197 protein-coding genes, 1 tRNA gene and 9 pseudogenes (2 of these 207 only partly in view) are annotated in these 224,863 nt (G+C 73.6%); 114 read left to right on the top strand and 93 right to left on the bottom strand.

All coding sequences use genetic code 11. The annotated features are described in order from the left end of the window. The 4 genes from ACGFT1_RS01305 to ACGFT1_RS01290 all read left to right on the top strand — a co-directional run. Positions 1–658, top strand: the 3' portion of a protein-coding gene (locus ACGFT1_RS01305) for a glycosyltransferase family 2 protein (protein ID WP_373906946.1). The gene continues 278 nt to the left of window position 1, outside the view; the window shows 658 of its 936 coding nt (coding positions 279–936); its start codon lies beyond the left edge, outside the window; it ends in the stop codon at positions 656–658. A 125-nt stretch (positions 659–783) separates the two neighbouring features. Then, positions 784–1,269, top strand: a complete 486-nt coding sequence (locus ACGFT1_RS01300; protein ID WP_373906945.1) for an STAS domain-containing protein — start codon at positions 784–786, stop codon at positions 1,267–1,269. A gap of 149 nt (positions 1,270–1,418) precedes the next feature. Continuing rightward, a complete protein-coding gene (locus tag ACGFT1_RS01295) occupies positions 1,419–2,681 on the top strand; it encodes an ANTAR domain-containing protein (protein ID WP_373906944.1) in 1,263 nt (420 codons plus the stop codon). An 82-nt stretch (positions 2,682–2,763) separates the two neighbouring features. After that, a complete protein-coding gene (locus ACGFT1_RS01290; protein ID WP_373906943.1) occupies positions 2,764–3,219 on the top strand; it encodes an RpiB/LacA/LacB family sugar-phosphate isomerase in 456 nt (151 codons plus the stop codon). A 70-nt stretch (positions 3,220–3,289) separates the two neighbouring features. Here the strand turns inward: ACGFT1_RS01290 and ACGFT1_RS01285 are convergent, their stop codons facing one another. Then, complete coding sequence (locus tag ACGFT1_RS01285) at positions 3,290–3,655, bottom strand: DUF6479 family protein (RefSeq protein WP_373906942.1); 366 nt, start codon at positions 3,653–3,655, stop codon at positions 3,290–3,292. A gap of 280 nt (positions 3,656–3,935) precedes the next feature. On the opposite strand from ACGFT1_RS01285, the gene ACGFT1_RS01280 reads away from it, so the two are divergent. The 3 genes from ACGFT1_RS01280 (at position 3,936) to ACGFT1_RS01270 (ending at position 7,655) form a co-directional block, all read left to right on the top strand. Beyond that, positions 3,936–4,310 carry a ferredoxin gene (locus ACGFT1_RS01280; protein WP_373906941.1) on the top strand — a complete coding sequence of 125 codons (375 nt, stop codon included), beginning with the start codon at positions 3,936–3,938 and terminating at the stop codon, positions 4,308–4,310. 120 nt (positions 4,311–4,430) lie between these two features. Beyond that, positions 4,431–5,996 carry a phytoene desaturase family protein gene (locus ACGFT1_RS01275; RefSeq protein WP_373906940.1) on the top strand — a complete coding sequence of 522 codons (1,566 nt, stop codon included), beginning with the start codon at positions 4,431–4,433 and terminating at the stop codon, positions 5,994–5,996. A 162-nt stretch (positions 5,997–6,158) separates the two neighbouring features. Next, complete coding sequence (locus ACGFT1_RS01270) at positions 6,159–7,655, top strand: acyl-CoA synthetase (RefSeq protein WP_373906939.1); 1,497 nt, start codon at positions 6,159–6,161, stop codon at positions 7,653–7,655. A gap of 99 nt (positions 7,656–7,754) precedes the next feature. Here ACGFT1_RS01270 and paaK read toward each other — a convergent pair whose 3' ends face one another. Next, positions 7,755–9,071: a phenylacetate--CoA ligase PaaK gene (paaK, locus tag ACGFT1_RS01265; protein ID WP_373906938.1), complete on the bottom strand. Its 1,317-nt coding sequence runs from the start codon at positions 9,069–9,071 to the stop codon at positions 7,755–7,757. A 276-nt stretch (positions 9,072–9,347) separates the two neighbouring features. On the opposite strand from paaK, the gene ACGFT1_RS01260 reads away from it, so the two are divergent. From ACGFT1_RS01260 to ACGFT1_RS01240, 5 genes and pseudogenes are all read left to right on the top strand, one after another. Continuing rightward, positions 9,348–10,214, top strand: a complete 867-nt coding sequence (locus ACGFT1_RS01260; RefSeq protein ID WP_373906937.1) for an alpha/beta fold hydrolase — start codon at positions 9,348–9,350, stop codon at positions 10,212–10,214. 98 nt (positions 10,215–10,312) lie between these two features. Next, complete coding sequence (locus ACGFT1_RS01255) at positions 10,313–10,555, top strand: DUF397 domain-containing protein (RefSeq protein ID WP_373906936.1); 243 nt, start codon at positions 10,313–10,315, stop codon at positions 10,553–10,555. 358 nt (positions 10,556–10,913) lie between these two features. Continuing rightward, positions 10,914–11,252: a universal stress protein gene (locus ACGFT1_RS01250; protein ID WP_373906935.1), complete on the top strand. Its 339-nt coding sequence runs from the start codon at positions 10,914–10,916 to the stop codon at positions 11,250–11,252. Positions 11,253–11,428: 176 nt separating this feature from the next. Continuing rightward, positions 11,429–12,670, top strand: a complete 1,242-nt coding sequence (locus ACGFT1_RS01245) for a PHB depolymerase family esterase (protein WP_373906934.1) — start codon at positions 11,429–11,431, stop codon at positions 12,668–12,670. Positions 12,671–12,754: 84 nt separating this feature from the next. Beyond that, positions 12,755–13,018: pseudogene (locus ACGFT1_RS01240) on the top strand (tannase/feruloyl esterase family alpha/beta hydrolase); the annotation flags it as partial. A 179-nt stretch (positions 13,019–13,197) separates the two neighbouring features. On the opposite strand, the gene ACGFT1_RS01235 reads toward ACGFT1_RS01240, so the two are convergent. Next, on the bottom strand, positions 13,198–14,163 hold the full coding sequence (locus ACGFT1_RS01235) for an Lrp/AsnC family transcriptional regulator (RefSeq protein ID WP_373906933.1): 966 nt from the start codon (positions 14,161–14,163) through the stop codon (positions 13,198–13,200). Between the two features lie 115 nt (positions 14,164–14,278). Here ACGFT1_RS01235 and ACGFT1_RS01230 point away from each other — a divergent pair, with 115 nt between their 5' ends. Continuing rightward, complete coding sequence (locus ACGFT1_RS01230) at positions 14,279–15,709, top strand: FAD-dependent monooxygenase (RefSeq protein ID WP_373906932.1); 1,431 nt, start codon at positions 14,279–14,281, stop codon at positions 15,707–15,709. 266 nt (positions 15,710–15,975) lie between these two features. Here the strand turns inward: ACGFT1_RS01230 and ACGFT1_RS01225 are convergent, their stop codons facing one another. Then, entirely contained in the window at positions 15,976–16,740 is a 765-nt protein-coding gene (locus ACGFT1_RS01225) for a class I SAM-dependent methyltransferase (RefSeq protein ID WP_373906931.1), read from the bottom strand. A 174-nt stretch (positions 16,741–16,914) separates the two neighbouring features. On the opposite strand from ACGFT1_RS01225, the pseudogene ACGFT1_RS01220 reads away from it, so the two are divergent. Next, a pseudogene (locus ACGFT1_RS01220) lies at positions 16,915–17,073 on the top strand (alpha/beta hydrolase); the annotation flags it as partial. Between the two features lie 52 nt (positions 17,074–17,125). On the opposite strand, the gene ACGFT1_RS01215 reads toward ACGFT1_RS01220, so the two are convergent. Then, complete coding sequence (locus ACGFT1_RS01215) at positions 17,126–17,851, bottom strand: TetR/AcrR family transcriptional regulator (RefSeq protein WP_373906930.1); 726 nt, start codon at positions 17,849–17,851, stop codon at positions 17,126–17,128. Positions 17,852–18,105: 254 nt separating this feature from the next. Between ACGFT1_RS01215 and ACGFT1_RS01210 the strand changes: the two genes are divergently transcribed. Then, positions 18,106–19,440, top strand: coding sequence for a serine hydrolase domain-containing protein (locus tag ACGFT1_RS01210; RefSeq protein ID WP_373906929.1), 1,335 nt, complete (start codon positions 18,106–18,108; stop codon positions 19,438–19,440). 466 nt (positions 19,441–19,906) lie between these two features. Here the strand turns inward: ACGFT1_RS01210 and ACGFT1_RS01205 are convergent, their stop codons facing one another. Continuing rightward, the gene (locus ACGFT1_RS01205) at positions 19,907–20,785 is read right to left on the bottom strand and encodes an SDR family oxidoreductase (protein WP_373906928.1); all 879 of its coding nucleotides are present in this window, start codon (positions 20,783–20,785) and stop codon (positions 19,907–19,909) included. A gap of 63 nt (positions 20,786–20,848) precedes the next feature. Here ACGFT1_RS01205 and ACGFT1_RS01200 point away from each other — a divergent pair. Both ACGFT1_RS01200 and ACGFT1_RS01195 read left to right on the top strand, forming a co-directional pair. Further along, a pseudogene (locus ACGFT1_RS01200) lies at positions 20,849–21,161 on the top strand (TetR family transcriptional regulator); the annotation flags it as partial. A gap of 284 nt (positions 21,162–21,445) precedes the next feature. Further along, complete coding sequence (locus ACGFT1_RS01195) at positions 21,446–21,943, top strand: hypothetical protein (RefSeq protein WP_356819675.1); 498 nt, start codon at positions 21,446–21,448, stop codon at positions 21,941–21,943. A 12-nt stretch (positions 21,944–21,955) separates the two neighbouring features. On the opposite strand, the gene ACGFT1_RS01190 is transcribed toward ACGFT1_RS01195, so the two are convergent. Both ACGFT1_RS01190 and ACGFT1_RS01185 read right to left on the bottom strand, forming a co-directional pair. Continuing rightward, positions 21,956–23,929, bottom strand: a complete 1,974-nt coding sequence (locus ACGFT1_RS01190; RefSeq protein ID WP_373906927.1) for an N-acetylmuramoyl-L-alanine amidase — start codon at positions 23,927–23,929, stop codon at positions 21,956–21,958. 269 nt (positions 23,930–24,198) lie between these two features. Further along, entirely contained in the window at positions 24,199–25,341 is a 1,143-nt protein-coding gene (locus ACGFT1_RS01185) for an aminoglycoside phosphotransferase family protein (protein WP_373906926.1), read from the bottom strand. A 328-nt stretch (positions 25,342–25,669) separates the two neighbouring features. On the opposite strand from ACGFT1_RS01185, the gene ACGFT1_RS01180 reads away from it, so the two are divergent. Then, positions 25,670–27,166: a hypothetical protein gene (locus ACGFT1_RS01180; RefSeq protein ID WP_373906925.1), complete on the top strand. Its 1,497-nt coding sequence runs from the start codon at positions 25,670–25,672 to the stop codon at positions 27,164–27,166. A gap of 33 nt (positions 27,167–27,199) precedes the next feature. On the opposite strand, the gene ACGFT1_RS01175 is transcribed toward ACGFT1_RS01180, so the two are convergent. Beyond that, on the bottom strand, positions 27,200–28,630 hold the full coding sequence (locus tag ACGFT1_RS01175; protein WP_373906924.1) for a PP2C family protein-serine/threonine phosphatase: 1,431 nt from the start codon (positions 28,628–28,630) through the stop codon (positions 27,200–27,202). A 349-nt stretch (positions 28,631–28,979) separates the two neighbouring features. Between ACGFT1_RS01175 and ACGFT1_RS01170 the strand changes: the two genes are divergently transcribed. After that, entirely contained in the window at positions 28,980–29,393 is a 414-nt protein-coding gene (locus ACGFT1_RS01170; protein WP_361986500.1) for an SsgA family sporulation/cell division regulator, read from the top strand. Between the two features lie 81 nt (positions 29,394–29,474). On the opposite strand, the gene ACGFT1_RS01165 is transcribed toward ACGFT1_RS01170, so the two are convergent. Both ACGFT1_RS01165 and ACGFT1_RS01160 read right to left on the bottom strand, forming a co-directional pair. Further along, positions 29,475–30,500 carry a Gfo/Idh/MocA family protein gene (locus tag ACGFT1_RS01165; protein ID WP_373906923.1) on the bottom strand — a complete coding sequence of 342 codons (1,026 nt, stop codon included), beginning with the start codon at positions 30,498–30,500 and terminating at the stop codon, positions 29,475–29,477. Between the two features lie 96 nt (positions 30,501–30,596). After that, positions 30,597–31,691 carry a chemotaxis protein gene (locus ACGFT1_RS01160; RefSeq protein WP_373906922.1) on the bottom strand — a complete coding sequence of 365 codons (1,095 nt, stop codon included), beginning with the start codon at positions 31,689–31,691 and terminating at the stop codon, positions 30,597–30,599. 391 nt (positions 31,692–32,082) lie between these two features. Here ACGFT1_RS01160 and asnB point away from each other — a divergent pair, with 391 nt between their 5' ends. Next, the gene (gene asnB / locus ACGFT1_RS01155) at positions 32,083–33,924 is read left to right on the top strand and encodes an asparagine synthase (glutamine-hydrolyzing) (RefSeq protein ID WP_373906921.1); all 1,842 of its coding nucleotides are present in this window, start codon (positions 32,083–32,085) and stop codon (positions 33,922–33,924) included. Here the strand turns inward: asnB and ACGFT1_RS01150 are convergent. Both ACGFT1_RS01150 and ACGFT1_RS01145 read right to left on the bottom strand, forming a co-directional pair. Then, positions 33,917–34,525, bottom strand: a complete 609-nt coding sequence (locus tag ACGFT1_RS01150) for a DUF4232 domain-containing protein (protein ID WP_373906920.1) — start codon at positions 34,523–34,525, stop codon at positions 33,917–33,919. The genes asnB and ACGFT1_RS01150 overlap by 8 nt on opposite strands. A 124-nt stretch (positions 34,526–34,649) precedes the next feature. Next, positions 34,650–36,257 carry an alpha/beta hydrolase gene (locus ACGFT1_RS01145; RefSeq protein WP_373906919.1) on the bottom strand — a complete coding sequence of 536 codons (1,608 nt, stop codon included), beginning with the start codon at positions 36,255–36,257 and terminating at the stop codon, positions 34,650–34,652. Between the two features lie 277 nt (positions 36,258–36,534). On the opposite strand from ACGFT1_RS01145, the pseudogene ACGFT1_RS01140 reads away from it, so the two are divergent. The 4 genes and pseudogenes from ACGFT1_RS01140 (at position 36,535) to ACGFT1_RS01125 (ending at position 41,155) form a co-directional block, all read left to right on the top strand. Further along, positions 36,535–37,202, top strand: a pseudogene (locus tag ACGFT1_RS01140) (chaplin). A 557-nt stretch (positions 37,203–37,759) separates the two neighbouring features. After that, on the top strand, positions 37,760–38,614 hold the full coding sequence (locus ACGFT1_RS01135) for a GNAT family N-acetyltransferase (RefSeq protein ID WP_373906918.1): 855 nt from the start codon (positions 37,760–37,762) through the stop codon (positions 38,612–38,614). A gap of 116 nt (positions 38,615–38,730) precedes the next feature. Then, positions 38,731–39,507 (top strand): GNAT family N-acetyltransferase, encoded by a 777-nt coding sequence (locus ACGFT1_RS01130; RefSeq protein ID WP_373906917.1) that lies wholly within the window; start codon positions 38,731–38,733, stop codon positions 39,505–39,507. 208 nt (positions 39,508–39,715) lie between these two features. Then, positions 39,716–41,155 carry a hydrolase gene (locus ACGFT1_RS01125; RefSeq protein WP_373906916.1) on the top strand — a complete coding sequence of 480 codons (1,440 nt, stop codon included), beginning with the start codon at positions 39,716–39,718 and terminating at the stop codon, positions 41,153–41,155. Positions 41,156–41,173: 18 nt separating this feature from the next. Here the strand turns inward: ACGFT1_RS01125 and ACGFT1_RS01120 are convergent, their stop codons facing one another. Both ACGFT1_RS01120 and ACGFT1_RS01115 read right to left on the bottom strand, forming a co-directional pair. Then, positions 41,174–43,885 (bottom strand): exo-beta-D-glucosaminidase, encoded by a 2,712-nt coding sequence (locus ACGFT1_RS01120; RefSeq protein ID WP_373906915.1) that lies wholly within the window; start codon positions 43,883–43,885, stop codon positions 41,174–41,176. Positions 43,886–43,991: 106 nt separating this feature from the next. Further along, on the bottom strand, positions 43,992–45,176 hold the full coding sequence (locus ACGFT1_RS01115) for an ROK family protein (RefSeq protein ID WP_373906914.1): 1,185 nt from the start codon (positions 45,174–45,176) through the stop codon (positions 43,992–43,994). A 116-nt stretch (positions 45,177–45,292) separates the two neighbouring features. Between ACGFT1_RS01115 and ACGFT1_RS01110 the strand changes: the two genes are divergently transcribed. Beyond that, positions 45,293–46,732, top strand: coding sequence for an APC family permease (locus tag ACGFT1_RS01110; protein ID WP_373906913.1), 1,440 nt, complete (start codon positions 45,293–45,295; stop codon positions 46,730–46,732). A 56-nt stretch (positions 46,733–46,788) separates the two neighbouring features. On the opposite strand, the gene ACGFT1_RS01105 is transcribed toward ACGFT1_RS01110, so the two are convergent. Further along, the gene (locus tag ACGFT1_RS01105; RefSeq protein WP_373906912.1) at positions 46,789–47,226 is read right to left on the bottom strand and encodes an SPW repeat protein; all 438 of its coding nucleotides are present in this window, start codon (positions 47,224–47,226) and stop codon (positions 46,789–46,791) included. Positions 47,227–47,315: 89 nt separating this feature from the next. Beyond that, positions 47,316–47,981, bottom strand: a complete 666-nt coding sequence (locus ACGFT1_RS01100; protein WP_373906911.1) for a sigma-70 family RNA polymerase sigma factor — start codon at positions 47,979–47,981, stop codon at positions 47,316–47,318. Between the two features lie 187 nt (positions 47,982–48,168). Here ACGFT1_RS01100 and ACGFT1_RS01095 point away from each other — a divergent pair, with 187 nt between their 5' ends. After that, positions 48,169–49,227: a MerR family transcriptional regulator gene (locus ACGFT1_RS01095; protein ID WP_373906910.1), complete on the top strand. Its 1,059-nt coding sequence runs from the start codon at positions 48,169–48,171 to the stop codon at positions 49,225–49,227. A gap of 64 nt (positions 49,228–49,291) precedes the next feature. Here the strand turns inward: ACGFT1_RS01095 and ACGFT1_RS01090 are convergent, their stop codons facing one another. Beyond that, on the bottom strand, positions 49,292–50,680 hold the full coding sequence (locus ACGFT1_RS01090) for a deoxyribodipyrimidine photo-lyase (protein ID WP_373906909.1): 1,389 nt from the start codon (positions 50,678–50,680) through the stop codon (positions 49,292–49,294). Positions 50,681–50,749: 69 nt separating this feature from the next. Next, entirely contained in the window at positions 50,750–52,261 is a 1,512-nt protein-coding gene (locus tag ACGFT1_RS01085; RefSeq protein WP_373906908.1) for an SDR family oxidoreductase, read from the bottom strand. Between the two features lie 92 nt (positions 52,262–52,353). Here ACGFT1_RS01085 and ACGFT1_RS01080 point away from each other — a divergent pair, with 92 nt between their 5' ends. The 8 genes and pseudogenes from ACGFT1_RS01080 to ACGFT1_RS01045 all read left to right on the top strand — a co-directional run bounded on the left by ACGFT1_RS01080 (position 52,354) and on the right by ACGFT1_RS01045 (position 59,009). Further along, positions 52,354–52,863, top strand: a complete 510-nt coding sequence (locus tag ACGFT1_RS01080; protein WP_373906907.1) for a MarR family transcriptional regulator — start codon at positions 52,354–52,356, stop codon at positions 52,861–52,863. 171 nt (positions 52,864–53,034) lie between these two features. Then, positions 53,035–55,161: an MMPL family transporter gene (locus ACGFT1_RS01075; protein ID WP_373906906.1), complete on the top strand. Its 2,127-nt coding sequence runs from the start codon at positions 53,035–53,037 to the stop codon at positions 55,159–55,161. An 84-nt stretch (positions 55,162–55,245) separates the two neighbouring features. Beyond that, positions 55,246–55,422, top strand: a complete 177-nt coding sequence (locus ACGFT1_RS01070) for a hypothetical protein (protein WP_361986535.1) — start codon at positions 55,246–55,248, stop codon at positions 55,420–55,422. 31 nt (positions 55,423–55,453) lie between these two features. Beyond that, a pseudogene (locus tag ACGFT1_RS01065) lies at positions 55,454–55,601 on the top strand (alkanesulfonate monooxygenase); the annotation flags it as partial. A gap of 296 nt (positions 55,602–55,897) precedes the next feature. Further along, on the top strand, positions 55,898–56,248 hold the full coding sequence (locus ACGFT1_RS01060; protein ID WP_373906905.1) for a YciI family protein: 351 nt from the start codon (positions 55,898–55,900) through the stop codon (positions 56,246–56,248). Between the two features lie 127 nt (positions 56,249–56,375). Further along, positions 56,376–57,284 carry an aldo/keto reductase gene (locus tag ACGFT1_RS01055; protein WP_373906904.1) on the top strand — a complete coding sequence of 303 codons (909 nt, stop codon included), beginning with the start codon at positions 56,376–56,378 and terminating at the stop codon, positions 57,282–57,284. A gap of 171 nt (positions 57,285–57,455) precedes the next feature. Beyond that, positions 57,456–57,848: a VOC family protein gene (locus ACGFT1_RS01050; RefSeq protein ID WP_373906903.1), complete on the top strand. Its 393-nt coding sequence runs from the start codon at positions 57,456–57,458 to the stop codon at positions 57,846–57,848. Positions 57,849–57,938: 90 nt separating this feature from the next. After that, positions 57,939–59,009 (top strand): adenosine deaminase, encoded by a 1,071-nt coding sequence (locus ACGFT1_RS01045; protein ID WP_373906902.1) that lies wholly within the window; start codon positions 57,939–57,941, stop codon positions 59,007–59,009. On the opposite strand, the gene ACGFT1_RS01040 is transcribed toward ACGFT1_RS01045, so the two are convergent. Next, a complete protein-coding gene (locus tag ACGFT1_RS01040) occupies positions 58,991–59,506 on the bottom strand; it encodes a DUF664 domain-containing protein (RefSeq protein ID WP_373906901.1) in 516 nt (171 codons plus the stop codon). The two genes, ACGFT1_RS01045 and ACGFT1_RS01040, sit on opposite strands and share 19 nt — an antisense overlap. Before the next feature lie 64 nt (positions 59,507–59,570). Then, complete coding sequence (locus ACGFT1_RS01035) at positions 59,571–60,509, bottom strand: LysR substrate-binding domain-containing protein (protein WP_373906900.1); 939 nt, start codon at positions 60,507–60,509, stop codon at positions 59,571–59,573. A gap of 112 nt (positions 60,510–60,621) precedes the next feature. Between ACGFT1_RS01035 and mgrA the strand changes: the two genes are divergently transcribed. Beyond that, entirely contained in the window at positions 60,622–61,614 is a 993-nt protein-coding gene (gene mgrA / locus ACGFT1_RS01030) for an L-glyceraldehyde 3-phosphate reductase (RefSeq protein WP_361986569.1), read from the top strand. Between the two features lie 240 nt (positions 61,615–61,854). Here mgrA and ACGFT1_RS01025 read toward each other — a convergent pair whose 3' ends face one another. After that, the gene (locus ACGFT1_RS01025; protein WP_373906899.1) at positions 61,855–62,238 is read right to left on the bottom strand and encodes a nuclear transport factor 2 family protein; all 384 of its coding nucleotides are present in this window, start codon (positions 62,236–62,238) and stop codon (positions 61,855–61,857) included. A gap of 317 nt (positions 62,239–62,555) precedes the next feature. Between ACGFT1_RS01025 and ACGFT1_RS01020 the strand changes: the two genes are divergently transcribed. The 3 genes and pseudogenes from ACGFT1_RS01020 (at position 62,556) to ACGFT1_RS01010 (ending at position 64,276) form a co-directional block, all read left to right on the top strand. Beyond that, the gene (locus ACGFT1_RS01020; protein ID WP_361986572.1) at positions 62,556–62,966 is read left to right on the top strand and encodes a hypothetical protein; all 411 of its coding nucleotides are present in this window, start codon (positions 62,556–62,558) and stop codon (positions 62,964–62,966) included. 71 nt (positions 62,967–63,037) lie between these two features. Further along, positions 63,038–63,657, top strand: a pseudogene (locus ACGFT1_RS01015) (FHA domain-containing protein); the annotation flags it as partial. Between the two features lie 166 nt (positions 63,658–63,823). Then, positions 63,824–64,276, top strand: coding sequence for an ATP-binding protein (locus ACGFT1_RS01010; RefSeq protein WP_373906898.1), 453 nt, complete (start codon positions 63,824–63,826; stop codon positions 64,274–64,276). 35 nt (positions 64,277–64,311) lie between these two features. Here ACGFT1_RS01010 and ACGFT1_RS01005 read toward each other — a convergent pair whose 3' ends face one another. Next, on the bottom strand, positions 64,312–65,202 hold the full coding sequence (locus tag ACGFT1_RS01005; protein ID WP_373906897.1) for an RNA polymerase sigma factor SigF: 891 nt from the start codon (positions 65,200–65,202) through the stop codon (positions 64,312–64,314). A 278-nt stretch (positions 65,203–65,480) separates the two neighbouring features. Between ACGFT1_RS01005 and ACGFT1_RS01000 the strand changes: the two genes are divergently transcribed. The 4 genes from ACGFT1_RS01000 (at position 65,481) to ACGFT1_RS00985 (ending at position 68,098) form a co-directional block, all read left to right on the top strand. Next, entirely contained in the window at positions 65,481–65,906 is a 426-nt protein-coding gene (locus tag ACGFT1_RS01000; protein ID WP_373906896.1) for a helix-turn-helix domain-containing protein, read from the top strand. A 75-nt stretch (positions 65,907–65,981) separates the two neighbouring features. Further along, positions 65,982–66,464, top strand: a complete 483-nt coding sequence (locus ACGFT1_RS00995) for a VOC family protein (protein WP_373906895.1) — start codon at positions 65,982–65,984, stop codon at positions 66,462–66,464. 106 nt (positions 66,465–66,570) lie between these two features. Next, entirely contained in the window at positions 66,571–67,365 is a 795-nt protein-coding gene (locus ACGFT1_RS00990) for a VOC family protein (protein WP_373906894.1), read from the top strand. A gap of 34 nt (positions 67,366–67,399) precedes the next feature. Next, positions 67,400–68,098 (top strand): ribonuclease H, encoded by a 699-nt coding sequence (locus ACGFT1_RS00985; RefSeq protein ID WP_373906893.1) that lies wholly within the window; start codon positions 67,400–67,402, stop codon positions 68,096–68,098. Here the strand turns inward: ACGFT1_RS00985 and ACGFT1_RS00980 are convergent, their stop codons facing one another. Then, a complete protein-coding gene (locus ACGFT1_RS00980; protein WP_373906892.1) occupies positions 68,099–68,920 on the bottom strand; it encodes a tyrosinase family protein in 822 nt (273 codons plus the stop codon). A gap of 35 nt (positions 68,921–68,955) precedes the next feature. After that, the gene (locus ACGFT1_RS00975; protein WP_373906891.1) at positions 68,956–69,333 is read right to left on the bottom strand and encodes a tyrosinase cofactor; all 378 of its coding nucleotides are present in this window, start codon (positions 69,331–69,333) and stop codon (positions 68,956–68,958) included. 338 nt (positions 69,334–69,671) lie between these two features. Between ACGFT1_RS00975 and ACGFT1_RS00970 the strand changes: the two genes are divergently transcribed. The 5 genes from ACGFT1_RS00970 to ACGFT1_RS00950 all read left to right on the top strand — a co-directional run bounded on the left by ACGFT1_RS00970 (position 69,672) and on the right by ACGFT1_RS00950 (position 74,643). Continuing rightward, on the top strand, positions 69,672–70,868 hold the full coding sequence (locus ACGFT1_RS00970) for an FAD-dependent monooxygenase (protein WP_373906890.1): 1,197 nt from the start codon (positions 69,672–69,674) through the stop codon (positions 70,866–70,868). An 82-nt stretch (positions 70,869–70,950) separates the two neighbouring features. Continuing rightward, complete coding sequence (locus ACGFT1_RS00965) at positions 70,951–72,441, top strand: MFS transporter (RefSeq protein WP_373906889.1); 1,491 nt, start codon at positions 70,951–70,953, stop codon at positions 72,439–72,441. A gap of 5 nt (positions 72,442–72,446) precedes the next feature. Further along, entirely contained in the window at positions 72,447–73,031 is a 585-nt protein-coding gene (locus ACGFT1_RS00960; RefSeq protein ID WP_373906888.1) for a TetR family transcriptional regulator, read from the top strand. Positions 73,032–73,112: 81 nt separating this feature from the next. Further along, complete coding sequence (locus ACGFT1_RS00955; RefSeq protein WP_373906887.1) at positions 73,113–74,096, top strand: aldo/keto reductase; 984 nt, start codon at positions 73,113–73,115, stop codon at positions 74,094–74,096. Positions 74,097–74,148: 52 nt separating this feature from the next. Continuing rightward, complete coding sequence (locus ACGFT1_RS00950; RefSeq protein WP_373906886.1) at positions 74,149–74,643, top strand: DUF6328 family protein; 495 nt, start codon at positions 74,149–74,151, stop codon at positions 74,641–74,643. Between the two features lie 53 nt (positions 74,644–74,696). On the opposite strand, the pseudogene ACGFT1_RS00945 reads toward ACGFT1_RS00950, so the two are convergent. The 10 genes and pseudogenes from ACGFT1_RS00945 to ACGFT1_RS00900 form a co-directional block, all read right to left on the bottom strand. After that, positions 74,697–75,041 (bottom strand): annotated as a pseudogene (locus tag ACGFT1_RS00945) (DUF664 domain-containing protein). Between the two features lie 45 nt (positions 75,042–75,086). Next, complete coding sequence (locus ACGFT1_RS00940) at positions 75,087–75,683, bottom strand: DUF2238 domain-containing protein (protein WP_373907631.1); 597 nt, start codon at positions 75,681–75,683, stop codon at positions 75,087–75,089. Positions 75,684–75,797: 114 nt separating this feature from the next. Continuing rightward, positions 75,798–76,226: an SsgA family sporulation/cell division regulator gene (locus tag ACGFT1_RS00935; protein ID WP_373906885.1), complete on the bottom strand. Its 429-nt coding sequence runs from the start codon at positions 76,224–76,226 to the stop codon at positions 75,798–75,800. A gap of 127 nt (positions 76,227–76,353) precedes the next feature. Beyond that, positions 76,354–77,325, bottom strand: coding sequence for an LLM class F420-dependent oxidoreductase (locus tag ACGFT1_RS00930; protein ID WP_373906884.1), 972 nt, complete (start codon positions 77,323–77,325; stop codon positions 76,354–76,356). Positions 77,326–77,376: 51 nt separating this feature from the next. Further along, positions 77,377–78,954 carry a protein kinase gene (locus ACGFT1_RS00925; RefSeq protein WP_373906883.1) on the bottom strand — a complete coding sequence of 526 codons (1,578 nt, stop codon included), beginning with the start codon at positions 78,952–78,954 and terminating at the stop codon, positions 77,377–77,379. Between the two features lie 158 nt (positions 78,955–79,112). Then, positions 79,113–80,072, bottom strand: coding sequence for a threonine/serine dehydratase (locus ACGFT1_RS00920; protein ID WP_373906882.1), 960 nt, complete (start codon positions 80,070–80,072; stop codon positions 79,113–79,115). Positions 80,073–80,165: 93 nt separating this feature from the next. Then, a complete protein-coding gene (locus tag ACGFT1_RS00915) occupies positions 80,166–81,191 on the bottom strand; it encodes a polyprenyl synthetase family protein (RefSeq protein WP_373906881.1) in 1,026 nt (341 codons plus the stop codon). Then, on the bottom strand, positions 81,188–82,228 hold the full coding sequence (locus ACGFT1_RS00910; protein ID WP_373906880.1) for a tetratricopeptide repeat protein: 1,041 nt from the start codon (positions 82,226–82,228) through the stop codon (positions 81,188–81,190). Before ACGFT1_RS00910 ends, ACGFT1_RS00915 begins: the two co-directional genes overlap by 4 nt. 151 nt (positions 82,229–82,379) lie before the next feature. Next, positions 82,380–83,057, bottom strand: a complete 678-nt coding sequence (locus ACGFT1_RS00905) for an AIM24 family protein (protein ID WP_373906879.1) — start codon at positions 83,055–83,057, stop codon at positions 82,380–82,382. A 74-nt stretch (positions 83,058–83,131) separates the two neighbouring features. Continuing rightward, positions 83,132–84,298, bottom strand: a complete 1,167-nt coding sequence (locus ACGFT1_RS00900; RefSeq protein ID WP_373906878.1) for a serine hydrolase domain-containing protein — start codon at positions 84,296–84,298, stop codon at positions 83,132–83,134. A 338-nt stretch (positions 84,299–84,636) separates the two neighbouring features. Between ACGFT1_RS00900 and ACGFT1_RS00895 the strand changes: the two genes are divergently transcribed. Beyond that, positions 84,637–86,397, top strand: a complete 1,761-nt coding sequence (locus tag ACGFT1_RS00895; protein ID WP_373906877.1) for a M4 family metallopeptidase — start codon at positions 84,637–84,639, stop codon at positions 86,395–86,397. Between the two features lie 236 nt (positions 86,398–86,633). Here the strand turns inward: ACGFT1_RS00895 and ACGFT1_RS00890 are convergent, their stop codons facing one another. Genes ACGFT1_RS00890 through ACGFT1_RS00880 form a run of 3 tightly spaced genes read right to left on the bottom strand, consistent with a single transcriptional unit; the run spans position 86,634 to position 90,105 of the window. Then, positions 86,634–86,984, bottom strand: coding sequence for a UBP-type zinc finger domain-containing protein (locus ACGFT1_RS00890; protein ID WP_373906876.1), 351 nt, complete (start codon positions 86,982–86,984; stop codon positions 86,634–86,636). Next, positions 86,981–88,432, bottom strand: coding sequence for an ATP-binding protein (locus tag ACGFT1_RS00885; protein ID WP_373906875.1), 1,452 nt, complete (start codon positions 88,430–88,432; stop codon positions 86,981–86,983). Before ACGFT1_RS00885 ends, ACGFT1_RS00890 begins: the two co-directional genes overlap by 4 nt. Further along, positions 88,429–90,105 (bottom strand): FAD-dependent oxidoreductase, encoded by a 1,677-nt coding sequence (locus tag ACGFT1_RS00880; RefSeq protein ID WP_373906874.1) that lies wholly within the window; start codon positions 90,103–90,105, stop codon positions 88,429–88,431. Before ACGFT1_RS00880 ends, ACGFT1_RS00885 begins: the two co-directional genes overlap by 4 nt. A gap of 221 nt (positions 90,106–90,326) precedes the next feature. Between ACGFT1_RS00880 and ACGFT1_RS00875 the strand changes: the two genes are divergently transcribed. Next, positions 90,327–91,193, top strand: a complete 867-nt coding sequence (locus ACGFT1_RS00875; RefSeq protein WP_373906873.1) for a universal stress protein — start codon at positions 90,327–90,329, stop codon at positions 91,191–91,193. A 1-nt stretch (position 91,194) separates the two neighbouring features. Here the strand turns inward: ACGFT1_RS00875 and ACGFT1_RS00870 are convergent, their stop codons facing one another. The 3 genes from ACGFT1_RS00870 to ACGFT1_RS00860 all read right to left on the bottom strand — a co-directional run bounded on the left by ACGFT1_RS00870 (position 91,195) and on the right by ACGFT1_RS00860 (position 93,936). Further along, positions 91,195–92,430 carry a DUF4032 domain-containing protein gene (locus ACGFT1_RS00870; protein ID WP_373906872.1) on the bottom strand — a complete coding sequence of 412 codons (1,236 nt, stop codon included), beginning with the start codon at positions 92,428–92,430 and terminating at the stop codon, positions 91,195–91,197. 10 nt (positions 92,431–92,440) lie between these two features. After that, positions 92,441–93,208, bottom strand: coding sequence for an MBL fold metallo-hydrolase (locus ACGFT1_RS00865; RefSeq protein ID WP_373906871.1), 768 nt, complete (start codon positions 93,206–93,208; stop codon positions 92,441–92,443). A 98-nt stretch (positions 93,209–93,306) separates the two neighbouring features. Next, complete coding sequence (locus tag ACGFT1_RS00860) at positions 93,307–93,936, bottom strand: alpha-ketoglutarate-dependent dioxygenase AlkB (protein WP_373906870.1); 630 nt, start codon at positions 93,934–93,936, stop codon at positions 93,307–93,309. A 131-nt stretch (positions 93,937–94,067) separates the two neighbouring features. On the opposite strand from ACGFT1_RS00860, the gene ACGFT1_RS00855 reads away from it, so the two are divergent. Both ACGFT1_RS00855 and ACGFT1_RS00850 read left to right on the top strand, forming a co-directional pair. Continuing rightward, positions 94,068–94,691, top strand: coding sequence for a TetR/AcrR family transcriptional regulator (locus tag ACGFT1_RS00855; protein ID WP_373906869.1), 624 nt, complete (start codon positions 94,068–94,070; stop codon positions 94,689–94,691). Positions 94,692–94,740: 49 nt separating this feature from the next. Beyond that, entirely contained in the window at positions 94,741–96,414 is a 1,674-nt protein-coding gene (locus ACGFT1_RS00850; RefSeq protein WP_373906868.1) for an FAD-binding dehydrogenase, read from the top strand. Positions 96,415–96,417: 3 nt separating this feature from the next. Here the strand turns inward: ACGFT1_RS00850 and ACGFT1_RS00845 are convergent, their stop codons facing one another. Next, positions 96,418–96,768, bottom strand: a complete 351-nt coding sequence (locus tag ACGFT1_RS00845) for a DUF488 domain-containing protein (protein ID WP_373906867.1) — start codon at positions 96,766–96,768, stop codon at positions 96,418–96,420. Between the two features lie 200 nt (positions 96,769–96,968). Between ACGFT1_RS00845 and ACGFT1_RS00840 the strand changes: the two genes are divergently transcribed. From ACGFT1_RS00840 to ACGFT1_RS00820, 5 genes are all read left to right on the top strand, one after another. Beyond that, a complete protein-coding gene (locus ACGFT1_RS00840) occupies positions 96,969–98,378 on the top strand; it encodes a M1 family metallopeptidase (protein ID WP_373906866.1) in 1,410 nt (469 codons plus the stop codon). A 41-nt stretch (positions 98,379–98,419) separates the two neighbouring features. Then, positions 98,420–99,154, top strand: a complete 735-nt coding sequence (locus tag ACGFT1_RS00835; protein ID WP_373906865.1) for a L,D-transpeptidase family protein — start codon at positions 98,420–98,422, stop codon at positions 99,152–99,154. Between the two features lie 20 nt (positions 99,155–99,174). Then, positions 99,175–99,879, top strand: a complete 705-nt coding sequence (locus tag ACGFT1_RS00830) for a response regulator transcription factor (RefSeq protein WP_373906864.1) — start codon at positions 99,175–99,177, stop codon at positions 99,877–99,879. A 28-nt stretch (positions 99,880–99,907) separates the two neighbouring features. Then, positions 99,908–101,761 carry a sensor histidine kinase gene (locus ACGFT1_RS00825; protein WP_373906863.1) on the top strand — a complete coding sequence of 618 codons (1,854 nt, stop codon included), beginning with the start codon at positions 99,908–99,910 and terminating at the stop codon, positions 101,759–101,761. Positions 101,762–101,858: 97 nt separating this feature from the next. Further along, the gene (locus ACGFT1_RS00820; RefSeq protein ID WP_373906862.1) at positions 101,859–102,308 is read left to right on the top strand and encodes a DUF6098 family protein; all 450 of its coding nucleotides are present in this window, start codon (positions 101,859–101,861) and stop codon (positions 102,306–102,308) included. A gap of 44 nt (positions 102,309–102,352) precedes the next feature. Here ACGFT1_RS00820 and ACGFT1_RS00815 read toward each other — a convergent pair whose 3' ends face one another. Together ACGFT1_RS00815 and ACGFT1_RS00810 are read right to left on the bottom strand one after the other, a co-directional pair. Further along, positions 102,353–102,604, bottom strand: coding sequence for a WhiB family transcriptional regulator (locus ACGFT1_RS00815; protein WP_373906861.1), 252 nt, complete (start codon positions 102,602–102,604; stop codon positions 102,353–102,355). Between the two features lie 390 nt (positions 102,605–102,994). Continuing rightward, positions 102,995–103,882, bottom strand: a complete 888-nt coding sequence (locus tag ACGFT1_RS00810; protein WP_373906860.1) for a LysR family transcriptional regulator ArgP — start codon at positions 103,880–103,882, stop codon at positions 102,995–102,997. A gap of 66 nt (positions 103,883–103,948) precedes the next feature. Here ACGFT1_RS00810 and ACGFT1_RS00805 point away from each other — a divergent pair, with 66 nt between their 5' ends. Together ACGFT1_RS00805 and ACGFT1_RS00800 are read left to right on the top strand one after the other, a co-directional pair. Then, positions 103,949–104,563: a LysE/ArgO family amino acid transporter gene (locus tag ACGFT1_RS00805; RefSeq protein WP_373906859.1), complete on the top strand. Its 615-nt coding sequence runs from the start codon at positions 103,949–103,951 to the stop codon at positions 104,561–104,563. An 86-nt stretch (positions 104,564–104,649) separates the two neighbouring features. Beyond that, positions 104,650–105,948 carry an MFS transporter gene (locus ACGFT1_RS00800; protein ID WP_373906858.1) on the top strand — a complete coding sequence of 433 codons (1,299 nt, stop codon included), beginning with the start codon at positions 104,650–104,652 and terminating at the stop codon, positions 105,946–105,948. 7 nt (positions 105,949–105,955) lie between these two features. On the opposite strand, the gene ACGFT1_RS00795 is transcribed toward ACGFT1_RS00800, so the two are convergent. Further along, positions 105,956–106,411, bottom strand: coding sequence for a cyclic nucleotide-binding domain-containing protein (locus ACGFT1_RS00795; protein ID WP_373906857.1), 456 nt, complete (start codon positions 106,409–106,411; stop codon positions 105,956–105,958). A 290-nt stretch (positions 106,412–106,701) separates the two neighbouring features. Continuing rightward, positions 106,702–106,926 carry a hypothetical protein gene (locus ACGFT1_RS00790; protein ID WP_373906856.1) on the bottom strand — a complete coding sequence of 75 codons (225 nt, stop codon included), beginning with the start codon at positions 106,924–106,926 and terminating at the stop codon, positions 106,702–106,704. Positions 106,927–107,049: 123 nt separating this feature from the next. On the opposite strand from ACGFT1_RS00790, the gene ACGFT1_RS00785 reads away from it, so the two are divergent. After that, positions 107,050–107,478 carry an ATP-binding protein gene (locus ACGFT1_RS00785; protein ID WP_373906855.1) on the top strand — a complete coding sequence of 143 codons (429 nt, stop codon included), beginning with the start codon at positions 107,050–107,052 and terminating at the stop codon, positions 107,476–107,478. 233 nt (positions 107,479–107,711) lie between these two features. Continuing rightward, on the top strand, positions 107,712–108,566 hold the full coding sequence (locus ACGFT1_RS00780; protein WP_373906854.1) for a SigB/SigF/SigG family RNA polymerase sigma factor: 855 nt from the start codon (positions 107,712–107,714) through the stop codon (positions 108,564–108,566). Positions 108,567–108,570: 4 nt separating this feature from the next. Here the strand turns inward: ACGFT1_RS00780 and ACGFT1_RS00775 are convergent, their stop codons facing one another. From ACGFT1_RS00775 to ACGFT1_RS00755, 5 genes are all read right to left on the bottom strand, one after another. Continuing rightward, positions 108,571–110,793, bottom strand: a complete 2,223-nt coding sequence (locus tag ACGFT1_RS00775) for an FUSC family protein (protein ID WP_373907630.1) — start codon at positions 110,791–110,793, stop codon at positions 108,571–108,573. Between the two features lie 96 nt (positions 110,794–110,889). Continuing rightward, positions 110,890–111,099 (bottom strand): DUF4287 domain-containing protein, encoded by a 210-nt coding sequence (locus ACGFT1_RS00770; RefSeq protein WP_373906853.1) that lies wholly within the window; start codon positions 111,097–111,099, stop codon positions 110,890–110,892. A gap of 100 nt (positions 111,100–111,199) precedes the next feature. Next, positions 111,200–112,576 carry an NAD(P)/FAD-dependent oxidoreductase gene (locus tag ACGFT1_RS00765; protein ID WP_373907629.1) on the bottom strand — a complete coding sequence of 459 codons (1,377 nt, stop codon included), beginning with the start codon at positions 112,574–112,576 and terminating at the stop codon, positions 111,200–111,202. A 195-nt stretch (positions 112,577–112,771) separates the two neighbouring features. After that, positions 112,772–113,206: an ATP-binding protein gene (locus tag ACGFT1_RS00760; RefSeq protein WP_373906852.1), complete on the bottom strand. Its 435-nt coding sequence runs from the start codon at positions 113,204–113,206 to the stop codon at positions 112,772–112,774. Positions 113,207–113,353: 147 nt separating this feature from the next. Next, positions 113,354–115,252 carry a long-chain fatty acid--CoA ligase gene (locus tag ACGFT1_RS00755; protein WP_373906851.1) on the bottom strand — a complete coding sequence of 633 codons (1,899 nt, stop codon included), beginning with the start codon at positions 115,250–115,252 and terminating at the stop codon, positions 113,354–113,356. A gap of 150 nt (positions 115,253–115,402) precedes the next feature. Between ACGFT1_RS00755 and ACGFT1_RS00750 the strand changes: the two genes are divergently transcribed. Continuing rightward, positions 115,403–115,636 (top strand): DUF6480 family protein, encoded by a 234-nt coding sequence (locus tag ACGFT1_RS00750; protein ID WP_373906850.1) that lies wholly within the window; start codon positions 115,403–115,405, stop codon positions 115,634–115,636. 24 nt (positions 115,637–115,660) lie between these two features. On the opposite strand, the gene ACGFT1_RS00745 is transcribed toward ACGFT1_RS00750, so the two are convergent. The 6 genes from ACGFT1_RS00745 to ACGFT1_RS00720 form a co-directional block, all read right to left on the bottom strand. After that, on the bottom strand, positions 115,661–116,749 hold the full coding sequence (locus ACGFT1_RS00745) for a glutamate--cysteine ligase (RefSeq protein WP_373906849.1): 1,089 nt from the start codon (positions 116,747–116,749) through the stop codon (positions 115,661–115,663). Positions 116,750–116,844: 95 nt separating this feature from the next. After that, on the bottom strand, positions 116,845–119,040 hold the full coding sequence (gene glgB, locus ACGFT1_RS00740) for a 1,4-alpha-glucan branching enzyme (protein WP_373906848.1): 2,196 nt from the start codon (positions 119,038–119,040) through the stop codon (positions 116,845–116,847). 3 nt (positions 119,041–119,043) lie between these two features. Then, positions 119,044–120,408, bottom strand: a complete 1,365-nt coding sequence (locus ACGFT1_RS00735; RefSeq protein ID WP_373906847.1) for a maltokinase — start codon at positions 120,406–120,408, stop codon at positions 119,044–119,046. A gap of 29 nt (positions 120,409–120,437) precedes the next feature. Then, positions 120,438–122,156: a maltose alpha-D-glucosyltransferase gene (treS, locus tag ACGFT1_RS00730; protein WP_373906846.1), complete on the bottom strand. Its 1,719-nt coding sequence runs from the start codon at positions 122,154–122,156 to the stop codon at positions 120,438–120,440. Further along, positions 122,153–124,144, bottom strand: a complete 1,992-nt coding sequence (locus tag ACGFT1_RS00725) for an alpha-1,4-glucan--maltose-1-phosphate maltosyltransferase (RefSeq protein WP_373906845.1) — start codon at positions 124,142–124,144, stop codon at positions 122,153–122,155. The genes treS and ACGFT1_RS00725 overlap by 4 nt, the downstream gene beginning before the upstream one ends. 108 nt (positions 124,145–124,252) lie before the next feature. After that, positions 124,253–124,552, bottom strand: a complete 300-nt coding sequence (locus ACGFT1_RS00720; protein WP_373906844.1) for a DUF5133 domain-containing protein — start codon at positions 124,550–124,552, stop codon at positions 124,253–124,255. A gap of 303 nt (positions 124,553–124,855) precedes the next feature. On the opposite strand from ACGFT1_RS00720, the gene ACGFT1_RS00715 reads away from it, so the two are divergent. Further along, on the top strand, positions 124,856–125,353 hold the full coding sequence (locus ACGFT1_RS00715; protein ID WP_373906843.1) for a pep a2: 498 nt from the start codon (positions 124,856–124,858) through the stop codon (positions 125,351–125,353). After that, positions 125,350–127,491, top strand: coding sequence for a glycogen debranching protein GlgX (gene glgX / locus ACGFT1_RS00710; RefSeq protein WP_373906842.1), 2,142 nt, complete (start codon positions 125,350–125,352; stop codon positions 127,489–127,491). The genes ACGFT1_RS00715 and glgX overlap by 4 nt, the downstream gene beginning before the upstream one ends. A gap of 82 nt (positions 127,492–127,573) precedes the next feature. Here glgX and ACGFT1_RS00705 read toward each other — a convergent pair whose 3' ends face one another. Beyond that, positions 127,574–128,380 (bottom strand): VOC family protein, encoded by an 807-nt coding sequence (locus ACGFT1_RS00705; protein ID WP_373906841.1) that lies wholly within the window; start codon positions 128,378–128,380, stop codon positions 127,574–127,576. A gap of 128 nt (positions 128,381–128,508) precedes the next feature. On the opposite strand from ACGFT1_RS00705, the gene ACGFT1_RS00700 reads away from it, so the two are divergent. Then, positions 128,509–128,823, top strand: a complete 315-nt coding sequence (locus ACGFT1_RS00700) for an ANTAR domain-containing protein (RefSeq protein ID WP_373906840.1) — start codon at positions 128,509–128,511, stop codon at positions 128,821–128,823. A 14-nt stretch (positions 128,824–128,837) separates the two neighbouring features. On the opposite strand, the gene ACGFT1_RS00695 is transcribed toward ACGFT1_RS00700, so the two are convergent. After that, on the bottom strand, positions 128,838–129,635 hold the full coding sequence (locus tag ACGFT1_RS00695) for an RNA polymerase sigma factor SigF (protein WP_373906839.1): 798 nt from the start codon (positions 129,633–129,635) through the stop codon (positions 128,838–128,840). Between the two features lie 432 nt (positions 129,636–130,067). Between ACGFT1_RS00695 and ACGFT1_RS00690 the strand changes: the two genes are divergently transcribed. Beyond that, a complete protein-coding gene (locus ACGFT1_RS00690; protein ID WP_373906838.1) occupies positions 130,068–130,592 on the top strand; it encodes a hypothetical protein in 525 nt (174 codons plus the stop codon). 25 nt (positions 130,593–130,617) lie between these two features. Here the strand turns inward: ACGFT1_RS00690 and hemC are convergent, their stop codons facing one another. From hemC to ACGFT1_RS00670, 4 genes are all read right to left on the bottom strand, one after another. Beyond that, entirely contained in the window at positions 130,618–131,553 is a 936-nt protein-coding gene (hemC, locus tag ACGFT1_RS00685) for a hydroxymethylbilane synthase (RefSeq protein ID WP_373906837.1), read from the bottom strand. A gap of 35 nt (positions 131,554–131,588) precedes the next feature. Continuing rightward, on the bottom strand, positions 131,589–132,365 hold the full coding sequence (locus tag ACGFT1_RS00680) for an NPP1 family protein (protein WP_373906836.1): 777 nt from the start codon (positions 132,363–132,365) through the stop codon (positions 131,589–131,591). 109 nt (positions 132,366–132,474) lie between these two features. Beyond that, the gene (locus ACGFT1_RS00675) at positions 132,475–133,455 is read right to left on the bottom strand and encodes an ATP-dependent DNA ligase (protein WP_373907628.1); all 981 of its coding nucleotides are present in this window, start codon (positions 133,453–133,455) and stop codon (positions 132,475–132,477) included. A gap of 242 nt (positions 133,456–133,697) precedes the next feature. Next, a complete protein-coding gene (locus tag ACGFT1_RS00670; RefSeq protein ID WP_373906835.1) occupies positions 133,698–134,534 on the bottom strand; it encodes a ribonuclease BN in 837 nt (278 codons plus the stop codon). A gap of 285 nt (positions 134,535–134,819) precedes the next feature. Between ACGFT1_RS00670 and ACGFT1_RS00665 the strand changes: the two genes are divergently transcribed. After that, positions 134,820–135,461 carry a carbonic anhydrase gene (locus tag ACGFT1_RS00665; protein ID WP_373906834.1) on the top strand — a complete coding sequence of 214 codons (642 nt, stop codon included), beginning with the start codon at positions 134,820–134,822 and terminating at the stop codon, positions 135,459–135,461. 252 nt (positions 135,462–135,713) lie between these two features. Here the strand turns inward: ACGFT1_RS00665 and glpK are convergent, their stop codons facing one another. Beyond that, complete coding sequence (gene glpK / locus ACGFT1_RS00660; RefSeq protein WP_373906833.1) at positions 135,714–137,228, bottom strand: glycerol kinase GlpK; 1,515 nt, start codon at positions 137,226–137,228, stop codon at positions 135,714–135,716. Positions 137,229–137,272: 44 nt separating this feature from the next. Then, entirely contained in the window at positions 137,273–138,040 is a 768-nt protein-coding gene (locus tag ACGFT1_RS00655) for an IclR family transcriptional regulator (protein ID WP_373906832.1), read from the bottom strand. Positions 138,041–138,221: 181 nt separating this feature from the next. On the opposite strand from ACGFT1_RS00655, the gene ACGFT1_RS00650 reads away from it, so the two are divergent. The 4 genes from ACGFT1_RS00650 (at position 138,222) to ACGFT1_RS00635 (ending at position 141,659) form a co-directional block, all read left to right on the top strand. Next, positions 138,222–138,647: an ATP-binding protein gene (locus ACGFT1_RS00650; protein ID WP_373906831.1), complete on the top strand. Its 426-nt coding sequence runs from the start codon at positions 138,222–138,224 to the stop codon at positions 138,645–138,647. A gap of 542 nt (positions 138,648–139,189) precedes the next feature. Further along, positions 139,190–139,594: a hypothetical protein gene (locus tag ACGFT1_RS00645; protein WP_373906830.1), complete on the top strand. Its 405-nt coding sequence runs from the start codon at positions 139,190–139,192 to the stop codon at positions 139,592–139,594. Further along, positions 139,591–140,061 (top strand): peroxiredoxin, encoded by a 471-nt coding sequence (locus ACGFT1_RS00640; RefSeq protein ID WP_373906829.1) that lies wholly within the window; start codon positions 139,591–139,593, stop codon positions 140,059–140,061. The genes ACGFT1_RS00645 and ACGFT1_RS00640 overlap by 4 nt, the downstream gene beginning before the upstream one ends. Positions 140,062–140,405: 344 nt before the next feature. Next, complete coding sequence (locus ACGFT1_RS00635) at positions 140,406–141,659, top strand: MFS transporter (protein WP_373906828.1); 1,254 nt, start codon at positions 140,406–140,408, stop codon at positions 141,657–141,659. A gap of 24 nt (positions 141,660–141,683) precedes the next feature. Here the strand turns inward: ACGFT1_RS00635 and ACGFT1_RS00630 are convergent. Next, positions 141,684–142,278, bottom strand: a pseudogene (locus tag ACGFT1_RS00630) (DNA polymerase ligase N-terminal domain-containing protein). Between the two features lie 186 nt (positions 142,279–142,464). On the opposite strand from ACGFT1_RS00630, the gene ACGFT1_RS00625 reads away from it, so the two are divergent. After that, positions 142,465–143,526: a TauD/TfdA dioxygenase family protein gene (locus ACGFT1_RS00625; RefSeq protein ID WP_373906827.1), complete on the top strand. Its 1,062-nt coding sequence runs from the start codon at positions 142,465–142,467 to the stop codon at positions 143,524–143,526. Between the two features lies 1 nt (position 143,527). On the opposite strand, the gene ACGFT1_RS00620 is transcribed toward ACGFT1_RS00625, so the two are convergent. Both ACGFT1_RS00620 and ACGFT1_RS00615 read right to left on the bottom strand, forming a co-directional pair. Beyond that, the gene (locus ACGFT1_RS00620; protein ID WP_373906826.1) at positions 143,528–144,559 is read right to left on the bottom strand and encodes an LLM class flavin-dependent oxidoreductase; all 1,032 of its coding nucleotides are present in this window, start codon (positions 144,557–144,559) and stop codon (positions 143,528–143,530) included. Positions 144,560–144,626: 67 nt separating this feature from the next. Further along, positions 144,627–146,138: a metallophosphoesterase gene (locus ACGFT1_RS00615; RefSeq protein ID WP_373906825.1), complete on the bottom strand. Its 1,512-nt coding sequence runs from the start codon at positions 146,136–146,138 to the stop codon at positions 144,627–144,629. A gap of 119 nt (positions 146,139–146,257) precedes the next feature. Here ACGFT1_RS00615 and ACGFT1_RS00610 point away from each other — a divergent pair, with 119 nt between their 5' ends. Together ACGFT1_RS00610 and ACGFT1_RS00605 are read left to right on the top strand one after the other, a co-directional pair. Next, positions 146,258–147,073 carry an SAM-dependent methyltransferase gene (locus tag ACGFT1_RS00610; RefSeq protein ID WP_373906824.1) on the top strand — a complete coding sequence of 272 codons (816 nt, stop codon included), beginning with the start codon at positions 146,258–146,260 and terminating at the stop codon, positions 147,071–147,073. A gap of 298 nt (positions 147,074–147,371) precedes the next feature. Beyond that, positions 147,372–149,771: a M4 family metallopeptidase gene (locus ACGFT1_RS00605; RefSeq protein ID WP_373906823.1), complete on the top strand. Its 2,400-nt coding sequence runs from the start codon at positions 147,372–147,374 to the stop codon at positions 149,769–149,771. 57 nt (positions 149,772–149,828) lie between these two features. Here ACGFT1_RS00605 and ACGFT1_RS00600 read toward each other — a convergent pair whose 3' ends face one another. From ACGFT1_RS00600 to ACGFT1_RS00580, 5 genes are all read right to left on the bottom strand, one after another. Continuing rightward, a complete protein-coding gene (locus ACGFT1_RS00600; RefSeq protein ID WP_373906822.1) occupies positions 149,829–151,028 on the bottom strand; it encodes a glycoside hydrolase family 64 protein in 1,200 nt (399 codons plus the stop codon). 148 nt (positions 151,029–151,176) lie between these two features. Further along, positions 151,177–151,932: a dienelactone hydrolase family protein gene (locus ACGFT1_RS00595; RefSeq protein WP_373906821.1), complete on the bottom strand. Its 756-nt coding sequence runs from the start codon at positions 151,930–151,932 to the stop codon at positions 151,177–151,179. Between the two features lie 252 nt (positions 151,933–152,184). Next, complete coding sequence (locus ACGFT1_RS00590; RefSeq protein ID WP_373906820.1) at positions 152,185–152,805, bottom strand: L-threonylcarbamoyladenylate synthase; 621 nt, start codon at positions 152,803–152,805, stop codon at positions 152,185–152,187. A 425-nt stretch (positions 152,806–153,230) separates the two neighbouring features. Then, positions 153,231–154,466, bottom strand: a complete 1,236-nt coding sequence (locus ACGFT1_RS00585; RefSeq protein WP_373906819.1) for a serine hydrolase domain-containing protein — start codon at positions 154,464–154,466, stop codon at positions 153,231–153,233. Positions 154,467–154,916: 450 nt separating this feature from the next. Then, positions 154,917–155,384 (bottom strand): hypothetical protein, encoded by a 468-nt coding sequence (locus tag ACGFT1_RS00580; protein WP_373906818.1) that lies wholly within the window; start codon positions 155,382–155,384, stop codon positions 154,917–154,919. A 340-nt stretch (positions 155,385–155,724) separates the two neighbouring features. Here ACGFT1_RS00580 and ACGFT1_RS00575 point away from each other — a divergent pair, with 340 nt between their 5' ends. Both ACGFT1_RS00575 and ACGFT1_RS00570 read left to right on the top strand, forming a co-directional pair. Beyond that, positions 155,725–157,074 carry a transaminase gene (locus ACGFT1_RS00575; protein WP_373906817.1) on the top strand — a complete coding sequence of 450 codons (1,350 nt, stop codon included), beginning with the start codon at positions 155,725–155,727 and terminating at the stop codon, positions 157,072–157,074. A 59-nt stretch (positions 157,075–157,133) separates the two neighbouring features. After that, positions 157,134–157,574 carry an Lrp/AsnC family transcriptional regulator gene (locus tag ACGFT1_RS00570; RefSeq protein WP_373907627.1) on the top strand — a complete coding sequence of 147 codons (441 nt, stop codon included), beginning with the start codon at positions 157,134–157,136 and terminating at the stop codon, positions 157,572–157,574. A gap of 48 nt (positions 157,575–157,622) precedes the next feature. On the opposite strand, the gene ACGFT1_RS00565 is transcribed toward ACGFT1_RS00570, so the two are convergent. Further along, positions 157,623–158,732, bottom strand: coding sequence for a PP2C family protein-serine/threonine phosphatase (locus ACGFT1_RS00565; RefSeq protein ID WP_373906816.1), 1,110 nt, complete (start codon positions 158,730–158,732; stop codon positions 157,623–157,625). Between the two features lie 248 nt (positions 158,733–158,980). Here ACGFT1_RS00565 and ACGFT1_RS00560 point away from each other — a divergent pair, with 248 nt between their 5' ends. Further along, positions 158,981–159,886, top strand: a complete 906-nt coding sequence (locus ACGFT1_RS00560) for a GNAT family N-acetyltransferase (RefSeq protein ID WP_373906815.1) — start codon at positions 158,981–158,983, stop codon at positions 159,884–159,886. Positions 159,887–159,977: 91 nt separating this feature from the next. Here ACGFT1_RS00560 and ACGFT1_RS00555 read toward each other — a convergent pair whose 3' ends face one another. The 5 genes from ACGFT1_RS00555 to ACGFT1_RS00535 form a co-directional block, all read right to left on the bottom strand. Beyond that, complete coding sequence (locus ACGFT1_RS00555; protein ID WP_373906814.1) at positions 159,978–160,880, bottom strand: Gfo/Idh/MocA family protein; 903 nt, start codon at positions 160,878–160,880, stop codon at positions 159,978–159,980. A 35-nt stretch (positions 160,881–160,915) separates the two neighbouring features. Further along, on the bottom strand, positions 160,916–161,899 hold the full coding sequence (gene tgmB, locus ACGFT1_RS00550; RefSeq protein WP_373906813.1) for an ATP-grasp ribosomal peptide maturase: 984 nt from the start codon (positions 161,897–161,899) through the stop codon (positions 160,916–160,918). Between the two features lie 17 nt (positions 161,900–161,916). Further along, positions 161,917–162,108 carry a putative ATP-grasp-modified RiPP gene (gene tgmA, locus ACGFT1_RS00545; protein ID WP_373906812.1) on the bottom strand — a complete coding sequence of 64 codons (192 nt, stop codon included), beginning with the start codon at positions 162,106–162,108 and terminating at the stop codon, positions 161,917–161,919. Between the two features lie 255 nt (positions 162,109–162,363). Beyond that, on the bottom strand, positions 162,364–163,230 hold the full coding sequence (locus ACGFT1_RS00540) for a fructosamine kinase family protein (protein WP_373906811.1): 867 nt from the start codon (positions 163,228–163,230) through the stop codon (positions 162,364–162,366). Positions 163,231–163,637: 407 nt separating this feature from the next. Next, on the bottom strand, positions 163,638–164,516 hold the full coding sequence (locus ACGFT1_RS00535) for a hypothetical protein (protein WP_393732554.1): 879 nt from the start codon (positions 164,514–164,516) through the stop codon (positions 163,638–163,640). Between the two features lie 489 nt (positions 164,517–165,005). On the opposite strand from ACGFT1_RS00535, the gene ACGFT1_RS00530 reads away from it, so the two are divergent. From ACGFT1_RS00530 to ACGFT1_RS00510, 5 genes are all read left to right on the top strand, one after another. Further along, a complete protein-coding gene (locus ACGFT1_RS00530; protein ID WP_373906809.1) occupies positions 165,006–165,623 on the top strand; it encodes a hypothetical protein in 618 nt (205 codons plus the stop codon). A 144-nt stretch (positions 165,624–165,767) separates the two neighbouring features. Beyond that, positions 165,768–166,433 (top strand): class F sortase, encoded by a 666-nt coding sequence (locus ACGFT1_RS00525; RefSeq protein WP_373906808.1) that lies wholly within the window; start codon positions 165,768–165,770, stop codon positions 166,431–166,433. Between the two features lie 294 nt (positions 166,434–166,727). After that, entirely contained in the window at positions 166,728–167,678 is a 951-nt protein-coding gene (locus ACGFT1_RS00520) for a LysR family transcriptional regulator (RefSeq protein WP_373906807.1), read from the top strand. Positions 167,679–167,803: 125 nt separating this feature from the next. Continuing rightward, positions 167,804–169,171: an alkaline phosphatase PhoX gene (locus tag ACGFT1_RS00515; RefSeq protein WP_373906806.1), complete on the top strand. Its 1,368-nt coding sequence runs from the start codon at positions 167,804–167,806 to the stop codon at positions 169,169–169,171. 201 nt (positions 169,172–169,372) lie between these two features. Then, a complete protein-coding gene (locus ACGFT1_RS00510; RefSeq protein WP_373906805.1) occupies positions 169,373–171,319 on the top strand; it encodes a collagenase in 1,947 nt (648 codons plus the stop codon). 75 nt (positions 171,320–171,394) lie between these two features. Here ACGFT1_RS00510 and ACGFT1_RS00505 read toward each other — a convergent pair whose 3' ends face one another. Beyond that, positions 171,395–172,846: a glyceraldehyde-3-phosphate dehydrogenase gene (locus tag ACGFT1_RS00505; protein ID WP_373906804.1), complete on the bottom strand. Its 1,452-nt coding sequence runs from the start codon at positions 172,844–172,846 to the stop codon at positions 171,395–171,397. Positions 172,847–172,985: 139 nt separating this feature from the next. Between ACGFT1_RS00505 and ACGFT1_RS00500 the strand changes: the two genes are divergently transcribed. Further along, entirely contained in the window at positions 172,986–173,678 is a 693-nt protein-coding gene (locus ACGFT1_RS00500) for an alpha/beta fold hydrolase (RefSeq protein WP_373906803.1), read from the top strand. 103 nt (positions 173,679–173,781) lie between these two features. Here the strand turns inward: ACGFT1_RS00500 and ACGFT1_RS00495 are convergent, their stop codons facing one another. Continuing rightward, positions 173,782–174,096 (bottom strand): hypothetical protein, encoded by a 315-nt coding sequence (locus ACGFT1_RS00495; protein ID WP_373906802.1) that lies wholly within the window; start codon positions 174,094–174,096, stop codon positions 173,782–173,784. Between the two features lie 268 nt (positions 174,097–174,364). Between ACGFT1_RS00495 and ACGFT1_RS00490 the strand changes: the two genes are divergently transcribed. From ACGFT1_RS00490 to ACGFT1_RS00480, 3 genes are all read left to right on the top strand, one after another. Further along, positions 174,365–174,685: a hypothetical protein gene (locus ACGFT1_RS00490; RefSeq protein WP_373906801.1), complete on the top strand. Its 321-nt coding sequence runs from the start codon at positions 174,365–174,367 to the stop codon at positions 174,683–174,685. 154 nt (positions 174,686–174,839) lie between these two features. Further along, positions 174,840–175,703 (top strand): PP2C family protein-serine/threonine phosphatase, encoded by an 864-nt coding sequence (locus ACGFT1_RS00485; RefSeq protein ID WP_373906800.1) that lies wholly within the window; start codon positions 174,840–174,842, stop codon positions 175,701–175,703. Between the two features lie 143 nt (positions 175,704–175,846). After that, positions 175,847–176,872: an MASE1 domain-containing protein gene (locus ACGFT1_RS00480; protein WP_373906799.1), complete on the top strand. Its 1,026-nt coding sequence runs from the start codon at positions 175,847–175,849 to the stop codon at positions 176,870–176,872. A 27-nt stretch (positions 176,873–176,899) separates the two neighbouring features. Here the strand turns inward: ACGFT1_RS00480 and ACGFT1_RS00475 are convergent, their stop codons facing one another. Then, on the bottom strand, positions 176,900–177,250 hold the full coding sequence (locus ACGFT1_RS00475) for a hypothetical protein (RefSeq protein WP_373906798.1): 351 nt from the start codon (positions 177,248–177,250) through the stop codon (positions 176,900–176,902). 731 nt (positions 177,251–177,981) lie between these two features. On the opposite strand from ACGFT1_RS00475, the gene selA reads away from it, so the two are divergent. Together selA and ACGFT1_RS00465 are read left to right on the top strand one after the other, a co-directional pair. After that, entirely contained in the window at positions 177,982–179,283 is a 1,302-nt protein-coding gene (gene selA, locus ACGFT1_RS00470) for an L-seryl-tRNA(Sec) selenium transferase (RefSeq protein WP_373906797.1), read from the top strand. Beyond that, positions 179,283–181,019, top strand: a pseudogene (locus tag ACGFT1_RS00465) (SelB C-terminal domain-containing protein); the annotation flags it as partial. The gene selA and the pseudogene ACGFT1_RS00465, both read left to right, overlap by 1 nt. Positions 181,020–181,054: 35 nt before the next feature. Here ACGFT1_RS00465 and ACGFT1_RS00460 read toward each other — a convergent pair. Next, positions 181,055–181,147, bottom strand: a tRNA-Sec gene (locus ACGFT1_RS00460). A gap of 37 nt (positions 181,148–181,184) precedes the next feature. Here ACGFT1_RS00460 and selD point away from each other — a divergent pair. The 3 genes from selD (at position 181,185) to ACGFT1_RS00445 (ending at position 189,543) form a co-directional block, all read left to right on the top strand. Beyond that, a complete protein-coding gene (selD, locus tag ACGFT1_RS00455) occupies positions 181,185–182,198 on the top strand; it encodes a selenide, water dikinase SelD (protein ID WP_373906796.1) in 1,014 nt (337 codons plus the stop codon). Positions 182,199–182,669: 471 nt separating this feature from the next. Further along, entirely contained in the window at positions 182,670–186,935 is a 4,266-nt protein-coding gene (locus ACGFT1_RS00450) for a HAMP domain-containing protein (protein ID WP_373906795.1), read from the top strand. 94 nt (positions 186,936–187,029) lie between these two features. Continuing rightward, positions 187,030–189,543 (top strand): SpoIIE family protein phosphatase, encoded by a 2,514-nt coding sequence (locus tag ACGFT1_RS00445; protein WP_373907626.1) that lies wholly within the window; start codon positions 187,030–187,032, stop codon positions 189,541–189,543. Between the two features lie 60 nt (positions 189,544–189,603). Here ACGFT1_RS00445 and ACGFT1_RS00440 read toward each other — a convergent pair whose 3' ends face one another. The 4 genes from ACGFT1_RS00440 to ACGFT1_RS00425 all read right to left on the bottom strand — a co-directional run bounded on the left by ACGFT1_RS00440 (position 189,604) and on the right by ACGFT1_RS00425 (position 191,452). Then, entirely contained in the window at positions 189,604–190,047 is a 444-nt protein-coding gene (locus ACGFT1_RS00440; protein ID WP_373906794.1) for an ATP-binding protein, read from the bottom strand. 272 nt (positions 190,048–190,319) lie between these two features. Then, positions 190,320–190,493: a CsbD family protein gene (locus tag ACGFT1_RS00435; protein WP_373906793.1), complete on the bottom strand. Its 174-nt coding sequence runs from the start codon at positions 190,491–190,493 to the stop codon at positions 190,320–190,322. Positions 190,494–190,602: 109 nt separating this feature from the next. Beyond that, entirely contained in the window at positions 190,603–191,223 is a 621-nt protein-coding gene (locus ACGFT1_RS00430; protein ID WP_373906792.1) for a DedA family protein, read from the bottom strand. A 52-nt stretch (positions 191,224–191,275) separates the two neighbouring features. Next, positions 191,276–191,452, bottom strand: a complete 177-nt coding sequence (locus tag ACGFT1_RS00425; RefSeq protein WP_373906791.1) for a hypothetical protein — start codon at positions 191,450–191,452, stop codon at positions 191,276–191,278. A gap of 376 nt (positions 191,453–191,828) precedes the next feature. Between ACGFT1_RS00425 and ACGFT1_RS00420 the strand changes: the two genes are divergently transcribed. The 3 genes from ACGFT1_RS00420 (at position 191,829) to pgm (ending at position 196,088) form a co-directional block, all read left to right on the top strand. Next, entirely contained in the window at positions 191,829–193,310 is a 1,482-nt protein-coding gene (locus ACGFT1_RS00420) for an MFS transporter (protein ID WP_373907625.1), read from the top strand. 163 nt (positions 193,311–193,473) lie between these two features. Next, positions 193,474–194,313, top strand: a complete 840-nt coding sequence (locus tag ACGFT1_RS00415; RefSeq protein ID WP_373906790.1) for a chitosanase — start codon at positions 193,474–193,476, stop codon at positions 194,311–194,313. A 134-nt stretch (positions 194,314–194,447) separates the two neighbouring features. Next, positions 194,448–196,088, top strand: a complete 1,641-nt coding sequence (gene pgm / locus ACGFT1_RS00410; RefSeq protein ID WP_373906789.1) for a phosphoglucomutase (alpha-D-glucose-1,6-bisphosphate-dependent) — start codon at positions 194,448–194,450, stop codon at positions 196,086–196,088. A 74-nt stretch (positions 196,089–196,162) separates the two neighbouring features. Here pgm and ACGFT1_RS00405 read toward each other — a convergent pair whose 3' ends face one another. Both ACGFT1_RS00405 and ACGFT1_RS00400 read right to left on the bottom strand, forming a co-directional pair. Continuing rightward, positions 196,163–197,080 carry an SGNH/GDSL hydrolase family protein gene (locus tag ACGFT1_RS00405; protein ID WP_373906788.1) on the bottom strand — a complete coding sequence of 306 codons (918 nt, stop codon included), beginning with the start codon at positions 197,078–197,080 and terminating at the stop codon, positions 196,163–196,165. A gap of 222 nt (positions 197,081–197,302) precedes the next feature. After that, entirely contained in the window at positions 197,303–197,560 is a 258-nt protein-coding gene (locus tag ACGFT1_RS00400) for a DUF5133 domain-containing protein (protein ID WP_373906787.1), read from the bottom strand. Positions 197,561–198,375: 815 nt separating this feature from the next. On the opposite strand from ACGFT1_RS00400, the gene ACGFT1_RS00395 reads away from it, so the two are divergent. From ACGFT1_RS00395 to ACGFT1_RS00340, 12 genes are all read left to right on the top strand, one after another. Beyond that, positions 198,376–198,900 carry a hypothetical protein gene (locus ACGFT1_RS00395; protein ID WP_373906786.1) on the top strand — a complete coding sequence of 175 codons (525 nt, stop codon included), beginning with the start codon at positions 198,376–198,378 and terminating at the stop codon, positions 198,898–198,900. Between the two features lie 397 nt (positions 198,901–199,297). Beyond that, positions 199,298–201,427: a hypothetical protein gene (locus ACGFT1_RS00390; protein ID WP_373906785.1), complete on the top strand. Its 2,130-nt coding sequence runs from the start codon at positions 199,298–199,300 to the stop codon at positions 201,425–201,427. Positions 201,428–201,573: 146 nt separating this feature from the next. After that, the gene (gene pelF, locus ACGFT1_RS00385) at positions 201,574–203,085 is read left to right on the top strand and encodes a GT4 family glycosyltransferase PelF (protein WP_373906784.1); all 1,512 of its coding nucleotides are present in this window, start codon (positions 201,574–201,576) and stop codon (positions 203,083–203,085) included. Then, a complete protein-coding gene (locus ACGFT1_RS00380) occupies positions 203,082–204,479 on the top strand; it encodes a hypothetical protein (RefSeq protein ID WP_373906783.1) in 1,398 nt (465 codons plus the stop codon). The genes pelF and ACGFT1_RS00380 overlap by 4 nt, the downstream gene beginning before the upstream one ends. A 45-nt stretch (positions 204,480–204,524) precedes the next feature. Continuing rightward, positions 204,525–205,526: a GDP-mannose 4,6-dehydratase gene (locus ACGFT1_RS00375; protein ID WP_373906782.1), complete on the top strand. Its 1,002-nt coding sequence runs from the start codon at positions 204,525–204,527 to the stop codon at positions 205,524–205,526. A gap of 48 nt (positions 205,527–205,574) precedes the next feature. Continuing rightward, on the top strand, positions 205,575–206,288 hold the full coding sequence (locus tag ACGFT1_RS00370; RefSeq protein ID WP_373906781.1) for a sugar phosphate nucleotidyltransferase: 714 nt from the start codon (positions 205,575–205,577) through the stop codon (positions 206,286–206,288). A gap of 7 nt (positions 206,289–206,295) precedes the next feature. Next, positions 206,296–207,195: an NAD-dependent epimerase/dehydratase family protein gene (locus ACGFT1_RS00365; protein WP_373906780.1), complete on the top strand. Its 900-nt coding sequence runs from the start codon at positions 206,296–206,298 to the stop codon at positions 207,193–207,195. After that, positions 207,192–207,863 carry a spherulation-specific family 4 protein gene (locus tag ACGFT1_RS00360; protein ID WP_373906779.1) on the top strand — a complete coding sequence of 224 codons (672 nt, stop codon included), beginning with the start codon at positions 207,192–207,194 and terminating at the stop codon, positions 207,861–207,863. The genes ACGFT1_RS00365 and ACGFT1_RS00360 overlap by 4 nt, the downstream gene beginning before the upstream one ends. A 39-nt stretch (positions 207,864–207,902) precedes the next feature. Beyond that, a complete protein-coding gene (locus ACGFT1_RS00355) occupies positions 207,903–208,559 on the top strand; it encodes a 1,4-alpha-glucan branching protein (RefSeq protein ID WP_373906778.1) in 657 nt (218 codons plus the stop codon). A 306-nt stretch (positions 208,560–208,865) separates the two neighbouring features. Continuing rightward, positions 208,866–210,722 carry a M1 family aminopeptidase gene (locus tag ACGFT1_RS00350; protein ID WP_373906777.1) on the top strand — a complete coding sequence of 619 codons (1,857 nt, stop codon included), beginning with the start codon at positions 208,866–208,868 and terminating at the stop codon, positions 210,720–210,722. A gap of 85 nt (positions 210,723–210,807) precedes the next feature. After that, the gene (locus ACGFT1_RS00345) at positions 210,808–211,647 is read left to right on the top strand and encodes a lysozyme (protein WP_373906776.1); all 840 of its coding nucleotides are present in this window, start codon (positions 210,808–210,810) and stop codon (positions 211,645–211,647) included. A 126-nt stretch (positions 211,648–211,773) separates the two neighbouring features. Further along, positions 211,774–212,292 (top strand): molybdenum cofactor biosysynthesis protein, encoded by a 519-nt coding sequence (locus ACGFT1_RS00340; protein WP_373906775.1) that lies wholly within the window; start codon positions 211,774–211,776, stop codon positions 212,290–212,292. Positions 212,293–212,417: 125 nt separating this feature from the next. On the opposite strand, the gene ACGFT1_RS00335 is transcribed toward ACGFT1_RS00340, so the two are convergent. After that, positions 212,418–213,464, bottom strand: a complete 1,047-nt coding sequence (locus ACGFT1_RS00335) for an aromatic acid exporter family protein (RefSeq protein ID WP_373907624.1) — start codon at positions 213,462–213,464, stop codon at positions 212,418–212,420. Positions 213,465–213,659: 195 nt separating this feature from the next. Further along, positions 213,660–214,811 carry an AI-2E family transporter gene (locus ACGFT1_RS00330; RefSeq protein ID WP_373906774.1) on the bottom strand — a complete coding sequence of 384 codons (1,152 nt, stop codon included), beginning with the start codon at positions 214,809–214,811 and terminating at the stop codon, positions 213,660–213,662. Positions 214,812–215,223: 412 nt separating this feature from the next. On the opposite strand from ACGFT1_RS00330, the gene ACGFT1_RS00325 reads away from it, so the two are divergent. Beyond that, positions 215,224–215,367, top strand: a complete 144-nt coding sequence (locus ACGFT1_RS00325; protein ID WP_373906773.1) for a hypothetical protein — start codon at positions 215,224–215,226, stop codon at positions 215,365–215,367. A 197-nt stretch (positions 215,368–215,564) separates the two neighbouring features. On the opposite strand, the gene ACGFT1_RS00320 is transcribed toward ACGFT1_RS00325, so the two are convergent. Further along, positions 215,565–215,978 (bottom strand): DUF2267 domain-containing protein, encoded by a 414-nt coding sequence (locus ACGFT1_RS00320; protein ID WP_373906772.1) that lies wholly within the window; start codon positions 215,976–215,978, stop codon positions 215,565–215,567. 180 nt (positions 215,979–216,158) lie between these two features. Here ACGFT1_RS00320 and ACGFT1_RS00315 point away from each other — a divergent pair, with 180 nt between their 5' ends. After that, entirely contained in the window at positions 216,159–216,896 is a 738-nt protein-coding gene (locus tag ACGFT1_RS00315; protein WP_373906771.1) for an MgtC/SapB family protein, read from the top strand. 84 nt (positions 216,897–216,980) lie between these two features. Here ACGFT1_RS00315 and ACGFT1_RS00310 read toward each other — a convergent pair whose 3' ends face one another. After that, positions 216,981–217,541, bottom strand: coding sequence for a DUF1360 domain-containing protein (locus ACGFT1_RS00310; RefSeq protein WP_373906770.1), 561 nt, complete (start codon positions 217,539–217,541; stop codon positions 216,981–216,983). 93 nt (positions 217,542–217,634) lie between these two features. Between ACGFT1_RS00310 and ACGFT1_RS00305 the strand changes: the two genes are divergently transcribed. The 7 genes from ACGFT1_RS00305 to hypD form a co-directional block, all read left to right on the top strand. After that, positions 217,635–218,162, top strand: coding sequence for a hypothetical protein (locus tag ACGFT1_RS00305; RefSeq protein WP_373906769.1), 528 nt, complete (start codon positions 217,635–217,637; stop codon positions 218,160–218,162). Between the two features lie 266 nt (positions 218,163–218,428). Then, entirely contained in the window at positions 218,429–220,138 is a 1,710-nt protein-coding gene (locus ACGFT1_RS00300) for a hydrogenase maturation protein (RefSeq protein ID WP_373906768.1), read from the top strand. After that, positions 220,135–220,713, top strand: a complete 579-nt coding sequence (locus ACGFT1_RS00295; protein ID WP_373906767.1) for a hydrogenase maturation protease — start codon at positions 220,135–220,137, stop codon at positions 220,711–220,713. The genes ACGFT1_RS00300 and ACGFT1_RS00295 overlap by 4 nt, the downstream gene beginning before the upstream one ends. Positions 220,714–220,774: 61 nt before the next feature. Beyond that, positions 220,775–221,497, top strand: a complete 723-nt coding sequence (hypB, locus tag ACGFT1_RS00290; protein ID WP_373906766.1) for a hydrogenase nickel incorporation protein HypB — start codon at positions 220,775–220,777, stop codon at positions 221,495–221,497. Continuing rightward, positions 221,494–223,848, top strand: a complete 2,355-nt coding sequence (gene hypF / locus ACGFT1_RS00285; RefSeq protein ID WP_373906765.1) for a carbamoyltransferase HypF — start codon at positions 221,494–221,496, stop codon at positions 223,846–223,848. The genes hypB and hypF overlap by 4 nt, the downstream gene beginning before the upstream one ends. 3 nt (positions 223,849–223,851) lie before the next feature. Further along, positions 223,852–224,142 (top strand): HypC/HybG/HupF family hydrogenase formation chaperone, encoded by a 291-nt coding sequence (locus ACGFT1_RS00280; RefSeq protein WP_356824801.1) that lies wholly within the window; start codon positions 223,852–223,854, stop codon positions 224,140–224,142. Continuing rightward, on the top strand, positions 224,139–224,863 hold the 5' portion of the coding sequence (gene hypD, locus ACGFT1_RS00275) for a hydrogenase formation protein HypD (RefSeq protein WP_373906764.1). 418 nt of this gene lie beyond the right edge of the window; only the first 725 of its 1,143 coding nucleotides appear in the window; it begins with the start codon at positions 224,139–224,141; its stop codon lies beyond the right edge, outside the window. Before ACGFT1_RS00280 ends, hypD begins: the two co-directional genes overlap by 4 nt.

Below are 224,863 nucleotides of genomic sequence, written 5' to 3'. Positions count from 1 at the left end.
GCCCTACGTGGCCTTCTGCGACGACGACTCCTGGTGGGCGCCGGGCAGCCTCGCCCGGGCCGCCGACCTGCTCGACACCCGCCCCCGGCTCGCGGCCGTCACGGCACGGATCATCGTCGAGCCGCGCGGCACCGAGGACCCGGTCGTACGTGAACTGCGCGAGTCCCCCCTGTCCGGCCCCGAGTGGCTGCCGGGCCCCGCCCTCGGCTCCTTCCTCGCCGCCGCCACCGTGCTGCGCACCGACGCGTTCCGCGCCGGCGGCGGCTTCCACCCCGGGCTGTGGCTCGGCGGCGAGGAGGAACTGCTCGCCTGCGACCTGCTGCGCCAGGGCTGGTGGCTGGCCTACGCCGAGGAACTCACCGTCCACCACCAGGCCTCCGTGCTGCGCGACAGCACGGCCCGGCGCGTTCTCGGGCTGCGCAACACGCTGTGGTTCACCTGGCTGCGCCGCCCGCTCCTGCCGGCGCTGCGCCGTACCGGGCACCTCGCGCGGACCGTGCCCCGCGACATCGCCTCCGTCCGCGCCTTCGCGCACGCCGCCGCCGGGCTGCCGTGGGTGCTGCGCCACCGCGACCCCGTACCGCCGGACCTGGAAGTCCGGCTGGCCGCGCTGGAACGGGCCCGCAGGGACTCACCCGCCCGGCGGTACGTCGGCTGAGTTTCGCGACGTACGACACGCCAGGTTGACGTCGTTGCGCCGGCCGACGGGCGCGGGCACAGTGAAGCCCCCGGTCAGGACGCGGCCGGCTGCTCCTTCCACCCCGCTCAGGAAGCCCGGTCCCCATGGAATCCCGATCACTCACGGACAGCGGTCAGCCGTCCCCGGCCCGCGTCCGCCCCGGCGGTCCCGCCCCTCTGCTCCTCCAGACCGTGCACGAGTACCGCGCCGGGCTCGGCGCCATCAGCGTCCTGAAGGCCCGGGGCACGGTGGACGACTCCAACGCCCGGCAGTTCGCCGAGGCCCTCGCCGAACACGTCGGCCACGCCGGCCAGGCCGGGGAACATCCCCTTCTGGACCTGACCGAGGTGTACTTCGCCTGCGCCGCCGCGATGCGCGCCCTGGACCGGGCCACCGGACCCCTCGCCCGGGCCGGCCGCGCACTGGCCGTCGTGCAGCCCCGCCCGCACGTGCGGGAGGCCCTGACGAACGCCGGCCTGCCGGGCGTCCGCGTGCACGCCACGCTGGCCTCCGCCCTGCACGCCCTGCACGCCCCGCATCCCCGGGCGGAGCGGGAACCGGCCCGCGCGGAGCCCGGCGACCCGGCCTGACGCCCGCGTCCGAACGGGTGCCCGAGCCGGTGCCCGTGCCCCGGGCGGAGGACGGTGCGGTTGAGGGCAGGGGGCCTGGCGTGCAAGGTGGTGCAACGGTCAGGAAGAGGCCGAACGATCCCTGAGTGACGTCCTTTCTGGGGGATGCCATGAAACCCTCTTCCGCCCGGCCGGCCGCACGGGCTCCCCTCGTCATCGACTCCTCCGTGGTCGAGGGTCCGTCCGCCGGGGGCGCCCTGCTGCTGCGCATGTCGGGCACCCTGGACGCCGACGGAGCCCAGGCCTGGTCGGACGCGTTGCGCGGCCACCTGGAGCGGGCGGACCGCGCCGGGCTGCGGCCCGTCCTCGACATGGCCCACGTCCACCTCGGCGGCGCCGCCGTGCTGCGTACGCTCAGCGAGACGGCCAGGGCCCGCACCGGACGCCCGGAGCTGATCATCGTCCGCGCCCGGCCCGGTGTGCGCGAGGCGGTGCACCTGGCCCGCCTGACCGGTGTCCGGCTGTACGCCACCCTCGAGGAGGCCCTGCGTGAACCGGGCCGCACCGCCTCCGGTGCGGAGGAGCCGCCCGCCTGGCGCTCACAGCTGACGGACCCGCTGCGGCCTTCGTACGACGACCTGTACCGAGAGGTCCGCGCGCTGCGCGCCCGGGTGCGCACGGCACCGGTGATCGGCATGGCGCAGGGCACGCTCATGGCCCGCTACGGCCTGCCGGACCCCAGCAGCGCCTTTCGGGCACTCAGGGAGGCCTCCCAGCGGCTCAACGTGCCGCTGCGCGTCCTGGGCTCCGCCGTGGTGGCGGCCCGGCCCCCGGACGGCGAGGTGTGGTTCCCCGGCCGCCGCTCCCTCCCCGCGCCGCAGCTGCGGATCCTGGCCCGCAGCGGTCGCGACCCGCGCTACCGGCGGCAGATGATCGACGCCGTCCTGTGCGAGGCACTGGCCGTCGGGCGGGCTCCCGCCGGGTACGTGCGGTGTGTGGACCCGGCCGTCAACGCGCTGACTCTCGAGGCCCACCACGGTTGCGCGGAAACGTTTCTGGACCATCTCGAGCGCGGCGGGGCCGACACCGACACGGCCGCCCGGACCAGGAACCGCCCCGTGAGCGTGCCCGACGTCGCCACCGAGCCGCTGCTCCGCGACGACTTCCGGCGCGCCCTGCTGACCTCCGGCATCCGTGCCCTCCACAGTGTTCCGGTGCCGTCTCCCGCAGGCCCGTGCGCCGGCGTGATCACGGTGCACTGGCCCGAGGCCCGGCACCGGCCGGTCGCCGGCGAGGCCTTCGCCCTGCTGGCCGCCGACACGTCGGCCTGGCTGAGCTGGTACCACCGCTCGGTACTCCTGGACGCCCTGGAACACCTGCACAGCGCGCTGACCGCCGGCGCACCGGCCGCACGGCAGCCCGGTCACAGGTGACCTCACGGCAGCCCGGCCGGCCATGAGAACGGCCCCGCGCGCGGGCACCCCGGCCCCGAGGGAGCGCGCTACGCTCCGGGGTATGCGGATCTCCGTCTCCTCCGACATGGACGAACCCGTGGCCCGCCTCCTGGTGGCCGAACTGCGGCGCCGTGGCCACCACGTGCGGGAACACGGCGCGCTGCGGGCCGGGGCCGACGCGCAGTGGGCCGCCTGCTCGGAGGCCGCCGCCCGGGACGTGGCCGAGGACGCGGCCGACCAGGCGGTGGTGTGCTGCTGGACCGGCACGGGCGCCTCCATCGCGGCCAACAAGGTGCCGGGAGTACGGGCGGCCCTGTGCACGGACGCCGCCACGGCGGACGGCGCGCGCCGCTGGAACGACGCCAACGTCCTCGCCCTGAGTCTGCGCCTGACCTCCGAGCCGGTGCTGAGGGAGATCCTGGACGCCTGGTTCGCCGCCGAACCCAGCCAGGACGCGGAGGACAGGCAGAACGTGGCCCGCGTCGGCCGCCTGGACGCCGCCCGGACGAATCCCTAGGGGGCGCGGGCGGGCCGGCGCGGGCCGGGGCCGGTGAGCGGGCTGATCGAGGAGCCCGGCTTCGGGGCTCTCAGTGGGCGCCGAGTCCACCGCCGCCGAACGAACCGCTGGACCCTCTGCTCCAGCGCGGGCGGTCCTCCGACTCGCTCGGCCGGGAGTCCATGTTGGTCAGCTCGTACGGCGTGAGCGGGCGTCCGCCCTCGGGGGTCTGCGGCACCTCCTCGAACTCCCTGTTCTGCCGGACCTCGTGTACCGCGCCCTCCGGCGGCAGCTTGGGTTGTTCCTCGGGGCGCGGGCGCGGCGGCTCCCGGTACTTGACGCGGGAGGTCATCCAGAAGCCGCCGGCGAGCAGCGCCAAGAGGGCCACGGCCACGAGGAACAGGAAGAGGCTCATCAGGCCGCTCGCCGCGGCCAACTGCATCGATGCGGTGTTCATAGAACAGGGATACCCATCCCGAATGGGTGCAAATCCGGACAAGATGTATGGATGGTGTCGGATGGCGGTGAACCGCTGTTGGACGGCGGTGAACCGCCCGCAGGCCCGGGGAGCACAAGGCTCGCCGCCGGTCCGCGGCGTAGGTCCCCGCCGGTCCGTGGCATCGGTCCCCACCCGTCCGTGGCACGGGTCCCCGCCGGTCCGTGGCACGGGTCCCCGCCGCTCCGTCATCGACCCCGGAATCCGGTTTGCGCCCCCACGCCCCGGCTACCCGCACGGTGTGACACCGCCGACTTCGCAGCAGCAGCTCTACCGGTTCCTGGAGGACCGCTTCGCGTGTGCGCAGGCGTGTACGGAGTGCGCCCGGACCTGCGCGGTGCGGGCGAGTCTCGTCGAACCGGACGGCACCGAAGGCCAGGAGCGCGTACGCCGGCTCGGCATCATGTGCGCCGAGGTGTGTGACGCCACCTGCCGGGTGCTGTGCGAGGAGAACCACCAGGACGAGGAGGCGCTCCGCGTCCGGGTGGAGTGGTGCCGCTCGGTGTGCCTGGAGTGCGCGCACGCCTTCGACGAACACCCCGGTGCCGAGTCCGCCGCGGCCGTCTGCCGTGGCTGTGCGGACGCCTGCGCGGGCTTCCTGGAAATGCTGAAGTGAGCGCCCGTACCCCCTGAGCGCCCGTACCCCCTGAGCGCCCGCAGGCCCCGGGACCCCGCGTGATCGGGACCAACGTGTGAAACGCGTTCCACCGCGTGCGTCCGCGTGTTACGAAGGACCATGTCCGCCAACGAGGGAACCCGCGCGTACGACGCCGTGATCGTCGGCGGCGGCCACAACGGCCTGGTCGCCGCCGCCTACCTGGCCCGGGCCGGCCGCTCCGTACTGGTGCTGGAGCGGCTGGACCACACCGGCGGCGCGGCCGTCTCCACCCGCCCGTTCGCCGGGCTCGACGCCCGCCTGTCCCGCTACTCCTACCTGGTCAGCCTGCTGCCGCCCAAGATCGTGCGGGACCTCGGACTCGACTTCCGCGTCCGCACCCGCGCCATCTCCTCGTACACCCCCACCGAGCGGGCGGGCCGGCCGACCGGGCTCCTCGTCGGCGGCGGCGAGCAGCGCACGCGGGAGTCCTTCGCCCGGCTGACCGGCGGCGACCGCGAGTACGAGGCATGGCAGCGCTTCTACGGCATGACCGGCCGCGTCGCCCGGCGTGTCTTCCCCACGCTCACCGAGCCCCTGCCCACCCGCGACGAGCTGCGCCGCCGCATCGATGACGAGGCCGCCTGGCGGGCCCTGTTCGAAGAGCCGGTCGGCGTCGCGGTCGAGGACGCCTTCCACGACGACCTGGTCCGGGGTGTCGTCCTCACCGACGCGCTGATCGGCACCTTCGCCGACGCCCACGACCCCTCGCTCGCCCAGAACCGCTGCTTCCTCTACCACGTCATCGGCGGCGGCACCGGAGCCTGGGACGTGCCCGTCGGCGGCATGGGCGCGCTGACCGACGCACTGGCCGCCGCCGCCCGCGCGGCAGGCGCCGAGATCGCGACCGGTCACGAGGCCGTCCGGATCCACACCGACGGACACACCGCCGAGGTCACCTACCGCACCCGGGACGGCGAGGGCGCCGCCGCCGCCCGGCACGTCCTGGTGAACGCCTCCCCGCAGGAGCTGGCCGCGCTCACCGGGGACCCGGCGCCCGAACCCGCCGAAGGCGCCCAGCTCAAGGTCAACATGCTGCTCACCCGGCTGCCCGGGCTGCGCGACCCCGGCGTCGACCCCCGCGAGGCCTTCGCCGGCACCTTCCACATCGCCGAGGGATACCGCCGGCTGGCCACCGCACACGCCCAGGCCGCGGCCGGCGAACTCCCCGCCGCGCCGCCCTCGGAGATCTACTGCCACTCCCTGACCGACCCCACCATCCTCGGCCCGGACCTGGCGGAACGCGGCTACCAGACCCTCACCCTGTTCGGCCTGCACACCCCGGCCCGGCTCTTCGACCGGGACAACGACGGCGTGCGCGAGGAACTGCTGAGATCCACCCTCGCCCAGCTCGACGCCCACCTCGCCGAACCGCTCGCCGACTGCGTGGCCACCGACGCCGACGGCCGGCCCTGCATCGAGGCGAAGACCCCGCTGGACCTCGAACGGGACCTGCGGCTGCCCGGCGGCCACATCTTCCACCGGACCCTGTCCTGGCCGTACGCCGACCACGCGACGGGCCGTTGGGGTGTGGAGACCGGGCACGCCGGCGTCCTGCTGTGCGGGGCGGGCGCGGTGCGCGGGGGAGGCGTCAGCGGCGTACCGGGGCACAACGCGGCGATGGCGGTGCTGGAGGAGACCGCCTGAGGCGGCGGACCGGAGCCCCCGCCCTCGTCATGGGTCTGCCCGCGAGCCCTACGGTGGTGCACGCCCGAGGCGGCCGCGGGAACCCTGCCGGCCCGGCGGGCCGGTCCCGGTGGCGGACGCGGTGCTTGACCGGCGCGTCCGGCGGCCCGAGGATCGACTGTCATGACGCAGGGACAGGGAAGCACGGTCGACGGGGTGCTGCGGCGCAGCGCCCGCCGCACCCCGGCGCGCGTCGCGGTGGAGTACGGCGAGCGCCGCTGGACGTACGGCGAACTCGACGACGCCGTCTCCCGCGCGGCCACGCTCCTGCGCGCCGAGGGCCTCGCACCCGGCGACCGGGTCGCCGCCTACGGGCACAACTCCGACGCCTATCTGATCGCCTTCCTCGCCTGCTCCCGCGCGGGCCTGGTCCATGTGCCGGTCAACCACAGCCTCACCGGAGCCGACCTGGCCCACCTCCTCGGCCAGTCGGGCAGCACGCTGGTGCTCGCCGACCCGGACCTGGCCGGCCGGCTCCCGCGGGACGCGCGGGTGCTGGCGCTGCGGGACACGGACGACTCGCTGCTGACCCGGCTCCCGCAGGCACCGCCGTACGACGGTCCCGAACCCCGCACCGAGGACCTGGTGCAGCTGCTGTACACCTCCGGGACGACCGCCCTGCCCAAGGGCGCGATGATGACCCACCGGGCCCTGGTGCACGAGTACCTCAGCGCGATCACGGCACTCGACCTCAGCGCCGGCGACCGCCCGGTGCACGCCCTGCCGCTCTACCACTCGGCGCAGCTGCACGTGTTCCTGCTGCCCTTCCTCGCGGTCGGCGCGACCAACGTCATCCTGGACGCGCCCGACGGGGACCGGCTGTTCGACCTGATCGAGACCGGCCGCGTGGACAGCCTGTTCGCGCCGCCCACGGTGTGGATCGGCCTGGCCGGCCGGCCCGACTTCGCCACCCGCGACCTCGCCGGCCTGCGCAAGGCGTACTACGGCGCGTCCGTCATGCCGGTGCCCGTGCTGGAGCGGCTGCGACGGCACCTGCCCCGGCTCGCCTTCTACAACTGCTTCGGGCAGAGCGAGATCGGCCCGCTGGCCACCGTCCTCGGCCCGGGCGAGCACGAGGGCCGGCTGGACTCCTGCGGCCGGACGGTGCTGTTCGTGGACGCCCGCGTCGTCGACGAGAACGGCGTCGACGTGCCGGACGGCACACCCGGTGAAATCGTCTACCGGTCACCGCAGTTGTGCGAGGGCTACTGGGACCGGCCCGAGGAGACGGCCGAGGCCTTCCGCGACGGCTGGTTCCACTCCGGCGACCTCGCCGTGCGTGACGTCGACGGCTACTTCACCATCGTGGACCGGGTGAAGGACGTCATCAACTCCGGTGGCGTGCTGGTGGCCTCGCGCCAGGTGGAGGACGCGCTCCACACCCACGAGGCGGTCGCCGAGGCCGCCGTGATCGGCTTGCCCGACGAGCGGTGGATCGAGGCCGTCACGGCCGTCGTCGTCCCGCGCGGCGAGGTGACCGGGGACCAGCTCATCGCGCACGTGAAGGAGCGGCTGACGCCGTTCAAGGCGCCCAAGCGGGTGCTGTTCGTGGACGCGCTGCCCCGCAACGCCAGCGGCAAGATCCTCAAACGCGAACTCCGCGACCGCTTCGGCGCCTGACCGGGGCCCGCGCCGCCCGGCCCGACGGCAAGGGCACACCGGACGGTGACCGCGATGCCGTCCTGGCTGCGCGGTACGCGCCGGCGCGGGCGTGACGGATCACGCCGACGGGTGTCCGGTGTCCCGTGGCCGCAGATCCACGATCCGGCGGATCTTCCCCACCGACCGCTCCAGCGACTCCGGCTCGACGATCTCCACGCCGACCGACACCCCGACACCGTCCCTGACCGCCGCGACGATCGACCGGGCCGCCGCGTCCCGCACCTCCGGCGTCGCACCGGGGCGGGCCTCGGCCCGGACGGTCAGCGCGTCGAGACGGCCGTCCCTGGTGAGGCGCAGCTGGAAGTGCGGCGCCACACCGGGCGTGCGCAGCACGATCTCCTCGATCTGCGTCGGGAACAGGTTGACCCCGCGCAGGATCACCATGTCGTCGCTGCGCCCGGTGACCTTCTCCATCCGCCGGAAGGCCCGGGCCGTGCCGGGCAGCAGCCGCGTCAGGTCCCGCGTCCGGTACCGCACGACCGGCATGGCCTCCTTGGTCAGCGAGGTGAACACCAGCTCGCCGCGCTCGCCCTCCGGCAGGACCTCACCCGTGACCGGATCGACGACCTCCGGATAGAAGTGGTCCTCCCACACATGGAGACCGTCCTTGGTCTCCGCGTATTCCTGGGCCACGCCGGGGCCGATGACCTCGGACAGCCCGTAGATGTCGACCGCGTCGATCGCGAACCGCTCCTCGATCTCCCGCCGCATCCGTTCGGTCCACGGCTCGGCCCCGAAGACGCCCACCCGCAGGGAGGTGCCGCGCGGGTCCACGCCCTGGCGCTCGAACTCGTCCAGCAGCGTGAGCATGTAGGACGGGGTCACCATGATGACGGACGGTTCCAGGTCCCGGATCAGCTGCACCTGGCGGGCCGTCATGCCGCCGGACGCGGGGACGACCGTACAGCCCAGGCGCTCGGCGCCATAGTGGGCGCCCAGGCCACCGGTGAACAGTCCATAGCCGTAGGCCACATGCACGACGTCCCCGGGCCGCCCGCCCGCCGCGCGGATCGACCGTGCCACCATGTCGGCCCACATGGAGAGGTCGTTGTCCGTGTAGCCGACCACCGTGGGGCGGCCCGTGGTGCCGCTGGAGGCGTGCAGTCGGCGGATCCGCTCGCGCGGCACCGCGAACATGCCGAACGGGTAGTTCTCCCGCAGGTCGGACTTGGTCGTGAAGGGAAAACGGGCCAGGTCGGCGAGCGAGCGGCAGTCCTCCGGGCGGACGCCGGCCCTGTCGAAGGACTCCCGGTAGAACGGGACGTGCTCATAGGCGTGCCGCAGCGAGGCGCGCAGCCGTTCCAGCTGCAACGCCCGCAGCTCCTCGGGCCCGAGGCGTTCGCCCCCGTCGAGCAGGTCCGTAGCATCCGTCATCGGGACGTCTCCCTCGCCAGACTCACATTCCGGACGACCGATCATTCGGTCGCTCTGTTCGGGATCAGTAATTCAGGCCGTACGGATCCCGGGCAAGAGGGTGGCGGAATTTTTCGGGCCAGGACCGGGCCGGCGGACCCGTCGGCGACGGACCGGACGGTGGCGTGCCCGGCCCGTGGCGGAGGCGGGGCAGCGTCGCACCGCTCCGCGCGAGAGGCGCCGCGCCCCGCGCGAAAGGCGTTGCGGCCGGACGCGAGGAGGCGGGATGATCACCGCATGCCCGGCTTCAGCGCACCCGACGGCACCCGGCTGGTCTACCACCTTCGCGGCACCGGCGAGCCCCTCGCCGTCCTGCCCGGTGGGCCCATGCGTGCCTCCGCCTATCTCGGAGACCTCGGCGGACTCACCGCGGACCGTCGGCTGGCTCTGCTGGACCTGCGCGGCACCGGGAACTCCGCCGTGCCGGCCGACCCGGAGACGTACCGCTGTGACCGGATGGTCGAGGACGTCGAGGTGTGGCGGGCCCACATGGGGCTGGAGCACATGGACCTGCTCGCGCACTCCGCCGGAGCCGCCCTGGCCCTGCTCTACGCCGCCCGCCACCCGCACCGGATACGCCGGCTGGTGCTGGTCACCCCCAACCCGTCCCCGCTCGGCATGCGCGCCACGCCCGAGGACCGGCTGGCCGCGGCCCTGCTGCGCGCGGACGAACCGTGGTTCGCACGGGCGTACCCCGCCTTCCGGGCCTGGCTCGCGGACGGCGCGGACTTCGATGATGTCCTCCTGCCGTTCTTCTACGGCCGCTGGGACGACACCGCCCGGGCACACGCCGACGCCGAACCGGAACAGACCAACGACGAGGCGGGCGACCGTTACTTCGCCGAGGGCGCGTTCGCCCCGGACGCGACCCGCGCCGCCCTCGCCGCCTTGACCGCGCCGGTCCTGGTGTACGCGGGCGGAGCCGACGGCGGCCCGCGTCCCGGCCTCGCCCGCCGCATCGCCCGCGCCCTGCCCCGCGCCGAGGTCACCGTCCAGCCCGGCGCCGGTCACTACCCCTGGCTGGACGACCCGCGGTGGTTCCGCGGTCGCGTCGCCGCCTTCCTCGGCACCCCGGCGGTCACCACCCCGCCCGCGGCCCGGTGAGCGCCGCCGGACGCCCGATGTCCTCCCCGCGTGCCCTGTCCGCCGTAGCGGCCGATCGCTAGGCTGAGCGCGGAGGACGAACCGGGAGGAGCAGGTACGTGGCCGAGACCATCACCCAGCAGCAGCCGCTCACGGGCTGGGACAAGCCGGAGCTGGACCTCAGCGGGGCCGAGTGGCAGTCCAGCAGCCAGGGCAGGGGCGACGTCCAGATCGCCTTCGTCGAGGGCTTCATCGCGATGCGCAACAGCGGCCGGCCGGAGAGCCCCTCCCTGATCTTCACCCCCGCGGAGTGGGGCGCCTTCGTCTCCGGCGCGCGGGAAGGGGAGTTCGACCTCACCTGAACCGGGGACGTCACCGGCGGATCCCACGACACGCGACCGGCAGCGCCCCGCCGGGCCCGCACCTGAGCAAGGCTGTCCCCGGCACGGGGAAAGCCTTGCTCAGGTGGAGGACGAGCACCGCGCCGGTCATCGCCGCGGTCGACGGTCGTGGCGGCAACCTGCGCGGCCCGGACCGCGACCGGGGTGCCGCCCACGCCGTCCAGGCCGAAGAGAAGCACGGGAGCCGGCCCGCCGGGCCCGGCTCCCGGGTGGTGGTCGTCCGGCTGCACGCGGACAGCCCCGACGCGTCCGTCCTCGCCTTCACCTTCGCCGAGGCCGCCCGCCGCGAGGCCCGGGTGCGGGCGATCGCCGCCTGCCCGTGGCCCCCACAGTCCTGGTCCGCGCCCGGCTGGTCCGCGCCGCCCGTGGTCGACCAGGGCGCCGTCGAACAGGAGATCCGCGCCTCGCCGAGGGCCTCTGGGCCCCGCACCCCGAGCGGCACCCCGGGATCCGCGCCGACGCCGAAGTGCCGCCCGGCCACGCGGCCGGCCACCTGGTCGCCGCGTCCCGGGACGCCGGCCTGGTCGTCGTCGGCCGGCACCGGCGGCCGCTGCTCGCCCCGGCCCGCATGCTGGGCTCGGCGACCCAGGCCCTACTGCCGCACGCGGCGAGCCCGGTCGCGGTGGTGCCGCCGGGACCGCCGGACGACACGGCCTAGCAGACCGCGCGATGCCCCGCAATCCGCCCGCTGCCGACTGGCGTTCCGGCGGCTGTGGTGCGCGGCGCCATGGTGCCCGGACACATCCGAACCTAACGTTCCGCAACACCCGGCGCTCCAGGCGCAGCCCCCGCGCGGGAGCGGCCGGGACAGTTGTGTCCACCCAAGGAGCCGCCATGCCCCTGCCTCCGTTCAGCACGACACCCGGAGCACCACCACACGCCCGGCTGCTGCCCCGGCTGCTCGCCGTCCTCGCCGTCGTCCTCGGCACCGCACTCGCCGGCCCCGCGCCCGAGGCCCGCGCCGCCGTCACGCTCACCCGGGTGAGCGACTTCGGCTCCGACCCGGGCGCCCTCACCATGTACGTCTACCGGCCCGCCGCGCTCCCCGCCCACCCGGCGGTCGTCGTGGCGCTGCACGGCTGCACCCAGAACGCCCAGACCTACGCCGACAACTCCGGCCTGCCCGGACTCGCCGACCGCGACGGCTTCCTGCTCGTACTCGCCGAGACCGGCACCGCCAACAACGCGAACCGGTGCTTCAACTGGTTCCAGTCCACCGACAACCGGCGCGGCCAGGGCGAGGCAGCCTCCGTCCGGCAGATGGTGGGCCAGGCCGTCACCGCCTACGGCGCCGACCCGGGGCGCGTCTACGTCACCGGTCTGTCCGCGGGCGGCGCGATGACCGCGGTCATGCTCGCCGCCTACCCCGACGTGTTCTCCGCGGGCGCGGTCGTCGCCGGCCTTCCCTACGACTGCACCCGGGACAACAGCCCCTACACCTGCATGAACCCCGGTGCCGACCTCGACCCGGCCGACTGGGCCCAGCGGGTGCGCGACGCCTACCCGTCGTACACCGGGCCGTGGCCGCGCACCGCCATCTGGTACGGCGACCAGGACACCACCGTCGTACCGCGCAACGCCACCGAGCTGCGCGACCAGTGGACGGCCCTGCACGGACTGTCCCAGACGCCCACGCGCACGACGGCGATCGGACCGGACGCCACCCGGCAGGACCAGTACCTCGCCCCCGACGGCACGGTCGCAGTCGAGGTCGACCGCGTCCCGGGCATCGGCCACGGCACCCCCGTCGACCCGGGCACGGGTGCCGAGCAGTGCGGCGGCACCGGCGCGCCGTACTTCCTCGACTCGATCTGCTCCAGCCGCTGGATCGCCCGGTTCTTCGGCCTGGACACCTCCGACCCGGGCGGCTCCGACCCCGGTGGCGGTGACACGTCCGCCTGCTGGACGGCGAGCAACTACGCCCACGTACAGGCCGGGCGGGCCACCACCGGCGGCGGCATCACCTACGCCAACGGCTCCCACCAGAACATGGGTTTGTACAACACGTTCGTCACCCACACCCTGAAGGAGTCGCCCACCGGCTACTTCACCCTCGCCGACACCGCCTGCCCCTGACACACGGTCAGGACAAGGGCCGCCATGGTGGCCGACGACCCCCAACGGGTCGTCATCATGGCGGCCCCGCATATGTCCGGAGTCGCCGGCCACACCGACCCGGCCGACTACGCGGGTCTCACCCCCGCCGGCCTGCCCACCCCCACCGGCGCCCCCGGCATCCAGATCGACGGCTACTTCCCGGACACCTCCACCACCCACACCGACCACGGCTGGCACCACGACACCCAGTTCGTCATCCGGCTGCCCGACCACTGGAACGGCGGCCTGGTGGTCACCGGCACTCCGGGCAACCTTTCGAGCCGAAGCTCGATAGGTGTCACCAAGGCCAGCGTGTTGTCACAAGGATCGTCGGAGGGATCCTGCCGGGCTGATCGTCGGGGCCGCTGTGCAGCCAGGCGGCCGGTGCAGCGCCGGGGCCGGTGACACCCGCCGTGCTTCGGGCGCTGCTGGTGACAGGTAGTGCGCCGACCCGGGAACAGACGGTGTGCTTTGCGCGTTCGAGACAGCAGGGGGCTGGTCGGTTGTCATGTCTGGTTCGCTGCCTTCTTGACGGTCCTGATCACTGGTGCCGTTTCGATGTGTGTGATGGCTGGGAGTGCGGCGACCCGGGTGGTCAGGTACCGGTACAGCGCCTGTTGGTTCGTGCACACCACGCTCGCGTACAGGTTGGTCGGGCCGGTCGTGGCGGCGGCGAACGCGATCTCCGGGTGCCCGGCCAGTGCCTGACCGGCTTCCTCCAGGTGTGCGGGGGCGACGGAGAGCCAGAGCAGGGTTCGGGCGTTCACGCCGAACATGCGCCAGTCGACGTCGATGTCGAGGTAGAGCAGGCCGTGTTCGCGCAGCTCTGCCATCCGGCGCCGGACGGTCGTCGGCGACCAGCCGGTCGCTGCGGCCAATTGCTCGAATTCGGCCCGGCCGTCGGTGGCGAGCAGGGCGAGGAGCTTGCGGTCACCGTCGTCGAGCCGCACCGGTCCCCGTCGATGTGGCAGCGGAGGCGGGCGTAGTCGCTCGATCGCCTCCGCGTCCAGCGACCCGAGTTTTCCGACCAGGTTGTCCGGGCCGCCGTAGAAGGCGTGCAGCAAGCAGTGCGCGGTCACGCCCTCCACGCGCGGGGTGCGGGGGAGTTTGGCCAGCAGCAGTGCCTCGCTGTCCGCCTCGCTCTCGGTACGGACCACGCAGGTGATCTCGGTGCCGCCGGAGCTGAGGCTCACCCAGGACGTGTCGGGGCGTCTGGCCAGCGCCTCGGCGACCGGGAGCGACGCGGCGGGCGCACATCGCACCCGCAGGAACCACAGGATGGCGCCCAGCGCGGTCGGGTCGACTCCGCCCAGCACCCGTACCGCCCCGGCCGACCGTAATCGGGCGTACCGGCGGGCGATGGTGCGATCCGACACGCCAAGAACCTCGGCGATGGTGCTGAACGGGGCACGGCCGTCGATCTGCAGGGCGTGCACGAGCCGACGATCCAGCTCGTCGTAGTCGGATTCCACCGAGCCGAGGCTAGACGGTGTCAGATTTCAGTGCAATCGGTCCGGTGTCTGGCTCGGGCGGCTCGGCCGACGCAGCGTTGCCTCTGTCCTGATCGACACAGCCAGAGGAGAGTCCATGGACACCGATGTGCTCATCGTCGGCGCCGGCCCGACCGGAATGACGCTGGCCAACGAGCTGCTGCTGGCGGGGGTGTCGACCGTGCTGGTCGACAAGCTGTCGCAGCGCAGCGACCTGTCCAAGGCAGGCGGCGTGCAGTCCCGCACGTTGGAGGCGCTCGACCAACGAGGGCTGCTGGAGCCGTTGCTGGCCACCGGAGATCACCCCGTCACCACTGGCCACTTCGCCGGTATCCCCCTCCACTCCAACCGTCACCGGCTGCCATGGCGGTCCGTGCCGCAGGTGGTGATCGAGGGATTCTTCGAGCAGCACCTCGCCGCGCACGGCCTTCACGCCCGGAGGAACCACGAACTGGCCGGCCTCGCCCAGGACGACAGCGGGGTCACCGCGACCTTCGTCGACGGCGCCACCCTCCGCTCCCGCTACCTCGTCGCCGCCGACGGAGCCCACAGCACCGTACGGTCGCTGCTGCGGGCCGGATTCCCCGGTCAGCCCGGCACGTTGACGATCACCGCCGCCGACGTGCGCCTGAGCGGCGTCGATCCGTCCACGTCGCACACCTGGAACGAGGACGGGCACTGGGCGGCGCTGTTCCCGCTCGGCACCGATCCGCAGGGCAGGCCGTTGCGCCGACTGGTCCTCGGTGGGCCGGGCCAGTCACTGCCCAGGGAGATCCCGGTCACCGAGGACGAAATCCGTCACGGCCTGAGCACCGTGTTCGGCACGCGGGTGCATCTGCAGGAACTGCGTTACGCCCGCCGTATCACCAACGCCTCACGGCAGGTCGAGCAGTACCGGCACGGGCGGGTCTTCCTGGCGGGCGATGCCGCCCATGTCCACCTTCCGCTCGGCGCGCAGGGCATGAACACCGGGATGCAGGACGCGCTCAACCTCGGCTGGAAGCTCGGCGCCGCCGTGCACGGCTGGGCACCGGAGAACCTCCTCGACACGTATCACGCGGAACGGCATCCGGCCGGGGCCGCCGTATTGCGCAACGTCCGGGCCCAGAGCCTGCTGATGGACTGGTCCGGCACCCGCGATCCGGACGTGCTGGCCGCCCGGGAGGTCTTCACGGCCATGGCCCGTCTGCCGGACGTCCAGCACTATCTCGCCGACCTGATGTCCGGGATGGCCATCCGCTACCCGATGCCGGGCACCGGAACCCATCCGCTCGTCGGCCGGCCCGCACCGGACCTGGACCTCGGCCCGGCCCGGGTGCACGAACTGCTGCGGTCCGGGCACGGCATCCTGCTGGACCCTGCCGACACGTTCTCCAGCATCGCCGGCCGCTGGTCGGACCGGGTGGACCGGGTGGGCCAGGGCGCCGACACCGAGCCGATGCTCATCCGGCCGGACGGCTACGTGTGCTGGGCAGGCGCGGATGATCTGGAACCGGCGCTCGACCGCTGGTTCGGCGAGCCCCGCTGAGGCCACGTTCGGGGAGCCGGCCGTCGTGGAGAGGCTGGTGGCCATCAGTGGGCGCCGGTGGTGACAACCATCGTGCTTGGGCTCAGCCCATCGACCGCGACAAGGCTCTGGACGCGGCCTGGCCTGAGCACGCAAGCCGCTGCCGCCGCGGCCGTCGATGCCGGACCCGTACAAGGCGGCGATCGACGGGATCTTGCGGGCGGACCTGGACGCGCCGCGCAAGCAGCGGCACACGCAGCGGTCGAGTTGAGTGGTGGAAGCATCTACTAGCCGGCACGGGCTGTGAGCAGCGGCTGGAAGAAGCCCGTCTCCTGCGGCAACCGCCAGCCGAGGTCGACAAACCCGGCCTCGGCTGCTAGGTCGGCCAGCCGGTCCTGGCCGAGTGCCCAGTAGGTGGTCCGGCGGACCTGGACGCGCCATTCTCCGCCTGCCGGGAGGAGTTGGAAGTGTTCCAAGTCGTAGTGCTCGCCGTCGTCGTGCCAGTGCCAGAGCTGGAAGGTGACTGTCCGTTCTCCACCGCTGGCGACCCCGTGAACCTGTGGAGGCGTCGAAGCGGGGCGGTTGCACAGCAGGTCGTCATAGGGGCGCGTGCTGACCAGCAGCAGGCCAGCGGGACGCAACACACGGCGCATCTCGGCCAGGGCAGCGTGCACATCCTGGTCGGTCAGCAGGTGAGGCAGCGAGTTGTCGGCGCAGACGACGGTGTCGAACCGGCCATCGGGAAACGGGAGGCGTCGCATGTCGGCGGCGGCCGTGCGCAGACTCAGCTTCCGGCGGGTGGCCTCACGAGCGGCGCGGGCGGCTGCGCGAGGGCTGAGGTCAGTCCCGGTGACGCGGTGCCCGCGCAGCGCCAGGCCGATGGCCTGCGTGCCAATGCCACAGGAACAGTCGAGCACCGCCGCGCGATCCTGGCCGATCAGGGCGTCCAGGGCGTCCCCCTGCCGACGGATGCTCGCGTCCCAGTCTGGATAGATCAGGTGGTAATCGTCGGCCAGTTCGTCGTAGAAGTGCGCCACCGATGTCTCGGGCATGGCCCGAGATTACCGCGCGTGGTTCCCCAGAGGCGCTGGTCGCCCCGTGACGGAGCGAACGCCCTCATTGACGACGGTGATGTCATATCTCGTGAACCTCTGCGAACACGCTGATCGCCAATTGCTGCTGGAACTCATCGACAAACGCTGCTGCTGAACGTGGACGAAGCCACTCGAGACGACCTCGAGGACCGGTACGGGGACCCGGTGAAGATCTGGCGGCAGTGGGCACCGGACCTACGGGGTCACGGCGTCGACTCCGGGCACCCCGTAGCCGAAGAGGCTCCGGAAGCGCTCGCGTCCTCCCTTGCGGGCTTCTTCGCTGGACGGCCTGAGCAAGGAACCTGGGGCAACGGCTGCCGGATGTCGCTGAGATGGACGTCGCTCAGGCGCCGAGCCGGGCCGTCAGGCCATCGAGGACGCGGTCCAACCCGTACGCGAAGTCGCCGTCGCGGATGTGCTGGGGGTGCACGTCCTGCCGGGCGGAGCTTCCCTCCCGCAGCCGCGGGTGCTGCTGAGAAGCTTCGTCGAAGGCCGGGCGCAGGGCCGCCACCCACTCCTGTTCGGTTCTGCCGCTGCGAGCGATCAGTGAGAGGTACGCGGCCTCGGAGGTCGCAATCCCGACAACGTATGCAGTGAGTGTCCCCGCGGCCCGGTCCTTCTCGTCCGGGGGGAAGCCGGCCGCCTCGAACTGTGCGAGCAGCCCCGCCGCCATCCGCATGGCGTTCGGGCCGATGTGGACGAGACCGACCTGGCCCAGTTCGGGGGCGATCCAGGGGTGTCGCAGAGTCATCGTCCGCAGATCGGTGGCGATGCGGGTGACTGCCGCGCGCCACTGGGTACGGTCGGCGGCGGCCGGTACCTGAACCTCCCCGTAGACGTCGTCCACGACCAGCTCGATCAGCTCGTCCTTGTTGGCCACATGTCGGTAGAGGGAGGTGGCCGCGGCGTCCAAGCGGGTGCCGAGCTTGCGCATGGTGAGCGCCTCGATGCCCTCCGCGTCCAGCAGCTCGATGGCCGCGGCCACGATCTGCTCCCGGGTCAGGTGCTCCCGCTGCCGGGGGCGCGGACGGCTCCACACCGATGCGCGCGGCTTCCTATCGGCTGGCATAAGTCCTCGTCTCTGCGTTGTCACGCTTCTCTCCGGACTTTAGCGCACGCTGTACGCGTCTTGCGTACACCGTCCCTTCTGCGTACGGTGTACGCATCGGAGAACGTCGTACGCATCGAGTGGGGGGCCGACATGTCGAAGAACGCCATGAGCTGGGACGAGCAGGGCCACGGGAATGTCAACTGCGAGGGGGGAGCCGGAATTCGGCGGGCCGAAAGCTGGACCTCGCCCACTGGCAGGCCCGCCTCGACACGTTGCGCGCTGAGCATCACGTCCCGGCCGCCTCGCTGGCGATTGTCGTCGACGGGATCGTCCACGAGCTTGCCAGTGGTGTGCTGCACCGAGGCACGGGCGTGGAGGCGACGACCGACTCGGTCTTCCAGTTGGGCTCGATCGCCAAGATCTACACGGCCACCCTGATCATGCGACTCGCCGAATCAGGTGAACTGGACCTGGACGCGCCGGTGGCCGACGTGCTGCCGGAGTTCTCGGTCGCCGATCCCGACGCGACCAGGGCGATCACCACGCGCCGACTGCTCAGCCATACCAGCGGCCTCACCTGCGATTTCACCTACGACAGCGGGCGGGGCGACGACTGCCTCGCCAAGTACGTCGAGGCGGCGAGGAACGTGGCGCTCGACTGTCCACCCGGTGCCGCGATCTCCTACAGCAGCGTCGGGTACAACGTCCTCGGCCGGATCATCGAGGTGGTGACCGGCAAGGTCTGGGACGAAGCCCTGAAGGACCTGCTCCTCACACCGCTCGGTCTCTCGCACACCATGACGCTGCCTGAGGAGGCACTGCGCTTCCGTGCGGCGATGGGACACCTGGGCGAGGCGGGTCGAGATCCGGAACCGGCGCCGTCCTGGGACCTGATGCCGCGCTCGGCGGGCCCGTACGGCAGGGTCATCGCCACGGCCGGAGACGTCGCGCGGCTCGCGGGGATGCACCTTGACGGCGGCGTGGCGCGAAACGGCACACGCGTGCTGTCCGAGGAGACCGTCGCGCTCATGCAGCGACGCGTCGTCGACTCCCCCGACAAGTGGACTGTCAGCGCGGACGGCTGGGGACTGGGCTGGACCCTGTACGACTGGAACGGCGTCCAGGGCTACGGCCACGACGGCGCCTCCATCGGGCAGTACGGCTACCTGCGCGTCGTGCCGTCGGCAGGCGTCGCGGTCGTGCTGCTGACCAACGGCGGTGGTGCGCGAGAGCTGTACGCGGCGCTCTACCGGGAACTCCTCGCCGATCTGGCCGGGATGAGGATGCCGGAGCCCTTCGCCCCGCCGGCCCAGCCGCCCGCGGTCGACTTCGGGCCGCTCGTCGGCACGTACCGGCGCGAGGGCGTGGTCATCACCGTGACGGAACGAAACGGCGCCGGCCACGCGGTGTACGAGTTCGTCGACGGCATGAAGGACTTCTCCGAGCCCTTGGAGATCGATTTGGTGCCGGTGACCGGGACGGTCTTCGCCGGCACGGGGGTGGGCGCGGCGTTCAGCGAGGACTACATGCCCGTAATCTTCTCCACACTGGAGGACGGCACGGGCTGCGTCTACATCGGTATGCGCTGCGGTCCTAAGACCGCGTAAGACCGCTCGCCGCGGAGCCCGCGTTTCGTCCTCGGCTCCGACGCGGACGAACACGACGCCTTCAAGCGTTCGCCAGGTCATGCGATGCGTGCGCTCGAGCTCCCGCACTGGCATGCCGCCGCGATGATCACGCCGGATCGCCATACAGCTAGGCCTTCGGCATCGGCGGCAACCAACCCCTCTCACAGAGAGCATTTGATGCTGCCCCGGCAAGAGCTTCCGTGCCTCCCAAACTCATCAACGACTGGTGAAGAGCGGTATTCTCACCCCGCACTATTCAGTCGGGCCAGTAGGCACCACTCGATGTTGCGTACTTGGACCGCAGGCGCGCGTCCTGTCGGCACGCACGATGCCCCGGGCTGCCTGAACCTCACGCGCCCACGCGCTCGGCACGTTCCGGAGGCGAGGGCCGGGGCGACAGCGGACTGAGGGCTGAGGCCTGGGACGCAGGTCCCGGTCAACGAGGTTACGGACCCTTCGTGAACGCGATGGCGTGGTCAACGGCCCACTGGCGAAACGTTCCCGGCGCCGTCCCAAGGATGTCGGCCACCGCAGTGGTGATGTACGCGGGCTGCCCGACCGCCGCACTCCACGCGGCGAGCAGCATGTCGACGGCCGAGCTGGGCACCGTACCCTCCCACAGACTTCGGAACTCGTCCGGCGTTATCTCCTCGAATGCGATCCGGCGCCCCAGGGCGTCACCGATGACCTCCACCTGCGCGGCTTGGGTCAGCGATTCGGAGCCCGTGAGGACGTAGTCGCCTCCGACGTATCCACCCTGATAGAGCGTCCGCGCCGCGACGGCTGCGATGTCGCGGTCGTCGACCGGTGCCGACTCGGCAGCGCCGTAAGGCCACCGGACGACCTCGCCGGCCCGGATCGCGGGCGCCCACCAGGCCAGCGAGTTCGACGCGAACATCCCCGGCCGGATGATCGTCGACTCGAGGCCGGCGGCCGCGATGAGCCGCTCGATGTCGGCGTGCAGCACCGCCATGGGATTGGGCTGCTGGAAAAGGGGGTGCGGCGTCTGATGCGGGGAGGAGAGGAAGACGACCCGCCGCACGTGGGCTGCCAGCCGCTCGACGACTGCCTCCGCGGTCTGAGGCGGGGCGGTCCAGACGAGGAAGACCGCACCGGCGCCACTCAACGCCGGGTCGAGCGACTCGGGCACAGTGAGGTCGCCAGCGAAGACCTCGACCGTCGCCGGCAACGTTGCCGCCGCCTCAGAGCGACGGGTGAGGGCACGGACCGGCACGCCCGCGTCGAGGAGTTGGTCGATGACGACGCGGCCGACCCGGCCCGTCGCCCCGGTTACGAGCACGGGAGGAATGTCCATCTGATTCATGCCGCTCATGAAAACGTTACTCGGTTAAAAAAGCAACTCGGTCAAGAATGTTGCGGTGGTCAGGTGAGCGAGTCGACGGGACTGCGGGCCCGCAAGAGGGAGCGGACGCGTGACGCCATCGGCGACGCGGCCGTCTCGCTGTTCCTGGAGCGCGGCTTCGACCGCGTCTCGGTCAACGACATCGTCGCGGCAGCCGATCACCAAGGCGACCCTCTTCCGGTACTTCCCCGCCAAGGAAGACCTGGTGCTGCACCGATTTGCGGACCATCAGGGCGAGGCAGCACGCGTCGTACGTCACCGTAAGTCCGGCATCAAACCGGTGACGGCGCTGCACCGGCACTTCCGGGCCGGCCTCGATCGGTACGACCCCGTCACGGAAGGCTCTGCGGCCCGGTGCAGGCACGGCCAGATAGCTCCCTGTGGCCGGTGGGGGAATCTGACTGACCGCTGACATCAAGATCCCTCTGACGATCCCGCTTCGTCGTTGGAGCAGGCAGAGAGGTAGTCCGTCCAGCTGTCCTGGGCGAACCGAGCCCACCTGTGGGCGCTGCTTCCGGCCCTGCTCACCAGCTGCCCGCTCGGCTGACACGCCCCGCCCGCCGGTGCGCCACCCGGCGCCCGCGGGTCACCCGGCGCAGCACGGGCACGTACCATGGCCGCATGTCGTTCCTCCGCCGCCGCAGCGCCACCCCTGCCGGACCCGACTTCGACGTGCTGGCCATGGACCCGGGCGACTGGCCGGGCAACCTCGGCGCGGGCCTGCTGCCCGCCCCCGACGGCACCTGCCAGGGCGTGTTCCTGCGCTACGACCTGTTCGGCGGACGCGGCCCCGCGATGATCATCGGCAACCTGCCGGAGGGTTCCCCGGCCCGCGACGTGGCCGAGGGCGAGATCCCCTTCGAGGTGGGCCAGCTGCTGCTCGCGCTGGAGAACGACGAGGAGGTCACCGTCGTCGAGACCGAGGACACGCCGGTCCTCCAGGGCGACAACCTCCTCATCGTGCGGCGCCTGAAGCTCTCCGAGAGCCGCGTGTCCTGCGTCCAGTTCGACCGCAGCGACGGCGTCCTCGTCACCATCGCCGCCTGGGACCGCCCCATCACCGACGACCTGTACGCCCTGCTGAAGCCGCTCCCGGCGGAGCTTTTCCAGCAGGGCTGACAGCGCGGACCGCTACCGGCGGACCGCGCCCGCCGGGGTCACGTCCGCGGCGCGGACGAACGCGACCCGGTGGCCGTACTGGATCTCGTAGTACAGGTCCTTGCCCACCACGACCCGGTGCGAGTCGGTGGTGAAGGTGACCGCGTAGTAGTACTCGCCGGGCACCTCGTCACCGGCCACGTACGCCTGTCCGGCCGGGATGGTGTACGGCAGCGGCACCACCGACTGGGCCGGGACGTCCGCCGGATAGGCATCCTTCTCCGGGTAGGCGCGCCCGTACACCGGAATGCTCGTCAGGCCGTCCCTCGGGGTCACCACCAGCCCCCGCGCCGGGACCGCCACCGGCTCCTCGCGCGGGTTGCGGAACCAGGCCTTCTGGCCCAGGTACCAGATGGCCGTCCAGTCGCCCCAGCGGTCGGCCACCGCGTACTGCTGGCCGGTGGAGACCCGCGAGGACAGGTCGTTCACCCCGGTGGTCGGGTCCGTCTTCAGGCCGATGTCCCTGACCAGCGGGGCGGTGACGTCGTGGTCGGTGTAGAGCCGCACCTCGCTGGAGCCGTGCGCCGTGCAGGGCTCGCCCTTGGTGGTGCAGCCGGTGTACGCGGGCCGGTTGGAGTCGTAGTCCGGCAGGATCGTCACCACGGGGGAGTGCCTGCCGGCCGTGCGCCGGAACGGGTGGCCCAGCAGCTGGAAGTAGTGCCGCCAGTCCCAGTACGGGCCGGGGTCCGTGTGCATGCCCGGAATGGTGGAGGTGGTCGGCCCGGGCACGTTGTCGTGGCCCAGGATGTGCTGCCGGTCCAGCGGGACGTCGTACCTCCTGGACAGGTACCGGACCAGCCGGGCCGAGGAGCGGTACATCGCCTCGGTGTACCAGGCGTCCGGGCTGGCTAGGAAGCCCTCGTGCTCGATGCCGATCGACTTCGCGTTGACGTACCAGTTGCCCGCGTGCCAGGCGACGTCCTTGGCCTTGACGTGCTGGGCGATCAGACCGTCGGTCGAGCGGATCGTGTAGTTCCAGGACACATAGGTCGGGTCCTGGATCAGGTTCAGGACGCCGTCCCAGGCGCCCTCCGTGTCATGGATGACGATGTACTTGATGCTCTGTGAGGCCGGACGGTCTCCCAGGTCGTGGTTGCCGTAGTCGTCGTCCCCGAACTCCGCGTACGGCGCCGGGACCGACTCGCACGACACCGACCTCGGGCACTCGGTGTCGTCCGTGGGCAGCGTGCGCAGGCCGGCCCGCCGCAGCGGGGCGGTGTCCGGGGTCAGCCGCGGCTGCGCGGCCAGCAGCACCCGCTGGCCGTCGTCGGTGGTGCGCGCCTCACCCGTGCGCAGGACGTCGTACACGTCGTCGGCGTACGCCGCTGCGGTGGCCGTGTCGTCGGCGCCGGAGAACCGGGCCACCGCGCCGTACCAGTCGGCCGGGTCGGCGCTTCGCGGCTCGCCCAGCTCCTTCTGCGCGGCGGCCAGCAGGGCCGCACCGCCGGCCACGTTCGCCGCCGGGTCGGCGCGCAGTTCCTCCGCCGGGATGCCGGTCAGCTCCGCAGCCTTCGGCAGGGTCCGCAGCCGGGCCGGGACCGCGGAGGCGGCCGGCTTCCCGGCGACCGGGTGCAGCGCGGCCCGTGCGGCGTCGCCCCGCGGATCCTCCGCGCCATCGGCGAAGTGCTCCGAGGCGGCGATCGCGGTCCGGACGTCGGTGAGGTGCATCGGGCCGTAGCCGCCCGTCACACTCGGCGCGCCACCGTGCCCGTCCCAGCGGGACTGGAGGTAGGAGACGGCCAGCAGGACACTCTGCGGCACGTGGTAGTCGGCCGCCGCGGTGGCGAACGCGTGCTGGAGCCGGTCCTCGGGGGAAGCCGTGACCCGGTGGGCGGGGGCCATGCCCAGCAGGGGCAGCAGCAGGGCCGCGGAGGCGAGCGGGACGGCGGTCCGCCGTAGGGGTCTGTGACCGGGGGCGGACGTGGGGTCGGTGGCGGATCCTCGCAAGGCGGCCTCCTGTGACGGGCGGAGCGTGGCGGGGCATGGCGGGGCCGGGCTGGGTCAGTGGTACCGGCTTGCCGACGATCCGTCAATAATGCCCGGCCGGACACGATTTCCCACGTCACGAAGGGTCTCCGGCGAGTTTCGCGGCGGTGGCGCCCGGGCCTGCGGGGCGTCACCGGCGTAGACCAGTGACCAGTGCCCAGCGCACCGGGGATACGTGAAGGTCCGCGGTGCGCCGCCGGCGAGGGGCGTACCGCGGACCTTCGCCCGGGTCAGCGGGTGCCGACCGCCGCCCGGACGGCCTTGCGGGCCATCTGACAGTCGTCGTGCAGCCGCCGGAGCAGCAGCCGCTGTTCCTCACCGGACGTCACGGCACCCGGATGGGCCGCACCCGGTGCCGGGGCCGGATCGCGCATCGAGCGCTGCACGGCCGTCTCGTACGTCCGGATCTCCCGCGTCAGCAGGAGCATCAGGTTGACCAGGAAGGCGTCCCGGGACGCCGGGCCGGCGGACTGGGCGATCTGGGCGATCTGCCGCCGGGCCACCGGCGCGTCCCCGAGGACGAGCCACAGTGTCGCCAGGTCGTACCCCGGCAGGTACCAGCCCGCGTGCTCCCAGTCCACCAGCACGGGACCGGCCGGGGAGAGCAGCACGTTCGACAGCAGGGCGTCGCCGTGGCAGAACTGGAGCATCCCCTGCCGGCCCACCTCGTGCGCGATGCCGTGCAGCAGCTTCTGCAGGTCGCCGAGGTCGCGGTCGGTGAGCAGGCCCAGCTCGTGGTAGCGGGAGATCCGGGCCGCGTAGTCCAGCGGCATGTCGAAGGTGCCCACCGGAGGCCGCCAGGCGTTGACCCGGCAGATCGCGCCGAGTGCCGCCCGGATGTCCGCGCGGGGCGGGGCCTCCACGGGATGCCGCTGGAACGCCGCCGCCCGGCCCGGCATCCGCTCGATCACCAGGGTGCAGTTGTCCGGGTCCGCCGCGATCAGCCTCGGCACCCGGACCGGCGGCCGGTGCCGGACGAACGAGCGGTATGCGGCTATTTCCTGACGGCTCCGCTCCGCCCACGCGGGCGAGTGGTCCAGGAGGCACTTGGCGACGGCCGTGCTGCGCCCCGTCGTCCCGACGAGGAGGACGGACCGTCCGCTGCGCCGCAGGATCTGCACCGGAGCGAACTCCGGACAGATCCGGTGCACCGCGGCGATCGCGGTGCGCAGCTGCGTGCCCTGAGGGCCGGACAGGTCGAGCCTCCCGCTGAGCGGCTGCGCCCCGGGCTGGCCCGGGACCCGCCGCGGCCGGCCCGCACCCAGCACGGGGACGCCCGGACGCGCCGCCGGGTCGAGGTACGGCCCGCCGCCCGCCGGGCGGGAGCGCAGCGGCCGGGGCGGGGCGGACACGGAGGACGACGCTGCGTACATGGGAGATACAGATCCCTTCGTGTGCCTGCGGTGCCTGCCTGTGGGTCCGTGCTTCGAACCCGTGCTCCGAGCCCTGCCCGAAAGCGTGGTTCCGAGAGCGTGCGCCCACCCGCCCGGCCGTCCGGGCGCACCCTGGGGAGTGGGCCCGTCATATGGCGCTATGGGGCCGCCATATGGGGGTGGCGACCGGTCGGGGTGGCGCTTTCCTACCTGACACCCGAGGCCCACTGGCACACCATCTGGCGGACCCTGGCGAACCGTGGCGAATAGTCGCCCGGCAACCTCCACGGGTCTACTGTCAACTCAGCCGAGAACCTGGGGGCTTGACGTGAGCGGACAACCCAACACCCGCCTTGCGGACCTGTTCGGCCTGGCCGGCTGGTCCAAGGGCGAACTCGCGAGGCTGGTCAACCGGCAGGCGGCGGCCATGGGCCACCCCCAGCTGGCGACCGACACCTCCCGGGTGCGGCGGTGGATCGACGTGGGGGAGATCCCGCGCGATCCGGTGCCGCGGGTGCTGGCAGCCCTGTTCACCGAGCGTCTCGGCCGTGTCGTGACCATGGAGGACCTCGGTCTTGTACGGCACGGGCGTGCGGGGAAACGGCAGGGCGACGGGAAAGAGGAACATCCCGACGGTGTGCCGTGGCCGCCCGAGCGGACCGCCGCGGTCCTCACCGAATTCACGGGAATGGACCTCATGCTCAACCGACGCGGCTTGGTGGGCGCGGGTGCCGTGCTCGCCGCGGGATCCACACTCAGCAGCGCCATGTACGAGTGGCTGCACACCGACCCGGCCCTCAAGGCCGACGCCCCTGTCCTCGACGACCCCCTGCACGCCGGCCCCGCCGGGTTCGACCGCTACGAGGCCGCCCCCATCGGGTGGCAGGAGATCGAGGCGCTGGAGCGCTCGGTCGAGGTGTTCCGCGCCTGGGACGCGGCCCGTGGCGGCGGGCTCCAGCGCAAGGCGGTGGTGGGCCAGCTGAACGAGGTGGGCGGCATGCTCGCCTACCGTCATCCGCCCCATCTCCAGCGGCGCCTGTGGGGCGTCGCCGCCAACCTCGCCGTCCTCGCCGGCTGGATGTCGCACGATGTCGGTCTGGAGCCCACGGCGCAGAAGTACTTCGTCATCGCCGCCCATGCCGCCCGGGAGGGCGGGGACCGGCCGCGCGCCGGCGAGGCGCTGTCGCGGGCGGCCCGGCAGATGGTGCACCTGGGCCGTCCGGACGACGCGCTGGACCTGATGAAGCTCGCCCAGTCCGGCGCCGGTGACCGTCTCCAGCCACGGACGAAGGCCATGTTCCACACCATCGAGGCCTGGGCGCAGGCGTCGATGGGCAAGGGCCAGGCGATGCGCCGCACGCTCGGGCAGGCGGAGGACCTCTTCGTCTCCGAGGGGCAGGACGTGGAGCAGCCGCAGTGGATGCAGACCTTCAAGGACGAGGACCTGTACGGCATGCAGGCGCTCGCCTACCGCACCCTGGCGGAGTTCGACCCGGGCGCGGCCACGCACGCCCGGTACTACGCGGAGAAGGCCCTGGCCCTGCGCGTCGACGGACGTGAGCGGTCGAAGATCTTCGACCATCTGTCCATGGCGTCGGCCTGTTTCATCGGCGACGACCCCGAACAGGCCGACCGCTACGCCCGGCTGGCCCTGATGTCGATGGGCTCCAACTCCTCCCGTCGCACCTGGGACCGGCTGCGGCAGATGTACCGGCTGACCGCGGAGTACGCCGAGTACCCGAGGATCCAGGAACTGAGGGAGGAGATCAGGCTGGCCCTGCCCAGGCAGAGGGCCAGGTCGGACGGCGACAGCACGTCCGCCTAGGGCGCGCGGGCGCCGTCCCGGGGGACGGGCCGGTCAGTCGACCACCTTGGCGACGAGGACGCAGGCGTCGTCCTCGCGTCCGGCTCCGCCGAACTCCTCGACGACCGTTCGCACACAGTCCCGCGCGGTGCGCGCCGCCCCCAGGCGCGGGGCGAGGGCGAGCAGCCGGTCGGCGGTCACGGTCCTGCTGCGGCCCGGCAGCAGCGCGTCGGTGTGCAGCAGGAGCAGGTCGCCCGTCCGCAGGGTGACGGCGGACTGCCCGTACACGGCGCCTGGGGAGGCACCGAGGAGGGTGCTGTCCGGCGCGTTCAGCGCACTCCCCGTCCCGTCGCGGTACAGCAGCGGGGCGGGATGCCCCGCCTGCGCCCAGGTCAGGGTGCGGGTCTCGGGCTCGTAGCGGCAGCAGACGGCGCTGCCGAGGGCGGGTTGCACGGTGGCGTCGAGTAACCGGTTGAGCAGGGTGAGCAGGTGGCCGGGTTCGGTGCCGGCCATGGCCATCCCGCGCACGGCGCCGAGCAGCATCGCCATGCCCGAGGTGACGGCCACTCCGTGTCCGACCATGCCGCCGACGCCGAGCAGCGTCCGGCCGTCGGACAGTTCGAGTGCGTCGTACCAGTCGGCGCCGATCGGTGTGCCGGCGGCGGCCGGCAGCCGGTGGGCGGCGAGGTCCAGGGTCTGCGGTCCCTGGTGAGGGAGGCGCAGGGAGCCGCCCCAGGGCGGCAGCACGGCTTCCTGCAGTTCGGCCGCGATCCGGTGCTCGGTCCGCTCCTGCCGGCGGTGGCGGTGCAGCGAGTCACCCCTCTCGCGCACTGTCCGCTGCTCCCGGCGCAGATCGCTGACGTCACGCAGTACGGCCCACATGGAGATGGTGCCGCCGTCGGCGCCGAGCACGGGTTCGCCCATCATGTGCACGGTCCGTACGGACGTGTCGGGGCGTACGACGCGGAACTCGCCGTCGATCGGTCTGGCGTCGACCAGGCAGTCCGTCACCATCGCGGTGAGTTTCGGCCGGTCCTCCTCCAGTACCAGGGCGGGCAGTTCGTCCAGGGTGGCGGCGGGGCGGGCCGGGTCGAGGCCGAGGATCTGGTACAGCTCCCCGGACCAGGTCGCCTCGTCCGTCAGCAGGTTCCACTCGGCGCTGCCGACGCGGCTGAGCAGTGAGCCGCGCGAGGCGGTGACCGGTGCGGACCGGGGGGGCGGCGCCTCGGCGGGCCCGGCCGGAGCGGGGGAGGGGCCGTCCCGCAACTGGGCCAGATGGGTGTCCAGGTCGTCGAGCTGGTGCAGGGCGAGGTCGTACAGGGCGCGCTGCCAGCGTTCCTCGGGGTTCGTACCATCGCTGCGGGTGTCCCGCCGTACGGCGTCCACGTCGCCCTTGAGCCGTCGCGTCTGCCGGATCAGCGCCTCGACCGGGCCGGGTCCGGGTGGCTGGGCGGCGGGGCGGTCCGCGGAGACTGGGGACGGCATGACGCACTCCGATGAGGGGGGACGGTACGGGCGGGGACGGCGGGGGACCGCTACGACTGTGGCACAGCCCGCGACGCGCTGTAAGGGATTCGGCAACACACGATACGGTGGTGCTTCCGGCATATGCCAGAGTCTTCCCGGGCTGGTCCGTACGGACGCACGGCGTACGCGCCGCACCGGCCAAGTCGTAGGTGACGTACGCGGATTGAGGCAAGCGTTCCGCTCTGCCCCGCACTGAAGCGCGTGTTCGACGCTTCTCTGTTCCCCTCCGTCACGCAGGGGCCTGTACCTGCCGAACTCTGACCGGATTTGGCGCCATGCGACAGGCCTTCGCCGACTCCTTAATGGCATGGACATCATCGTCGAACAGCTCGCCCACGCCCGGCTCATCACCGCCGAGGACCGGGAGGTGCCGGTGTCGGCCACGCTCCGCTACTCCGCGGACGATCCCCTCGCCGTCTTCGTGGACTTCCCGGCCGAGGCGGCACTGAACGGCGAGGAGGTCACCTGGACCTTCGCCCGCTCCCTGCTGGACCAGGGGCTGCGCGCCCCGGCCGGTCACGGGGACGTGCAGATCTGGCCCTACGGCCGTACCCGCACCGTCCTGGAGTTCCACTCCCCGCACGGCATGGCCCTGCTCCAGTTCCAGGCCTCCGCGCTGCGCCGATTCCTGCTGCACACCTACGCGGTGGTCGCCGGCGGGCAGGAGGACCTGGCCGGCGTGGTGGAACGGGGGCTGAGCGCGCTGTTCGGCGGGGTGTGAGCCGGTGGCGGAGCGCTGCGGGGGCGCCCCGGACCGCGACTCGTGGAGCCGCATCACCGTGCACGGCGGTGACGGGCCGGGTCAGTGACCGGCCCCGGCGTACAGGGCGGGGCGCGGGGCGAGGTCGACGGCCACCCTGGCGCCTGTCTCCGCCGCCCGGACGCCCGCCTCGGCGACGACGGAGGCGGCGTAGCCGTCCCAGGCGTCCGGACCGGTGACCTCGCCGCGCCGGGTCGCGTCCACCCAGGCCTGGAGCTCGCGGTCGTAGGCATCGGCGAAACGGACGAGATAGTCCTGCGCCACCTCCGCGCGGGCGCTGCCCCCGGCGGTGACCACCATGGCGCGCTCGTCGCCGATCCGGGCGCTGCCCGCCTCGCACACGGCCTCGCAGCGCACCTGGTAGCCGAAGCCGCAGTTGACGAAGACCTCGACGTCCACCAGGGCGCCCCGCTCGGTCTCGAAGAGCACGAACTGCGGGTCGAGCAGACCCTCGGGCGCGCCCGGGGACGGTGCGGGCCGCAGCACGGTGACCGCCGTCAGCTCCTGCCCGAGCAGCCAGCGGGCCGCGTCGATCTCGTGCGAGACGGAGCTGTTGATCAGCATCGCGCTGGTGAAGCCGGCGGGGGAGGAGACGTTGCGGTGGGTGCAGTGCAGCATCAGCGGTCTGCCCAGGCGCCCCCCGTCCAGCAGGGCCTTCAGCCGCCGGTACTCGGTGTCGTAGCGGCGCATGAAGCCGATCTGCGCCAGCCGGCGGCCGAGCCGCGCCTCGGCCTCCACGACCCGCAGCGCACCGGTGGAGTCCGGCACCATGGGTTTTTCGCACAGCACCGGCAGCCCGCGGGCGAAGGCGCCGAGGAGCGCCTCCTCGTGGGCCGGGCCGGGGGAGGCGACGAGGACCGCCTGTACGCCCGGCGCGTCGAGGGCGGCGATCGGATCCGGGTGCACCGTGACGCCGGTGAGGCCGGTCACCGCTTCGCGGGCCCGGGCGAGGTCGGGATCGGCCACGGCCGTCACCCTGGCTCCGCTGACCACCCGGTCGAGACGCCGTATGTGGTCGGCCCCCATGTGCCCGGCACCCAGTACCGCCACCCCCAGCAGGTCACCCATGCGCGCGCTTCCTCCCGGCGGTCGGTGGTTGTCGGGGTCACGCCGTAGCGTACGCCGGTGCCGGGGAAGTTCCGGTGGTGGCGGGGTTCTTCCGCGTCAGTACCGCAGTACGCCCGCGATGCCGTCCGCGTCGCCGAGGGTGCCGTCGGGGACGAAGCGGACGTCGGCGCCGGTCTCCAGGCAGCGCTCGACGATCTCGTCCACGATGTCCTCGCGGGCGTCGAGGTCCCCGGCCTCGGCCGGCACCAGATGGCCGCCCAGGTCGCGCACGGCCGCGCGGTAGTTCTCCTCCACGGCCAGCAGCCGGACCCGGCCCTCCCGGGCGCTCTGCCACAGCTCGTCCAGACCGGCGGCGAAGGTCCGGTGGCCGCGCGCCGCGGTGAGGTCCCGGACCACCGAGCCGGCGTCCTTGGCCGTCTCCGCCTCCAGCACCGGGCGGACGGCCTGCCACACGGCGTCGGGGCCGGCGTGGGCGAGCCCGCCGTGCCGCACGTGCACGGCGTTCCTGGCGACGCTGCCCACCTCGTCCAGCAGGGCGAGCGCCGCCTGGTCACCGGTGACGTACAGCGGGCGCGGCTGGACCCGCAGCACCGCGCCGAGCGAGGTGTCCGCCGTCCGCAGGAACTGGCGGGTGCCCTCGTCGCGGAAGGTGCTCGGCAGATCGCCGACGCGTTCCTGGCGTTCGGCGTCGAAGTTCCCCCGCGCGCGGGTCAGCGGGAAGCCGCCCGACCGGTCCTCGACGACCCGGTCCGCACCGCCGCTCCACAGGGTGGCCCGGTCCGCGGAGACGGACAGCACCCAGAAGGGCCGCTCGGCCGACTGCGCGGCGACCAGGTTGCGGGTGAGGAAGGTGTCCGAGAGCACCACCCGCTCGGGGACGGGGCGGGCCAGCGACCAGACCTGGTGCTCACCCGGCGCGGCGAAGATCACCAGGCCGTCCTCGGCGTGCGTCAGGTCCACCTCCGCCAGCGCGCGGTCGAGCTGCGCCACGACGTCGGCGCGCCGCTCCCGGGTGACGGCGGGATCGGACTCCAGACGCCGGCGTGCCTCGGTCACCACGTTGCGCAGCCGGACCGGGTCCTGGCCGCTCCCGCGTTCCCGGCGGTGCGTCGGGGTCAGCACGGAGACCGCCGGATAGGGGCGCGGGCGCCGCAGTTCGGACAGGGTCGCGGGACTCAGTGCGTGCTCCATGACAGAACGATAGGGCGGATTCACCTTTGCGGCATTCGGGGTGATCCGGGGCATGGGGGAAGCCGTCCGGGCCAGTCGGGGTGTTCGGCTGATTTCTGGCCGCGAAGCCGTAACGCGCCGGCCGCTTGGGGAAGTTTTTGCCTGTGGCCGGTTCCTGGCGGTCGCGGCCCGGTGGCACGCCCGTCCGCGGTTTTCGCGGAGGCAAAACCCGGCCGAAACCGTGGGGGCACGCGTGGGTGTCCTGTTACGGCCACGTTGACCGGGCCCCCGGTTCGGGCGGACGCTCGTCATATAGATGCTCGATACAACTGGTTTGCCGGTCCGTCCCCCGCGGCCAAAGAAGTCCAGGCCAGCAGGGAGACGACCGCCAGCCGGAGGCAGGAGGTAGCGCATGTGCGGCATCACCGGATGGGTCTCCTTCGACCGCGACCTGACCACCGAGGCCACCACATTGCATGCGATGACCGAGACGATGGCCTGCCGGGGCCCGGACGACCGCGGCACCTGGACCGAGGGCCCCGTCGCCCTGGGCCACCGCCGCCTCGCCATCATCGACCTCCCCGGCGGCCGCCAACCGATGACCCTGCGGACCCCCCAGGGGACCCTCGCCCTGGTCTACTCCGGAGAGGCGTACAACTTCACCGAACTGCGCCGTGAACTCCAGGACCGCGGCCACCGGTTCACCACCGACTCCGACACCGAGGTCGTCCTGCACGGCTATCTGGAGTGGGGCGACGCGGTCGCCGAACGGCTCAACGGCATGTACGCGTTCGCCGTCTGGGACGGCCGGCACGACAAGCTCGTGATGATCCGCGACCGCATGGGCATCAAGCCGTTCTACTACCACCCCACCGCCGACGGCGTCCTGTTCGGTTCCGAGCCCAAGGCCGTCCTCGCCAACCCGCTGGCCCGCCGCCGCGTCACCCTGGACGGCCTGCGTGAACTGTTCGTCATGGTCAAGACGCCGGGACACGCCATCTGGGACGGCATGCGCGAGGTGGAGCCCGGCACCGTCGTGACCGTGGACCGCTCCGGGCTGTCCACCCGCGTGTACTGGCGGCTGGAGACCCGCCCGCACACCGACGACCGCGACACCACCGTCGCCGGGGTGCGCTCGCTCCTCGACGACATCGTGCGCCGGCAGCTGGTCGCCGACGTGCCGCGCTGCACCCTGCTCTCCGGCGGTCTGGACTCCTCCGCCATGACCGCGATCGCCGCCCGCCAGCTCGGTGAGCAGGGCGAGAAGGTGCGCAGCTTCGCCGTCGACTTCGTCGGCCAGACCGACCACTTCGTCGCCGACGAACTGCGCGGCACCCCCGACACGCCCTTCGTGCACGACGTGGCCCGCCTCGCCGGCACCGACCACCAGGACATCGTCCTGGACGCCCAGTCCCTCGCCGACCCGGCCGTGCGCGAGCAGGTCATCCGGGCCCGCGACCTGCCGGCCGGCCTCGGCGACATGGACGCCTCGCTGCTGCTGCTCTTCCGCGCCATCCGGGAGAAGTCCACGGTGGCCCTGTCCGGCGAGTCCGCCGACGAGGTCTTCGGCGGCTACCTCCAGTTCTTCGACGAGGAGGCGCGCCGCGCCGACACCTTCCCGTGGCTGGCCACCATGGGCCGCCACTTCGGTGAGGACGCCGACGTGCTGCGCGCCGACCTCACCACGTCCCTGGACCTCAAGGGCTATGTCGACGACGGATACCGCACCGCCGTCGCCGGCGTCGACCGGCTGGAGGGCGAGAGCGACTTCGAGTACCGCATGCGGCAGATCAGCCACCTCCACCTGACCCGCTTCGTGCGCATCCTGCTCGACCGCAAGGACCGGATGAGCATGGCCGTCGGCCTGGAGGTCCGGGTGCCGTTCTGCGACCACCGGCTGGTCGAGTACGTGTACAACGCCCCGTGGGCGCTGAAGTCCTTCGACGGCAGGGAGAAGAGCCTGCTGCGGGAGGCGACGGCGGACGTCCTGCCGCGCTCGGTGTACGAGCGCGTGAAGAGCCCGTACCCGTCCACCCAGGACCCGCGGTACGCCCGCGCCCTCCAGGAACAGGCCAAGGACCTGCTCACCCGGCCCTCCCACCCGGTCTTCGACCTGGTCGACCGGGACCGGGTCCGCAAGGCCGCCGACCACGACGCACCGGTCAGCACCCAGGCGGCCCGGCGCGGTCTGGAACGCACCCTGGACCTGGCGCAGTGGCTGGACCTGTACACGCCCGAGCTGGTGCTCAGCTGAGCCCGATGGCACGGTCGGCGGCCGCCGCCGACCGCTGCCACCACGTCGTCACCGGCTCCCACACGAGGACCCGGGGTCCGGTGCCGAGCCGGTCGGCGCCGAACTCCCGCCCGGCTTGCGCGGCGGACGCCGCGACGGTGACCGTGTCCACCCGGCGGGCCTCGGGGTCCGCCGGGTCGGCGATGGTCCGCACGTCGGCGTAGGCCGTGCCGCCCGGTGCGAGCCGGCAGGTACCGGTGCCGCCCTCCGGCACCGGCAGCGCGGCCCCGTCCAGGTCCCCGAAGGTCACCGTGGGCACGCGGTCGACGAGGCAGGCGCGGGTGCCGCGGTTGGTGACGTCGACCCGCAGTACGGCCGGGGTGCCGGCCACGGCCTTCGCCCGTACGGTCAGCGTCCTCCGGGCGCAGCGCTCGGGCCGGTCGGGGCCCGTGCCGGCCCTGCCGTGCGGTGCGGCGGGCAGCTCGTCTCCCGTGACGGCCCTGCCCTGCGGTGCGGCGGACCGGAGGTGGCCCGCGGCGGCCTGGCTGTGCGGTGCGGTCAGCAGCAGGGCCGCCACGGCGGCCGAGGCGGCGGGTACGGTGACGGCGGCGCGGATGCGCATGACGGTGCCCCCTGTGTGGTCGTGTCCCGGATACGGCGGCCGAAGCACGCCTGCCCGGTGTGACGGCCGGGACGGTCCCGAGGTTGCCCCGGCGCGCCTCTGTCACCCGTTCGCGCCGGACCCGTCACCGGCCGGCGGTGATCCCGGTCCCGGTCTCCCCGGCCCCGTCCGCCGGACAGGAACTGCCGCTCGGGGGCAGCGAGCCGTAGAGCAGGAAGTCGTTGATCTTGCCGTGCACGCACCGGGAGGACACGTACCCGGTGTGGCCCTCGCCCTTGCTGTCGAGCACCACGGCCGCCGGGCCGAGCCGCCGGGCCGTCTCCTCGGTCCACTGGTACGGCGTCGCCGGGTCGCCGCGCGTGCCGACCAGCAGCATCTTCGCCGAGTGCACGTCCCGGACCCGGTCCCGGATGAAGTCGGTACCCTTTGGCCGGCCGTAGCACAGCAGCAGCTGGGTGAGCCGGTAGCGGCCGAAGACCGGCGAGGCCCGGTCGTACGCGGCCCGCAGGTCCTTCAGGTCCCGGGTGATCCGCGCCGCGGTGGGCCGGTCGGGGTCGTCCGCGCAGTTGATCGCCATCAGGGCGGCCGGCAGATTGTCCATGGGGACGTCCTCGGCGTCGGTCAGCCCGCCGTCCGTGCGGAGCCGGCCGCGGGGTCCGCCGATGCCGCCGGACGAGAAGGCCAGGACGCGCCGGGTGTCACCGTCCTCGATCAGCGAGGCCAGGGCGCGCTCCAGCGAGGGCCACAGCTCCTTGCCGTACAGAGCCTGCCCGACGGCCCCGACCAGGTCCTGGCCGGTGAACGAGCCGCCGAAGTCCGTGGGCACCGGGTTCCGGTCGAGCGAGCGCACCAGCCGGACCACCTCGTCCCCCGCCGCCCGCCGGTCCTGGCCGAACGGGCAGGCCAGATCCGTCGTGCACCAGTCCAGGAAGTCGTCCAGCGCGGTCTGCTGGCCCTCGGCGCCCGCCAGGCCCTGCTCGGACAGCGGCTCGGTCAGCGTGTCCACGCCGTCGAGCGCGATCCGGCCGACCTTGTCCGGGAACTGCGCCGCGTACACCGAGCCGAGCCGGGTGCCGTAGGAGAAGCCGAGGTAGTTGAGCTTCTTGTCGCCGAGTGCCTGGCGGATGACATCCAGATCGCGGGAGGCGTTCACGGTGCCGATGTGGGGCAGCACCGGACCGGAGTGCCGGGCGCACCGGTCGGCGGCCTCGCGCAACTGCCGCAGCAGCGCCCCGGGCCGGCCGAGGCCGGCGTCCTCCACGGTCATGGAGAAGGCTCCCTCGCCGTCCCCGCCGCAGCTGACGGGGGAGGACCGGCCGACACCGCGCGGATCGAAGGTGACCACGTCGTAGCCATTGGTCAGGTCCATGAACCGGCGGCCGTCGGCGGCCAGCTCGGGAATGCCGGCACCGCCGGGGCCGCCGAAGTTCAGCAGCACCGAGCCCCGTGAGTGCCCGGTGGCGCGGTAACGGGCCAGCGCCACGTCCAGGGTGCCCGCGCGTGGCCGCGCGTAGTCGAGGGGGACGGTGACCTTGCCGCACTGGAGGTCGTCCGGCATGTCCGGCCCGGCACAGGCCTGCCACGCCACCTTCTGCCGGTAGAACCGGGACAGGTCCGGCTGCGGCCGGTCGGCGGCAGCCGCGGGCAGCCCCGCGCCGAGCAGCGCCAGGGCGAGGGCCGAGGCACCCGCGCAGCGCCGCACCGCGGGCCGTGTGGACAGCTTGGCCAGCATCGTTCGCCTCCCGGAGCGCCCGCCACGGACCGGACCGACGCCTCGGATCACCATAGGCGCGCCCCGGACGGCCCGCCTCCGGACGAGCGGGGCGGCGACCACCGCCGTACGCTGCGCGCGCACACTCCCCGGCGATCACCGAACCGCTTCGCACGCGGTGCGACAACAGCGGCACTCGATGGGGTGAAAGGCCGATAAGACACGACTCGGATGGTTCGTCTGCGTTTTCCTGAGGGGCGGGCGAGGTGCCCGCACGACGTCCGGAAGGCGGGGAACCATGAGACGGACCACCCGAAACGGTGTGTTCGCCGTCGTCGCCGTGTCCGGCGCGATGGCCGCGGCGCTGCCGGTGTCCGCCGCCTTCGCGGACGACGGGGCCGGCGCCCGGGGCGCCGCGGCCGGTTCGCCCGGACCGGTCTCCGGCAACATCGTCCGGCTCCCGGTGGACGTGCCGGTGAACGTGCGCGGCAACACCGTGAACGTGGTGGGACTGCTCAACCCCGCGGCAACGCCTACGCGAACGAGGCGGCCGGGGCGCGGGCGGGGTCGGCCGCGTCCGGCGGAGCGTCCGCGCGGGGCGCGGCCACCGGCTCGCCCGGTGTGATCTCCGGCAACAGGGTCCAGCTTCCCGTCCGTCTGCCGGTCAACATCAGCGGCGACACTGTCGACGTGGCCGGTGTGGGCAATCCGGCCCAGGGCAACCAGTCCGTCGACGGCCCCGGCGACCGGCCCCTCCCGCACACCCCGGCCCCGCACCACCGCACCCCGAAGCCTCCGGCCACGCCCCGGGCGCACCACCCCGCCCCGCACACCGCGCGTCCGGTGACCTCCCGCCTGGCGCACACGGGCGCGGACCTGACGGCCCCGGCCGTCGCCGGCAGCGCCGCGCTCCTCCTCACCGGCGCGGTCCTGTACCGCCGCTTCCGACCGGGCCGCAGCGGCTGACCCACCGCGCCCAGGCCTGACCCCGCATGCGGTACCGCCGCGCGCCCACGGCCCCGCCGGCCCCGGCCCGGCGGGGCCGGCGGGGCCGGCGGGGCCGGCCGGTGACCGGACTTCCGCGGCGGGGGGGCGTCGGGCGGACGCCGTCCCGCCGAAGCGGCTCTGAAGCACGCCGCACTCCTCGGGCAGGGCCAGTACGTGCTCCGGGTCCGTACAGCGCCGCTCCACTCACGGGCTCGCGTGCGGCGGTGCGCCGCCGTAGGGGGCGCCCCGCGGCGACGGCCCGGCCGCACCCCCACCCGTGCGGCTTTCCTGGCCTCCGGCGGCAGGACGGCCAGGGACAGGGAGGGCTCGCGGCGACGGCCCGGCCGGAGTCCTCGGCCCACGGGTTGCGCCTCGCAGGCAGAAGGGACGGGTTCGACCCGTACCCGGTGGCCGGGCCGAACTCCCCTCCCCGCTCAGCGGGATGGCGTCGCGTCGGCTGATCTTCCCGTGGCGCGGCCCTCATCGCTCCGCAAGGATGCTGTGCGGCAGTCCCCCGACGGATACGGAGCGCACCCATGACCTTCGCGGCCCCCCACGACCTCGTCGTCACGCAGGCCACCCTCGCCGACTGGCCGGTGATCAGCGGATGGGCGGCGGCGGAGGGCTGGAATCCCGGCCTGTCCGACGGACCCGCGTTCTTCGCCCAGGACCCCGACGGCTTCTTCCTCGGCCGGATCGACGGCGAGCCGGTGTCGGCCGTCTCCGTCGTCACGTACGGCCCCGCCTACGCCTTCCTCGGCTGCTACCTGGTCCGTCCCGACCTGCGCGGCCACGGACACGGCCTCACCACCTGGAAGACCGCCCTGGCCCATGCCGGCGACCGGACCGTCGGCCTGGACGGAGTCGTCGCCCAGCAGGACAACTACCGCCAGTCCGGCTTCGAACTCGCCTACCGGACCATCCGGTTCACCGGCGCCGCGCCCGCCGGCGAGGCACCCGCCGGTGTCCGCCCCGCCACCCCCGCCGACCTGGTCGCGCTCACCGCCTACGACGGCGCCTGCTGTCCGGCGGACCGCCCGCGGTTCCTCGCCGCATGGCTCACCACACCCGGCCACCGCGCCGTCGTGCGGGAGGACGGCGGGCGCCTCACCGGCTACGGCGTGATCCGCCCCGGTCACGACACCCTGCGCGTCGGCCCGCTCTTCGCCGACACCGCCGACGACGCCCGGGCCCTCTTCGCCGCTCTGACCGCCGGCGTCGGCGGCCGGGAGGTCGCGCTCGACGTGCCCGAGCCGAACACGGCCGGTGCCGCCCTCGCCGAGGAGGCGGGACTGCGCCCCTCGTTCGAGACCGCCCGCATGTACACCGGGCCGGTCCGTCACCACGCTCAGGAGCGCGTCTTCGGCGTGGCCACCCTCGAACTCGGCTGAGCCGCGCGGCGGTCGGCGGTCCGGCCTCGGGGACGACCGGACCGGCCCGCCTCCCGCCGTCCGCCCGGCCGGTAAATCCGTTGCCGGGTCCTGCCTCTCGTGCTGGGGTGCACCGCATGGACCACACCGCTGTGCTCGCCCTGTACGACCGAGAGATGCGCGAGAACGCCAGCCCCGACGGGCCCGGGGCCCGGATCGAGCGCGCCGGTGCCGTCGTGCGCCAGGTCGCCGACGCGCACGGGTGGAACGGCGTGCTCTGGTCCGCGCTCGACGCGGCGGGCGCCGGCCGGGCGATCCGCGACCAGATCGCCCACTTCACCGGCCTGGGCCTGGACTTCGAGTGGAAGGCCTACGGCCACGACGAGCCGGCGGACCTCGGCGACCGGCTCCTCGCCGCCGGATTCAGGGCCGAGCCGGCGGAGACGCTGATGATCGCCGAGGTGGCCGGGCCGATGCCGGCCGCCGAGCCTCCGGCCGGGATCCGCGTGGTGCGGGTCACCGATGCGGCCGGTGTGGACCTCGTCGTGGACGTCCACGAGCGGGCCTTCGGTACCGACGGCACCAGGCTGCGGCACCGGCTGCGCGCGCGGCTGGCCGCCGACCCCGGCGCGGTCGTGGCCGTGGTCGCGCTGGCCGGGGCGGAGCCCGTCAGCGCCGCCCGCGTGGAACTGGTGCCCGGCACCCGGTTCGCCGGGCTGTGGGGCGGCGGCACCGTCGAGGCCTGGCGGGGCCGGGGCGTCTACCGGGCGCTGGTCGCCCATCGGGCCCGCGTCGCCGCCGCCCACGGATACCGCTACCTCCAGGTCGACGCCTCAGCCATGAGCCGCCCCATCCTGGCACGCCTCGGCTTCCACGCGCTGAGCACCACGACGCCCTACCTCCACGCGGCCTGACCACCGCCGGGGAGACTTCCGGTGACGCCCCCATGCGGCCGCGGCGGGCGGACCACTGCGCTCCGGTCGTGGCGGGGCGCCTCTGTTCACCACGCCTTCATGCCATGTACCTTTCAATCAATCGACGCGTGGAGAAGTCTCAAGCACGCTCTACGCGCGAAGACCGCGCGCGTACCACCTCTCCCCACCCCACACGGAGGTTCGCCGGATGCCCGGAACCAGGAGTTCCCGCCGCAGACTCACCACCGCCCTGGCCGGCCTCGGGCTGCTCCTCGGCGGAGCCGCCCTCCAGCTCGGTACCGGCGCCCCCGCCCACGCGGCGGCCCCGCACCGCATCCTGTTCGACAACGCCCACGCCGAGACGGCCGGCAACGCCGACTGGATCGTCTCCACCAGCCAGCCCGACCCGCTCGGCCAGGACCCCTCCCCATCCGCCGAGACCGACTGGACCGGAGCGCTCTCCTCGTGGGGCGTCGCGCTGGAGAAGACGGGCGCCTACAGCCTGAAGACGCTGCCGCAGGGCTCCGCCCTCAGCTACGGCGGTACGTCCGCGACCGACCTGTCCAACGTCGACACGCTGGTCCTGCCGGAGCCGAACACACTGTTCACGAGCGCCGAGAAGACGGCGATCATGAATTTCGTGAAGAACGGCGGCGGTCTGTTCATGATCTCCGACCACACCGGAGCGGACCGCAACAACGACGGCGAGGACGCGGTCGAGATCCTCAACGACCTGATGACGAACAACGGCGTCGACTCCACCGACCCCTTCGGCTTCTCCATCGACTCGCTGAGCATCAGCTCCGACCACCCCGCCGCGATCAGCGACAGCACCGACCCGGTCCTGCACGGCCCGTTCGGCACCGTCACCAAGAGCCTGATCGCCAGCGGGACGACCGCCACGCTCAAGCCCGCCGACAACTCCGGTGTCAAGGGCCTGCTGTACCGCACGGGTTACTCCGGCAACACCGGCGCGTTCTTCGCCACCAGCACCTTCGGCAGCGGCCGGGTCGCGTTCTGGGGCGACAGTTCCCCGATCGACGACGGCACCGGCCAGTCCGGCAACACGCTGTACGACGGCTGGAACGACTCCGGTGCCACCGACGCGGCCCTCGCCCTGAACGCCACCGCGTGGCTGTCCGGCGCGAGCGGCGGCACCGGCGGCGGCTCGACGTCCTGCGCGGCCGCCCAGCTCCTCGGCAACAACGGCTTCGAGTCCGGCAGCACCGTGTGGAACGCCACGAGCGGCGTCATCACCGACGCCACCGGCGAGAAGGCCCGTTCGGGCTCGTACTACGCCTGGCTCGACGGCAACGGCACCGCCACCACCGACACGCTCGCCCAGTCGGTGGCCATCCCGTCCGGCTGCCCGGCCGCACTCGGCTTCTCCCTGCACGTCGACACCGCCGAGACCACCACCAGCACGGCCTACGACACCCTCAAGGTCCAGGTGGTGAACGGTTCCGGCACGGTCCTGGCCACCCTGGCGACCTATTCCAACCTCGACGCCGCGTCCGGGTACACCCAGCGCACCTTCGACCTCGGACGCTACGCCGGGCAGACCATCACCCTGAAGTTCACCGGCACCGAGGGCTCCAAGTACCAGACCTCGTTCGTCGTGGACGACACCGCGCTCCAGGTCGGCTGAGCCGGGGGCAGGGGCGCGTCAGGCGGCCGGCACCGTACGCTCCGGCGCGTTCCAGCCGGAGACCCGCACCCGTGGCGCCGACCCGTGGAGGTCGGCGGTCCGGTAGGTGGCCGTCAGGGTCAGCCGCTCGCCGGGCCACAGGCTGACCTCGTTGTCCGACCAGCGCACCGGCAGCACCGGCCGGCCCTGCGCGTCCACGAGATGGACGTCCGTGAACAGCGCCGGGGTCGTGCCGGTCCCTGCGTACCGCAGGGTCACCGTCGTGGTCGAGGTGTCCCGCGCCGACCGGGTGGCCGCCGTCGCCGTCACCGGCACCCGCGCCATCGAGGCGAGTCCACCGAGGTCGGCGTAGCCGGTGGTCGGGGTGTGGTACCAGTCGGTGTCGTCCCAGTCGAGGGTGTCCGGCCTGGTGGACAGCCAGTACACGTTCCGGCTCACCTCCCTGCCGCCGGCGTCGGTGAGCACCAGCCGGAGCAGGTGGGTGCGCGCCGGCCCGGTCACCGAGGGCGGCAGGGTGAGCGCGGTCGCGCGGGCCCCGCCGCCGTCGACGGCCGTCCCGGTGACGGTCCTGTCGTACCTGCGCGTGCCGTCGGGGTCGAAGAGGGCGGCCCGGACGGTGAGCCCGCGCTCCCGGGCGGCCCGGTTGTTCACCACGACGACCGAGCGGTCGTCGTAGGAGTACTGCACGTGCAGCGGTTCGTTGGCCTTCTTCGCCCCGAAGTAGGCGCCGTTCTGGTCGAGGTAGCGGTCCGTCAGCTGCCAGTGCAGGGAGGTCCAGCCGCTGTTGAACATCCAGTGCACGACCCCGGTGGCGGGCCGCTCGGTGTCCGTGGCGTTGCGCCCGTAGGCCTCGAACTGGGCGCGGACGTTCTCGTACTGGGCCAGCTGGGCCTTGCGGACGTAGTCGGTGAGGCTCGTCGGGGTGCCGTAGCGGCCGGCCAGGGCGTGGTCGTAGAGGGCCAGCGTGCCGAAGGTGGCGGACGGTGAGCGGTGGTACTGCCGGGCGTCCGGATCCCGCCAGAGGGTGTCGAGTTCGGCGGGTGTCAGCATCCGGCGCAGGGTGTCCAGGGTGGGGATGCTGGGGCCCGCGCTCGTCTCGGAGTTGAAGCCGGTGGCCCCGCCCTCGCGTTTGGCGTACCAGTAGCCGGGCGGCACCCAGTCGTACGGGCCGGTCATCTTCATGCCCGAACGGCCCAGCCGCGGGGTGGAGGCGTCGGAGGCGGCGGGGACCACGGGGGCGGTGAAGTCGGCGGCCCCCAGCGCGTCGAGGTACTCCCTCTCGATCGTCGCGTTCGGGGCGGAGTCGCTGCCGATCAGGAAGGACAGCACGCTGGGGTGGTCGCGCAGCCGGGCGGCCTCGGCGGCCATGGACGCCCTGGCGACGCGATGGTCGGCGTCGCTCCACTTCTTCCCCGACCCGCTGGGATTGACGTCGCCCTCCCACTTGTCGCAGCACTCCCAGCCCGGGAGGGTGAGGACGCCGTAGCGGTCGGCCAGGCCGAAGAACTCGTCGGGCTCCAGATGACCCTCCAGGCGGAGGGTGTTCAGGCCGAGGTCGACGGCGTACTTCAGCCGGTCCTCGACGTAGGCGCGGTCCCAGCGCAGGAACTCGTCCGGGGACCAGCCGCCGCCCCGGACCAGCAGCCTGCGGCCGTTGATCCGGTACTGCCGGGCGCCGTCCGCGTTCAGCGGTGCCCGTACGTCCCGGATGCCGAAGGTCTCATGGGCCGTGTCCGAGACCGTGCCGGCGACGGACGCGGTGAGGGTGAGGCCGTACAGCGGATGCCCGCCCATCCCGGCCGGCCACCACACCTTCGGCGCGGTGAGGCGCAGGCCCGGGGTGTCGTCGGGGGTGAAGGTGACGGTCTTCGTCTCGTGGGCGGCGAGCGGTACGCTCCGGGTGAACCGCGCGCCGGCGACGCTGCCGGAGATCTCGGCGGTCACCGGCGTGCCGGAGTCGTTGCGGGCCCGGGCCTTCACCGTCAGGCGGGCCGTGGCGAGCGACGGCACGGCCAGCTCCGTCATCACATGCGTGTCGCGCAGGGCCACCGGGCCGCTCCGGCGGACCAGGACGTCGCGGACGAGGCCCATGTTGCGGTCGGGCGGCGGCTGGAGCCAGTCGAGCCAGCCCATGGTGAGGTCGCGGTCGGGGTCGTTGGGCCGGACCCGGAAGGCGACCGTGTTCGTGCCGGACCTGACCAGCGCGGTGATGTCCAGTTCGTGGCGGGTGTAGGCGCCGGTGATCTCCGCGGCCCCGGCCACCCGGTGACCGTTCACATAGACGTCGGCCGCCGAGACGACCCCGCTGAAGTCCAGGAAGGTGCGCCGCGCGGTGTCCTCGACGGTGAAGTCGGAGCGGAACCACCAGGGCACCTCGAAGTCGGCCTTCGGGATCTTCTGCTGGGCGGTGGAGCGGAACGGGTCGGCGTACACGCCGTTCGCCAGCAGCGCGGCCAGCACCGTGGAGCGGGGGCCCGTCGGGTACCAGCCCGTCGTCGGGTAGCCGGGGGAGGAGACGGCCGCCGCGGAGTCGGTCACCCGCGCGGTCGACCGGACGGTGTAGCCGGCGAGGGGGGTGCTGGTGCCGGCGGCGGGCACGCGCGTGACTCGGGGGGACCGGTCGGGTTCCGCCGCGTCCCGAGGGCCGGCCCAGGCGCCGGCGGTGAGGGTGCCGGCCAGGACGAGCAGCGCGACGGCCTGGGGAAGCCGGCGGGCGGGACGAGGGAACACGGCGATCTCCAGCCTCGTAAAGTTAGGAAACTTTACAAACGCCGGTCACGCTAGAGCCGCCCCCGGACCGTGTCAACGACCCTCGCCGTCGTGGACGTTGAACGGGTCAGGTTCCGGCCGTCCGGCGCTCGAACACCAGGTTCCGGGCCGTGTCCAGGGCCGTGGCCACCGCGCCGAGCAGGACCGCGTCCGCGCCGAGCCGGCTCGGCGCTATTCGCGGGCGCAGCGGGGTGAGCGTGCGCAGCCGCTCGCGGACCGGCCGGAGCAGCAGGCCGGCGCTGTGACCGAGCCCGCCGCCGAGGACGACGAGGTCCGGGTCGAGCACGGCGGCGGCGGCCGCCACCGTGTGCGCGATCCGCTCGGCCTCCAGCTGCACGGCCCGCACGGCGGCCGGCTGCCCCTGCCGGGCCGCGTCGAACACGGCCTTCGCGGTCAGCCGGCCGCTCATCCCGAAGCGCCGGGCGGACTCCACGACCGCCACCCCCGCCACCGCGTCCTCCAGCCGCTCCGGCTTCCCCCGGCCGGCCCAGGGCAGGAAGCCGATCTCGCCGGCCAGCCCGTGCGCGCCGGCGAACAGCCGCCCCTCGCTGACGACACCCATGCCCAGACCGGTGCCGATCAGCAGGTACGCGAAGAGCCGGCTGCCCGCGCCGGCGCCGTACGCGTACTCGCCGAGCGCGGCCAGGTTGGCGTCGTTGTGCACTTCCAGCGGGACGCCCAGCTCCCCGTGGATCCGGTCCATGAGCCCGGCGCGCCCCCAGCCCGGCAGATGCGTCGCGTACCGGACCCGCCGGTGCCGCTCGTCGTACACGCCGGGCGTGCCGAGCACCCCGTGCGCCACCTCGGCCGGGTCCGCGCCCGACCGCTGGATCGCCCGGCGGGCGGTGTCCACCACCAGGGCGGCCAGGGCTGCGGAGGTACGAGCCGGATTGGGCACGTCGGTCCGTGCGACGACCGTGCCGTCCAGGTCGGCCACCGCCACGCGCAGCCGGCCCCGGCCTATGTCCACACCGAGCGCGTACCCGGCGGCCGGGTCGGGGGCGTACAGCACGGCGGTGCGGCCGCGCTCGGGGGTGTGCGTGCCGGCCTCGCGCACCAGGCCGGCCGACTCCAGCGAAGCCAGCGCGCTGGAGACGGTCGGCTTCGACAGGCCCGTGTCCCGGGCCAGTTGGGCACGCGAAGCGGCACCGAGGGCGCGCAGCCGGTCCAGGAGCAGCCGCTCGTTGGCGCTGCGCAGGCGCCGGCGGTTCCAGGGCTGTTCCTGCGGCTCCGTGACCTCGCTGGCGGGCATCGCACCATTCTCGTGCATGCCCGTCGCATACTTGACGCCTCTCGTAAGGCTCCTTAACTTTGTCGGCCCGCCGGTCCCTCCGGGTGCGGCGTGTTCCCGTGGCGTCAGGAGTCCCCATGTCCGGCAGCCCGCCACCCACGGGTGGTTTCGTCCGTCGCGTCGGCCTGTTGCAGGCCACGGCGATCAACATGAGCCAGATGTGCGGCATCGGGCCGTTCGTGACGATCCCGCTGATGGTCGCCGCGTTCGGCGGCCCCCAGGCGGTCACCGGATTCGTCGCGGGCGCGGTCCTGGCGCTGTGCGACGGGCTGGTCTGGGCGGAGCTGGGCGCGTCGATGCCCGGCTCCGGCGGCAGTTACGTCTATCTGCGCCAAGCCTTCCAGTACCGCACCGGCCGCCTCCTGCCGTTCCTGTTCGTGTGGACGGCGATGCTGTTCATCCCGCTGATCCTGTCCACGGGCGTGGTCGGCTTCGTGCAGTACCTGGGCTATCTCGCCCCCGGCCTCGGACGGACCGCCGGCGATCTGACCGGCCTCGGCGTCATCGCCCTGGTGGTCGTGCTGCTCTGGCGCGGCATCGAGCACATCGCCCGTATCACCCTCGCCATGTGGGCCGTGATGATCACCTCCGTGCTCCTGGTGATCGCCGCCGCCGCGACCGGCTTCAGCCCGCACCGCGCCTTCACCTACCCGGCCCACGCCTTCGACCTGACGAGCGGTCACTTCTGGCCGGGCTTCGCCGCGGGCCTGACCATCGGCGTCTACGACTACCTCGGCTACAACACCACCGCCTACCTGGGCGCCGAGATCAAGGATCCCGGCCGCACCCTGCCGCGCTCCATCGTCCTGTCGATCCTCGGCATCATGGCCATCTACCTGCTGCTCCAGATCGGCACCCTCGGCGTCGTCGACTGGCACCGGATGACCGACCCCCACGACATCGCCTCCACCTCGGTCGCCTCCGCGGTGCTGGCGCGGACGTGGGGCCGGGGCGCCGCCGACACGGTGACCGTGCTCATCCTGATCACCGCGTTCGCGTCCGTGTTCACCGGGCTGCTGGGCGGCTCGCGGGTGCCCTGCGACGCCGCCCGCGACGGGGTGTTCTTCCGGCCGTACGCGCGGCTGCACCCCCGGCACCGTTTCCCGGCGCTCGGACTCGCGACGATGGGGGTGATCACCGCCGTCGGCTTCCTGATCGGCCGTCACACCGACCTGCTGACGCTGATCCAGCTGCTCACCACCGTGATGGTCATCGTCCAGGCGCTCGCCCAGATCGTCGCGCTGAGCGTCCTGCGCCGCCGGCAGCCGGACCTGCGCCGCCCGTACCGCATGTGGCTGTATCCGCTGCCGGCCGTCATCGCCTTCACCGGCTGGTGCGTGATCTACGGATACGCCGACCACAACTCCCCGGGCCGCCGCCCCGTCGAGTGGTCGCTGTCCTGGCTAGCGCTCGGCTGCGCGGCCTTCCTGGTCTGGGCGTGGCGGGAGCGGGTGTGGCCGTTCGGCGCGAAGGAGATCAGCGAGGAGTACGACTCCCTGGAGGCGAGCCCCGGCTGACGTGCGCAAGGCCGGTCCGCCCGGGCGGACCGGCCCCGCTCGCCCCGCCGCTTGCGCTACGGCCTGGGCCCGCTCCTCGCCGCCGTACCGGCGCAGACCAGTCCGAGGACGAGGGCAAGGGCGCCGATGGCGATGTTGTTGACGATCACGCCCGCGTCCGGTGCGCGGCCCACGATCCACGGCGCGATGATCATCCAGATGCCCATGGCGCACATGGCCCAGCTCAGGCCGTACATCCGCTCGGGGGCCCGGGTGAATCCCAGCGCCAGCAGCCCTATCGCGATACCCATGATCAGGTTGTGGGTCGCGAGTGCGGGCTGGTTCGCCGTGTAGTGCAGGATCCACGGGGAGGCGGCGCAGTACAGGCCGAGCAGGAACACCGGCCCGTCCACGAGCGCCACATCACGACCGTCGAGCATGCGGGCGTAGCGCGCCCGCATCTCGGGGACGTCGGGGTGGCTCCTCATGTCACCCCGGTGCGAGACGTTCGCCATGATTCGTCTCCTTCGACTCTGCGGCCAGACCGGCGTCTGGCGCGGTGTGCGGTAAGCGCCACAGAGTCCAGTTTGCACTTATTCAGCCTTTATGTGTAGTGATGGCCGGTCCTGTGCATGCCCTCTCCGGTCTGCTGCTCCATACTGCTGCGCAAACGATGCAGGCCCCGGCGCGCGTAACTCTTGACCGTGCCCAGCGGCCACCCGGTCCGCTCCGCGATCTGGGTCTGGGTGAGGTCCTCGTAGTAGGCGAGGCGCAGGACGTGCTGCTGGGGCGCGGGCAGCCGGGCCAGTTCGTGACCCACGAGTACGCGGTCGAGGGCTGCTTCGGGCCGCTCGGCGGCGCACTCGTCCGGTGGCAGGGCCGCGCCCGCCGCCGCGACCAGCTCGCCGCGGCGCGTCCGGGCGGAGAGGGCGTCGGCGATCTTGCGGCGGGTGATGCCGACGATCCATCCGCCCACCGTCCCCCGCTCCGGCCGGAAGCCGGCGCGGCCCCGCCAGACACCGAGAAACACCTGCTGGGTGACGTCTTCGGCCTCCATGGCGTCGCCCAGCGTGCGCCACGCCAGCGAGTGCACCAGCCCCGCCCAACGGCGGTGGACGGCGGCGAGACATGCTTCGTCACCCGCCACCAGACCCCGTGCCAGTTCCTCGTCGGTGAGCGGCTCCCGGGCGGGCGGCAGCGACGGCGGGCCGGCGGGCCGGGCGGCCGGGGCGGGGGCACAGGGCGCGACCGCGGTCGAATACGGGCTCATGGCGACGGCTCCTTCGCGTCGGACGGAACGGCCGAAGCGGCCGGGCCGTCCCTGCGGACCGGTGTGCTCCGGGGTGGGCTCCGGGCGTTCATCGTGTGAGTCCGCGGACCGGCCGGACAACTTGCATCGGTTCTGCGTCGTCTGGCGGACGTATGGTCGTCGTATGGATGCGACCGACCCTGCGGGGATGCCGGAGGTACCGGGGACGCCGGGGAGCGGCCGGGCGGGTTCCGCCGGGGCCGCGGAGCCGGGGCTGACCACCGGCGCGCTGGCCCGACGACTGGGCGTCTCGCCCACCACGCTGCGTTCCTGGGACCGCCGTTACGGCATGGGCCCCGCCGCCCGCGCCGACGGCCGGCACCGCCGATGGTCGGCGCGGGACGTGACCATGCTGGAGACGATGTGCCGGCTCACCGCGTCCGGGGTGCCGCCCGCCGACGCGGCCCGGGCCGCGAAGGAGCGGGCCCACCCGGCAGCCCCCCGCCCCCCGGCCGACGGCGCGCCCGCCCCGGCACCGCCGGCCGTACCCGCCGCACCGGCCGCTCCCGCGGCGCCCGCCACCGGCGCGCCGTCTCCCGGTGGCGCCCGGCAGGAGGGCCGCGGGCTGGCCCGGGCCGCCGTCCGGCTCGACGCGGCGGCCGTCGGGGAGCGGCTGGAGGCCGCCGTGGACCGGTACGGCGTGGTGGCCGCCTGGCAGGACGTGATGCTGCCGACGCTGCACGCGGTGGGCCGCCGATGGGAGTCGTCGGGGGACCGGTACGTCGAGGTGGAGCACCTGCTGTCCTGGCACGTGTCCACCACCCTGCGCCGCCACACCCGGCAGCCCCTGGCGGCGGCCGGCCCCACGGGCGCGGGACCCGTGCTGCTGGCCTGCGTCCCCGGCGAGCAGCACACCCTTCCGCTGGAGGCGCTCAACGCGGCACTGAGCCGGCTCGGCGTCGCCACCCGCATGTTCGGTGCCGCGGTGCCGGCGGACGCGCTCGTCGCTGCGGTACGGCGTCTGGGCCCGGCCGCCGTGGTGCTGTGGGCGCAGGCCCGTTCCACCGCGAGCCTGCCGCTCGCCGAGCACGTGGCCGCGATGGAATGGGGCGTCAAGGGCGCCCGCGCACAGCCCCTGGTGGTGCTCGGCGGCCCCGGCTGGGCGGGCCGCCCCGCCCCCGGCATGCTCCGCCCGGCCACCCTCACCGAGGCCCTCACCCCCCTGGTCACCGCCTACGGCGCACCCCCGCCGGACCAACCCGTCTGACCGGCCGCCGGCGCCCCGCCCACCTCGCCCCGCCGGCGCCCACCGCCGGCAGGACCGCTCCGCCTCAGTCGCCGTCGGTGTCGCGGTCGCGGGCCTGGCGGAAGCGGGAGAGGCCCTCGGCGAGGCCGATGACCGGGTCCGGGTAGTCGCCGGTGCGCGCCCGGTCCGCACCGCCCAGCTTCCACGGCTCGTGCACCGCCGCCCCGGCGATCTCTCGCAGCTCCGGCACCCAGCGCCGTACGTACGCGCCGTCGGGGTCGTGCCGCCTGGCCTGGGCGAGGGGGTTGAGCACCCGGTTCGGGCGGGTGTCGGTGCCGGTGCCCGCGACCCACTGCCAGTTCAGCTGGTTGTTGGCCAGGTCCCCGTCGACCAGCAGCCGCAGGAAGTGCCGGGCGCCGACGCGCCAGTCGACGTACAGCGTCTTGGCGAGGAAGCTCGCCGTGAGCAGGCGGGCGCGGTTGTGCATCCACCCCTCGTGCAGCAGCTGGCGCATTCCCGCGTCGACCACCGGATAGCCGGTACGGCCCTGGCGCCACGCCTCGATGTCCTCCCACGCCGTCCGCTCCGACCGCCAGTGGTCGTGCTTGGTGCGGTAGTCGGCGCCGGCCGCGGCGGGCCGCGCCGCCAGCAGCTGGCGGTGGAAGTCCCGCCAGGCGATCTGCCGTACGAACGCCTCCCCGCCCGGCCCGCCCGCCAGGCGCGCCCGCCGCACCACCTCGACGGGGGACAGGGTGCCGAAGTGCAGGTGCGGGGAGAGCCGGGAGGTCGCGTCGCCGGCCAGGTCGTCGTGCCGGTCCTCGTAGGCGGCGACGCCGGAACGCAGCCAGGCGGCGAGCCGCTTCCTGCCCGCCGTCTCGCCTCCCTCGGCCAGCCCCGGCGACAGCCCGGACAGCGCGGCCCGGGACGGCAGTTCCTCGGACCCGATGCCCGGCGGGACGCGGACCGCGCGCGGCGCGTCGCGCACGTCCCGCACGGCTTGCGCCGACCACTGCCGGAAGTACGGCGTGAACACGGCGAAGTGGTCGGAGGAGGCCGGGGTCACCGCGCCCGGTGTCACCACGGTGGTCACCGTGTCGTGGACGTGCAGCCGCCGCCCGTCGGCCTCCAAGGCGCGCCGCAGCCGGTGTTCCCGCCGGTGGGCGTAGGCGCTCACATCGGCCGCCAGGTGCACCTCGTCGGCGTCCGCCTCCGCGGCCACCCGGCACACCTCGGCCACGACGTCACCGGAACGCACGACCAGGTGCCCGCCCCGTCGGCGCAGCCCCGCGTCCAGGTCCCGCAGGCAGTCCGCGAGGAACGCCAGCCGGTTGGGGGCGGCGAAGCCCGCGGCGTCCACCCCGGTGTCCCGCACGAACAGCGGGACGACCTGACGGGCGCCCTCCAGCGCGGCCCGCAGGGGCGGATGGTCGTACAGGCGCAGGTCGGCGGTGAACAGGACGACCGAGACGTACATGGCGCGGCTCCGGGGCGTGGGATGCGGACGCTGGGCAGTTCCGGCGCGGCGGGCGCGGCGGATGCGGTGTCAGCGGGCGGACGCGGGCGCCTGCCGGGCCGCCGCCCGCGCGATGTTGCGGGCCATCCCGCCGAAGACCACGGCGTGGAAGGGGGAGACGCTCCACCAGTAGGCGTGGCCGAGCAGGCCGTGCGGGTGGAACAGGGCCCGCTGGCGGTACCGGCTGCGGCCGGTGCCGTCGCTTTCCGCGCACATCTCCAGCCAGGCCAGCCCCGGCAGCCGCATCTCCGCCCGCAGCCGCAGCAGGTGTCCGGGTTCGATCTCCTCCACCCGCCAGAAGTCCAGCGAGTCGCCCACCCGCAGCCGCTCGGCGTCGCGCCGGCCCCGGCGCAGGCCCACCCCGCCGGCCAGCCGGTCCAGCCGGCCGCGCAGGCTCCAGGCGAGCGGGAAGGAGTACCAGCCGTTGTCCCCGCCCACGCCCTCGATCACCCGCCACAGCTCGTGGGCCGGGGCGTCCACCGCCGCCTCGCGGTGGTCGGTGTACAGGCTGCCCCCGGCCCAGTCGGGGTCGGTGGGCAGCGGATCGCTGGGCGCCCCGGGTACGGCGGCGGACGACCAGCGGGTGGTCACCCGCGCCTCGCGCACCCGGCGCAGGGCCAGCCGCACCGCCTCGTCGAAACCGAGCGGATGCCCCGGCGGGCTGGGCACGTACCGGTCGATGTCGTGCTCGTGGCAGATCACCTCGTGGCGCAGCGACTCGGTCAGCGGGCGGGCGAGGGACGCGGGGACGGGGGTGACGAGGCCCACCCAGTGGCTGGAGAGGCCGGGGGTGAGGACCGGCACGGCCACGATGAGACGCCGTGGCAGGCCCGCGACGCGCGCGTACCGCTGCATCATCTCGCGGTACGTCAGGATGTCCGGCCCGCCGATGTCGAAGGTGCGGTTGACGTCGTCCGGCAGGCCCGCGCTGCCGGCCAGCAGCCGCAGCACGTCGCGTACGGCGACGGGCTGGATCCGGGTGTGCACCCAGCTGGGCGTGATCATCACCGGCAGCCGTTCGGTGAGGTAGCGCAGCATCTCGAAGGAGGCCGATCCGGAGCCGATGATGACGGCGGCGCGCAGCACGGCCGTCGGCACGCCCGAGGCCAGCAGGATGCGGCCGACCTCCGCCCGGGATCTCAGGTGCGGGGAGAGCCGGTCCTCGGGCACCCCGGCCGGTGCGAGCCCGCCGAGGTACACGATGCGGCGCACACCGGCCGCCTTCGCCTGCTCACCGAAGACGCGGGCGGCGCGGCGGTCGGTCTCCTCGAAGCCGCTGCCGCTGCCCAGCGCGTGCACCAGGTAGTAGGCCACGTCGACGTCCCGCATCGCCTCGGCGACGGAGGCGGCGTCGGTCACGTCGCCCCGCACCACCTCCGCCTCGCCCGCCCACGGATGGTCGCGCAGTTTGCCGGGGGAGCGGGCCAGGCAGCGCACCCGGTGCCCGGCGGCGAGCAGTTCGGGCACGAGCCGGCCGCCGATGTAGCCCGTGGCTCCCGTCACCAGGCAGCGGAGCCCGCCCGCCGGGTCGTCGTGGTTCATCGCTTCCAGGTCCTCCGTGTCGGTGACCCCCCGGAACATGCCTTCCCGCCGGGCCGCGTCCGCGGATGCGTGTCCTTCTATAAGCTGATCACGTGGTGACAGCGGACGACCGGGAGCGACGCGCCGGACCGCCGCGGGATCCGGCGCCGGACCCGCGGTCCTCCGCCGTGCACCGGCGGCGGACGGACGGCGCGGCCGACCGGCCGGTGCCCGCGTCCGCCGGGGCCCACGGGCCGCACGCCACCGACGTCCGAGCGCTGACGGCCGTGCGGGACGCCGCGGAGCCGGCGACGCCGGGCCGTCCCCGCGTAGGTCCGGTCCCGACCTCGGTGGTCACCGCCTGTCCGGACCGGCCGGAACGGGCCGGCCGCGTCAGCCCGGTCCGGGACAGCGCCGGCCGCGTCAGCCCGGTCCGGGACAGCGCCGGACGACGTGTGGTCCATCCGCAGTACGCCGACGCCGCCCCAGCGGCGGCCCGCGGCCGTTTCCGGCCGCTCGCGGAGGCGACGGAGGGGGCCCGGTCGAGCTTCGGCCGGGACGAGCGGTCCGCGGCGCCGCGTTCCCTGACCGCGCCCGACGAGGAACTCTCCCGCATACGCTGACCCCCCGGAACGGGCGGCATCCGCCGGTCCGCCGGGGGCGGTCCCGCATCCGTCGACTCCTCGGGACCGGAAGCAGCAGGTGTCCGCCGTGGGATCACGGCACCCCCATGACCCGGTGACCGGGACAGCCGGTCACCGGGATGTCCGCCTCCGTTCCCAGCCAGGAGAGAGATGGCCGCCCCTTCCCTCCGTACCGCCCGCCTGCTCATCCCCTTCGCCCTCCTCGCCGCCTGGCTGGCCGTCGGCGGCTTCCTGGGGCCGTTCGCCGGGCGCCTCGGCGAGGTCTCCACCAACGACCAGGCCGCCTTCCTGCCGCGCAGCGCCGAATCCACCCGGGTCCTCACCGAACAGCGGGCCTTCCGGCAGCGGGAGACGCTGCCCGTGATCGTCGTGTGGACCGCCGACGGGGGCGGCTCCGTACGCCGGCAGCAGCCCGCCGCCACCACCGCTCTCGCCTCGCTCACCCGGACGCCGGGCGTGGCCGGCCGGACCTCACCGGCCCTGCCCGCCGAGGACGGCAGGGCCCTGCAAGGGGTCGTTCCGCTGCGGCCGGACCTGGGGGGCCGGCTCCCAGCGGCGCTCGACCGGATCCGCGCCGCCGCGGACCGCGTGCCGGGCACGACCGCGCAGCTGGCGGGACCCGCCGCGACCCAGGCGGATCTGGGCGACGCCTTCGCCGGGATCGACGGACTGCTCCTGGGCGTCGCGCTCGCCGCGGTCCTGGTCATCCTGCTGCTCGTCTACCGCAGCGTGCTGCTGCCGTTCCTCGTCATCCTGAGCGCCGTCCTCGCCCTCGGGCTGGCCTGCGCGCTCGTCTACGCCCTGGCCGACCACGGGACGGTCCGCGTCGACGGGCAGGTGCAGGGCATCCTGTCCATCCTGGTGATCGGCGCGGCCACCGACTACGCCCTCCTGTTCAGCGCCCGCTACCGCGAGGAACTCACCCGGCACGCCGACCGGTTCACGGCCGCCCGGGCGGCGCTGCGCCGGTCCTGGGGGCCCATCACCGCCAGCGCGGCCACCGTCGCCCTCGGTCTGCTCGCCCTCCTGCTCAGCGACCTGACGAACAACCGGTCGCTCGGACCGGTCGGCGCCCTCGGCATCGGCTGCGCCCTGCTCAGCACCCTCACCTTCCTGCCGGCCGCGCTCGTCCTCCTGGGCCGCAGCGCCTACTGGCCCACCCGGCCCCGGGCCACCGACGGCACGGACGGTGCCCACGGACTGTGGCAGCGCGTCGCCGGTGTCGTCGACCGCTCACCGCGCACGGTGTGGGCGAGCTGCCTCGTCGCCCTGCTGGTCTGCGCCGCCTTCGCCCCCACGCTCGCCTCCAGGGGCGTTCCGCTGTCCGAGACCTTCGTCGACGACGCGCCGTCCGTCGCCGCCCAGGACACCCTCGACCGGCACTTCCCCGGCGGCTCCGGCAACCCGGCCGTGGTCATCGCCGATGCGGCGCGGCTCCCACGGGTCCTCGCCGCCGCCCGGCACACCGAGGGCGTCGCCTCCGCCGCCGCCGTGAGCGCCTCCGGCCGGCCCGGCGCCCAGCCGCTGGTGGCCGGTGGCCGCGCCCGGGCCGACGTCACCCTGCGCTCGGCCGCGGACAGTGACGACGCCAGGGACACGATCGCCCGGCTGCGCGGCTCCGTGCGGGCCGTCCCGGGCGCCCACGCCGTGGTCGGCGGCTACACCGCGCAGCGGTACGACACCCTGCGGACCGCCGAGCGCGACCGGACCCTGATCGTCCCCGTCGTACTGGCCGTCATCCTCGTGATCCTGGCCGGGCTGCTGCGTTCCCTGCTGATGCCCGTGCTGCTCGTGGCGACGGTCGCGGTCAACTTCCTGGCCACGCTCGGGGTCTCCGCCCTGGTCTTCCGCCATGTGTTCGGCTTCAGCGGCACGGACCCCTCCGTGCCGCTGTACGGGTTCGTGTTCCTCGTGGCCCTCGGCGTCGACTACAACATCTTCCTCATGTCCCGGGTGCGCGAGGAGTCGCTGCGCCACGGGGTGCGGCAGGGCGTCGCGCGGGGGCTGGTGTCGACGGGCGGGGTGATCACCGCGGCCGGCGTGGTGCTGGCGGCGACCTTCGCCGCCCTCGGTGTCATCCCGCTGGCCTTCCTCGCCCAGATCGCGTTCATCGTCGCCTTCGGAGTCCTGCTCGACACCCTGGTGGTGCGCTCCCTGCTGGTGCCCGCCCTCGTGCGGGACATCGGCCGCCTCGCCTGGTGGCCGGGTCGGCTGAGCCGGCGCGCCGACGTGCGGGAGGCGCCGAGGACGCCGAGGACGGCGGACGAAGTACGGTGACATGCCCGCGCTGATCCGGGGCAACAGAAGCGGTACAACATGTACATACCGTTCGGGTCAGCGACGCAGGAGGTGGCCGCCGTGATGAGTGCCAAGGTGCTGGAGCGTTTCCCCGCAGGGTCTCCGCGGGGATCGTGGCCGGCAGAGGAATACGCGGCGGCCCGGCGTGCCGAGGGCGAACCCGCCACCGTGGTGATGGACCTGAAGTCGGACGCCTTCCTCGTCGTGCTCGACGGACAGGAGGACGACGGCCGCGCCTGACGCGCGGCCGTCGCGCCCGGGCCGGCCCCGCCCCGGCCCGTGGGCCGGACCCGGGCCGGTGCGCGGCGGGGCGGACGCGTCCGTGGTCGGCAGCCACGACGAGGTCGCGGAACGCGTCGAGGAGTACGACGCCCGCGGCATCGAGGAGTCCGTCCTCTTTCGGCTACCCGCACCTGGAGTGGACGGAGCGCGGTGAGCCCCTCGCCGACCGGGAAACCCGCCACGAGCAGGCCCCGGCGGAGGGTCCGCGTCTTCGCCGGCCGGTCCCACCGGGGGCCTCGCCCGCATCAGCCGGCCCTGCCGACGGGTGTCCGAGCCGGTGGGCGCCCGACTGGCGGATGCGTGGTGCGGGCCATGCGGGAGATTCTTCCAGGCGTTTTTCCGTGGCCGCGGCGCGCGGTGCCGGTCCGCGGCCCCGCCGTTCGTGTAGGGGTGACACAGAGCCCGTCACGGGCCCGACGCCTTGGAGGACGGCATGAAGCACTACCTGCTCAGCGTGGTCCAGCCGGCCGGCGGCACACCGCCCGGCCCCGAGGCCCTCACCGGGATCGTGCACAACGTCGAAGCCTTCAACGACGAACTGCGCGCGGCCGGTGCCTGGGTCTTCGCGGGCGGTCTGCACGGCCCGGAGACCGCGACCGTGCTGCGCCCCGGGAACGGTGACGTGCTCGTCACCGACGGCCCCTATGCCGAGGGCGGGGAGTACCTGGGCGGACTGTGCCTCATCAAGGCCGCCGACCTGGACGAGGCCCTGGAGTGGGGCCGCAAGGCCGCCCTGGCGACCACCCTGCCCATCGAGGTACGGGCCTTCGTGGACCAGCACTGAGAGCGCGATACCTCCGGCACCGCGGCCCGCCCGCTCAGGGTGGGGTGCGGGCACGGCCACGCACGCACCCGAGCGCCCGCGCGGACCATCCCGGCCACCCCCGGCACACGTGTGCGAAACTCCGCCGATGATCACCGACTCAGCCACCGCGGACGCCTCCGGCGACTTCGTCCTGGGCGACCTGCCCGTCCACCGCATCGGCCTGGGCGCCATGCGGCTCACGGGCAGCGCCCCCTTCCATCTCGGCACGCCCAGCGACCGTGATCGCTCGACAGCCGTACTGCGCAGGGCCGTCGAACTCGGCGTGAACCACATCGACAGCGCCGCCTTCTACTTCTCCGCCCTGCGTTCCGCGAACGAACTCATCAACACCGCCCTCGCCCCGTACGCCGACGGGCTGGTCATCGCCACCAAGGTGGGCCCCTACCGCGATCAGCGGGGCGCATGGGGCGCCTCCGCCCGGCCCGACGAGCTGCGCGGGCACGTCGAGGAGAACCTGCGCCAGCTCGGCCGCGACCACCTCGACCTCGTGTACCTCCGCCGCACGCAGCAGGACTCCATAGCCGAGCACTTCGGTGCCCTCGCCGAGCTGCGCGAGGCCGGCCTGATCCGCCACCTCGGCATCTCCGCCGTCGCACCCCGGCACCTGAGCGAGGCGCTGGAGATCGCGCCCGTGGCCGCCGTACAGAACCGGTACTGCGTCGACGCCCCCGGTCCGGAGGGCGACGCACTGCTGCGGTCGTGCGGTGAGCGGGGCATCGCCTTCGTCCCCTTCTACGCCGTCGCCGGCCAGGGCGGCGAGCGCGGCGCCGCCGAGGCCCGCCAGGACGAGGAGCTGCTCGCCGTGGCCCGGGCGCACGGAGCGAGCCCCGCCCAGGTCCGCATCGCCTGGACCCTGCACCAGGGCCCGCACGTCCTCGCCGTCCCCGGCACCGGCGACCCCGGCCATCTGGAGGAGAACGTCGCCGCGGGCGCCCTCCGGCTGACCGGCGAGGAGCTGTCCCGGCTCGACGCCCTGCGCGCACCGGGCCGCTGACGGCCGGCGCGGCACCGTACCGGGCCACTCGGCGCGGCCCGCACGGGGCGGGTGCGGGCCCGCGCCGGCAGGCCGCCCCACGCCTGCCGTGACGCGCGTAGAACCGGGACTGGCGTCCCCCGCGTTTTACGTATAACCTCACCCGCTAACCACCCCCGCCGGAAGGTCACGATGCGCCGCCTCGCCCTGGTCACCCTCGTCGTCGACGACTACGACGAGGCCGTCCGCTTCTACACCCGAGCTCTGGGCTTCCGTCTCGCCGAGGACGCCCCGCGCCCCGACGGCTCCCGCTGGGTCGTCGTGGAACCCGGCGGTGACGGCCCCGGCACCGGACTGCTCCTGGCCCGTGCCAAGGACGGCGAGCAGCGGGCCCGGGTCGGCGACCAGACCGGCGGACGCGTCGGTTTCTTCCTGCACACCGACGACTTCGCCCGCGACCACGCCCGGATGACCGCCGCCGATGTGACCTTCCTGGAGGAGCCGCGCCACGAGCCGTACGGCACGGTCGCGGTCTTCCGGGACCTGTACGGCAACCGCTGGGACCTGCTCCAGCCCGCCGCCTGACCGTCCGGCACCCGCTGGGGCCCGCTCCAGCCGCCGCCCGGCCGTTTCCGCGCCCCCCCTGTCGAACCACCTGCCGAGGAAAGCCCTGCCATGACCGCTTCCCCTGTCGACACCGAGACCCTCCGCCGGCTGCCCAAGGCGGTCCTGCACGACCACCTCGACGGCGGCCTGCGCCCCGCCACCGTCGTCGAACTCGCGGCGGCGGTCGGCCACACCCTGCCCACCACCGACCCGGACGAGCTGGCGGCCTGGTACTTCGAAGCCGCCAACTCCGGCGACCTGGTCCGCTACATAGCCACCTTCGAGCACACCCTCGCCGTCATGCAGACCCGTGAGGGCCTGCTGCGCACCGCCGAGGAGTACGTCCTCGACCTGGCCGCCGACGGTGTCGTCTACGCCGAGGTCCGCTACGCGCCCGAGCTGAACGTCAACGGCGGCCTGACGCTGCCCGAGGTCGTGGAGACGGTGCAGGAGGGCCTGGCCGCCGGGATGGCCAAGGCCGCCGCGGCCGGCACGCCGGTCCGCGTCGGCACGCTGCTGTGCGGCATGCGGATGTTCGACCGCGTCCGTGAGGCCGCCGACCTGGCCGTCGCCTACCGCGACGCCGGTGTCGTCGGCTTCGACATCGCCGGCGCCGAGGACGGCTTCCCGCCCGCCGACCACCTCGCCGCCTTCGAGCACCTGCGCCGCGAGAGCGTGCCCTTCACCATCCACGCCGGTGAGGCGCACGGCCTGCCCAGCATCCACCAGGCGCTCCAGGTATGCGGCGCCCAGCGCATCGGCCACGGCGTGCGCCTCACCGAGGACATCGTGGACGGCAAGCTCGGCCGCCTCGCCTCCTGGGTCCGCGACCGCCGGATCGCCCTGGAGATGTGCCCCACCTCCAACCTCCAGACCGGCTGCGCCACCTCGATCGCCGAGCACCCGATCACGGTCCTGAAGGACCTGGGCTTCCGGGTCACCCTGAACACGGACAACCGGCTGGTCTCGGGTACGACGATGACCCGCGAGATGGCCCTGCTGGTCGAGCAGGCGGGCTGGAGCGTCGAGGACCTGCGCACCGTCACGGTGAACGCCCTCAAGAGCGCGTTCATCCCCTACGACGAGCGCAAGGCCCTCATCGAGGACGTGGTCCTGCCGGGCTACGCCGCCGCGCTCTGAAGCAGCCCCCTGAGGTAGGCGGCCTGTCCGACGTGCTGGAGATCGTCGGACAGGACGCTCACCAGACGGGTCCCCAGCGTGACCGGGGGGTCCCAGCGCTCGTCCACGACCCGTTCCAGGTCCCTGGCGGCCACCGAACGCAGGGCGGCGAGGGTCTGCCCGTGGACGGCGTCGTAGTAGCCGGTGAGCAGCCCGGCCGACTCCACCCGTACCTTCGCGACCTCGGCGGGGCTGTGCCCGTAACCGGTGTCGTGCCGGGGCAGACGGAGGCCGAACCGCTTCTCCCAGTCCTGGGAGAGCCACACCTGGTCGAGTCCGAAGGCGTCGGCGACGTGGTCGTCCTGCACCCGGGTCAGGTGCCAGACGAGCCAGCCGACGGTGTTGGCGTCCGGGGCCGGCCGGTGGTGGAGCCCGTCCGGTCCGAGACCGTCGAGGACGGCATGGACTTCTTCCTGGATGCGGCCGTAGCCGTCGATGAGGATGTCCTTGGCATGCATACCGTCCACCCTCGCGCACGACCGCCGTCCGCGCGTGCCGATTCCCGCCTCCGCGGCCGCCCGGTCAGCCCGCCCAGCCGGTCGACCGCTCAGCCCGGCCGGGGCTCGTCCCGGGGGCACACGCCAGGGCGCCCCTCTCCAGGAGGGTGACCAGGGCGCGGGCGGCGGGACTGGTGGCACCCTCCGGCGGCAGCAGGGCGATGGTCTCGTACCGGGTGTCGCCCACGCCCTTCAGCGGCAGCGCGGCGAGCGCCGGCCGCTTGTGCCGGAAGTGCCGGGGGACGACGGCGACCCCGAGGTTCTCGTCCACCAGGTCCAGCAGGCTGTGCACGTCGTTGACCTCCAGTGCGACCGTGCGCCGGACCCCGGCCGCGGCGAACGCGGTGTCGGTGGTGCGGCGCGGTCCCCAGTCGGGGTGGAAGTCGACGAAGACCTCCCCGGCGAGGTCGTCGGGGCCCAGCACCCCGGCCGAGCCGAGCCGGTGGCCGGGATGGCACAGCACGGTCATCGGCTCACTGGTCAGGGACACCGAACGCAGCTGGTCGGTGTCGGCCTGGGTGCGGTAGGCGAAGGCCAGGTCGAGCCGTCCGGCCGCGACCTCCTCGGCCAGCGCGCCCGAGCCGGCCTGCCGCAGCCGGATCTCCACGTCGGGGTGCCGGCCCCGGAAGGCGGCGAGCAGCCCGGCCACGTGCACCCCGGCGATGCACTGCTCGGTGCCTAGCGCCAGCGTGCCGCGCAGCACGCCCTGCACCGCCGCCACCGCCTCGTGCGCGGAGCGCACCTGCGCCAGGATCCGCTCGGCCTCCGCCAGCAGCGCGCGCCCGGCCTCCGTCAGGGTCACCCGGCGGGTGGTGCGCAGGAACAGCGGCACCCGCAGCTCCCGCTCCAGCGCCCTGATCGACGCCGACAGACCCGACTGGGACACCATCAGGCGTTCGGCGGCCCGGGTGAAGTGCTGGTCCTCGGCGACCGCGACGAAGTGCCGGAGATGGCGCAGTTCCATGATTGAGCACCCTAACCGCTGAATCCCATCGGATTCTTCTGTTGGACCGCTTCCCCGGGCCCGGGGAAGAGTGGGAGCCGGTAGATCGTGTGCCAACCCCTCTGGAGTCGCGTTGTACACCGCACACCCCGACCGTTACGCCGACATGCCCTACCGGCGCACCGGGCGCAGCGGCCTGAAGCTTCCCGCGCTGTCGCTCGGTCTGTGGCACAACTTCGGGCCCGACCGTCCCGTGGAGACGCAGCGCGCCATCCTGCGCCGCGCCTTCGACCTCGGCGTCACCCACTTCGACCTGGCCAACAACTACGGCCCGCCGCCCGGCGCCGCGGAGTCCGCGCTCGGCGAGGCCCTCAGGGCGGACTTCGCGCCGTACCGCGACGAGCTGGTGATCTCCACGAAGGCCGGCTACCTGATGTGGCCCGGCCCGTACGGCGAGTGGGGCTCGCGCAAGTACGTGCTGTCCTCGCTGGACCAGAGCCTGACCCGCCTGGGCCTGGATCACGTCGACATCTTCTACTCGCACCGCCCCGACCCGGACACTCCGCTGGAAGAGACGATGGGCGCCCTGCACACGGCGGTGCAGCAGGGCAAGGCGCTCTACGTCGGCATCTCCAACTACTCCGCCGAACAGACCCGCGAGGCCGCCCGCATCCTGGCCGGTCTGGGCACCCCGCTCCTCATCCACCAGCCGCGCTACTCCATGCTCGACCGGCGCCCCGAGGACGAGGGCCTGCTCGACGCCCTGGACGAGATCCAGGCCGGCTCCATCGCGTACTCCCCGCTGGAGCAGGGCCTGCTCACCGGCCGCTACCTCGACGGCATCCCCGAGGACTCACGGGCCGCGAGCGACAGCCCCTTCCTGAACTCCGACGCGGTCACCGAGGACCTCGTCGCCCGGCTGCGCGCGCTGGACGAGATCGCCACCTCCCGCGGACAGACTTTGGCGCAGCTGGCCCTGGCCTGGGTGCTGCGCGGCGGCCGGGTCACCTCCGCGCTGGTCGGCGCGAGCAGTCCGCGGCAGCTGGAGGACAGCGTCGGCGCCATCCGGAACCTGGACTTCGACGCGGAGGAACTGGCGCGGATCGACGCGATCGTCCGGCCGTAGCGAGCCGTAGCGAGCCGTAGCGAGCCGTAGCGAGCCGTGGCGAGGCCGGGGGAGGGCCGCGGCGACGGCCGAAGCGCTCGCGCAACGCGGAAGCGGTCGCGCAAGGCGCCGCTGTTCGCCTTCCCGGCGGACCGGCCCCGGCCAGCGGTCCGCCGTGCGCGGCCCGCACCCACCGCATGCCGGCCCGCACGACGGCCCGCACCGGCCCCCGGTGCGGGCCGTTTCCGTGTGCCGGCGCCGTCAGGCCGCCGCCGGCACACGGTCCAGGAACCCCAGGACCTGCCGGATGCGGCCCTCGTCGTCCAGGGTGACCACGTCGGACCCGGCCACCGGCGCCGAGCCGTCGGCCTCGTTCACCAGCTCCCAGGCGAAACGCGCGGTGTCGTGGTGGCCGTCGACCGGTCCGAGCGGGCGGAACACGTGGCCGGGGAACTGCGCGTGGGCCGCGGCGATCACGGCCGTGATCTGCTCGTGCCCGCGGACATCGGCGAGAGGGTCGGTGTAGCCGCCCTCCACGGCCCACGCGGCGGCGACGGCCTTCTCGACGGCCTCCGGCCCGGTGGCGTTCCAGGCCTCGAAGTAACGGGCGGCGGCCTCCTCGTGACGGTCGGTGCGCACGGTCATGGCAGAACATCCTCCATCGGAGTGGTCTGTGCTGGTCAGCTCCCGGATGCGGGGTTCGCCGATCCGGTGTGACCACCATGCCGCGCGACCGGGGGAGAGGTCGATTACCTCCGGGGTCATCCCGCCGCCGCTGTACAGCTCGGTTCATTCCGGCCAGAACGGGCGGTGAATATGCCAACAGACTGGCTGGAAAGGCATGGTGACACTGTTTTGGGAGTGGCGATACTCGAAGGTCAGGGGGCACTTCACCGCACAGGGAGCCGCACGGGGAGCGAGAGGCCTGACCGGCAGTCAGCGAGGCGACCGGGGAGTGAGACGTGCACGACGAGTTCCTGTGCCATGTCACGGCGTACGGCGTGTGTGACGGGCGGCGCATCGGCGTACCGCTCGGCACCTATCGGGCGCCGACGCTCGCGCTGGCGCTGTGGTGGCTGCGGGACCGGGCGTCCTGGATCGCCGAGCGGCTCGACCCGAGCCCGCAGGATCCCGCCTTCCCCGCCGGGGCGCTGGTGCCGGTCGCGGCCACGGTGGCCGACGTACCGGCCCTGCTGCGATCCTGGTGCGCCGACGACGCCCGGCAGGAGCGGGCCGCCGACGAACTGGCGGACGGGCGGCTGGTGCGGATCGCCGCGAGCGACGACACCACGGAGTACGAACTGCTCGCCGAGTCCGTCGACGCCCTGCGGATGCAGCGCGCCAGCCCGGGACTCGTCCTGCCCGTCGCCTGACACGTGTCCGCGTCTCCTCGGACACACCGTGCCCCGGGGCGCGCACGTGGGTGGATCGGTATATTTCGGTCATGACGGAGCGGCCGGTCGGCCCGACGGCGCCCGACATCGTGCTGGAGACGGACACCGGCTCCACGGTGATGAGCCCGGGCCATGACCACCACGTGGGACGCGACCCGTTGAGCGACATCGTCCTCGACCGTGCCCGGGTCCCGTGGCACAACGCCGTCCTGCGGGCCGACGACGGCCAGTGGATCCTGGCCGACGAGCACAGCACCAACGGCACGTACGCCGATGGCCACCGGGTCCGGCAGCGCGGGATCCGGCCCGGCGACGAGATCCGCTTCGGCAACCCCGCCGACGGCCCCCGGGCCCCCCTGGTCCGCCCCCAGAACCCGCCCCGGACCGCCCTTCGGCGGTGTCCCTGCCCGAGCTGACCGGCACCTTCCGCCGGCCCGCCGGCGTCCGCCCGCTGTCCGAGCGCACCATCCGCATCGGCCGGGCCCCCGACAACGACCAGGTCGTGCACGACCTGATCATCTCCCGCCGGCACGCCGAACTGCGCGCCCTCGCGGACCGCACGTACGAGATCGCCGACCTCGGCAGCCACAACGGCACCTACCTCAACGGCAAGCCCGTCACCCGCGCCCCGGTCGTTCCCGGCGGCATCATCGGCATCGGCCACTCAGCAGAACGCTCCGCAGTCCTGAGCGGTCGCGGTTCTCCTCTTTCGGAGTACAGTCCGACCCCGGCCACCGTGCGCGGTGGGGATACGCATACGGTGGACTGGCGGGCCGGGCTCGGGGTACGAGGTCTGGTGCGACACCGGCCGTACCGGGCTTTCCGAGAGAGACAGCATGACCGAGCACCTGGGCGGGGCAGTGATACCGACTGGCTTCGACGTACCTGTGGAGCCGTTGCGGCGCGCGGCCCACTACACCGGCGAGCCCGGATGCATCGCTGACGCGCGCGCGTTCGCTGCCCGGTTCCTCCAGCAGCTGCGGACCGAATGGTGCGCTCAGGCCGACAGCCGTGCGGACGGTGACCTGCTCCTGGTGGTGAGCGAGCTGGTGACCAACGCGGACCGGCACAGCAGCGGCCCCTACATCCTGGAGCTGGAGGGCACGAACAGCGAGGTGGCGGTCTCCGTGTACGACAGCAGCACCGCCCTGCCCCGCCGCTACCCCAGGGACCCGCAGCGTGTCGGACGGCACGGTCTGGAGATCGTGCACGCCCTGGCCTCGGAGGTCACCGTGGAGCGCGTACCGGTCGGCAAGCGCGTGCGAGCCCGTTTCGAACTCGTACGCTGACCCGGGCGGCGCTCCAGGTCCGCCGCCGCTCCGGGTCAGGCGCAGCCGAGCTCGCCGAGCATCCCCTGGCGCAGCCGGGCGATGATCCGCTTGATCAGCCGGGAGACGTGCATCTGGGAGCAGCCGAGCCGCTCGCCGATCTCCGCCTGGGTGGCCTCCTCGACGAACCGCAGGTGAAGGATCTGCCGGTCGCGGTCGCTCAGCTCCGCCATCAGCGGGGCGAGCGCGTGGAAGTCCTCGACGAGCCGCAGCCCCTCCTCCTCCACGCCGATGAAGTCGGCGAGTACGGCCTCGCCGTCCTCGGGGCCGTCGCCGGTGAGCGCGGCGTCCAGGGAGGCGGAGTTGTAGCCGTTGGAGGCGATCTGGGCCTCGACGACCTCGGCCGGGGAGATGTTCATCAGCGTGGCGAGTTCGGCGACCGTCGGGTCGCGGTCCAGCCGGCTGGACAGCTCCTCGCGGGCCTTGGCCAGCTCCACCCGCATTTCCTGGAGCCGGCGCGGTACGTGGACCGCCCAGGTGGTGTCACGGAAGAACCGCTTGATCTCGCCCACGATGTACGGCAGGGCGAAGGAGGTGAACTCCACCTCGCGGGACAGCTCGAACCGGTCGATGGCCTTGATCAGGCCGATCATGCCGGTCTGGACGATGTCGTCCATGTCGTCGCCGCGGCCCCGGAACCGTCCGGCGGCGAACCGCACCAGCGACATGTTCATCTCGACGAGGGTGTTGCGCGCGTACTGGTGCTCGTGCGTGCCCTCCTCCAGCTCGGCGAGCCGGCGGAAGAACTGGCGGGACAGCGTCCGTGCGTCGCGCGGGGCGACGGACCCCGGGTCCGCGATCGCAGGCAGTGATCCGCCGCCCGTGCTGTCCTGCTCGGTCCTCTCGGCGACCTCTGCCTGCGATCGGATCCCGGCGGCGGTCTTCATGGCCCTCTCCCACGAAAGTCAGGTGCGACGTCTGCCTCGGCGGCCTCCGTGTGCCGCGACCCGGTACATGAGTGTGTGCCCGCCGGGGTACCCGGCACACGGTGGCTCATGCGTGCCCGTGGCACTCGTCACCCGTCTGGTGTCCCCGTGACCCGGTACATGCACCCGTCCGGCGGTACTGGCGTGAAACAGCCGGTCCGCGCGTGCCCGCCCGGCATTTCCCTCAGGGCGGAACGCCGGGCCCTTGCCCGGGACCGCACCGCTCCTAGGCTGACGGGATGAGCAGCCAGGTGAGCGAAGAAGCCCGGGAGGCCGCCCGGCGGCCGATGCCCGCCCCGACGGATGTGCCCGAGCCCACGCCGCGCGAACCGCTGTTGCGCGACCTGGTCGGCGCGGTGCTGCGCCGGGAGCGGCGGACCCAGCGCCGCACGCTGAAAGAGGTGGCCGACGCGGCCCGGATCTCGCTGCCGTACCTGTCCGAGGTCGAGCGTGGCCGCAAGGAGGCCTCCTCCGAGGTCCTCGCCGCCGCGGCCCACGCGCTCGGTCTGGGACTCGGTGACCTGCTGTCGCTGGTCCACGGTGAGCTGGCCCACGGCGCACCGGCCCAGGCAGTGCCTGCCCGGCGTCCGGCCCCGCACCAGCGGCCGGCCCTCGCACCGCACCGGACGGGGCTGTCGCACCGGGGTCTCTGCCTGGCGGCCTGACCGGGCCGGCCGATGAGTTTCGCGGGGGGCGGCGGTCTGTACCGGTGTCCGTGTTCCACGCCCCAGGAGGTACCCATGACCACCGACGGTTTCGTCACGTGTCTCTGGTTCGACGGCCAGGCGGAGGAGGCCGCGAACCACTACGTGTCCGTCTTCGAGGACTCCGGCGTCGGTCGCGTCGTGCGCCACACCGAGGCGGGGCCCGGCACGGCCGGGTCCGTGCTGACCGTGGAGTTCACGGCCAACGGCCAGAGGTTCCTCGCGCTCAACGGCGGCCCCCAGTTCCGGTTCACCGAGGCGGTCTCCTTCCAGATCCTCTGCTCCGACCAGCGGGAGATCGACCACTACTGGACGAAGCTCACCGAGAACGGCGGTGAGGGCGGCCCCTGCGGCTGGCTCAAGGACCGGTTCGGCGTCTCCTGGCAGGTGGTCTACGCCCGGTTGCTCGACATGGTCGGTGACCCGGATCCGCAGAAGGCCGCGCGTGCCACCCGGGCCATGATGGCCATGGGCAAGCTGGACGCCGCCGCGCTGGAGAAGGCGTACGCGGGGGAGTGACGGGACTCCGCCGGGGCGGCCGGACCGGACCCGGCTCGGCGCGCGGCCCCGGCCCCGCATGGCTAGCGTGAACCACCGGGACACATCACACCGGGAGGTCGCGACCATGGCTGTGCAGCCCGAGGGAACGCCCTGTTGGGCCGATGCGATGTTCAGTGACATCGAGGGCGCCAAGCGGTTCTACGCGGACGTGCTCGGCTGGACCTTCGGCGAGTCGGCGTCGGAGTACGGCAACTACACACAGGCCTACGCGGACGGCAGGGCGGTGGCCGCCGTGGTCCCGCCGATGCCCGGCCAGGAGGGCCAGTCGCAGTGGTGCCTGTACCTCGCCTCGCCGGACGCCGCCGCCACCGCGGAGCGGATCCGGCACAACGGCGGCGAGGTGCTGATGGAGCCGATGCGGGTCGGCGACCTCGGCACGATGTGCCTGGGCCGGGAGCCCAGCGGAGCCGTGTTCGGTGTGTGGCAGGCCGGCAGGCACGAGGGCTTCGAGGCGACGGCCACGCCCGGCGCCTACTGCTGGGCGGAGGTCTTCACCCGGGAACCCGAGCGGACGGACGCCTTCCTGTCCGCCGTCTTCCCGTACCGCATGAAGGAGATCGAGGACGACGCGATCGATTTCCGGATGTTCGAGGTCGGTGAGGACACCGTCCTCGGCCGGATGCGAATGACCGACGACTTCCCGCCCGAGGTGCCCTCGTACATCAACGTCTACTTCACCGTGGACGACTGCGACGCGGCCGTCGCCCGGGCCACCGGGCTCGGCGCCGTCGTCCGCTTCGGCCCCATGAGCAGCCCCTTCGGCCGGTTCGCCGCGCTCAGCGATCCCCAGGGCGCCAACTTCTCGGTGATCGACGTCACGACCACCGAGGGCGGGATGCCGCAGACCAGGGACGTCTGAGCGGACCCCGTCCGGCCGCCTCCACGGCCATGGCATGATCGTGTGCATGCGTGAACGTGTGGTGGCCGCGTGCGACGGGGCTTCGAAAGGCAACCCCGGACCGGCCGGATGGGCGTGGGTGATCTCGGACGACGACGAGCGGACCCCCGTCGGCTGGGCCGCGGGCCCGCTCGGCCGGGCCACCAACAACGTCGCCGAACTGACCGCCCTGGAGCGGCTGCTCTCGGCCGTCGACCCGGACGTGCCGCTGGAGATCCGCATGGACTCCCAGTACGCGATGAAGGCCGTCACCACCTGGCTTCCCGGCTGGAAGCGCAACGGCTGGAAGACCGCCGCCGGCAAGCCCGTCGCCAACCAGGATCTTGTCGTCCGTATCGACGAACTCCTCGGCGGCCGGTCCGTGGAGTTCCGCTACGTGCCCGCCCACCAGGCCGACGGCGACCCGCTGAACGACTTCGCCGACCGCGCGGCCAGCCAGGCGGCCGTCGTGCAGGAGCCCGCCGGCAGCGAGCTGGGTTCGCCGGAACCCCCGCCGTCGCCGGACACCCCGGCGGCGGCCGGGGCGCCGCGCCGGAAGACGCCCCGCCGCACCGGCGGCGCCGCGTCCGCCCGCACCATCAAGGCCAAGTTCCCCGGCCGCTGCCCGTGCGGCCGGTCCTACGCGGCCGGCGAGCAGATCGCCAAGAACGCGCAGGGCTGGGGCCACCCGGAGTGCCGTACCGCCGGGTCCTGATCAGGCGTCGAACGTGTAGAACGCGGTGTGGTCCAGCAGGTCCGCCGGGCGCACGGTGTTCCACGGCTTCATGGTCTCGTTCAGATCCACCACGTCCGGTGTACCGCCCGTCGGCACGTAGCCGACGCCCGGGTGGCGCCGCTGCCATTCCGCCCACAGCTTGTCGATGTAGGCGTGGTGCAGCCAGAACACCGGGTCGTTGGGGGAGACGCCGGTGGCCATCTGCCCGCCGACCCAGACGTGGACCCGGTTGTGCAGGTTGACGCCGCGCCAGCCCTCCAGGTGGTTGCGGAAGCCGTCCGAGGCGCTGTTGTAGGGCGCCATGTCGTACGTCGCCATGGACAGCACCGACTCGACCTCGGCGCGCGTCGGCAGCTCGCGCACGGCCGTGCCGAGCGAACGGCGCAGGAACGTACGGCCGTCCACCCGCACGTCGACCGGCCAGTTCCCGGCGGACGCGGCGAACGGGCCGTCCATCACGCGGCCGTCGGTGCTGCGCCCGGTGCCGCCGAGGAAGTCGGGCGCCCACAGGGAGGCGCGCACCGTGCGGTCGGTGCTCCAGTCCCAGTACGGCAGGGCGACCGTGGGGTCCACGGACTGGAGCGCCTGCTCGAAGTCGAGCAGGAATCTGCGGTGCCAGGGCAGGAAGGAGGGTGAGCGGTGGCCGGTCCGCTCGCCGGTGTCGGTGTCCGCCATGATGAACTCGTTGTGCGTGCGGACGAAGTCGTCGTAGCGTCCGGCGCGCTTGAGTTCGAGGACGGCGGCGACGAACCGCCGCTTCTCGTCGGCGGTCAGGGCGGCCTGGTTCTTGCGTACCGTCATGGTGCGGGGTGCTCCGGGATTCCGTGCGGGGGCGGTCAGTTGGCGGGGAACGGCAGCAACGCGGCGCCCTGCAGCTCGTCCACCGCGGCCCGGGCGGCGGCGCGCGGGGTGGGTACCGGGGCGTAGTGGCTGACGACGCTGATCCAGCTGCCGTCGGCGTTGCGCATCACGTGCAGCTGCACGCCGTCGACGAACACCGCGTAGCCGCCGCCGTGTTCGTGGTGGTGTCCGCCGTCGCTCGACGCACGGCCCTGTATTCGGCGGCCCTTGTAGACCTCGTCGAAGGAGTCGGGTGCGGCCGGCATGTGATGGCCGGCGGCGGACGCGGCGGGCGCGACGAGGGTGGCGGCCGTGGCCGTCGTGGCGACGGCTGCTGCCGCGGTGAGCGCACGGCGCCGGGTGATGCCGGGCATGCGGGTCCTCCTCAGGAGTGGCGGAGTGTGACGACGCATGCCTATCGGGCATGACGGGAACGGAAGAAATCGGCCGGAACGGGTTGGCTGCGATCCGGACAATCAACCACATGTCGTGCAGAGTTGAACGAAGATGATCTTGCTGTGCCCCGGTGCCGATCCACTGCGGAACGGGGAATTCCTTGCCGGGGCGCCCGGCTTCCCGGTGATCCTTGCCGGGGGCCGCCCGTCCGAGTGGCGCGGCTCACCACGCCAGGCTGACGCGATCGAGCGGGTCGGCCGGGCTGCTACCGTCCGGTGCCGATCGACCACGTCCGGTGACAGTCAGGGGTGCGCGCGTGAAGGTCGTCTGTGTCGGAGGCGGGCCCGCGGGCCTGTACCTCGCCATCCTGCTCAAACGGCAGGACCCGTCCCACGACATCACCGTCCACGAACGCGACCCCGAGGGCTCCACGTACGGCTGGGGCGTGACGTACTGGGGCGGCCTTCTCGACAAGCTCCGGGCGCACGACCCCGAGTCGGCGCGGGCGGTCGAGGAGCACTCGGTCCGCTGGAACGAGGGCGTCGCCCACGTCCGGGACCTGGCGGCCCGCCACCACGGGGACGAGGGCTTCGGCATCGGCCGGCACCGGCTGCTCGACCTGCTCGCCGGCCGGGCCCGCGCCCTCGGCGTCCGCCTGGAATTCGGGAGCGCCGTCGATGAACCGCCCGCCGGAGCCGACCTCGTCGTCGCGGCCGACGGCGTGCACAGCGCACTGCGCACCCGGCACGCCGGACACTTCGGCACCCGGATCACCGCCGGCCGCAACCACTACATCTGGCTCGGCACCACCAAGGTCTTCGACGCCTTCACGTTCGCCTTCACCGAGACCGGGCACGGCTGGATCTGGGCCTACGGCTACGGCTACGACAGTGGCCACAGCACCTGTGTCGTCGAGTGCTCCCCGCAGACCTTCGCCGGCCTCGGCCTGGACCGGGCGGACCGGGCGGAAAGCCTCGTGCTGCTGGAGAAGCTCTTCGCCGGTGTCCTCGACGGCCACCCCCTCATCGCCCGCCCCGGGGCCTCCTGGCTGACCTTCCGCACCCTCACCAACCGCACCTGGCACCGCGGCGATCTCGTCCTGCTCGGCGACGCCGCCCACACCACGCACTACTCCATCGGGGCCGGCACCACCCTGGCCCTGGAGGACGCCATGTGCCTGGCGAGCGCCCTGAAGGAGCACGCCGCCCTGCCCGACGCCCTGGCCGCCTACGAGCGCCGGCGCCAGGCCGAGCTGCTGTCCGTGCAGAGCGCGGCCCGCTACAGCGCGCAGTGGTACGAGAACCTCCCCCGCTACATCCACCTGCCCCCGCACCGGATGTTCGCCCTGCTCGGCCAGCGCCACTCGCCCTTGCTGCCGTACGTCCCCCCGCAGCTGTACTACGGCCTGGACCGCGCGGCCGGACGGCTGGAGGCGCTCCGCAGGCTCAAGCGCTGGCTCGGCCCCCGCGCCGCCCGCGCCCTGCACGCCAGGACGACGGCCCGCCGGGACTGACCGAGACGTCGGTGAACAGTCATTCACCCGATAAGGTGAATTCATATTCACCTGACCTTCCGTGCTGCCCGCAGGAGCCCCGATGGACCAGCCAGCCTCCATACCCCCGCCGCCCGGCACCGGCACGCCGCTCCGGCTGCGCGACCGGCTCACCATCCCGGTGCTCGCGTCGGGCGGCATCCTCATGGCGGTCATGCAGACCGTGGTCGTACCCCTCCTGCCGGACCTGCCCCGGCTCACCGGATCGTCACCGGCCGCCGTCTCCTGGATGGTCACCGCGACCCTGCTCGCCGGCGCCGTCCTCACGCCCGTGCTCGGCCGGGCCGGCGACATGTACGGCAAGCGCCGGGTGCTCACCACCGCGCTCGCCCTCATGACCGTCGGCTCGGTCCTGTGCGCGCTGTCCTCGGACATCCGCGTGCTCATCGCCGCCCGCGCGCTCCAGGGCGCCGCCGCCTCCGTCGTCCCGCTGTCCATCAGCATCCTGCGCGACGAACTCCCGCCCGAACGCCGGGGATCGGCGGTGGCGCTGATGAGTTCCACCGTCGGCATCGGCGCCGCCCTCGGGCTGCCGCTCGCCGCGCTGGTCGTGCAGTACGCCGACTGGCACACGATGTTCTGGCTGACCAGCGCGCTCGGTGCGCTCGGCGTCACGGCGACCTGGTGGGCGGTCCGGGAGTCCCCGGTGCGCGAGCCCGGCCGCTTCGACGTCCTCGGCGCGCTGGGGCTCGCCGCCGGGCTGGTCTGCCTGCTGCTGGGCGTCTCCCAGGGCGGCACCTGGGGCTGGGGAAGCGCACGGGTCCTCGGGCTGTTCCTGGCCGCCGCCGCCGTCCTCGCGCTGTGGTGGTGGCAGCAGCTGCGCGGCGCACGGCCGCTGGTCGATCTGCGCCTGGTCACCCGGCCACGGGTGGGCCTGTCGCATGTGGCGGCCCTGCTGACGGGGTTCGCGTTCTACGCCAACTCCCTGGTCACCGCCCAGCTGGTGCAGGCGCCCGAGGCCACCGGCTACGGCCTCGGCCTGTCCATCGTCGCCACCGGACTGTGCCTCCTGCCCGGCGGTGTGACCATGCTGCTGTTCTCGCCGTTGTCGGCCCGCATCTCGGCCACGCGCGGCCCCCGGATCACGCTCGCCCTGGGCGCCGCCGTCATCGCCTGCGGGTACGCGCTGCGCATCGCCGACAGCCGCGACCTATGGATGATCATCCTGGGGGCCACCGTGGTCGCGACCGGCACCACGCTCGCCTACTCGGCGCTGCCGACCCTGATCCTGCGCGCCGTCCCGGCCGCGCAGACCGCCTCCGCCAACGGCGTCAACGTCCTCATGCGCACCATCGGCCAGGCCGTCTCCAGCGCGGCCGTCGCCGCCGTCCTCGTCCACCACACCAGCCCCCTCGGCGGGATACCCGTCCCCACCCTGCACGGCTACCTCCTCGCCTTCGCGATGGCGGGCGCCATCGCCCTCGCGGCCTGCGCGGCGGCCCTGACCATCCCGGGCGACGAGCCCGCCGACGGCGGCCGGCGCGCCCGCGGGGCCACCCGGGGCGCGCGTGACGGGGCGATGAAGGGAGCATGAGAGGCATGACCACGCCGGCCGGCCGCCGGGCCGCCCCCGCACGCCGGGACGCCGAGGCCACCAGGGCCGCCATCCTGAAGGCGGCCCGCCATCTGCTGGCCCGGCACGCCCACGCCGACATCACCCTCAGGGCCGTCGCCGAACGGGCCGGTGTCAGCCCGCCCCTGATCCTGAAGTACTTCGGCAACAAGGACGCCCTTTTCGCCCGCGTGATGTCCTTCGACACCGACGCCGACGCCCTGCTGGACGCCCCGCTGCACGACCTGGGCCGGCACATGGTCCGGCACGTGCTGTCCAGCCAGCGCGACCGCGGCGCCGACCCGCTGCTGCGCATCGCCTTCGCCCCCCTGCACGGCGACCACGGCGACGTCCTGCGCGCCAACTTCCGCGCCCAGGTGACCGAACGCCTCGCCGCCCGGCTCACCGGTCCCGACGCTGGCCTGCGCGCCGAACTCGCCGTCGCCGCGCTCGTCGGCCTCGGCGTGATGTACGGCATCGCCCGCGGCCCGCACCTGCGCGGGGCCGCCGTCGACGCCGTCGCCGACCGCTACGGCGCCGCCGTACAGGCCCAGCTGACGCCCGGCCGCTGAGCCGGCGGGGCCCGGCGCCCGGGAATTCCCGCCGGAGCGCCCCGTTCCGCGCGACGCCGTGCCGGATGACAGACTGGCGCCATGGACGAACGCGTGATCGGCAGGTCGGGTCAGTGGGCATCGGTGGTCGGACTCGGCACTTGGCAGCTGGGCGCCGACTGGGGCGACGTGGACGACAAGGAGGCCCTCTCCGTCCTGGAGGCGGCGGCCGAGTCGGGGGTCACGTTCTTCGACACGGCCGACGTGTACGGCGACGGGCGCAGCGAGGAGACCATCGCCTCGTTCCTGCGCGGCCGTCCCGACCTGCACGTGCTGGTGGCCACCAAGATGGGCCGCCGGGTCGAACAGATCCCCGGGAACTACGTCCTGGACAACTTCCGCGCCTGGAACGACCGCTCGCGCCGCAACCTGGGCGTCGACCGCATCGACCTGGTCCAGCTGCACTGCCCGCCCACCCCGGTCTACTCCTCCGACGCGGTCTTCGACGCCCTGGACACCCTGGTCGAGGAGGAGCGCGTCGCCGCGTACGGGGTGAGCGTGGAGACCTGCGCGGAAGCGCTCACCGCGATCGCCCGGCCGAACGTGGCGAGCGTGCAGATCATCCTCAACCCGTTCCGCATGAAGCCCCTGTACGAGGTGCTGCCCGCCGCCCGTGAGGCCGGCGTCGGCATCATCGCGCGCGTACCCCTCGCCTCCGGGCTGCTGTCCGGCAAGTACACGCGGGACACGGTGTTCGCGGCCAACGACCACCGTTCCTTCAACCGCCACGGCGAGGCCTTCGACCAGGGCGAGACCTTCTCCGGCGTCGACTACGCCACCGGAGTGGAGGCAGCCGCAGAGTTCGCCGCGCTCGCCCCCGAGGGGTACACCCCCGCCCAGCTGGCGCTGCGCTGGATCATCGAGCAGGACGGTGTGACCACGGTGATCCCGGGCGCGCGCAATCCGGGGCAGGCCCGCGCCAACGCCGCCGCGGCCAAGCTGCCTCCGCTGCCGGAGGAGACCTTCACCGCGATCCGGGAGCTGTACGAGCGCCGGATCAGCGACCAGGTCGAACACCGCTGGTAGACCCGGGTGCGCGCACCGTTTGAACGAACGGCCGTGCGGTTACACGCACCGCATGACGGAGGCAGGAGAGCGTACAGGCCGCGACGAGACCGAGGAGGAGCGGGCGGACCGGAAGTGGGGTGAACTCATCCAGGAGGTCCGCGTCGCGCAGACGGGCGTGCAGATCCTGTTCGGGTTCCTGCTGACCGTCGTCTTCCAGCCGAAGTACCTACGGCTCACCGACACCGATCAGGTCATCTACATCGTGACCGTCGTCCTTGGCGCCTGCGCGACCGGCGCCCTCATCGGACCGGTCTCCCTGCACCGCCTGGTCTCCGGCCGCCGGGTCAAGCCGCAGGCCGTGCGGCTCGCCTCCCGGCTGACCTTCGTCGGGCTGCTCCTGCTGCTCGCCACGATGACGTCGTCGCTGCTGCTGATCCTGCGCGTGGCCACACATGACGGCTACGTGCCGTACCTGGTCTCGGGCGTCGTCGCCTGGTACCTCGTGTGCTGGTACGGCCTGCCGCTGTGGGCCCGCCGCAACCACACGGACCGGTCGGACGGCTAGGACCCGCCCGGCCGGCTAGGACCCGCCCGGCCGGCCGGGGCAGGCCCGGCCGGTCACTGGCCCACCCGTCCGTCGACACACTCGCGCAGCAGGCCGGCGTGGGCCGCAGTGCCGGGCGTCGGCCACGGCCTGTCCGGCGGCCGCTCCGCCGAAGTCCGCGTCCCCGGCGCCGTACAGCTTCGGCAGCGGGTCGCCTTCGGTGATCCGGTCGCGCCGGTCGCGTTCCACCTCGGCGAGGTGCCGGATCAGGCCGAGCAATGACATCGCGGACGGCGGGACCGCGCGCCGGGCCAACTGCTCCGGGCCCAGGTCCTCGCACTTCATCCGCCGTCGGCGGGGTCGGTCCACATGTCGGGACGGACGGCGGCCCGGGTCCATCGTGCCGGACGGTCGGTCATGCCCCGCGTGGTGACCCGCGGCGGCCCCGGTGCGCCACCGGATCGTCATGCAAGCGCGCGCAGCTGACGGTCGTGGACCCGGCTGAGCAGCAGCACGGACAGCACGGATCCGATCAGGGCGCAGCACATGTCCCACTGGGTGTCCCAGACGTCGCCCTGGGTGGCGAGGAAGGCGTCCGCGCCGTGCCCGCCGATCTCCGCCGCCAGCCACTCCAGCAGTTCGAAGCAGGCGCTGAACGCCACGCAGGCGCACACGGTGAGCGGCGCGAGCCAGCGGCTGCCGCGCAACGGCGAGGTCCGGCTGAGCACTTCCCGCACCAGCACGGCCGGGACGAAACCCTGCATCAGGTGCCCGAAGCGGTCGTAGGGGTTGCGGTCCAGGCCGAAGGTGTCGCGCACCCAGTCACCCACCGGGACCTGCGCGTAGGTGTAGTGGCCGCCGACCGCGAGGACCAGCGCGTGCGCGGTCAGCAGCCCGCACAGCAGCCCCGTCAGCGGGAAGCGCCGCCAGGCCAGCACGGCCACGGGCAGCCCGGCCAGCACCCACACCGTCTCCAGGAGCCAGGTGGTGCGCTCGCGCGCGCCCCACGCGGACGCGGCCAGGCCCGCCGCCGCCACGGCGGCGAAGAGGGCGGGCGGCACGCGGCGCGGCGCGCGGAACGGGAGGGGTGGCGCTGCGGTCACGACGGGGCTCCTTGCCTGCGGGGCGGGGGAGCCCATCGTGGCGCCGGGCCGGGACCGCGGGCATGAGTACGGCTACTCAGCCGCGGAGAGGATCTCCTCCAGCAGCTCGTCCACCGCGATGCGTTCCCGCCCCGGCGGGACGACCCGGTAGGTCTCGCGCAGGAACGAGGCGATCGCCGGCGCCCAGGCGAACACGACCGCGTGGTGCCGTCCGCCGTCCGCCCGCGCGTCCCCGAGGAACTCCAGCCGCAGTTCGTGCCACAGGCCGGTGGCCTCCGGCCGCATCCGTACATCGCCGACCCCGACCGGCCCGGCCAGGCCGTCGGAGAGCATCTGCCGGTCCAGCCGCCAGCAGGCCAGCACATGGCCGTCGTGCGCGAAGGCGGCGGTCACGGCGAACGGGTCGCCGGCGTCGTAGCTGAGGTGGGCCAGCACCGGACACCGGCCGGTACCGTGCGCAAGGAGCTGCACCACCAGGGTCTTGTGCACGAACGAGTTCACGCGGGGGCCTCCGGGACGATCGGCGTAGAGCCCTCTAGTACCCCGGTAGCGCCCGAGATGCTCATCCGTGTGACCGATTCCGCTGAACCCGTGCGGGACGCGGCCGGCCGGCGCGTCCCGGCGGACGTCAGGCGAAGGCCTCCCGCAGGGCCGGGAGCAGGGTCTTCGACGACCAGTCGAGGAACTCCGGCTGGGAGTCGCCGCCGATCTGCACCAGGGCGATCTCCCCGAACCCGGCCTCCGCGTAGGGCCGTACGGCCTCCACGAACGCCTCCGGGTCGTCGCCGCAGGGGATGGAGGAGGCGACGTCGTCCTCGGTGACGAACTGGGTCGCGGCCTCGAAGGAGTCGGGGTGCGGCAGTTCGGCGTTCACCTTCCAGCCCAGGCCGAACCAGCGGAACTGGGAGTGGGCGCGCTTGATCGCCCTCTCCCGGTCGGTGTCGTAGCAGACGGGAAGCTGGCCGACGCGGGGCTTGCCGCTGCCGCCGTGCCGGTCGAAGGCCTCCAGCAGACCCGGCTTCGGCTCCGTCGCGATGACCAGGTCGGCGAGGTGCCCGGCGAGCTTGCACGAGCGTTCACCGGAGACGGCGAGGCCGATCGGCGGCGCCTCGTCCGGCAGGTCCCACAGCCGGGCCGACTCCACGTCGTAGTGCTGCCCGTGATGCGTCACATGGCCGCCCTCGAACAGCGCGCGGATGATCTGTACGGCCTCCTCGAGCATCTCGTGGCGTACGTCCACCGGCGGCCAGCCGCCGCCCACGACGTGTTCGTTCAGGTTCTCGCCGGCGCCGAGGCCGAGCCGGAACCTTCCCTCGGACAGTAGCTGCACGGTCGCCGCCTTCTGCGCCACGATCGCCGGGTGGTAGCGCAGGATGGGGCAGGTGACATAGGTCATCAGCGGGATCCGCGAGGTGGCCTGGGCGGCGGCGCCCAGCACGCTCCACGCGTAGGAGGCGTGTCCCTGCGAGCGCAGCCACGGGAAGTAGTGGTCCGAGGTCACCGAGAAGTCGAACCCGGCCTCCTCGGCCTGCACGAGGTGGTTCACCAGGTCCCTGGGGCCGGCCTGCTCCGTCATCATCGTGTATCCGATTTGCACCATGGGGAGCGAGTCCCCGGCTCGGCCGCCGGAAAACGGCCCGCGGGCCCCCGGTCAGTCCTTCGGCGCACGGAATGTCCCGAGGAACGTCCGCAGCGCCAGCCGGCCGGCCGCGTTCCCCCAGGCCCCGGCGGGGGTGGTGAAGCGCAGGGAGAAGCCCCGCGCCCCGCCCAGCAGGAAGCCCCGCCCGAAGGTGTGCGTCCGGGAGTCCCCCGATCCCGTCAGCCACTCCAGGTCGGCGGCCCTGCGGCCCTGGTAGGTGGTGGCCCGGACGGCGCCGACGCGGTGGTAGCCGGGCAGCCTCTCCAGCCCGGGCTCGACGTCGTCCCGCCAGACCGCGACGGGGTCGGGGCCGACACGCTCGCTGTAGGTGACGGCCAGGGTGGTCGGGTCGCCGCCGCGGCCGAAGGTGACCCGGTAGGCGAGGCCGGCCACCCGGGAGGTGGCCAGCCGCCGCCAGCCGTCGGGCAGCGCCACCGAGAAGCCCTCGGGGGCGGTGTACCGGTGGTAGCCGGCCGGCAGGGCCGGGGAGGCCGACGGGGTCGGGGCGGGGGTGGCGGCGGGCGGGGTGGCAGATGGGGTGGCGCCGCCGGTGTGCCGGCCGGCCGGGGCGGTGGCCCGGCGCGGCGGTCCGGCGGTGTCCGTGCCGGGCAGCGCGCCGGCCGCGGCCAGCACCGCGCCGGCGACGGCGGTCACGGCGAGCGCGGCGGCGACGGCCAGGAGCCGTCGCCCGCGCCCGGGACCGGCGGCGACGGCGCACCGGTACGCGCCGCGCAACCGGGGCACGGGCGCGGGCCGGTGGTCCGCGTCCGTGTCCTCGGTCAGTGCCCGGGTCAGGGCCTCGCGGACCACCGGCCGGGTCAGCCGCTCCCGCGGGTCCTTGCGCAGCAGCCCCTGCACGGCGCGGGTGAGCGGGCCGGCGCGCAGCGGGGTGCGCAGCGGCAGCCGGTCGACGGCCTTCAGCGTGGCGTCGGGCCGGCCGCGGTCCCGGAACGGCGGCCGGCCCTCGACCATCGTGTACAGCAGCGCTCCCAGCGCCCACAGGTCGGCGGCGGGGCCCAGGCGTTCGTCGCGGGCCTGCTCCGGCGAGGCGTACGAGGGTGCCGTGAGCCGCGGCACCAGGGTCGCGCCGGCCAGGCCGAACCCGGTGACGACGACCGGGCCGTCGTCCCGCACGAAGACCTGGCCGGGGCTCAGTTCCCCGTGGGTGATGCCCTCGTCGTGCGCCGCCCGCAGCACGTCGAGCAGCTCCAGGCCGGTGCGTGCGGCGCGCACCGGGTGGAAGGAGCCTTCCCGGGCCAGGAGTTCGCCGAGCGGTGTGCCGTCGATCCACTCGGTGACCGTCCACAGGGTGCCGGCCTCCACCACGGCGTCGACGACCGCGGCGACCTGGCCGGGGCGGAGCAGCCGCATGGTCTCGGAGGTGCGGACGACCCGGGCCGTGACGCGGCGCGCGGTGTCCTCGGCGACGGGTTCCGGCAGGGCCGTCTGTGCCACCAGGCGGGGCTGCTCGGCCGCCGTGTCCTCGGCGTACCACCACAGGCGGTTCGTCTCCCGGGCGAAGACCTCCAGCAGCCGGTACCGCCCGGCGACCCACTCGTGTGCGCAGACGTGCGTCTCGACCATGGTCATCCCTCGCTGAAGCCCTGCCGCGTCCTGCCCAGAGGTACGCGGGGCGCGCGGGGGTGCGTTCAGCGAATCCTCAATTCACGCCCCCTTTCCGCCTTCCATTCGTACGTTCGAAGGCCGGTGCGGTGCCGGATCGGCCGCCCCGCCGCACGGCAGCCGTCTCACAGCAGGCCGAACCGCTCCGCCCAGCCGTGCAGTTCCCCGGGTGTCGTGTTGCCCCCGCAGACCACGAGCCCGATCCGGGCGCCGTCACCGGCCCGCGCCGCCACCTGCCGGGCCGCCGGCAGCAGACAGCCCGCGGCCGGCTCCCCCCACACCTTGGCGTGGTCGGCCAGGTCCAGGCAGCCCTGCACGGCGTCCCGGTCCGGCACCACCAGGACGTCCTCGACGAGCGCGGACACATGGTCGTACGTCAGCTGCGCCACCGAGGGCGCGCTCAGGGTCGTCACCAGGGAGGACAGCGGCACCGGTACCGGGCCGCCCGCCCTCAGCGCACCGGACATCGCCTCCGCGCCCTCGGTCTCCACGCCCCACACGCGCACCTCCGGGCGCAGGGCGCGCAGGGCCGCCGCGACCCCGGCGATCAGACCACCGCCGCCGACGCTGACGACGACGTCCGTCAGCTCCCCCGCGTCCTCGGCCAGTTCCAGCCCCACGGTGCCCTGTCCGGCGATCACCACCGGGTCGTCGAACGGGTGGACCAGGGTGAGCCCCTCGTCCCGCAGCCGCGTCACCAGCTGAAAGGCGCTGTCCATGCCGTCGGTGAGCCGCACCGACGCCCCGGCTTCCTCGGCGAGCGCGAGGGAACGCGCGGGCGCGGTCCGCGGCATCACCACGGTCGCCTTCACGTCGAGGGCCGCCGCCATCACCGCGAGCGCGACACCGTGGTTGCCGCCGCTGACCGCGACCACGCCCGCCGCGCGCTCCGCCGCGCTCAGTGACAGCAGCTTGGCCGTGGCCCCGCGGGCCTTGAACGAGCCGGTCCGCTGGAGCAGTTCCAGCTTGGCGGTGACCGGGACGCCGAGCAGCTCGCCGAGGCCGGGACTCGCCACCGTCGGCGTCCTGACGATGTGTCCGGCGATCCGCTGTGCTGCGGCTTCGATGTCCGAGATGCCGATCACGGTGCTCCACCCTTCCGGCGCGGATCGGGAACCGCGCCGGAACGGACCCTGACCCGTCGGGACACCCCAGGTCAACGCCGTATCGGATGGTGGTTACCGGGCTCGGTCCGCCAACAGGTCCAGCAGCCGTACCAGGTCCCCGGCGGCCCCGCCGGCCAGGGGCGTGCCGGCGAGCAGCGCCCGCGCGGCGGCCGTGTGGGCGCGGGCCTCGGCCAGGGCAGCCGCCCGGCCGCCCGCCGCCTCGAGCAGTGCGGCGGCCTCCCCGGCCCGGCCCGGCGAGTCCAGCAGTGCGGGCAGGTCCCGGGCAGCCGGGGAACCGAGCGCGGCCAGCACCGGATAGGTCTTCTTCCGCTCCCGCAGGTCGCCGCCCACCGGCTTGCCGGTGACGGCCGGATCGCCCCAGATGCCCAGCACGTCGTCGACCAGCTGGAAGGCGATCCCGAGGTGCCGCCCGACCCGGTCCAGGGCGTCGGCCGTGGCCCTGGGCGCCCCGGCGAGCGCGGCGCCCAGCGCGGCAGCACAGCCCAGCAGCGCGCCGGTCTTGCCCTCCGCCATCGCCCGGTACTCCGCCGTCGTCACCCGTTCCGGCCCGGTCCACGGCCGGGTGGCGAACAGCAGGTCGTCGGCCTGCCCGCGCACCAGGTCGGCGAGGGCCGACGAGAGCAGCCGTACCGCGCCGGGGCCCTCGGGGGCCGCGGCGAGCACGTCCACCGCCAGGGCGAACAGGGCGTCCCCGGCCAGTACGGCCGGGCCCGTGCCGTAGGCCCGCCACACGGTGGGTCGGCCGCGCCGGACCGCGTCCCCGTCCATGATGTCGTCGTGCAGCAGCGAGAAGGCGTGCACCAGCTCCACCGCGACCGCCGCCGGCACCCCCGCCCGCCCGTCGGCGCCCGCGGCCTCGGCGCCCAGCACGGCCAGCGCCTGCCGTACGCCCTTGCCGCCCGGGGCGGCGGCGGGTGCCCCGCCGACCTCGCACCAGCCGAAGGAGTAGGCGGCCATCTCGGCCACCCACGGGTGCAGCCGCCCCACCGCGTCCTCCAGCGCGGGCCGTACCAGCTCCCGGCAGCGGGTCAGGGTGAGCAGGGCCGGGTCCTGCACCGGCGTGCCGAGCGCCGTCACCGGGCGGCCTCCGCGTCGAGGCCGAGCTCCCGCTGGGCCCGGACCACCATCTCCCGGGCGTGCCGCAGCCCGCTGCGCTCCAGCGTCCGGGCCAGGTCCGCGAGTTCGGCGGCCGTCTCGGCGCGGTCGCGGCCGAGGCGGGCGAGGGACTTGGCGAGGCCGAGCCGGGACAGCGCCTCGCCGCGGGGCTCGCTCATCGTGCGGAACTCCGTGAGCGCCAGCTCGTAGCGGTCCCGGGCCTCGGCGTGGCGCCCGGCGCGGTAGAGGACGTTGCCCTGCATCTTGTGGTTGTAGGCGAGCGCGCTGGACAGGTTCATCTCGCGGCAGCCGGCCTCCGCCTCGGCCAGCAGCTCCAGGGCCCGCTCGGTGGCGCCGTCGCGCACGGAGAGGATGTCCGCGAGTCCGCGCAGCGCCCAGGCGTGACCGCGCCGGTCGTCGGCCCGGCCGGCTATCTGTGCCGCTTCCTCGAACAGCGCGTACGCGCGGTCGAAGTCGCCGGTGTTGCGGTGCATCTGGGCGATGCCCTCCAGCGCCCACACCGTGTGCCGGGCCTCGCCCCGCTTGCGTGCCTCGGCCAGCAGCTGCTCGTGCAGCCGGCCGACCGCCGCGTAGTCCCCCTGGATGCGCCCGGTCTCCGCGAGGCCGGCCAGCGAGTAGCCGCGGACGACGACGTCCCCGCCGCGTTCGCCGAGGTCGGCGGCCAGCTTCAGCAGCCGCCAGGCGAGCGGGAACGCCCCGCGCTGGCGGGCCAGAGTGCCGCCGCTCCACAGCGCCCAGGCCATCGCCGCGGTGTCGCCGGCCTCCCGGGCGGCTCGGTAACTCGCCTTCCAGGCCCGGTCGGCGTCCCGCACGTGGCCGAGCCGCCGGTGCGCCTCGGCGACGGCGAGCCCGCAGCGCGCCGCCTCGCCGGGCAGTCCCGCCCGCTCGGCCTCGCGCAGCCGTTCGGTGCCCTCGGCCAGCACGTCGACCAGCGAGGAGTTCACGGACAGGGTGGTCAGGGCGCCCTGGTACTCCGGGGCGGAAGCCTTGCCGTACATGCGTACCCTTCTATGCACAGAGTGTATACATCGCGTGCATAGTGTCTCGGAAAATTGCCCCGGCCCGAGGGCCGGGGCTCGGTCTGTCGCTGGTCAAGACGCCGGTACGGCGGCAGGGGTTGCCCGGGCTGGGCGGCTCACTTGTGAAGGTTCAGTGCTGCTGTGGCTTCTGGGGCGTCAGCTCGCTCGGCCGCACCACCACGTACCCCTCGCCCCGGAGCATCAGCTGCACGGCCTCACCGGAACCGCCGCGCAGCATCGAGCCGAGGGACTGCGAGCGGTGCAGCGAGGTCTCCAGGTGCGCGGTCCAGCCCACCACCGCGTCCGTGTCGACGTACACCGGCGCCTGCGCGGTCACGGGTATCACCAGCGGGTTGCCGTCGCAGACCAGGCCGAGCCGGCCCTGTCCGCCGAACACGCTGTTGAACAGGCCGCCGCCGGCGATGCCCGACCCCTTCACCGTCTTGATCTCGTACGACAGCGACGCGTCGAAACACAGGACGTTGCGGCCGTTGACCGTGAACCGGTCGCCGGCCTCCACCTCGACGATGAAACAGTTCTGCGCCTCGTGCGCGAACCAGGCCTCGCCCTGTCCGCGCACCGCCATCAGGGGCAGTCCCTCACCCGTGACCGCGCGCTTGAGCATGCCGCCGACGCCCTGCCCCTTGCGCTCGAACTTCAGGTCGCCGCGGTAGGCGACCATCGCGCCCTGCCGGGCGTGCATCTCGCCGTTCACCGCGTACCTGAGGCACTTGGCGTTCTCGACGGTCATCCCCGGCTCGGCGGCCGGTTGCACCACGTGCTGACTGGAAAAAAGATCACCCTTCATGCGGGGCATGGTGTCCCGGACCACAGCGTTCCGCCAAGATCACGGAACGTACCGGTTCGGCCACGGAACGGCCGTCACGGCTCGACCGTCCTCCCCTTGCCGCAGAACGCCGACTCCAGGACGCCCGCCAAGGTGCCCAGCACCTTCCCGTTGTTCGACGTGTTCGCCATCGCCGTGAGGGTGCGCCCGCCGTCCTTCGTGGCGAACGCGTACGTGTAGTAGCCCTGTACGGCCCCTGTGTGCCCGTACACCGACACCCCGCAGGACAGGTCCCGCCGCCGCAGCCCGAGCCCGTACGCCGTCGTGCTGTCGACCCGGGTGAAGCGCTCCATCTCGGCGAGCCGGGCGGCGGACATCAGCCGTCCGCCGAGCAGCGCGCCGTAGAACGTGTCGAGGTCCCGCGCGCTGGAGATGACCGCACCCGCGCTCTGCGCCCAGGACACGGTCTGGGCGGTCGCGTCGACGGGCGCGGCGCCCGCCGTGTCCGGGGTGAGGTATCCGCGGGCGTACCGCCCCGGGATCGCCGTCCGCGGATGGACGTAGAACGTGTCGGACAGTCCCAGCGGCGCGATGACGCGGTTGCGGTACGCCGTCGCCACGGGCCGCCCCGTGAGCTTCTCGATGAGCAGGCCGGCGACGACGAAGTTGGTGTTGGAGTACGCGTAGGCGGCGCCCGGCGCGTTGGTGCGGGGCTTCTCCAGGGAGAGGGCGACCAGCTGGCGGTAGGTGAAGACCTTGTTCCGCACCGCCTCGAAGCCGGAGACGCTGTGGGCGAACATGTCGTTCGTGTAGTCGTACAGTCCGCTGCGGTGGCTGAGCACCTGACGGACCGTGATCCGGTCGTCGGGCAGCAGCTTCGGCAGGTACCGGTTGACCGGCGCGTCGAGCGAGAGCCGGTGCTCGTCGACGAGCTGGAGCAGGACGACGGCCGAGAACGTCTTGGTGATGCTGCCGACCCGGAACCGGTCCTGCGTGCTGATGGCCCGTCCGCTGCCCCGGTCGGCGACACCGCGCGTGACCCGGTACGTCCGCCCGTGGTCGTCGATCCGGGCCAGCGCGCCCGGCGCGCCCCGGTCCACCGCCGACCGCAGCACCGCGGCGACTCCCGCCGTGTCCGGCGCGGGGAGCGCCGCCGCCGCCGGGGCGTCGTGCTCCCCGGCCACGGCCCGCGCCGGGACCGCGAGGAGCGACAGCGCGACCGCCCCGAGGACCGTTCCCCGTCCCACCGCTGCTGAGACCATCCGGTACCCACTCCCATCGGTTCGGTTCCTGATGCGACATCGGTCACATCCCGCCCTGGGAACCTAGGGGATCGGGGCAACGTCTCCCCGGGCGACACACAGTTGGTGGTCCGGTGATCACTCTGTGGCGTCCGTTCGTAAAGGATTGCCATAGAAGTTCGCGAAATGGATCATTCCGGCTTTACGTGTACATGACTGATCGGACAGGGTTACCCCCCGGGGGCGTCAGACAAGCCCCCATGGCGCCCGAGTGCGCCATTTCTCAAGGCGGTCGGTGACCCCGGCCGCCTTCGAACGAAGGAACCCTGATCAGATTGCGTAGAGCGCACATACGCTCCGTGGCGATCGCCATCGCGGTGACGACGGCTGCCACGGGCCTGGCCGGTACGGCCTTCGCGGGTCCCTCCACGGGGGTGGAGCGGACCGCCGCCTCCGCCGCCTCGAACGCCACGCTGGTGGTGGAGGCGGCGCGCACCGCGGCCTTCACGCACGCCTCGGCGACCGGCGTCTCGAAGGGCGACGAACTGCACGCCCAGGACGTCATGATCGACCCGGAGGGTGCCCGGCACGTCCGCTTCGTCCGGACGCACGGCGACCTGCCGGTGCTCGGTGGCGACCTCATCGTCCACCTCGACCGGGGGCTCGGCTACACGGGCGTGACCCGCGCGGCCGACCACACCGTCGAGCCGGCCGCCAAGGCCCGCCTGACCCCGGCCCAGGCCGCCGCCAAGGCCGCCGAGGCCGCCGAGGGTGACGCGGGCGGCGCCCGGCTCGTGGTGGACGCCCGGGGCGGCGCCTCCGCGCTCGCCTACCAGGTCACCGTCACCACCGATGACGACTCCCGCACGGTCGTCGTCGACGCGGTCACCGGCAAGGTGCGCAGCAACACGCCCGTCCGGGACGAGTTCCTGTCGCCGAAGCTGGTCGACACCCTGCGCGAGCGCGGCGAGAGCGCGGACCCGGCCACCGGTGCCGGCTCCGCCCCCACCGCGTCCGGCCTGCTCGGTTCCGGTGTCTCCGGCGCCACGCGCTACCCGTCGGCCGCCAAGGGCACCGGCAAGACCCTCTTCGTGGGCACCGTCGGTCTGACCACCACGCAGACCTCGCGCGGCCACTTCCAGCTCAAGGACCCGAACCGGTACGGCACCGAGACCCGGGACGCCAAGGGCTCGGAGACGGAGAAGTTCAGCGCGGGCACGAAGTTCACCAACACGACCGACGTGTGGGGCAACGGCACGACCACCAGCCGGGTCAGCGCCGCCGCGGACGCCCAGTACGGCATCACCAAGACCCTGGACTTCTACAAGGCCGCGTTCGGGCGCAAGGGCATCGCCAACAACAGCAAGCCCGCCCAGGCGATGGTCCACTGGGGCAAGAAGGTCGGCAACGCCTTCTGGGACCCGGACTGCAACTGCATGCTGTACGGCGACGGCGACGGCAAGATGTTCAAGAAGCCGCTCGTCGTCCTCGACGTCACCGGTCACGAGCTGACCCACGGCGTGGTGGAGGCGACCGCCAACCTCCAGCCGACCTTGGTCGACAGGCTGGGCAACCAGTACGGCGAGCCCGGCTCGCTGAACGAGTCGCTCGCCGACATCTTCGGCTCGAACGTCGAGTTCTACGCCAAGAACGCGAAGGACACGCCGGACTACCTGATCGGCGAGAAGATGGGCCTCGCCCAGAAGTTCCTGCGCCGCCTGGACCACCCGTCGCTCGACAAGCTCGAGGGCACGGTCGACTACTGGAGGCCGGAGGTGTACGGCGCGGAGGTGCACGCCGGTTCGGGTGTCTCCTCGCACGCCTACTACCTCCTCGCCGAGGGCAGCGGCAAGAAGAAGATCGGCAGCGTCACCTACGACTCGCCGACGTACCACAACATCACGGTCAAGGGCATCGGCCGCACCAAGGCGACCGCCATCTACTACCGTGCGCTCACCCGCTACATGGTCTCCGACACCGACTTCCACCAGGCGCGCCTCGCGACGCTGCAGGCGGCCAAGGACCTGTACGGCGCGAACAGCACCGAGTACAAGACGGTGGACAGGTCGTGGTCGGCGGTCAACGTCACCGCCGCCAACACGCCGGCCGCCCGCCACTGACGGACGGCAGCACACCCGGCACCACCGGATGCCCCGCCCCGCGCGGGGCATCCGTGTTCCCGGCCCCGCGCGGACGGCCCGGCGTCAGTATCCCGGGGAACGCCCGGACCGGAGCACGGAGCACGGAGCACGGAGCACGGAGCACGGAACACGGAGCACCGCGCACGGAACACGGAGCACCGCGCACGGAGCGCGGAGCGCGGAGCACCGCGCCCGGAGCACGCCGCGCCGGCGGCTCAGCGCAGGTTCTGCGCCCAGTCCGCCGGGACCCGGCCCGCCGGACCGGGCGCCGGCTGGTCGGCGGGGTGGCCGGCCGGGGGAGCGAGTTCGGGCCCGGAGCCGTACAGCTCCTCCGTGGCGAAGTTCCAGAACCAGGCCTCACCCGGCTCGAAGCTGCGGATCACCGGGTGCCCCGTCTCCCGGTAGTGGGCGGTGGCGTGCCGGCCGGGGGAGTCGTCGCAGCAGCCGATGTGCCCGCACCGCGCGCACCGGCGCAGGTGGAACCACCAGCCGCCGGCCTCCTCGCACTCCACGCAGCCCGTGCCGCTGGGCGGGACCCGGGGGTCGATTCCTTCGGCGTCGTTCATGCCAGCTCCTCCTCGTGCGTGGCGGCGGTCAGGGGCAGCAGCACTTGGAAGCGGGTGTCCCCGGGCACCGACTCCACCCGCAGGGTGCCGTGGTGCTTGTTGACGACGATCCGCCAGGAGATGTCCAGGCCGAGCCCGGTGCCCTCGCCGACCGGCTTGGTGGTGAAGAACGGGTCGAAGATCCGGTCCCTGATCTCCGGCGGCACGCCGGGCCCGGTGTCCCGGAACTCCACCAGCAGCCGCTCGTGGTCGAGCGCGGTGCGCACGGTCAGCGTGCCCTCCCCGCCGGCGCTCCGGATCGCCGACACGGCGTTGTCGACGAGGTTCGTCCACACCTGGTTCAGCTCCGCCGGGTAGGCCGGCACCGGCGGGAGCGTGCGGTCGTACTCCTTGACGACCGTGATGCCCGAACCGATCTTCCCCGACAGCATCAGCAGCGTGCTGTCGAGGAGTTCGTGGACGTCCACCTCGCGGTACGGCGCCCGGTCCAGCTGCGCGTACTGCTTGGCGGCGCCGACCAGGCGCGAGACGCGGGTGGTGGAGTCCTCGATCTCGCTCATCAGCAGCTCGGTCTCGATGGTGTAGTTCAGCCAGCCGACCGCGTTGGGCAGGACCTCCTCGCCGACGGCCGCCGCGACCTGCTCCAGCCAGTCGACGTCGAGCCCGGCCTGCACGAAGGTGGGCGCCACCTGCCAGCCCTGCTCGAAGCCGTGGTCCGCCAGCCAGTCGGTGAGCTGGTCCTCCCGGTCGGAGGCCTCCAGCGGGCCGAGCGCCGGTGCCTTCGCCACCCGTTCGGCGGTGCGCTCCTGGATCTCGATCAGGCGCGCCAGCACGTCACGGGAGAACGGCCCCGCGGCGATCACGCCGAGCTTGTGCCGCATCTTCGCGACCCGTTCCCGCAGGGCGGAGGTGGCCCGGACGGCCGCCGCCGCCGGGTTGTTCAGTTCGTGCGTGAGCCCGGCCGACAACGAGCCGAGAGCGAGCAGCCGTTCCCGCTGCCCGATCATGGCCTGGGTGTTCTTCGAGCCGAAGAACAGCCCCTCCAGCAGATGCACGGCCATCGGGAACCACTCGCGCATCACCTCCGCGAAGAGGTCCGCCGGCAGCACGAAGAACCGCGTCGGCTCCGTCACCCGCATCGAGTTGTTGTAGACCTGCGGCACACGGTCGCCGAGGTAGGCCTGCATCGCGCCCGCGTACACCCCGGGCTGGGAGGTGCGGGTGACCTCCACGTCGTCGCCGCCCACCCGGCGGGACAGCACGACGGTGCCCTGGACCATCACGAAGAAGCAGGTGGCGGGAGTGCCCTCGGTGTACACGGGGCCGGGCTGAAACAGCTCCATCCGCCCCGCGCCGCACAGGCGGCCCAGCTGCTGAGGGCTCAGCTTCTCGAAGAGGAACAGCGAGCCGATCTCCCCCGGACTGCACGGCATGACCTGCCCGCTCATGACTGCTCCAGATACCGGTGGACGAGCATCACGGCCATGGCTCCCTCTCCGACGGCGGACGCGACCCGCTTGGCGGACTCGGCGCGGGCGTCGCCGGCCACGAACACGCCGGGAACGCTGGTCTCCAGGTGGTACGGCGGCCGGTCCAGCTCCCAGCCGGCCGGCGGGCGACCGTCGGCGGTCAGATCGGGGCCGGCAAGGATGAAGCCGCGCCCGTCGCGCAGCACCGCCTCGCCCAGCCAGTCGGTCAGCGGTGCGGCGCCGATGAACACGAACATCCACTGCGCGTCGACCAGTTCGGTCTCCCCGGTCACCGTGTCACGCAGCGTCAGCCGCTCCAGGCGGCCGGAGCCGTGCGCCTCGTCCACGACGGTGTGGCAGCGCACCGAGATGTTCGGGGCCTCGCCGATCTGCTGGATCAGGTAGTACGACATGGACGCCGACAGGTCCGCTCCGCGCACCAGCAGAGTCACCGACTTCGCGCCCCTGGACAGGTACATCGCCGCCTGGCCCGCCGAGTTGGCGCCGCCCACGATGTAGACGTCCTGGCCCTGGCAGGAGGCCGCCTCGGTCAGGGCCGAGCCGTAGAACACCCCGCAGCCGGTGAGGTCGGCGCAGCCCGCGGCGTCCAGCTGCCGGTACTGCACCCCGGTCGCCAGGATCACGCTGTGCGCGGCGATCGCCGAGCCGTCCGCGAACCGGATGACCCGCGCGGCACCGCAGGCCTCCAGCCCGGTCACCTCGCGCGCGGTCAGGATCTCGGCGCCGAACTTGGCCGCCTGCCGCCGCGCCCGGTCGGTGAGCTGGGCACCGGAGACGCCGTCGGGGAAGCCGAGGTAGTTCTCGATCCGCGAGCTCTGCCCGGCCTGCCCGCCGGTCGCCGACCGCTCCACCAGCACGGTCCGCAGGCCCTCGGACGCCCCGTACACGGCGGCGCCGAGCCCGGCCGGTCCGCCGCCGATCACGACGAGGTCGTAGAACTCGGCCGTCGGCGTCGTCGCCAGGCCCACCCGGGCCGCCAGCTCGGGCGCCTCCGGCTCGACCAGGGCGCTGCCGTCCGGGGTGATCACCAGCGGGAGCCGCTGCCCGTCCTGTCCGGCCGCCGCCAGCAGCCGCCGCCCCTCCGGTTCCTCCACCGAGTACCAGCGGTAGGGCACCTGGTTGCGGGCCAGGAACTCGCGCACCTCCGAGGACCTCGCCGACCAGCGGTGGCCCACGATCTTGGTGCTGGGCACCGGCCGGTAGGCGCGGGTGCGCCAGGCCTCCAGCAGGTCGTCCAGGACCGGGTAGAGCTTCTCCTCCGGCGGGTCCCACGGCTTGAGCAGGTAGTGGTCCAGGTCGACCACGTTGATCGCGTCGATCGCGGCGTCGGTGTCGGCGTACGCCGTCAGCAGCACGCGGCGGGCGCCCGGATACACGTCGAGCGCCTGCTCCAGGAACTCGATGCCGTTCATCTGCGGCATCCGGTAGTCGGCCAGGATGACGGCCACCAGGTCGCCGCGCAGCTTCAGCTCGCGCAGCGCCTCCAGCGCGGCCTCCCCGGACTCCGCGCGGACGATCCGGTACGACGCGCCGTAGCGCCGCCTGAGATCGCGGGCGACGGCGCGGGAGACCCCCGGGTCGTCGTCCACGGTCAGGATGACGGTCCGCGCTGCGTCGGCGGCCAGTGCCATACGTCTCCCACCCCGGGTGCCGGTTCCCACGGGACGGTGTCGCGGGGACCACCGCACCGGTTCGAAGCCATCGTATGTGCGATCGCCCCGGCTCGCTCACACGTACGGGGCGGCCCCGGTGCGGGGCGGACGGCCCGGTCACGGGATCGTCGTGCCCGTGCGCACCCGTGCCCGATAGTGGGCACCAGCACCACGAGGACAGGTGACGAGGAGGCCCAGGGATGACACGCCCGATCATGGCAGGGGTGGACGGTACGGAGGAGAGTCTGGCCGCGCTGGACTGGGCGGCCCGGGAGGCCGTCCGCCGGGGGCTGCCCCTGCACGTGGTCCACGTGTGGCGTTACGCCGAGACGCTCGCCGCCGCGGACCGCGAGACCCAGCACGGCTGGGTGTCCCAGGGCGTGTCCGAGGCCGTCCGCGTCGTCTCCGGGCGGCACCCGGAGCTGACGGTGAGCGTCGACGTGCGGGAGGGCGGGGCCGCTCAGACCCTGGCCGGTGTGGCGGCCGGCGCCGAGATGCTGGTGCTCGGCTCGCGCGGGCACGGACCCGTGGTCGGCTTCCTGCTCGGCTCGGTCGGCCAGCAGGTCATCGCGGAGGCGGCCCGGCCGGTGGTGCTGGTGCGCGCGAAGGACGAGGCCGCGGCCGAGTCGGCCGGGCGGGACGTCGTGGTCGGCCAGCAGGGCGACCCCGAGGACAGTGCGGCGGCGCTGCGGTTCGCCTTCGAGACGGCGGCGGCCCGCGGCGCCACCGTGCGGGCGGTCCGGGCGTGGACCCTGCCGCCGGTGTTCGCCTACAGCCCCGGCTCGCTCAGGCTGCTCGACGACGCGGGCGGCCTCGAACCGTACGAGCGTCAGGCACTGGCCGACGCCCTCGGGCCGTGGCGGGAGCGGTTCCCCGAGGTGCCCGTGGCGGAGCACATCGAGATGGGCAGCGCGGGCCAGGTGCTGCTGTCGCTGGCCGGACGGGCGCAGCTGGTGGTCGTCGGCCGCCGGGCGCACCGCACGGCCGTCGGCGCCCGGATCGGCTCGGTCGCGCACGGCGTGCTGCACCACGCGGACTGCCCGGTGGCCGTGGTCCCGCCCGCCTGAACTACTCGGGGCTCGTCGGCTCCAGCGTGGCCCGGGCCTTGGGCAGCACCCGGTCGATGTAGTCCGTGACGGCGACGCCGAGGCCTATGTCGTGCTGGGCGCGCTCGGACAGGTACCAGCGGTGTTCGAGGAGTTCGTGGTAGATCTCCGCCGGGTCCATGGAGCCGCGCAGCTCCGGCGGCACCGCCCGCACGGTGGGCCGGAACACGTCCCGCACCCAGCGGTGGGCCAGCACCTCCGGGCGGGCGGCGAGGGGATCGGCCGGAGCGTAGTCGTCCTGGGTGGCCATCCAGCTCTCCAGGTCGTTCAGCAGCCGCCGCGCCTGGTTCTCCTCGGCGTCCAGCCCCGTCAGCCGCAGCAACTGCCGCTGGTGGTGGCCGGCGTCGACGACCTTCGGCACGAAGGTGACGGTGTCGCCGTTGGAGGAGTGCTCGATCTGCATCTCGGCCACGTCGAACCCGAGGTCGTTCAGACGGCGGATGCGGCGCTCGATGTAGTGGTACTTGCCCGCCGGGTACACCGAGGTGCGGGTCAGCTCCTGCCACAGCCCCTGGTAGCGGGTGCAGATCTCGTGGCCGAAGTCGACCGGGTCGACGGAGGGGTGGAGTGCGCCGGACGCCTCCAGGTCCAGCAGCTCGCCGCTGATGTTCACCCGGGCCAGCTCGAGGTCGTACTCGCGCTGCCCCGGACTGAGCCGGGGGTGCAGTTCACCGGTCTCGGCGTCGACCAGATAGGCCGCGTAGGCGCCGGCGTCCCGCCGGAACAGGGTGTTGGACAGCGAGCAGTCGCCCCAGGCGAACCCGGCGAGGTGCAGCCGCACCAGCAGCACGGCGAGGGCGTCCATCAGCCGGTGCATGGTCGCCGGGCGCATGGTCGTCTCGAACATCGACCGGTACGGCAGCGAGCCGCGCAGATGCCGGGTGACCAGCACGGGCTCCAGCGGGGCGCCGGAGCGGCCGGTGCGCCCGGTGACCACGGCCAGCGGGTCGACGGCGGGGATGCCGAGGCGGTCCAGGTCGCGTAGCAGCTCGTACTCGCGCAGCGCCGGGCGTTCGGCCAGTTCCTTGACGGCGATGACCTCGTCGCCGGCGCGTGCGTACCGCACGACGTGCCGGGAGATGCCGCGGGGGAGCGGCACGAGGTACTCCTCGGGCCACTCCTCCAGGGGCGTGCCCCAGGGCAGGGCGAGCAGCGGAGCGGGGTGCTCGGGGTTGGTGGCGTTGATCTGCAAGGCCATGGCACGAACTTTACGGCCCCGTACGCCTGTTCCCCGAGGCGCGTGCCCCGGCCTGCTCGGCGGCGGCCCGCACCGGGCCGCGGTGCACGGGCCCGTGGCCGGGCAGCAGCAGGTCGCCGTCGAGCGCGGCGATCAGCTCCAGGGAGGCCACCGCCCGCGCGCGCTCGTGGTGGAAGAAGTCCGGCAGCAGCTGTGGGCCCTTGATCCGCGACGTGGCGTGCCCGCTGACCAGGGCGTCCCCGGAGACCACGATGCCCGCCTCGGGCAGGTGGTAGACGCAGTGGCCGTCGGTGTGTCCCGGGGTGTGCACGGGGACCGGCCGGCCCGGAAGATCGAGCGGGCCCTCGGCCGGGAACGGCTCGGGCGCGGTGACGGGGTGGTGCTCCGTGCCGCCGACGCGGACGACGTGCGCCGCCCAGGGCAGGACGCCGGGCCGCCAGGCGTTGCGGACCACGTCGGCGATGGTGGCCTGTTGCAGGAAGTCCCGCCGGGCGTGCGGGACCTCGGCGGGGTGCAGGTGGACGGGCGTGCCGTACGCGGCGCGCAGGTGCTCTGCCGAACCCAGGTGGTCGTTGTGCGCGTGGGTGATCAGGACGGCGGTGACCGCCTCCGGTGAACTGCCCACCCGCGCGAGGGACTCCAGCAGCCCCTGCCGGTCTCCGGGGTAACCGGTGTCGATCAGTGTGACGGCGTCGCCCTCCTTGAGGATGGCCCAGTTGGTGTGGTGGCCGTGCACCAGGTAGGTGCCTTCGGCGACTTGGCGTACGTCTGCCCGCATGTTCTCCCCGAGCCCTGAGCGGCGGTCGTCGGGGACAGCCAACCAGACGGGGCGCCGCCCCGCACGGGAGGGCCGGGCGCGGGGGCCGGTTCGGCGGGTCAGTGCACGCCGTGCGGCCGGAACTGGATGCTGACGCGCGGTCCCGCGGCCCGGGTGGTCTTGGGCACGCAGTGCTCCCAGGTGCGCTGGCAGGAGCCGCCCATCACGATGAGGTCGCCGTGGCCGAGGGGCCGCCGGAGCGTGCCGCCGCCTCCGCCGGCCGGGCGCAGCAGCAGGTCCCGGGGCGCCCCGACGGAGAGGATCGCCACCATGGTGTCCTGGCGGGCGCCCCGCCCGATCCGGTCCCCGTGCCACGCCACACTGTCCCGGCCGTCGCGGTAGAAGCACAGGCCGGCGGTGGTGAAGGGCTCACCCAGCTCCTCGGCGTAGTGCCGGGACAGGGCGGTACGGGCGTCGTCCAGGACCGGGTGGGGGAGCGGATCAGCCGCGCCGTAGAAGGCCAGCAGGCGGGGCACGGCCACCACGTGGTCGTACATCGCGCGGCGCTCGGCCCGCCACGGCACGTCCGCCGCCAGCCGTTCGAACAGGGCGTCGGCCCCGCTGAGCCAGCCGGGCAGGACATCGATCCAGGCGCCGGCGCCCAGCTCGGTCCGGCGCAGCCCGTCGAGCGGGCCGAGCCGCAGCTCGTCGGTCTGGTCGAACAGGGAGCCCTGGAGGTGCGTGGCCATGCGTCCAGCGTACTCCGTAATCGAAAATACGTTCCCATTCGATCATCCCGTCGGCGGCGACCGCCCCCGGGCCTCTTTCGATACACAGCTGTATCCGATACATTCACGTATCGAACGGAGGTCCGCCGCCGATGCAGAACGACACGCCCCCACGCGTCACCCGGCGCCGGGTCCGCACCCGCGCCCGGCTGCTCGACGCCGCCTTCGAGGTGTTCGCGGCCAAGGGCTTCGGACGGGTCTCCATCGAGGAGGTCTGCGAGGCGGCCGGTTACAGCCGGGGCGCCTTCTACTCCAACTTCGCCACCCTCGACGAGCTGTTCTTCGCCCTCTACCGGGAACGCGCCGACCTCATCGCCTCCCAGGTGGCCGACGCGCTGGCCCAGGACGGCCCCGACCTGGACGTGCCCGCCTCCGTGGACCGGGTCACCGAGGTGCTGCTGCTCGACGTCGACTGGCTGCTGGTCAAGACCGACTTCCTGGTGCACGCGGCCCGGGACCCGGCGGTCGCCCGGACCCTCCTCGACCACCGCACCCGGCTCCGGCGGGCCGTCGCCGACCGGCTCCTGCGGGCCCGGGGCCACACCGCACTCCCCGCCGTCCTCGGTGACGTGGACGGCGCCGCGCACGCCGTGGTCGCCGCGTACGACGGGGTCACCACCCAGCTGCTGCTGGACCGGGACGCCGAGGCGGCCCGGGTCTGGCTCAAGCAACTCCTCACCGCGCTGCTCACGGACGGCAGCCGCAATCCCGCTTGACCACCGGCACGGGCCGGCTCCGAGCACCGCAGGGAAGGACACAGTCGTCATGCACGCGGACGTCATCGTCGTCGGAGCGGGCCTCGCCGGCCTGGTCGCGGCACACGAACTCACCAGCCGGGGCCGCCGGGTGGCCCTGGTCGACCAGGAGAACGCCGCCAACCTCGGCGGCCAGGCGTTCTGGTCCTTCGGCGGGCTCTTCCTCGTCGACTCGCCCGAGCAGCGCCGGCTCGGCATCAAGGACTCCGTCGACCTGGCCTGGAACGACTGGCGCGGCAGCGCGCGGTTCGACCGGCTTCAGGACGAGGACAGCTGGGCGGTGCGCTGGGCCCGCGCCTACGTCGAGTTCGCGGCCGGCGAGAAGCGGTCCTGGCTCCAGGGGCACGGCATCGAGCTGCTGCCCACCGTCGGCTGGGCCGAGCGCGGCGACCTGCGGGCGGACGGGCACGGCAACTCCGTGCCCCGCTTCCACATCGCCTGGGGCACCGGCACCGGCGTGGTCGAGCCCTTCGTCCGCTACGCCCGGCAGGCCGCCCGGGACGGGCTGCTGACCTTCCACCACCGCCACCGGGTGGACGAGCTGGTCATCGAGGACGGCACGGCCCGCGGGGTGCGCGGCACGGTCCTGGCCCCCGACGACTCCCCGCGCGGTGCCGCCTCCGGCCGCGACCGGGCCGGCGACTTCGAACTGAGCGCCCGGGCCGTCGTCCTCACCACCGGCGGCATCGGCGCGAACCACGACATCATCCGCCGGTACTGGCCCGAGCGGCTCGGCACACCCCCCGGCGAGATGGTCACCGGCGTCCCGGCCTACGTCGACGGCCGCATGCTCGACATCAGCGCCGGGGCCGGCGTGCGGCTCGTGAACCGCGACCGGATGTGGCACTACACCGAGGGCCTGGCGAACTGGGACCCGGTCTGGCCCGGCCACGGCATCCGTATCCTGCCCGGCCCCTCCTCCGTCTGGCTCGACGCCCTCGGCCGCCGGCTGCCCGACCCCTGCCTGCCCGGCTACGACACCCTCGGCACCCTCCGGCACCTGCGCACCACCGAGGACATCGCCGCCTACGACCACTCCTGGTTCATCCTCACCCGGAAGATCATCGAGAAGGAGTTCGCGCTCTCCGGGTCCGAGCAGAACCCCGACATCACCGCCAAGGACCGCAAGGCCGTCCTGCGCGACCGGCTGCTCGGCAGGGGCGCCCCCGGACCGGTGCGGGCCTTCCTCGACCACGGCGCCGACTTCGTCACCGCCGGGAACCTGGAGCAGCTGGTCACCCGGATGAACGCGCTCACCGGCGAGGACCTGCTGGACGCGGCCGGGGTGCGCCGCCAGATCGAGGCCCGCGACCTGCAGATCACCAACCCCTACAGCAAGGACGCCCAGATCCAGGGCATCCGCAACGCCCGCCGCTACATCGGCGACCGGCTCGGCCGGGTCGCCGCCCCGCACCGCATCCTCGACCCGTCCGCGGGCCCCCTCATCGGGGTCCGGTTGCGCGTGCTGACCCGCAAGACGCTCGGCGGCATCCAGACCGACCTCGACTCCCGTGCCCTCGGCACCGACGGCACCCCGATCGGGGGCCTGTACGCGGCGGGCGAGGTGGCCGGGTTCGGCGGGGGCGGCGTCCACGGCTACAACGCCCTGGAGGGCACCTTCCTCGGCGGCTGCCTGTTCTCGGGCCGGGCCGCGGGCCGGCACGCCGCCCGCCTCACGGCCTGAACGTCAGCCCCGCAACAGGTCCAGCAGGACGTGGGCGTGGCTCTCCCCGGGGGACTTCGACGCCGTCAGCAGCGTCACAGGGCCGCCGCGGGCCGACTCCCGGAGGCCGTCGAGCAGCGCGGCGGCCTCCGGGGCGGCCAGTTCCGCCTCGTACCGGCGGCGGAACTCCTCGTACCCGCCCTCGCCGGCGTGGTACCAGCGGCGCAGTTCGGTGGACGGGGTGAGCGCCTTGGGCCATTCGTCGACGTGCGCCGCGTCCTTGGCGAGGCCGCGCGGCCACAACCGGTCGACCAGGACGCGCAGGCCGTCGTCCGGCTCGGGCGGTTCGTAGATCCGGCGCAGGCGCACGCTCACGCTGGGGCCCCTCTCGGGTCGCGGACGGTGCCGCGAGCGTACTGCGGCGCGCCCCGCCCACCGCGCGGCGACGCGGCACGACCCGGCCACAGGCCCCACCCGGGCCAGCGCACGACTTGACCGGAACAAGGGGGAGACCGGGGCCCCGCCCCGCCTAGTCTGGCGGCCAGTCGATCACCGGCCACCCAGGAGGAACGCACGTGACGCCACCGCCCGGACCGCCCGCCCGCCGCCGTACCGCCGCCCTCGCCACCGTCCCCGTCGCCGTCGCCGCTCTCCTCGGTGCCGCCGGACCCGCCGCGCCGGGCACCACCGGCGCCTCCGGCGCGGGCGACCCCTACTTCCCGCTCAGCGGCAACGGCGGCTACCACGTCCGCCACTACGGCCTGACGCTCCGTTACGACACCGGCTCCCGGCGCCTGGACGCCACCGCCGCCCTCACCGCCCGCGCCACCCAGCGGCTCACCCGCTTCGACCTCGACCTGTCGGGCCTGAAGGTCACCTCCGTCACCGTCGACCGCGCCACCGCGGCGTTCCGGCGCGAGGGCCGGGAACTCGTCATCACCCCCCGCCACGCCCTGCGCCCGGGCCGGGAGTTCCGCGTCACGGTCGCCTACCACGGCACCCCGGAGCCGGTCACCGACCCCGACGGCTCGGCCGACGGCTGGATCCCCACCGACGACGGCGCGTTCGTCGCGGGCGAGCCGCAGGGCGCGATGACCTGGTTCCCGGCCGACGGCCACCCCAAGGACAAGGCGTCGTACGACTTCACCATCACCGTCCCGAAGGGGTGCACCGCCGTCGCCAACGGCGTCCTGCTCGGGCAGCACACCGCCCACGGCACCACCACCTTCCGCTGGCGCGAGACCCGGCCCATGGCCGCCTACCTGGCCACCGCCACGATCGGGAAGTTCCGGGTCGAGCGGTACACCACCCGCGACGGCATCCAGGTGTACAACGCCGTCGACGCCCGGGAGGCGCGCGCCGCCGCACCCGTCCTGCGCGAACTCCCGTCCGTACTGGAGTGGGAGAGCAGGCTGTTCGGGCCGTACCCGTTCCGGGCCGCGGGCTCGATCGTCGACCACGCCCCGGACGTCGGCTACGCCCTGGAGACCCAGACCCGGCCCGTCTACGACTCCGCACCCGACCTCCCCACCCTCGTCCACGAGAACGCCCACCAGTGGTTCGGCGATTCGGTCTCGCTGACCACCTGGAAGGACATCTGGCTCAACGAGGGCTTCGCCACCTACGCCGAGTGGCTCTACACCGAGCAGCACGGCGGCCGCAGCGCCCAGCAGGCCTTCGACGCCCTCTACGCCCGCCCCGCGAGCGACGGCCTGTGGGCCTACCCGCCCGGCGAGCCCGGCAGCGGCGCCCGCATCTTCGGCACGCCCGTCTACGCCCGCGGCGCCATGGCGTTGCACGAGCTGCGCCGGGCCGTCGGCGACCGGGACTTCTTCCGCGTCCTGCGCGCCTGGGCGACCGGGCACCGCGGTGGGCACGGGACGACGGCACAGTTCGTCAGGCTTGCCGAACGCACCTCGGGGAAGCAGCTGGAAGGACTGTTCCGCACCTGGCTGTACGCGCCGGGGAAACCGGACAGCCCCTGAACCCTGACCAGTTCCACACATCCGGCGAGCAAGATCGACCCATGATCCGACGCAGAACCGCCGTCGCCGCCCTCGCCTCCCCGCTGCTGCTCACCGGCTGCGGCGGCGGAGCCGAGGCGACCGAGCGCCGGGAGCCGTCCCGCCGTCCGGCGCCGGCTCCCGCGCGCCCGACGTCCCCACGGCCGGCCCCACAGGGCATACCCGGTCTCGGCCCCGGACGGATGGCGGAGATACCCGCGCGCTGCACGCAGGCCGTCGTCGTCACCGGACGCGGCAGGAACTCCCCGGACTGCACCGTCGTCCTGCACCGGCGCACCGCCGACGGCTGGCAGGCGGGCCCCGCCTGGCCCGCCCACAACGCGCTGCACGGCTGGAGCGACCACCACATGTCCGGCGACCTGCGCTCCCCGCTCGGCGTCTACACCCTCTCCGACGCCGGCGGCCGGCTCCCGGACCCCGGCAGCAGACTCCCGTACCACCGCTCCGGCGGGTTCCGCTCGCCCGGCACCGGCTTCCGGGGTGAGCCGCTGGAAGGTTCCTTCGACTACGTCATCGCCATCGACTACAACCGCAGGCCCGGCACCTCCCCCCTGGACTGGACCCGGCCCCTCGGCCCGGAACGCGGCGGCGGGGTCTGGCTGCACGTCGACCACGGCGGCCCCACCCACGGCTGCGTCAGCGTCGCCAAGGCCCACATGAAGACCCTGCTGCGCACCCTCGACCCGCACCGGCACCCGGTCGTCGCCATGGGGTACGCCGACTGGCTCGCCCACTGAGCGACCTAGGATCCGAACTCGTGTGCGCACATGTGCTGGTCGCCGAGGACGACGAGAAACAGGGCGAGCTCATCCGCCGCTCCCTGCTGGCCGAGGGACACACCGCCACCGTGGTGCACGACGGCGGGGCGGCGCTGGACGCGGTCCGCAGGCTGCGGCCCGACCTCCTCGTCCTCGACCTGATGCTGCCGGTCGTCGACGGCTTCGGCGTCTGCCGTGCGCTGCGCGGCGGCGCCGGCCCGGACATCCCCGTGGTGATGCTCACCGCCCGCTCCGCCGAGGAGGACGTCCTGCTCGGCCTCGACCTCGGTGCCGACGACTACATGACCAAGCCGTACAGCCCGCGCGAACTGATGGCCCGTATCCGCACGGTCCTCAGACGCAGCGGGCGGGGCGCCGGCGCCCGGGACGAGGACCCCGTCGTCAAGGCCGCCGGGATCAGCGTCGACCCGGTGCGGCACGAGGTGCGCTGCGACGGTGCGCCGGTGGAGTGCACACCGGCCGAGTTCCAGATCCTGCTGGCCATGGCCGGAGAGCCGGAGCGGGTGTTCACCCGGCGTCAACTGCTGCACTGCACCCGTGGCTTCGACCGGGCGTCCACCGAACGGGCCGTCGACGTCCACATCATGAATCTCCGTCGCAAGATCGAGGCCGACCCACGCCGCCCGGCCCGCCTGCTGACCGTGTTCGGCGTCGGCTACAAACTGACCGGCGCCCGCGCATGAGGCCGTCGTGGGGCGGGGGACGGTGTTCGTGAGGCACCGGATCCCCTGGCGCAAGCGGCTTCTCGTGCGGCTGCTGTTCGGTTCCGCCCTGATCGCCGTCTGCTCGGTGGCCGCCACCGCCTGGCTCGCCGTGACCACCACGACGAGCGCGCTGAAGGAGGAGCAGGGCCAGGACCTGGCCGCCGACAACCGCATCCTCGCCCGGCTCAGCGGCTACGCCGCCACCCACCCGGACTGGGCGGGCGTGCGGCACACCGTCCACGAGCTGGCCGCGCGGACCGGACGCCGGATCGCGCTCACCACCGCCGACCGCACGCTCGTCGCGGACTCCGCGCCCCGCGGCACCCCGCTGCCGCCCCGGCCCGCCGCCACCGTCGACCCGCTGCGCACCGACACCTACACCGAGTCCGGCGCCCAGCTCAGCGGCATCGACCCGCGCGTGGTGGGCCCGTACCGGCTCCCGGCCGCGGAGCGGACGAAGCTGGAGGCGCTGGCCGCCGTGCGCGAGCGGTGCTACAAGCGCTACGGCGTCCAGGCCACCGTCGCCCGCACGGCGAGCGGGCGGCCGGTGGTCACCGCGGGGGACGGCACCGACCCCGCCGGGTACGGGGCCACGGTGTGCGAGGACGGCCGGCTCAACACCCCCACGCCCACGGAACGGCGGGCCCTGGACACGCTGTCGGACCTCGTCCGGCCCTGCCTGCGCCGGGCCGCCCCGGCTCTCGGCGACCAGCCGCTGCCCACCTTCGACCCCGGTGGCAAGGACCCCTTCGGCAGCCGCTACCTCCTCGCCAAGTACGCCGCCGAGGGCAAGGGCACCGCCGAGGGCAAGGGCGCCGCCGCGCGGGCGGCCGAGCGCTGCGTCCTGGCCGCCCGCCGCACCCAGCTGGAGCCCTACGCCGCCCCGGCGGCCGAGCTCTTCCTCGGCATCGGCGACCAGAACCCGGCCCGCTTCGACATGTCACCGGCCAACAAGGCCAAGGTGGTGGGCGTGGCCGGGCTGGTCCTGGCCGTCACCGTCGCCGTGACCGCCGTCGTCGCCGTCCGCCTGGTACGGCCCCTGCGCGCGCTGACCCTGGCCGCGCAGCAGCCTCCCGAGCTGCACGTGCGTGTACCGGTGACCACGCGGGACGAGACCGGCATCCTCGCCGAGGCCTTCAACGGCCTGACGGAGCGCCGCGAGCGGCTGGAGGCCCAGCGCAGGGCCATGGTCAGCGACATCGCCCACGAGCTGCGCAGTCCGCTCACCAACATCCGCGGCTGGCTGGAGGTCGTACGCGACGGGGTCGTGGACCCCGACCCGGCCCTGCTGGACTCCCTGCACGAGGAGGCGCTCGTCCTCCAGCGGATCATCGACGACCTCCAGGACCTCGCCGCCGCCGACGCCGGCACCCTGCGCCTGCACCGCGAGCCGCTGGACGCCGGTGACCTGCTCGAACAGGTCGCCGCCGCGCACCGGGTCGCCGCCGGCACCGCCGGGGTCGTCCTGCGCACCGACGCCGACGGCGCGGCCTGGGCGGACGCCGACCCGGTGCGGATGCGGCAGGCGCTCGGGAACCTGGTCTCCAACGCGCTGCGGCACACCCCCGCCGGCGGGGCCGTCACGCTGGCCGCCCGCCGCGACGGCGACGACGTCGTCCTCACCGTCTCCGACACCGGTCACGGCATTCTCCCCGAGGACCTGCCGCGCGTCTTCGACCGGTTCTGGCGTGCCGAGAAGTCCCGCAGCCGACGTACCGGCGGCAGCGGCCTCGGCCTGCCGATCGTGCGCCATCTGCTCGCCGCGCACGGCGGTACGGCCGAGGCCGCGAGCGAGCCCGGCGCGGGCGCGGTGTTCACGCTGCGGCTGCCCGGCGCGCCGCCGCCCGGCGACGCGGCCTGAAAGCCGGACGTCCGAAGGCCGGAGGTCCCCCGTCCGGTTCCCGGCGCGCGCCAGGGGTACTCCGGTCGCGCACCGCGCAGCCGAGGGAGGTCATGCCATGAGCACAGCGGACGACCTGCCGGTCGTGTCCACGCTCGACCAAGTGGCCCGCCTGGTGGAAAGGCGGCGGGGCCTGTACGTGCGCTGGTCCCGGGGGCCCGCCACGGACCTCGACCACGTGTCCAGCACCGATGAACTGACCGGCGTCCCCATGCCCGGGCTGTCCGCGAACCCGCTCGACGTGGAGCCCTGGTGGGAGGACCGGTCCCGGGAGCTGTGGGTGGCGCGCCGCCTGTACGACTACGCGCACCTGCCGCACGACAAGGGCCCCGGCGTCCGTCCCTGGGTCCTCACGGGCCGGGAGACGGGCCGGGGCCCTGACAACGAACCGCTCGTGGCCGATGTCGAGGCGCTGTGCTGGATCACGGGCGACGTGATCGACGCGGCGAGGGCCGAGGTGGCCCGGCAGGAGCGGGCGTGGGGCACCCTGCGCCGCGGGAGCCGCTGACCGGGCCACCGGGGCCGCTGGGCCGGCCCCGTCGCCGCCGCCGGTCACCCGGAGCGGGGCCGGGAGCGGGCGCGGCGGCGCAGCGCCCGGCGTTCCAGCTCCGTCGTCCCGCCCCAGATGCCGATGCTCTGGTCCGTGTCCAGTGCCCAGCCCAGGCACTGCCGGCGGACCGGGCAGTGCCCGCACACCGCCTTGGCCTGCTGGGCCTGCACCTGTGCCGGACCGGTGGTGCCGATCGGGAAGAACAGGTCGGGGTCCTCTTGACGGCACGCGGCATGGTCGCGCCAGTTGTCCATCGGAATCTCCTGGATCGGGTCGAAGTCGTCCGTGCCTGCCGAAAGTGTGCTGGGGTGCGGGTGACCGGTCGCGACGGGGTGAAACGGCACAACCGGAGGAGATCGTGCGACGAGTCCGTGCCGGTCGCCGCGGGCGGTACGCGGGCAGGCGCCTGGGGCGGTGCGCGGTCAACGGACCCCGTGACGGCCCGCGGCGACCCGCCCGGCGCCCGACTGCGTTACGCAGAAGGGAAGTTGGGGCCGGCGTACGGGGCGTCCGGGCGGCTGCCTCCGCACCGCCCGGACCGCGTCCGCCCCGCCACGGCCCCCCGCTCGCCCGGCAGATGACCGCATCACGGATTCCCCGGCACTCCGGTGCCTCGGTGCCTCGGTGGCTCGGGTTCCGGTGGCTCAGCGGCGCAGCGCCTCGGCCGCGGACGCCGTGACCGCGTCGGCCAGGGCCGCCAGCGCGGGCGAGTCGAGCTTCCACTGCTGCCAGTACAGGGCGAGGTCCGTCCACTCGCCGGGGGCGAGCACGGCCAGCCGCCCCTGCTCCAGCGGCGGGCCGGCCTGCGCCTCGGGGATCATGCCCCAGCCGAGCCCCGCGGCGACCGCGTCCAGGAACCCCTCGGAGGTGGGCACGAGGTGCCGGTGGGGACCGGCGGACCCGCGGCCCAGCCGGCGCACGAAGCCGTCCTGGAAGTCGTCCTTGCGGTCGAAGACCACGACGGGCGCCCGGGGCAGCGCCTCGGCCAGGGGCCGCCCGGCCAGGTGCGCGGCGACGAACGCGGGGGCGGCCACGGGCAGATAGCGCATCCGGCCGAGCGGCCGGACGGTGCAGCCGGGCACCGGGTCGGGGGACGAGGTCACCGCCGCCATCACCAGGCCCTCGCGGAGCAGCGCCGCCGTGTGGTCCTCGTCCTCCCGGTGCAGTTCGTAGCAGAGGCCCGCGACCCGGGACAGCGCCGGCAGGAACCAGGTCGCCAGCGAGTCGGCGTTCACCGCGACCGACACCCGTGTCGGCTCCCCGGTGCCGTTCAGCCCCAGCTCGCCCCACGCGTCCCGCTCCAGCCGGGCCAGCTGCCGGGCGAACCGCACCAGCACCGCGCCGGACTCCGTGGGCCGTACCGGCTTCGTGCGCTGGAGCAGCACCCGGCCGGTGCGCTGCTCCAGCGCCTTGACCCGCTGGCTGACCGCCGACGGGGTCACGTGCAGCGCGGCAGCGGCCGCGTCGAAGGTGCCCTCGTCCACCACGGCCAGCAGGGTGCGCACCTGCTCCAGAGGCAGCTCACTCATCACGGGAGCTAAGCCTACGTAAGAATCTTTAGCTGTACTTGCGACCCCGCCCTGCCTAGCGTCGACGGCATGAACCACGCCCTGACCGCCGCGGCCGCCGGATTCGGCACCGGCCTCTCCCTGATCGTCGCCATCGGTGCCCAGAACGCCTTCGTCCTGCGCCAGGGGGTGCGCCGTGACGCCGTCCTCACCGTGGTCGGCATCTGCGCCCTGTCCGACGCGCTGCTCATCGCACTCGGGGTCGGCGGGGTCGGCGCGGTCGTGGTGGCCTGGCCGGGCGCCCTGCGGGCGGTGGGGATCGTGGGCGGTGCCTTCCTGCTCGGCTACGGCGCCCTGGCCGCCCGCCGGATGCTCAGGGCCGGGACCGGGCTGCGGGCGGAGGGCGAGGCGACCGGCTCCCGCCGCCGGGCGGTGCTCACCTGCCTGGCGATGACCTGGCTTAACCCGCACGTCTACCTGGACACCGTGTTCCTGGTCGGCTCCCTCGCCGCCGACCGGGGCCCGCTGCGCTGGACGTTCGGGCTCGGTGCCGTACTCGCCAGCGTGTGCTGGTTCACCGCCCTCGGCTTCGGGGCCCGGCTGCTCGGCCGGTTCCTGGCCCGGCCGGGCGCCTGGCGGGTGCTGGACGGCCTGGTCGCCGCCACCATGCTGATCCTGGGCGTGACCCTGATCACCGGCGCCTGAGCGGAATCCGCTCGGTGTGCACGGCTGCCCCCTGGAATAGTCAGGCTCTCGAAGCGAAAAACATGTAACGAGCAACCAGGACACCCGTGGACACGAGCGAGAGCAGCACCGGAACCGACCCCGAGGCGCCGGCGGCGCGGACCGCGCCCGGGCGCGGCTGGCGCCGCTGGGCGATGGACACCCGCCCCCTGCGGATCCCCGCCTACCGGCGCCTGTGGTCGTCGACCATCGTCACCGCCGTCGGCAGCCAGCTCACCGCCGTCGCCGTACCCAAGCAGATCTACGACATCACCCACTCCTCCGCCTGGGTCGGCTACGCGAGCCTCGCGGGCCTCCTGCCCATGGTGGCCTTCGCGCTGTGGGGCGGGGCGGTCGCCGACACCGTGGACCGCCGCAAGCTGCTGCTGGTCACCAACACCGGCATCGCCGTGACCTCGCTGCTGTTCTGGGCGCAGGCCGTCACCGGTGTGGACTCCGTCGTGGTCCTGATGGTGCTGCTCGCGCTGCAACAGGCGTTCTTCGGGCTGAACTCCCCGGCGCGCAGCGCCTCCATCGCCCGTCTGGTCCCCGTCGAGCAGCTGCCCGCCGCCAACGCGCTCGGCTCCACGGTGATGCAGACCGGGCTGGTGGCGGGCCCGTTGCTGGCCGGCGCGCTGATCCCGGTCATCGGACTGCCCGCGCTGTACCTCGTCGACGCGCTGGCCCTGTGCGTGACCGTCTGGGCCGTCTTCCGGCTGCCCGCGCTGCCGCCGCTGGGCGGATCCGCCGCCCGCCGGGCCGGGGTGCGCGAGATAGCGGCCGGATTCCGGTACATCGCCCGGCACAAGGTGCTGCTGCTGTCCTTCCTCGCCGACATCGTCGCGATGGTCCTCGGCATGCCCCGCGCCCTGTTCCCGCAGCTGGCCGCGCAGACGTACGGCTCGTACGGCGAGGGCCTCGCGCTCGGTGTGCTGTTCGCGGGCATCCCGGTCGGGGCGGTGCTCGGCGGCCTCTTCTCCGGCGTGTTCTCGCGGGCCCGCCGGCACGGCTGGATGGTCATCGGCGCGGTCGTCGGCTGGGGCGTGGCCGTCGCCGGGTTCGGGCTGAGCGGCAACCTGTGGGTGGCCATGGCCTTCCTCGCCGTGGCCGGCGTCGCCGACATGGTCTCGATGGTGTTCCGCGGCGCCATTCTGCTGTCCGCCGCGACCGACGAGATGCGCGGGCGGATGCAGGGGGTGTTCACGGTGGTCGTGGCGGGCGGGCCGCGCCTGGCCGACGTGCTGCACGGCACGGCCGGCTCGGTGTTCGGCCCCCGGGCCGCCGTCGCGGGCGGCGGCGCGCTGGTCGTCGTCGTGATGCTCGCGCTGGCGGCCGCGGTCCCGGCGCTGCGCCGCTACCGGATCTGACGAGGGCCTACAGCGGTCCCCGCCGGCGGATCGCGTACTGGTCCATCAGTTTCCCGCGGGTCGTCTCCAGGCGGTGGGCGAGGATCTCGGCCACCGTCCGCACCAGCGAGAGCCCGAGGAGCGGATCCTCCACGCACAGCGCGAGCACCGACGGACCGTCGAACTCGTAGGCGCGCACGTTGCTGAACGCCACGGCGCCGAAGTCCCACTCGTACGGCGGGAACAGCCAGGACCAGCCGAGCATGTCGCCCGCGCCGAGCGTGGCCACGGTCACCCGCTGCCGGGAGGTCACCTCCTGGTCGAGGTGGACCGCACCCGAACGGACCACCCAGAACCGGTCGGCGGTGCCGCCCGCCTCGAAGATGCGGCTGTCCTCGGGGAAGGAGGCCTCCTTGGCCAGCTCCATCAGTCGCTCGCGCTGTGTCTGGGGGAGGGCGGTGAGCAGTTTGATCGCTTTGGTCATGCGCGGGGCTCCTCGCCGGCGGCGGTTGCGGTTCGGGTGACTTCGCTAAGCCCATTTCAGCCGCTGCCGCCGCGCCGGGCACCTCGAACGGAGCGGGTCCGCCTGCTCCCGCGCCGCCGCGGGCAGCAAAAAGCCCTGGCTGGACGGGGGAGGCCAGCCAGGGCCGTATGCGGTGACACCAGGAGGGGGGAAGGACGGTTCCGCGCCACTCCGGCATCACGTATGTATGAATAGTAAACCATCTCGGGTGCTGGTGTATCCGCGGAACCAGGTCGGGTGACCTCTTTCGCTCAGCCGGTTCGCGCGGGGTCCCCGCCGGGGTTCACGATCTCGTCCAGCACCCGCTGCACCGCCGAGTACGTCTCCGCGCGGACCGCCGCCTCCCGCGCCCCCTCCGGATCCGTGGCCGTCAGGCCCTGGGCCCGCTCCCGCCAGGACCGCTCCTCCTCGGCCGCGCAGTCCCGGCCCCGCCGGATCCGCCGCAACAACTCGTCCGCATCCACGACATCCGTCATGCCGACCGGATACCCACGCTGCGCTCGGTGATGACAAGGGCGCCGCGGGTGTTTGGGGCCGCCCTGACGGGCTAGGCGAAAAGGGAAGGACCTGCGAAACGGGCACAAAAAGGGAGGAAAAGGATGCTCGACAAGCATCACGCCGGCCCCTCCGTCACCCTGGCGGAACCGCCCCGGCGACTGCCCCGGCGGTCGGCCGACGCCCGCAGAACGGTCGAGCGCGTGGTGACCGAACGGTGCCGCGCCCGCTCCCTGCCCTGTCCGCCGCGGGCGGTGGCGGACGCCCTCCTGGTCACCTCGGAGCTCGCCACCAACGCCCTGGTGCACGGTGGCGGCATCACCGGCTTCGACGTCGACGTGGACCCCGGCGGTGTCCGGGTGTCGGTGAGCGACCAGAGCGACGCGTTCCCGGTGACCCGTCCCGACCAGCGGGACCGCACGCGGCCCGGCGGCCGGGGCTGGACCCTGGTGTGCCGGCTGGCCCGGGAGGTCCGGGTGGCCGCGCTGCCCCGGGGCGGCAAGCGCATCACGGCCGTCGTGCCCCTGCGCTGAAGCGGTTCGTGAAGTTCCGCTCTGCGGTGTTTGCCCGTGAGGGCGAGGGGCAGACGGAACCTCGTGCTTCGGACTGGAGGCGCGCGCCCGGCGGGTATCACGACCGCCGCCCGGGCCCGCTTCCGGCGGGCCGGCGGCTCACCCGCGGGGACCCCTGACACCACCGTTCGGGCCAGGACCCGGAACCAGGTTCCGGCGCAATGCCCTGAAACCCCGTTCAGGAGCGATTCCGCATGCTGACCGACATGTCGACAAGCCGTCCCGGCACGGCCGCCACCACCAGCGTCCCCGCGGCGCCCGGCCGGCGGAGCCACGACGACGCCCCCGAGACCGCGGAACTCTTCGCCCGGCTGGCGGAACTGGACGACGGCCCCGAGCGCGAAGCCGTACGGGACGAACTCGTCACCGCGTGGCTGCCCATGGCCCACCGCATCGCCGGCCGGTTCCGTGACCGCGGGGAGTCCGTCGAGGACCTGCGGCAGGTGGCCGCGCTCGGCCTGGTGAAGGCGATCGACCGGTTCGACCCGTCCCGCGGAGCCTTCGAGAGCTACGCGGTGCCGACCATCACCGGAGAGGTGAAGCGGCACTTCCGCGACCGGATGTGGGCCCTGAGGGTGCCGCGCAGGGTGCAGGAGCTGCGCAACCGGGTGCGGGTGGCCCGCCGCGAACTCACCCAGAACCCCGGCAGTCCCGAGCCCAGTGTCGCCGACGTCGCCGCCCACACCGGGCTCACCGAGGAAGAGGTGTCCGCGGGCATCGAGGCGCTGGAAAGCTTCAGCACCCTGTCGCTGGACGCCGAACTCTCCGCCGCCGAGGACGGCTACAGCCTCGCCGACACGCTCGGCGCCGCGGAGGCCTCGTACGACGTCGTGGTCGACCGCGAGGCCGCCAAGGAAGGGCTGCGCCGGCTGCCCGAGCGGGAGCGGGCCATTCTGTACATGCGGTTCTTCGAGGACATGACGCAGAGCCGTATCGCCGACCGGCTCGGCATCTCCCAGATGCACGTCTCCCGGCTCATAAGCCGCAGCTGCGCCCGCGTCCGCGACGAGGCGCTCGGCAACCGCCGCCCCGGCGGCGAGCCGCGGTGAGCGCTCACCTGCCCGGCGCCGCCGGACCGCCGGCGACGCCCAATGGCCGCGCCAGGCCGGATACCGCCTCGTCCAGGCGCTGGAGATGGCGCAGCACCCGGTCCGTCACGCGGCCGTAGCGAGGGGTGCCCAGGGTGCCCGGCTCCAGCATCGACGCGATGCTGGGGCCGCTCTCCATCTCCGCCGCGGACCTCGGGTCACCCACGTGCGCGGCGATGACCCCGATGTTGTGCAGGATCCGCCCGCACGCCCCGCGCAGGCGCGGGTCCGCCGCGATGGACGGATGCGTCGGCAGCAGCTCCGCCGTGGCCGCCAGCGACCGCCCGTGGTAGGCGCACGTCTCCAGCAGCGCGACCACGTACCGGGCGGTGTTCCGCCGGGAGCGCAGCGGGGTGATCGGGTGGGTCAGCGGCTGGACGGCCGCGCGCAGGTCGGCGAGCGCCTGGTCCAGTTCGCGCGCCTGCTCCACCAGGTCGCCGCCCGTCCCGCCGCTGAGCTGGTCGACGGCGCCCCGTGTGACGTCGGCGAGCCGGTCCAGGACCGCGACGAGGAGATCGTTGGTACGGCGGTCGGTGTGGACCGGCAGCACCACCGCCGCCGCGATCACCCCGCAGGCCGCGCCGAGCGCCGTCTCCTCGATCCGCAGCACCAGCACCGCCGCGCTGTAGGTGTTCAACAGGGTGTACAGCAGCCCCAGCATGGCCGTCACGAAGAACGACATCAGCGTGTACGACAACGGCGCGGTGTAGAACATCGCGAAGATGAACAGCAGCACCAGCGCGAACGCCGTCCACGTGTGGGGTCCGACCAGCGCGGCGAGCCCGATACCGGCCACTACGCCGAGCACCGTGCCCAGCAGCCGCCGGTAGCCCTTCACCAGGATCTCGCCGGTCGAGGCGGTGTTGATGAACACGATCCAGCAGGTCAGCACCGCCCAGTACCAGCGCTGGCTGGACAGCAGCTCGCCTCCGGTGATGGCCAGTGCTGAGCCGACGGCGACCTGGACCGCGGCCCGGGTGGTGGGCCGTTGCAGGCCGGCCGGCTCCGCCTTCTCCCGCTCGGCCTCCTCGCTCACCTCGATGGCGGCGTCCTCCGCGTCCAGCTCCTCGCGGGAGCGGATGGTCGCCGGGCTGTCGTCCGACTCGTCCTGCGGGCCGTCCAGGGCGAGCCGCAGGCCCAGCGCGGCCCGGGCGGCCTCGCCGAGCCCGCGGAAGACGTCCTGCACGGCTGGGGAGGCCGCGGGCAGGTTCTCCTCGTCCCGGTAACCGAGCAGCCGGTTGCGTACGTGGGCGAGCGCGGTCCCCGCGGCCTCGCCGGCGGGGCGCAGCATCAGCAGCCGCAGCGCCCCCAGGTCCCGCCGCAGCGCGGACGTCGCCTCGTCCCGCACCGGCAGCGTGCCCGAGGAGGGCACGGGCGCGCCGGGCAGGTGCAGGGTGAGCGTGTCGGTGCGCTCGGCGCTGCGCGCGGTGAGCAGCAGCAGGCCGAGCCGCTCGGCCGCGATCTCGGCGTCGGCGATCCGGCGCTGGAGCAGTCGGGCCGTCGCCGCGTCGGAGGTGCCGTCCTCGAGCCGTCCCTGGATGAGGAGGGCCGTCTCGTGCAGGCGCGCGGTGCCGGTGCGCAGGTCGTCCAGGACGTTCTCGACCGCGTCGGGCCCGGCGTCCAGCAGCTCGGCCTGGGTGGCGACGAGCTGGGCCAGCCGGGCGCGGAACGCCCGGCGCAGCCGGTCCAGGGTGCCCGCCGGCGTCTGCGGCAGCAGCACGAACCGGGCGGTCGCACTGCACGCGAACGCCACGCAGAGGACGCCGGACAGCGCGGGCAGCGCGGACACGGTCGCGTGCACGAACAGGGAGAGGAAGTAGACCTGGAAGCCGATCAGCCCCAGGGCGGTGCCCCGGTCGCCGAACCGGCGGCCGTAGACGGCGCTGAAGATGAGGGCGACGAAGAACAGGTCGCCCGCGACGACCCGTTGGCTCAGCAGCGCGCCCAGCGCCACCGAGGCCAGGGCGACGGGCAGGCCGAGCGCGAGGGTCACGGCCTGCGGGCCGCGCTGCTTCTCCCGGATGGCGAAGGTGGCGACCATGGCCGCCATGGCGCCGGCCACCAGCTGGGGCACCGGTACCCGCAGCGCGGCGAGCACCGCGAGGGTGAGGGCGATGGCGGCGACCGTGCGCAGCCCGGCGGTCAGCCGCAGCAGCCCCGGATCCGAAGCCGCGAGCCGGTCCCACATCCGTACCCGTCCCGACCGTCCCGCTGCCCTCACGCCGCCGCGCTCTCTCCCGTGCCCCGAAATGATCTCCGACCCAGCATCGCATGCGGCGCCCGGCTACTCGCCCCCGGCCAGGGGTGCGGCCACCAGGGCGTCGGCGCGCCCGGGCCCGAGGCCGTGCTCGGACCCGAGCCGGTCGAGCCGGGCCGTGCGCCCCGTCAGCGACGAGGAGAGGATCACCTCCTGCCGCTCGCCGACCGGGCGGCCGTATTTCCACTCGGCCGAGGGGAAGTAGCTCGCCGGGCCCTTCACAGCCTTCTCGGTCATGCCGGGTGCTCCCTCCGTGTGACGCGGTGTGCGGCCACCGGAGAGGACCGCCGGTCCGGTCGGGGCTGATCGGCGGTCCTCTGTGGTGATCCACGTCACGTCAGAGCTGGTTGAGCGCCCCGCCCTCCACCCGGGCCCGCACCTGCTCCGGCGTCAGGTACGAGTCGGTGAACTCGAAGTCCTTCAACCGGGCGGCCTTGCGGGCCTGGAAACCGGTGCGCACGAAGTCGTCGCCCGCGACCGCGTTCAGCAGCCAGTTGGTCATCACCCGGGTCTTGGCGACGTTGGTGCGCAGGGCCGACCAGTGGTAGCCGCGGGCCACCGCCTGCGCGGGCACCCCGCGCAGCTCGACACCCAGCGGCTTGGACACCGCGTCCTTGCCGCCGAGGTCGACGACGAGGCCCAGGTCCTTGTGCTCGTACGGCTGGAGGGGGTGGCCGTGCAGCGCCGCGATGACGTTGTCGGCGACCTTCCGGCCCTGCCGCATGGCGTGCTGCGCGGTGGGCGGGCAGACCGCGCCCTCCTGGCCCTTCGCCAGATCCGGTACGGCGGCCGAGTCGCCGAGCGCGAACACGCCGTCGTGGCCCGGCAGGCACATCTCCGCGGTGACCGCCAGCCGGCCGCGGACCGTCTCCGCGCCGAGCGTGGCCATCAGCGGGCTGGCCACCACGCCCGCCGTCCAGATCAACGTGTGCGTGGGCACGACCCGGCCGTCGGTGAAGGTGACCTCCTCCGGGCCGGCCTTGTCGATCGACACGCCCAGCGAGACCTCGATCCCGCGCCGCTTGAGGATCTCCTGCGCGCTGCGGCCGAGCTTGTCGCCCAGTTCCGGCATGAGTTTGGGCGCGACGTCGATCAGGTGCCACTTGATCAGGCCCGGGTCCAGGCGCGGATAGCGCCGTACGGCCGCGTGCGTGAGCCGTTGCAGGCAGGCCGCCGTCTCGGTGCCGGCGTAGCCACCGCCCACCACGACGAACTGGAGCCGCGCGGCCCGCTCGACCGGGTCGTCGCTGGCGTCGGCGAGGTCGAGCTGCGAGATGACGTGGTCGCGGATGTAGGCGGCCTCGGCGAGCGTCTTCATGCCGAAGGCGTGCTCGGTCAGGCCCGGGATGTCGAAGGTGCGGGTCACGCTGCCCGGGGCCAGCACGATGTAGTCGTAGGGCTCGTTGACGATCTTGTCGGTGATGGTGCGGATGACGCACACCTTGGCCTTCGGGTCCACCCCGATCGCACCGCCCGGGATGATCCGCGTGCGGTACTTGCTGCTGCGCCGCAGGGAGAGGGCGATCGACTGCGGCGTGAGCACGCCGGAGGCGACCTGGGGCAGCAGCGGCAGGTAGAGCTGATAGGCGAACGGCGTCACCAGCGTGACGTCGGCCTCGCCGGGGGCGAGTTTCCGCTCCAGGCGGCGGACGCACGCCACTCCGGCGAAGCCTGCGCCCACCACCAGGATCCTGGGTCGTGTCACGGTGTTCATCCCTTTCTGCGGCTCCGGGCGGTCCGACTCGACGCCGTTCGCCTGCCCTGGATCGCTGTGCACCAACTCCGATCCCACCGTGCCTCCAGCCGTTCCGCCAGCTGGGTACGGCAGGCAGTCGAACGCGTGGTGATCAACGTGCCCCCGCAGGGGGCGGAGTAACCGGTTGGCGCACACCTACACGTCGCACACCGGTCACCAGGGCAGGAACACGTGTATGTCCTTGCCGCCCTCGTGCACGACGACGCTCACCTGGGTGCACAGGGTGTGCACCAGGTGCCAGCCGATGCCGCCGCCGCCCGTACGCGGGTGGAAGGGCCGCGGCTCCGGCTTGGTCGTGTTCGTGTCGCGCATCGTCACGTGCACCCCGTCGAAAGTGCGGCGCATCCGCAGGTCGAACGGGCCGGGCGCGTACTGGATCACGTTCGCGGCCAGCTCCGTCACTACCAGCAGGATGTCGTCCCAGTACTCGGGCGCGCCCGGCGGCGCGCTCAGGGCGAGCGCCCCCAGGTACTCCTCCGCCGCGAGCCGGGCCTCCGTGACGTTGCGCAGCTCGCCCATGAAGGAGAACGTACGCTCGTACCTCTCCTCCGAGGGCGGTGTCTCGTCCCAACGCGGCTCCGTCGCCATCTCGCATTCCCCGGTCCGGGCGGAAAAGGGCCCGGCCCCTTGCCGACCAGGACGGTCGTCGTTGCTGATCTCTGCCTGCGCTCGGGTTCCCCGAGCCGGGCAGGCTATCCGTCCCCCTTGGCACAGCGGTCCCGTCGGTGCGCGTGCTCAGCGGAAGACGTCGTCCGGCTCGTCCCAGTCGGCGGTCTCCACCGGGCCCCGCCGCCCCCGGGAACGCGCCTGGTACATGGCCTCGATCTCGGCCGCGTAGTGCCGCACGACGGCGGCCCGGCGCAGCTTCAGGGACGGCGTGAGCAGCCCGTTCTCCGGTGCGAACGGTTCCTGGAGGACGCGGTGGACCCGGATGGACTCGGCGCGGGACACCGCGCTGTTGGCGGAGGCGACGGCCCGTGCGATCTCCTCCCGCAGCGCGTTCTCCTCCCGTGCCTCCCGGCCCGTGACGTCCCCCTGGATCCGTAGCGCGGCCCGCCAGTGCGCGAGGAAGTCCGGATCCAGCGTGATGAGCGCGCCGACGCAGGGCCGGTCGTCGCCGATCACCACGGCCTGGTGCACCAGCGGATGCCGGCGCAGCCGCTGCTCCAGCAGGGCCGGGGCCACGCTCTTGCCGCCGCTGGTGACGATGATGTCCTTCTTGCGCCCGGTGATCGTCAGATAGCCCTCGGGGTCCAGCCGCCCGATGTCCCCGGTGGCCAGCCAGCCGCCGCGCAGCGCGGCCCGCGTCGCCGTCTCGTCACCGATGTAGCCCTGGAACACCGACGGCCCGCGCACCAGGATCTCGCCGTCGTCCGCCACCTGGACGTCGGTGCCCGGCAGGGGGCGGCCCACCGTCCCGGACTTCTCCCGGCCCAGCGGCTGCATGGTGATCCCGCCGCTGGACTCGGTGAGCCCGTACCCGTCGTGGACGTACACGCCGATGCCCTCGTAGAACAGGGACAGACCGCGGTCGAGCGAGGAACCCCCGGAGGTGCCGCGCACCACCCGGCCGCCGAGCGCGGCCCGCAGCCGGCGGTAGACCGTCCGCTCGTACAGGGCGTGTTGCAGCCTCAGGTCGAACCCCGGGCCCGGCCCGGTGCCCAGCCGCCGGCGCTCCTCGGCCTCGGCGAAGTCCCGCGCGGTCTGCGCGGCCCGCTCGAACAGGGCGCCCCGGCCCGCCTGCTCCGCGGCCCGTAGGAAGTTCTTGTACAGCTTCTCGAACACCGACGGCACGCCGTACAGGTACGTCGGCCGGAACGTGGCCAGCGCCGACGCCAGCGCCGCCTCGGTCAGCTCCGGCTCGTGCCCCAGCAGGATCCCGCCGCGCACGCACGTCAGCATGATCATGATTCCGTAGACGTGGGAGAACGGCAGGAAGGCCAGGACGGCCGCCTGTTCGCCCGCGGGAGCGGCGGTGTGGCCCCAGCCGGCCAGCAGGGTGTCGCAGGGGTGAGCCAGCGCGCGGTGGCTCAGCGCGCAGCCCATCGGACGGCCCGAGGTGCCCGAGGTGTAGACGACGGCCGCCGTGGCGTCGGGCAGCACGATCCGGCGCAGCGACGCCACCGTCGTGTACGGCACGACCGCGCCCCGCTCGGCCAGCGTGGACAGCGCGCCCGCGTCCAGCTGCCAGACGTGGCGCAGCAGCGGGAGCCGGGCGCACACGGTGCCGATGGTCATGACGCCCTGCTCGTCCTCCACCACCACGGCCACGCAGCCCGCGTCCCGCAGGATCCACTCGACCTGCTCGCGCGAGGCGGCCGGGTGGATCGGCACGACCTCGGCGGCCACGGCCCACAGCGCGTGGGCGAACACCGTCCACTCGTACCGGGTGCGGGCCATCACGGCCACCCGGTGGCCGGGCGAGACGCCGGCGGCGATCAGGCCCTTGGCCACGTCGACCACCTCGTCCCGCACCTCGACCGCCGTCACCTCCTCCCAACCGGTCGCGGCGGGATGCGCGCGGCGCGCGAGCATCGGCAGGGTGGGGTTCCGGTCCGCCGTCTGGAAGACACTGTCGGCGAGGCCGCCGGTGAGCGGCGGGGTGACGGCTGGAGCGAGGGCGACGTTCCGCATGCGCTGCTCCTGGGTGTACGGAGGGTCACTCCGCCGACCGGCTCGGTGTCGGCGGTGCTCGAATGTAGCCCAGGTGAGCGCGTTCGGCGCCGGGAACGGGTAAGTCGTGATCGGCTGATGATCCGGTCGTGTTCTGGGGACTCGTACGGCATGAGCCATGTGAACCCCGATCCGGAACCCGAGCGCACGACCGGACTCGAGCCAGGCGGGGGAGTTCCGCCCGGTGAGACGCCGCCCGCCGAGAGCAGCATGCCCGAGGCCGGGCCCCGCCAGCCCAACGCCCGGAGCAGAGGCTGGGCCAAGGCTCCGCTGACCCTGATCCTGCTGCTGGTCGTGCTGATCGCGGCCTTCTTCCTGGTCTACGCCTTGGTGCTGATCCTGTGACCGGCACCTTCAGCCCAGGGTGCCTCAGCCCTGGGTCCGGCGTACGCACTCGGTGACGACGTCCCGCAGGCTGCCGGTGCGCTCCAGCAGCGCCCGCTGCTCGCGGGCGCCGTTGCCGTGCCGCAGCAGGCCGGCGACGGCCTCTTCGGCGCGGTCCGCGTCACCGGTGCCGGCCAGCGCCTCCCCGGTGTGCTCCAGCAGCGAACGCAGCACCTCGGCGGCGGGCCGGGGCCGCATGGTCACCGGGTCGAGCAGCTCCTGGTCGAGACCGAAGCGGGCGGCCTGCCAGTCGGCGAGCCGCAGCAGGCTCACACTGTGGTCGAGCGGCGGCCGGCCGGCCCGCCAGTCCCGGGCGGCGGTCTCCACCAGGCCCCGGGTCAGCGTGGCGATCAGCACGGCGCTCTCCGCATTCAGGCACACGTCCGACACGCGGATCTCGACCGTCGGATACGCCGCGGACAGCCGGGCGCTGAAGTAGACCATGCCTTCGTCGAGTATGGCCCCGGTGGCCACCATGTCCGCCACCCGCCGGTGGTACCGCTCGGGGGAGCCGAAAAGCTCGGTGGGCCCCGCCGACGGCCAGCGCTCCCACACCCGGCTGCGGTAGCTGTGGTAGTCGCTGTCCCGGCCCTGCCAGAACGGCGAGTTCGCGCTGATCGCGCGGAAGACCGGCAGCCACGGCCGGATCCGGTCGAGGACCGCCACGCCCTCCTCGTCGGACTCCACCGACACATGGACATGACAGCCGCACACGAGCTGCTCCCGGGTGGGCACGCCGTACTGCTCGGCCAGCCACTGGTAGCGCTCGTTCATGCTGAGGGAGGGGCTCACCGGCAGGGGGGAACTGGCGAGTGCCGCGACCCCGCAGCCGATCTGCCCGGCGTGCCGGGCCGCCTCCTTGCGGCACCGCACGATCTCGTCGCCGAGGGCCGTCATGTCCGACTGCGGATGCGTGGCGAACTCCAGCATCTGGCCGAACAGTTCCTTCTCGAAGACGTCCTGACCGGGATCGTCCTGGGCTACGCGGGCGAGCACGGGCGCCGCGAGCGCCTTGGGGTCGCCGCTGTCCGGGTCGACCAGGAGGAGTTCCTCCTCCACTCCGACGGTGCGCACGTGGTGCCGCCCTTCTGTCCGTGCCGCAAGGGGCAGTCGTGGGTCTGTACGACCTCGACTGCCCCCTCACCCGGCCGGCGACACCTGCGCGGCGCTCAGCCCTCGGGGCCCAGCCAGACGGTGGCGAGCGGCGGCAGCGTCAGCTCCAGGAACCCGTCCCCGGGCTTGACCGGCCCCTCGGTGCCGACCCCGCCGCCGCCGTAGCGGACGCCGTCGGTGTTCAGCACCTCCCGCCAGGCGGGAACCTCGTCGGGCACCCACAGGCGGTAGCCGTGCCGGACGACGGGGGAGAAGTTCGACACGGTCAGCAGCGGGGTGCCGTCGGCGGCGAACCGCAGGAACGCCAGGACGTTGTCGTCCGCCGCGTCGCACAGCACCCACCGGAAGCCGCCCGGGTCGGTGTCCCGCTGCCACAGCGCCGGGGTCCGCCGGTACACCGTGTTCAGGTCCCGCACCAGGTCCTGTACGCCCCGGTGGTCGCCGGCGGAGTGGTAGTCGTCGGCGAGCAGCCACCACTCGGGGCCGTGCGCCTCGTTCCACTCCGCCCCCTGGGCGAACTCCTGCCCCATGAACAGCAGCTGCTTGCCCGGGTGGGCCCACATGAAGCCGAGGTAGGCGCGGTGGTTGGCGCGCCGCTGCCACCAGTCGCCCGGCATCTTCGACACCAGGGCCTGCTTGCCGTGGACGACCTCGTCGTGGGAGATGGGCAGGACGTAGTTCTCGCTGTAGGCGTACACCATCGAGAAGGTCATCTCGTTGTGGTGGTACCTGCGGTGCACCGGCTCCTTCTGGATGTACTCCAGCGAGTCGTGCATCCAGCCCATGTTCCACTTCAGCCCGAACCCGAGGCCGCCGCTGTCCGTCGGCCGGGTCACCCCCTCCCAGGCGGTCGACTCCTCGGCGATGGTCACCACCCCCGGGCAGCGCCGGTACACCGTGGCGTTCATCTCCTGGAGGAAGGCGACCGCGTCCAGGTCCTCCCGCCCGCCGAACACGTTCGGCTCCCACTGGCCGGATTCGCGCGAGTAGTCGAGGTAGAGCATGGAGGCCACGGCGTCCACGCGCAGCCCGTCGATGTGGAACTCCTCGCACCAGTAGACCGCGTTGGCGACGAGGAAGTTGCGCACCTCGGTCCGTCCGAAGTCGAACTCGTACGTCCCCCAGTCCGGATGCTCGGCCCGCCGGGAGTCCCCGGGTTCGTACAGCGCGTCCCCGTCGAACCGGGCCAGCGCCCAGTCGTCCTTGGGGAAGTGCGCCGGCACCCAGTCCATGATCACACCGAGGCCGGCACGGTGACAGGCGTCCACGAAGTACCGGAAGTCGTCCGGCGAGCCGAGCCGGGGCGTCGGCGCGTAGTAGGAGGTGACCTGGTAACCCCAGGAACCGCTGAAGGGATACCCGGCCACCGGCATCAGCTCGACGTGCGTGAAGCCCATGTCCCGGGCGTACGCCGGGAGTTCCTCGGCAAGCCGGCGGTAGTCCAGGCCGGGACGCCAGGAGGGCAGATGCACCTCGTACACCGAGAACGGCGCCTGGTGCACCGGGATGTCACCGCGGTGCGTCATCCACTCCGCGTCGCCCCACTCGTACCGCGAGGACGTCACCACCGACGCGGTGTCCGGCGGCGCCTCCGTGAGCCGCGCCATGGGGTCGGCCTTGAGGAAGCGGTGGCCGTGGCGGGAGGTGATCTCGAACTTGTACCGGGTGCCCTCGCCGACGCCGGGCAGGAACAGCTCCCACACCCCGGACGCGCCGAGCGACCGCATCGGGTACTGCGTGCCGTCCCAGTACGTGAAGTCACCGGCCACCCGCACCCCCTGGGCGTTCGGCGCCCACACGGTGAAACGGGTGCCGGCCACGCCCTGGTGGACCATGGGCTCGGCCCCGAGCGCCCGCCACAGCTGCTCGTGCCGGCCCTCCCGCAGCAGATGCAGGTCCAGCTCGCCGAGGGCGGGCAGGAAGCGGTACGGGTCGTGCACCTCCTGCTCCCCCTCGTCGTACGCCACCAGCAGTGTGTACGAGGGGATCCCCGAGCCGGGCAGGACGGCCGCGAAGAGGCCGTCGCCCTCGGACGTCAGCGCGGTGCGCGTCCCGTCGGCCAGGACGCTCACCGCCCGGGCGTTCGGGCGCAGCGCCCGGACCAGGGTGCCGCCCGGCACCGGGTGGGCGCCCAGCAGGGCGTGCGGATCGTGGTGGGCGCCGGCCAGCAGCCGGCCGCGGTCGGCGGGATCCAGCGCGGCGGGCGGCCTCGGGCCCGCGGCCTCGGGAGGCGTCGTGTCACGCAGTGCCATGGGTCAGCCTCCCCACACGGCGAGCCGCTTGATCGCCGCCATCGGTACCGGCAGCCAGTCCGGTCGGTGTCTTGCCTCGTACAGCACCTCGTAGACCGCCCTGTCCGTCTCGTGCGCGCGCAGCAGCGCGTGCTTCTTGCGTGGGTCCCAGCCCGCGCGGGCCGCGTAGCCCGCGCAGAACGCCTCCCGGCAGCGGCGTGCCCACTCGGGTCGCCAGGGGCGGCGCTGCCGGGCCGCGTAGTCGAAGGAGCGCAGCATCCCGGCGACATCGCGCACCGGGGACTGCGGGGCCCGCCGCTCGGTGAGCGGACGGGAGGGTTCACCCTCGAAGTCGATGACGAACCAGTCGCGGCCGGCCCGCAGCACCTGCCCCAGGTGCAGGTCGCCGTGGATGCGCTGGGCGGGCGGACCGGTGTCGCACGTGGCGAGCGCCCCGAAGGCGGCCCTCAGTCCGGGGACGAAGGGCGCCAGCGCGGGCACGGCGTGCGCGGCGGCGTCCAGCCGCGCGCACATCGCCTGGGCCGTACGGCCGTTCTCGCCCGGGCCGGCCGGCGGGAACGCTTCGGCCAGCGCCAGGTGCACCTCGGCCATCGCCCGGCCCAGCGCACGGGCCTCGGCGGTGAAGTCGTCGCCCGCGGCGAGCGCGCGCAGCGCCAGCGTCCAGCCGTCGGTGGCGTCCGGCAGGAACGGCTGGAGCACCCCGAGGGTGGCCGGGCGCGGGGCGCTGGTGGTGAACCAGGCCACCGGCGGCGGCACCCGGGTGCAGCCCTGGCCGGCCAGCGCGGCCGACACCTCCAGGTCCGGGTTGACGCCCGGCTGGATCCGGCGGAACACCTTCAGGATGTAGGCGTCGCCGTACACGATCGAGGAGTTGGACTGCTCGGCGTCCAGCAGCCGTGGCGGCAGCCCGCCGGGCACGTGGGCGGCCGGGTCCGTCTCGAACCGCAGCGGGCCCGCCGTGCCGGGCTGCCGCAGCCGCTCCAGCAGCAGATGGGCCGCGCGCGGGTCGTGCAGCGCGTCGTACACCGCGAGCCCGGCCAGCGGTCCCTCCACCGCCCGCCCGATGAACGCCTGCTCCAGGCGGGGTGCGGGGTGCGGGCGCAGGCCCAGCAGCAGCTGGTAGCAGTCACCGGGCGGGGGAGTGCCGCCGGGGGCCGGCACCGGCGCGTGCGAGGCGTGCACCAGCAGGTGCAGGCACCCTGGGAACAGCTCCGTCACGGACAGCACCGACAGGTCGGTGACCGGCCGGTCCTTGCCCGCGAACCAGCGTTGCCTCGGCAACCACTCGCGCAGCAGCGCGCCGAGCGAGACCAGGGGGCCGTCGACGCCGACGGCGGTTCTCGGTCGGGGAGTGATGGTCTTCGGCATGGTGACGCGTCCTTTCCTCGGCGCCGGGATCAGCGGCGGCGGCCGATGCGGGATGCGACTCGGGTGAGCCGGAACCAGTAGAAGCCGTGGCCCTGGAGGGTGAGCAGGTACGGCAGTTCGCCGATGGCGGGGAAGCGCACCCCGCCGATCAGCTCGACCGGGTGCCGGCCGTCGTAGGCCCGCAGATCGAGTTCGGTGGGCTGGGCGAAGCGGGAGAAGTTGTTCACGCACAGCACCAGGTCGTCGCCGTACTCACGCAGGAAGGCCAGCACGGCCGGGTTGGAGGACGGCAGTTCCGTGAACGAGCCGAGTCCGAAGGCGGGGTTCTGCTTGCGGATCTCGATCATGCGGCGGGTCCAGTGCAGCAGGCTGGACGGGGACGACATGGAGGCCTCGACGTTGGTGACCTGGTAGCCGTGGACCGGGTCCATGATCGTGGGGAGGTAGAGGCGTCCCGGGTCGCAGGAGGAGAAGCCGGCGTTGCGGTCGGGGGTCCACTGCATGGGGGTGCGCACCGCGTCGCGGTCACCGAGCCAGATGTTGTCGCCCATGCCGATCTCGTCGCCGTAGTACAGGATCGGCGAGCCGGGCAGGGACAGCAGCAGGGCGGTGAACAGCTCGATCTGGTTGCGGTCGTTGTCGAGCAGGGGCGCGAGGCGGCGGCGGATGCCGATGTTGGCGCGCATCCGCGGGTCCTTGGCGTACTCGGCCCACATGTAGTCGCGTTCCTCGTCGGTGACCATCTCCAGGGTCAGCTCGTCGTGGTTGCGCAGGAAGATGCCCCACTGGCAGCCCGAGGGGATCGCGGGGGTCTTGGCGAGGATCTCGGAGACCGGGTAGCGCGACTCGCGCCGTACGGCCATGAAGATGCGCGGCATGACGGGGAAGTGGAACGCCATGTGGCACTCGTCGCCGCCGGCCCCGTAGTCACCGAAGTAGTCGACGACGTCCTCGGGCCACTGGTTCGCCTCCGCCAGCAGCACGGTGTCCGGGTACATCGCGTCGATCTCGCGCCGGACCCGTCTGAGGAAGGCGTGCGTGGCGGGCAGGTTCTCGCAGTTGGTGCCTTCCTCGGCGTAGAGGTAGGGGACCGCGTCCAGGCGGTAGCCGTCGATGCCCAGGTCCAGCCAGAAGCGCAGCGCGGCCAGGATTTCCTCCTGCACGGCCGGGTTCTCGTAGTTGAGGTCCGGCTGGTGGGAGAAGAAGCGGTGGAAGTAGTACTGGCCGCGCACCGGGTCGAAGGTCCAGTTGGAGACCTCGGTGTCGACGAAGATGATGCGGGCGTCCTGGTACCGCTTGTCGTCGTCGGCCCACATGTAGTAGTCGCCGTACGGGCCGTCGGGGTTCTTCCGGGACTCCTGGAACCACGGGTGCTCGTCGCTGGTGTGGTTCATGACGAAGTCGATGATGACGCGCATGCCGCGCTGGTGGGCGGCGTCCACGAACTCCACGAAGTCCGCGAGGTCACCGAACTCGGGCAGCACGGAGGTGTAGTCCGAGACGTCGTAACCGCCGTCCTTCAGGGGAGACTTGAAGAAGGGCGGCAGCCACAGGCAGTCCACGCCGAGCCACTGGAGGTAGTCGAGCTTGGCGGTCAGTCCCTTCAGGTCGCCGACGCCGTCGCCATTGCTGTCGTGGAAGGAGCGGACCAGCACCTCGTAGAAGACGGCGCGCTTGAACCACTCCGGATCCCGGTCCTTGGCGGGAGTGTCCTCGAACGTGTCCGGTACGGGATCGTTGACGGTCATGACGCTGCGGGCCCTCCGATCTGGGGCGTGGATCGCCCGACGTGGAGCACGTGCGCCGGCGTCCGGCCGGGCGTGAGACGCACGTAGTTGGTCCTGCCCCAGCGGTACGTCTCGCCCGTCAGTTCGTCGTGCACGGTCAGGGCGGCGTCCCGGTCCAGGCCGAGTTGCGGCATGTCCAACGAGACCGTGGCCTCCTGGGTGTGATGCGGGTCGAGATTGACGACCACGACGACCGTGTCCGTACCCGTGCTCTTGCTGTAGGCGAGCACGGCATCGTTGTCGGTCCGGTGGAAGCGGAGATTGCGCAGGCGCTGGAGCGCGGGGTGCCGCCTTCGGGCGGTGTTGAGGCGGGTGATGAGGGGGGCGATGGTGCGGCCCTCGCGTGCGGCGGCGTCCCAGTCGCGGGGGCGCAGCTGGTACTTCTCGGAGTGCTGGTACTCCTCGCTGCCCTCGCGTACGGCGGTGTTCTCGCACAGTTCGTAGCCGCTGTAGATGCCCCAGGCGGGGGAGAGGGTGGCGGCCAGGACGGCGCGGACCTCGAAGGCGGGGCGTCCGCCGTGCTGGAGGTAGGCGTGCAGGATGTCGGGGGTGTTGGGGAAGAGGTTGGGCCGCATGTAGGCCGCCGCCTCTCCGGACAGTTCGGTGAGGTACTCGGTCAGTTCCTGCTTGGTGTTGCGCCAGGTGAAGTAGGTGTAGGACTGCTGGAAGCCGATCTGCGCCAGGGTGTGCATCATCGCCGGGCGGGTGAAGGCCTCCGCGAGGAAGATCACGTCGGGGTCCTTGCGGTTGACCTCGGCGATGACCCGTTCCCAGAACACCACCGGTTTGGTGTGGGGGTTGTCCACCCGGAAGATCCGCACGCCGTGTGCCATCCAGTGCCGCAGGACGCGGACCGTCTCACCGATGAGGCCGTCCATGTCGGTGTCGAAGGCGATGGGGTAGATGTCCTGGTATTTCTTGGGCGGGTTCTCGGCGTAGGCGATGGAGCCGTCGGGGCGGTGGTGGAACCACTCGGGGTGCTTGTCCACCCAGGGGTGGTCGGGGGAGCACTGGAGGGCGAGGTCCAGGGCGATCTCCAGGCCCAGTTCCCGGGCGCGGGCGACGAAGAGGTCGAAGTCCTCCAGGGTGCCCAGGGCGGGGTGGACGGCGTCGTGGCCGCCCTCGGGGGAACCGATCGCCCAGGGCACGCCGACGTCGTCGGGGCCGGCGGTGAGGGTGTTGTCGGGGCCCTTGCGGAACGTCGTGCCGATCGGGTGGACCGGTGGGAGGTAGACCACGTCGAAGCCCATGTCCGCGATCGCCTCCAGGCGGCGCGCGGCCGTGCGGAACGTGCCGTGGGGCTGCTCGGCGGTGCCCTCGGAGCGGGGGAAGAACTCGTACCACGAGCCGTACAGGGCCCGTTCCCGCTCCACCAGCAGTGGCATCGCCTCCGAGGCCGTGACCAGCTCCCGCAGCGGATACCGGCCCAGCAACGCCTCCACCTCCGGCGACAGCGCCGGCTTCAGACGGTGGTGGACGGAACGGGAGTCGTCGCCGAGGGCGCGCGCGGCGGCCAGCACCAGGTCCCGCTCCGGGCCCTTGGGCACTCCGGCCGCCGCCCGCTCGTACAGCTCGGCGCCCTGCTCCAGCACCAGGCCGGTGTCGATGCCGGCGGGCACCTTGACGGACGCGGTGTGCCGCCAGGTCGCCAGCGGGTGGCTCCAGGCCTCCACGCGGTAGGTCCAGCGTCCCGTCGCGTCCGGGGTGATGTCGGCGCCCCAGCGGTCGCTGCCCGGGGCGAGCTCCCGCATCGGTGTCCACGGGCCCTTGCGGCCCTTCGGATCGCGCAGGACGACGTTGGCGCCGACGGCGTCGTGGCCCTCCCGGAACACGGTGGCCGTCACCTGGAAGGTCTCCCCGGTCACCGCCTTCGCCGGGCGCCTGCCGCAGTCCACGGCCGGCCGGACGTCGCGTACCGGTACACGGCCGATGGCCGGGGTCCTGCGCATGTTTCTCACCTCCGCCGTGCGCGGAGCCGGGCACCCGGCCCGGCTCCGCGATCCGAGGTCGGGCCGGCGCGTGCCGGTCCCGAGGGGAACGCCTTGTACGGTGCCAGGTCAGGGCCTTGGCGCCGTGGAACGCCGCTCCGGTGGCGTCGCTCTTCTGGCTGCCCGGCGCGGCTGCGGCCGACCGCCCTGCTCGCGCAGATAGGTGACCAGGTTGGTGCGCAGATAGCGTTCGGCGGCGTCCGCGGCCTCGCGGGCACAGCGTTTGCCCATCAGAACGCACAGCGTGTATCCCGAGTCCTCGAACGTGGTCCGGACCGTGCGGTCGTACGGCGAGGCGAGCATCACGCGCTCCCACGCCCGGTACCGCCGCAACTGCCGGGCCACTTCGGCCTTGGCCGGTAGCAGCATGGCCCTGTTCACCTTCCACGCTCTCGACTGGGCGCGTTCCCGACGGTCGGGTGGTGTCCGCACGCGGGGAGGTACGGCACCGTTACGGCGATCGAGGCTTTCACTCATGGTGCACGCACCACGACGCAGCGTCTTGTTGGTCCTTCAACTATTCCGGGCGCCCGGTGCTCGTGTTGCACGAATGGCGTAGCAGCCTCACCGTGGAGATGACTCAGGAGCGATGAACGCTCACGCTTCGTGTCCGGGATCCCTCCCGGACGGGGTAGGGGGAGCGAGAGCTTCGCCGGTGAGGAGCAAGCGACGATGAAGACCGCAGTGCCCTGCTACTACCACCTCGACGTGGAAGTCAGCCCGGAACGGGTGGGACAGGTCAGCCGCATCCTGGCCGCCCACCTCCGCCACTGGGACCTCGACAACATCGTGGACCCCGTCTGCCGCGGCGCGGAAATGCTGCTGCGGGCGATCGACGCGCACGCCACGGACAAGCACACCTCCATCGAGATGTGGTGGAACGGCCAGCATCTCATCACGGCCTTCGGCGGCGACGACCCCGATCTGCGCCCCGACCAGGACCTGCGGGCCTGCCTGGCCGACATCGCCGCCATGAGCGACGGCTGGGGCTGCTGCGCCTCGGACTCCGGAGCCAAGATCATCTGGTTCTCGCAGCGGGCCCGCGCCGGCCAGCGCGTCCCGCTGGTGCCCACCGCCCCCGCGCCCACCCTGCGCACCGGGCTCGACGTGCCGCGCACCCAGCGCGTGGCCGTGCTCGCCGGTGACCACGCTCTGGAGGGCAGCCGGTGACCGCCCGCAAGGTCCGCGAAGGGGTGCCCGTCTGGAGCGGGCACCCCTACCCGCTGGGCGCCTCGTTCGACGGGCAGGGCACCAACTTCGCCCTCTTCAGCGAGGTCGCCGAGCGTGTCGAGCTGATCCTCTTCGACGGCGGCCGTGCGACAGCCGTCCCGCTGCACGAGGTCGACGGCTTCGTCTGGCACGCCTACCTGCCCGGTGTCGCCCCGGGCCGGCGCTACGGCTTCCGGGTGCACGGCCCCTGGCAGCCGGAGCTCGGCAACCGGTGCAACCCGGCGAAGCTGCTCCTCGACCCGTACGCCCGGGCCGTCGACGGCCAGATCGACAACCACCCCTCCCTCTACGAGCGTGACCCCGACGGCCCCGACCCGGCCGACAGCGCCGGCCACTCCATGCTGGGCGTGGTCACGGACCCGTTCTTCGACTGGGGCGACGACCGCCCGCCCAGGACGCCGTACGCGGACTCGGTCATCTACGAGGCCCACGTCCGCGGCCTCACCCGCACCCACCCCGGCGTCCCCGACCGGCTGCGCGGCACCTACGCCGGTCTCGCGCACCCGGCCGTGACCGAGCACCTGACCTCGCTCGGCGTCACCGCGGTGGAGCTGATGCCGGTGCACCAGTTCGTGCAGGACGGCGTCCTCCAGGACCGCGGCCTGGTCAACTACTGGGGCTACAACACCATCGGCTTCTTCGCCCCGCACAACGCCTACGCCGCCTTCGGCAGCCGCGGCCAGCAGGTCGACGAGTTCAAGGCCATGGTGAAGGCACTGCACGCGGCCGGCCTCGAAGTCATCCTCGACGTGGTCTACAACCACACCGCCGAGGGCAACGAGATGGGTCCCACGCTGTCCTTCCGGGGCATCGACAACGCCTCCTACTACCGCCTGGTCGACGGTGACTGGGCGTATTACTACGACACCACCGGCACGGGCAACAGCCTGCTGATGCGGCATCCCTACGTCCTCCAGCTGATCATGGACTCGCTGCGGTACTGGGTCACCGAGATGCACATCGACGGCTTCCGCTTCGACCTCGCGGCCACCCTGGCCCGGCAGTTCCACGAGGTGGACCGGCTCTCGGCGTTCTTCGATCTGATCCAGCAGGACCCGGTGATCAGCCGCGTCAAGCTCATCGCCGAGCCCTGGGACGTCGGCGAGGGCGGCTACCAGGTCGGCAACTTCCCGCCGCTGTGGTCGGAGTGGAACGGCAAGTACCGCGACGCCGTACGGGACTTCTGGCGGGCCGAGCCCGGCGCGCTCGGCGAGTTCGCCTCCCGGCTCACCGGTTCATCCGACCTCTACCAGCGCAGCCGGCGCCGGCCCCGCGCGAGCGTCAACTTCGTCACCGCGCACGACGGATTCACGCTGCGCGACCTCGTGTCGTACAACGACAAGCACAACGAGGACAACGGCGAGGGCAACCGCGACGGCGAGAGCCACAACCGGTCCTGGAACTGCGGGGTGGAGGGCGACAGCGACGATCCCGCCGTCCTGGAGCTGCGCGCCCGCCAGCAGCGCAACCTGCTGGCCACCCTGCTGCTCTCGCAGGGCATCCCGATGCTCTGCCACGGCGACGAACTCGGCCGCACCCAGCGCGGCAACAACAACGCCTACTGCCAGGACAACGAGATCTCCTGGGTGGACTGGGACCTCACCGACGAGCAGCGCGGCCTCGCCGACTTCACCCGGCACCTGATCGCCCTGCGCGCCGGGCACCCGGTGCTGCGCCGCCGCCGATTCTTCCGCGGCGACACCGTGACCAACGCCGAGCAGCCGCTGCCCGACCTGATGTGGCTGCGGCCCGACGCCCGCGAGATGACCGACCGGGACTGGCAGCGCGACGACGCTCACTCGGTCGGCGTGTTCCTCAACGGCGACGCCATCGCCGAACGCGACGCCTACGGGCGCCGCATGACCGACGACTCCTTCCTGCTGCTCGTCAACGGCTACTGGGAGCCGGTCGACTTCCGGCTGCCCGACGCCTCCTACGGCGAGCGCTGGACCACCCTGGTCGACACCGCCGACCCCGAGGGCGTCCCGGACGAACGCGAACGCAAGGCCGGCACGAGGCTCCGCGTGGAGTCCCGCAGCCTGGTTCTGCTGTCCCGCCCGTCGCGCGCCGGCGGCTGACGCGGCCGACGGCACGGATGACTCCAGGGGCCCGCGCCGGCAAGCCCCTGGGGTTCGCCGCGCCGCCGCCGGCCGGCAGCGTTCAGTGATCGCGCCGCGACGTCACCGTGAACTGCGCGCCGTCCGCGTCGCGCAGGATCGCCTCGGTCTCGTCCTCGCGCAGCACACTGCCACCGTGCTTCTCCGCCGCGCGGGCACAGCCGGCCACGTCGGTCACCGCGAAGTGGATCTGCCAGTGGGGCCGTACCGAGGGGTCCGGGGCGGCCCCCACCGCGCCCGAGTCGATGCGCGCCACCACGTCACCGCGGCTGCGCAGCACCACCTCACCGCCCTCGTACTCGACCTCGCAGCAGCCCGGCAGGCCGGATGCCCAGTCCAGGATCTCACCGTAGAAGATCGCGGCGTCGAAGGCGTCCCGGGTGTGCAGCCGCACGAAGGCCGGCGCGGCCTGCCGCCACGCCTCCCAGTTGGAGACCAGTTCGCCCTGCCAGATGCCGAAGGTGGCCCCGTCCCGGTCGGCGAGCAGCGCCGCCCGGCCGGGAGGGAAGGACAGCGGGCCGACCGCCGCCGTACCGCCGCGCTCCCGGGCCCGGGACGCGGCCACGTCCGCGTCCGGCACCGCGAAGTACGGCGTCCAGGCGACCGCCATCTGCCACATGGACGCCACGGCCGCGATCCCGGCCACCGGCACGCCGTTCGCCAGGGCGATCCGGAAGTGCTCGCCGAGGTTGGCGCCGCGCCAGCGCCAGCCCAGCACGGCCGTGTAGAAGTCCTGGGTGGCCTGGAGATCGCGGCTGGTCAGGCTCACCCAGCACGGAGCGCCGAAGACGGAGTCCGTGGAGACGATGTCTCTCCTGCGCGGTACGCCGGCGGGGGTCTCGTGGTTCATGGCAGTCGCGTCCTGCTCTCGGGGCCCGGCGGCCACCGGTCTGGCACCAGTGTCCGACCGGAAAGGGGTGGAGTGCATGCCGAGTACCCCGGGTGGCAGGGGTACAGGCCTCTGCGCAGGATGGAGGCATGGAGGAGAGCGAGCGGGACCACGTCGCCGCGCTTCAGGCGGAGGTCGGCCAGCTGAAGGAGGCGATGGTCTCGCACGCCGTCGTCGACCAGGCGATCGGCATGGTGGTCGCCCTCGGCCGACTCACGCCGGACCAGGGCTGGCAGGTGCTGAAGGACGTCTCCCAGCACACCAACATCAAGCTCCGCGACATCGCGGAGATGATCCTCGTCTGGGGCCGCCACGGGGACCTCCCCCCGCACGTCCGCGCCGAGCTCGAGGACGCCCTGGACCGGTACGGCCCCGCACAGATCCCGGGGGCGGAGGGGGCGTAGCCGGCGGTGCGCGGTCAGCGGGCGCGGGTCTGGGCGAGGAGTTCCTCGCGCAGCCGGTCGAAGCAGCCGCTGAGCAGCCGCGAGACGTGCATCTGCGAGATCCCGAGCTGCTGGGCGATCCGGCTCTGCGTCATGCCGCCGAAGAACCGCAGGTAGAGGATGGTGCGCTCGCGCTCGGGCAGGGCCGCGAGGCACGGCTTGACCGCGGCGCGGTCCACGACGAGGTCGTATCCCGGGTCGGGCGCGCCCAGGGAGTCCCCGAGGGCGTACCCGTCGGTGCCGGCCACCTCGGCGTCCAGGGACAGCGCGGAGAAGCACTCCAGCGCCTCCATGCCCGTACGCACCTCGTCCTCGGTCAGCCGCGTGTGCGCCGCGATCTCGGCGACGGTGGGCGCCCGGCCGGACGTCGTCTGCGCGAGTTCCTTGATCGCCGAACGGACGCGGTTGCGCAGGTCCTGCACCCGGCGCGGCACGTGCAGGGTCCACATGTGGTCACGGAAGTGCCGCTTGATCTCGCCGGTGATGGTCGGGACGGCGTACGCCTCGAAGGCGCGGCCACGCGCGGGGTCGTAGTGGTCGACGGCCTTGACCAGGCCCAGCGCGGCCACCTGGTAGAGGTCCTCCAGGGCCTCCCCGCGGCCGCGGAACCGCACGGCGATCCGCTCGGCCATCGGCAGCCACAGGCGGACCAGCTCGTCCCGGAGCGCCTGACGCTCGGGGCCGTCGGGCAGCCCCGCCAGCCGCTCGAAGGACCTGCCCGTGTCCGGGGCGTCGTCGTGGGGGTGGGGCTTCGTGCTGCCAGTGACACGCATGGCGTGCACCTCTTTCGGCAGGTGCTGGATGGACAGACACCGTGGGAGGTGCGCTCGGACCAGGGGGACACCGGGGCGTGCGGCCGGGCCGGCTCCCACGGACGTGCCTCCTGTCCGAAGCACTGAGGTCCGCTTTCCCGATTCTCGCGCATCTCAAAACAAATGCGTACATACCGGTTATTTCGTCAGAATATCCTGCGCCGCCGCCGCGGGCTCACCGGGCCGCGGTGCGGGCCGCTGGTCCTGCCGTCGGACGTGATGTGCGGCACGCGCGCGTACCCGGCGGTGCGGGGCCGCGGACGGATTCTTCCTGGGCAGCGCTTGATCACCGATCAACGCCGGTGAATCCCCTGGCCATAGCGCATTCTGCTCATTTGACACCGCGCTGAGCACACGGATAGACAGCAGCTCTCGAAGGTCGAGAGGGGCACCGTGTACGAGCCGAACGTGGTCGGGGACTGGCAGGAGTACGACGAGCATGCCGGTCTGCGGGTCCGCGTACACCGCCTGGAGCCGTCCGAGCCGCCGCGCGGACGCGACGACGCCGCCGCCGGACTGACGTACTTCAGCGTCCGGGTGACCGTCGAGAACCGCGGCCCGCGGCACTACGGCATCCATCTGGAGGACGGTCAGATCGACGTCCGTGTCGGTCCCGACGGCGAGGGCGCCTTCATCGACTGGCGCAACTCGCAGTTCATCGAGGGCTTCGACGTATACCCGCTGCGCCGGGCCACCGCCGTGCTCTACGCCGCCGCACCCGAGGCCGCCCTCACCCACGTGGACGTACAGGTGCAGCTGCGGGTGGAGGACGAGTGGAGCGACCGCCGGCTGTGGGCGGGCGGGATCGGTGTCGCGGACGGGACCACGGCGGCCACGCCCGCCGGTGCCGGACCGTGCGGTCTGGCCCACCAGGTCAGCGCCTTCCTGAAGGACCAGGCGGAGCCCGGCACCGCCTGAGGCGGGCGGCCCGCCCCGGCCGGGCTCAGTGCGGGATGCCGTCGATGATCTCCCGCGCGCCCTGCCGGAGCAGCGCCACCGCGACCGAGGTGCCGAGCGTGGCCGGATCCAGCCGGCCGGCCCACTCGTGGGCGTTCAGCCGGGTCTTGCCGTCCGGGGTGAACACGCAGGCACGCAGCGAGAGTTCCCCGCCGTGGTCCATGCGCGCGTACCCGGCGATCGGGCTGTTGCAGTGCCCCTGGAGCACATGCAGGAACATCCGCTCGGCCGTCGCCTCCCGGTGGGTGGCCGGGTCGCCGAGCCCGCTGACCGCGTCGATCAGCTCGGTGTCGTCCTGCCGGCACTGGAGGGCCAGGATGCCCGCGCCGATCGGCGGCATCATCGTCTCCGGCGACAGCACCTCGCTGATCACGTCCGTCCGGCCGATGCGCTCCAGGCCGGACACCGCCAGCAGCAGCGCGTCCGCCTCCCCGGCGGCCAGCTTCTCGAGCCGGCGGTTGGCGTTGCCGCGGAACGGCACGCACACCAGCCGCGGGTGGGTGGCGGCGAGCTGGGCGACCCGGCGCACCGAGGAGGTGCCGATCCGGGTGCCGGCCGGCAGCTCGTCCAGAGTCAGCCCGCCGGGGTGCACCAGCGCGTCCCGGATGTCGTCCCGCTTCAGGAACGCGGCGAACACCGTCCCGGCGGGCAGCGGCCGGTCGGCGGGCACGTCCTTGACGCAGTGCACCGCGAGATCCGCCTCCCCGGCCAGCAGGGCGGCGTCCACCTCCTTGGTGAACGCGCCCTTGCCCTCGACCTCGGACAGATCGCCCAGCCACTTGTCACCGGTCGTGCGCACAGGTACGACCTCGGTCCGCACACCCGGGTACACAGCGGCCAGTTCGGCGCGGACCCGCTCCACCTGGGCCAGGGCCATGGGGGAGTCGCGGGAGACGATACGGATGAGTTCCGGCACAGACATGGGGACACGATAGACCGCCGTGACGGCGGAGCGGTTCAGGCGCCGGGGTCGAACGGGATCCCGGACGGCTTCGCCGACGCGAGGTGGGAGGCGAAGGCCCCGTCCTTCAGGCCGAAGTGGGCGCTGCCGAAGTCGTAGGCGCTCAACTCGTCGCGCAGGCCCGCCGGATAGCCGTCCCAGCCGACCAGCGGCGGGTACTGCCAGGTGTGCCGGTGGTTCTCCGGCGGCTCGTCGTTCGTGTTGGCGAGCCGGAAGCAGTGGGTGCCGATGCCGTCCTTGTGGTAGACGACCTTCGGGTGGGTGCCCTCGAAGCGGACCTCGGAGGCCGGGTGCACGGTGAACGAGCCGTGGTTGGACGTCGACACGTACTGGACCTGCCCGTCCCGCACCCACACCGCGACGTGCTCCCAGTCGTTGCGGTGCCCGCCGATGCCGCTGCCGGGCAGCGCCTGGTCCTTCTCGAAGTACAGGCCGTAGAGGTAGGCGCACCAGCCGTTGTCGCACAGGGAGCGTGAGTAGCTGTTGGTGTTGTCGAGGTCGGAGGCGTCGTGGCAGCTGCCGTTGAGGGCGCCGGTCGGCTTCAGCCCCGGGTTGACCGTGCCGTCGGGACCTATCGCGGGCGTCGGGTAGCAGCCGTCCGTGTCGTAGTCGAAGGCGGGCTGGTACGCCAGTTCGGCGGCCCCGGCGTTCCGTGGCAGCGCCGGGGGCGGGGCGGCGAAGGCGGCGGCGGGGGAGGCGACGACCAGGGCGGCGGCGCCGGCCAGGACGGCGAACCATCTGCCGCGCCGGACGCGCGAGGTGATCGGGGACACGGACTTCCTCCAACGACGTTGGGACACAGGGGAGTTCAGCATCCCGGCCGCACACCGCGCTGCCAAGGGGGCACCGGTGTCGCGGAGATGACGTGCCGTCGGACGTCCGTCACCGGCCGAAGCTGTCCGGCAGGTCCGCAGCCGACTCCCGCGGGGTGAGGTCGGGGCGCAGCCGCAGCCAGGACGGCTGGCGCAGCAGCCCGTTGCGGGTCCGTGTGCTGTAGCTGACCTCGCCCACCAGCCGGGGCAGCACCCAGCGGGCGTCGGGGATGCGCGGCACCGGATCGAAGGGGCACCGCTCGCTCGCCGCGTCCCGCAGCAGCTCCGCCAGTTCCGCCCGTTCCGCCTCGCTCCAGCCGGTGCCGACCCCGCCGACGTACCGCAGCCGGCCGCCCGCGCGCTGGCCGGCCAGCACCGCTCCGGGCAGCCCGGCCAGCCGTCCCCTGCCCGGCAGCCAGCCGCCGACGATCACGTCCTCGGCGCGCATGTTCCGGATCTTGATCCAGGCACGGGAGCGGACCCCGGGTTCGTACACCGAGTCGAGCCGCTTGCACACCAGCCCCTCCAGGCCGTGCTCCCGGGTGGCGCGCAGTGCCTCGGCGCCGTGCCCGGTCAGCGCGCCCGGCGTCGACCAGTGGGGACCGGCCAGGCCCAGCCCCTCCAGCCGGGCCCGCCGCCGGACGTACGGCAGCCGAACCAGCGGCTGTGCCAGGTACGGCAGGTCGAACAGCACCAGGTGCGCCGGCACCTGGGCGGCCCGGCGCGCCGCCCGCGCGGGGGCGTGCGCGAGGCCCATCCGGCTCTGGAGCAGCTGGAAGTCGGCGCGCCCCCGCTCGTCCAGGGCCAGCACCTCACCGTCCAGTACGGCGGGCGTGGCACCCAGGGCGGCGCCGAGGGGCCGCAGTTCGGGGTAGGCCGCGGTGATGTCCTCCCCGGAGCGGGCACGCAGCAGCACGCTGCCGTCGCCGGGCAGGTAGACCATCACCCGCTGGCCGTCCTGCTTGGTCTCGTACGCCCACCGCTCGTCCTGGGCGGCGGAGGGCAGGCGGCCGGGGGTGGCGAGCATCGGCGGGATGAGCGGCAGGGGCACGGCGGTCACGGCAGAAGGTCTCGACCGGCCCCGGCGCCCTCACGCGCCTTTCACCCCCGGTTCCCCTGAACGGGTCCCACCGCGGGGACCCGCCCGGGGCGCTTCCACGCCGACGATCAGTCCCAGGATGCAGAGCGGCCGACCTGACGCGGACGCCGCGGCTGCCGTCCGGTCGGGCCGCCGCAGTACGGGCCGCGCGGACGGCTGACGGCACACCCGCCCCGGTTCGGACGTCCACGCTGTCAGTGCTGCGAGCGGGTGGCGCGACGGCTGGCGAGCTCCTGCCCGACGACGGCACCGAGGTGGATGACCACGCCCACGGCCACCAGCCAGGAAAGGATGACCATGGCGACGCCCACAGGGCCGTACTTCTGATTGTTGGCGACGATGGTTGCGGAGAAGTAGCGGGAGGAGAACCACCCGAGGCCGGTCCAGGCGATACCGGTGGCCGAAGCCGCGGGCAGGAGGAAGCGCCATGCGACCGCTCCGGTGAGCAGCAGTCGCATGGTCCCCCACCAGAACAACAGCGCCAGGACGAATCCGGACAGGATGCTCAGCCGCGATCCGAACACCGCGCCGGTCGCGGCCCGGGCCGCGCTGTAGGCGACCAGCGCCGCCAGCCAGGCGAGCTGAGCCGCGAGGTCCCGCCACCAGCGTGGTGGCACGCCGAAGAGGAGCTGATACCAGCCCTGCAGGGTGCCGGCTACGGCGACCGCCCCCGCGACCATCAGCAGAGCGCTCACCAACGTGAGGGTGACCGAACCGGGACCGGGTTTGAACAGGCCGGCCACGGCCCGGGCCGCCTGCTCGTCCAGGCCGAGCCATCCCGCCATGACCTTGGCCGCGTCCTGGCCGAACGCACCGGTGACAAGGATCAGGAACGGGAAGAAGCAAAGGAACGCGAGCGAAGCCAGCTGGAAGGAGTGGCCGAAGAAGTCCGCCGCGCTGAGGCTCCCCCACAACCGTCCCACCGCGGTTGCGCCCAGGCGCCTGCCCGCCGCCCGCCACGTGTCGTCCAGCCCGGTCCGGCACAGGCCCGTGCGGCGGCCTTCACCGGGTGCTCTCCTCCGAATGCGCACATCAGCCAGTACACCTTGCCGGACGGCCGGTGTCGCGCAGGCTCGGGCCCGCACCGGCGCCGGCGGTATCCGTCCGGGCCCGCGGCGCGAGCATCCCTCGGCGCGTTCCCACCGCTCGGAACCTACGGCGCGCAGTGCACGAGGCGCACAACGTACCCGGCCGGTACCACTGTCGTGCGCACTGCCACGTCGCCCGAAAGCGTGGCCCGAAAGCGTGGCCCGGACCGGCGAGCTCTGGCGGGCCCGGGCCGTGTGACGGCTGGGGCCGGGTCCTAGGCTGGGGCCATGAGCGAGATCAAGAACCCGACGCCCCGCGACGCCTTCGAGCTGCTGCTGGCCGGTAACCAGCGTTTCGTGGCGGGCATCCCCGAGCACCCGAACCAGGACGCCACCCGGCGCGCCGAGATCGCACCCTCCCAGCAGCCCTTCGCCGTGCTGTTCGGGTGCTCCGACTCCCGCCTGGCCGCCGAGATCATCTTCGACCGCGGCCTGGGCGACCTCTTCGTGGTGCGCACCGCGGGCCAGGTCCTGGGCCCGGAGGTGCTGGGCAGTATCGAGTACGGGGTGGACATCCTGGGCTGCCCGCTGGTCGTGGTCCTCGGTCACGACTCGTGCGGCGCGGTCGGCGCCGCGTGCGCCGCCCTGGAGAACGGTGTGACACCGGCCGGGTACATCCGGGACGTCGTCGAGCGGGTCACCCCGAGCGTGCTGGCAGCGCGCGCCGCCGGACAGGTCGAGCCCGAGGAGATCCTCGCCGAGCACGTGAGGCGCACCGTCGACCTGCTGCTGGAGCGCTCCCGGGTCCTGGCCGACGAGGTCGCCGCCGGCCGGGCCGCCGTGGTCGGTCTGTGCTACCGCCTGGCTGACGGCAGTGCACAGCTCGTCGCGTCCCGCGGTCTCGATGCGACGGACCCCGCCGCGTCCTGACCGCCCCGGGAAGTGGCTGCTCGGGTCGTGCAGGCCGTGCGGCCGACGGCCGATGCGGCGCGTCACCCGGTCGATGGCATCTCGTTCGGCGTGGGCGTGGCGCACGACGGCGCGCCCCCTACGGCCCGACCACCCGGCGCACGTATCTCCCAGGCCCGGTCCGGCAGCCCGCGCGGACAAGGCTGCGGTGATCGCCGGCGAGGGAGGGGGCCCGGCCCCGCGCGCCGGCCGGGGAGGAGCGGGCCCCCGGGGTCAGGAGGGGTGCGGCGGTCTGACCCAGTCCAGGGACCGTTCGACGGCCCGCCGCCAGTTGTCGTACTCCGACTCCCGGTGCCCGGGATCCATGCCGGGCAGCCACTGGGCGGCACGGTGCCAGTTGCGGCGCAGCACCTCCAGGTCGGACCAGTAACCGGCGGCGAGCCCGGCCGCGTAGGCGGCGCCGAGGGACACCGTCTCGGCGACCATGGGCCGTACCACGGGCACGTCGAGCACGTCGGCGACGAACTGCATCAGCAGGTTGTCCGCGGTCATGCCCCCGTCCACCTTCAGCTCCCGCAGGGGCAGGGCGGAGTCGGCGTTCATGGCGTCGACCACCTCCCGTGTCTGCCATCCGGTGGCCTCCAGGACGGCGCGCGCCAGATGCCCCTTGGTGATGTACGAGGTGAGCCCGACGACGACCCCGCGCGCGTCGCTGCGCCAGCGGGGCGCGAAGAGACCCGAGAAGGCGGGGACGATGTAGCAGCCGCCGTTGTCCTCGACCGTTCGCGCGAGGGTCTCGATCTCCGCGGCGCTGCTGATCAGGCCCAGGCGGTCACGGAACCACTGCACGAGTGCGCCCGTGACGGCTATCGACCCCTCCAGGGCGTACGCCGGCGGCTGGGCGCCGATCCGGTAGGCGACGGTGGTGAGCAGCCCGTGCCGCGAGCGCACGGGGTCCCCGCCGGTGTTGAGCAGCAGGAAGCCGCCCGTTCCATAGGTGCACTTGGCCTCGCCCGGGGAGAAGCAGGTCTGGCCGAACAGGGCGGCCTGCTGGTCCCCGAGGGCGGCCGTGATGCGGATGCCCGGCAGCACCGAGCGGGCCTCGCCGTACGCCTCCACCGACGACCTGATCTCGGGCAGCATCGGGCGCGGCACCCCGAAGAAGTCCAGCAGCTCCTCGTCCCAGGCGAGGGTGCGGATGTTCATCAGCATCGTGCGGCTGGCGTTGGTCGCGTCCGTGAGGTGCAGCCCGCTGCCGGCGCCTCCGGTGAGGTTCCAGATCAGCCAGCTCTCCATCGTCCCGAACAGCACCTCGCCGTCCCTGGCGCGCTGTTCGACGCCCTTCACGTGGTCGAACAGCCAGCGGATCCGCAGCGCCGAGAAGTACGTCGAGGGCGGCACGCCGCAGCGGTCCAGGAAGAACGCCTCTCCGGGATGCTTCCTGAGGTCCTCGACGAGCGGCCCCGTGCGGGTGTCCTGCCAGACGATCGCCCGGCACAGCGGGGCACCGGTCCGCCGGTCCCAGAGCAGCGTGGTCTCGCGCTGGTTGGCCACGCCGAGCGCGGCGACCCGGTCCGCCTCCACACCGGCGTCGGACAGGGCCTCGGGCACGACGCGGCGCAGGTTCTGCCATATCTCCACGGCGTCGTGCTCCACCCAGCCCGGCCGGGGGAAGTGCTGCTGGTGCTCCCGCTGCGCGACCGAGACCAGCCGCCCACGGTGGTCGAACAGGATGCACCGGGTCGAGTTCGTGCCCTGATCGATGGACATCACATACCGTTCAGCCATGATCGGGTCTGCCTTCCGACGGATCGAGGGGCGGCTGTCCTGGGCTACCAGCGGGCGGCTCCCAGGTCCCTGGAGATCGCCCGCGCGGCTTCGCGGATCAAGGTGACCAGGCCCGGGCGGGGACGGCCCTGGCCGTCGCAGATCCGCTCGACCGGCCCGGAGAGCCCGACGGCGCCGACGACGAGCCCGCCGTGCCCCCGGATCGGCGCGGCGAGCCCGGCCTCGCCCATGCTCATCTCCTGGATCTCGGCCGCCCAGCCCGACTCCCTGACCGCGGCCAGCGCCCGGGCCAGCTGATCGGGGTCGACGAGGGTGTGCCGGGTGTAGGCCTCCAGGCCCGCTTCCCGGCACGGCTCGACGGCGGCGGTCCCGTAGGCCAGCAGCACCTTGCCGAGCGAGGAGGCGTGCAGGGGCAGCAGCGAGCCCACGTCGAGGGTCTGGAAGGTGTCGTCCGGCCGGAACACGTGGTGGACGACGAGGACGCTGCCCTCCAGGGGCGTCCCCAGGCGCACCGCCTCGCCGCTGCGGGCGGCCAGGGCGTCGGCCCAGTTGAGGGAGCGCGAGCGCAGCTCGTTGACGTCCAGGTAGCTGGTGCCCAGGTGCAGCAGGGCGGCTCCCAGCTGGTACTTCCCGGTCGCCGCGTCCTGCTCCACGAAGTCCACGTGCTGGAGTGTGCGCAGGATGCCGTGCGCGGTGCCCTTCGCCAGGCCGAGCGAGGCCGCCACCTCGCCGAGTCCGAGTCGGCGGGGCCCACCGGCGAGCAGGCGCAGGATCGCCGCCGCCCGCTCGATCGACTGGACTGGGCCGGCCATGAGGCGAGCCTATTACCGCCACGGACGCTTCGCCGGGCGGGCGCCGGGGTCGCCGGGGAGGGGGGCTGTTCGGTAATGCCGACCGCCGTTCATTGACGGGTCCGATTTGTCTCCATAGCGTGCCTTGGAGCACGGAACGCGCCGGACGGCCCCGGACCGGCAGCACACCACCGGAGGAAACATGGCGGCACAGCTCAACACGCTGCTTCGGGCGGCATGCGAACACGTGTGTCCGCTGCCGCCCGTCGCCGGCGCGGTCTCGGCCGTACGCCGGCGGGTGGCGGCGGTCCTCGCCGAGTGGAGCGTCTGCCCGGACATCGTCGAGGACTCGCTGCTCGTGGTGTCCGAGCTCGTCACCAACGCGGTCATCCACGCCCGGCCGCCGGCCGAACTGCGGCTGTCCTGGCTCTGGGGCGACGCCGGCCGCACCCTGCGGGTCGAGGTCACCGACGCGGGGCCCGCGCTGCCGGCGGGCTGCTCCCTCCCCGGGACCGACCCGGACGAGCACGGCCGGGGCGAGGCCATCGTCCACGCCCTGGCGACCCGGCACGGCATACGGGTCCACCGCGCCGGGATCACTCGCTGGGCCGAACTCGTCGTTGCATGAGACCGCCGCCGCGATCGCGGCGGTACGGAGACCGTCGCGGCCCCGGACGCCGCCTCGCGGCTCTGAGATGCGCCTCGCGGCCTGAGCTGCCGCCGCTGCCTGAGCAGCACGGAAACCCTCGCGGCCCGGGATGCCGCCGCGATTTCGGCAGTACGGAGACGGTCGCGGCCCGCGACGCCGCCCCGAGGCCGGAGACGCCGCCCCGAGGCCCGGGACGCCACCGCCCCGGCAGTACGGAGAGCGTCGCGGCCCGGACGCCACCGCTGGGCAGTACGGAGAGCGTCGCGGTCCGAGACACCGCCCCCGCTGCCCCGGCCGTACGCAGACCGGCTCGTCCGCGGTTCGCCGGCGGAGCAGGAGCAGGGCCGCGTCGTCGTGCGGCCGCCCGCCCACATGCGCGAGCGGTTCGCCGAGGAGCGCGGTGGGCGTGCGTGCCGGCTGCTCGGACACGTGCCCGGGCCGCGCCTTCGGCCGCTGGACGGCGCGCGACGGGTGGCCTACCGTCCAGTAATATCCGGCGGCAGGCCACCAGAGGAGAAACCGTGTCCCGGTCCGAACGCTCACCCCTGCTGCTCGCCGGCCTCCTGGCCGTGTCCGGGGTCGCCCACTTCGCCGCCCCACGGCGGTTCGACGGGACGATTCCCCGCCGGCTGCCGGGCTCGCCCCGGATGTGGACGTACGGCAGCGGCGCGATCGAGCTGGCCCTGGCGGCCGGCATCGCGGCCCCCAGGACGCGCGCCGCGGCGGCCAGGGCGGCAGCGGCCTTCTTCGTCGGTGTGTTCCCGGCCAACGTCCAGCTGGCCGTCGACTCGCGCGACCGGCCCGCCCCCCGGCGGACCGCCGCCCTCGCCCGGCTCCCGCTCCAGGCGCCCCTGGTGCTGTGGGCCCGCAAGGTGGCCCGCGGCGCGGCGGACGGGAACGGACGCACCGGGGAGGGGCAGCGGTGACCCAGCGCCCCCTGGCGGTCGGGGACAGGGCCGAGGACTTCGCCCTGCCCGACGAGACCGGGACCGTCCGCCGGCTCAGCGAGCTGCTGGCCGGCGGACCGGTCGTCCTCTTCTTCTATCCCGCCGCCCTCACCCCCGGCTGCACCGCCGAGGCCTGCCACTTCCGCGACCTCGCCGCCGAGTTCGCCGCCGTCGGCGCCCGAGCCGTCGGCATCAGCGGGGACGGCGTCGACGAACAGCGGGAGTTCACCGGCCGGCACCGCCTCGGCATGCCGCTGCTCTCCGACACCGACGGCACGGTCCGTGAGCGGTTCGGCGTCCGGCGCGGCTTCTCCCTGGCCCCGACCAAGCGCGTCACCTTCGTCATCGACGCGGACCGTACCGTCCTCGACGTCGTCCGCAGCGAACTGCGCATGAACACCCACGCCGACCGGGCCCTCGCGGCCCTGCGCGCCCGCAAGGGCTGAACCGGCTCCCGCGCAGGGGCGCCGGGGGAGGAGCGGTGACCCACCGGCCGGCTTCCGGGCGCGCGAGTGCGCGGGGGGCCGGCCGCGCAGTTCCCCGCGCCCGCTCCGGGGCATCCGGCCCCGGACCGGGCGGTGGCACACCGCCCCGGTGGGCTGGTAGCCGGGCGCCGGCACCCGAGCCGGCGGACAGGGTGTGCGCGGTGCCGTCGGCGCGCCGCGCGGTACGCACGGGAAGCCTTCTGGAGCGCAGGGCGGGAAGCCGCTGCCACCGTGAACGTAAGCTCGCGGTACGCCGGTCGGGCCCGCGGCCGTCGATCGGGCCACCGCTCCGCCCGAGGGAGACCATGAAGACCGCCGCCGACGCACCGACGATCCCCGGCACGCCGTGGCGGACCGCGCCCTTCCGGCGGTTCGCGTCGGCCCAGCTCGTCTCCGCCACCGGGACCGCGATGGCCCCGCTCGCCCTGGCCTACTCCGTCATCGAGCAGGGCGGCGGAGCGGGCTCCCTCGCGCTGGTCCTCGCCACGAACACCGTCCCGACCATCGTCTTCCTCGTCGCGGGCGGCCTCTTCGCGGACCGCCTGTCCCGCAGCCGCATCCTCTTCCTCGGCAATCTGCTCGCGGCGGGCGCCCAGGGCGCGCTGGCCGTCACCGTGGCCACCGGACACGCGACGACGACGTCGATCGCCGCGTGCGGCTTCCTCTCCGGCACCGCGGCGTCCTTCACCGTCCCGGCCGCCCAGGGCGCCGTCGCCCAGATCGTGGCCCCCGAACACCTCCAGCGCGCCAACGCGCTGCTCCGGCTGCCGGGCAACGGGGTCAGGGTGCTGGCCCCGGTCGCCGGCGGTCTCGTCGTGGCGGCCACGGGCGCGGCCTGGGCCCTGGCCTGGGACGCGGCCACGTACGCCGTCGCGGCCTTCCTGCTCCTCGGTCTGCGCCTGGGCGCTCCCGCGACCCCCCGCGGCGGCGTCCTGGCCGACCTGCGCGCGGGCTGGTCCGGTTTCCGGTCGCGCACCTGGCTGTGGACCTACACGGCCGCCGGCACCGTGCTCGTCGCGGCCTGGCTCGCCGGTTTCCAGCTCCTCGGTCCCCTCGTCGCCGCCCGGGACTACGGCGGAGCCCGCGACTGGGGTCTCGTCCAGGCGGCCTTCGCCTGCGGGCTGCTGGCCGGCACGCTCGTCTGCCTGCGCTGGACACCGGCACGGCTGCTCACCGTGGCGGTCGCGGCGAGCGGCGCCCTCGCCCTCCCGCTCGCCGCCATGGGCGCGGGCGCACCGCTGATCCTCGTGCTGCCCGCCGCCGCGCTCGCCGGGATCGGGCTCGACATCGCGATCGTCGCCTGGACCACCGCCTTCCAGCGGCACGTGCCACCGGCCGAGCAGGGGCGCATGAGCGCCTTCAACGGGGTCGGCGAGCGCCTCGCCGTCCCGCTGGGCTACCTCGTCACCGCCCTCGCCGCGCGCGCCTGGGACACCAGGGGCGTGCTGCTGGCCTGCGCCGGCATGATCGCCGCGGTGGCCCTGCTCAACCTCTGCGTCCCCGACGTCCACCGCGTGGACCGGCGCCCCGGGCACGACGAACCCGCCGTCACCGGGTGACCGGGCCTTCCGGCAGCCCGGCCGTCACCGCTCGCCGGCGGCGGCCGCGACCTGGGCCGGCGTCCGTCCCGTGCGCACCGAGCGGGCCCGCCGGGGATCCGGGCGTGCCGTGCGCGTCCGGGCGGCCCGGGCCCTTGCGCAGCAGCAGCCGCGCCTCCTCCCCGTCCGCGCCGCCGCGGAAGCGGGTCAGGGCGTACGCGCCGCGCAGCGTGGCGCCGCGCAGCCGGAAGGTGGCGTGCCCGCGCTCCACGGACTCCGCGAAGTCCACCGGGCGGCCCCGGCGGTCGGGGCTCAGCGGCTCGTACGGCCCCCGGTCCCGCACGATCACGGTCCCGCCGCCGTACTCGCCCTTCGGGATGACGCCCTCGAAGTCCTCGTACGCCGGCGGACGGTCCTCCAAGGGCACCGCGAGCCGCTTGTCCCCGGGGTCGTCCGACGGGCCCTTGCGCACGGACCAGGGCTTCAGGACGTCGCCGGCCTGGAGCCGGCAGCCGAGGTGCATCCGGCGGGCGTCGTGGATCCGCACCGCGAACCGGGGCCCGGCGCCGCCGCCGGGGGCCGACCGGCCCGACGGCTCGCGGGTCCGCTCCGAGTCCCGTCCGCCGCGGTACGTCCGCAGCCGGTCCTCCGCTGCCGCCTGCGGCTCCTTCCGCGCGTCCGCCTCACGCGCCCGGGTACCCCCGCGACGGCCGGTTCGGCCGACGGCGCCGTCCGGCGGGAGCGGGACGCGGGGAAGGCTCGCGGTGCGCGGGCCCCGGTGCCAGGATCGGAGCGGAGCCGGTACCGGACGAGCATCGGAGCGCGCATGACGACGCACGGGGTCACAACGGGGCAGCCGGAGCGGGACGAGGACGCGCGGGGACGGCCGCGCGCTCACGGGACGGCGGCGGGTGCCCGTGCCGTGGTGGCGGCCCCCGGTGAGGACATCACGGTGCGCGGGGTGGAGGTCCGGCCCGTGGCCGGGCACATCGGTGCCGAGATCGCCGGTGTCGACCTCACCGGGCCCCTCGACGACGCCGTGGTGACCCTGGTCCGGCAGGCCCTGCTGCGCTGGAAGGTGGTGTTCTTCCGGGACCAGCACCTGGACCACGCCGGCCATGTCGCCTTCGCCCGCCGCTTCGGCGAACCCGTCGCCCCCGTCCGGCGGGGCGGTGCCTCACCGGCCGGCTTCACCGAGGTGGAGACCACGGCGGACCGGCTGGAACTGGGCGGACGCTTCGGCATGGAGCACGAGGAGTGGCTGCGGCGCCGCCGGCACACCCTGCTGCGCGGCTGGCACTGCGACCACGGCGCCCGGATCGACCCGCCGGCCGCGACCGTCCTGCGCGCCGAGACCGTCCCGCCCTACGGCGGCGACACCACCTGGGCCAATCTCGCCGCCGCCTACGCCGGACTGTCCGCGCCGGTCCGCGCCTTCGTGGACGGGCTGCGCGCCGAGCACCGGCTCGGCGTCGGCTACCAGCCCCGGCCGGGCGACGACGCGTACGTCCGGCACCTGCTCGACCACCAGGTCGCCTCCGTGCACCCGCTCGTGCGGGTGCACCCGGAGACGGGGGAGCGGGTGCTGTTCGTCAACGGCTACTACGTGGAGCAGATCGCCGGCGTCTCCCGGCCGGAGAGCGCCGCGCTGCTGGAGATGTTGCTGGAGCAGGCGGTGCGCCCCGAGTACACCGTCCGCTTCCGCTGGGAGCCGGGCAGCGTCGCCTTCTGGGACAACCGGGCCACGATCCACCTCGCCCCGGGTGACAACGCCCACCTCGGCGCCCCCCGGATCATGCACCGGGTGATGCTCGCCGGAGACGTGCCGGTGGGCGTGGACGGCCGGCCGTCGGAGCCGGTCACCGGCCCGGCGGTGGGGCAGTGGTGAGTCAGCGGGCGGGCCGCCACCCCAGTGCCGGCCCCAGCTTCGTCGCCATGTCCGTCAGGATCTGCACATAGTCCTCGTGCCCGAAGGTGAACGGCAGCGCGAACGCCACCTCGTCGACCTCGCGGAACGCGGCGTGGGCGTGCAGCCGTTCGGCCAGCTCCGCCGAGGTGCCGACCAGGTCCGGCGCGAACAGCAGCCGCGCCGGGCCCTGCGGGGAGGCCGTGCGGGGCAGCCGCCGGGCCGCGTACTCGGCGTACCGGGCGCGCTGCCCGGGGCTCGCGGAGTCGGTCGGGATCACCACCAGCCCCTGGGAGACGCGGGCCGCGTCCCCGTCGGGATGATGGGCCCGGAACTCCCGGATGTGGGACAGCTGAGTCCCGGCGAAGTCCGGTGGCCCGCCCGCGCTGTCCTCGGCCTTGACGACGCTGCTGGTCAGCAGGTTCATGGCGTGCTCGCCCGCCCAGCGGGCCGAGCCGAGGCTGCCGGCGCCGTACCACAGCCGCCGCCCGAGGCCGGGGGAGTGCGGCTGGACCACGGAGGAGAACACCTCGAAGCCCTCCTCCCCGCGGAAGCCGGTGGCGGGCTCGCCGCGCACCAGGTCCAGCAGCCGGCGTACGCGCTCGTGCCCGAAGTCCTCCGCGTCGGCGGTGTCCGGATAGAGGGCGCCCCTGACCTCGTCGAAGTGCTGGGGCGGGCCCACGCTGACCCCCGGGTTGAGCCGGCCGCCGGACAGCACGTCGACGGTCGCCAGGTCCTCGGCGAGCCGCAGCGGGTTCTCCCAGCCGAGCGGTGTCACCGCCGTGCCGAGTTCGATGCGGCGGGTGCGCTGGGAAGCGGCGGCGAGGACGGCGACCGGGGACGAGATGCCGTACTGGAGATGGCGGTGGCGGACCCAGGCGCTGTCGAAACCGAGCCGCTCACCCAGCTGGATGATCTCCAGGGTGGACTCGTGGCCGCGGCCGGGGTCCGCCGCGTCGAACAGGCCGATGGTGAGGAAGCCCAGCCTGCGCAGGGGGCGAGGGGCGGACGGCACGGGCTCCTCCAGCGGTCGTACGTCGGTACGGGCTCGATTCTGGCAGGTGAGTGTGACAACCGTGTGATCAGTTCGGCGGGCCGGGGAGCGGGATCACGACCTCGTCCTCGACGGGCGGGTCGAGTTCCTGGAGGAGGTTGCCGGTCGCGGCGAAACAGCGCAGCCGGACCGCCCCGGGCTCGACGTCCAGCCGCAGGAAGCACTTGAAGAACGGGGGGCTGTAGGTGGTGGAGGACGGCGAGAACAGCTGGGTGTAGATCTTGCGCACCGGAAGCCGCAACCGGGCTCCGTCCGGCCGGCGGCCGGCGCCGAGCAGGCTCGCGACCAGCCGGGTGCGGCGGGTGATCCGGGCGCCGGGTTCCGGCGTACGGCCCGGCTCGATGCCCAGCCGCTCGGCGACCACGGCCGTCGCCTCGGCCGCCGTCAGCCCGAAGAGGCGGGGCAGCCGCAGCCGGCGGCCGTACAGCCGGCTGTAGAAGGCCAGCGAGTCGCCGCGCAGCGGATAGCAGCGGAAGTCGCGCTCGGTGACACCGCCGACCGACACCCGGGGAATGGTGTGCGTGGCGTGCATGAACGCCCCGCCGCCGCCCGCGACCACGTACTGGACGGTGCGGCCGTCCACCTCGACCGGGTACCGCTGGTAGTTGTGGATGTCACCGCCGATAGCCGCCACGTAGTGGTGCTCCGGGTCCCGGACGATGTCGTCCACCGTGCCGCCGCCCTCGACGGGGCACGGGTGGTGCTCGCCGTCGACGTACAGCGGCGACCCGGTGACGAGAATCTTCGGCCGGGGCCCGAGGGACATCTTCCGCAGCCAGGCGCCCTGTTCGGCGTCGACACTGCCCAGCAGCCCGGTGTCGATGCCGACGATCCGCACCGGTCCCGCGTCGATCGCCCAGTACGGCCCCGGCTGTACGGCCTGTTGCTCCGGGGCCGACCGCAGCCGCCGCGCCTCGGCGAGCCGTTGCTCGTCGGCGGGGCGTGCCCGGTGCCACAGCAGCGAACGCCACCAGGCGCGGGTCAGCGGGCGGGGCCGGGGCTCCGGGGGGAGGGGCGGGGTGTCGGCGCAGAAGACGCGCATGAAGGCGCCGAGGTCCTCGTACCAGTCGTGGTTCCCCGGTATCGCGTAGATCGGCGCGGGATAGTCCCGGTAGGGCCGGAAGAACTTGCGGCCGTAGTCGTCGGCGCTGCCGACGGGATAGACGACGTCGCTGGCGATGACGGCGAACTCCGTGTCCCGCGCCACCTTCAGGAAGCCCGGCACCACCGCGTACTGGGAGTCGCCGCCCTCCCCGGTGTCCCCGATCACCATGAAGGAGAACCGGTCCGGCACGTCCCGCCGGATCAGTTTGTCGGCGGGCGCGCCGGCCGCCGCCCGCCGGGCCACCCAGCGGCTGCGGGTACGGCCCGTGGGGTCACCGAACCAGGACGCCAGCACGCCGTTGCGGGCGGCCCACAGGATCCGGGGGTCCAGCCACGACAGTTTCTCGGCGCGGGCCGGCATCAGCCACCGGTACGTGCCGCGTTCGGCGGCGCCCCAGCCGGCGCCCTGTGCGGTATCGCGTGAGGAGTCGGACACGCGGTGCACGGTAACAACCAGGGTCCCCGGAATCCCGGACCGGCGGGTCAGGGACCAGCAGGAGCACGTAAGTTGTGCCGTGAATGATCCATGCCTCGCCTGAAAGACGGACCCGACCCATGACCGACCCTGTGACGACGCCCGAAGAATCCATGCGCCAGAAGATCGACACGTCGGTGCCGCACTCGGCCCGCATCTGGAACTACTGGCTCGGCGGCAAGGACAACTATCCCGTCGACGAGGAGGCCGGCGACGCGTACACAGCCGTCTTCCCGGGCATCGTCACCATCGCCCGCAGCAGCCGTGCCTTCCTGCGCCGTACCATCACATATCTGGTGTCCGAGGCGGGCATCCGGCAGTTCCTGGACGTCGGCACCGGCCTGCCGACCGCCCAGAACACCCACGAGGTCGCGCAGGGCCTGGCCCCCGAGGCGCGGATCGTCTACGTCGACAACGACCCGATGGTCCTCGCCCACGCCCGCGCGCTGCTGTACTCCTCCCGCGAGGGCGCGACCGCCTACATCGACGCGGACGTGGCGGACCCGGACCGCATCCTCGAGGCCGCCGCCCGGACGCTGGACCTCGGCCGGCCCACCGCGCTCATCCTCAGCAACATCCTGGGACACGTCGCCGACCACGACCGGGCCCGCTCCATCGTGACCCGGCTCATGGACGCCCTGCCGCCGGGCAGTCACCTCGTCGTCAACGACGGCTCGCGCGGCATCGACCCGGTCTTCGAGGAGGCGCAGGACGCCTACAACGACAGCGGGGCCGTCCCGTACAACCTGCGCACCGTCGACGAGATCACCGCGTACTTCGACGGCCTGGAACTGATCGAGCCCGGCGTCGTCCCGGTGACGCAGTGGCGCCCGGAGCCCGGCGCGCCCACGCCCGAAGTGGTCGCCGAACACGGCGGACTGGCCCGCAAGCGGTAACTCCCGCGCACGCACCGGCCGGTGCCCCCTCTTGCCCGCCGGGAGGGGGTGACGGCCGTGCGCGGGGTGTCTCGACTCCGGTTGCCAGGCGGTTGCGGGCGGACAGGGGGAAAACCCTCGATTGACCCGCCGTTGGGTGACATGGTCCGGTCAGGGCTGTCATTCTCCCTGCGAACGCTGATCCACCCCACCCGTACACGGATCACGGTCCCGCACAGCTCAGCTCGCCCGGGCGGCAGACCCGTCCGCCCGGTCTGTCATCGGCCGTTCACCGGCGGCCGCAGCAGTAGGAGTACGAGTGAGACCCCACAGAGCCCTTCCCCACAAGCGGGCCACGGTCGGAGCCGCCCTGGTCTCCACCGCGGCCTTCCTCGCCGTCGGTCTCCAGGCCGTACCGGCCACCGCCGCACCGGCCGCTCCCCACCCCAGCCCCCTGCGCGGCGGCGGCCTGGCAGCCGGCCTCAGCCCGGCCCAGCACCAGGCGCTGATCAAGAGCGCCCGGCAGAGCACCGGCACGATCGCCCGCACCCTCGGGCTCGGCGCCCAGGAGAAGCTGGTCGTCCGGGACGTCGTCAAGGACAACGACGGCACCGTGCACACGCGGTACGAGCGCACGTACGCCGGACTCCCCGTCCTCGGCGGCGACCTCGTCGTGCACACCCCGCCCGCCTCGAAGGCCGCGGGAACCGTGAGCACCACCTTCAACAACAAGCGCACGATACGGGTGCGCTCCACCACCGCGACCTACACCAAGGCCGCCGCGGAGACCAAGGCGCTGAAGGCCGCGAAGGCCCTGGACGCCAAGAAGCCCGCCGCCGACAGCGCCCGCAAGGTGATCTGGGCGGGCACCGGCACCCCGAAGCTCGCCTGGGAGACGGTGATCGGCGGCTTCCAGGACGACGGCACGCCCAGCCGGCTGCACGTCATCACCGACGCCACCACCGGCAAGGAGCTGCACCGGTTCCAGGCCGTCGACACCGGCGTCGGCAAGACCCGGTACAGCGGCCAGGTGACGCTGACCACGACCCAGTCGGGCTCGAACTACACGTTGACCGACGGGACCCGCGGGGGTCACAAGACGTACAACCTGAACCACGGCACCTCGGGCACCGGAACGCTGTTCTCGCAGACCAGCGACACCTGGGGCGACGGCACCAACTCCAACGCCGCCACCGCGGGCGCCGACGCGCACTACGGCGCGCAGGAGACCTGGGACTTCTACAAGAACACCTTCGGCCGCAGCGGCATCCGCAACGACGGCGTCGGCGCGTACTCCCGCGTCCACTACGGCAACGCGTACGTCAACGCGTTCTGGGACGACGGCTGCTTCTGCATGACCTACGGCGACGGCACGGGCAACAACGACCCGCTGACCTCGCTGGACGTGGCCGGCCACGAGATGAGCCACGGCGTCACGTCCAACACCGCCGGCCTGGAGTACAGCGGTGAGTCGGGCGGCCTGAACGAGGCCACCTCCGACATCTTCGGCACCGGCGTGGAGTTCTACGCGAACAACACGTCCGACCCCGGTGACTACCTCATCGGCGAGAAGATCGACATCAACGGCGACGGCTCGCCGCTGCGCTACATGGACAAGCCCAGCAAGGACGGCGGCTCGGCCGACAGCTGGTACTCCGGCGTCGGCAACCTGGACGTGCACTACTCCTCGGGCCCGGCGAACCACATGTTCTACCTGCTGTCCGAGGGCAGCGGCACCAAGGTCATCAACGGTGTGACCTACAACAGCCCGACCTCCGACGGGGTCGCCGTCACCGGCATCGGCCGCGACGCCGCGCTGAAGATCTGGTACAAGGCGCTGACGACGTACATGACGTCCAGCACCGACTACGCCGGCGCCCGCACCGCCGCCCTGAACGCCGCCGCCGCGCTGTACGGCACCAACTCCACGCAGTACGCGGGAGTGGGCAACGCCTTCGCCGGCATCAACGTCGGCAGCCACATCAACCCGCCGAGCAGCGGCGTGACGGTCACCAACCCGGGCAGCCAGTCGACCACCGTCGGCACGGCCGTCAGCCTCCAGATCCAGGCGAGCAGCACCAACAGCGGCGCGCTGTCCTACAGCGCCTCCGGTCTGCCGGCCGGCCTGTCGGTCAACAGCTCGACCGGTCTGATCTCCGGCACGCCCACCACGGCGGGGACGTACAGCACCACCGTCACGGTGACCGACTCCACCGGCGCGACCGGCACCACCACCTTCGGCTGGACGGTCAGCTCGACCGGCGGCGGCTGCGGTTCGGCCCAGTTGCTGAGCAACCCCGGTTTCGAGTCCGGCAGCACCGGCTGGACCTCCACCAGCGGCGTCATCACCACCGACAGCGGTGAGGCGGCCCACGGCGGCTCCTACAAGGCCTGGCTGAACGGCTACGGCTCCACGCACACCGACTCGCTGTCCCAGTCGGTGACGATCCCCGCGGGCTGCAAGGCGACCCTGACCTTCTACCTGCACATCGACACCGCGGAGACCGGCACCACCGCGTACGACAAGCTGACGGTGACCGCCGGTTCGAAGACCCTCGCGACCTACTCGAACGCCAACGCGGCCTCCGGCTACAGCCAGAAGTCCTTCGACCTGTCCTCGCTGGCGGGCTCGACCGCCACGCTGAAGTTCAACGGCGTGGAGGACGCCTCCCTCCAGACCAGCTTCGTCGTGGACGACACGGCCCTGACGACCGGCTGATCCCGCGCACGACCGCGGTCCCGCACCCGCTCCCCGGGTGCGGGACCGCCGTCATGTTCAGCTCAGCGGGTCCAGCGTGAGATACGCCTGCTGCGGGCTGCCGTCGTGCACCAGTGACTCCTGGTTGCCGACGTCGTCGAAGGCGAAGGCGTAGGCCTTGCCGTCGGCCATCTGCGCGTGGATCTTGCGCGCGTAGTGGTTGGTCACCGCGTCCTGGTAGAAGTTCGCCGTCGTCGTGTCCGGCTGGTTCGAATTCACCAGCAGGGTCGAGCGGTTGAAACCGGCGCACAGGGTACGGGAGATGGGGCCGCGCACGTTGTCGTTCGGTGCGTCCAGCAGCTTGTGGCAGCCGAAGATGCTGGAGGCGTCCGGTTTCTGGAAGCTGGTGACCACCGCGCCGGCGGAGTTGGTGAAGTTCATGACGCCGCCCGAGACCCGGCCGTAGTACTTGGTGTCCGGGTCGTTGGCGAACGGCGTCACCGTCAGGGTCGACGTCGCGTACTTCTGCCAGACCCGGTTGACGTAGTCGTCCATCACGTTCGCCGGCAGGGCGCCGGTCTCCACGCCGTACAGCGGGGACAGCGCGCGCAGCACGGTGCCGTCGGAGCGCGTCTGGATCAGGTTGGCCCAGCCGCCCGGCTGTCCGCGCAGCGCGTCGAAGAACCCGGTCCAGCCACCGGACTTCAGGTGCCCGGTGCTGCTCACACCGCCGTCGGCCCGCTGCACCCCGACCGCGTACGGCGCCGAGAACATGTCCACCTGGGTGCTGTTGAGCCACAGACCGGAGTCGTTGAGCGTGTACTCCGACCAGTTGAAGAGGATGTTCCGATTGGGGTCGGAGGGGTTCTGCACGGCCGGCTGCACCAGCCCGCCGGTGGTGAGCCGGAAGTCGAGCTTCTGGCCGTACGAGAAGTAGATCCGGCCGGAGAACTTCGGGACGCGGATCGTCGTGGACTGTCCGGCGGCCGGGCCGGGTATGGCGGCGTCCGGCGCGGGGATCGGCGGATTGCCGCCGGCCGGCCAGGCGTGGAACGTGCCGTTCGCGTCGGCCCAGCCCTGCCGCCCGGAGGACAGCTGGGTGCCGAGGTCGTAGACGTAGACCTGGTCGGAACGGCCCGAGTTGTTGGTGATCTTCAGCGGGATGGTGTCCGGGACGGCGGCGTCGGCGCGGACCGGTGCGCCGAACGTGAGGACTCCGCCGATCAGCGCCGCGGCTGCGGCCAGGGGCAGGGCGGGACGCGTGAGCCTGTGAGGCACTCTCCACCTCCGTGTGGGGTCGGGGTCGTACGGTCTGGTCCGTACCTGTTGTGAGAGCGCTCTCAGATTCAGGCCAGGATGCGTGCATGTCAATGTTCCGGACCAGATCGGTCCGGCGCCCGCCGGTCCGCGGGCGCCTCACCCCGCGTCAGAAGGTGCGTTCTAGCAGGCCGAGCAGAGCCGCCCAGTGCCGTTCGTCGGCCTCCCGGTCGTAGGCGGGTGTGTCGGCCTGCGTGAAACCGTGGTGCGCGCCGGCGTAGACCTCGCACGTGTGCCGTACCCCGGCGGCCGTCAGGGCCTCCTCGAAGCGCGCCACCTGCTCCGGGGGCAGCGACGGGTCGTCGTCGGCGTGCCCGAAGTACAGCTCCGCGGTGATGCCCGGCGCCTCCAGGTGCGGGCTGCCCGGGTCGTCGGTGGCCAGGCGGCCACCGTGGAAGCCCGCCACCGCCGCGACCCGGTCCGGGTGGGCGCCCGCCGTCCACAGGGCGAGCCGGGCGCCCATGCAGTAGCCGGTCACCGCGACCGGGCCGTCGGCCGCCGCCGGACTGCCGGCCAGCCACCGCAGATAGGCGCCCGCGTCCCGCTTGACCAGGTCGGGTGTCAGGCCGGCCAGCATCGGGCCGAGCCGCTCCCAGATGGTGGGGTCGGCGGCCGGGTCGATGAACGCGGGCAGCTCCAGCACCGGGGCCCGGCCGAGGCGGTGGAAGACGTTCGGCACGAGCACCGTGTAGCCGGCGGCGGCGAGCCGTTCGGCCATCGACCGCAGGTGCGGGCGCAGCCCGTAGGCGTCCTGGTAGAGAAGCACGGCCGGGCGGGGGTCCCCGTCGGCCGGCTGGACGAGGCAGGCGTCGGCGACACCGTCCTCGGTGGTGATGTCGACGCTGGTCGCCCGGACATCGGTCACGATGAGAAGCCCTTCCCTCGGGGACGGACGCGGGCGGTTCCCTGCCCGGCGCCACGACTGATCCCATGCTGCCACGCAAGATCGGCGAGCCGAGCCGCGAGAGCGGCGCCCGGCCGCGGTCAGGGCCGGGGACCGGCTACCGGGCGGGCCCGGCCCAGCGGTCGGCCACCGGGGCGGGCGCGGCTCCGCCGTCGTGTGTCGCTGCGGCGGTGGGAGGCAGGGCGACGGCCGCGTACGCGGGCTCCCGCGCGTTCACTCGAAGCGGCTCGGGTCGCCGGCTCCCCGGCGGACGATCTCCGCCTCCCCGCCCGAGAAGTCGACCACCGTCGTCGGCTCGGTGCCGCACTCCCCGGAGTCGACCACCGCGTCCACCACGTGGTCGAGCCGGTCCTTGATCTCCCAGCCCTGGGTCAGCGGCTCCTCCTCGTCCGGCAGCAGCAGGGTGCTGGACAGCAGCGGCTCGTCCAGCTCCGCCAGCAGCGCCTGGGTGACCACATGGTCGGGGATGCGCACGCCCACGGTCTTCTTCTTCGGGTGCAGCAGCTTGCGCGGCACCTCGCGGGTGGCCGGCAGGATGAACGTGTAGCTGCCGGGCGTCGACGCCTTCACGGCCCGGAACACGTCGTTGTCCACCCGGACGAACTGGCCGAGCTGCGCGAAGTCCCGGCACATCAGCGTGAAGTGGTGCCGGTCGTCCAGCCGGCGGATGGAGCGGATCCGGTCCATGCCGTCCCGGCTGCCGAGTTGGCAGCCGAGCGCGTAGCAGGAGTCGGTCGGATATGCGATGAGCGCCCCCGAACGGACCGCGTCGGCGACCTGGCCGATGCTGCGCGTCTGCGGATTGTCGGGGTGCACGTCGAAGTACTTCGCCATTCGACGAGCTTATTCCGTCGGTGGACGCCCTGCGCGCAGGGGCGGTGCCCCGTCGGCACCCGCCTGGAGCCGCGGACCCGTTCGGCACAGGTACGGCGTCATACCTGTCGTGGCGGCGTCCCCGGACCCGGCGCGCCCCGGTAGGGCAGACGATGCCCTCGGGTCGGCCCTCTGCGCCCTCGACGCACTGACGCACCGGCTCCCCCCCGCCGCCCACCGCCCCGCGGACCCCTACGGCCCCGCCGCCCCGAGTCCGAAATCGATGTGCGTACTTTCCGGGAGCCGGGGCAGACGAGGGAGGACCGCCCGAGGACGTCCCCCCGCCCCGGGCGTGGCGTCTCCGCCGGCGGCCTATCCCCCCCAGGCCGCCGGCGGAGCCATGTCCGGTGTACCGCCCGTCCTTCGGTCACCTGCGGCTGCGCGCCTCACCTGGCCGCCGGCTCGGCCGGCAGGTCGAACACGTGCCGGGGGGAGACGATCCGTGTGACCGCCTGACCGAACAGCGTGGCGGGTTCGTCGTTGCCGTGGGCGATGTCGGTGTTGAGGACGATCACCAGCGTCGTGCGCGTCGACGGGAGGTAGACGGTCAGCGACTCGTAGCCGGGCAGGGAGCCGTTGTGGCCGATCCAGCCCTGCACGTCGAAGATGCCCAGCCCGTACCCGGCGCCCGGGATCGAGGTCGCCGGGGTGATGAGGCGCTGCCTCTGCGTGGCGGCGCCGACCATCCGCTTCCCGTCGGGCAGTCGGCCGGTGGCCACGGTGGGCGCCCAGATGCGCAGATCGTCCAGGGTCGAGATCATCGCCCCGGCCGCCCAGCCCCAGGACGGGTCCCAGCCGGCGCTGTCCGCGGTCTTCCCGTCCGCCGTCTGGTCGGTGTAGCCCTGCGGGTGCGGCGCGGGGAACTCGTTGCCGGCGGGGAAGAGGGTGTGCGTCATGCCGGCCGGACCGAGAATGTGCCGCTGGATGTAGTCACCGAGGCGCTGCCCGCTCTTCTGCTCCACGACCAGGCCGAGCAGGATCAGGTTGGTGTTGCTGTAGGAGAACTTCTCGCCCGGCTGGAAGAGCACCGGGTGCTTGAAGGAGTAGGCGAGCAACTGCCGGGGCGTGAAGGGGCGCCGGGGGTCGCTGGTGAGCGCCTTGAAGAAGGCGTCGTCCTCCGAGTAGTTGAACAGCCCGCTGCGCATGCCGGCCAGCTGGCGCAAGGTGATCTTGTCGCCGTTGGGCACGCCGGCGATGTACCTGCCGATGGGGTCGTCCAGGCCGAGCTCGCCCCGGTCCACGAGCTGGAGCAGGGCGGTCACGGTGAACGTCTTCGTCTCGCTGCCGATGCGCGTGTACATGTCCGGGGTCATCCGGCGGCCGGTCGACTTGTCGGCGACGCCGAACGAGCGGACGTAACCGGCCTGTCCCGGCGTCCAGATGCCCACGCTCACGCCGGGGGTGCCGGTCTCGCGCCTCACCCGCCGTACGGCCGCGTCGACCTGGCGTGCCACGTCGGGGGTGAGGGCGCGGACATCCGGACCCGAGGGGCCGGGCGTGTCCGAGGTGGACGCGGCAGGTACGGCGGCCGGTGCCGTCCCCGCGGCGAACGGTACGAACAGCGTTCCCGCGAGCGCGGCGGCGGTGGCCCCCCTGCGCAGGCGTGCGGACGAAGGCGACATGGGCTGACTCCAACCACGTGACCGACGCGTGAGAAGCGACCTGAGCGAGACGTCCGAGCCCGGATCTCCCCAGCATAGGAGCGCCTTGGGCACCGCGCGCGCCGGCCGGACCCGTCCCGTACGCACGCGGCGGGCCCGGAGCCGACGGGCGGGAATGCCGGTCGGCCGGGCCTGCTCCCGTACGCACGCGGCGGGCTGGAGAAGACGGGCGGGAACGCCGGCCGGCCGGGCCTCCTCCCGTACGCACGCGGCGGGCCGGAGAAGACGGGCGAAGCCGCCTGCCGGGCCGGGTGGACAGCAGCCGGGAGCCGGTCTGCGCCGGGCTCGTCGCGCGGTGGCGGGCGCAGAGGCGGACCGTCCCCGCCGAGCCCGAGGCGCTGTGGACGGCGCTCTTCGGCCCAGCCGTCCCCTCCCGGCGCGGGCCCGGCCGGGCGTGATCCGCTGGATCCGCTACCGTCCGCACAGGGGCGCCAGGACGGCCAGGGTGCCGTTGGCCTGCCGCAGCGCGTCCTCCAGGGCACCGGGCGCGTGGAGGGTGCCGGTGCCGTCGGGTGGTACGAGCCACTCCAGATAGCGGGCGGGCCGGTACGGCGGCGGCACGGCCACCCACGTCCCCTTGCTCGCGTACCGCAGTCCGGCGCCGACCCAGCCCCCGGTCGGATCCGGCGGCAGCAGGAAGCCGACCCGCCCGGCCGCGGTGTCCACCAGGGTCGGCCCCGGCACCGGCAGCGCGGGCCGCCACAGCAGGTCCAGGGTGAGCAGGCCCAGCCGGTCGGGGACGCTCAGCAAGTCCCAGAAGCGGCCCGCCTCCAGCAGGGCGATGCCCTCGCCGTGATCCCACTCCCATTTGCAGCCGCGCGGGTCGGCCGCCGCCGCGGCCAGCCACTCCACGCCCCGCGTCCACATCGTGTGCGTCATGCGCTGCTCCGGGTCTCCTCGCCCGCCTGCCTGAGCGCAGGGAGCAACCGTGACCGGGCCCTGCGCGTGTCCGTACGCCCACCCGGCACCTGCATGGTTGTAGATACTTCTACGGCGCGGAAGGGGTGGCGAACCGTGGCGTTTGAGCCGGGGCGTTCGAACTCCGCTTGCCGGTTCGTCAGCCGGATGAGGGGGGACGCGTCACCCGCACGGTGAGCGGCCGGCACCTGGACACGCGTTTCGCTCGTCCGCACACTGGAATCGGTTGTGATCGGTTGAATCAGCCGCCTCTTCGGTCGTATGGTCACGGCATTCCGTCGCCGACTCCGGGAGGTTCTCCATGGACCGCACGCGGCTGCCCGCCCTCCTGTCCCACGAGAGCGCCGAGGCCGAACGCCGCAACCCCCGCTCGCGAGCGGCCTACGCGGGCGCCGACCACCTCTTCGGCCGGGTGCCGATGACGTGGATGAACAAGACCGCCGGCGCCTTCCCGCGCTATCTCGCCGGGGCGCGCGGCGCGCGGGTCACCGACATCGACGGGCACGAGTACATCGACTTCTGCCTCGGTGACACCGGTGCGATGGCCGGCCACTCACCCGCCCCGGTCACCGAGGCGGTCCAGCGGCGGTACGCCGACCTCGGCGGAGCCACCGCCATGCTGCCCACCGAGGACGCCGAGTGGACCGGCGCCGAACTGACCCGCCGGTTCGGCCTGGCGCGCTGGAGTTTCTCCCTCACCGCGACCGACGCCAACCGCTGGGCGATCCGGCTCGCCCGTGCCGTCACCGGCCGTCCGAAGATCCTGGTCAACAGCTACTGCTACCACGGCAGCGTGGACGAGTCGCTGATCGTCACCGGCCCGGACGGCACCGGCACCGCCCGCCCCGGCAACGTCGGCGCGCCCTGCGACGTGACGCTGACCAGCAGGGTCGCCGAGTTCAACGACCTCGCCGGGCTGGAACGGGAGCTGGCCTGCGGCGACGTCGCCGCCGTCCTCATGGAGCCCGCCCTCACCAACATCGGCATCGTGCTGCCCGAACCCGGCTACCTCGCCGGCGTCCGTGAACTGACCCGGCGGTACGACACCCTGCTCATCAACGACGAGACGCACACCTTCTCCGCCGGACCCGGCGGCTGTACGGCCGCCTGGGGCCTGGAGCCCGACCTGCTCACCATCGGAAAGGCGATCGGCGGCGGCATCCCGGCCGGCGCCTACGGCCTGTCCGCCGAACTCGCCGACCGGTTGCTGGCCCGCGCCGACCTGGACCTGGTCGACATGGGCGGCGTCGGCGGCACCCTCGCCGGCAACGCCCTGTCGGTCGCGGCGACCAGGGCCACCCTGGAGCACGTGCTCACGGACGAGGCGTTCGCCCGGATGGCCACCCTGGCCGAGCGTTTCGAGGCGGGTGTCCGGGCCGCCGTCCAGGCACACGGACTGCCCTGGTCTGTCAGCCGCCTCGGAGCCCGCACCGAGTACCGCTTCACCTCCCCGGCCCCGCGCACCGGCACCGAGTCCGCGACGGCCGCCGACCCGGAGTTGGAGGACTTCCTGCACCTCTACCTCGCCAACCGGGGCATCCTGCTCACCCCGTTCCACAACATGGCCCTGATGTGCCCCGACACCACCGAGCAGGACGTCGACACCCACACCGAGGTCTTCGCCGCGGCGCTCGCCGAACTGGCCGGCTGAGCAAGGCCGGGAGGGAGTCGGGACAGACGGCCACGAAGGACATAAAGGACATGAAGGACATGGATGACATCGATCGCGCCATCCTGCGGGAACTCCAGGCCGACGGCCGTATCGCCTACGCCGACCTCGGCCCCAGGGTCGGCCTGTCCGCCTCGGCGGCCCGGCAGCGCCTGCAGCGCCTGCTCGACTCCAGGGCCGTCCAGGTGGTCGGCGTCACGGACCCGATGGCCATGGGCGGACAGGCCATGGCCCTGCTCGGCATCGGCGTCGACGGCGACCCCCGCACCGTCGCCGACGCCCTGGCCGAACGCCCCGAGGTCGTCTACTCCGTCCTCACCTCGGGCGGCTTCGACCTGTTCGCCGAGGTGGTCGCCCCCGGCCCGAAGGAACTGCTGGACTTCGTCAACGACGTGGTGCGCCCCGTGGAGGGCGTCCGCGAGATCCGGTCCTTCCCGTACTTCGGCATCCACACGCACCGCTTCCTGTGGGACGTCGGCTGACCACCGGGAGAGAAGGGAGGGCGAGGGGCCGGGACGCCCGCGAGCGGGTCAGGCCGCCGCCGGGGGCCCGGGTGACAGCACCAGCATCGTGGCGTCGTCGCGGACCTCGTAGCGCCGCCGGGCCAGATCCGCCCACACCGCTCCCGGCAGCTCCGCCGACGGGGTACGGGCGAGCGCGGCCAGCCGCTCGGGCAGCGGATAGAAGGTGCCGGTGGCGTCCCGCGCCTCCCACACCCCGTCCGAGGCCAGGAACAGCCGGTCACCCGGACCGAGAGCCACCGTGACCCCCTTCGGCGGGTCGACGTCCACCAGTCCGATCCCCAGCGGCGGACCGGGTGCGACGGCCACCTCCCGTGCCTTCCCCGCGCACAGCAGGACGGGCGCCGGATGACCGCACGCCACCAGCCGCACCGCGGCCGTACCCCCGGCGAACTCCAGCAGCAGTGCCGTCGCGAACAGCTCCGCGTGCCGTACGTCCGCAGAGTCCACCGCCAGCCGGCGGTCCATGCGGGCCGCCACCGACTCCAGGTCCGGCTGGTCCAGGGCCGCCTCCCGGAACGCTCCCAGCAGCGACACCACCGTCGCGACCGCCGCCAGCCCGTGCCCCCGTACGTCCCCCATCACCGCGCGCACCCCGCACGGCCCCTCCCGGACGTCGAAGAAGTCCCCGCCGACCAGCGTGCCGTTCTGGGCGGTCCGGTAGAAGGCCGCGCAGCCGACCCGCCCCACCCGCTCCGGCAGCGGCGGCAGCACGGCCCGCTGCACCGCCTCGCCGATAGCCCGTTCCGTGTCCAGCTGGGCGTCCCGGCGGCTGCGCACGAAGGACACGAACACGCTCAGCGAGGCCACGAACACGATGGTGAGCAGGTCGGTGCTGCCGGGCCGGTTCAGATGCGTGGCCGGCACGTTCAGCACGACGATCACGCCCAGGCCCAGCACCCCGGTCATCACCGGGCCGTACGACAGGACGGCCAGCGGCGGGATGGCGCCCAGCAGGAAGCCGACATCACGCGCGGCGGGCGTCACCAGCGTGGCGACGGTGACCGCCGCGAGCAGGAGCACGGGCAGCACCCGTACCCACCACGGTGGTGGCGCGCCCCGCAGCCAGCCGCGATTCTCCCGGTCCCCGTGCGACGACCAGCCGCGCACCGTTCCCACATCCCCACGCTACGCCGCCACCGTCGGCGCGGCCCGCCGCCGGGCACACCGGACCGCCGCCGAAAACCCGTGGACGCCCGCCCCGCGGGCCGCCTAGCCTGTGGGGCACCACGCCCCGAGCGGACGGACGAAGGAGGCGAGCACGATGCAGGTCACCACCATCGAGCGCTCCCCCCTCCCCGTGCCGCCGGCGTGCCGCGCCTGATCCGACCGGGAGCGCCGCACCCGCACGCATCCCGGAGGAATCCATGACCGACCTGGTCATCCGCACGCTCGACGCGAGCAGTGCCGCCCTGTTCCGTGCCATGCCCGACCCACTCGCCCTGGCCGAGAAGCACCGGAGCACCCGCTACCGTCCCGACTGGCAGCGCGTCGCGCTGCGTGACGGCCGCACCGTGGCCCGCGCCGCCTGGTGGGGCCGCCCCCAGGATCCCGAGCCGCTGGTCATCAACTGGTTCGACGTCGCCGAGGGCGAGGAGGCCGCGGGCGCCGAACTGCTGCGGACCGCGCCCTGGCAGACCCCCGAACTGGAACTCGACCTGCCCGCCGGCTGGCGCGACGACCCGCGCCTGCGGGTCGCCGCCGGCACGCGTGCCACCGCCGCGCGCCAGGCCGGATACTTCCCCCTGGTGGACCGCTACCTCTACCGCTGGACCCGGGACCTGGGCCTGCCCCAGCGGCCGGGCAGGCTCCACTTCACGCCCGAACCCGACGACGCCGTCCTCCACGGCCTCCTGCGCCGCATCCACTCCGCCACCCTCGACGCGCACGCCCGCCGGGCCGTCGAGGAGGGCGGCGTGGACCGGGCGGCCCAGGAGGAACTGGACATCCTGCGGGGGCTACCGTCCCCGCGCGCCTGGTGGCAGGTCGCCCGCACCCCTGGCGGCGACCCGGTCGGCATCCACATCCCGGCGGGCAACGCCTCCGGGCCGTGCGTCGGCTTCATCGGAGTGGTGCCGGAACACCGCGGCCGCGGCTACGCCTACGACCTGCTCGCCGAGTGCACCCACTTCCTCGCCGCGCGGGGCGCCGAGTTCATCGCCGCCGCCACCGACCAGGGCAACTTCCCGATGGCCGCGCACTTCACCACGGCCGGCTACCCCGTCGTACGGGAACGCGTCAACTACTGGGCGAACGCCACCGGCGCCGGATGACCCCGCCGGCCGCCCGGTGGCCGTGCCAGGCACCGTCCACGCGGCGGTGCCCCACCGCCGGCCGGTCTCCGACCCGAACGAAAGACCGACCCTAGTCGGTGCCCTCCGGCGAACGGCCCTCCGACAGGCGGGTTTCCGCCGCCGCCAGGATCTCGGTGACGCGGAGGCCGAAAGCGGCGTCGCAGGGGTGCGGGCGGCCGGTGCGGGCCGCCCGCACCAGGGCGTCGGCGGCCCGGGCCAGCGCGGGAACCGCCCCCTCGGAGCTCCCCGGCAGGGCGGTGACCCCCGCCTCGCCCCGCAGTTCCACGTCGGCCCCGGCCGCCGCGGGCGGGGCCGTCAGGCTCAGGGTGAGCGTGCTCGACGCGCCCGTGGCATGGTCGAGGACCAGATGGACGGTGTCCGCCGGACCGTGTGCCGCCGCCACGACCTGCCGTACGTCGCCCAGGACCGGCAGCAGCACCGACAGGGCGTGCGGGCCGACGTCCCACAGGGCGCCCTTCTCCCGCCGCCACGGCGACGCCGCGAACGGGCTGCCGGACGTGAACACCGCCCCGAGCCACTGCGCCCGCGCCGTGAACCAGCCCGCCACCGTGGCCTGTTCCTCGATCCAGGCCTCCGGCTCCTTCTGGAAACGCGCGGTGAAGAACACCACCGACGCCACCCCGGCCCGTTCCACCGCGTCCGCGACGGCCCGTGCCTCGGCGACCGACAGCGCCAGCGGCTTGTCGAGCAGCAGGTGCCGGCCCGCCGCTGCCGCCCGCACCGCGAATCCGGCCTGCACGGACGGCGGCAGGGCGACCGCCACCGCGTCCACGTCGGCCAGCAGGGCGTCCACGTCGGCATAGGCGGGCACGTCGTACTGCTCCGCCAGCTCCGTGGCCGCCTCCGGCCGGCGCCCCCACACACCGGCGAACTCCAGCCCGGTGTGCCCGGCCAGGGCGGGGGCGTGGGCCGCCCGTGCCCACGGGCCCGTTCCCAGCAGTCCGATGCGCATGTCGCGTTCCTCTCTCCGAGCCGTCCCCCGCATCATCAAGATGCCGTACTCCCCTCACCCTGCGCACACCCGCGGCCCGGATCCGTCTCCTGGGCGAGCCATGCGGCGATGGTGGCGGCGATCGGCTGCCCGGTGTCCATCTCCACGAACCCGAACTGGCCGGCCTGGTTGCACTCCAGGAACCACCAGATCCCGTCCGCGTCCTCCGCGAAGTCGAAGGCACCGTAGGCCAGTTCCGCGTCCCGCAGGTAGCGCAGCACGCCCTCGGCGACGCGCGGCGGCACATCCGCGGGCAGCCAGGGGGAGACCGACGGGGCGAAGCGGACGTCCACGTCGTCGGGACCGGCGTCCGGGTCGGTGGGCTTGCGCGCGGCCAGCAGCGTGCCGCCGACGGCGGTGAGCCTGATGTCGGCCCGCTTGGCGATCCGCCGTTGCAGCAGCGTCGGTCCGAAGGCGACCGCGGTGAAGTCGGCGTCCGGTGCGACCCGGCTCGTCGGCACCGCCCGCGGCGGCTCCTGCGGATGCGCGCCCGAGACCGGTTTGACCACCAGGTCCGGGAAGCGCTCCGCGAACGCCCGCGCCGCCTGCGGGAACGTCGTGATCAGCGTGGCCGGCACCGGCAGGCCGCTGCCCTGGGCGAGGCGAAGCTGCCAGGGCTTGTGGCGGGCCCGGCGGGCCGCGTCCGGGTGGTTCATCCAGCGGGCGTCACTGGCGCGCAGCATGCCGTACAGCGCCTGCGACGACTCCTCCGTCAGCCAGGCCGACGGCTGGGCGGCGCGGGCCGCGGGGGTTCCCGGTCTGCGCACCCACACGGAGCGCAGACCGCCGATGCCGACCAGCCGCCCGCCGACGGACAGGTGTCCCCGGCAGGCGCCGTGGACGAACTCGCCCGACAGGGCCACCCCGTTGGTCAGATCGGCGGGGTCGAGCCGGACGACGGGCACGCCCGCCTCGCCCAGCCGGAGGACCACCATGTCCGCCGTCACGTCCTCTTCACTGGTCAGGATGAGCACGGTCATCTCTCGACGCCCGCGGTTCAGTCGTCGAAGTGCGTCTTGGAACCGGCGGTCGAGGTCGTGGTGCCGAGTGCTCTCAACGTGGCGTGATCGGTGGCAGCCGCGCGCCCGTCCGGGAGGACGTTCAATTGCAGTCCGGAGTCGTACGCGTACGGTGTGGTGACGTCCAACTCCACTGCGGGCCGAGCGTAGTTGAGCGTGAACGGTTGCATGGTCTCTCCCTGATTAGGCTTTCACGTCCTTATACGAGTCGAACGGGTGATTGGTTTCCTTACGTTCCGTGATCACGCGCCGGAACACGGCCCGGGACCGTGCCTGAGCAGGAAGACGGCACCGCGCTGTTCCGTCGACGCGACCGGGTGGCCGCGGCCCGCCCGCGGCTCGCCGCGCCCGTGACCCCTCGGCGTACGGGTACCCGGCATCCGGGCGGGGGAGACCGGCCGTGACCGGGCGGACGGCAGCCCGGGTCAGCGCGTGAGCGCCTCCCGCGCGACCTCCAGGGCCCGTTCCGCGTACGACCGCCCGAACAGCACGACGTGCACGAGGAGCGGGAAGAGCTGGTGCGGGCCCACCCGTTGCCGCCAGCCGTCTGCCAGCGGGGCCACCTCCTGGTAGCCGGCGACGATGCGGTCCAGCTGGGGGCAGCCGAACAGCCGGAGCATGGCCAGGTCCGTCTCCCGGTGTCCGCCGTGCGCGGCCGGGTCGATGAGCTGGACCTCGCCGTCCGCGCCCCACAGCACGTTGCCGTTCCACAGGTCGCCGTGCAGCCGGGCAGGCGGCTCCGCAGGGCCCGCCAGTTCCGGCAGCCGCTCGCAGACCCGCTCGAACAGGGCCGCCTCACCGGGGCGGAGCGTGCCCCGGTCGACCGCGCCGCGCACATAGGGCAGCACGCGGTGTTCGGCGTACCAGCGGGGCCAGTCGGTGCCCGGCGCGTTGCGCAGGGGCGCGGCCCCGATGTAGGCGTCCTCGGGGCCGCCGGGCGGAGGTGCCCCCAGGTGGGGCGCGCCGGCCGCGTGCAGGGCGGCGAGGGCCCGGCCGAAACGGAGCGCCGCCTCGGGACCGGGGCTGCCGGTCGCCACCCGCTCGGTCACCATCCAGTGCTCGTCGTGCCCGAGCACCGCCGGCACCCGGACCGCGTCCGCCGCGGCCAGCCAGCGCAGTCCCGCCACCTCGGCGCGCACGGCCCCCGGGCCGTCACCGCGTTTGACCATCACCGGAGTCCCGCCGTCCAGCAGCACCTCGGCCGGTGCCCCCGGCGTCGTGCGCACCCGGCCGGCCGGACGCCCGGTGAGCCGGGCCGCCACCTGCCCCGGACCCTCGTCCCGGTTGACCACGACCCCAGCGTACCGCCCCAACGCCGCGCACGCGTCGGCCACTTCGGCCTCGGACCCGCCCGCCGGGGCACACCTCGGCGGAAGCGTGAGCGGTGGTGACGGGGTAACGGGGGTGGCGCCGTCGGCTGATGCCGCCGCAGGACCCGGCCGTCGGGCCCGGCTCCACGTGCGCGGGGGTGTCCGCTCGGGGGGCCGGCCCCACCGGGGCTCACTTCCGTGCGGCGGGATCCCGCGCGGCGGTCGGCGCCCTGCCCCTTGTACGGCGCCGGATGCCCGGTTCGCCCCCTCCGCACGGCACCGGATGCCTGGCTTGCCCCCTAGCGGCACGGTCCCCTCGGTTTACCCCCCCGTACGGTGCGTCCCCTCGGTCCGCCCCCGGTACGGCACCGGACGCGCCCGCGCCGGACTCAGCCGGCGACGGGGTGTGGCGTGCGGGGCAGCCCCACCGGATTGCCGGGGGGCAGCAGGCCCGAGCCGAGGACGGCCGCCGTCAGCGGTTCCAGCAGGCGGGCCAGGCGCCCGGCGCGCTCGGCTCCCAGCGCGGACCACGGCCCCTCGGCCGCCGCGTCGGTGCGCGCCTCCGTCTCCGCGCGTACCGCGGCTCCCGCCGGCGTGAGCGTGCCGTCCGCCGCGAGCCGGCCGGACGCGCGCAGCCGTGCCACGGCCGCGTCCCAGTCGGCCTCCTCCCACTTGCGTGTCGTCCGCAGGAACGCCCCGTCGGACTCGCCGGCCGCCGCCTTGAGCACCATGGCGTCGACCGGTCCGAGCCCCAGGCTCACCAGTACCGCGACATGCGAGTCGCCCCGGTGCTCGCGCAGGGTCGTCAGGGCCTGCCACAGGCGGGCGGCGGGCCGCTCCGGGCGCTGAAGCGCCTGGTTGGCGGCGGCCAGCACCCGGCCCGTGGTGTCCGCCGCCGCCGCGGCCTCCCATGCCAGGTCCGCGGCCTCGGCGAAGTCGGCCGAGCCGACGGTGTCGGTCCCGAACAGGCGGGTCATCGCCGCGTTCACCGCCTCTTCCCGGGCCGCCAGCACGTCCACCGGGGCCGCGTACCGCCAGGCGTCCGGCAGCGCCCGGGCGACCCGGGCGGGATGGAAGACGTAGAAACAGCTCGTCACCACGGACGGGGACACCGCGCCCAGGGGGGCGGCGCGCAGGGCGAAGTAGCCCATCCAGTAGCCGCGCAGGCCGAGCCCGTCCGCCGCCCGGTGCGCCTCCGGGGCGAAGTACACGAGGTCGTGCACCGGTTCGTACCGTTCCCACAGCGCTCGCGCCATTCCGTCCGCCACTGCTTCCTCCCACCGCGTCGGCCTGCCGTGCTGTCGGGCACCAGCCTGCGTTATGACAGCTGTCATAACAAGGGGCGGGGATCACCGGATCGGCACGCGGACCCGGCCGGGGGCGCTCCGGAGTGGTTCCGTGAGCCACACCGCGCGGCCGGGGCCGGCCGCCGGCCGCGGGGGCACCTTCCCGGCGCCGTCCGCCGGTACCGGGAGGTGACCGTGCCGGTGGTGCCGATCCGGCCCGCCCGGTCGACGCACCGGACCGGGCCGCCGGGCCCGCTGGGAGTGCTCCACGGCATGCGGCGCCCGCCTCCCCGGTTGACCCGTACGGGGGCCGCGGGGCAGTGGCACTGGGGCAGACGGGTGGCGTGGTGACCCGGCTGGACGGCTCGGATGGTGGGAGGCGATGGCCTCACTGACGGTGGTTCATGTCAGGGCCGGGTCCACCCAGCTGATGTGGTATCCGCTGACCGGCCATGGCGGAAGGACATCACTATGCGCCCTGCCCGCATGCTCCTGGCGACCGCGGCTGCCGCCGCCGCCTTCTCCTTCGCCACTCCCGGAGCCGCGTTCGCCGTCCCCGCCGGCGATCACGACGACTCCTCGTACAGCAAGGAGCACGACAGCGACTCCGGCCGTGACCACGACAAGGACTCCGACAGCGATCACGACAAGGGCTCCGGCGGGGATCACGACAAGGACTCCGGAAGGGATCAGGACAAGGATTACGGCAGCAAGCACGAGGGCGGCCGCGAGCACGACGAGCCGCGCGGCGGAATGCACACGGGTGGCGGAGCGCTCGCCGCGGTGCGCGGCGACGACTGGGGCTCGGACCGCGACGACAGCCGGTTCGACCCCGAGACCTACCGGGACAAGGAAGACAAGGGAGACAAGGGGGAAAAGGGAGAAAAGGGCGGCGGTGAGAAGGGCGGCGGCGGTCACGACAAGGGTGGATGGGGCGACGACCACGAGAAGCCGCGCGGCGGCATGCACACCGGTGGCGGTGCGCTCGCCGCTCCCGGCGCCACCGCGGGCGGCATCGCCGTCCTGGCCGTAGGCGCCGCCGGCGCGTACGCGCTGCGCCGCAAGAAGGCCGTCCAGCCGGCGTCCTGAGGGACGGCCCGTCCCAGGGGCTGCGGACGCCGCCGGCGCACCTCCATGCCGGCGGCCCGTGCCCGGCCCCGGACGCCGTCCCCGCGGCGCGCGCCCTACCAGCCCCGAGTCCCGTGCTGCCGTGCCCGAGTGAGGTGGTGTCCGATGGCAGCAGATTCGTCCTCCCCGTCCTCCGCGCCGGACGAACGCGGTTCCGGCCACGGCGGGCGGCTGACGCTGTGGGGTGTGGCGGTGGCCGTCCTCGCCGTCAGCATGTTCGGCGGCCACCAGCGGCCGGCCCCCACGCCGGGGGCACTGCCCCGTCCCCCGGGCGTGACGGCCGCCGCGCCGGCCGACCCGCACCGGGTCGGCGAGGCGCTGCCCCGGTCCGAGCCGACCCGCCTGCTCATTCCGAAGATCTCCGTCGACGCCCCCTTCACCACCCTGTCCCTCGCCGCCTCGGGCCAGCTGGAGCCGCCACCCGCCGCGGACACCAATCTCGTCGGCTGGTACGCCAAGGGCGCCTCACCGGGCGAGAAGGGCACCGCGGTCATCGCCGGGCACGTCGACACGGCGGTCTCCGCGGCGGTCTTCGCCGGCCTCGACCAGCTGACACGCGGTGACCGGTTCTCCGTGGAGCGGGCCGACGGGAGTACCGCCGACTTCGTCGTGGACGACGCCGAGTCCTTCCCGAAGGACGACTTCCCCAGCTCACGCGTGTACGCGGACGCCGACCGCCCCGAGGTCCGGCTGATCACCTGTTCCGGGGCCTACGACCACTCGGTGCGGGACTACACCGAGAACCTGGTCGTCTTCGCCCACCTGGTCTGAGCCGGCGGTGACGGGGGTGTGACACCGGGGGGCACCCGCGTCGGCGCCGCTGTCCCGCGCGGCACGGACGCGGCCACAGGGGCGCACGGGTCCCGGGCCGTGCGGTCGGGCGGGCCGAGGACACACCCGCGCCCGCGCAGCGGGCGGCTCCGGCCGGCGTGACCCCGCGCACCCTGGCGGACCTGCGGCTTGTGCCGCGCAGGACGCCATGGAACGCTTCGGTCCGCCGCCCGCGCGCACGGGGCGCGGGCCGGGGCGTGCGACCGGCCGCGGGAACGAACGAGGAGTGGAACGATGGAGCTGGAGCTGCGGCACCTGCGGGTGCTGTGCGCGATAGCGGACGCGGGCAGCGTGGGCCGTGCCGCCGCACAGCTGGGGTACTCGCAGCCCGCCGTGAGCACCCAGCTGCGGCGCATCGAACGCCACCTCGGCGAGCCGCTCTTCGAGCGCGGCCCGAGCGGGGTGCGGCCGACACGGTACGGCGCCGAGGTCGTCGAGCAGGCCCGGGACGTGCTCACCCGCGCCGCCGCGATCGGCCACCGCCGCGCCGCCGGCCCTCCGCACCGGACCCTGCGGGTGGCCGCCACTAACTCACCCATGCTGTCCGGCACGGTCTCCCGCGTCCGCGCCCGGCTGCCGGAACTGTCCCTCGCCGTCACCAGCGTCTACGCCTCCTCGCGGATCGTGGAGCTGCTGGAGGAGGGCGCGGTGGACGCCGCCATCGCCGCCGACTACCCCGGCATGGAGCTGCGGCACTCGGCCGGCGTCCGGCACCGCGGCATCGTGACCGAACCGACGTTCGTCGCCCTGCCCGCCCGGCACCGGCTCCGGCAGTGCGCGCAGATACAGCTCGCCGACCTGGCCGAGGACGCCTGGTTCGTCACCCCGGACGACGGCGCGGGCTGGCCCGGCGTGTTCTACGACGCCTGCACGGCGGCCGGCTTCACGCCGCTCACCGTCCACGAGTTCCTCGGCGACCAGGCCCAGTTGCAGAGCATGATCGCCGACGGGCTCGGCGTCTCCCTCGTGCAGCCGACGCTTCGGCCCGTCCCGCACATCCTGGTGAAACCGCTGGCCGGCTCCCCGCTGTGGTGCCGTTACGTCCTGGCGTGGCGACCGGACACCGTCGGCGACGCCGTGGCGGAGACGCTGCTGGGGTCCGCCACGGCCGCGTACCGCGACCTCGTCGCCCAGGCCCCGCACCTGCGCACCTGGGCCTCCCGGACCTGGAGCGTCGGAGCGTAGACGCACGGGGACCGCGCGCAGTCGGAGGGTGACACGTGCTCCGCGCGTAGTTCCGGCGGCCCCTACCAGGTGGTGGACACGGCGGGGTCACAGTTCCTGTCCGCCAGCAGGAAGGCTGCCACCGCATGTCTGCAACACGCCGTCAGGTCCTGGCCCGCGCGAGCGCCCTGGGAGCGGGCATCGCCTTCACCGGGGCCCTGTCCGAGCTTTTCGCGGGCACCGCCGCCGCGTACGACCCGGGCCGCACCGGCTACGGCCCCCTCGTCCCCGACCCGCAAGGCCTCCTCGATCTGCCGAAAGGCTTCCGCTACAAGGTGCTCTCCCGCGAGGGCGACCGGCTACGTTCCGGGGAGGGCCCCGTCCCCTCCCACCACGACGGCATGGCCGCCTTCGCCGGCCACGGGGGCCGCACGCACCTCGTCCGCAACCACGAGAACCGCGTCACCGCCGAGTTCCCGGTACCGGTCGTCAGCGGCCTCACCTACGACCCGGCGGGCAAGGGCGGCTGTACGGCCCTCACGCTCGACGGGGACCACCGCGTGCTGTCCGAACGGGTCGCCCTCGCGGGCACGGCCGTCAACTGCGCGGGCGGGCACACCCCCTGGGGCACCTGGCTGACCTGCGAGGAGACCGAGGACAGGGCGGGCACCAACGGCTACACCAAGGACCACGGCTTCGTCTTCGAGGTCCACCCCACCGACCCCCACCGCACCGGTGCCGTCCCGCTGACCGCGATGGGCCGCTTCCAGCACGAGGCGATCGCGGTCGACCCGCGCCAGGGCGTCGTCTACGAGACGGAGGACGCCTTCGAGAAGCCGTTCGGCCTCTTCTACCGCTTCCTGCCGGAGAAGCCGCTGGGCGGCGCGGGTTCGCTGCGCGCGGGCGGCCGGCTCCAGGCGATGCGGGTCCCCGGTGTCCGGGACCTGTCCACGATCCAGGAGACCGGCGCGCGCTTCGACGGCATCGAGTGGGTGGACGTACCCGACCCGTCGGCCGCCACCACCCCCACCCGGTTCCAGGACTACGGCGCCGGGGGCATCACGCACGCGCAGAAGCTGGAGGGCTGCTACTGGGGCGGCGGCCGCGTGTACTTCGTGTCGTCCTTCGCCCGCGGAGCGGACGGCTCGGCGGCCGACCACTACGGCCAGATCTGGCGCTACGACCCGGCGCGCCGCCGGCTGACCCTGGTCGTCGTGTTCGGCCCGGACACCGACGTGCAGCTGCCCGGAGAGTCCCCGGACAACATCTGCCTCGCCCCCGGCGGCGGCCTGATGGTGTGCGAGGACGGCAGCGGCGCGCAGCACGTCTTCGGCGTGACCCGCACGGGCGAGGTGTACGCGATGGCCCGGGGCCGGCAGAACGTCGGGACGGCGCAGGCGCCCGAGTGGGGGGAGTTCGCCGGGGTCACCTTCGCCCCGGACGGGAGGACGATGTTCGTCAACTGCTACACCCCCGGCACCACGTTCGCGGTGACCGGCCCCTGGCGCGGATAGGCACCCGGCAGCGGTGAGCACGCCGGGGCGGGTGCGCGCGGTACGCGCCCCGGCGTGACCGGGCGGAGCCCGCCGCGATGTTATGAGCGACCGGTGCCATGTGCTATGTCACACGCCATTGTTGGGGCGAAGGTGCGCTGAGACAGTGCGTCACACGCCTCGACACCCCACCGGGGCGCATCCCTTCGTGGAGGAATCCCGATGCGCTATCGATTCGCGCTGCCCGGCCGCGGAGCCGGCCGCCCGGCCACGCGGCTGGCCGGCGCAGCCGCCGTCTGCGTGACCCTGGCCGGCCTGCTGTCCACTCCGGCGCTCGCGGCCACCCCGGCCCGCCCCGGCACGGCCACCCCGGCCCGCCCGCACCCCACCGTGCCGTCGCCCGCCGCCGCGACCACCTTCCCCACCGAGCGTCCCGCGGTCCAGGCCCGGCGCCTCAGCCCGGCTCGACTCCGGCCCCAGCAGCCCGAATTCACCCGGCCGGCGGCGAGCACGGTGAAGACCTCCTCCTGCACCCCGGCCGACTTCGGCAGCCGCACCGGAACCGCGCTCGTGTCCTACGTGAAGGCCGCGACCGCCGACTGCGTCAACACCCTGTTCCCGGTCACGGGCAAGGACGCCTACGACGTCTTCCGCCAGTCCCAGATGCTGACCGTCGCGAACGCGTTCACACGCACCGCCCGGCGCTACCGCGGCGACAACTCCGGCAGCCTGCTCCAGCTCGTCCTCTTCCTGCGCGCCGGCTACTACGCGCAGTTCAACCACCCAGGGGACGTGGGCGCGTACACCCCGCGCCTCACCACGGCCGTCACCGCCGGCATGGACGCCTTCTTCGCCCGCCCCCACTCCCGTGACGTCTCCGCGGCCAACGGCGACATCCTCGGCGAGACCGTCATCCTCACCGACAGCGCCGACCGGCAGGGCCGCTACCTCTCCGTCTACCGGCGGCTGCTGACCGCCTACGACAGCACGTACGACCCGGTCGGCAGCATGGTCAGGGCCGTCAACGACGTCTACACGCCGCTGTGGCGCGGCAACTGGAACCCGGAGTACGTACGGGCGGTCGCGGCCGACCCGCGGATCACCGGCACCCTGTACCACTTCGCGCTGGCCCACACCGACCGGCTCGGCACGCCCCTGGCCTTCCTGGACTCCAACGCCGGGATGAACCTTGCCCGTTACACCGAACACCCCGAACTTCGGGACACCGTCCGGCCGTTGGTGAAGGACCTGCTGGACCGGACCGCGATCACCGGCCCGACGGCCGGGCTGTGGGTGGCGGTGGCCGCTCAGGCGGCCTCCTACGACGGCGCCGACTGCGGCTACTACGACGTGTGCGGCCTGCCGGACAAGCTCGCCCACGCCGTCCTGCCCGTCACCCGCCACTGCGACGCGAACGTCACCGTCCACGCCCAGGCGCTCACCGACGCCGACCTCGACGCGGCCTGCGCCGGAGTGCTGCGCCAGGACGCCTACTTCCGCGGCATCGTGCGGGCCGACGGCGCGATACCCGGCCAGTACGCCTCCACGCTCCAGCTCGTCGTCTTCGCCAGCCGCGCCGACTACCAGACGTACGCCGGTCCCATGTACGGCATCAGCACCGACAACGGCGGCATGACGCTGGGCGGCGACCCGTCGGACCCGGCGAACCAGCCGATGTCGATCATGTACCAGAAGGACCAGGACGACGGCTTCGCGGCTCGTATCTGGAACCTCAACCACGAGTACACGCACTTCCTGGACGCCCGCGACGACATGCTGGGCGACTTCGGCCGGCAGATCTCGGTGCCGGACGTGTGGTGGATCGAGGGCCTCGCCGAGTACGTCTCCTACAGCTACCGGGGCCTGGCCTACGACCAGGCGGCCCAGGAGGCCGGCAAGCACACGTACCGGCTGAGCACCCTGTTCGGCAGCACCTACGACAACAGCGATGTCACCCGCACCTACCCGTGGGGCTACCTCGCCGTGCGCTACATGCTCGACAGGCACCCCGACGACGTGCAGCGCATGCTCGCCCGCTTCCGCGTCGGTGACTACGCCGGCGGATACGCGGTCTACCACGACGGCATCGGCACCCGCTACGACGCCGACTTCGACCAGTGGCTCACCGCGTGCGCCGCGGGCGCCTGCGCGCGGCCGGCCGTGGCCTGACCGCACGCGCCCGGCACGACCGCCGCCGGCCGGGGATTCCGGCCGGCGGCGGTAGGCGACGCGGGGCGCGGGGGCTCAGACCGCCGTGGCCGGGTAGGTCGGGTACTCCACGCCCGACACGTGCTGGACGACGCGGACGACCTGGCAGGAGTAGCCGAACTCGTTGTCGTACCAGAGGTAGAGGATCGCGTTGTCGCCGTCGACCTTGAGGGCGCCGGCGTCCACGATCGAGGCGTGGCGCGAGCCGATGAAGTCGCTGGAGACCGCGTCGGGTGCCGTGATGAAGTCGATCTGCCGCTTCAGCGGCGAGGTGAGCGACACCTCGCGCAGGTACTCGTGGACCTCCTCGCGGCTGGCCTCGCGGGCCAGCTGGAGGTTGAGGATCGCGATGGAGACGTCCGGCACCGGCACCCGGATCGAGCTGCCGCTGATCTTCGCCTTCAGGTCCGGCAGCGCCTTGGCGACGGCGGAGGCGGCACCCGTCTCGGTGATCACCATGTTGAGCGGCGCGGAGCGGCCACGGCGCTCGGACTTGTGGTAATTGTCCAGCAGGTTCTGGTCATTGGTGAACGAGTGGACGGTCTCCACGTGCCCGCGCAGCACGCCGTACTCGTCGTCCATCGCCTTCAGCGGCGGCACGATCGCGTTGGTGGTGCAGGAGGCGCAGGACAGGATCTGCTCGTCGGGCTTGATCGTGTCGTGGTTGACCCCGTGCACGATGTTCGGGACGTCGCCCTTGCCCGGCGCGGTCAGCACGACCTTCTCGATGCCGGGGCGCAGATGCTTGGACAGGCCCTCGCGGTCGCGCCAGTTGCCGGTGTTGTCGATGAGGATGGCGTTGCGGATGCCGTACTCGGTGTAGTCCACGTGCGACGGGTCGTCGGCGTAGATCACCTTGATCTCGTTGCCGTTGGCGACGATCGTGCTGCTGTCCTCGTCCACCGTGATCGTGCCCTGGAACTGGCCGTGGATGGAGTCCCGGCGCAGCAGTGAGGCGCGCTTGACGAGGTCCCCGGTGCCCCGGCCGCCGCCGCGCACGACGATGGCGCGCAGTCGCAGGCCATTGCCGGAGCCCGACTTCTCGATGAGCAGACGGGCGACGAGCCGGCCGATGCGGCCGAAGCCGTACAGCACGACATCGCGCGGCTCGCGGCGCTCGACCCGGCTGTCGCCGGTGGCACCGGCGACGGCCTCGGCGGTGAACTCCGCCACGCTCAGACCGCGCTCGTCGGCCTGGTAGAGGGTGGCCAGCATGCCGAGGTCGATCTGCGACGGCCCGAGGTCCAGGTCGGTCAGCGCCTGAAGGAACGGCATGGTCTCGGTGACCGAGAGCTCCGCACCGGCGATCTGGCGGGCGAAGCGGTGGGTCTTGAGAATGCTGACCACCGACTTGTTCACCAGGGAGCGGCTGTGCAGCAGGACGGTCACGTCCCGCTCGCGGTGCAGCTTCCCGATGAGCGGGATCATCGACTCCGCGATCTCCTCGCGGATCTTCCAGTTGGTGAACGAGTCGTCGTTGACAGTCACAGGTCCATCTTTCGAGCTAGGCAGCGCTCATATGATAACCACACCCTTTTCGAGGTCTTCGCGAGGGTGCTTCCGGCCCGGCCCGCGATGACATGATCCGACCGGGTCCGGTGAGGTCCGGCGGCGGGAGAGACCGCCGATGAGGCTGCACACGCACGAGTGGGGGACCGGCGACCGGATCGCCGTGCTGGTGCACGGGATCATGTCCGACCACCGCACCTGGCACCGGGTCGCACCCGTCCTGGCGGACAAGGGATACCGCGTCATCGCCGTGGACCTGCGCGGCCACGGTGCCAGCGGCCGGGGCGCGTACAGCCCCGAACAGTGGGCCGGTGACCTCGTGGAGACCCTCCCCGTGGGTGCGGAGCTGGCGATCGGCCACTCGCTGGGGGCCATGGTCCTGGCGGGCGCCGTCGAACGGCTGGCGCCCGCCCGGGCCGCCTACTGCGACCCCGCCTGGGAGGTGCGCGAGAAACTGGTCGCGGCCTCCGCCTGCTTGGCGGCGTTCAAGACCGCCGGCCGTTCCATGATCCGGAACCTCGATCCGCGCTGGGACGACATCGACGTGGACATCGAACCGGCCACGCTGGCCGCCTGGGACCCCGCCACGGCCGCCGTGCTGCCCGGCATCTACGCGGTAGGCCGGACACCGGCCCGCCCGGTGGTGCCCTCCCTGGTGGTGCTGGCCGGCGCCGGCGAACTCCACCGCGCCGGCCTGGACTGCGAGCCGACCCGGCGGGGCTTCGAGATCCGCACCGTCGAAGGCGCCGGCCACACGCTCTACCGGGACGACTTCGAGGGCTTCATGGGGGCGCTCGACGGCTGGATCTGACCAGCCCCCGGAGAACCGTCGCGGCGCGGGCCAGGAAGACCAGGCGGGCCAGGAAGGCGGCGGAGCGGTCGGGGCGTCGGCCGGCGCGGTCGGGGCGGCGGGGTCAGCGCGGGTCGAAGACGACGCTGGCGAAGTGCGCGCCGGCGGGCGCCGACCGGCCGGCGGCGAGCCGCAGCGCCGTCCCCTTGCACTTCTTGCGCGTGTAGACGACGAGCGGCCTCTTCGTCCCGTTGTGCGCGCCGCGCGCTTCCTGGGCCATGTCCAGACACCGGTGGCCCGGCGGGTCGGTGATGACGTACGCCTTGCCGTGCGGACCGATCCAGGTGAACGTGCCGTCGACGGCGAACGCCGGACCGGTGACGGTGAGGGCGAGGGCGAGAGCGCCGAGTACGGCGGTGAGCGGACGAGACAGGCGCATGGCGGTGTCCTTCGACGAGGGATGCGGGAGCGGACCGGGGCCGCACCCGTAATCTGCCACTTGGCCCCCGCGCGGCCCGGCAGCCGACACGGGCACGTCCACCGTCCGGGTGACGGCGGAGGGGAATCCGCGCCCCGCCGCGGTACGTCCGCCCGCCCGGCCGCGCCCCGTCGCACGCGGCCGGTATCGGCCTCCTTTCGGGGGACCGGCTGTGCGAACGCCGTGGATCGGGGTAGGCGAGACGCCCGAGGAAGGAAAGGACCGTTCCATGACGACCTACGTGATCAGCGTGCCCGGCACCTTCACCGACGGGATCGGCGACGATGCCCGTACCCGGCTGGCCCGGGCGCTGCGGCCCGCCGACCCGCACGGCACGCGGATGGGCAACGCCGAGGACCTCGACGTGCTCAGCCTCAACGAGGACAACACCTTCACCCTCCGCCTGACCGTCGAGGCGGACACCGGCCCGCACGCCGAGGAGGAGGCGCGGCGGCTGGCGGGCTCCGCGCTCCGGGACGCGGGCCTGGACGAGGGGAACGCGCCGCTCGGGCCGGCGATCATCACCGGTATCGACTCCGAGGTCCGCTGACGGGACCGGGGCGGGCCGGGAGCGGGACCGGTGGCGATGCCGGCCCGGGGGCCGGCGCCGGGGCACGACGACCCCGTACGGGTAAAATTCAGGGGTTCGCCGAACATCCAGGCGGCCGGACGGCCGCGCGCCACCGCCCCGGCGGAAGTGATCGATGCCCCGCAGACGCTCCACGGACGAAGGCGACGAGCTGCTGGCCAGACTCGGTTCGCTCACCGCCCAGGCACGGCGGCGCGCGGAGCTCCAGCGCACCCAGGTGGAGCTGGCCATCGCGCTCCAGCGCGGCATGCTGCCCCGGGACCTGCCCACCGCGCCCGGCCTCCACCTGGCGGTGCGCTACGCGCCGGCCAACATCGGCCTCAACGTGGGCGGCGACTGGTACGACGCCTTCCCCCTGCCCGACGGCCGGATCGGGCTGTCGATCGGCGACGTCCAGGGACACAACATCGAGGCCGCCGCCTTCATGGGCCAGGTCAGGGCCGGACTGCGGGCCCTCGCCTCCGTCACCGGCGAGCCGGGCGAACTCTTGGCACGCACCAACGACCTGCTGCTCTCCCTGGGCGGCGACCTGTTCGCCACCTGCACCTTCATGCGGCTCGACCCGGCCACCGGCGAGCTGGAGAGCGCCCGGGCCGGGCACATCCCCTTCGTCTGGGCCACGGCCGACGGCAAGTCCGGCGTCGTCGACGACCGAGGCGGCCCGCCGCTCGGCATCGACCGGGGCCTCGAGTATCCGGTGACCCGGCACCGGCTCACCACCGGCGGAGTGTTCGTCCTGGTCACCGACGGTGTCGTGGAAGGGCCGTCGCTGGACATGGAGGACGGCCTCGACCAGGTGGTACGCCTCGCCGGCATCGCCGCTGTCGCCGGCCTGGAGGCCCACGCGCTCGCCGCGGCCGTGATCAAGGGCGCCGAGAGCGTCGGCCACGAGGACGACGCCGCCGTCCTCGTCGTGGGCCTGGACGCCCCGAGCACCACCCCGGCGCGGAGGCCGGGCGGGCACGCCGCGACCTGGTGAGGGGCGGGCCCGGCATGCCGTGGCGTGCGAGGGCATGCGGCCCGGGCGGCGTACGGGCGCGGCCGGCTGAGCCGGCCCCCTGTCAGCCATAGGGCCGGACCGGACCCGCTCCCGCCTCGCAGAGCCCGACCCGCCGGTGTGGGATGGCTGGTGTGGTGGGTATCGAGGAGCCGCGCCGGCCGGGCGGCCGCGCCGTCCAGATCCTGGGCGTCGCCGGCTGCTACTACGCGGCGGCCCAGCTCGGCCTGCTGCGTGATCTCACGGTCGGGGGAGCCGTCGTCACCCCCATCTGGCCGCCGACCGGCGTCGCCGTGGCGGCCCTGCTGATCCTCGGACTGGGCTGCTGGCCCGGCATCACACTCGGCGCCTTCTTCGCGGTCCTGTCCCTCACCACGCCCGGCCCCGAGGTGCTCGGCGTGCTCCTGGGCAACACCGCCGCACCCGTGTGCGCGGCGCTCCTGCTGCGCCGGGCCGGCTTCCGCACCGACCTCAGCCGGTTGCGCGACGGACTCGCCCTCGTGTTCCTCGGCGCGCTGACCGCCATGCTGATCAGCGCGACCATCGGCGTCAGCCTGCTCGTGCTGGCGGGCAGCCTGGCCGGCAACAGCTTCTGGATCGTCTGGCTCGCCTGGTGGGTGGGCGACGCGATGGGCGTCCTGATCGTCACCCCGCTGCTGCTGTTGCTGCACGGCGCCCGCAGGCCGCTGCCGCTCCACCGGTGGAAGGAGGCGACCGCGCTCCTCCTCGCCGCCTGCGCGCTCGTTCCGCTGGCGGCCTACAGCTCGATCAGCCTGCTCTTCCTCGTCTACCCGCTCATCATCTGGGCGGCCCTGCGGTTCCAGCTGGCGGGCAGCATCATGTGCGCACTCGCGACGTCCGTGGTGGCCACCCTCGCCGCGACCGACGAGGTGGGGGCGTTCGCGGGGCTCAGCCGGATCGAGGTCATGGTCAAGCTCCAGGCGTTCAACGGTGCCATGGCCCTCACCGCGCTGCTGCTGTCCGCCGTGATCATCGAGCAGCGCAACACCCGGCGCTCGGTCGAGCGGGCCTGCCAGGAACTGGTCGAGGTACTGGAACACCTCAACGCGGGCGAGGCCCCGCCACCGAAGCCGCAGAACGGGCAGAGCCGTACCGGCGACGACCGGGGTCGCCGGCCCGAGGCACCGTGACCACGGTTCGGCGCCTGCCGGCCGGCCTCAGCCCTCCGAGCGGTTCACCGGCCCCTCGTCGTCCCTGCCCGGCTCCGCGGCCGGTGTGACCGTCGCGGGGTCCTGGCGGGAGCGGGACGGCGGGTGCGCGGCGCCGCTGGCGCCGGACTGGCCGCCGCCGGTCGTGCCGTAGCCCCCGGGGATCCCCGGCGGGGTGTCCGCGGCTGCCGCCGCCTCGCTGATGTGGCGCCGGGCCCTGACCCCCGCCCGGCGCTCCGGGTACGGGTGGTCGAACGGCTCGGCGGAGGCGGGCTGCCGGTCCGCCTCCAGCTGCCGGCGCGCGGCCCGCTCGGCCGCCGTCGCGTTGTCGTCCTGTCGGTCGCGGTCGTCGTCCTCCATACGGCGCCGGGTACCCGCGCGACGGCCGCCGCCGACGTCGGTCCCCGGCGTGTCGACCGGCCCCCCAGGGGCACTGGGAGACGATGGGCACAGCCCGCACGGGCACGGGGCCGGACCGGGAGGAACAGGGCGGCATGGAGCATCGGCCGGTGACGGAAACGCCGGACGAGGCCGGCACAAGGGCCTCGCCCGCCCCCGCACCCCCGCCCCCGCAGACCTTCGCACCCGTGAGCCGGCCCTCGCCTCCGGGTGCCGAGGAAGGGGCGAGTCCGGGCACCGCCGCGTCCGGCAGTCGGCTGCCGCCCCCGGACCCCATCGGGGGCGAGGTGCCGAGCGTCCCCGATTCCGCCAGCCCCTCGCCCGCCGGCGGCCGCGCCACCCCGAGTGCCCCGGTCTCCGGCACCCCGCCCGCGCGCTCGCAGGGCGCCGGGCCTCCCGGGCCCGCGAGCCGGCCCTTCCTTGCGGCCGCCGGGGAAGGCGCGCGTCCGAGCACGCCCGAGCCCGGCGACCACCCGTCGCCCGCCGGCGGCCGCGCCACTCCGAGTGCCCCGGCCTCCGGCACCCCGCCCCCGCCCCCGCACACCTCCGAGTCCCCCGCACCCGCGAGCCGGCCCGCACCACCGCACCCCGACAGGGGAACGGCGCCGAGTCCCCCGCCTTCCGTCGACCGGTCCTCGCCCCACGCCGGCGCCAGGCACAGCACTCCCGCCCCCCGCCCCGGTGATGGAGACGTGCGGCGTCGGGTTCCCCGTACCGATGTCCTGCTGCGGGAGCCCCGGTTGGCCGCGGCTGCGGAGCGGCTCGGTGCCGGGTTGGTGAAGGCCGCCGTCCGGCAGGCGCAGCAGGGGGCCCGGGAGGGGAGCGTGCCGGTGGAGCTGGTGCCGGAGACGGCCCTGGGTCTGCTGCCGGGGAGCGCGGGCGGTCTGCGGCCGGTGATCAACGCCACCGGGGTGCTGCTCCACACCAACCTGGGGCGCGCCCCGCTGTCGGCCGCGGCCCGGCAGGCCGTCGTGGAGGCCGCCGGGCCGACGGACGTCGAGCTCGACCTGACCACCGGGGTGCGCGCCCGCCGGGGGCGCTCCGCGCTCGCCGCGCTGCGGGCGGGCGTGCCGGCCGCCGAAGCCGCCCACGTCGTCAACAACGGGGCCGCCGCGCTCGTGCTCGCCGCCACCGCCCTCGCGGCGGGCAAGGAGATCGTGGTCAGCCGGGGCGAGATGGTGGAGATCGGCGACGGATTCCGCCTGCCCGACCTGCTGGTCTCGACCGGGGCACGGCTCCGCGAGGTGGGTACGACCAACCGCACGGCCCCCGCCGACTACGCCGCCGCCGTCAGCCCCGACACGGGCTTCGTGCTCAAGGTGCACCCGTCCAACTTCCGCATCACCGGGTTCACCCGGTCCGCCGAGGTCGCCGACCTGACGGGACTCGGCGTCCCCGTCGTCGTCGACATCGGCTCCGGCCTGCTCGCGCCGCACCCCGCCCTGCCCGCGGAACCCGACGCCGACACCCAGCTGCGCGCGGGCGCCGCCCTCGTCACCGCCAGTGGCGACAAACTGCTCGGCGGCCCCCAGTGCGGTCTCCTGCTCGGCCGGGAGGACCTGATCGGCGCGTTGGCCAGGCATCCCCTGGCCCGGGCGCTCCGTGTCGACAAAATGACCCTGGCCGCCTTGGAGGCCACCCTCACCGGCCCGCCCACCCCGACCGCCCTCGCCCTCGCAGCCGACCCGGCCGTCCTCGGGGCCCGCGCGGCCCGCCTCGCCGCGGACCTGTCCGCCCGCGGAGTCGACGTGCGACCCGTCGACAGCGCAGCCACGGTCGGCGGCGGAGGCGCCCCCGGCGTCACCCTGCCCAGCGCGGCACTGTCCTTGCCCGCGCCGTACGGCGCCGCACTGCGCACCGGCCGGACCCCGGTCCTAGGACGCCTGGAGGCGGGCCGCTGCCTGCTGGATCTGCGGGCGGTGCCCCCGCAGGACGACGCACGGCTGGCGGAGGCCGTACGGGCGGCCCGGGCCGCCGTGGAAGGAGAGCGGTGATGCGGGTCCTCGCCACCGCCGGCCATGTCGACCACGGCAAGTCCGCGCTGGTCCGGGCGCTCACCGGGATGGAGCCCGACCGGTACGAGGAGGAGCGCCGCCGCGGCCTCACCCTGGACCTGGGCTTCGTGTGGACCCGCGTCGGGGAGGAGGCCCTCGCCTTCGTCGACGTCCCCGGGCACGAGCGCTTCGTACCGACCATGCTGGCCGGGGCCGGGCCCGTGCCCGCCGTGCTGTTCGTGGTCGCCGCGGACCAGGGCTGGCAGCCGCAGTCCGCCGAACACCTGGCCGTCCTTGAAGCGCTCGGTGTCCGGCACGCCGTCCTCGCGGTGACCCGCAGCGACCTCGCCGACCCCGGACCGGTGCGCGCCGACGCGGTCGAACGCCTGGCCGCGACCTGCCTCGGCAAGGCCCCGGCGGTCGCCGTCAGCGCGGTCACCGGGGCGGGGCTGGACGACCTGCGGGCCGAACTGGCCGCCATCGCCGGCCGGCTGCCCGTACCCGACACCGGAGCCGACGTCCGCCTGTGGCTCGACCGGGCGTTCACCGTCCGCGGCCACGGCACCGTGGTGACCGGCACGCTCGGGGCCGGCACCCTGCGTGTCGGCGACCGGCTGGTCACCGGGGACGGGCCGGACGTGCTGCGGGTCCGCGGCCTCCAGAGCCTGCACGAGGAGCGGACGGCCGTCGGCGCGGTGGCCCGCGTCGCCGTCAACGTGCACGGTCCGGGCGCCGACGGCCTGCGCCGCGGCCAGGTCCTGCTGACCCCGGACCGCTGGCTGCGGGCGGAGGTGATCGACGTCCGGGTCACCGGCGAGCCGGTGGCCGACCTGCCCCGGGGTGTCACCCTGCACATCGGGACGGCCGCCGTGCCGGTGACCGTCCGCCCGCTCGGCCCGGACACCGCCCGGCTCACCCTCGGCCGGGGGCTGCCCCTGCGGGCCGGCGACCGCGCCGTGCTGCGGGAACCGGGCGGCGGCCGCCTGCCCTGCGGGGTGACCGTCCTCGATGTACGGCCGCCCAGGCTGGCCCGGCGCGGCGCCGGCCGGGCCCGTGCGGCCGAGCTGGACACCATGACCGGCCGCCCCGACGGCGCTGCCGAGCTGCGCCGCCGCAAGCTGGTCCGGCGCGCCGACCTGCGGGCGATGGGCGTCCCGGCGCCGGGCGACCCCGTCGCCGGGGACTGGCTGGCCGACCCGGCGCACTGGCAGGCCCTCGCGGAGCGGCTGGCCGAGGAGACCGGCCGGCACGCCCGCGCGCACCCGCTGGAGCCCGGACTGCCCACCGAGGCGGCCCGCCGGCTGCTCGGCCTTCCCGACCGGGCCCTCGTCGACGCGCTCGCCGCGGCCCAGGCCCGGGTCCAGGCCGGCCAGGGCCGGCTGTACCCCGCCGGCCGTCCCCGGACCGCCCTGCCCGGGCCGGTCCGGGCGGCCGTGGACGCCGTCCGCCGGGACCTCTCCCGTACGCCGTTCCGCGCGCCCGAGGCCGTGCGACTGGCCGAACTGGGGCTCGACCGACGCTCGCTGGCCGCCGCGGCGGCCGCCGGGGCGCTGCTGCGCATCGCCGACGGGATCGTGCTGCTGCCCGGCGCGGACGCGGACGCCGCCGCCGTCCTGGCCGCTCTGCCGCAGCCGTTCACACTCAGCGAGGCCCGCCGCGCCCTGGACACCACCCGCCGCGTGGCCGTACCGCTGCTGGAGTTCCTGGACGCCGGGGGCTGGACCGAGCGCGTCGACGATCAGCGCCGGCGCTGCCGGGTTCCGGCGGGGGACGGAGGCGGACGGGAATCGAACCCGCCTGCCCGAGATCCTCGGGCACCTCGATTTTGAAGACCGGGAGGGCCACCAGGCACCCACACGCCTCCACCGCTCGACAGGCTACTGCCCCAGGGGATGACGGGTATGACACCGACACCGACGTACCAGGCGCCCGTACGGCTCACCCAGTTCGCCCACGGCGGCGGCTGCGCCTGCAAGATCCCGCCCGGCGAACTGGAGGACGTGGTCGCGGGACTGACCGCGGCACCGCCGGCCGGCGGCGACCACCCGTTGCTCGTCGGACTCGCCACCGGCGACGACGCGGCCGTGGTCGGTCACCGGGGGAGCGCCCTGGTGTGCACGGCCGACTTCTTCACCCCGGTCGTGGACGACCCCTACGACTGGGGCCGCATCGCCGCCGCCAACGCCCTGTCCGACGTGTATGCGATGGGCGGCCGGCCCGTGCTGGCCGTCAATCTGCTGGCCTGGCCGCGTGACCGGCTCCCCTTCGACCTCGCCCGTGAGGTGCTGCGCGGCGGCCTCGACATCGCCACCGAGGCGGGCTGCCACGTCGGCGGCGGCCACAGCGTGGACGACCCCGAGCCGAAGTACGGCATGGCCGTCACCGGCATCGCCGACCCCGGTCGGCTGCTGCGCAACGACGCCGGCCGCCCGGGAGTGCCGCTGTCGCTGACCAAGCCGCTCGGTCTCGGCGTGCTGAACAACCGGCACAAGGCCACCGGCGAGCGGTTCGAGCAGGCCGTCGCCACGATGACGGCGCTCAACCGGGAGGCCTGCGAGGCCGCCCTGGCCGCCGGGTCCGTCTGCGCCACCGACGTCACCGGCTTCGGCCTCCTCGGCCATCTGCACAAGCTGGCCCGGGCCTCCGGGGTCACCGCCGTGATCGACACCGCCGCCGTCCCGTACCTGGACGGCGCCCGGGAGGCCGTACGGGACGGGTACGTCAGCGGCGGCACCCGGCGCAACCTGGAGTGGGTCGCGCCGCACACCGACTTCGGCGGCACCGACGAGGACACCCGGCTGCTGCTCGCCGACGCGCAGACCTCCGGCGGGCTGCTCGTCGCCGGGGAGGTGCCCGGGGCGCCGGTGGTGGGGGAGCTGGTGCCACTCGGGAGCCGGTCGATCGTGCTCAGGTGACGTGGTGGTCCGTGACGTCGTGCTCGGGTGAGGCCGTGGTCGGGTGACGCTGCTCACTGCGGCGGGTCGGGCGTCGCCGGGGTACGACTGCCCCCGCGGTTTGGCTCGGCGGCGGGGCACGGCGGACGGCGATGTCCCGCCCGGACCGGACGGCGGCGGGATCACGCAGACCCTGGTGAGAGGGGCCGCGCGCACCCGGCGCGCACCTGCCGACCCGGGCGAAAACTGAACGACTACCCCGCTTCCCGATTCTCACACCTGTGTTGCACGAGTTTGTTTCCCGCGCGGGAGGGCCGGCCGATTGCTTTGTCCCAGCCTGCGAAAGTGGGTTAGCCTGCGGCGTATTTTTCTCATCATGCAAATCCGTGAACTGCGGAAATGCACACACCAACGGTCGGGTCGCAGCACGCCCCCGGCCGCGGTTCCGAGTCCTCGGCGCGGGGACTCTAGGGGAGCGGATCGAGGGTGCGCATGGCCGGCAAGGCGACCGGGACGACCGAAGCGGTCCCGGGTGACCACGAACTGAGACGGCTGCTCGCGGGGTTGACCGCGGTGCGGGACGGAGACTTCGGCACACGGCTGCCCGACGACTCCACCGGACTCATGGGCGACATCGCCACTGTCTTCAACGGGATGGTCGACCAGCTGTCCGTGTTCACCTCCGAGGTCACCCGGGTGGCCCGTGAGGTGGGTACCGAGGGCACCCTCGGCGGGCAGGCGCAGGTGCCGGGCGTCTCCGGCACGTGGGCCGATCTGACCGACTCCGTCAACGCGATGGCGGGGAACCTGACGACGCAGGTCCGGGACATCGCCCAGGTCGCCACCGCCGTGGCCAAGGGCGACCTGTCGCAGAAGATCGACGTGGACGCGCGCGGCGAGATCCTTCAGCTGAAGGAGACCGTCAACACGATGGTCGACCAGCTCTCCGCGTTCGCCGACGAGGTGACCCGTGTCGCCCGTGAGGTGGGCACCGAGGGCCGCCTCGGCGGCCAGGCCCAGGTCCCGGGCGTCGCCGGCGTCTGGCGGGACCTCACGGACTCGGTCAACTTCATGGCCGGGAACCTGACGGCGCAGGTCCGCAACGTCGCCCAGGTGACGACCGCGGTGGCGCAGGGCGACCTGTCGCAGAAGATCACGGTGGATGCCCGGGGCGAGATCCTGGAGCTGAAGAGCACCATCAACACGATGGTCGACCAGCTCTCCGCGTTCGCCGACGAGGTGACCCGCGTCGCCCGGGAGGTGGGCACCGAGGGCCGGCTCGGGGGGCAGGCCGACGTCAAGGGGGTCAAGGGCACCTGGCGGGACCTGACCGACTCGGTGAACTTCATGGGCGGGAACCTGACGGCGCAGGTCCGCAACGTCGCCCAGGTGGCCACCGCGGTGGCGCAGGGCGACCTGTCGCAGAAGATCACGGTGGATGCCCGGGGCGAGATCCTGGAGCTGAAGAACACCATCAACACGATGGTCGACCAGCTCTCCGCCTTCGCCGACGAGGTGACCCGGGTGGCCCGCGAGGTGGGCACCGAGGGCCGGCTCGGCGGGCAGGCCCAGGTGCGCGGCGTCGCCGGCACCTGGAAGGACCTCACCGACAACGTCAACGTGATGGCCTCCAACCTGACCGGCCAGGTCCGCTCCATCGCCCAGGTCGCCACGGCCGTGGCCCGGGGCGACCTGTCGCAGAAGATCACCGTCGAGGCCAAGGGCGAGGTCGCCGCGCTCGCCGACGTCATCAACACCATGGTCGACACGCTGTCGGCGTTCGCCGACGAGGTGACCCGGGTGGCCCGCGAGGTGGGCACCGAGGGACGGCTCGGCGGCCAGGCGCACGTGCCCAATGTGGCCGGCACCTGGAAGGACCTCACCGACAACGTCAACTCCATGGCCAACAACCTCACCGGCCAGGTCCGCAACATCGCGCTGGTGACCACCGCCGTGGCCAAGGGCGACCTGTCGAAGAAGATCGACGTCGACGCCCGCGGCGAGATCCTGGAACTGAAGACCACCATCAACACGATGGTCGACCAGCTCTCCGCCTTCGCCGACGAGGTGACCCGCGTGGCCCGTGAGGTGGGCACCGAGGGCCGGCTCGGGGGGCAGGCCGAGGTCGAGGGCGTCTCCGGCACCTGGAAGCGCCTCACCGAGAACGTCAACGAACTCGCCGGCAACCTCACCCGGCAGGTCCGCGCCATCGCCGACGTGGCCAGCGCGGTCGCCGAGGGCGATCTGACGCGCTCCATCACCGTCGACGCCTCCGGTGAGGTGGCCGACCTCAAGGACAACATCAACTCCATGGTGGAGTCGCTGCGCGAGACCACCCGGGCCAACCAGGAACAGGACTGGCTCAAGACCAACCTCGCCCGGATCTCCGGCCTCATGCAGGGCCACCGCGACCTGCCCGTCGTCGCCGAGCTGATCATGGACGAGCTGGTGCCGCAGGTGTCCGCCCAGTACGGCGCCTTCTACCTCGCCGAGGACGGCGCGGCCGGACCCGAGCTGCGGCTCGTCGGTGCCTACGGGCGGCCCGAGGCGGACTCCAGGCCCGTCCGCATCCCCTTCGGCCGTTCCCTGGTCGGCCAGGCCGCGCGCAGCCGCCGTACCATCGCCGTGGACCAGCTGCCGCCCGGATACGTCACCATCTCCTCCGGGCTCGGACGGGTGGAGCCCACCGCGCTGCTGCTGCTGCCCATCGTCTTCGAGGAGCAGGTCCTCGGCGTCATCGAACTCGCCGCGGTCACCCGGTTCACCACCGTCCAGCGGGACTTCCTCCAGCAGCTGGTCGACACCATCGGGGTGAACGTCAACACGATCGTCGCCAACGCCCGCACCGACGAACTCCTCGAGGAGTCGCAGCGCCTGACCAGCGAGCTGCAGTCCCGTTCCGCCGAGTTGCAGGCCCGCCAGGAGGAACTCCAGCAGTCCAACGCCGAACTGGAGGAGAAGGCCTCCCTGCTCGCCGACCAGAACCGGGACATCGAGGCGAAGAACCTCCAGATCGAGCAGGCCCGGCAGGAGCTCGAAGCACGCGCCCAGCAGTTGTCGCTCGCCTCGAAGTACAAGTCCGAGTTCCTGGCGAACATGAGCCACGAGCTGCGCACCCCGCTGAACAGCCTGCTCATCCTGGCCCAGCTGCTGGCCCAGAACCCCTCCCGCAACCTCACCCCCAAGCAGGTCGAGTACGCGGGCATCATCCACTCCGCCGGCTCGGACCTGCTCCAGTTGATCAACGACATCCTGGACCTGTCCAAGGTCGAGGCCGGAAAGATGGACGTGACGCCCGAGCGCGTCCCGCTGCGCCAGCTCATCGAGTACGTCGAGGCCACCTTCCAGCCGATGACCTCGCAGAAGAGCCTGGACTTCACCATCACCACGGCGCCCGGTGCCCCCGGCGACCTGCTCACCGACGACTCCCGGCTCCGGCAGATCCTGCGCAACCTGCTGTCCAACGCCGTGAAGTTCACCGAGCAGGGCGGCGTCGAGCTGCGCGTCGAGCCCGCCGCGGACGACGAGGTGCCCCCGGGCGTGATGCGCGGCGGGGCGATCGTCGCCTTCCGGGTCAAGGACACCGGCATCGGCATCCCCGAGCAGCAGCTGGAGACCATCTTCGGCGCGTTCCAGCAGGCCGACGGCACCACCAGCCGCAAGTACGGCGGCACCGGGCTCGGTCTGTCCATCACCCGGGAGATCGCCCACCTGCTCGGCGGCGCCGTCACCGTGGACAGCACCCCCGGCAAGGGCAGCACCTTCGCCCTCTTCCTGCCCGTCGCCCGGCCGGACTTCGAGGAGCACCTGCGCGGCGGGCGCCCCGCCCCGCACCTCGCCGAACCGGAGCGGACGGACACCCTGCCCGGGCAGGAGGCGCCCCTCGGGCTGCCGCCGGCCATCGCCAGACGGGATCGCCCGCGCCGCCTGCTCGTCGTGGAGGAACGCCCGCGCGGGCTGCTGACGCTGGTCGCCGAGAGCGTGATCGGGGACCTCGCGCACAACCGTGCCGACGGCGGCGGTACGCCCGTCGACATCATCACCGCGGTCGGCGCCCAGGAGGCGGCCGGTGCCCTCGCGGACGAGCCGTGCCACTGCGTCGTGGTGGAACTCGGCACGCCCGACGGGGAGTCGGCCCGCTTCCTGGAGGCCCTGCGCGGCGACTCGGCCCTGACGAGCGTCCCGGTGCTGGTGCACGTCTCGCACCGCACCGAGCCCCTCACCGAGGAGCCCGCGGGCGGTTCGCTGGAGTACCTGTTCAGCCTGGACGAGCTGCGTGAGCGGATCGCGCTGCACCTGTCCGCCGAGGAGCCCGGCGAGGTGCTCACCCTCGTCCGCGGGGACGAGCCCCAGCACACGGCGCCGCAGCTGGTCGACGACCACACCCGCGGACGTACCGTCCTCGTCGTGGACGACGACGCCCGCAACCTGTTCGCGCTCAGCGGCATCCTGGAACTGCACGGCTTCCGGGTGCTGCACGCGGAGAACGGCCGCAAGGGCATCGACACCCTGATGAACAACCCGGACGTCGAACTCGTCCTGATGGACGTGATGATGCCCGAGATGGACGGGTACACGGCGACGGCGGAGATCCGCAAGATGCCGCAGTACGCTGATCTCCCGGTCATCGCGGTGACCGCCAAGGCCATGCAGGGCGACCGGGAGAAGAGTCTGGCTTCCGGCGCCAGCGACTACGTCACGAAACCGGTGGACACCAATGACCTCATCGCGTGTGTCCGGCGCTGGCTCCCCGCATGAGGACCGCACGGCGAGCCCGTCCGTCCACAGGCCCAGGAGTACGGATCCGGTGAACGAGCCCGAACCGCCCACCGGGCCGGACCTGCCGGCCGGCATGCCCTCCCAGCTGCCGGCCGGGGAGGTCCCGGCCGCCGACGCGGTGCTGCCCGGCGTCCCCCTCGGGGACGTCCCGGGCGTCGACGTGGTCCTGCCGGGTATCCCGGAAGCGGGCATCCCGGCCGTCGGCGTCGTGCTGCCGGAGATCCCGGCCGCCGACGTGCCCGCCACCTCCCCGGTCGGCCGGCTCGCCGCCACCGTGGAGCGGCTGCGCCGGGAGGTGCGGGCGGCGCAGGCCGAGGCCGAGGGCCGGGCACTGGTCGAACTCGCCAAGGGCATCCTGGTCGAACGCCTCGGCTGCGGCCCGGCGCAGGCCGCCCGCCAGCTCGCCGAACTCACCGAACAGGCCGGAATGACCCCGCTTGAGTTCGCGGTGGAGGTCATCAACCAGGCCGCCCGGGACCGCGTCTCGGAGGTCACCGAGGCGTTCTTGTCGGCCGCGGCCGCGGCCGACCCGGTCGAGGGGTCCGCCGCCGTACGGCTGCGCGCCGCCGAGAGCGGCGTCCTGGCCGCCGACGACACCCAGGCGATGGCCGACTCGCTGCTCGACCACGCCCTGCGCCCCCTGGGCGCGGTCGCCGTGGCCATCTGGGCGGCAGGCTCGGACGGCTCCCTCTCCCTCGCGGGCAGCGCCGGTTTCCCGCCCGGCGAGGCGGCCCGCTGGCGCTATGTCCCGCCCGACGTGGCCACCGTGGCCCGGCGCGGCCTGAACCAGCCCGACGGGCAGTGGCTGCCCTCGCTGGCCGGGTCCGGGCTGCCCACCATCGGCCGCCGGGAGTACGCCGACGGAGCGCGGATCGCCCTGCCGGCCGGCGCCGGCGGCCGGATCTACGGCGTCCTGGAGATCGCCTGGCCGAAGCCCGAGAGCCCGCTGCCGCGCCCGGTCGTCCGGCAGGTGGAGGCCCTCGCCGAGCTGTGCGCCCACTCCCTGGAGACCACCGCACCGCCGCTCGGCACGGAACAGGAGCCCCGGCTGCTGCCCGACGTGGTCGAGCTGACGGACCTCGCGGACGGTCTGCACGACCCGGCCCTGGTGCTGGTGCCGCACCTGGACGACACCGGTCAGCTGGTCGACTTCCGTATCCACCACGTCAACAGCCGCTTCCTCGACCCTGCGGGCCGGCCCCGCGCCGTCGTGAGCGGCGCCCTGCTGCTGGAGGCCTACCCGATGGCCGCCGGTGCCAGCGAGCTGTTCCAGCGGGTGGAGCGGGTCTATGCCACCGGTGAACCGTTCCGCGCCCACCGGATGCGGCTGACCGCGCTGGTCGACGACGTGCCGCTGTCCGCCGTCGCCGACATCAGCATCAGCCGGCACGGCTCCAGCGTGCTGCTGATCTGGCGCATCGAGGACGAGGCGGCACGTCTGGCCAGCCTGCTCCAGCACGCCCAGCGGCTCGGCCGGATCGGCGGCTTCGAGGAGAACCTGCTCACCGGCGAGATCACCTGGAACGGCCAGCTGTTCAGCCTGTACGGCCGCCCCAGCACCAGCCTCCCGGTCGCCCTCCACGACCTGCCGGCCCACGCCCACCCGGACGACGCGGTCACCCTCGGCCGTTTCCTGCGCACCGTCATGCACCACCGCAGGCCCGCCTCGGCCGCTTTCCGGCTGCTGCGCCCGGACGGCGTGACCCGGCACATGCGGGTGGTCGCCGAGCCCGTCCTTGACACCGACGGCCAGCTCTTCGTCGTCCGGGGCGCCTACCAGGACATCTCCGCCCAGCACTGGACGGAGGTCGCACTGGCCGCCACCCGCGACCAGCTGGCCCACACCGAGCAGCAGGCCGTCGAGCGCAACCGGCTGACCCTCCAGCTCCAGCACGCCATCATGCCCCCGGCGCAGGCCCCGCTCCGGGTGCCCGGCCTCCAGGTGGCGGTGCGCTACCGGCCCGCCGAGACCGAGAACCTGGTCGGCGGCGACTGGTACGACGCGGTCGTGCTGCCCTCCGGGCTGATCCTGCTGTGCGTCGGCGACGTCGCCGGACACGGCATCGAGGCGGCGACCAGCATGGTCGTCCTGCGCAACGCGCTGCGTGGCCTCGCCGTGACCGGCGCCGGCCCGGCGCAGCTGCTGTCGTGGCTGAACATCGTCGCCCACCATCTGACGGGAGCGGTCACCGCGACCGCCGTCTGCGGTCTGTACGACGGTGAGCGGCGCACCCTGCGCTGGGCGCGGGCGGGCCATCTGCCGCCGGTCCTGGTGCGGGAGACGGACGCGCCCGGGGGGCCCGAGGCGACCGCGCTGCCCCCGGTCAAGGGGCTGCTGCTGGGCGCCGTGCCCGAGGCGCGCTACGACGAGGAGGAACTCCAGCTGGCCGTGGGGGACACCCTGCTGATGTACACCGACGGCCTGATCGAGCGCCGGGACCGCTCGGTGGAGGAGTCCGTGGCCCATCTGCTGGAGACGGCGGGCGCGGTCTCCACCACCCTCGACCAGCAGCTGGACCGGCTGCTCACCTACAGCAGGTCGGACACCGACGACGACACCTGCATCATCGGCATCAGGGTCGCCTGACCCGCCCGCACCGGCCCGGGACGGCGGGGTGCGGGCGGCCGGCCGTCCCGGGCGGACCGGTCAGGCGACTCCGGCCGCCAGGAAGGGCACGATCGCGCTGACCCGCTTGCCCTGCGGCAGCCAGGTCACCTCCAGGCCGCGGGAGAGCATCGCCACCAGGTGCAGCCCGTGGCCGCCGACCCGTCCGGGGTCGCGAGGACGCCGCCGCAGCGGCTCCCGGGAGGTGTCCGTGACGGAGACGCGGAGTGCGCCGGCCAGCAGTTCCAGACGCAGGGCGCAGGGACCGGGCGCGTGCTTGGCCGCGTTGGTGAGCAGTTCGCTGACGACGAGCTGGGCGTCCTGCACCGGGCGCCGCCCGGGCGCGGGCCGCACCTTCGCCAGCAGGGCGGCGACGGCGTCTCTCGCCTCGGCGATGCTGGATACACCGGCGTCCCAGGTGCGGCTGTAGCGCGGGGGCACCGAGCGGGCCTGGGTCGTCACGTACGTCCTGAGCGGGATGTCCATACCTCGTTGCCCTTTTCCTCTGGGGGAGGGGCCCTTCCTGTGCACAGGGGGGTGGTCGTCCGTCCCTCCCCGGCTACCCACTGGGCCGCGGGTCAAAGGGACGTTTCCGGGGAATCCTCCGGATGCACACGAATCGTTCGCGGGGACGGGACAGCGCAGGACGACGGCCGGTGGCGTGGCCGGGCGGGTCCGCGCGCACACAGCGGAACGGGTCCGGACATCCGCTCGCGCTGGATGTCCGGACCCGTTCCGCAGCTGATTCGGCGCGTGCCTCAGTGCTTGAAGACGTCCTTCGCCTTCTCCTTGGCCTGCCGGGCGTCTCCGGCTGCGCCTTCCATGCGGCCTTCGGCTTCCAGGCGCTCGTTGCCCACGGCTCGTCCCGCGGTCTCCTTGAGCTTGCCCTTGGCCTGCTCCACCTTGCCCTTGGCCTTCTTGTCTCCGGCCATCGCGTGTCACATCCCAACGTCGACGCGGTCTGTGGTCGCTATCCGGATTACCGCTGTGTCCGCGACCAAACCAGGGGGTCCGCCGACTTCACCCGGATGCCGCGCCCGCTCAGTTTTCGTGCCGCCGCCGCAGGAGGTGCCGTACGGCGAATCCCGCGACGACGGCCGCGGCGGCCACCAGGACGTAGGGCTGGTAGCGCCTGATCTCCTCGTACACCGCCGTGATGTGGCTGCCGGCCAGGTACGCCAGCGTCGTCCACATGCCGACCCACAGGGCCGCGCCGAGGGCGTTGAAGGCGAGGAAGCGGCGCCAGCGCATGCCGGTCGTGCCGGCGATGATGCCGTTGGCCTGGCGCAGGCCCTCGACGAACCGGGCGACGGTCACGATCCGGCCCCCGTGCCGGCGGAAGAACTCCTCGGCGGCCTCGAACCGCTTCGGGGTCAGCAGGACGTACCGGCCCCACCGGTGCACGAAGGCCCGTCCGCCGGTCCGGCCGATCAGGTAGCCGAGGTTGTCGCCGGCGACGGCCGCGACGAACGCGACGGCCGCCACGGCGGCGATGTCGAGCCGGCCCGTACCCGCGTAGACCCCCGCCGCGAGGAGGATCGTCTCGCCGGGCGCGGGGACACCGAAGTCCTCCACGAAGACCACGGCCCCCACGGCCCAGTAGCCGTAGTGGCCGAGCAGCGGTTCCAGATGGGCCAGCGGCCCCGGAAGCGGTGCGGACATGCCTTCACAGTACGTCGGTGGGCCTCGCGGTCATGATCGGGGGGCGGGCCGGCTAGGAGGCGGTGGTCTCCTCGGCGTCCCCGTGTCCGGGCTGGCACGCGTGGCACAGCTCGTGGTCGCCGTCGCGGGTGACGACGGTCCCCCAGCCGAGGCACTGCTCGCAGTCGCGGGCGCGGCTCAGATCGGGGCGGGGAGGCAGAAGGCGGCTGTGGTGGGCTCCGTACGCCATACGGGGAGCGGCTCCTTGAAGTCGCGGGGAAGGGCGTGTGGTGAGGAGGTGGGGCGGGCGGCAGGCGGCATGACCACGCATGGGACGCGGGGCACGCATGACAACGCTGTCCGAACTGCCTCAATTATGTCCTACTTATGTCGAATGTCTAGGGGTCTTTGTCACTCGGTGCCGCCTCGTCGGTCGCGCCTGCCGGACCCGTGCCGGACGGGTGCCGTCCCAGGTCCGCGCGCAATAGGACTCAGGGCTTCCGTTTCCGGACCGGCCGCAGGGGCAGGCGGGTGATCACGGATGCGAGACGAAGGAGGCGCCGGTGAGCGGTGCGACGTCCGGTGGGGAACGGCAGGCGCGGGGCGGGCCGCGGACGCCGGGGGCCGTGGCGCGGCTGCCGCGCCAGGTCCGCGAGGAGCTGACTCTCAGGCTCCGCCGTAACCGGCGGGCCTTCGGCGCGCACGACGTCCAGGTCGTCGAGTCCCCGCTGCTCAGGCGGGCCGTGGGCGCCTCCGCGCTCGGCAACTGCATGGAGTGGTTCGACTTCGGCGTCTACAGCTACCTCGCCGCCACCATCGGCAAGGTGTTCTTCCCCGGCGCCTCCCCGGCCGCCCAGCTCATCTCCTCCTTCGCGACCTTCGCCGCCGCCTTCGTCGTACGCCCCTTGGGCGGCCTGGTGTTCGGACCGCTCGGTGACCGGGTCGGCCGGCAGAAGGTACTGGCCACAACCATGATCATGATGGCGGCCGGCACCTTCGTCATCGGCGTCATCCCGGGCTACGCCACGATCGGCATCGCCGCGCCCGCGCTGCTCCTGCTGGCCCGCATGGTGCAGGGCTTCTCCACCGGCGGCGAGTACGGCGGCGCCACCACCTTCGTCGCCGAGTACTCCCCGGACCGCCGGCGCGGCTTCCTCTCCAGCTGGCTCGATTTCGGCACCTTCGTCGGGTACGCCCTCGGCTCCGCCCTGGTCACCGTGCTCAATCTGGCCCTGAGCGACGACCAGATGCTCTCCTGGGGCTGGCGCGTGCCCTTCCTGATCGCCGGGCCGCTCGGGGTGATCGGCCTCTACATGCGGCTCAAACTGGAGGAGTCCCCGGCCTTCCAGCAGCAGCTGGACGAGCAGGAGAAGGCCCTGGCGCAGGAGTCGGCGCGCAGCGAGTTCCGGGACATCGTCCGCAAGCACTGGCGGCCCCTGCTCGTCTGCATGGGGCTGGTGCTGCTGTACAACGTCACCAACTACATGGTCACCGGCTATCTGCCGACCTATCAGACCGAGACCCTGCACCGCTCCAGCGGCTCCGCGGACGTCCTGGTGCTCATCGGCATGGTGTGGATCGTCGTGCTGATCACCTTCCTGGGCCGGCTCAGCGACCGCGTCGGCCGACGGCCCCTCTACGCCGTGGCCGCGGCCGCCATGATGGTGCTCGCCGTCCCCGCGTTCCTGCTGATCAAGGCGCACGGCACCTGGCCGCCCGTCCTCGGTGTGCTGATCCTGTCGACCCTGCTGGCCTGCTTCGCCGCGCCGAGCGCGGCCACCCTGCCCGCCCTGTTCCCGACCGCCGTCCGCTACGCGGCCATGGGGATCGGCTTCAATCTGGCCGTGGCCGCCTTCGGCGGTACCACCCCCCTGGTCACCGCCGCCCTCGTCGACCTCACCGGCGACGACCTGATGCCCGCCTACTACCTGGTGCTGGCGGGTGCCATCGGTCTGCTCACCGTGCGGTTCCTGCCCGAGAGCGCCCAGGTCCCGCTCAAGGGTTCGCAGCCCATGGTCGGTTCCCGCGAGGAGATGCGCGACCTCATCAGCACCTCGCAGGAGCTGTACGCCTTCACCGAGGAACGCGACGAGGCGCGGCACCGCTGAGCCCGGCCCCGCCTCGGGGGCCGGGGCGGTCCGCAGGGGTTGTCCGATCCTACGAACTTCCCCCGCGCCGGGTTACCGGGTCCTTCCGCCTTTGATAGGAAACTTTCCTACCAGTAGGCGGTACGGACCGAACCGCCACGACCACCCCCCACTTGGAGCCCCTGTGGTGCACGCACACCGTGAGCCGGCAGCCCCCGCCCGTCTCTCCCGCCGGACCGTCGTCGCCGCGCTCGGCGCCGTCGCCTCGGGCACCCTGCTCGGCGTCTCCCGCGCGGGCACGGCCTCGGCCGCCGCGCCGGGCCTGGACGACCCGGCGAAGAAGGAGATCGCCATGCAACTGGTGTCGAGCGCGGAGAACTCCTCGCTCGACTGGAAGGCCCAGTACAAGTACATCGAGGACATCGGCGACGGGCGCGGATACACCGCCGGCATCATCGGCTTCTGCTCCGGCACCGGCGACATGCTCGACCTCGTCCAGCTCTACACCGACCGCAAGCCCGGCAACGTCCTGGCGAAGTACCTGCCCGCCCTGCGCAGGGTCGACGGCAGCGACTCGCACGACGGCCTCGACCCGGCCTTCCCCAAGGACTGGCGCAAGGCCGCCCAGGACAGCGCCTTCCAGCAGGCCCAGAACGACGAACGCGACCGCGTCTACTTCAACCCGGCCGTCACCCAGGGCAGGACCGACGGCCTGCGCGCGCTGGGTCAGTTCATCTACTACGACGCCCTCGTGATGCACGGCGACGGCGACGACCCCACCAGCTTCCGCAACATCCGCAAGCGCGCCCTGCGCACCGCGAAGCCGCCGGCCCAGGGCGGCAACGAGACCACCTACCTGAACGCCTTCCTGGACGCCCGTGTGTGGGCCATGAAGCAGGAGGAGGCACACAGTGACACCAGCCGCGTCGACACCGCGCAGCGGGTCTTCCTGCGCAAGGGCAACCTCGACCTGAACACCCCGCTCGACTGGAAGGTGTACGGGGACAGTTACCACATCGGCTGACCCGCGCGACCCGCAGGGGAGCGGCCGGCCGGGCCCGGTGCGGCCCGGCCGGTGGGGCGCACGTGCATGCCACGCCCCTGACGAGGAAAGATGGGGTGAGCGTACGACCCCCACCGATGCGGAGGAACGGACTCATGCCGCACGAGCGAGCCGGCCGGCCGGCCGGTCCCGAGGACCTTGTCGACGTGGCCAGGCTGGTCACGGCGTACTACACGCTGCACCCCGACCCGGCCGACCCGGGACAGCGGGTGGCGTTCGGCACCTCGGGGCACCGTGGTTCGTCCCTGGCGGGTGCCTTCAACGAGGACCACATCGCCGCCACCAGCCAGGCCATCTGCGAGTACCGGGCCGCCCAGGGCACGGATGGGCCCCTCTTCCTGGGCGCCGACACCCACGCCCTGTCGGAGCCCGCCAGGGCGACCGCACTGGAGGTGTTCGCCGCCAACGACGTCACCGTGCTGATCGACAGCGCGGACGGTTACACGCCCACGCCCGCCGTCTCGCACGCGATCCTGACGCACAACCGGGGCCGCACCACCGGCCTCGCCGACGGCGTGGTCGTCACCCCGTCGCACAACCCGCCCGCCGACGGCGGCTTCAAGTACAACCCGCCGAGCGGCGGCCCGGCGGCCTCCGACGCCACCTCCTGGATCCAGGACCGCGCCAACCAGATCATCACGGGCGGCCTGAAGGACGTACGCCGGCTGCCGTACGTTCGCGCGCTCGCCGCGGAGACCACCCGCCGCTACGACTTCCTCGGCACCTACGTCGGCGACCTGCCCAGCGTGCTGGACCTGGACGCCATCCGCGCGGCCGGTGTGCGCATCGGCGCCGACCCGCTCGGCGGCGCCTCCGTCGCCTACTGGGGCCGGATCGCCGAGGAGCACCGCATCGACCTGACGGTGGTCAACCCGCACACCGACCCCGCCTGGCGCTTCATGACGCTGGACTGGGACGGCCAGATCCGCATGGACTGCTCCTCGCCGTACGCGATGGCCTCCCTCATCGAGCAGCGCGACCGCTTCCGGATCGCCACGGGCAACGACGCCGACGCCGACCGGCACGGCATCGTCACCCCGGACGCGGGCCTGATGAACCCCAACCACTACCTCGCGGTCGCCATCTCCTACCTCTACCGGCACCGCGAGCAGTGGCCGGCCGGCGCGGGCATCGGCAAGACCCTGGTCTCCTCCACGATGATCGACCGGGTCGCCGCCGACCTCGGCCGTCAGCTGGTCGAGGTGCCGGTCGGGTTCAAGTGGTTCGTGGACGGACTGGTCAGCGGCGCCCTCGGGTTCGGCGGCGAGGAGTCGGCCGGCGCGTCCTTCCTGCGCCGGGACGGCTCGGTGTGGACCACCGACAAGGACGGCATCATCCTCGCGCTGCTCGCCTCCGAGATCACGGCCGTCACCGACCGGACGCCCTCGGAGCACTACGCCGGGCTGACCGCCCGCTTCGGCGAACCGGCCTACGCCCGCATCGACGCGCCCGCGACCCGCGAACAGAAGGCGCTGCTGGGCAAGTTGTCCCCGGCGCAGGTCACCGCGGACACACTGGCCGGTGAGGCGGTCACCGCCGTCCTCACCGAGGCGCCCGGCAACGGCGCGTCCATCGGCGGCATCAAGGTCACCACCGACAACGCCTGGTTCGCGGCCCGGCCCTCGGGCACGGAGGACGTGTACAAGGTGTACGCCGAGTCCTTCCTCGGCGCCCGCCATCTCGCCCGGGTCCAGGAGGAGGCGCAGGCGGTGGTACTGGGAGCGCTCGGCGGCTGACACGGCCGTGGGGCGGCCTCCGTCACCGAGGCCGCCCCGGCGCGGTCCGCGTTCCCGCGCGGGCGCCGACCGGCTCAGCCGCGCCCGCGGCCCGTGTCCAGCCGGTCCCGGACCGCCTGCGCCATGGCCGCCTCACCCTTGGCGTTGGGATGGGCCGGGGCCGCGGGGGAGGCCGGCTGGAGGGGCTCGATCCAGCGGTCGGCGGGCCCCTTGCACATGTCGTGACCGGCCGTCGGGCCGTAGGTGTCCACGTACGCGGCCCGGTTCACACCTGCCACCAGGCGCAGCATCAGGTTCAGCCGTTTCTCGGTGTCCCGCAGATAGGCGAAGTCCCCGCGGGCGAACGGCACCTGCGGGAAGCAGCCGACGCCGTCGTCGGGGAGCAGGTCGGGGTATCCGACGACGACCACCCGGGCGTGCGGTGCGCGGGCGTGCACGGCCCGCAGCACCCGGTCGACCTTCGGCGCGGTGCGTACGACGGCGAGGGCCAGCTCGTCGTACCCGGAGGCGTGGTACGCGCGTTCACAGGGGTTGCCCTCCGGGTCCTGGGGGGCGAGCCGGGCGCAGGTGCCGATGATGGGGCCGAATCCGACGTCGTTGCCGCCGATCTGGAGCGTCACCAGGCCGGTGTGCCGGTCGAGCGCGTCGAGCTGGGGTCCGTTCGCGCCCTGCGCCTGCCACATCTCGGCGGTCGTGGCGCCGCCGCAGCTCACGTCCGTGAACGCCGTCACCCCGGCCCGGGCCGCCACGAGCGAGGGGTAGTTGTGGTCGGAGCGCGCGCAGCCGGCGTCCACCTGCCGGGGGATCCCGGGACCGGAGGTGTAGGAGTCGCCGAGCGCCACGTAGGCGGCTGCGCGGCCGTGCCCGCCGGGGTGTGCCGCGGCCGGTGCCGTGCCGGCCGCGACCAGGGTGCATCCGGCCAGTGCCGCCCCCAGTACGGCGCCCCGCCGCCGGACTGCCGCCCTGCCCGCCGGGCGTCTGTCGTACGTCATGCGTCCTCCCCCTGAGCTGCTGCGTCGCGCGGGCGGCGGCACCTCAGGAGCGGCCCTCGCGCGTTCGACCGGGCCTGTATACCGTCCGGTAGGTCTCGCCGGCCAGACGCGGGAGGCAACGAGTTCGGGGGAGGGATCGCGCAACGGGCCCGGAGGCCCGGCCCGTTGCGCGGGGGACCGGCACGCCGGTGCCTTCGCCGTCGGCCGGTGTGCCGGTTCGCGTCAGACCGCGGCCGCCGGTTCCGCCGGGCCCGCCATCTCGAGCAGCGAGTCGTCCTCCGGGCGGGCACCGGAGAGCCGGTGCCGGGCGGCGATGAGGGCCATGTCGACGTCCCGGGTGCCGGTGGCCACGCACAGCGTGTACGACACGTCCGTGAGCCGCTGCCGGGCCTCCGGGGTGCTCTCCTCGGCCCCGAGCAGCGTGAGGGCCTCGTACTGGGCGATGAGGTCCTGCAGTACCGCGGGGTGTGCCATCAGCATGGGTCCGCCTCCTGGTGTGTCGCCGATGTGCGAAGTCGCAGCGCGAATACCCGCGTTCCGGCACCGCATGCCACCTGCCTCCCTGGGCACGACTCCACGTCTTCGGGTCCTCGCCCTTCCCGCCGTACCTGACCTGCCAGGTCTTACGACGCCACGGGCCGCATCGGCCACGGCGCCGGGATGCCGGGGGCCGCGGCCGCGCTGCAGCACGACTTCGCCCTCACCCGGGACCACGTCGCCTTCATCGAGGGCACCGCCACCTCCACCCCGGCGAGCACTCGGGCACCCCGTACAGCTGAACGGCGCCCGGCCCGCCCGGATCGGCGTCACGCCCCGGGGCCGCGACGCGGCGGTCGCCGTCCGCCGCCTCCCGGTCGAGCCCGGCAGCATGCCGCACGCCGCCGACGCCTACGAGGACGCGGCGGCCCGGACGGTGCTGGAGGGCCCCGGCAGAGAGGGGTGACCGGCGACCGGAACGGCTCCGCGGCCGGGGGGAGCGAATACCGCCGGGGCCGTTCCGTCCGGCCGGAAACCGTGTTCTGGCCGGAAGCGGCCCCCGTCACAACCGGGGGCTTCCGTTCCGCCGTCGCGGGGGCGTCTCCTCCGCGCCAATGCCGACTCGCGCACCACCCCCGCCGCGGGCCCCGCGGCCCCCTCCCGCCGCCGCGCCCCGGCGTGCGCGTATGCGACGCGTGACGCGCCGTCACGATGTCCCCGCGCCCGCTTCACGCCACGGCCACTTTCGGCCGAACGCTGTCCGGGCCCGGTGCGGTGGGGCAGACGGCGTGACGCCCGCCTGCCTAGCCTCCCGGGCCATGCGATCACCTCTGCTCGGACGCCTCGGGCTCACCGCCGTCCTCGCCTTCCTCCTCGCCGTCCTCGGCCTCGCCCCGAGCGCGAGCGCCGACCCCGCGCCGGCCTCCCTCGCCTTCGCCACGGACAGCGCCACCACCACCCCCGGCGGCACGGTGAAGCTGTCGATGACCATCACCAACAACAGGACGTACGACATCTGGTTCGTGTACCAGACGATCGACCCGACCTGGCTGACCACCCAGCGCCCGGACCTGAAGTACAGCTTCACCGGGTGCAGCCTGGCGACCGCGAGCGGCAGCAGCGCCTGTTCCGGCACCGGACCGAGCAACTTCGGCGGCAACTACGGCGCCACCATCCCGCCCGGCCAGAGCCGCACCGTCACACTGACCCTCCAGGTCGCCGCCGACTCCGGCTGCAACGGCAACATCGGCTTCTACTCGTACTACTACGCCGAGTTCAGCGACAGCACCAACACCAACGGCGGGCCCGTCTACACGCCCGAGACGCGCGTCGTCTGCGCCTGACGGACTCCTCGGCCCCGTGATCCGGGTGGCCGGATCTCGCCCCCCGGTCACGGGTCCCGCGCGGAACGGACCCGACATGTCGCCCGGCGGACCGCCATGGTCCGCCGGTGCGCCGCACCCCGGCCGGACCAGCGGACGGGGCCTCTTCGTCCGCCGCGGGCCCCTGCGCGGAGACGACGCAAAAACGGTCGTTCAGGTTGCTTCGGGGCGCTGTCGGACACCTGCACTTTTCCGTCAGGTTCCGTGACTCGACCACAAAAGCTACACAGAGACATCACCATGTGACGCGACAGATGCGTCGACGACCGGCTTCTGAGGGGGACGCCGGCGTCACGTGAGGGGGTGTCCGCTCCATGGGAGCCGTGCTCACCCCTGCCCGGGGAGGGGACTTCACCGCATGAAGCGGACCGTACGCACCACCGCGCTGACGGTGGGCGCGCTCATCGCCGCGCTCGGCCTGGGGGCCGGGCCGGCCGAGGCCGACGCCACCACGCCGCGCATCGACCTCAGAGTCCTGGTGGTGAGCGACGGTGGTCCGGCCACCGACGCCATCGCCGCCGAACTCGACGCCGCCGGTACGCCGTACACGAAGGTCGACCTCACGCGGTCCGACCGGCCCGCCATCGACGCCGGCTTCCTCGCCGACACCGTCGACGGCCGGCCCCGGGCCAGGTTCCAGGCCGTCGTGCTGCCCAACGACAACCCGTTCACGGCCGGCAGTGCCGAGATGACCGCGCTCGCCGCCTACGAGCAGACCTTCGCGATCCCACAGGTCGACGCCTACACCTACGCCCGCCCCCAGGTCGGACTCGAGGTCCCCACCTCCGGCGGCTACTCGGGCAGCGTCGACGGCGTCCAGGCCCAGGTCACCGCGGCAGGCCGCGACGGAACCTTCGGCTACCTCGACGGGCCGGTACCGTTCGAGGACAACTCGCCCACCGTCGGCGAGAGTTACGCCTACCTGTCGGCACCCGCCGCCGGGGCCGACTTCACCCCGTACGTGCAGGCCCCGATCCCGGGCACCACCAGGCAGGGCTCCCTGGTCGGCGAGTACCGGCACGACGGGCGGCGCGAACTGGTCGTCACCTTCGTCTACAACCAGTACCAGCAGCAGTTCCGGCTGCTGTCCCGCGGCATCGTGGAGTGGATGACCGGCGGGGTGCACCTCGGTGCCTCCCGCAACTACTTCGCCGTGCACGTGGACGACGTGTTCGCCGCCGACGACCGCTGGGACACCCGGCTCAACTGCACACCCGGCGACGTCGACTGCACCGGCGGCGCCGGCACGCCCAGCCCCATCCGCATGACCCCGGCCGACGTCGACCACGCCACCGCCTGGCAGAGCAGCCACCACTTCACCTTCGACCTGGTCTACAACGGCGCCGGCAGCGCCGACCAGCGCGAGGACAACGACGGCGTGGACCAGCTCGCCGACAAGCTGATCACCGACCGGAACCAGTTCCGCTGGGTCAACCACACCTACACGCACGCCTTCCTCGGCTGCGAGCAGAACGTCACCGTCGTACCGTGGACGTGCACCACCAACGCCGACGGCAGCACCAAGTGGGTCAGCCGCACCACGATCGACAGCGAGATCGCCACCAACCGCGTCTGGGGCCAAGTGGCCGGGCTGCCGCTCGACAACACCGAGCTGGTCACCGGCGAGCACTCCGGCCTCAGGATCCTGCCGCAGCAGCCCGCGGACAATCCCAACCTGGCCCTCGCCCTCGCGGACAACAACGTCACGTGGCTCGCCTCCGACAACTCGCGCGACCCCCAGCAACGCCAGGTCGGCCCCGCCACCACGGTCGCCCGCTACCCGATGAACGTCTTCTACAACGCGGGCCGGACCGCCGAGCAGGTCGACGAGTACAACTGGCTCTACACCGGCCGCGCCCAGGGCGGCAGCGGCATCTGCGAGGACAACCCGGCGACCACCACCTGCCTGTCCGCCCCGCTGGACACCGGCACCGGCTACACCGACTACATCGTGCCGCTGGAGACCCGCATCGCCCTCGGACACGTGCTGTCCAACGACCCCAAGCCGCACTTCGTCCACCAGTCGAACCTCGCCGAGGACCGCATCGCCTACCCCGTCCTCGACGGCGTACTGGACGGCTACGACGCCCTGTTCGCGGACAACACCCCCGTGGTGAACCTGAGGATGAAGGACATCGGCGTCGAACTCCGGCGCCGTGCCGCCTGGAAGACCGCCGTACAGGCCGGCCAGGTCACCGCCTACCGCATCGGCGGCACCGTCACCGTGCAGGGACCGAACGGCACCGCCGTCCCCGCGACCCTGCCCGCCGGCACCACCCGCGGCACCACCGCCTTCGGCAGCGCCTACGCGGGCGCCGTGTCCGGCTGGACCGCCTCCGCCGGCAGCGCGCTCACCTTCACCCTGCCGTCCTCCGCCACCGCCCCCGCCGCGACCGCGGGCACCGCCGCCGCGGCCACCGCCCCGGCCCCGCACACCAGGATCCCGGCGGGCGTGACCGAGCAGGTTCCGTACACCCCGGACAACTGAACGGCGCACCGGACCCAGGGCCGCTCCGGCCGGCTCCCGCACGCCTCGTGACGGGAGCCGGCCGCCGGACCGGCCCGGGTTCCGGCCGCCCGCCGGCGCCCGGAACCCGCACGACCACCCCACACCTCGGCCGTGGAGCCCCAACGATGCACGTTCAGCACGGCGCGCGCCGCTCCGGCGCGGCGCACGTCACCCTGCTCACCGAAGGCACCTACCCGCACAGCCATGGCGGCGTCAGCGTCTGGTGCGACCAGCTCGTCCAAGGCATGCCCGACCTCGACTTCGAGGTCGTCGCCGTCACCGGCACCGGACGCGAACCCGTCGTATGGGACCTGCCCGCCCACGTCCGCAGCGTGCTGTCCGTACCCATGTGGGGGACCCCGCCGCAGGGCCGCCCGCCCCGGGGCCGGGCCCGCAACCGGCTCACCGCCGCCTACGAACGCTTCCTCACCGCGCTCCTCGACCCGCACGCCGAGGACCGGTTCCCGCCCGCGCTGTACACCATGGCCCGGGCCGCCGCCGACGGCACACTGAGCGCGTTCCTGCGCGGCGACCGGGCCGTCGCCCTCCTCGCCTCGGTGTGGAACCGCCCGGGACTCGCGGTCCGGGAGGCCGGGCCCACCCTGCACGACGCGGTCACCGCCACCGCCCTGCTGGAACACGCCCTGCGCCCGCTCGCCGCGCCCACCCCCCGGCACGGGGTGGCCCACGCGGTCAGCGGCGGGGTCGCCGTGCTGCCGGGGCTCGCCGCGCTGGAACGGTACGGCGTCCCCCTGCTGCTCACCGAACACGGCGTCTACCTGCGCGAACGCTACCTCGGCTACCGCACCGCCCCCTACCGCTGGCCGGTGAAGGCCCTCGTCCTCGGCTTCTTCCGGCTGCTGGCCGAGGAGAGCTACCGCCGGGCCGCCCTCATCACCCCCGGCAACCGCTACAACCGGCTCTGGGAGGAGCAGGGCGGCGCCGACCCGCAGGCCATCCGCACCGTCTACAACGGCGTGGACCCGGCGGCGTTCCCGCCCGCCGGACCCGAACCCGCCGTCCCCACGCTCAGCTGGGCCGGCCGCGTCGACCCCATCAAGGACCTGGAGACCCTCATCCGCGCGTTCGCCCTGGTCCGCGAGGAAGTGCCCGAGGCCCGGCTGCGGCTCTTCGGCGGCACACCGCGCGGCGGAGAGGCGTACCGGGAACGCTGCGAGGCCCTCGCCGCCGAACTGGGACACGCCGACGCCGTCACCTTCGAGGGCCGCGTCGACGACATCAAGGACGCCTACGCCGCCGGGAACGTCGTGATGCTCTCCAGCATCAGCGAGGGCTTCCCGTTCACCCTCATCGAAGCCATGTCCTGCGGCCGGGCCACCGTCTCCACCGACGTCGGCGGCGTCCGGGAGGCCGTGGGCGGCACCGGGCTCGTCGTCCCGCCGCGCGACCCCGCCCGCATGGCGGCCGCGGCGCTGGAACTGCTCGGCGACGCCGAACGGCGCAGGGCGATGGGCGAGGCGGCCCGGCTGCGCGTGATCGAACAGTTCACGCTGCGCCAGACCATCGACACGTTCCGCTCGATATACCTCGAACTGCCCGCCCGGGTCCGGCCGTCCACCGCGCCGGCCGCGCAGGGCGAGGTGCTCCGCGTCGCCGCGGGGAGCCTTTCCGGATGAGCGGCCCCATGGCGCTCGAACCGGGCGGCACCGAGCAGGACACCCTCGCGCTGCGGCTCGCCGAGCCGCCCGCGCGCCGCGACGACCACACGATGGCCCTGCGCCTGCCCAGGCGCGGCCCCGACCCGGAAGCGGTCAGCCGGCTGGCCGCCGACCTCGCCGACCGCGTCGGCCCGGCCGTCCACCCGTACGAGGTGGCCGCCCTGCTGGAGGCCGAGGGCCTGACGGCCGACGAGATCAGGCAGCGGTACGGCCACACCGGTCTGTTCTCCCTGGCCGCCGCCCTGTACGAGCAGGTGCCCCGGAGCTACCCCGAACCGCCGCCGACGGCCGACCCCTGGCGCCCGGACACCGTCCGCAGCCTGCTGCGCGGGGTGCTGTTCGCGCTGCCCGGCCTCGCCTACCTGCTCACCGCGCCCCTGTGGCACCCCGGCCGGCACACCGCCGCGCTCATCACCGCCGGACTGGTCTCCTGGGCGTGGGGACAGGGCCTGGGCCACCGCGCCCACCTGCGGCTGGCCACCGGCCGCAAGGAGGCCGCCCGCACCCTGCTCACCGGCGCGCCGCTGGGCGCCGCCCTGGCCACCGCGTGCGCCGTCCCGCTCGCCGGCACCTTCGGCCCGGTGCTCGCGGTGGCGGCGGCGCAGTCGCTGTACCTGGCGGCAGCGGGCGTCCTGCTGGTCCTGGCCCGTGAACGGCTGCTGCTGGCCGCGCTCACCCCGCTGATCGCGGGCGCCGCCGTACTGCCCTGGTGGGAACCCGGCACCGCCGTGCGCACCGGGCTGCCGCTGCTCGCGCTGCTGGCCACCCTCGCCGGCACCGGCCACGCCCTGCGGGGCGCCCTCGCCACCCCGGCCGCGGCCGGTGGCGCCCGGCCCCGGCTGCGGTGGTCCCTGCCGTACGGGCTGTTCGGGCTGGCCGCGGGCGTGCTGGTACTGCTGGAGGGGCGGCGCGACCCCTACGCGGTGATCGTGCTGACCGTCAGCATGGGCCCCGCCGAATGGCTGCTGTTCCGCTACCGGGGCCTGTCCGTCGCCGCCCTGCGCGCCACCGCCACCCCCGCCGGGTTCCTGCTGCGCTCCACCGCCGTCCTCGGCGGCTGCCTGCTCGCCTACGTGCTGCCGCTGCTGCCCGCCGCCTACCTCACCGGCGCGGCACCGGCCCCGCTGCTGCTGCTCGCGGCGACCCTGTGGACCGCGCTGCTCCTCCAGGCGTTCGGGGCCGCCTGGCCCCCGGCCGTGATCTGCCTCGCCGCCGCCGCGACGGCCGGCGCGGTACCGCTGCTGCACCTGCCACCGGGCCGTACCGCCCTGCCGCTGTGCTGCGGCGCGGCCGTGGCGGCCCTGGTCGCCTGCGCCCTGCGGCTGCTCGGCCGGCCCGCCCGGCACGCCTGACCCACACCGCTCGTCCCCGCGCAACCGACCGGAAGGATCCCCGACTTGACCTCCGCACCGCTCGCCGCCGTCACCGGAGCCGAGGGCTTCATCGGCTCCCACCTCACCGAGGCCCTCGTCGCCTCCGGCCACCGGGTCAGAGCCATGGCCCAGTACAACTCCTTCTCCTCCTACGGCTGGCTGGAGACCCTCGCCCCGGACGTCCTGGACCACGTGGAGATCGTCCTCGGCGACGTCCGCGACCCCGGCTCGGTCCGCGGCCTGCTCGACGGCGCCGACGTCGCCTACCACCTGGCCGCGCTGATCGCGATCCCGTACTCCTACCAGGCCCCGCACAGTTACGTGGAGACCAACGTCACCGGCACCCTCAACGTGCTGGAGGCGGTCCGCGCCCTCGGCACACCCCGGCTGGTGCACACCTCCACCAGCGAGACCTACGGCACCGCGCGGACCGTGCCCATCACCGAGGACCACCCCATCAACACCCAGTCCCCGTACGCCGCTTCGAAGGCCGGCGGCGACCGGCTGGCCGACAGCTACCACGCCAGTTTCGGCACCCCGGTCGTCACACTCCGCCCGTTCAACACCTTCGGCCCGCGCCAGTCGATGCGCGCCGTCATCCCCACCGTCATCGGCCAGGTCGCGGCGGGGGAGCGGACCATCACCCTCGGCGACCTGCGCCCCACCCGTGACTTCACCTTCGTCCGGGACACCGCGCAGGCGTTCCTCGCCGTCGGCTCCGCACCCGCCGAGCAGGTCGTCGGCCGTACCTTCAACGCCGGGACGGGCGGCGAGATCTCCGTCGGCGACCTCGTCGCACTGATCGGCAAGGTGATGGACACCGCCCTCGACATCCGCGAGGACCCCGCGCGCATCCGGCCGGCCAACTCGGAGGTCATGCGGCTGGTCGCCGACGCCTCCCGGCTCGCCGGGGCCACCGGCTGGCAGCCCGCCCACAGCCTGGAACAGGGCCTCGCCCACACCGTGGACTTCTTCCGCGACCCGGCCAACCTGGCCCGCTACAAGACCGGCATCTACAACATCTGACCCGACCGGCACGTCCCCCCGAGTCCATGCGTCAACGAAGGAGGAGCCATGCACGCAGTGATCCTGGCGGGAGGCAAGGGCGTCCGGCTGCGGCCCTACACCACCGCGCTGCCCAAGCCCCTCGTCCCGATCGGTGACCAGCACGCCATCCTGGAGATCGTGCTGCGCCAGCTGTCGGCAGCGGGCTTCACCCGCTGCACCCTCGCGATAGGCCACCTCGGCGAGATCATCCGCGCGTACGTCGGCGACGGCTCCCAGTGGGGCATGAACGTCGACTACGCCACCGAGGAGAGCCCGCTCGGCACCATGGGCCCGCTGCTCACGCTCAAGGACCGGCTGCCCCAGACGTTCCTGGTCATGAACGGCGACATCCTCACCGACCTCGACTACGCCGACGTACTGCGCCGCCACGAGCAGTCGGGTGCCCCGCTGACCATCGCCACGTACGCCCGCAAGGTCCACATCGACTTCGGCGTGCTCACCACCGACGCGAGCAGGGTCGTCGCGTTCACCGAGAAGCCCAGCATGGACTACCGCGTCTCCATGGGCGTCTACGGCCTCAGCCGCGCCACCCTGGACGGCTACACACCGGGCCTGCCGCTCGGCTTCGACGAACTCGTCCTGGACCTGCTGAAGGACCAGAACCCGCCGCAGGCCTACGACTTCGACGGTTACTGGCTGGACATCGGCCGTCCCGACGACTACGACCGGGCCAACGCCGAGTTCACCAGCCGCAAGTCCCTGCTGCTCAAGGGAGCCTGAGTACCACATGCGCATTCTCGTCCTCGGCGGCACCGGGTATCTGGGCCGCCACGTGGCCGAGCGGCTGCGCGCCCTCCCGGGCGCGCACGTCCTCACCGCCGGCCGCACCGCCTGCGCGGGATTCGGCGTCGACCTCGCCGCCGACCCGCCCGAGCGGCTCGCGAAGACCCTGGTGGCGGCGGCCCCCGACGCCGTGGTCAACTGCGCGGGCGCCACCGGCGGTGACGCCGTGACCCTGGCCGAGGTCAACGCCCGCGGCCCGGCCGTACTCTGCGCGGCACTGCGCGAGGCGGCCCCCACCGCCCGTCTGGTGCACCTGGGTTCGGCCGCCGAGTACGGGCCGGGCACCCCGGGCGTGCCGGTCACCGAGTCGGCGCCCGCCTGCCCGGTGACGCCGTACGGCGCGACCAAGCTGGCGGGCACGGTGGCGGTGACCTCCGCCGCCCTGGACGCGGTGGTGCTGCGGGTCGGCAATCCGGTCGGCCCGGGCGCACCCCTGGCGAGCCTGCCCGGCCGGCTGACCGCGCTGCTCCGCTCGGCCGGGCAGGATCAGGAGGCGGTACTGCGCCTCGGGGACCTCTCCGCGCACCGCGACTTCGTCGACGTACGCGACGTGGCCCGGGCCGCCGAATGCGCCGTCACCACCCCCGGCCCCCTGCCCGCCGTGCTCAACATCGGCAGCGGAACGGCCGTGCCCGTCCGGCGGTTGGCGCACGGCCTGGCCCGGCGGGCGGGCTTCCGGGGGCGGGTGGAGGAGAGCACGGCCGGCTCGGCGCGCTCCGCGCAGGTGTCGTGGCAGTGCTCGGACATCTCCGCCGCGGCCCGGGTTCTGGGCTGGCGGCCGGACCACAGCCTCGACGACGCCCTCGCCGCGCTGTGGACGGCCGACGCGGAGCGCCTGCCGTGAGCCTGCTGGTACCGCTGTACGTGCACCCGGCCGAGGACCCCGGCGCCTGGCACCGGCTGATCGCGGCGGCCGACCGCACCTTCGCGGTCGTCCTGAACCCGGCGAGCGGACCCGGCACCGCCCCCGATCCCGCGTTCACGGCGGCCGCCCGGGCCCTGCGCGCGGCCGGCGCCCGCCTCGTCGGCTATGTCGACACCGACTACGGCGTCCGGGACCGGGACCGGATCACCGAGGAGATGCGCCGCCACCGCAGCTGGTACGGGGCCGAGGGCTGCTTCCTGGACCGGGTCACCGCCGGCCCGGAGGGCCTGCCGGCCTGCCGCCGTCTGGTCCGGGACCTGCGGCGGCTCGGCGCCGGCCCCGTTGTCCTCAATCCGGGCGTCCACCCGGCGCCCGGCTACACTCGCCTGGGCGACCTGACCGTCACCTTCGAGGGGCACTGGTCGACGTACGTCTCGGCGTTCACCCGGCCGGCCTGGGCCGCCCGGCACCCGCCGGACCGGCTGTGCCACCTCGTCTACGGCGTCCCCGAGGCCCTCGTCCCGCTCGCCGTCCGCACGGCACACGAGCGGGGCGCCGCGGTGTGCGGGCCGGTGACCGGCGAACCGCCCAACCCCTGGGCCGGGTTGAGTCCGGCGTTGACCGGCGGGGACGGTGTGGAAGGCTGAGCCGGGACCGTATCCGCAGCACGGGAGGCAACCACCGGTATGGCCGTCATCCACGACACCACCCTGAAGCCGAGCAAGACGGAACTGCTCACCGACTGGCTCCCCACCCGGCCCTGGTACCGGGGCGGGCCCGGAGCGCCCGTGCCGGAGAGGTCCGGCGGGTTCCGGCTGGACGACCCCGAGGGCGAGGTCGGCATCGAGTTCATCGTGGCCACCGACACCGCGAGCCCCGAGCGGACGGCGTACCTCGTGCCGCTCACCTACCGCGGGGCGCCGCTGGAGGGCGCCGGCCACGCCCTGATCGGCACGATGGAGCACGGGGTGCTGGGAAAGCGCTGGGTCTACGACGGCTGCCACGACCCGGTGCTGTTCACCGAGCTGCTGTCGCTGATCGACGGCCGGGCGCAGGCGATGGCGCAGAGCGTCAGCGACACACCCGACCACGAGGTGACCCGCTCCCACACCGGTGCCCCCCTCGTCCCCGGCGGCCTCGTCCCCGAGCCGGCCGACGACCGGGACGGCACCCGCCTGCCCGCGCCCCACGGGACGGTCCTGCACGTGCACCGCGTCCTGACCCCCGTCGACGAGAATCCGCCGCAGCGCCCGCGGGAAGCGCTCGGGCATGTCGCCACCGGCTGGCCGGGTCCGGACCGCACCCGGCTGCGGGCCGTTCTCATGACGCTGCGTCACGCCTGATCGGGGCGCCGCCCGCCGCCCGCCGCCCGCCGCCCGCCGCCCGCCGCCCACCGGCCGGCGGGCGGCGCCTGGGCGGTGGCGCGCACGGCGCCGGGGGACGGCGCCCGCTTTATCCATCTGGCATGGACCGGTCAAATCTGTCACTCTTTCGGCAGCCGTCCGGCAGTCGTCGCCCCGACCCCATGGAGCGCGACGGGCTCTTCGGCACGAGCGATCGCGCAAGCCCCGTACGCGGCCGCCCCGGCGAACCCCGGCCGGGCGGCCTTCGAGCAGGCCGGAACCCCGGCCGCCACGAAGGAGTAGCGTGTGAGAACGACCCCCCACAAGGCCCTCGGCGCCGGTGCGCTCACCGTCGCCGCGGTGGCCGCCCTCGTACTCCCCGGCACCCCCGCAGCCGCCGGCCCGGCCTCCGCCCCCGCCGCCTGCGCCCCCGCCCAGGTCATCACCGACGGAGGCTTCGAGAACGGCACCTCACCGTGGACCCAGTCCCCGTCCACCGTGATCACCAGCCGTTCCGGACAGAGCGCCCACGGCGGCAGCTCCTACGCCTGGCTGGACGGTGCGGGCAGCACCCGCACCGACACCCTCAGCCAGAGCGTGACGATCCCCTCCGGGTGCGCCACCGCCACCCTCGGCTTCTGGCTGCACACCGACACCGCCGAGACCACCACGTCCGTCGCGTACGACAAGCTGACGGCCAAGATCGGCGGCACGACGCTGGCCACCTACTCGAACCTGGACGAGAACACCGGCTACGTCCACAAGACCATCGACGTGTCGTCGTTCGCCGGCCAGACGGTGAACCTGTCCTTCACCGGCACCGAGGACTCCAGTCTCCAGACGAGCTTCGTCCTGGACGACATCACCCTCGACACCTCCGGCGGCACCACGCCACCACCGGCCGACTCCACCCGCACCCCCGCGGCACCCGGGTACACCGTGAACCTCAGCAGCGACACGAGCGGTACCGCCTGGACCGGGCACGAGAGCGTCACCTTCACCAACGCCTCCGCCACCGCGCTCGGCGAGGTCTACCTGCGGCTGTGGGACAACTACCACGGCACCTGCGACGCGATGCCGGTCAGGGTCAGCAACGTCACCGGCGGCAGCGCCGGCGCGCTCTCCGTGGCCTGCACCGCCCTCAGGATCGACCTGCCGTCCCCGCTCGCCCAGGGCCAGTCCGCCACCATCGGCTTCGACCTCGGCATCACCGTGCCCAGCGGCGCCGACCGGTTCGGCCACGACGGCGCGTTCAGCTTCGTCGGCAACGCCCTGCCCGTCCTCGCCGTCCGCGACAGCGCCGGCTGGCACCTGGACCCGTACACCGACAACGGCGAGTCGTTCTACTCCCTGGCCGCCGACTTCAAGGTCACCCTGGACCACCCGACCAGCCTGCTGGTCCCGGCCACCGGCACCTCCACGGAGACGCCCGGATCCAGCGGCCGTACGGTCACCACGGCCACCGCCGCCAAGGTCCGCGACTTCGCGTGGGCCGCCGGGCCGTTCACCAAGATCTCCGGCACCTCGGCCGCCGGCGTCCCGGTGAACGTGTACTCCGTCTCGGGCATCAGCTCCTCCAGCGCCCAGTCGATGCTCAGCACCGCCAAGAGCGCGGTCGACGCCCACGCGGCCCGGTTCGGCGCCTACCCCTACGGCGAACTGGACGCCGTCATCGACAACAACTACTGGTTCGGCGGCATGGAATACCCCGGGTTCGTCCTGGACCTGGTCAGCACCACCGCCCTCACCCACGAGATCGCCCACCAGTGGTGGTACGGCATCGTCGGCGACGACGAGTACACCAGCCCCTGGCTGGACGAGGCGTTCACCGACTACGCCACCGACCTCGCCCAGGGCAAGACCGGCAGCAACTGCTGGAGCGGCGTCTCCTGGGCCTCCAGCACCGAGAAGATCACCAACTCGATGGCCTACTGGGACGCCCACTCCTCCCGGTACTCCACCGTCGTCTACGGCTACGGCAAGTGCGCCCTGCACGACCTGCGCCGCGTCCTCGGGGACACCGCCATGGCCAAGCTGCTGAAGGACTACGCGAGCGCGCACTGGTACGGCGTGTCCACCACGGCCGAGTTCAAGGCGGCGGCCCAGGCCGCCACGAGCACGGACCTGACCTCCTTCTGGACCCAGCACCGCATCGACGGCTGACAGCCACCCGTACGGCTCAAAGACCGGCCGCGGATGGGTCCGTTGGGCGGAACCCGGGGTGCGCGACGACCCGACCCCGGGTCAGATGGAGGGCGTGCGAAACTCCATAGCTCCTTTCCGCGGCCGGTCCCCCCTGTGCCTCACCGGCGCCCTGACCGGCCTCCTCCTGCTCCTGTCCAGCGCCCCGGCCGTGCCCCTGCCGGCCGGAGGCGCTCCCGTACGCGGCACCGCCTACATGGGCATCGGCGTACTCGCCCACGACGGCTCCGACGGCACCCCGCCCCCCGCCCCCCGCGCCTCCCAGGCCGAGGGCGTCGACGTCGCCAGCTACCAGGGTGCCGTCAACTGGAAGACGCTGTGGGGCGACGGCACCACGTGGGCCTACACGAAGGCCACCGAGGGCACCTCCTACACCAACCCCTACTTCAGCTCCCAGTACACCGGTTCGTACAACACCGGCCTGATCCGCGGCGCCTACCACTTCGCGACCCCGGACACCTCCGGCGGCGCCGCCCAGGCCGACTACTTCGTGCAGCACGGCGGCGGCTGGTCCAACGACGCCAAGACCCTGCCCGGAGCCCTCGACATCGAGTGGAACCCGTACGGCGGCGACTGCTTCGGCAAGTCCAAGAGCGGCATGGTCAGCTGGATCCGCGACTTCCTGAACCGGTACAAGTCACGCACCGGCCGCAACGCGGTCATCTACACGGCGACCAGCTGGTGGACGCAGTGCACCGGCAACTACGCCGGCTTCGGCGCAAGCAACCCGCTGTGGATCGCGCGCTACGCCTCCACGGTCGGAACCCTGCCGGCGGGCTGGAAGACCCACACCATGTGGCAGTACACCTCCACCGGCAAGACGGTCGGCGACCACGACCGCTTCAACGGCCCCCAGGACTCGCTGCGGGACTTCGCCACCGGATGAGGGGAACCCGGCGGCCGGGACCAGGCCGTGCCGCCGGCCCGGACCCGGGCCGGCGGCCGGAGGGCCGGCAGCAGGGCCAGGAGCGGCAGGCACACCGCCGTGAGCCGGAGTGACTAGGCTCGGTGCGTGCCGCACGTCGAGATACTCCAGCTGCTGGTCTCCCCGGTCCACCGGCTCTCCGGCCGGCCCGGCGACGGTCCGCCCGAACTGCCGCCCGGGGAACTGGTGACGACGGCCGAGGTCCGCGCGGGCCTCGGCATCGTCGGTGACCGCTACTTCAACCGCCCCGCCCACCGCGACGCGTCGGTCACCCTCATGGCGGCCGAGCGGCTGCCGCAGCGGGAACCCCACCCGTCCGGGCTGCTCCACACCCGGCGCAACGTCCTGCTGCGCGGCGTCGACATCGACGCGTACATCGGGTCGACGGTCTACCTCGACTGCGGTGCCGGACCGGTGGACCTGGAGGTGCGCCGGGCCGCCCGGCCGTGCGGCTGGATGGACACCACCCTGGGCCCCGGTGCCCAGCGCGCGCTGCGCGGCGGCGGGGGAGTGCGCTGCCGGCCGCTGACCGACGGCGTCCTCGAGGTGGGCCCGGCGGTGTTCGGAGTGCGGGAACCCGGGGAGACGGCGGCGGGCGGCGCGTGAGTACGAGGGTCCGAGCGTCCCGTCCCGCGGACCCGGCGCCGGTGTTCCGTCCGGCCCGGCGGTGACCCCGCGGGGTGTCGCCCACCGGCCTCGTGGACGACGGTGACGCCCCGCGGCCGGCGCGCTCAGGTGGCCGAGGTGGCCAGTTGCCCGGCCAGCCGGTGGGCCTGGGCGAGCAGCGCGCCGTAGGTGGCGACCTCGTCGGGGTCCTCCCGGACGGAACGGGCCAGGTCCCGGCGCAGCTCGCTGAGCGTGTCGCGCAGCCGGGCCACGGACTCGCGCAGTTCGTCCTCGCACGCGTCGCCGAACCGGCTGAGGCTGTACAGCCGCAGCGCGTGGGCGGTCTGGCGCAGGAACTCGGCGTAGCGCCGGGCCGGACCGGGCCGCGGCCGGGGCGGCGGGCTGTCCTCGGCGGCCGCCTCCATGACCGTGCGGGTCACCCCCGCGGTGTGGACGGCGGCGTAGTCCAGGACCACGAGCGCGTCGTCGTACTCCTTGCCGGGGGGCGGCACGGCGCCGGCGCGCCGGCGGCGCAGGTTCACCCGCAGGCTCTCCCGGCTCCACTCGACCGCCGAGCGGGCCTCCTCCACCAGCCGGTTCAGCCGCAGAGCCCGCTCGTGCCAGGCCCCGGCCTCCTCGGCGTCCCAGCGTCCCCCGGCCAGCCCGTCCGCCACGTCCCGCAGGATGTCATGGGCCTCCTCGGTCGCGTCCTGGAGCACGGAGCGGGTGTCGCGCAGATACAGCGGCGGCCGTACCAGCGCGTTGACGGCGATGCCGACGACCGCCCCGAACAGGGCCTCGGTGAGCCGGGCCGTGGAGGTGGCGACGCTCACGGGTGGGTTGGTGAGGACGAACAGGGCGCCGGTGGCCGCGTTGATGCCCTGGCTGCCCAGCCGCCGCCACCGGCCGAGCAGCATCGCCGGGGGGAGGACGACCGCCATCGCGGCCACCGTGCTGTGCAGCAGCAGCCCGGCCGCGGTGGCGGCGATCGTGCCGGCCCCGATCGCCGCGAGCTGCTGCAGCCCGTGGGCGATCGACCGGTAGACGGTCGACTCCACCAGGACGACCGCCACCCAGGGCGCGACGAACGCCACCGGCGCGTGCAGCCACCACCCGGCCACCACCCAGGCCAGCCACGCGGCCAGCGCGGCCTTCACCGCCTGGAGGGCCATGTCCCGTTCCCGGCCCGGTCCCGTCCAGGCCCGTCGTACCGTCTGTACCGCGTCCGACAGCTCACGCCGTACACCTTGCAAGGTCACTCCTGTCCCACGCACGGTGACCCGGGTGCCACCGGTCGCCCCGTCCATGCCGCTCGGCGGCGCCCCGGCACTGTGACGACGCGCACCACCGCGCGGTACGGCGGGCCGTCAGGGGGGTACCGCGCGCAGGGCGCGCAGCACCGACCAGACCACCGAGACCAGCGGCACCGCCACGATGGCGCCGATCACCCCCGCGATGATGCTGCCCGCGATCACGGACAGGGCGACGACCAGCGGGTGCAGCCGTACCGCCCAGCTCATCACCAGCGGATGCAGCACATGCCCCTCGAGCTGGCCGATCACGACGATCAGGACCAGCACGCACGCCGCCGTGAAAGGTCCGCGCCCGGCGAGCGCGACGACCGTGGCGACCGCGAGGGCCACCGGCGAGCCCACCAGCGGGACGAACGCCGCGAAGAACTCCAGCAGGGCCAGCGGCAGCGCCAGCGGTACCCGCAGCACCAGCAGGGCGACACCGACCAGTACGGCGTTGGTGGCGGCCACGATGATGATGCCCCGCGTGTACCCGGCGAAGCTGTGCCAGGCCGCCCGCCCCGCCCGGTCCCAGGCCGGACGGGCACCGGCGGGCATCAGCTGGTCGCGTGCCCAGCCCCACAGGTGCTCGCCGGAGTGGAGGAAGAACACCGACGCGAACAGCGCGAGCGCGCCGCCCGCTACCACCTCCACCACCCGGCCGAACTCGTTGACCGCGCTGCTGAGCAGAGCCGCCCGATGTGCCGAGACATAGCCCGTCAGCTGGTCCTGGAGGGCGGAGAGCCGGTCCGGGCTGAGCCGGAAAGGCGGCCGTTGCAGCCACTCCTGGATGCGGTGCGCGCCACCGCGCAAGTCACCCACCAGCCGGCCCGACTCGTCCGCCACCGCGCTGCCCACGAGGGCGAGCAGGGCCAGCAGGAGCAGCAGGCTGCCGATCAGCGCCAGGGCCACGGCGACCGGCCGCGGCAGCAACAGGCCGAGCAGGTCGACGAGCGGGCGCAGGACGGACGTCACGACAAGCGCGAGGAACAGGGCCACGGCGATCAGCTGGAAGCTGCCGAGGACGCTGAAGACGCCGTAGACGACGACGCCGACGAGGATCAGCCGCCAGGAGAAGGCCGCGGCGACCCGCAGCCACGGCACCGTCCGCTCGGCCGGCGGTGTGGGCGGCTCCGGCCGGGGGGGCGCCGGCAGCCGCACCGAGTGCGCCGGGCGGCTGCCGAGCACCCGGCCGGCGGCCCGCCGCCCGCCGCCTCGCCCGGTCACCCGCCGGCGCTCCTCACCCACCACCGCTCGCGCCTCCTCGCCACACCGATGACGGCCGGTCACCTCCACAGCACCGTAAGCACGGGGCGCCCAGGGGGCGCGCCGAGCGCACCCGCCGGATCCGCCCTCAGCGGCCGGTGCCACCGCGCGCACGCCACGACGCACCAGCGGCACCCGCCGGATGCGGCTGAACGGGTGCCGACAGCCGCGTGCGGTCGAACGGGCGGCGCCGTCGAAGGGCCGGTACGGCCGAACGGGCGCCGGTCAGGGCGGGCGCGGGTCAGCCGGCCCGCTCCCGTGCCGATGGGCCGGGCCGGTCCCGGGCGGTCACAGGACCTTCACAGCCGGCGAGGGTGGGCACGCGGCATGAGGGCACTCGCGTCCATGTCCCCGGCAGGAGGGGGAGCCTCCAGTGATCATCGTCGCGGTTCTGCTGTTCCCGGTCCTCAGCCTCCTGCTGTACGGCCTGGATCAGGTTGAGGACCGGTGGGTGCTGCGGCCGCCGGCGTCCCGTCGCTCCCGGCACCGCCGGGAGAGCCGGGCGGCCCGGCGGTGAGCGGCGTCCCGCCGCACCGGCGGTAACGGACGATCGCCTTCCCGAGTCCGGTCCGCCCGGACTCGGGAAGCGCGCCGCCCCGGGGCGGTCGAGACGTGCTCGAAGCGGGCGCGTCACCGCTTCGCCTGCCTCCGGTGAGCGTATGCGTACATGCACGCAGCAACACCGGTCACGGTCACGCCGTACCGGTCCGCGTCCTACACGGCCCGGCTCGTCGGCAGCAGCTCACGGATGTCGGCGGGCAGCGCCCCGGCCATCCGCTCGGTCAGTTCCGGGGCGAGGGCGGCGTCCAGCACCTCCAGGACGGCGGCGGCCTCCCGCAGTGCCGTGTCCTCGTCGGTGGCGGCCCGGACGGCGATGCGTCCGGCGAACGCGGTCAGCCCGAACCGTTCGCCCGACGTGCCGGAGTCCGGCCCGGCCGAGGCGTCGGCCGCCTCCCGCATGGCGGCCGCCATGTCGTGCGGCAACTGGGCGGCCACATGCCGGGCCAGCCCGGACGGCAGCCGTTCCGACAGCGTGGTCACCACCGCGTGCGCGGCCCGCTCGGCCGCTCCCCGGTCGGGCAGCTGGGCAAGCTCCTGCACCTTCCCGATCATCTCGTCGTGCCGCATGATGCCGGTCCCTTCGCGCGAAGTCCTGACGGCAGCGCCGTCCCGCGGGCGTGGCGGCCCCGCACGGGTACCCCCGCACCCGCGTCGCGTCACCGTGACCGCAGGCGCGCAGGTGTCGTCGCCGTGGCGCGGGGCGGGCGCCGGCGGCGTAGGATCGGCTGATCATCGTGCGAGGTGCGCATGACAGGAGTGGGACTGGCCGCGCCGCTGTGGGACATCCACAACGGGCAGGGGCCGCGGCAGCTGGCCGAACTCGGACTGGCACTCGTGCTGTCCAGCCTGATCGGCTGGGAGCGCGCGGCCCAGCAGAAGAGCGCGGGCCTGCGCACCCACACGCTGGTCGGCATCGCCAGCGCGCTGATGATGGAGGTCTCCCAGCACGGGTTCAGCGCGGTGCTGGGCCTGGAGAACGTCTCCTTCGACCCCTCCCGCGTCGCGGCGCAGATCGTCTCCGGGATCGGCTTCATCGGCGGCGGTCTGATCTTCGTACGACGTGATGCCGTACGGGGCCTGACGACCGCCGCCACCGTCTGGCTGACCTGCGCCGTCGGCATGGCCTGCGGCGGCGGGCTGCCCCTTCTCGCGGTTGTGGTGACGGCGCTGCACTTCCTGGTGGTGCGAGGCTATCCGCGGCTCTCGCGCCGTCTGGTTCCCGGCACGGCCGCCGCCACCTTCGAGGCGCGCCTGACCTACCGGACCGGCTCGGCGCTGCTGCCGCGCCTGATGGAGGCCTGCACCCGGCGCGGCTTCCGCATCGACCAGGTCAAGGTCGAGCGGCTGCCCGACCGCGCCGACGCCGCCGCCCGGGTCCTGCTGCGGCTGGAGGGCACCGCGGACCCCGCCCGGCTGGCGTCGGAGCTGTTCCAGGACGACGGCGTCCTCGACATCGAGCTGACCACCGCGGCGGACGACGACTAGCCCGCGCGGGGACGCCCCGTCCGTCCCGCGCGCGGGACGGACGGCGACCGCGGCACCGCCCGCGCGGGCGGTGCGGCGGCCGGCTCACTCCTCGGCCGCCTGCTGGGTCCATGCCCAGGCGCGGTGCAGCCGGCCCGCCCCGGTCGGCGCGCTCAGGCCCCCGCGCACCAGCCGGGTGAGCCGGGGCGCCGCCGCGTAGGAGCGGACCAGGGCGCCGGCGGTCCGGGCGGCGCTGGGGAGCGGGCCAGGACAGCAGGTCGCCGACGGCCCGCCGGGGGCCGGTGCCCCGGGTTCGTCCATGACCTCGCCGGTCTCGCCCCGGCCCGTGCGGCGGGTGAACGGCGCCCGCAGAAAGCTGGTGATCTTGTCTCGGGTCAGGGCCCTCGACGCCTTGTGTACGTCGCCGCGCCGAGGGCCTCGACGCCTTGTACGTCGCCGCGCAGAGCAGTGCGACGTCCCCAGGGCGGCACTTCCTCCGGCAGCCGGACTCCCCGCTGCCGGGCCAGGGCCGCGAAGGCGCCGGCACCGCCGCGAAGACGGAGGCGAGAGCCGCGTATCCCGCGGGGGAACCCCGCCCCGTCGTCGCAGCCTGCGGCGTCCGTGGTCATGACACCTCCCGAACGTGTCACGTGGGCCAGGACACATATGACCTGGTTCGCACCCCCTCCCCAGCTGCCCGGCCGCCGGGCTACCGTGACGTGGAGCCCCTTTCCCCTGCGCACCTCGGACGGCCCGGCTGTGCTCACTGACCTGTCTCCCGTGATAGCCGCGACGGCACGCTGGCTGACCGTCGCCTACCCGCCGTGCGGTGGCGCGCTGGCCGCCGCGCTGTGCGAGGCGCAGGCCCGGCAGGCCGTGACCGTGGCCGCCCGGCTGCGCTACCCCACCGAGATCGACGCGGCCCTGGTCGCCCTGGCCGGCCCCGGGGGCGCTACCCGCCTCGACTGGCTCAGCGGCGCGGAGCCGGCCGACGGCCACCCGGCCGACGAGCGGGCGTGGCGCACCTGGGTCGACGAGATCGTCGCCAGCTGGGCCGCCGCGCTGCTCACCGACGCCGCACTGGCGGGGGCGGCCGTCGCCGCACTCGCCGGGGGTGAGCACCACGCGTCCGCGCCCGTCGAGTTCCGCCGGCTGCTCGCCCCCGACGCCGGCGACCGCCGCGCCGCCGCCCTGCTCCGCCACCCGGACCTGCTCGCCCCGGTGGCCGAACTCCACCAGGACCAGCTCCTGGACCGTCTCACCCCCGGCCGGCCCCTCGCGGCCTGACCCCCTCCCGGCCGATCCCCGACGGACGCGGCCACCCCCTGCTCACGACCCTGCCCGACGCCGGCGACCGATCACCGCCACGACGAGCCGGCCCAGCTCTACGACACCCGTGCGGCCCCGCCGTGCGCCCGCGCCGTACGACACCCGTGCGGCCCCGACGCCCGCCCCGCCGTGCGCTCCGGATGGCGGAAGCGATCCGGGTGAGGCCGGCGAAACGCCGCGGCGGTTCTTCGCGGCACCGCGGTGAACGGCGACCATGCCGTGCCATGGACATCCTGCTGGTCGCCAGCGCGTTCAACAGCCTCTCCCAGCGCGTGTACGCCGAACTGTCGGACCTCGGGCACCGGGTGGACGTGGTGCTCGCCGCACACGGCCCCCACCCGGTCCGCGCCGCCGTGCGCGAACTGCGGCCGGAGCTGATCATCGCGCCGATGCTCAGGACGGCCCTGCCCGAGGACGTGTGGCGCGACCACACCTGCCTGATCGTGCACCCCGGCCCGCCGGGCGACCGCGGCCCGTCCGCCCTGGACTGGGCCGTCGCCGGTCGTGCGGAGCAGTGGGGCGTCACCGTGCTGCGGGCCGAGGCGGCGATGGACGCGGGCGCGATCTGGGCGGCAGAGCCGTTCTCCGTGCCGCCCGTCGGCAAGAGCGACCTCTACCGCAACGAGGCCTCCGACGCCGCCGTCACCGCCGTCCTGACGGCCGTACGGCGCTATGCCGAAGGCTCGTACAAGCCCCTCCCGCAGACCGACGCGTCGGTCACGGTCGTCTGGCGCGACTTCTTCCGGCAGGAGCAGCGCCGGATCGACTGGGAGCGCGACGACACCGAGACGGTCCTGCGCAAGCTCCGCGGCGCCGACTCCCAGCCGGGCGTCCTGGACGAACTCCTCGGCCGGGAGGTGTTCCTGCACGGCGGGCACCCCGAGGACCGGCTGCGCGGCCGTCCGGGCGCCCTGCTGGCCCAGCGCGCCGGAGCCGTCTGCCGGGCCACCCGGGACGGCGCGGTCTGGATCCCGGAACTGCGTCCCCGCCGCGACTCCGGCGACCCGGCCCCCTTCCGCCGCCCGGCCGCCACGGTGCTCGCCTCCCACCGTCCCGGCCTGCGGCTCCCGGACGACCCCGCCCCGCTGGAACTCCCGCCCGGTCGGCGCACCTGGACCGACATCCGCTACCACCAGCACGGTGGCGTCGGCTTCCTCTCCTTCTCCTTCCCGGGCGGCGCCATGAGCACCGGCCAGTGCCGCAGACTGCTCGCGGCCTACCGGGAGGCCCTGACCCGCCCCACCCGCGTCCTCGTCCTCGGCGGGGCGCGCGACTTCTTCTCCAACGGCATCCATCTGAACGTCATCGAGGCCGCCCCCGACCCGGCCGAGGAGTCCTGGACCAACCTCAACGCCATGGACGACCTCGTGGAGGCCGTGCTGCGCACCACCGACCGGCTGGTGGTGGCCGCCCTCGCCGGCAACGCCGCGGCCGGCGGAGCCATGCTGGCCCTCGCCGCCGACGAGGTGTGGTGCCGTACGGGCGTCGTCCTCAACCCGCACTACCGGCGCATGGGCCTGTACGGCTCCGAGTTCTGGACCTACTCCCTGCCGCGCCGCGTCGGCGCCGGCCACGCCCGCCGGCTGACCACGCAGGCACTGCCGGTCAGTGCCGCCTCGGCCGAGCGGCTGGGCCTCGTGGACCGGCTGGTGCCCGCCGCGCCGGGGGACTTCGCGGCCGGGGTGCGGCGGCTGGCGACCGCGCTCGCCGCCGCCCCGGACCTCGGCCGGCGGATCGACGCCAAGGCGGCGGCCCGCGCGGCGGACGAGCGGGAACGTCCCCTGGCCGACCACCGGCAGGCGGAACTGGCCCGCATGCACGCCGTCTTCTTCGACCCCGGGGCCGCCTACCACGCCCTGCGCTCGGCCTTCGTCCGCAAGACACCCGCCGGCTCACCCCTGCCCCTGGCCCCGGCCGCCGGTGACGTCCGGTGACGCCCCGGATCCTGGTGGCGGGCGTCGGCAACATCTTCCTCGCCGACGACGCCTTCGGCCCCGAGGTGATCCGCGCACTCGCACAGCGCCCGCTGCCGCCCGGGGTACGGGTGCGCGACTACGGCATCCGCGGCCTGGACCTCGCCTACGACCTGCTGGCCGGCTGCGCCACCGCCGTCCTGGTCGACGCGGCCCCGCGCGGGCACCGCCCCGGCACCCTCTCCCTGATCGAGGCCGAACCCCCCGACGGGACCGTCGCGCCCGAGGCCCACGGCATGGACCCGGCGACGGTACTGGCCCTGGCCGGGCACCTGGGCGACGAGCCCCTGCCCCGGGTCCTCGTCCTGGCCTGCGAGCCCGGCGTCCTGCCGGACGGCGACGACCTCCTCGGCTCACTGAGCGCGCCGGTGCGGGAGGCGGTCGACCGGGCCGTGGACGCGCTGCACACGCTCGTCCCCGCCCTGCTCGACGATCCGGCCGGTCCCCTGCCCCCGTTGAGCCGCCCGGTGGAATCCGGCACGCCGCCCCCGGCAGCGCTGCCCGTGACGGCGCCCGGCGGCCCCCAGAATCGGTGAGATGCCGGCCCGCACACGATGCGGGCCCGCGTCCCGTCACCCCACCCGAGGAGCAGCGCCCATGTGCCGGTCCGACGTCAGACAGGCCGTCCTGGCGAAGAACGACGACCTGGCCGCGAGCCTGCGCGGCGATCTCGCCCGGCAGGGCGTGAGCCTGGTCAACCTGCTGTCCAGCCCCGGCAGCGGCAAGACCGAACTCCTCGGCCGGGTCCTGGCCCGCGCGGTGGAGAGCGGCGTCCCGGTGGCCGCGCTCACCGCGGACCTGGCCACCGAGAACGACGCCGTCCGGCTGGCCCGCTCCGGCGCCCCCGTCCAACAGCTGCTCACCGACGGACTGTGCCACCTGGAGGCCCGTCAGGTCCGGGCCCGGCTGGCGGGCTGGCTGCCGCCGGACACCTCCGTGCTCTTCGTGGAGAACGTCGGCAACCTGGTCTGCCCCGCCGCCTACGACCTCGGTGAGACCCTGCGCGTCGTGCTGATGGCCGTCACCGAGGGCGAGGACAAGCCGCTGAAGTACCCCACGGCGTTCGGCTCCGCCCACCTCGTGGTGATCACCAAGACCGACCTCGCCGGACCGGCCGGCTTCGACGAGAGCCTCTTCCACGAGAACGTGCACCAGGTCAACCCGGGCGTGGAGATCGTACGGTCCTGCGCCCGGACCGGTTCCGGCGTCGGCACCCTGCTCGACCGCGCCCTCGCCGCCCGCGACGGAGTCCCCCCGCACCGCCCGCCGCTCGCCCCCCACCCGCACGTCCACCACCCCGATTCCGCTCCGGTCGCGTGACGGCGCCCGCCACCGGCCCGGTCCGCCGCCGCATCACCGTGCGCGGCACGGTGCAGGGGGTCGGCTTCCGGCCGTACGTCCACCGGCTGGCCGCCACCCTCGCCCTGCCCGGGTTCGTGAGCAACACCGCCGACGGCGTGCTCATCGAGGTCGAGGGCCCGCCGGACGAGGTGGACCTGTTCGTGCGGCGGCTGGCCGAGCAGCCGCCGCCGCTGGCGACCGTCACCGGCGTCGGCTGCGAGGACCTCCCCGCCACCGGCGCCACCGGCCCCTTCGGCATCCGCTCCACCGAGCGCTCCCCGGGCCGCACCCACCTCCCGCCCGACACCGCGACCTGTGCCGACTGCCTGCGCGAACTGGCCGACCCCGGCGACCGCCGCCACCGCCACCCCTTCCTCACCTGCACCCACTGCGGCCCCCGCTTCACCGTCGCCACCGGCATGCCCTACGACCGCGCCGCCACCACCATGGCCGGCTTCCCGATGTGCCCCGCGTGCGCCCGGGAGTACGGCGACCCGGCCGACCGGCGCTTCCACGCCCAGCCCGTCGCCTGCCCCGGCTGCGGCCCACGGCTCGCCCTGGTCCCCGCCGACGGAACCGGGGTCCGCCCGGCCCGGGACGCGGCGGCCCTCGCGACCGCCCGCGCGCTGCTCGCCGCCGGGCGGATCGTCGCCGTCAAGGGCGTCGGCGGCTACCACCTGGCCTGCGACGCCACCGACGCCCGGGCCGTCACCGCGCTGCGCGACCGCAAGGAGCGCGGCGGCAAGGCCTTCGCGGTGATGTGCGCGGACCTGTCCACGGCCGAACGGATCGCGGTCCTCTCCGACGCGGAACGCGACGCCCTCACCGGCGCCCACCGGCCCGTCGTCCTCCTGCGCCCCCGCGCCTGCGCCGACGGCCTCCGCCTCGCCGGCCAGGTCTGCCCCGGCAGCCCGCACGTCGGCGTGATGCTGCCCTACACCCCCGTCCACACCCTGCTGTTCGGACTGCCCGGCGATCCCCCCGGCCCCCGGGTCCTGGTCATGACCAGCGGCAACCGCTCCGGTGAGCCCATCGTCACCGACGACGCCCAGGCGCTGACCCGGCTGGCCGGCCTCGCCGACGCCTGGCTCACCCACGACCGGCCCATCGCCTCCCCCTGCGACGACTCCCTCCTGCGTGTCCGCCCCGACGGCACCGCACAGGTCCTGCGGCGCTCCCGCGGCTACGTCCCGCGCCCGGTGCGCCTGGCCGTCCCGGTCCGGCCCACGCTCGCCGTCGGCGGCGACCTCAAGAACGTCCTCTGCCTGGGCGAGGGCGAGTACGCCTGGCTCGGGCCGCACATCGGCGACATGGGCGAGCTGGCCACTCTGGACGCCGCCGAACGGGCCGAGCGGCACCTCACCCGCCTCACCGGGGTCACCCCCGGGCGGGTGGCCGCCGACCGGCACCCCGGCTACCACTCGACGCGCCGGGCGCACACCCGGGCCGCCCGGCTCGGCCTGCCCGGGCCGGTGCTGGTCCAGCACCACCACGCCCACATCGCCGCCACCATGGCCGAGCACGGTCTGGACGGCACCGCACCCGTCATCGGCGTCGCCTTCGACGGCACCGGATACGGCGACGACGGCACGGTGTGGGGCGGCGAGGTCCTGCTCGCCGACTACACCGGCTACCGGCGCTTCGCGCACCTGGCCCCCGCCCCGCTGCCCGGCGGCGACGCCGGCGTGGCCAACCCCTGCCGGACGGCCCTGGCCCGGCTGTGGGCGGCGGGACTGCCCTGGACACCGGAGCTGCCGAGCGTCGCCGCCTGCTCGGACACCGAACGCGCGGTGCTGCGGCGCCAGCTGGAACGCCAGGTGGCCTGTGTGCCGTCCTCCGGCATGGGGCGGCTCTTCGACGCCGTCTCCTCGCTCGTCGGCGTGTGCCACCGGGCCGGCTACGAGGCGCAGGCCGCACTGGAACTGGAGGCGGCGGCGCTGGAGGCCGCCGGCGCCGACACCGTGGCCTACCCCTTCGGGCTCAGCGGTCAGGACCGCCTCACCTGCAGCCCCACACCGATGCTGCGGGCGCTCCTGCACGACCGGGCGCGCGGCACACCCGCCTGCGTACTCGCCGCCCGCTTCCACCGCGGCGTCGCGCGGGCCGTCACCGAGATCTGCCGCCGCGCCCGCACGGCCACCGGCCTGGCCACCGTCGCCCTCACCGGCGGCGTCTTCGCCAACGCCCTGCTGGAGGAGGAGTGCGCCGCCCTGCTCGGCCGGGACGGCTTCAGGCTCCTGCGGCACGGCGAAGTCCCCCCGAACGACGGCGGTCTCGCGCTCGGCCAGCTGATGGTCGCGGGAACAGCCGTCCACCACGAGACGGAGTGACCCATGTGTCTGGCAGTGCCCGGAAAGGTCGTGTCCATCGACCATCGCGCCGACCCGCTCACCGGGCTGATCGACTTCGGCGGAGTGCAGAAACAGGCGTGCCTGGAGTATCTGCCCGATGTGCGGGTGGGGGAGTACGTCATCGTCCACGTCGGCTTCGCGCTCCAGCGCCTGGACGAGGAGTCGGCCCGGGCGTCCCTGGAACTGTTCGAGCAACTCGGACTGCTGGAAGAGGAGTTCGGTGACGCCTGGGAGCAGGCGGCCCGGCAGGAGAGCGGAAGTGAGACCCGGTGAAGTACCTCGACGAGTTCAACGACCCCGCTCTGGCACACCGGCTGCTGGACGAGATCCGCGCCACCGCCACCCGCCCCTGGGCGCTCATGGAGGTCTGCGGCGGCCAGACCCACTCCATCATCCGCCACGGCATCGACCAACTGCTGCCGGACAACGTGGAGTTGATTCACGGTCCCGGCTGCCCGGTGTGCGTCACGCCTCTCGACGTCATCGACAAGGCACTGGAGATCGCCGCCCGCCCCGGCGTGATCTTCTGTTCCTTCGGCGACATGCTCCGCGTGCCGGGCACCGACCGGGACCTGTTCCGCGTCAAGGGCGAGGGCGGTGACGTACGCGTGGTGTACTCCCCGCTCGACGCCCTCGACCTCGCCCGCAAGAACCCGGACCGCCAGGTCGTGTTCTTCGCGATCGGCTTCGAGACGACGGCCCCCGCCAACGCCATGGCCGTGCACCAGGCTCGCAGGCTCGGCCTCGACAACTTCAGCCTGCTGGTGTCCCACGTCCGGGTCCCCCCGGCGATCGAGGCCATCATGACCTCGCCCAGCTGCCGGGTGCAGGGCTTCCTGGCGGCCGGTCACGTGTGCAGCGTGATGGGCACCGCCGAGTACCCGGAGCTGGCCGCGAAGCACCGGGTGCCGATCGTCGTCACCGGCTTCGAGCCCCTCGACATCCTCGAAGGCATCCGCCGCGCCGTCCACCAGCTGGAGCGCGGACAGTACGG

Source organism: Streptomyces sp. Y20, assembly GCF_043195475.1.
Lineage (GTDB): Bacteria > Actinomycetota > Actinomycetes > Streptomycetales > Streptomycetaceae > Streptomyces.
The sequence above is the reverse complement of the archived record's forward strand: the minus strand, read 5'-3'. Positions and strand labels throughout refer to the sequence as shown.

Excerpts from the sequence above, each read along its gene's own strand:
- ACGFT1_RS00625 (WP_373906827.1), top strand. The coding sequence starts at position 142,465 with ATGACGACGCACGGGGTCACAACGGGGCAGCCGGAGCGGGACGAGGAC.
- pgm (WP_373906789.1), top strand. The coding sequence starts at position 194,448 with ATGCCGCACGAGCGAGCCGGCCGGCCGGCCGGTCCCGAGGACCTTGTC.
- ACGFT1_RS00835 (WP_373906865.1), top strand. The coding sequence starts at position 98,420 with ATGATCCGACGCAGAACCGCCGTCGCCGCCCTCGCCTCCCCGCTGCTG.
- glgB (WP_373906848.1), bottom strand. The coding sequence starts at position 119,040 with ATGGCACTGCGTGACACGACGCCTCCCGAGGCCGCGGGCCCGAGGCCG.
- ACGFT1_RS00775 (WP_373907630.1), bottom strand. The coding sequence starts at position 110,793 with ATGTGGGACCGGCTCGCGGCTTCGGATCCGGGGCTGCTGCGGCTGACC.
- ACGFT1_RS00335 (WP_373907624.1), bottom strand. The coding sequence starts at position 213,464 with ATGGCCCTCCAGGCGGTGAAGGCCGCGCTGGCCGCGTGGCTGGCCTGG.
- ACGFT1_RS01035 (WP_373906900.1), bottom strand. The coding sequence starts at position 60,509 with ATGGAACTGCGCCATCTCCGGCACTTCGTCGCGGTCGCCGAGGACCAG.
- ACGFT1_RS00430 (WP_373906792.1), bottom strand. The coding sequence starts at position 191,223 with ATGTCCGCACCGCTTCCGGGGCCGCTGGCCCATCTGGAACCGCTGCTC.
- ACGFT1_RS01025 (WP_373906899.1), bottom strand. The coding sequence starts at position 62,238 with ATGACCGTGCGCACCGACCGTCACGAGGAGGCCGCCGCCCGTTACTTC.
- ACGFT1_RS00635 (WP_373906828.1), top strand. The coding sequence starts at position 140,406 with ATGAAGACCGCCGCCGACGCACCGACGATCCCCGGCACGCCGTGGCGG.
- ACGFT1_RS00960 (WP_373906888.1), top strand. The coding sequence starts at position 72,447 with ATGACCACGCCGGCCGGCCGCCGGGCCGCCCCCGCACGCCGGGACGCC.
- ACGFT1_RS01245 (WP_373906934.1), top strand. The coding sequence starts at position 11,429 with ATGCCCCTGCCTCCGTTCAGCACGACACCCGGAGCACCACCACACGCC.
- ACGFT1_RS01160 (WP_373906922.1), bottom strand. The coding sequence starts at position 31,691 with ATGGAGCACGCACTGAGTCCCGCGACCCTGTCCGAACTGCGGCGCCCG.
- ACGFT1_RS01260 (WP_373906937.1), top strand. The coding sequence starts at position 9,348 with ATGCCCGGCTTCAGCGCACCCGACGGCACCCGGCTGGTCTACCACCTT.
- ACGFT1_RS00425 (WP_373906791.1), bottom strand. The coding sequence starts at position 191,452 with ATGGCGTACGGAGCCCACCACAGCCGCCTTCTGCCTCCCCGCCCCGAT.
- ACGFT1_RS00370 (WP_373906781.1), top strand. The coding sequence starts at position 205,575 with ATGCACGCAGTGATCCTGGCGGGAGGCAAGGGCGTCCGGCTGCGGCCC.
- ACGFT1_RS01070 (WP_361986535.1), top strand. The coding sequence starts at position 55,246 with ATGAGTGCCAAGGTGCTGGAGCGTTTCCCCGCAGGGTCTCCGCGGGGA.
- ACGFT1_RS00435 (WP_373906793.1), bottom strand. The coding sequence starts at position 190,493 with ATGGCCGGAGACAAGAAGGCCAAGGGCAAGGTGGAGCAGGCCAAGGGC.
- glpK (WP_373906833.1), bottom strand. The coding sequence starts at position 137,228 with ATGGCTGAACGGTATGTGATGTCCATCGATCAGGGCACGAACTCGACC.
- ACGFT1_RS00300 (WP_373906768.1), top strand. The coding sequence starts at position 218,429 with ATGGACATCCTGCTGGTCGCCAGCGCGTTCAACAGCCTCTCCCAGCGC.
- ACGFT1_RS01050 (WP_373906903.1), top strand. The coding sequence starts at position 57,456 with ATGCGCCGCCTCGCCCTGGTCACCCTCGTCGTCGACGACTACGACGAG.
- ACGFT1_RS01290 (WP_373906943.1), top strand. The coding sequence starts at position 2,764 with ATGCGGATCTCCGTCTCCTCCGACATGGACGAACCCGTGGCCCGCCTC.
- ACGFT1_RS00950 (WP_373906886.1), top strand. The coding sequence starts at position 74,149 with ATGACGGAGGCAGGAGAGCGTACAGGCCGCGACGAGACCGAGGAGGAG.
- ACGFT1_RS00870 (WP_373906872.1), bottom strand. The coding sequence starts at position 92,430 with ATGGCCTTGCAGATCAACGCCACCAACCCCGAGCACCCCGCTCCGCTG.
- ACGFT1_RS01095 (WP_373906910.1), top strand. The coding sequence starts at position 48,169 with ATGCCGGAGGTACCGGGGACGCCGGGGAGCGGCCGGGCGGGTTCCGCC.
- ACGFT1_RS00405 (WP_373906788.1), bottom strand. The coding sequence starts at position 197,080 with ATGACGTACGACAGACGCCCGGCGGGCAGGGCGGCAGTCCGGCGGCGG.
- ACGFT1_RS00985 (WP_373906893.1), top strand. The coding sequence starts at position 67,400 with ATGATCGTGTGCATGCGTGAACGTGTGGTGGCCGCGTGCGACGGGGCT.
- ACGFT1_RS00665 (WP_373906834.1), top strand. The coding sequence starts at position 134,820 with ATGAGCGAGATCAAGAACCCGACGCCCCGCGACGCCTTCGAGCTGCTG.
- ACGFT1_RS00980 (WP_373906892.1), bottom strand. The coding sequence starts at position 68,920 with ATGACGGTACGCAAGAACCAGGCCGCCCTGACCGCCGACGAGAAGCGG.
- ACGFT1_RS00955 (WP_373906887.1), top strand. The coding sequence starts at position 73,113 with ATGGACGAACGCGTGATCGGCAGGTCGGGTCAGTGGGCATCGGTGGTC.
- ACGFT1_RS00880 (WP_373906874.1), bottom strand. The coding sequence starts at position 90,105 with ATGGCACTGGCCGCCGACGCAGCGCGGACCGTCATCCTGACCGTGGAC.
- ACGFT1_RS00440 (WP_373906794.1), bottom strand. The coding sequence starts at position 190,047 with ATGGACATCCCGCTCAGGACGTACGTGACGACCCAGGCCCGCTCGGTG.
- ACGFT1_RS00485 (WP_373906800.1), top strand. The coding sequence starts at position 174,840 with ATGCCCCGCAGACGCTCCACGGACGAAGGCGACGAGCTGCTGGCCAGA.
- ACGFT1_RS00930 (WP_373906884.1), bottom strand. The coding sequence starts at position 77,325 with ATGGTGCAAATCGGATACACGATGATGACGGAGCAGGCCGGCCCCAGG.
- ACGFT1_RS00570 (WP_373907627.1), top strand. The coding sequence starts at position 157,134 with ATGGATGACATCGATCGCGCCATCCTGCGGGAACTCCAGGCCGACGGC.
- ACGFT1_RS01270 (WP_373906939.1), top strand. The coding sequence starts at position 6,159 with ATGACGCAGGGACAGGGAAGCACGGTCGACGGGGTGCTGCGGCGCAGC.
- ACGFT1_RS00395 (WP_373906786.1), top strand. The coding sequence starts at position 198,376 with ATGCGATCACCTCTGCTCGGACGCCTCGGGCTCACCGCCGTCCTCGCC.
- ACGFT1_RS00765 (WP_373907629.1), bottom strand. The coding sequence starts at position 112,576 with ATGAACACCGTGACACGACCCAGGATCCTGGTGGTGGGCGCAGGCTTC.
- ACGFT1_RS00875 (WP_373906873.1), top strand. The coding sequence starts at position 90,327 with ATGACACGCCCGATCATGGCAGGGGTGGACGGTACGGAGGAGAGTCTG.
- ACGFT1_RS00820 (WP_373906862.1), top strand. The coding sequence starts at position 101,859 with ATGAGCACAGCGGACGACCTGCCGGTCGTGTCCACGCTCGACCAAGTG.
- ACGFT1_RS00320 (WP_373906772.1), bottom strand. The coding sequence starts at position 215,978 with ATGCGGCACGACGAGATGATCGGGAAGGTGCAGGAGCTTGCCCAGCTG.
- ACGFT1_RS00905 (WP_373906879.1), bottom strand. The coding sequence starts at position 83,057 with ATGAAGGGTGATCTTTTTTCCAGTCAGCACGTGGTGCAACCGGCCGCC.
- ACGFT1_RS01300 (WP_373906945.1), top strand. The coding sequence starts at position 784 with ATGGAATCCCGATCACTCACGGACAGCGGTCAGCCGTCCCCGGCCCGC.
- ACGFT1_RS01135 (WP_373906918.1), top strand. The coding sequence starts at position 37,760 with ATGACCTTCGCGGCCCCCCACGACCTCGTCGTCACGCAGGCCACCCTC.
- ACGFT1_RS01110 (WP_373906913.1), top strand. The coding sequence starts at position 45,293 with ATGTCCGGCAGCCCGCCACCCACGGGTGGTTTCGTCCGTCGCGTCGGC.
- ACGFT1_RS00655 (WP_373906832.1), bottom strand. The coding sequence starts at position 138,040 with ATGGCCGGCCCAGTCCAGTCGATCGAGCGGGCGGCGGCGATCCTGCGC.
- ACGFT1_RS00525 (WP_373906808.1), top strand. The coding sequence starts at position 165,768 with ATGGCAGCAGATTCGTCCTCCCCGTCCTCCGCGCCGGACGAACGCGGT.
- ACGFT1_RS00380 (WP_373906783.1), top strand. The coding sequence starts at position 203,082 with ATGAGCGGCCCCATGGCGCTCGAACCGGGCGGCACCGAGCAGGACACC.
- ACGFT1_RS00755 (WP_373906851.1), bottom strand. The coding sequence starts at position 115,252 with ATGCGGAACGTCGCCCTCGCTCCAGCCGTCACCCCGCCGCTCACCGGC.
- ACGFT1_RS00770 (WP_373906853.1), bottom strand. The coding sequence starts at position 111,099 with ATGACCGAGAAGGCTGTGAAGGGCCCGGCGAGCTACTTCCCCTCGGCC.
- ACGFT1_RS01075 (WP_373906906.1), top strand. The coding sequence starts at position 53,035 with ATGGCCGCCCCTTCCCTCCGTACCGCCCGCCTGCTCATCCCCTTCGCC.
- ACGFT1_RS01040 (WP_373906901.1), bottom strand. The coding sequence starts at position 59,506 with ATGCATGCCAAGGACATCCTCATCGACGGCTACGGCCGCATCCAGGAA.
- ACGFT1_RS00910 (WP_373906880.1), bottom strand. The coding sequence starts at position 82,228 with ATGTACGGCAAGGCTTCCGCCCCGGAGTACCAGGGCGCCCTGACCACC.
- ACGFT1_RS01105 (WP_373906912.1), bottom strand. The coding sequence starts at position 47,226 with ATGGCGAACGTCTCGCACCGGGGTGACATGAGGAGCCACCCCGACGTC.
- tgmB (WP_373906813.1), bottom strand. The coding sequence starts at position 161,899 with ATGACCGTGCTCATCCTGACCAGTGAAGAGGACGTGACGGCGGACATG.
- ACGFT1_RS01005 (WP_373906897.1), bottom strand. The coding sequence starts at position 65,202 with ATGAAGACCGCCGCCGGGATCCGATCGCAGGCAGAGGTCGCCGAGAGG.
- ACGFT1_RS00695 (WP_373906839.1), bottom strand. The coding sequence starts at position 129,635 with ATGCGTGTCACTGGCAGCACGAAGCCCCACCCCCACGACGACGCCCCG.
- ACGFT1_RS01100 (WP_373906911.1), bottom strand. The coding sequence starts at position 47,981 with ATGAGCCCGTATTCGACCGCGGTCGCGCCCTGTGCCCCCGCCCCGGCC.
- ACGFT1_RS00965 (WP_373906889.1), top strand. The coding sequence starts at position 70,951 with ATGGACCAGCCAGCCTCCATACCCCCGCCGCCCGGCACCGGCACGCCG.
- ACGFT1_RS00445 (WP_373907626.1), top strand. The coding sequence starts at position 187,030 with ATGCCCTCCCAGCTGCCGGCCGGGGAGGTCCCGGCCGCCGACGCGGTG.
- ACGFT1_RS00555 (WP_373906814.1), bottom strand. The coding sequence starts at position 160,880 with ATGCGCATCGGACTGCTGGGAACGGGCCCGTGGGCACGGGCGGCCCAC.
- hypB (WP_373906766.1), top strand. The coding sequence starts at position 220,775 with ATGTGCCGGTCCGACGTCAGACAGGCCGTCCTGGCGAAGAACGACGAC.
- ACGFT1_RS00805 (WP_373906859.1), top strand. The coding sequence starts at position 103,949 with ATGAACCACGCCCTGACCGCCGCGGCCGCCGGATTCGGCACCGGCCTC.
- ACGFT1_RS01055 (WP_373906904.1), top strand. The coding sequence starts at position 56,376 with ATGATCACCGACTCAGCCACCGCGGACGCCTCCGGCGACTTCGTCCTG.
- ACGFT1_RS00515 (WP_373906806.1), top strand. The coding sequence starts at position 167,804 with ATGTCTGCAACACGCCGTCAGGTCCTGGCCCGCGCGAGCGCCCTGGGA.
- ACGFT1_RS00490 (WP_373906801.1), top strand. The coding sequence starts at position 174,365 with ATGACGACCTACGTGATCAGCGTGCCCGGCACCTTCACCGACGGGATC.
- ACGFT1_RS00990 (WP_373906894.1), top strand. The coding sequence starts at position 66,571 with ATGGCTGTGCAGCCCGAGGGAACGCCCTGTTGGGCCGATGCGATGTTC.
- ACGFT1_RS00355 (WP_373906778.1), top strand. The coding sequence starts at position 207,903 with ATGGCCGTCATCCACGACACCACCCTGAAGCCGAGCAAGACGGAACTG.
- ACGFT1_RS00310 (WP_373906770.1), bottom strand. The coding sequence starts at position 217,541 with ATGTGTCCTGGCCCACGTGACACGTTCGGGAGGTGTCATGACCACGGA.
- ACGFT1_RS00480 (WP_373906799.1), top strand. The coding sequence starts at position 175,847 with ATGGCTGGTGTGGTGGGTATCGAGGAGCCGCGCCGGCCGGGCGGCCGC.
- ACGFT1_RS00995 (WP_373906895.1), top strand. The coding sequence starts at position 65,982 with ATGACCACCGACGGTTTCGTCACGTGTCTCTGGTTCGACGGCCAGGCG.
- ACGFT1_RS01230 (WP_373906932.1), top strand. The coding sequence starts at position 14,279 with ATGGACACCGATGTGCTCATCGTCGGCGCCGGCCCGACCGGAATGACG.
- ACGFT1_RS01165 (WP_373906923.1), bottom strand. The coding sequence starts at position 30,500 with ATGGGTGACCTGCTGGGGGTGGCGGTACTGGGTGCCGGGCACATGGGG.
- ACGFT1_RS00345 (WP_373906776.1), top strand. The coding sequence starts at position 210,808 with ATGGAGGGCGTGCGAAACTCCATAGCTCCTTTCCGCGGCCGGTCCCCC.
- ACGFT1_RS01275 (WP_373906940.1), top strand. The coding sequence starts at position 4,431 with ATGTCCGCCAACGAGGGAACCCGCGCGTACGACGCCGTGATCGTCGGC.
- ACGFT1_RS01085 (WP_373906908.1), bottom strand. The coding sequence starts at position 52,261 with ATGAACCACGACGACCCGGCGGGCGGGCTCCGCTGCCTGGTGACGGGA.
- ACGFT1_RS01130 (WP_373906917.1), top strand. The coding sequence starts at position 38,731 with ATGGACCACACCGCTGTGCTCGCCCTGTACGACCGAGAGATGCGCGAG.
- ACGFT1_RS00865 (WP_373906871.1), bottom strand. The coding sequence starts at position 93,208 with ATGCGGGCAGACGTACGCCAAGTCGCCGAAGGCACCTACCTGGTGCAC.
- ACGFT1_RS00725 (WP_373906845.1), bottom strand. The coding sequence starts at position 124,144 with ATGCGCAGGACCCCGGCCATCGGCCGTGTACCGGTACGCGACGTCCGG.
- ACGFT1_RS00475 (WP_373906798.1), bottom strand. The coding sequence starts at position 177,250 with ATGGAGGACGACGACCGCGACCGACAGGACGACAACGCGACGGCGGCC.
- ACGFT1_RS00850 (WP_373906868.1), top strand. The coding sequence starts at position 94,741 with ATGCACGCGGACGTCATCGTCGTCGGAGCGGGCCTCGCCGGCCTGGTC.
- ACGFT1_RS01090 (WP_373906909.1), bottom strand. The coding sequence starts at position 50,680 with ATGTACGTCTCGGTCGTCCTGTTCACCGCCGACCTGCGCCTGTACGAC.
- ACGFT1_RS01170 (WP_361986500.1), top strand. The coding sequence starts at position 28,980 with ATGGACATCATCGTCGAACAGCTCGCCCACGCCCGGCTCATCACCGCC.
- ACGFT1_RS00530 (WP_373906809.1), top strand. The coding sequence starts at position 165,006 with ATGCGCCCTGCCCGCATGCTCCTGGCGACCGCGGCTGCCGCCGCCGCC.
- ACGFT1_RS00855 (WP_373906869.1), top strand. The coding sequence starts at position 94,068 with ATGCAGAACGACACGCCCCCACGCGTCACCCGGCGCCGGGTCCGCACC.
- selD (WP_373906796.1), top strand. The coding sequence starts at position 181,185 with ATGACACCGACACCGACGTACCAGGCGCCCGTACGGCTCACCCAGTTC.
- ACGFT1_RS00315 (WP_373906771.1), top strand. The coding sequence starts at position 216,159 with ATGACAGGAGTGGGACTGGCCGCGCCGCTGTGGGACATCCACAACGGG.
- pelF (WP_373906784.1), top strand. The coding sequence starts at position 201,574 with ATGCACGTTCAGCACGGCGCGCGCCGCTCCGGCGCGGCGCACGTCACC.
- ACGFT1_RS01150 (WP_373906920.1), bottom strand. The coding sequence starts at position 34,525 with ATGCGCATCCGCGCCGCCGTCACCGTACCCGCCGCCTCGGCCGCCGTG.
- ACGFT1_RS01000 (WP_373906896.1), top strand. The coding sequence starts at position 65,481 with ATGAGCAGCCAGGTGAGCGAAGAAGCCCGGGAGGCCGCCCGGCGGCCG.
- ACGFT1_RS00520 (WP_373906807.1), top strand. The coding sequence starts at position 166,728 with ATGGAGCTGGAGCTGCGGCACCTGCGGGTGCTGTGCGCGATAGCGGAC.
- ACGFT1_RS00715 (WP_373906843.1), top strand. The coding sequence starts at position 124,856 with ATGAAGACCGCAGTGCCCTGCTACTACCACCTCGACGTGGAAGTCAGC.
- ACGFT1_RS01195 (WP_356819675.1), top strand. The coding sequence starts at position 21,446 with ATGTCGTTCCTCCGCCGCCGCAGCGCCACCCCTGCCGGACCCGACTTC.
- ACGFT1_RS00510 (WP_373906805.1), top strand. The coding sequence starts at position 169,373 with ATGCGCTATCGATTCGCGCTGCCCGGCCGCGGAGCCGGCCGCCCGGCC.
- ACGFT1_RS00280 (WP_356824801.1), top strand. The coding sequence starts at position 223,852 with ATGTGTCTGGCAGTGCCCGGAAAGGTCGTGTCCATCGACCATCGCGCC.
- hemC (WP_373906837.1), bottom strand. The coding sequence starts at position 131,553 with ATGTCTGTGCCGGAACTCATCCGTATCGTCTCCCGCGACTCCCCCATG.
- ACGFT1_RS01045 (WP_373906902.1), top strand. The coding sequence starts at position 57,939 with ATGACCGCTTCCCCTGTCGACACCGAGACCCTCCGCCGGCTGCCCAAG.
- ACGFT1_RS00785 (WP_373906855.1), top strand. The coding sequence starts at position 107,050 with ATGCTCGACAAGCATCACGCCGGCCCCTCCGTCACCCTGGCGGAACCG.
- ACGFT1_RS01145 (WP_373906919.1), bottom strand. The coding sequence starts at position 36,257 with ATGCTGGCCAAGCTGTCCACACGGCCCGCGGTGCGGCGCTGCGCGGGT.
- ACGFT1_RS00735 (WP_373906847.1), bottom strand. The coding sequence starts at position 120,408 with ATGCCGAAGACCATCACTCCCCGACCGAGAACCGCCGTCGGCGTCGAC.
- ACGFT1_RS00450 (WP_373906795.1), top strand. The coding sequence starts at position 182,670 with ATGGCCGGCAAGGCGACCGGGACGACCGAAGCGGTCCCGGGTGACCAC.
- ACGFT1_RS00700 (WP_373906840.1), top strand. The coding sequence starts at position 128,509 with ATGGAGGAGAGCGAGCGGGACCACGTCGCCGCGCTTCAGGCGGAGGTC.
- ACGFT1_RS00500 (WP_373906803.1), top strand. The coding sequence starts at position 172,986 with ATGAGGCTGCACACGCACGAGTGGGGGACCGGCGACCGGATCGCCGTG.
- ACGFT1_RS00795 (WP_373906857.1), bottom strand. The coding sequence starts at position 106,411 with ATGACCAAAGCGATCAAACTGCTCACCGCCCTCCCCCAGACACAGCGC.
- tgmA (WP_373906812.1), bottom strand. The coding sequence starts at position 162,108 with ATGCAACCGTTCACGCTCAACTACGCTCGGCCCGCAGTGGAGTTGGAC.
- ACGFT1_RS00720 (WP_373906844.1), bottom strand. The coding sequence starts at position 124,552 with ATGCTGCTACCGGCCAAGGCCGAAGTGGCCCGGCAGTTGCGGCGGTAC.
- ACGFT1_RS00925 (WP_373906883.1), bottom strand. The coding sequence starts at position 78,954 with ATGACCATGGTCGAGACGCACGTCTGCGCACACGAGTGGGTCGCCGGG.
- ACGFT1_RS00890 (WP_373906876.1), bottom strand. The coding sequence starts at position 86,984 with ATGAACGACGCCGAAGGAATCGACCCCCGGGTCCCGCCCAGCGGCACG.
- ACGFT1_RS00780 (WP_373906854.1), top strand. The coding sequence starts at position 107,712 with ATGCTGACCGACATGTCGACAAGCCGTCCCGGCACGGCCGCCACCACC.
- ACGFT1_RS00885 (WP_373906875.1), bottom strand. The coding sequence starts at position 88,432 with ATGAGCGGGCAGGTCATGCCGTGCAGTCCGGGGGAGATCGGCTCGCTG.
- ACGFT1_RS01185 (WP_373906926.1), bottom strand. The coding sequence starts at position 25,341 with ATGTACGCAGCGTCGTCCTCCGTGTCCGCCCCGCCCCGGCCGCTGCGC.
- ACGFT1_RS01125 (WP_373906916.1), top strand. The coding sequence starts at position 39,716 with ATGCCCGGAACCAGGAGTTCCCGCCGCAGACTCACCACCGCCCTGGCC.
- ACGFT1_RS00790 (WP_373906856.1), bottom strand. The coding sequence starts at position 106,926 with ATGACGGATGTCGTGGATGCGGACGAGTTGTTGCGGCGGATCCGGCGG.
- ACGFT1_RS00590 (WP_373906820.1), bottom strand. The coding sequence starts at position 152,805 with ATGGCGAAGTACTTCGACGTGCACCCCGACAATCCGCAGACGCGCAGC.
- ACGFT1_RS01295 (WP_373906944.1), top strand. The coding sequence starts at position 1,419 with ATGAAACCCTCTTCCGCCCGGCCGGCCGCACGGGCTCCCCTCGTCATC.
- ACGFT1_RS01060 (WP_373906905.1), top strand. The coding sequence starts at position 55,898 with ATGAAGCACTACCTGCTCAGCGTGGTCCAGCCGGCCGGCGGCACACCG.
- asnB (WP_373906921.1), top strand. The coding sequence starts at position 32,083 with ATGTGCGGCATCACCGGATGGGTCTCCTTCGACCGCGACCTGACCACC.
- ACGFT1_RS00975 (WP_373906891.1), bottom strand. The coding sequence starts at position 69,333 with ATGCCCGGCATCACCCGGCGCCGTGCGCTCACCGCGGCAGCAGCCGTC.
- ACGFT1_RS00580 (WP_373906818.1), bottom strand. The coding sequence starts at position 155,384 with ATGACGCACACGATGTGGACGCGGGGCGTGGAGTGGCTGGCCGCGGCG.
- ACGFT1_RS00750 (WP_373906850.1), top strand. The coding sequence starts at position 115,403 with ATGAGCCATGTGAACCCCGATCCGGAACCCGAGCGCACGACCGGACTC.
- ACGFT1_RS00560 (WP_373906815.1), top strand. The coding sequence starts at position 158,981 with ATGACCGACCTGGTCATCCGCACGCTCGACGCGAGCAGTGCCGCCCTG.
- ACGFT1_RS00585 (WP_373906819.1), bottom strand. The coding sequence starts at position 154,466 with ATGTCGCCTTCGTCCGCACGCCTGCGCAGGGGGGCCACCGCCGCCGCG.
- ACGFT1_RS00705 (WP_373906841.1), bottom strand. The coding sequence starts at position 128,380 with ATGAACCACGAGACCCCCGCCGGCGTACCGCGCAGGAGAGACATCGTC.
- ACGFT1_RS01205 (WP_373906928.1), bottom strand. The coding sequence starts at position 20,785 with ATGAATCAGATGGACATTCCTCCCGTGCTCGTAACCGGGGCGACGGGC.
- ACGFT1_RS00760 (WP_373906852.1), bottom strand. The coding sequence starts at position 113,206 with ATGGCGACGGAGCCGCGTTGGGACGAGACACCGCCCTCGGAGGAGAGG.
- ACGFT1_RS00495 (WP_373906802.1), bottom strand. The coding sequence starts at position 174,096 with ATGCGCCTGTCTCGTCCGCTCACCGCCGTACTCGGCGCTCTCGCCCTC.
- ACGFT1_RS00365 (WP_373906780.1), top strand. The coding sequence starts at position 206,296 with ATGCGCATTCTCGTCCTCGGCGGCACCGGGTATCTGGGCCGCCACGTG.
- ACGFT1_RS00400 (WP_373906787.1), bottom strand. The coding sequence starts at position 197,560 with ATGCTGATGGCACACCCCGCGGTACTGCAGGACCTCATCGCCCAGTAC.
- ACGFT1_RS00390 (WP_373906785.1), top strand. The coding sequence starts at position 199,298 with ATGAAGCGGACCGTACGCACCACCGCGCTGACGGTGGGCGCGCTCATC.
- ACGFT1_RS00860 (WP_373906870.1), bottom strand. The coding sequence starts at position 93,936 with ATGGCCACGCACCTCCAGGGCTCCCTGTTCGACCAGACCGACGAGCTG.
- ACGFT1_RS01215 (WP_373906930.1), bottom strand. The coding sequence starts at position 17,851 with ATGCCAGCCGATAGGAAGCCGCGCGCATCGGTGTGGAGCCGTCCGCGC.
- ACGFT1_RS01175 (WP_373906924.1), bottom strand. The coding sequence starts at position 28,630 with ATGCCGTCCCCAGTCTCCGCGGACCGCCCCGCCGCCCAGCCACCCGGA.
- ACGFT1_RS00575 (WP_373906817.1), top strand. The coding sequence starts at position 155,725 with ATGGACCGCACGCGGCTGCCCGCCCTCCTGTCCCACGAGAGCGCCGAG.
- ACGFT1_RS01115 (WP_373906914.1), bottom strand. The coding sequence starts at position 45,176 with ATGCCCGCCAGCGAGGTCACGGAGCCGCAGGAACAGCCCTGGAACCGC.
- ACGFT1_RS01010 (WP_373906898.1), top strand. The coding sequence starts at position 63,824 with ATGACCGAGCACCTGGGCGGGGCAGTGATACCGACTGGCTTCGACGTA.
- paaK (WP_373906938.1), bottom strand. The coding sequence starts at position 9,071 with ATGACGGATGCTACGGACCTGCTCGACGGGGGCGAACGCCTCGGGCCC.
- treS (WP_373906846.1), bottom strand. The coding sequence starts at position 122,156 with ATGACCGTCAACGATCCCGTACCGGACACGTTCGAGGACACTCCCGCC.
- ACGFT1_RS00650 (WP_373906831.1), top strand. The coding sequence starts at position 138,222 with ATGGCGGCACAGCTCAACACGCTGCTTCGGGCGGCATGCGAACACGTG.
- ACGFT1_RS01225 (WP_373906931.1), bottom strand. The coding sequence starts at position 16,740 with ATGCCCGAGACATCGGTGGCGCACTTCTACGACGAACTGGCCGACGAT.
- ACGFT1_RS00610 (WP_373906824.1), top strand. The coding sequence starts at position 146,258 with ATGACCGACCCTGTGACGACGCCCGAAGAATCCATGCGCCAGAAGATC.
- ACGFT1_RS00815 (WP_373906861.1), bottom strand. The coding sequence starts at position 102,604 with ATGGACAACTGGCGCGACCATGCCGCGTGCCGTCAAGAGGACCCCGAC.
- ACGFT1_RS01285 (WP_373906942.1), bottom strand. The coding sequence starts at position 3,655 with ATGAACACCGCATCGATGCAGTTGGCCGCGGCGAGCGGCCTGATGAGC.
- ACGFT1_RS00900 (WP_373906878.1), bottom strand. The coding sequence starts at position 84,298 with ATGGTCTCAGCAGCGGTGGGACGGGGAACGGTCCTCGGGGCGGTCGCG.